Here is a 203,403-nt window from a genome sequence, read left to right on the forward strand (position 1 = left end):
TGTCCCTGGACGTGTCACCCGCGTTGCTGGAGAAGGCCGAGCGCGGGGAGGTCACCGACGCCGAGTTCGTCACCTGCGTCAAGGAATCCCTGCCGTACGCCTGGGAGGTCATCACCGGCGTCATCGCCGACGCCGAGGGCGCCGCGGACGGCTTCGCCGACAACGAGACGCCGCCACCGAGCGAGGCCGCCCGCGGACAGCTGCTGCGGGCGCTGGCCTCGGACGCGATCCGCGGCGGGCTCGAGCGCCACTTCGGCGTCAAGCTGGCCTTCCAGAACTGCCACCGGGTCGCCGTGTTCAAGAGGTCCGAAGTGGACGGTGACCGCTACCGCGCGTTCGTCTCGCCGCGCGGCCAGCTGCTCAACCAGAGCCCGGAGCTGCGGGACTGCTAGCCCGCAGCGCGGGCAGCACCTCGGTGCCGATCCGCGCGATGTTCGTGTACGTGCCCTCCGGCGTACCCGACGCTTCCACGAGCATCAGCACGTGGGTGACGCCGGTGCGCCGGAGGCTCGTTTCCAGGGTCCGGACGCAGTGGGCCGCGTCGCCGACCGGGTGGATCGCGCAGAGCCGTTCGGTGTACTTCCCCGGGTCCCGCGCCGGCCCCGGCCGCCCGTCGACCGTGACGTGCGCGCCGAGCCCGTCCTTCAGCCAGCCGGGCAGCGCCGTGCGGACGACGTCGGGGTCCCCCACCTGGCAGAGCACGGTCGAGACGTGGCCGGCGGGCTTCCCGTAGGCGGCGACCGTCGCGGCTTTCTCCTCGTCGTCGGCGTGCAGGCCGAGCAGCAGCGGCAGGTTCCGTTCGGCGGCCTGCCGCACGGCAGCCGACGTCGGACCGCCACACGCGACGACGACGTCCGGCCGCCGTTCCGGCGACGGCACCACGGGCACCTCCCGGAAGGCGAAGTGCCGGCCCCGCGCGTCGACCCGGCCGGTGGTGGCCCTCAAGAAGACGTCGAGGGTTTCCTCGAAGCCGGTCTCGTAGCGGTCCAGCCCGGCGCCGAACACCTCGAGGTCCTGCCACGGGCCTCCGCGCCCGACACCGAGCCGCAGCCGTCCGCCGGAGACGGCGTCGAGCATCGCCCACTGCTCGGCGAGCGCCACGGGATGGGTTGTCGACAGGACACTGACCGCGGTCCCGACGCCGATCCGCGACGTCCGGCCGAGCACGTGCCCGGCGAGCGTGATCGCCGACGGGCAGACGCCGTAGGGCATGAAGTGGTGTTCGGCGAACCAGACGTCGTCGAAGCCGGCTTCTTCGGCCAGCTCGGCGGCGCGGACGGACCGGCGGAGGACGTCGCCGTCCCGCTGGCCCGGGAAGCGGCCGCTGACCAGGAAGACGCCGAACCTCAGTTGACCGCGACCTCGTTGAACCACAGGCGCGGCTCCAGCCACGGGAACACCACGAACATCAGCAGCGCCACCACGCCGAGGGCCAGGACCACGGCGATCGTCAGCTTCACCGGGAACGGGCCGGGGAACTTCCGCCAGAGCCAGGCGTACATCAGGCCTCCCCGATCTTCGAGAGCAGGTCGCCGTAGTCCTTGACCTGGTTCTTCGGCACCTGCTGGGTGAGCACCGAGGTGATGATGAGCCGCTCCTTGGCGGAGAACTGCGGGTGGCACGTGGTGAGCGTGAGCAGCGCGGCCTGCTGGGCCTTCGGGAGCACGTCGGCGTCCTTGTACGGGACCGGGTTGACCGCGGTGCCCTGGCTGGGCAGCACGACCTTGCGGCCGAAGGTCTCGCTGTACGCGCCGCCGTCCTCGGCGCCCTGGTCGCGCAGGGTCGAGACGCCCTTGCACTTCGGGTCGGCGCCCTTGCCGCCGGCCCAGTCCTCGACCTCGTCGTCGTAGGGCAGCACCTTGTAGATGTAGAAGTCGGTGGAGGTTTCGATCACGATCTGGTCACAGGAGGAGAGGTTGTCCAGGTCGTTGAACGGGGCGCCCTTGCCGACGCGGTGGCCGGCGACGGCGAAGTTGCCGGGCTCGCCGGGCAGCGACGTGCCCTTGTAGTGGCCGGGGCCGACTTCGAGGGCCTTGTCGTCGGTGCCCTCCTGGATGGTGAAGTTGTAGTCGACGCCGAACGTCGGGATGTGGATGCGGGCGAACGCCTTGCCGTCGATCAGCTCGGGGTGCAGCGTGCGGTCGTGCGCCCACTCGCCGTCGAGCTGGTCGCTCGCCTCGGACTGCTTGCCCGCCGAGAACAGGTCGGTCACGTAGAGCTCGTAGACCATGAACAGCAGCACGACCAGGCCCAGCGTGATGAGGATTTCGCCGGCCGTCCGGATCGCGACGCCGCTCTTGCCGAGCGGGGCCGGGGCGGGCTTCTCCTTGGTCGCGGTGCCGCCCTTCCCGACCGGGGCGAAGACGACGGTCTCCTCGGCCGAGCCGGGCGGCGGGACGGGGCCGGTGTAGCGGCGGGGCGGCGGGCCCTGCGGGCGGCGGGGCGGCTGGCCCGGGCCCGGCCGGGGCGGCACCTGGCCGCGCGGGGGTGTGGCGGGGCGGCGCTGCGGCGCCGGCCGCTGTCCGGGGTGTCTGCGCCGGTCGTCATCCGGTCCTTCGCGCATCGTCACGCAAGCTCCTCTCAAGCCGCGTCGAACCCTGGGTGACGCCTACATCACGGTGCGGGAAAATCCGACCACTCCCGGCCGCTGCTTTCCTGCGGGCATTTACGTTAACGTGTGCACGTGGCGCTGGTTGCGCACCCTCAGCGGGACATCGCCACCAGACGAGCCCGAAGAGCACCGCGAGGAACACACGATGCCCAAGTCCAAGGTCCGCAAGAAGACCGCTTACACCCCACCTGCCGACCGGCGCACGCCGGTGAAGGTGCGGGCCGCCGGCCCCACGGGCCTGGCCTGGAAGATCCCGATGTTCGGGTTGATGCTCCTGGGCCTGGTCTGGCTCCTGGTCAACTACATCGCGGGGGACAAGATCTCCTGGATGGCCGACCTGGGCAACTGGAACTTCGCCGGCGGGTTTGCGCTGATGATCGCGGGTCTGCTCATGACTATGCGTTGGCGTTGATTATTACTCCAAATGGCGGCTTGACACCGAATTACACCGGTGTGACTCATCCCCAGTGTGGATAACCCCTGTGGATAACTACCCCACCTCGTGGGCGCCGCGTCAGGCCGTTGTGGTATCGGCCTGGGTGGTCACCCTGCTGCTGCTGGCCGGCGTGGTGGTCGACGTCCTGACCGGCGACCGCGGCGGGCTGGTGCTGTTCGCGCTGGCGGCCGTGGCCGTCGGGGCGTTCGCGGCCCACGCGACGCTCGTCCGGCCCCGGCTGGCCGCCGACGCCGAAGGCCTGGTGACACGGACGCTGAACGGCTCGCAGCGGCTGCCGTGGGCCCAGACCCGCACCCGGCTGCGCACCACCCGGCGGCTGGGCCGCGACGGCGTCACGCTCGAAATCGAGCACGACGAGCAGCTGTTCGTCTTCGGGTGGCTCGACCTCGGCGAGGATCCCCGCGACGTCCTGGACGTCCTCAGCACGCTGCGCGCGCGGAGCTAACCGCAGCTGTAGAGCTCCTGGCCGCGGTACTGGACGAAGTGGCACGTCTGGTCCGCCACCTGGGCGTCCTTGAAGATCAGCAGCCCGACCATCGCGACGACGAGGATGGCGATCCCGGCCACCTGCCACTGCGCCTGCCGCGCGCGGGGCGCGTAGAGGATCGCCACGGTGACCAGCGCGCCGGTGACCAGGCCGCCGACGTGGCCGAGGATCGAAATGTTCGCGACGCCGAAGGTGATGAACGCGTTCAGCGCGAGCGTGATGATCAGCCCGGTGGGGTTCAGCCGCAGCTTCAGCACGATGACCGCGTATGCGCCCATCAGGCCGAACAGCGCGCCGGACGCGCCGGCCGTGCCGCCGTCGAGGCTGTCGAACAGCAGCACCGCGGTGGACGCGCCGAGCATCGAGACGAAGTAGAGCGCGAGGTACCTGACCTTGCCGAAGACCGGCTCGAGGGCGCGGCCCATCATCCACAGCGAGAACATGTTGACCGCGATGTGGATGGGCCCGTAGTGCAGGAAGCCCGAGGTGAACAGCCGCCACCACTCGTCGGCGCCGAGCGTGGCCTGGCCCCACAGCACACCGACCTGGAAGACGCCGGAGACCTGGTTGTCGTTGAGGCTGCGGGCCTGGAAGACGGTGACCAGGAAGACGAGGACGTTGACGGCGAGAATGGCCTGCGTCGCGAGGAACGACTCGGACGGGCGCGCGCCGGCGATCGTGCGGACGCCGAAGCCGGCGCCCTGGTAGCCGCGGTGCTGCCGGCGTTGCTCCTGGCCGCCCGCGTGGACGCAGTCGGTGCACTGGAAGCCGACCGGGGCCTCGCGGAGGCAGTCCGGGCACGCCGGACGCCCGCACCGGGAACAGCTCAGTCCGGTCGGGCGGTTCGGGTGCCACCAGCACCCGGGAGGCGCGGCTTGCGGTTCGGCGGCGGGGTTCGGCGGTTGGTTCACGATGTCACCAACCTACCGAAACCCGGCGCGCCGCACGCCGTCACTGCTCGATGGTGACCTTTTCGATCACGATGTCGGACAGCGGACGGTCCGCCGGTCCGGTCGCGGTCCGGCCGATCGTGTCGACGACCGCGCGCGACTCCTGGTCGGCCACCTCGCCGAAGATCGTGTGCCGGAAGTTGAGGTGGGTCGTCGGCGCCACGGTGATGAAGAACTGCGAGCCGTTCGTGCCCGGCCCGGCGTTCGCCATGGCCAGCAGGTACGGCTTGCTGAACTGCAGCTCCGGGTGGAACTCGTCGCCGAACTTGTAGCCCGGGCCGCCGCGGCCGGTGCCGGTCGGGTCGCCACCCTGCAGCATGAAGCCGTCGATGACGCGGTGGAAGATCGAACCGTCGTAGAAGGGACCGGAGTTCGTGCCCGCCGCGTTCGGCTGGGTGTACTCCTTGGTGCCCTCCGCCAGCCCGACGAAGTTCGCGACCGTCTTCGGCGCGTGGTCGGGGAACAGGTTCAGGTTGATGTCACCCTGGTTGGTGTGCAGCGTCGCTTTCACGAGCTTCATCGTGCCATCTGCGGCGGGCGGCGGCGAAAAGGGGCACGATAGGTTACGGGCAACAGAGCAGTGTCAAAACGAATGATGAGGTGAAGTCCATGTCCCGGGCGACAGCCCAGGCCGCCGAGACCGCCGACAAACTCGTTTCCGAGGGCGTCAAGCACGGCCGGCGCGCGCAGAAGCAGCTCGCGAAGAAGACCGAGCTCACCCGCAAGGAGCTCAAGAAGAGCTCGAAGGCCGCCCGGCAGGAGGCCCTCAGCCGGCTCTCCGAGCTGCGCAAGCCTGGTCGCAAGGCGAAGAAGGCCGCCATCAAGGCCGCGAAGGCGGCCGGCGAGTCGAAGCGCCGCGGCAAGAAGGACTTCAAGGCGGCGAAGAAGGACTTCGCCGCTGCTGTCGTCGAGGCGAAGGCCGCGGCCAAGGGCACGCGCAGCCGTCGTCGCTGGCCGTGGCTGGTCGGGCTGCTCGTGGTCGGCGCCGGCGCCGCCTACGTGCTTCGCTCGAAGCAGGAGCCGCCGGTCGCGCCCGCGCCGCCGAAGGCCACCCCGCCCGCGCCGCCGAAGCCCGCCGAGGCGGCCAAGCCGAGCCCGTCGGCGAACGGGAAGGCGCCGTCCGCGGCACCGGCCGAGAAGAAGAACTGAACCCGACGCGAAGAGGCCCCCGGCGTGCACCGGGGGCCTCTTCAGTCGTGCTCGGGGGTCAAGCTCACGCGTTGGCGGCGTGCTTGTCGACCAGCTGGCCGAGGCGGGGCAGCGCCTCCTCGACGTTCTTCTTGCCGTTCGGGCGCAGCTTCGAGTAGACCTTCTTGATGCTGTCGCGGCTGCTCTTCTCCGCGCGGGAGTCGGTGACGCTCAGCAGCGCGTCGGAAGCCTCGTCCGAGCGGCTGGTCAGGTAGGCGCCGAAGTCGTTGCCGCCCTTGGCGCGGTAGTCGCCGTAGAACGGCTCGAGCGCGACGACGAAGTCCGGCAGCAGCGTGTCGACGGCCGAGGGGATGATGCCCGGCTTGATCTTCTTGACCGCGGCGAAGCCGGTCTTGACGACGGCACCCGAAACGCCGCCCTTGTCCGAAACCTCGGCGTCCACGAGGCCTTCGAAGTCGGTCACGACCGCCGGGCGGCGGCTGGAGTCGAGCAGGATGTCCTTGAGGGTGTCAGCCACGAATCTTGTCCTTTGTCGTTGCAGAGTTGGTGCCCCGCCCCGGGGTGGGGATCCCCCGGTGGCTGCGGTGCGCGAGTCCACGAAGCCTGCGCGTGACGCACAGGGTAATACAAGATCAACATCACTCACCCGTGTGGAGGCACTACCTAGAGCTTCAGGGCAGCGATAGCCTTCTTCGCCACTGTGCGTGCCTTCACGCTCTGCTTCTGGTTGGTGGTCACGACGACGGCCGAAGCCCCCTTCGAAACCGCGTAGACGGCGCCGTCGTCGCTGGACTGGTAGCCGCCCTTCCAGCCGGTCGGGTCGGACGCCGGGTTGGACGTGTCGACCGGCGCCGCCTTGTTGACCAGCGCCGTCGCCACGTCCGGCTGACCGACGTACACCTGAACGGTGACCTGGACCTTCCCGTCCGGGCGGTAGAAGAAGCACGCCGGGTGCGGCTGGTCGGCGGACACGCGCACCTTCGACACGTGCTGGCCGTTCGAGTCGGCCACGAACTCGCTGTCGAGGTACGGGCAGTCCTCCGTCGCCCCCGGCTGGGGGTCCGGGGGCAGCTGGGCGCCCGCGGCCGCGCCGGTGGACGCCGACGGCGGGCTGGGCGCCGCGGTGCCGGTCACGATGGTGGGGCCGCAACCGGCCAGCAGGACCACGGCGGGCGCGAGAAGTACGAGTCGTCGCATAGCGCGCACAGTCAACCATGAAGCATGTGTGAAAACCGCTGGCTGAAAGCGCCGGGACGGCAAGGCATGCGACGATGGCGCTGTTGGTCCACATCCAGGGAGGTCGCCGCGTGCTCACCCCCGAGCAGTACCTCGGTGTGGTGGCCGAGCGCGTCCAGCGTTCCGGCGGCCGGCTGAACTCCGTGCAGATCGGGCCCGCGACCGCCGTGGTCGGCCTGTTCACCGAGTCGGTGATGCTGACGACGATGAACTACTGCGTCGTCGCCGCGCCCGTGCCCGACGTCAGCGCCGCGGCGTTGTACGACTTCACCGCCCGCGCCACGCAGCACGCGCGCGCGAACATGATCGGCACCATGGGCTGGACCGCGGGATCCGTGGTGATCGCCGGGCTCGTCGGCCCGGTTGTGTACCCGGACGCCGCGCAGGCCGCGTCGGCGAAGACGAGCAACCAGTTCGGCGGCGAGACGCGGATGGTCGCCGTGGACCTCACCGCCGGGCAGACGTACGCCTTCACCGGCGGGAAGATGTGGGGCGCCGCGATGCACGGCGCGATACGCGCCAAGCTGACGTTCTGCTTCCCGCAACCCGCCGAAGCGTGGGAGCAGGTGCAGTGGCAGCAGGCGCAACAGCCGCCGCAGCCCCCGCAACCGGCCCAGCAGCCGCCGCCGGGCTGGCAGCAGCAGCCGCCGATGGCCGCGCCGCCGGTGCCGCCCCCGCCGTACGCCGGGCCGGCCGGCCCGCAGCCGCCGGTCTACCCACCGCCCGGGCACCCGCCGCAGCAGGGTCCGTACGGTTACTGACATGGTGGCGTTGCGCGGCTGGGCCTCGTTCCCCGAAGAACTTCCCGTGTTCACGCCGGAAACGGCGCCCGCGGACCCGCAGGCGCTGTTCCTGGAGTGGCTGACCGAAGCCGGCGAGCACGTGCTGGCGCCGCACGCCGTCACACTGTCCACAGTGGACACCGACGGCGCGCCCGACGCGCGGGTCGTGATCCTCAAGGACGTCGGCCCCGGCGGCTGGGCGGTCGCCACCAGCTCGGAAAGCCCGAAAGGGTTGCAGCTGCGGAAGGATCCGCGCGCGGCGTTGACGTTCTTCTGGCCCGGCCGAGGCCGTCAGGTGCGGCTGCGCGGGCCGGTCTCCCCCGCGGCGCCCGAGGTGTCCGCCGAGGACTTCCTGGCCCGGCCGCCCGCGTCCCGCGTCGAGGCGTTCATCGGGCACCAGTCGCAGGTGCTGCACGACCCGGCGGACCTCGACGCGGCGGCCGCGGAAGCGGAGCGCTGGGTCGGCGAAAACCCCGGCGTGGCCCCGGAAACGTGGACGCGGTACCTGGTGGACCCGGACGAAGTCGAGTTCTGGCAGGCCAGTCACGACCGGCGGCACGTGCGGCTGCGGTACCGGAAGTCCGACGGCGGCTGGGTCACCGAGCGCCTCTGGCCTTGACGTCCCCGGCGTGGCGGCGTAGGCAGGAAATCCGACAAAACGGAGGCCCTGATGCGCCGCACCGTCGTCCTTGCCGCCACTTGTGCGTTGTCCGCCGGGTTGCTGTCCGGCGCTTCCGCCGGTGACCTGTCGCCGGCCCACCACCCCGCCGTGTTCGAGACGGTGTTCGCCGCGCCGCTCGGCATCGAAGGCCTGACCACCGACGGCCGGGGGAACCTCTACGCCCCGGCGCGCGGCGCCGATCCCTGTCCTGTTTACCGCGTCGCGGCGTCCGGCGGCCCGGCCGCGGTCGTCGGCACGATCCCGGCACCGTGCAGCCCGGCGGGCCTGACGTTCGACCGCCGTGGCCGGCTGTACGTCGCCAACGCCGACACCGTGGTGTCGTTCGTGCCGGACGCGGCGAACCCGCCGTCGGCAACGGTGTTCACCAGCGGTGTCCCGGGCGCGAACGGCCTCGCGTTCGACCGCGCGGGCGCGCTGTGGATCTCCGACGGCGGCACCGGGCAGGGCCGGGGTGTGGCGGGCCGGCGCGGACGGCGTCGCCGCGGAGATGTTCCGCGTGCAGCCCATGGTCAGCGACGTCATCGCGGGCGGGGTCGGCCGCGACGTGCGCGGCCTGCCGCCCGGCACGGTCACCATCACGCCGAACGGCCGCACCGCGGCGGACACCGCGGGCTCGCAGCACATCGTTGCGAACGGCCTCGCGTTCACCGCCGATGGCACGTTGCTGGTCGCGGACACCGCGCGAGGCGCGCTCTGGCGTGTGCCGATGGACCGCGCAGGCCGGCCGCGCGCGGCCACCGGGTGCGACGCCGCGTTCCCGGCCGACACCCTGTGCCTGGACGACGTCGACGTCCAGCACCCGTACCTCGAGGGCGCCGACGGGATCGTCCTCGACCGCGCGGGCAACGTCTGGACGGCGGCGAACGAGCGCAACGCGATCGTCCTGGCCCGGCGCGACGGCCGCGTGGTCGAGTACTTCCGCAACCCGGCCGACCCGGCGACGAAGCTGCGCAACGGCGGGCCGCTGGAGTTCCCGACCAGCCCGGTGCTGCTGCCGGACGGCCGCCTGTGCGTCACGCAGTCCGACGGCAGCCGCCGTGACAACGCGCCGAACACGGCGGGCGAAGCGAACCCGGCGGGGCCGGTGCGGGGGAAGATCTCCTGCGTCAAGCCCTGATCGGGGGTAGACCGCACCCGTGCGGCTGTGCGCATGATGCAGGCATGCGCTCGAAGTTGCTGACCGCCGGGCTGGTCCTGGCGCTGACCGCCGCACTCGGGGGTGTGGCCGTGGCCGACGCGCGTCCTGGGGGACGACCGACGCTGACGGACCCGCATCCGTGCCCGGGCCAGCCGGGTTTCACCTGCTCGACGCTGACCGTGCCGCTCGACCACGCCGGCCGGGTGCCGGGCACGCGCGCCCTGCCCGTGGCGACCGCCGACAACGTGACCGCGCCCAAGGGGGTGCTGCTGTTCCTGACCGGCGGCCCCGGCCAGGGCGGCGTCGGCACGATCACGCGGATCGCGACGCAGCGGCTGCCGGAGGTCGCGAAGGACTACCGGTTCGTCATGCTCGACCAGCGCGGCACCGGCGCCAACGCGCTGAACTGCCCGGGGCTGCAGGCGCAGATGGGCAGTTCGGACATCGCGACGCCCACGCGTGACGCGGTGACGGAATGCGCGCGGATCCTGGGTGACACGGCGCCGCTGTACTCGACCGACCAGAGCGTCGCGGACTTCGACCAGCTCCGCCAGGCGCTGGGCGTGCCGAAGATGGTGGTCGACGGCGTCTCGTACGGCTCGTTCACGGCGGCGCGGTACGCGATCGCGCACCCGCGGAACGTCAGCAAGGTCGTCCTGGATTCGGTGCTGCCGCACCATTCGACGGCGTCGGCCACGCTGTACTTGACGGGCCTGACGGCCGAAGCCCGCGTGCTGCGCGCGGCGTGCGCGGTGGCGCCGGCGTGCGGTTACGACCCGGCCGAGGACCTGGCGTGGGTGGTCCGCCACCGAAGCACGGCGGACGGCGTGAAGATCTTCGACGCGGTCGTCGCGTACGAGTTCGCTGACCCGACGTACCGCAACCCGGCCTCGGGCGACATCATCGGCGCCCTGCACGCGGCCCGCGGCGGTGCGCCGGAATGGCTCGACCAGGTGGTCCAGGGCTACACGACGGAGGACGTCGCCCCGGCCGACTACAGCTCCGGCCTCCATTCGGCGACGCTCTGCGCGGACCAGCGGTACCCGTGGGGTTCGTCGGCAACGCCGGTGGCGCTGCGGCAGCCGCTGCTTTCCTTGGCAGCACGCACTTTGCCGCCCCAGGCGACGTGGCCGTACACCACGGCGGTGGCGACGCAGCAGGGTTTCATCCAGGGCTGCCTGCCGTCGCCGGCGGAGCGCGTCGGCTCGAACCCGGCTTCGCGCCTGCCGGACGTCCCGGTCCTGCTGCTCAACGGCGACCGCGATCTGTCGACGCCGCTGGAGTGGGCGCAGGAGGAGGCACGTGTTGCGCCGCAAGGAAAGCTGGTGATCGTCCCGGGCGAGTCCCACTCGATCCAGAACCGCGAGCGCGGCCACGCGGGCCGGGACGCCCTGATCAGCTTCCTGCGCTGACAGTTGTGGAGCTGAGGGGAATCGAACCCCTGACCCCCGCCTTGCAAAGGCGGTGCTCTACCAATTGAGCTACAGCCCCGGGCGCGGGCGGCGGACCGCCCGCGGGGAGACTCAGTTGTGGGACGCGCCCGCCGGCTTGGCGGGGGTCGTGCCGTTGCTGGAGGGGACCGGCGCGGTCGCCTCGCGCCAGAGGTCGGCTTCGGCCTTGGCCGCCTTGTTGCGCTTCACGACGAACAGGACGCCGCCCGCGATGACCGCGAGTGCCAGCAGCTTCTTCACCGAAGCCCCCTTCTCAGCTTGCTTCCCTTACCCCGTGATGTTACCTGCACCGGCCCACGCCGGTGTCAGGGGCGGTGGTTCCACGTGGAACCACGATCTTGGTGGTAACGCACGTCACACGCGTCGGGAAATACCGGACCCGGTCGTCCTGTTGTACCCACTGGTCGGTGTGCCCATCGTGTCCCCCGGGCTCACTCATCGCCTTCGCGGAGTTCCGTCCGGCTGGAGCCAGGTCGCGCCTATCGCCGAGAGGCGACCGTGGTGCACGCCGACTGTGACTGCTCAGCCCTGCCGGTCTTCTCTTCCCGGCAGGGCTGACCTGTATCCGGGACATCTCAGGGTCGGCCCCCGACGTTGCCGCCCTGCTCGTCGCGACCGAGAAGTACCCAGCAGACCGGCGCGATCCTGACCATGGAGCGCGACTGACCTCACGGGAGGTTCAGGTAACCGCCCTGGTCCCCGACCTGCGGGTTCGGGTTGACGTCCGTCCGGCGAGCGTCGCCGAGACCGCCGGCGATCCGCTTCCCGCCGCGGCCGCGGTCGCGCAGGTCGACCACCACGGCGATGCCCAGCAACGCCACGACCACGATCCCCAAGACGATCCAGCCCATGTCTGCCCCCTTCGTCTCCTTCACGGTAAGCCCGGAACGGCGGCGGAGATCCCGGACTTGACCGAGACTTAGGGATGAACCGACAAGGGGGCTTCAGGACAAGATCCGTCCTGAAGCCCCCTTTTTTCACGACCCGGCTACCTCATGGCGCCACTGGCGCGGGCCGGTTGTAGAGGTCGTTGCCCGCCCAGTCCACGATGTCGTTGACCGGGCGTGACGGCGGTGCCGCGACGAAGTTCGCGGCGTCGTCGATGCTGCCGCTCCCGTCGTACTTGGCCTGCACCGGGTACGGGAACACGGGCCGGGTGCGCGCCACGTTGCCGGCGGCGTCGCGGCCGACGGCGATGGTGCGGGTGGGCGCGGTGCCGCGTTCGACCCAGCCGAAGAGGCCGGGCAGGGGGTTGTACTCGGTGAGCTTGTTGCCGTTGTTGCCGCAGTGGTAGAGGCCGGGGACCACGAACAGCCTGGCCCAGCTCTGGGTTGCGGCGACACCACCGGAGGCCTGGGTGAGCCGCTGGTAGTAGTCGAGCGTGCCGGCCGTCGGGATCGCCTGGTCCGCCCAGCCGTGCCAGAGGATCAGCTTCCCGCCGGCGCGACGGAACTCGCGCAGGTCGGTCGACATCGCGTTGGAACGGACGCCCTCCGCGGTGAGGCGGTTGAACTCACTGGAGGTGAAGGAGAACTGGTCGACCGACGAGGCCGGCGTCCCGATCGGATAGGCCATGTACTTCAGGTAGCTGTCGGCCAGCAGCCGCGCAAAGGCGACCCCGCCCGTGTCCGGCGACGGGAGGATCCAGTCGCCCCAGGCCCAGGCGAGCTCGGAGCCGACGGTCTGCCCGCCCGGGTAGAGCTTCCGGCCGTTTTCGTCGGTCGGCGGCGAGTAGAGCTTCTTGGTCGCCGCGACCTGCGCGGGCGTGAGGCAGCCGGCGTTGTCGGTGCCCGCGGGGCAGGTGAGCGTCGCGGGGTCGAAGGTGCAGACCCGTGGGTCGTCGATGGCGCCGTCGACGAGCCCGTCGGCCCCGTCGCACGAGGCCACCGCGGCGGTGTGCAGGGCGGGGAGCTTGTCCCTGGTCAGGATGGGCTGACCGTCGGCGCCGGTGTTCGCCTTCGCCAGCCAGGTCTGGTAGACCCCGAAGAGCGGACCCCAGTAGCCGGCCTGCGCGCCGGTGACGATGCCGTCGAAGTCGTGCGGATAGCGCTGCGCCAGCAAAAGCGCTTCGCGCCCGCAGCCGCTGAAGTAGGACTTCGTCGGCGGAGCGCCGTAGAAGGTGTTGATCAGGTTCTTCGAAGCACGGGACACGACGTGCGAAGCTCGGAACGCGAAGTCGTCACGGGCGGCCTGGTTGTTCTCGGCCCACTTCCCGTCGTCGAAGGCGAACGGCGTGGTGCCGACGTGGCCGCTGTCGGTGGCCGCGACCGCGACGTCCCCACCGTGCGGCAGGTCGCAGCCGGCGAACGCCGGGATGGCGATGTAACCGCAGAAGCCACCGCAGCCGTACTGCAGGTAGCGGCCCACGTACGTCTTCGTCGGCAGCTTCAGCTCGAAGTGCACGGCCGGTTCGACGTACCCCTGGACGTCGCACATTTCGGATTCGGTCGCGGTCGCGGGCACCACGGTCGCCGAGGTGACGTGGGTGACCGCGTCCGCCAGCGGGTAGGTCCGCACGAGTTCGGCGCAGGTCCGCACCGGACGGATGGCCGTGCCCCCGGCGGAGGCCGCCGAGGGTACGAGTATCGGGACGGCTACTAAGAGTGCCGCCACGCCGAGCATGGACAGTCTTCGCATAGTTCTACCTCAGTTCCCAGTTCCCCCGATTGGGTCATTGCGATACACCCTTTCTCACGGTTCGTAAGCTGTCTTCCGCGATCGTGCTATTTGCATGCAAAACGCAGAATTGTTGGGGAAACTGCCGCGATCCACCGAATCCACTTAGGACCGAGTTGGAAATTTTCACTCGTGTCGACTGTGGACTACCGCAGGTCACAGGGGTTGGAAAATCCCAGAATGGTCGTCGTTGATTCCTGGGCGAGAATTCTTACCGCCAGGAATCGGGTGACTTCGACCGGTAGTGCAGGGGCTTCGAAATCGATTTCTACGCACTATCGGGAGCGGATCAGGCACCGAAAGTCACAAGTGGCGCAGGCGCCGAGAGAACTGCACTCGCCGAGGAAAAGTGACTACCCAGGGTGACGATCGGTCCCTCGGTAGCGAGGCTCTTCGCGCTCGAAGCGATCCTCGGTGACGAGTCCGATGGTCTGAAGGCCGGCAACTCGTCGACTGGCTCCGCGACAGCGATGTGCCACCCAGGACACGCAAAAGCCCGGCTCGCACATCGCGAACCGGGCTTGTCTTGCGTGGGCCTACCAGGACTTGAACCTGGGACCTCTTCGTTATCAGGGCAAGATCACAACTACCTGATCAAGGCGAGAGGTTCGCGACCTCGCGGTTCAACATCCGTGTACGTCCGCCGGCTACCGCCGCAGGCCTCCACGATCGTCACTCATCCCGACCCGACCAGGCAAGTCCGTGCAGCACACACGAGAACCTAGTCTGTTTTCCGGTCCGCGAAGAGATACCCCACGACCGCTGATAGCGCGCCAAGGATAGGACTCACGACGGTCTGAAGGATCGTCTTGGCGAAGTCTGTGTCAAACCAATGCATGGCCAGACCGAGCGCAATGAGCACCAGACCGGCCCCCACAGTGCCGACCAAGATCCAGAGAGTCCACAGGCGCAACTGATGAGTCTTCTGGGGTTTCTCAACCCCGATCGTTTGACCAACTTCGACTGGATCATTCGTGACGACCTCGCGTGCTGACGGGAGCCAGAAGTGACCTGGCGGAAGATCAGACTTGGCATCGAGAGGCACCTCATCAGCGAAGCCTCGACTTTGGCCGCCGTCATCCTCCGACGACTTTTCGTCACCTTTACCAACCTCGTAGTCAGCCATGTCCCCACCACGGCGTCCTGCGCGCGTCCCACGACCACCCGACCGACTCGGGACCGAAGACCGCCGCGCTCATCGTGACTTGGGCGGCGTGCGCGAGGAACCTCCGCCGCGCTGCCGACTCTTCGCCCTGATTCTCCTGGCCGACAATGCGTATCGCCGTAGCCTCGTCGTAGGCAAGCCCCATGTACCCACGAGGGATACCCAGGCCGTCAGCAATTTGCTTGAGCTCGTCTGTAGCCATGACCTGGCGACCCTTGAGGATCTCCGACGCCTCGGACTGGGACTGGCCGGTCATCGCGGCGATCTGGCGCTGCGAGGCACCGTGCTTGCGCAAGAGGCGGTAGACGGCGCTGATCTCCCGAGATGCGAGAGCCGCTCTCATCTCCGGCTGCTGCCAAATATCAGGCGGAAACGTCTGGCTCTGCGACTGTACTACCACCATCAGATCCTCGCGCCGATCAGACGGCAACCGACTGGAACGCACGTCGTAAGGCTTCGCTTGTAGCGCTGTCCGCACTTCAGCCGCGAAGTCAATCTTCTCGTCTCCGACTTTCTGCCGCGCGAAGGTCGAGAGCGCGTCCAGAAGCACGTCGTTGCGTGCACGTTCGGCGGAAAGTTCCGCTTCCAGGGTGTCGCATCGTGCGTCGAGATTGGGACACCGGGCGCAGTCCGGGTCGTGCGGCGCGTCCGGCACGGCGGGCGTCAGTTGTATGTCGCCGCGATGGAAGCCCGGGTTGACGTCTACGGGCGTCTCAGACTCTTCATGCGAGTCGGCGAACGCTTCACCCCGGCTGGTCACCCGAAGACCTCCTGCTCCACCTGACGCCCCACGGCAAGGTGGCGCATAGAGTACTCCGGCTTCCCGACAGTCTTACGCGAGGCATGTCCGCAGGTCAGACCGTACGGTCGTACTGCGATACGGATCGGGCATGGTAACAGCCATGTCTCGATATGCAAGTTCATCACATCGAGCACGCCAACATGTCGCATCAGAGCTGCACGCATGACATACTTGCGCCGGTCCCAGGGGCGGTTTGACAAAGATAAGATGTCCTGATAAAGAAGCCCCCTTGAGCTCAGGAGGATTGACGATGTCCGCTGCACAAGGACGTCAGGATTACGAATCTAGCGGTGAAGCCGGTGTTCGCACCGAAGACGTCGAGCATCGTGAACCTGGCGTGGACCCAAAGCGCCAGCTAGCAGCAGCGTCAGTTACCAGACTGACTGTGAACATCGGGCCGTCCACCGCTGAGGCCCTGCGGTTGGTGGCTGAGAAGGAAGGCGTCACAGTCACGGAGGCTCTTCGCCGTCTCGTGAGCTACGGTGAGCTTCTTTACCGCGCCGTGAAGATCGACGGTAAGGACGTCCTCTTCCGGGAAGGCAAGGAGACGCAACAGGTGCTGATCGCCTGAGCTACGCTGCGAGGCGTCTCAGCAGATGATCGGCAGCATCGAAGATCTTCTCTAAGTTTCCAGCCACGAAACACAGTGCGCCGCCGGCGGCGAGAACGTACGTGGACGCCCAGACTTCCCACCGGCGCCGTTGAGGGCCTCTTACCAACCTACTGTTCTGGTAATGCGTCAAGTCGTAGCGGCAGTCCCTCAGTCGACCTCGTGGTTTTGCCGAGCGGCTGATATCGCACCCAGTCTGGTGCAAGGTCTCGTGCCTCGACGAGCCAGGCCAAGGCGTCCCGATCGTGGCGTAGGTCGGCGGCCGCAGCTGCGAGCAGCAGCCGGTGGCCAGCCTCCCAGAATGCCGGGACGTCGCCTGCCGAGTCCGGCACGGCGGCCGCCAGACGGAGCGCCTGTTCGGGGTCGCCGGCCCGCGCCGCAAGCTCGATGTTCTGGAGCGCGGCGACACGGGGCCGAAGATCGCGGCTTCCGAAGCTGTGTCTGACTTGACCAGCAGGCTTAAGAGCCGGTTCGCGTTTCGCGAGCCGGCCTTAGGCCTATGTCGTCCGCCACCGCCGATCGCTTACTGGCTCGTCCCCGGTGTATCACCGGGTCGCTTGGGGACGACTGACCGTGCGTGACGAAGTGGAAGCCAGCGCTGCCTCGCCTGCCCTCGCTGGACTGGGCACCGGCGCGCGGAGCGCTCCTGCTCAGCGGGGCCGCGCTGCTAGCCGGGATGACGGTGCTGTTCGGGTGGGTGGACTGGCTGGCGCTGGGCCGGTGGGCGCGCCCGCACGTAGTGCCGCTGGCCCTGTTCGCCTTTGCTGCGGCCGGTCTGGCCGCCGCTGGGTGGCGGCTGCGCGGGCAACGAGCGCCCCGGACCCGGGCTTCGGGGATGAGCTGGTGGGTCGTCGTCACCGCCGCGATCGTGGTGGTCGTCGTGGCCTGGATCGCGACCAATTGGCTGCTCGGCGAGGCTGGCAAGGCGACCAGCGCGGACACAAAAGCAGCGGCGAAGGTCGACGCGATCAAGACGGGGCTCGGCATCGGCGCCGGCACCACGGGCATCTTCGCACTCTTGCTCGCGGTGCGGCGGCAGTGGCACAGCGAGAGCGACGCGACCGAAAAGAACGTCACCGAGCAGTACACCAAAGCTGCCGATCAGCTTGGCTCCGCTGAAGCCCCTGTCCGCCTGGCAGGGCTCTACGCCCTTGAGCGCCTTGCCCACAACAACGTAAGCCAGCGTCAAAGCATCGTTAACGTCATCTGTGCCTACCTGCGCATGCCTTACGCTCCGCCAGACTCCCAGTTCACGGAGCGTCGGGATCGCTTCCAGGAGCGGGAAGTTCGGCTCGCTGCCCAGCGGATCCTCGGTGACCACCTCCAGCCAAGCAAGCGCGGGAAGTTCTGGGAAAGCACCGACCTTGACCTCACCAACGCCCACCTGACGAACGTCAACCTGACCAATTGCCGAGCGCGCAACGTCCGATTCCGTGGTGCGACCTTCACCGGCGACGCCGGCTTCGTGGGTGCGACCTTCACCGGCGAAGCCGGGTTCGACGGTGCGACCTTCACAGGTCGCGCCTCATTTGACGGTGCAACCTTCACCGCAGACGCCTCATTTGAAGGCACGACTTTCGCCGGCGACACCCGGTTCGGCGACGCCACCTTTACCGGCAGCACCTCGTTCGACGGTGCGACCTTCACCGACTACGTCTGGTTGGCCGGCGCGACCTTCAGCGGCGACACCTCGTTTGCCGCGACCTTCACCAAATTCGCCTGGTTCGACGATGCGACCTTTACCGGCAAGGCCTCGTTCGGTGGCTCGATCTTCACCGGAGACGCTCAGTTCGCCCGCGCGATCTTCACCGGAGACGCTCAGTTTGACGGCGCGATCTTCACTCGCGCCGTCTCGTTCAGCGGCGCAAGTTTCACCGGCAAGACCTCGTTCCACCAAACGACCTTCACGGGCATCATGGTCTGGTTCGACGACTTGGCCTTCACGCGCGACACCTTGTTCAACAGCGTGACCTTCGCCGGTGCCCTCCCGAGAATCACGCAGCGACTCGGTCAGAAAGTTGTATTCCGGGACGTCATCCTCACCAGCGACTCGCCGGACCGTACGACCGTCGCGGGCATCGTCATCGACGCGCGTGGGGTGCAGACAACTGCAGACAAAAGACCGCGCCTCCTGGAGTGACAGTCACCCACTGTGTCGCTCAGGACACGCAAAAGCCCGGTCCGCGCGAAGCGAACCGGGCTTGTCTTGCGTGGGCCTACCAGGACTTGAACCTGGGACCTCTTCGTTATCAGCGAAGCGCTCTAACCGCCTGAGCTATAGGCCCTTGAACGAGGAGAACTTTACAGGACCCCCGAGGGGGCCCTGCAACCGGGTTACTCTCGCTCCGACAGCGTGACCTCGAGGCCGCCCGCGAGGTCGGCCGACACGTTGTAGATGAACGCGCTGACCGTGGCCAGGGCCGACACCAGGACGATGTTGATCGCGCCGAGGATGGCTGCGATGCCGAAGACGCGGCCCGCGCTGATCAGCGGCTCGGACGACGCGTTGGCGCCTTCGCCGCCGACCAGGGACGAGTACGTGCCGTTCAGCTTGTCCCAGACGCCCATGCCGTCGAGGACCGTGTACAGGACGCCGACCGCGACGAGCCAGACGAAGAACATCGCCACGCCCAGCACCAGGGACAGCTTGAGGACCGACCACGGGTCGAAGCGCTTCACCTGCAGCGACGCACGGCGCGGGCCGCGGCCGGGACGACGCAGTGCGCTGGGACGGGCTCGCTGGGTGGACGCCGACGGGATCGCCGCCGCCGAGGGCTCGCCGCTCGGTGGGGTGTCGCCGCCGCCGAAGAGGCGGGGGGCGGCGCTTCCGGTCACCACCGGGCGCTGGTCCGGGGAGACGGGCTGCGTCTCCCCGGCCGGCGCTTCGGTCTTGAACAGCGCTTCATCCGTGGCCAGCTTGACCGTCGCCTCGGAGTCGCCGTCCTTGTCGACCCGCTGCCATGGCGGGCTCGCCGGAGTCCCGTTCGAACCCGCTGCCTCGGGATTCTCGGATGGTGTCACGAAGAGTCAGTCCTTACCCGTGCCGTGGGGCGCTGTCCGTAGTGAACTTACTGCTCCGACGGCGCCGTTGTTCCTTCACCCGCTTCGGGTGCTTCCGGGGCGTCGCCGTCGACGTCACCATTGGCGACGTCCGAGGGCTCGTCGGCGTTGCGTGCGACGGCGAGAAGAGTGGTGCCTTCGCCGAGATTCATCAGCCGGACCCCCTTCGTCTGCCGTCCTGCCTTGCGCACATCGCCCGCCGGCGTGCGGATCACGCCGCCGCTCGAAGTGATCGCGTAGAGCTCGTCCTCGGCGTCGACGATGAGCGCACCCACCAGCCTGCCACGTTTGCGGTCGTGCTGAATGGTGAGCACACCCTTGCCACCGCGGCCCTGCACCGGGTAGTCCTCGATCGGCGTCCGCTTGGAGTACCCGCCGTCCGTCGCGACCAGCAGGAACTTGTCCTCCTTGACCACGCTGATGCCGAGCAGCTCGTCACCGTCGTTGAACCGCATGCCGAGCACACCGGACGTCGGGCGGCCCATCGGCCGCAGCGCCTCGTCGGTCGCGTGGAAGCGGATCGACTGGCCTTCGGCCGACACCAGGAGCAGGTCGTCCTCGGCCGCCGCCAGCACCGCGCCGACCAGTTCGTCGCCTTCGCGCAGGTTGATGGCGATGAGGCCGCCGGAGCGGTTCGAGTCGAAGTCGGTGAGCTTGGTCTTCTTCACCAGGCCGCGCTTGGTGGCGAGCACCAGGTACGGCGCGACCTCGTAGTTCTTGATCTGGATGACCTGGGCGATCTGCTCGTCCGGCTGGAACGCCATGAGGTTCGCCACGTGCTGGCCGCGCGCGTTGCGGTTGGCCTCGGGCAGCTCGTAGGCCTTGGTCCGGTAGACGCGGCCCTTGTTCGTGAAGAACAGCATCCAGTCGTGCGTCGAGCAGACGAAGAAGTGCTGGACGATGTCGTCTTGCTTCAGCGTCGCGCCCTGCACACCCTTGCCGCCGCGCTTCTGCGAGCGGTACAGGTCGGTTTTCGTCCGCTTGGCGTACCCCGTGCGGGTGATCGTGACCACGACGTCCTCGACGGCGATGAGCTCTTCGTCGGTGACGTCGCCGCTGAAGCCGATGATCTTCGTGCGCCGGTCGTCGCCGTACTTCTCGACGATCGCCATCAGCTCGTCGCGGATCAGCGCGCGCTGCCGCTCCGGCTTCTCGAGGATGTCCTTCAGGTCGGCGATCTCGAGCTCGATCTCGGCCAGCTGGTCGATGATCCGCTGTCGCTCGAGCGCGGCCAGGCGCCGCAGCTGCATGTCGAGGATCGCGGTGGCCTGGATCTCGTCGACGTCCAGCAGCTCCATCAGGGCCGGCCGGGCTTCGTCGGCGGACGGCGACCGCCGGATCAGCGCGATGACCTCGTCCAGCGCGTCGAGCGCCTTGACGTACCCACGCAGGATGTGGGCCCGCTCTTCGGCCTTGCGAAGGCGGAACTTGGTCCGCCGGACGATGACCTCGACCTGGTGCTTCACGTAGTGCCGGATGATCTGGTCGAGCCGCAGCGTGCGCGGCACGCCGTCGACCAGGGCCAGCATGTTGACGCCGAAGTTCTGCTGCAGCTGGGTGTGCTTGAACAGGTTGTTCAGCACGACCTTCGCGACGGCGTCCCGCTTGATCGTGACGACGATCCGCATGCCCGAGCGGCTGTTGGACTCGTCGGCGATGTCGGCGATGCCGGTGAGCTTGCCGTCGCGGACCAGGTTCGCGATGTTCTCGACGAGGTTGTCCGGGTTGACCTGGTACGGCAGCTCGGACACGACCAGGATCGTGCGGCCCTTCGCGTCTTCTTCGACCTCGACGACCGCGCGCATCCGGACCGAGCCGCGGCCCGTGCGGTAGGCGTCCTCGATGCCGGACGTGCCGAGGATCATCGCCTTGGTCGGGAAGTCCGGGCCCTTGATCCGCACCAGCAGCGCGGCCAGCAGCTCGTCGTCGGTCGCCTCGGGGTTCTCCAGCGCCCAGACGACGCCTTCGGAGACCTCGCGCAGGTTGTGCGGCGGGATGTTCGTCGCCATCCCGACCGCGATCCCGGACCCGCCGTTGACCAGCAGGTTCGGGAACCGCGACGGCAGGACGTCGGGCTCCTGCGTGCGGCCGTCGTAGTTGTCGGAGAAGTCGACGGTGTCTTCTTCGATGTCGGCCAGCATCTGCATGGCCAGCGGCGCGAGCCGGGACTCGGTGTACCGCATGGCGGCCGCGGGGTCGTTGCCCGGCGAGCCGAAGTTGCCCTGGCCGTCGATCAGCGGGTACCGCATCGACCACGGCTGGGCAAGCCGGACCAGCGCGTCGTAGATCGCCGAGTCACCGTGCGGGTGGTAGTTGCCCATGACGTCGCCGACGACGCGCGAGCACTTGTTGTACCCGCGGTCCGGCCGGAAGCCGGAGTCGAACATCGAGTACAGGACCCGCCGGTGCACCGGCTTGAGGCCGTCCCGGACGTCCGGCAGCGCGCGCGACACGATCACGCTCATCGCGTAGTCGATGTAGGAGCGCTGCATCTCCTGCTGGATGTCGACCGGCTCGATCCGGTCGTGGTCCGGAGCCGGCGGCAAGGTTTCCGTCATGAGGTCCTTCTCGGGTGCGGGGGTCCTGGCGGGACGAGGATCAGGGGACGCCTACACGTCCAGGAAGCGAACGTCCTTCGCGTTGCGCGTGATGAACGAGCGGCGGGCCTCGACGTCCTCGCCCATCAGGACCGAGAACAGCTCGTCGGCCTGCGCGGCGTCGTCGAGGGTGACCTGGCCCAGCAGCCGGTTGGCCGGGTCCATCGTCGTCTCCCACAGCTCTTCGGCGTTCATCTCGCCGAGACCCTTGTAGCGCTGGATCGCGTCGTCCTTCGGCAGCCGCTTGCCGGCCTCGACACCCGCCTGGATGACGGCGTCGCGCTCGCGGTCGGAGTACGCGTACTCCGGGTCCGTCCGCGGCCACTTGATCTTGTACAGCGGCGGCCGCGACAGGAAGACGTGGCCGTGTTCGATGAGCGGGGTCATGAACCGGAACAGCAGGGTGAGCAGCAGCGTGGTGATGTGCTGGCCGTCGACGTCGGCGTCGGCCATCAGCACGATCTTGTGGTAGCGCAGCTTCTCGATGTCGAACTCGTCGTGGATGCCGGTGCCCAGCGCGGTGATCAGCGACTGGACCTCGGTGTTCTTGAGGACGCGGTCGATGCGGGCCTTCTCGACGTTGATGATCTTGCCGCGGATCGGCAGGATCGCCTGGTACATCGAGTCGCGGCCCTCCTTGGCCGAGCCGCCGGCCGAGTCACCCTCGACGATGTAGAGCTCGCACTCCGCCGGGTTGGTCGAGCGGCAGTCCTTGAGCTTGCCGGGCAGGCCGCCGATCTCCAGCGCGCCCTTGCGGCGGACCAGGTCACGCGCCTTGCGCGCGGCCATCCGCGCCTGCGCCGAGGAGATCGACTTGTTGATGATCGTCTTCGCCTCGGTGGGGTTGCGCTCGAACCAGTCCGCCAGCCACTCGTTCGACTGCTGCTGCACGAACGTCTTGGCCTCGCTGTTGCCCAGCTTGGTCTTGGTCTGGCCCTCGAACTGCGGCTCGCCCAGCTTGATCGAGACGATCGCGGCGAGGCCCTCGCGCACGTCGTCGCCGGTCAGGTTGGCGTCCTTCTCCTTGAGCAGCTTCTTGTCGCGCGCGTAGGAGTTGACGACGCGGGTCAGCGCGGCGCGGAAGCCCTCTTCGTGGGTGCCGCCCTCGTGGGTGTTGATCGTGTTGGCGAACGTGTAGACCGACGGCGTGAACCCGGTGTTCCACTGCATCGCGACCTCGACCTCGAGGCCGGTGCCCTTCGCGTCGAAGGAGATCACGCTGGGGTGGATCGGGTCCTTGCTGCCGTTGATGTGCTTGACGAAGTCTTCGAGCCCGCCCGGGTAGCAGTAGACCTTCTCCTTGACGCGCGCGACCTTGCCCTCGGCGTCTTCCTCGGTCTCCTCGTCGGCGACGCGCTCGTCACGCAGGGACAGCGTCAGCCCCTTGTTGAGGAACGCCATCTCCTGGAGGCGGCGCGAGATCGTCTCGAAGTTGTAGGTCGTGGTCTCGAAGATGTTGCCGTCGGCCCAGAACGTCATGGTCGTGCCGGTCTCGGTCGCCGGGCCGAGGTCCTCGAGCGGGCCGGGGATCTGGTCGGTGTACAGCTGGCGCCAGCTGCGGCCGCCGTACTTGACCTCGGCGAGCAGCTTCGTCGACAGCGCGTTCACCACGGAGATGCCGACGCCGTGCAGGCCGCCGGACACCGCGTAGGAGTCGCTGTCGAACTTGCCGCCCGCGTGCAGCTGGGTGAGCACGACCTCGATGGTCGGCTTGTTCTCCTTGGGGTGCATGTCGACCGGGATGCCGCGGCCGTCGTCGACGACGCGCACCCCGCCGTCGGCGAGGAGGGTAACCTCGACCTTGGTGGCGTACCCGGCCATCGCCTCGTCCACGGAGTTGTCGACGACCTCCTGGACGAGGTGGTGCAGACCGCGTTCACCCGTGGAACCGATGTACATGCCGGGGCGCTTGCGGACCGCTTCGAGGCCTTCGAGCACCGTGATCGACGACGCGTTGTACTCGCTCTTGTTCTCGGTCACAGGCCTTGTTTCTCCTCGTCTCGCCCGAGCGGATACTCGCTCGCCTCCAGTGTACTTGGCCGCGTCCGCTGACATGCGGCAAGGACACCCCTGAACGCGTCACAGACGGACGAAATCGGTTCGAGCCGAGTCTTGACGTATCTCGGGAGGTCTGGATGCGTTCTCGGGGCATTCAACCGAGCATCGCGCAACCCGGGTCAGCCGTACGTGTCACGCGGGCCGCGCCCGGGCACGTGACGGGGCCCTTTCCGCCAGCTCGGGGCGGTCGGACCCTGGATCCGCATGCGCTTGACCACGCCGTTCCCGACGCCCGCCGCGATCTTGGCCAGCAGTTTTCCCTGCAGCAACCGGAGCTGGGTGGCCCACGCGGTGGAGCTCGCGCGAACCGTCAGTTCACCGTCTTTCAGCGCGACCGGCTGGGCGTGTTCGGCGACGTCCTCGCCGACCAGCCGCGCCCACTGGGCGAAAACGCGGGCGCCGGTGACGCTCTCGCTCCAGCCGCGGTCGCTGACGAGCCGGGAGACGAGCCGGCCGAGCGGCTGCGGGTCGCGCGCGTCCGCGCCCGGTCCCGACCAGCGCCGGCGCCGCGGGTTCTGCCCGCCGCCGACCGCGGGGCGACGGCGGCCCGGCGGGACGCCCCGCTCCTTCGCCTTGGCCTTCGCGGCTTCGAGGGCGGCGTGCGCGAGATCGCGTCCGGTCGGGGGATCCTCGTTCGGCCCAACGTCGCCGTCACGCTCAGTACCAACCGGGGATTTGGTGTCGCTTTCGGGCGTTTTGTGCCACCTATCTGGCCGCACGGTCACGGGCAGCGATAACTCCTGCACCGTGTTATCCACACTGTCCACAGGTTTGTCCCCAGATCGGGTGCGATTCGTGTCGCCCGTCACATCGGGTGTTCGCTCGGGCCGCTCAGCCACGTGTGATCTCACCATCCGCCACCACGAACCGGGACCCGGCGAGCTCCCCGGGCACGTCTTCGTCGACCGCCGCGGTCACCAGCACCTGTTCGGCGCTCGCGGCCACCTCGGCCAGCCGGGCCCGACGCTTGCGGTCCAGCTCGGCGAACACGTCGTCGAGCAGGAGCACCGGCTCACCCGCCTCCGCGCGCAGCAGCTCGTAGCTGCCCAGCCGGAGGGCGAGCGCGAACGACCACGACTCGCCGTGACTCGCGTAGCCCTTGGCCGGCGCCTGGCCCAGGATCAGCTCCAGCTCGTCCCGGTGCGGGCCGACGAGACTGATCCCGCGCTCGAGCTCGGCCTTCCGGGCCTCTCCGAGCGCCTTGAGTAAGACGTCCTTCAGGACTTCGGGTTGCGCCCGTTCGCCGTCCGGTACGCCGTACGTCTCCGGCAGCGCGTCACCCAGCGAAGACCGGTACGAGATCTTCGCCGGCCGGGAGTCCGGCGCGACACCCATGTACGCCGAAGCCGCGTACGGCCCGAGGTCCGCGACGAGGTTCAGGCGCGCGGCGAGCAGCTCCGCGCCCGCCACCGACAGGTGGTCGTCCCAGACTTCGAGCGTCGACAACGCGTACGGGTCTTCGCGACCCGTACGGCGCTTCCCGGCCGTCTTGAGCAGGGCGTTTCGCTGCTTCAGCACCTTCTCGTAGTCCGCCCGGACCCCGGCGTACCGCGGCGCGCGCAGCACCAGCAGCTCGTCGAGGAACCGGCGCCGCTCACCCGGGTCACCCCGCACGAGCGCGAGGTCCTCCGGGGAGAACAGCACCGTGCGCAGGATGCCGAGCACGTCCCGCGGCCGGCCGACCGCGCCGCGGTTTACCCGCGCGCGATTGGCCCGGCCTGCGGTGATCTCGAGCTCGACGGTCAGCTCGCGGTCTTCGTTGACCACCGCGACCCGCACCAGCGCGCGTTCACAGCCGTGCCGGATCAGCGGCGCGTCCGTCGCGACGCGGTGCGAGCCCAGCGTCGCGACGTACCCGATCGCTTCGAGCAGGTTGGTCTTGCCGCGACCGTTCTGGCCGACCAGCACGGTCGGCCCCGGTTCGAGCGCGAGATCGGCCTGGGGCCAGGAACGGAAGTCGGTGACCTGCAGATGGCGCAGATACACCAGGAACTCCTTATCCGCCGACCTTCTTCACGGCGTGCCCGCCGAACTGGTTGCGCAGCGCGGCGACCGCGCGCATCGCGGCCGAGTGCTCCTGACGCGACGCGAACCGCGCGAAGAGCGCGGCCGAGATGACCGGCGCCGGCACCGCGTTGTTGATCGCCTCTTCGAGCGTCCACCGGCCTTCGCCGGAGTCCTCGACGTACCCCTCGAGGTCGTCCAGCTCCGGGTCTTCGTCCAGCGCACGCACGAGCAGGTCGAGCAGCCAGGACCGGACGACCGTGCCGCGCTGCCAGCCCTTGATCACCGCAGGCACGTCGTTGACGACCTTCGCGGCCTCGAGCAGCTCGAAGCCTTCCGCGAAGGCCTGCATCATGCCGTACTCGATGCCGTTGTGGATCATCTTCGCGTAGTGACCCGCGCCGACGTCGCCTGCGTGCGAGAAGCCTTCCTCGCGCGGGCCTTCCGGACGCAGCGCGTCGAAGACCGGCATCGCGCGCTCGACGTCCGCGGCCGTGCCGCCGACCATCAGGCCGTAGCCGTTGTCCTTGCCCCACACACCACCGGACACGCCGCAGTCGACGTAACCGATGTTCTTCGCGGCGAGCAGGTCGGCGTTCAGCTTGTCGTCGGTGTACTTCGAGTTGCCGCCGTCGATGACCATGTCGCCTTCGGACAGCAGGTTGCCCAGCTCGGTCACGGTCTGCCGGGTCGGGTCGCCGGCCGGGACCATGATCCAGACGATCCGCGGACCCTCCAGTTTGGACACCAGGTCCTCGAGCGACGTCGTGTCCGTGACGTCGGGGTTGCGGTCGTACCCGACCACCTCGTGACCGGCCGCGCGCAGCCGCTCACGCATGTTGAAGCCCATCTTGCCCAGGCCGATCAGACCGAGCTGAACCATGAGATCCCCTTACGTGCGAACAAGAAGTGCGGGTCAGCCGGGAAGGCGGACCGGCATCAGGAGGTAGAGGTAGCCGGGGACGACGTTGCCCTCGGGGTCGGCGGGCTTGATCAGCGCGGGACGGTTCGGCGTCGTGAACGTCAGCTCCGCCCGGTCGCTGTGGAGCGCGCCCAGGCCGTCGACGAGGTAACCCGGGTTGAACGCGATGGTCACCGGCTCACCTTCGTACTCGACCTGAAGCTCTTCTTCGGCGCTTCCTTCGTCGTCGCCGCCCGCGGACAACCGCAGTGTGTTGTCCCCGAACTCCAGTCGTACCTGAGTCCCCCGCTCCGCCACCAGGGAAACGCGCTTGATGGACTCGGTGAGAGCGGACACGTCGATGACCGCGCGTGAGGTGTGCGACGCGGGCAGCAACTGGCGGTACGGCGGGAACTCCGCGTCGAGCAGGCGGGTCGTCGTGTAGCGCCCGGAACCGGAGAGGCCGAGCAGGCCCTCGCCGCTGGCGAGCGCGAGGCGGATCGTGGCGCCGCTCGCGCCGAGCGTCTTGGCCGCTTCGGCGAGAGTGCGCGCCGGGACGAGCACCGCGGCGTCGGCCAGGCCCTCGGCCGGCTGCCAGGTGAACTCGCGCATGGCGAGCCGGAAGCGGTCGGTGGCGACGAGGGTCAGCGAGCTGCCGGAGATCTCCAGCCGCATGCCGGTGAGCATCGGGAGCGTGTCGTCCTTGCCCGCGGCGACGACGACCTGGGTGACGGCCTGGCCGAACGCGTCGCCGGCGAGCTCACCCGCGAAGGCGGGCTGGGACGGCAGCTGCGGGTAGTCCTCGACCGGCATGGTCGGCAGGGAGAAGCGCGCGCTGCCGCACGTGATGGTGGCGCGCGCGCCGTCGACGGAGATCTCGACCGGCTGCGCGGGCAGCGCCTTGGTGATGTCGGCGAGCAGGCGCCCGGAGACCAGGAGCCGGCCGCCGTCGGCGATCGTCGCGGGGACGCCCACTGTGGCGGACACCTCGTAGTCGAAACCCGAGACGGTCAGCGCGTCGGTTTCGCCGTCGGAACCGGCGTCGAGCAGGACACCGCCCAGTACCGGCACGGGAGGCCGGGAGGGGAGGCTTCTGGCCACCCACGCGACGGCGTCGGCGAGCCCGTCACGCTCGACGCGGATCTTCATGCGCGCATCCTTTCGACGACCGAGCCGCGATCGGCTCGGGCCAGGCCTCGTTCTGGCTGGGCAGTGACCGGCTGCCTCGTCCGGCCGGTCCGCCCTCCGCGTTGAGCGGCCGGAGCACGGACCAGGTGCAGGCGTCCACGTTAGGCCGTCGCGGCGGCCCGCGTCACCTCGGCCTCCCCTTGACTTTGTCGACTTGACGACACGTTCTCGCGGCTGTCCCCAACTTCGTCCTTCGCCTGTTTTTATCTTTTTCTCTCTTAGAAGAGATCTAAAGGCAGTAGCAGTAGTAAGCGTTGTGGATTGTGTGGATTGAGCTCGTTCGCGCTGGTCGGAGCGGTCGCGGGCGTGTGGAGAACCTGGGTGGCGATCCTGTGGGCAACCGAGGGCGTCCGTGGATGGTTTCGGGCGACCCCCGATTCGTCCACAGCTGTCCCCAGTTGTCCCCACGGTTGTCCCCAGGTTTGGGACTGTTCCTGGGGGCGGACGGAGCGGTCCGGTTCGCCCTTCCGGGTGATCGGCTCCCGCTGTGCACAAGATGTGGGCAACCTGGGGATTCAGCGTGGACAGAGGTGTGGATTCCCTGTGGATCGCCTGTGGGCGGGGTGTGGACGGATTCGGCGTCGTCGCTGATGGGAGACCCGTTGGCACTGTGGGCAATCTGCCCACACCATGGGGAAACTTCCTTGTGTACAAACAATTTTCGCGAGTTCGCGAAGGGCGCGTAGGCAGCTTCGCTGCTTCGCGTGCTCCGTGCGCTTCGGACAGTCCAAACACGACAAAGGGGCGTCCACTGTGCGTGGACGCCCCGAAGTCGTTGCGGGATAAGGGATGTGCTACTGGCGGGCGCGCTGCTTGATGCGCGACGTCAGCTCCTGCACCTGGTCGTAGATGCGCCGGCGCTCGGCCATCTCCTTGCGGATCTTCTTGTCCGCGTGCATGACGGTCGTGTGGTCGCGGCCGCCGAACGTCTGCCCGATCTTCGGCAGCGACATGTCGGTCAGCTCGCGGCAGAGGTACATCGCGATCTGGCGGGCCGTGGCGAGCGCCTTCGTCTTGCCGGGGCCGCAGAGGTCGTCGAGCGTCACGTCGAAGAACTCGGAGATGACACCCATGATCGTGGGCGCGGTGATCTCCGGGGCGTGCGAGTCGGGGATGAGGTCGCGCAGCACGATCTCCGCCAGGCCGGCGTCCACCGGCTGCTGGTTGAGCGACGCGAACGCGGTGACGCGGATGAGCGCGCCTTCGAGCTCCCGGATGTTCGCCTCGACGCGCGAGGCGATGAACTCCAGGACGTCACCCGGCACCGCGAGCCGATCCTGCGCGGCCTTCTTGCGGAGGATCGCGATGCGCGTCTCGAGCTCGGGCGGCTGGATGTCGGTGATCAGGCCCCACTCGAACCGCGTCCGCAGCCGGTCTTCCAGCGTCTCGAGGCGCTTCGGCGGGCGGTCGGAGCTGACGACGATCTGCTTGTTCGCGTTGTGGAGGGTGTTGAAGGTGTGGAAGAACTCTTCCTGCGTACCTTCTTTGCCTTCCAGGAACTGGATGTCGTCGACGAGCAGGATGTCGATGTCGCGGTAGCGCCGCTGGAACGCGACCTTGCGGTCGTCGCGCAGCGAGTTGATGAAGTCGTTCGTGAACTCTTCGGTCGAGACGTACCGGACGCGCATGCCGGGGAAGAGCCGCTGGGCGTAGTGGCCGACCGCGTGCAGCAGGTGCGTCTTGCCGAGCCCGGACTCACCCCAGATGAAGAGCGGGTTGTACGCGCGGGCCGGCGCTTCGGCGACGGCGACCGCGGCCGCGTGCGCGAAGCGGTTGGACGCGCCGATGACAAAGGTGTCGAAGGTGTACTTCTCGTTCAGCTTCGTCTTCGACGTCTGCGGCTGCGCCGGCGCGGTGTAGGGCTGGCCGGCGATCGGCTGGCCGGAGAACGTCGGCCAGATCTCGTGCACGGCGGCGAGCGCCTCGCCCTCTTCGTCGACTTCTTCGTCGGTGTCGTCACCGTCGTCCGGCTTCGTGGCGACGGCCTGGGGCATCGGCGGGGCCGGCTCGGGGCGCGGCGGGGGCAGCATCGGGCCGGGGCCCGGCATCGGCGCGGGCGCCGGCTCGGGACCGGCGCCGTTTTCCACCCGGCCGGGTGACGGCACGTACCGGGGCGCGGCGACCGGGGCGACGGCTTCGGCGCTGTCCACCTTCACCGCGAGCGAAATGGCGCGGCCGAGCCGCCGGGAAAGCGCGTCGGTGATCGCGCCGCGCAGGCCGCGTTCGATCGCTTCCTTCGCGAAGTCGCTCGGCGCGGCGAGGAGGGCGGTGCCGTCGAGCAAGCCGATCGGGCGGGTCACCCGCATCCAGGCGCGCTGCTGCGGGGACAGGGTCCCGTCGGACAGTTCGCGTACCACCTGTTCCCAGATGACACCCAGATTGTGCTGGTGATCCGACACCTGGCTGGCTCCCCTCCCCTCGTCGGTGTGGACGGACCGAACGTTCCCGCTCACGCGGTCCGGCGCTCCCCGGCGGACCGCGTGCGTTTCGGCACAGCGAATATCCACATAGTTGTCCACAGCTGTGCACTAATGTACGGCGACCCGCGGCGACGCCACCTGCGGGCTCGTCGTACGCCGGTGGGCACTCCACCACCCGGATACTCGTGCACCTCGACCGGTGACCCGAGAGAGGCACGCTAACAAGCCCCGCCCGCTGCCACAAGGCATCCTGGGTCGCAAGCATTTCACGGTGTACGGCGTGTTGCCATTCGGTGCCGGGGCGTCGTTGATCTCGACGAAACCAGGCGGTCGCGGACCGTGGCCGAGGGGGTGCTTACCGGCCGCCCGACGGGGGTGCGTACCCTCGTAAGGTCTCCCGTATGCGACGGGTGCGTTTTGCGCGCCCACGTTGTCGTCGCTCGTCGTGACGAGGCCACACGTTGGTAGGAGACACCAGAGACTGCCGTGCGCCCGCACGACACGCCAGGCGACGGGGAAGCTTTCCCCGCGTCCGACGCGACACACAGGAGAAGCAGTGAGCAAGGGTAAGCGCACCTTCCAGCCGAACAACCGCCGCCGCGCGAAGACCCACGGGTTCCGCCTCCGCATGCGGACCCGCGCCGGCCGGGCCATCCTGGCGGCCCGCCGTCGCAAGGGCCGCGAAGCGCTGTCCGCCTGATCCGGCACGTCGGGGCGCGCCGTGCTGCCGGCTGCCGCACGTCTGCGGCGGAGTGAGGACTTCCGCGTGGTTCTCCGTCGCGGATCCCGGGCAGGCAGGCGCCGTCTCGTCGTCCACGCGTTGACCACGGACCCGTCCATGGCCGCCGATGCCTCGTCGGCGACCAGGGCGGGTTTTGTGGTGAGCAAGGCCGTCGGGAACTCGGTGGTCCGCCACCGCGTCACCCGGCGGCTGCGTCATCTCGTTTCGGCCCGGATCGGAACCCTGCCCGCCGGAACTTCGTTGGTCGTACGGGCATTGCCGCCGGCGGCGACCGCGTCCAGCGCCGAGCTCGGCTCCGACCTCGAGGGCGCACTGCGTCGGCTGGGTCTGCTGTCGTCGCGCCGTCCGGCCGGGGATGTCCCCCGCCCGACGCGTCCCGCGGACGCGGCCCCCGACCACGGATCAGCGGTGTGACCGGCATGCGAGCCACCCCCGAGCACGACCACTCCGAGCACGACGTCGAGCCCCCGCGGCCCGGCCCGGTCGCCTGGGTGCTGCTGCTCCCCATCAAGCTCTACCGCAAGGCGATCTCGCCCTTCCTCCCACCGGCTTGCCGGTTCTACCCGAGCTGCAGCGCGTACGCAGTCGAAGCCCTCACCCGGCACGGCGCCGGCCGCGGCTCCTACCTCGCGCTGCGCCGGCTGTTGCGCTGCGGCCCGTGGACACCGCCCGGCCGTGACCCGGTCCCCGAGACGTTCTCGTGGCGCCACCGCAGACCTGAAACACCGATCGAGGAGTAGCAGCAGTGCTCGATTTCATCTACTACCCCGTGTCCTTCATCCTCTGGTGTTGGCACAAGGTCTTCGGACTCGTCTTCGGTGAATCCGCGGCGATCTCCTGGATCCTCGGCATCATCTTCCTGACGTTCACGGTCCGCGGCATCATGTTCAAGCCGTTCGTGAACCAGGTCCGGTCGATGAAGAAGATGCAGGACTTCGCGCCGGAGATGAAGAAGCTCCAGAAGAAGTACGCGAACGACAAGCAGCGCCAGGCGCAGGAGATGCAGAAGCTCCAGCGCGAGCACGGCGTCAACCCGCTGGGCAGCTGCCTGCCGATGCTGCTCCAGATCCCGGTCTTCATCGGCCTGAACCACGTCCTGCGCGCGTTCTCGATCATGCCGGCGGACGGCAAGCCGAAGACCGAGAACTACTTCTTCACCCAGCACGACGTCGAGTCGTACGTCAACGCGAAGCTCTTCGGCGTCAACCTCGGCGAGGCCGTCTACAACGGTGTCGGCGTCGTCAGCGGTGGCAACGCCGCGAACGTCGGCTTCCACTGGAACGTGCTCCCGGTCGCGCTCCCCCTCATGATCATCGCGTCCATCGCCACGCACCTCACCGCGCGGCACTCGGTGGCCCGGCAGAACGCCGCGTCGGCCACCCCGCAGACCGCGATCATGAACAAGCTGACGATGTACATCTTCCCGCTCGGTGTCCTCGTCTTCGGTGCGCTGTTCCCGCTCGGCCTCCTCTTCTACTGGCTGGCGAACAACGGCTGGACCCTGATGCAGCAGCGCCTCGTCTACACGAAGATCGACAAGGAAGAGGCGGCCCGCAAGGCGGAGGCCGCGGAGAAGCGCGCGTCGCTCGGCCCGAAGCCGGGTCAGAAGCCGACCGCGCCGAAGGTCGGGCAGAAGCCGGTCCAGCAGAAGAAGAACCAGCCGGCTCAGGGCGGCTCTCAGAAGAAGGTCACCAAGGCGGGCTCGGCCCACGGCTTCGCGCAGACGGCGCAGGAGAAGGCCGACGCCGCGAAGGCGGACGCCGCCACGGCAGCCGAGCAGACCCCGGCCGCGGCCGAGGCGAAAAGCCCGAACGGCCAGAACGGCTCGAAGGAGAACGGCACGGGAGTGCCGGGGCTCCTCAAAGACTCGACCAGGAAGTCGGGCCGGAAGCGCCGCTGAGGCGCGACCGGTTCGGAGAGGAGACGAATGATGTCGGAGACGATCGACAAGATCGAAGCCGATCAGGACGACACAACGCCGGGTGCGGCCGGCGAGGAAGCGGGCGAGCAGAAGGCGGGAGGTGGCGACGACGTCCTCGTCCAGGAGGGCGACATCGCGGGCGACTACCTCGAGCGCCTGCTGGACCTCCTCGACTACGACGGCGACATCGACCTGGACGTCGAAGCGGGCCGCGCGATCGTGAGCATCGACGGCGGCGAGGACCTCGAGAAGCTCGTCGGCCCCCGCGGCACGGTGCTCGAGGCGCTGCAGGAGCTGACCCGCCTGGCGGTCCAGCAGGAGACCGGCTCCCGCAGCCGGCTGATGCTGGACATCGCGGGCTGGCGCGCGGACCGCCGCGAGGAGCTGCGCGAGCTCGGCCGTTCGACGGCGGAGTCGGTGCTGTCGAGCGGCGAGCGGGTACGGCTCCAGCCGATGAGCCCGTTCGAGCGCAAGGTGGTCCACGACGCGGTGGCCACGGTCTCGGGCGTCACGAGCGAGAGCGAGGGCGAAGACCCGAAGCGGCGCGTGGTGATTTTCCCGGAGTCCTGAGCTTCGGTTCTTGGAGCGGCCCCATCCGACCGGTTCGGGTGGGGCCGCTTTTTTGTATCCATGCGCGCTGCGGCGCTCGGCTGGGTTCGGCCCGCGCGATCGAGTGCGACTGGAGCGAGGTGCGGCTGTGGAGCCGCTCGGCTCGGCGGAGCCGATGGGCGATCGGCTCGCGCTGCGCGAGTCGGTGGGGATCGAGTTGCGGGGTGCCGGCGAGCGTTCGTCGACTCAGCGATGGCGAGCTCGTGCGGGTTCGGCGGGATCCGGCTGCGGAATGCTCGGCGGCGGGTGGGCGAATTACAGCGGTGAGGTTTCACGTGGAACGGGTCGGCCGGCCCACCGCTCGGCCGACCGAATCTCGGCGGCGAGTCACGAAGCGGAAGTCAGTCGCCGCTGACTCGGGTCGAGCTGATCGGCGAGCGCGTGAATTACAGCCGTGGGGTTTCACGTGGAACGTGGGCCGGTTGGTCGGCCTCGCACGCGACCGGCCGGTCGCCGGAGGACCGCGCCTCGGGTGTCCGAGGCTGACCCACCGCCGCCATGTTTCACGTGGAACTGTCCCCAGCTCGCCGCCGCGCGAGTGGAGTTGTCCACATCTGCGGTCTGTCGGCTCGTTTTCGACTCGACATCAGGGACAATCGAACGAGCGCCGTTTCACGTGAAACGCGCGGACGAGGAGTAGACGGAGTGAGCTTGGAGCAGGCCGCGGTGGCGGTGCGGGCCGCGGCGGAGCGGGTGTTCGGTGCGCGGGTGGGCCAAGCCGCTGGCTATGTCGAACTCCTGGAGAGTCACGGGGTCGAGCGGGGGCTGATCGGGCCGCGGGAGGTCGAGCGGCTCTGGGAGCGGCACGTGCTCAACTCGGCGGTGATCGGCGAGCAGATGCCCGAGGGGGCTCGGGTCGTCGACGTCGGGTCCGGCGCGGGGCTTCCGGGTGTACCGCTCGCGATCGCGCGACCGGACCTCGATATCGTCTTGCTCGAACCGATGGCCCGCCGGGTGGACTGGCTGGCCGAGGTGGCCGAGAAGCTGGAACTCCCGATCACCATCGTCCGTGGACGCGCGGAGGAGCGGCCTGTGCGTGAGCAGCTCGGTGGCGCCGACATCGTCACCGCTCGCGCGGTCGCCCCGCTGGCCCGGCTCGCGGACTGGTGCCTTCCACTGGTCCGTCCCGACGGCTTCCTGGTCGCCCTCAAGGGCGCCAGCGCGGCGGACGAGATCGAGCGGGACGGCGCCGCCATCAGTAAAGCCGGCGGGGCCGCTCCGCTGATCGTCGAATGCGGCACCGCAGTACTAGAGGTCCCCAGCACGGTCGTGAAGATCCGCCGCCTGCCGCCGAAGGCGCGGAGTAGGAAGCGCTAACGAGCCGCGCCATGTTCCACGTGAAACGACGCGACTCGACCACCGACCAGACGTCTAAATGGAGGAGGTGTCGAGACCGGTGAATCCCCCGCCGTCCGACTCCACGGAGACCACCCCCGACGTGGGCTGGACCCCGATCGCCGAAGAAGCCGCCCGCGCCGCGCGTCTGCTGCACCCGGACGGGTCGCTCCCCCGGCCCGGCCGCCGTCGCGTGCTGACCGTCGCCAACCAGAAGGGCGGCGTCGGCAAGACCACGAGCACGGTCAACCTCGCCGCCGCGCTCGCCGTCCACGGGCTCAAGACGCTCGTGGTCGACCTCGACCCGCAGGGCAACGCGAGCACCGCGCTCGACGTCGACCACCGGTCCGGGACGCCCTCGATCTACGAAGTCCTCATCGGCGAGGTGACGCTCGCGGAGGCGGCCCAGCCCACCGAGCAGTCCCCGAACCTCTTCTGCGTCCCCGCGACGATCGACCTCGCGGGCGCCGAGATCGAGCTCGTCTCGATGGCGTCGCGCGAGTCGCGGCTCAAGGAGGCCATCTCCTCGGAGATCCTCAACGAGATCGGCGTCGACTACGTCTTCATCGACTGCCCGCCGTCGCTCGGCCTGCTGACGGTCAACGCGATGGTCGCCGCGCAGGAGGTGCTCATCCCGATCCAGTGCGAGTACTACGCGCTGGAGGGTCTCGGGCAGCTGCTGAGCAACATCGAGCTCGTGCAGCAGCACCTCAACCGCGAGCTTCGCGTCTCGACGATCCTCCTCACCATGTATGACGGCCGGACCAAGCTGGCCGACCAGGTGACGAACGAGGTCCGGAACCACTTCGGCGACACCGTGCTGAAGACCGTCATCCCCCGCAGCGTGAAGGTGTCCGAGGCGCCCGGGTACGGCCAGACCGTGCTCGCTTACGATCCCGGTTCGCGTGGCGCGATGAGCTACGTCGACGCGGCGAAGGAGATCGCCGAGCGCGGCGCACAGATGGAGAGGGGTAGTTCGACATGACCGAGCGCAGAGGTGGGTTGGGGCGCGGCCTGGCCGCCCTCATCCCGACGGGACCGGCGGGCGGCGGTTCACTGCCGGCGCCCGCCGACGGCGCTGCGGCGGACGCGAAGGCGGCCGAGGACAAGGGCTGGTTCGCGGCCAACGGTCAGGCGAAGCAGCACAGCGGCGAGGTCGCCGGCGCGGTCTACCGCGAGATCCCGGTCGGCTCGGTCAAGCCCAACCCGAAGCAGCCGCGCCAGGTCTTCGACGAGGACGCGCTCTCCGAGCTCGAGCACTCGATCCGCGAGTTCGGGCTCATGCAGCCCATCGTGGTCCGCGAGCTCGGCGAGGGTGAGTACGAGCTCGTCATGGGCGAGCGCCGGCTGCGCGCGTCGCAGCAGGCGGAGCTCGAAGCGATCCCGGCGATCGTCCGGCAGACCGCCGACGAGTCGATGCTGCGCGACGCGCTCCTGGAGAACATCCACCGCGTCCAGCTGAACCCGCTCGAAGAGGCGGCCGCGTACCAGCAGCTGCTCGACGAGTTCGCGGTCACGCACGAGGAGCTGGCGAGCCGGATCGGCCGCAGCCGCCCGGTCATCACCAACACGATCCGGCTCCTCAAGCTCCCCCTGCCGGTGCAGCGCCGGGTCGCCGCGGGCGTCCTGTCCGCCGGGCACGCGCGCGCGTTGCTCTCGCTGGAGGACGCCGACAGCCAGGAAGAGCTCGCCGCGCGCATCATCGCGGAGGGCATGTCGGTCCGGGCGACCGAGGAAGCCGTCACCCTCAAGAAGAGTGAGAAGCCGGCCAAGCCGAAGCCCGTGGCGCGCAAGCCGATCCAGGCGCCGGGTCTCCAGGAGCTCGCGAACCGCCTCTCGGACCGGTTCGACACCCGCGTGAAGGTCGACCTCGGCCGGCGCAAGGGGCGGATCACGCTCGAGTTCGGGTCGGTCGACGACCTCGAGCGGATCGTCGCGATCATCGATGCGAATGGGACGAATCAGACACCAAAAACCGATTAGGGATCACCCCAGGGCGTTTCGTCACGGTGATGATTGCGGAACGCCGACACCGTGGCGACGCTGAGCTACGAGGGGGAAGCGTGTGGGATCCGACCGGAACGCTCGGCCGCGCGCTCTGGATCGGGGGCGGGCAGTGGGCCGGGAAGTCGACGGCGGATCGCGCGCGGTAAACCCGTCTAGCGCGATCCGGAGCGGAACTGGGTCCGCCGCTCGCCGGAGGAGATGGCGGCCGACGCGCGTGAGATCTTCGCGCTGCGGTTCGAGTGGGCGCTCGACGACCTGCGTGCGCTCGACTCGCCTCGAAGTCGACGGCTCCCAAGGCACAGAAAAAGTGGCCGACCAGGTGGCCGACCACTTCCGTCCGTACTGGGAGAGCTGACTCAGCGGGAGATCGCGCGCCCGATCAGGTCGGCGAACACCGTGCCGAGCGACTTGCCCGCCGCTTCGATCGCCATCGGCACCGTCGACGTCTCGGTGAGTCCCGGCGACGGGTTCACCTCGAGGAAGTGCACCGTGCCGTCCGCGGCGACGATCGCGTCCGTCCGGGAGATGTCACGCAGCCCGAGGACGCGGTGCGCGGCGACGGCGAGCTCGGCCGCCGCCTTGGCCGCGGCGTCGTCGAGCCGGGCCGGGGTGAAGAAGTCGGTCAGGCCGGCCGTGTAGCGGGCCGTGTAGTCGTACACGCCGCTCTCCGGGACGATCTCGACCGCGGGGAGTGCCTCGGGCCCGTCCGCACCCTCGATGACCGTCACGGCCACCTCGACGCCGTCCACGAACCGCTCGGCGAGCACCGTGTCGCCGTACGCGAAGCAGCCGACCATCGCCGCGGGCAGTTCTGCCGCTTCGCGCACCACCTGGGTGCCGAGCGCCGAGCCGCCCTGGTCCGGCTTGAGGATCAGGGGCAGGCCGAGCCGCTCGACCATCGCGTCGAGCACCGCCTGGGCGCCGAGCTCGCGGAACGTGCTGTGCGGCAGCACCGCCCACGCCGGCGTCACGAACCCGGCGTTCTCGATCAGCGCCTTGGCGGTCGGCTTGTCCCACGCGCGGCGGCAGCCCTGGGAGCCGGTGCCGACGAACGGCACCTCCAGCATCTCCAGGACCGTCTGCACCGAACCGTTCTCACCCTCGCCGCCGTGGAGGGCGACGACCACCGCGTCCGGCCGCTGCGTGCGCAGGCGCTCCAGCAGCCCCGCGTCGGTGTCCCACTCCTCGATGCCGAGGCCCTCGGACTTCAGCGCCGCGGAGAGCCGCCGCCCGGACCTCAGCGAGACGTCGCGTTCGTGCGAAAGCCCGCCGGCGAGCACGGCAACGGTACGGTCGACCACCGTGGAAACTCCTTAGGTAGAAACTCAGACCGTGTCCGGGGACGGGTTCTGCGGTCCCTGGATCTGGCGCGAGCCCACGCTACCGAAGGTGCGCGCGAGGTCCATTTCGGACTCCAGCACGGCGGCCAGCCGCCGGACGCCCTCGCGGATCCGCTCCGGCGTCGGGTAGCAGTAGGACAGGCGCATCTGTCGGCTGCCGAAACCGTCGGCGTAGAAGCCGGTTCCGGACGCGTACGCCACCCGCGCCGTCACCGCGCGCGGCAGCATCGCCTTCGTGTCGACGCCTTCCGGCACCGTCACCCAGACGTAGAAACCGCCGTCCGGCTTGGTCCAGGAACAGCCCGCGGGCAGGTACTGGTCGAGCGCGGACAGCATCGCGTCGCGGCGCTCGCGGTAGTTCTCGCGGAACTTCTTGATCTGGCCCTTCCAGTCGTGCGTGGCCAGGTAGCGCGAGACGATCATCTGGTTGAACGTCGGCGGGCAGAGCGTCGCCGACTCCGCGGCCAGCACGAGCTTCTCGCGCACGGCGTGCGGCGCGAGCACCCAGCCGACACGCAGGCCCGAGGCGAACGTCTTGGAGAACGAGCCGAGGTACACCACGTTGTCGGGGTCCGTCGACCGCAGCGCCGGGTAGGTCTGGCCGTCGAAGCCGAGCAACCCGTACGGGTTGTCTTCGACCACGAGCACACCGTGGTCGCGGCAGATCTCGAGGATCTCCGCGCGGCGCTCGACGGCCAGCGTGACGCCGGCGGGGTTGTGGAAGTTCGGGATCGTGTAGAGGAACTTGACCCGGCGCCCGGCCTTCTCCGTCTGCGCGAGCGCTTCACGCAGCAGCTCCGGGACCAGGCCGTGCTCGTCCATGGCGACGTGCACGACCTGCGCCTGGTACGCGGCGAACGAGCCCAGCGCGCCGACGTACGAGGGGCCTTCGGCGATCACGACGTCACCCGGGTCGCAGAACAGCCGCGTGACCATGTCCAGGCCCATCTGGGAGCCGACGGTCACCACGACGTCGTCCGGGTGCGCCTTGATGCCCTCCAGCGCCATGATCTCGCAGATCTGCTCCCGCAGCACCGGGACGCCGTGCGCCGAGCCGTACTGCAGGGCGACGAGCCCGTCTTCGGCGATGATCTCCGCCACCTGCGCCGAGAGCGTGTCGAGCGGGAGCGCGGCCAGGTTCGGCATGCCACCGGCCAGCGAGACGACCTCGGGCCGGCTGGCCACCGCGAACAGGGCCCGGATCTCGGAAGCGGTCATCCCGGCGGTGCGCGCGGCGTACCGCTCGAGGTGCGGGTCGAGGTTCTGACGGCCGCGTGGGCGCTTGCTGGGGCGGTTCTCGGTCATCGACGATTCACCCGGGGCTCGGTGGACACGGTCACTCCCGCGGGAGCAGATGGATCCCATCGAGTGTAACCGGGCACCCATCCAGGCCCCCTGGCCTTTCGGTGCTTGTCACATCGGCCTACCATCGGTGCTGGCTCCCGTGTTCGTGCTGTGGTTCCGCGCGGCTTGACGGCCGGGCAGCCCGTCGGGAGCGCAGGTCAGGGAGGTCGCGGGTGTCGCGTCGCGTCGTGGGCGTCACACTGGACAACCTCGAGCATCTGCCGAAGAGCTGTCGCAGGTGCGTGTACTGGGAGCTGGCCCCGCACCTGAAGAACCAGGCCGAGGAGTTCGGCGCCACCGAGGTCGAAAAGGAAGCCTGGGTCTCCAGCGTCCTGCTCGAGTGGGGCTCCTGCGGCCGCATCGTCTACAGCGACACGCTGCCGGTCGGGTTCGTGCTGTACGCCCCGCCGAACGCCGTCCCGCGCTCGCTGGCCTTCCCGACGTCCCCGCCGAGCGCCGACGCGGTGCTGCTGACGGCGTTCCAGGTCCTCCCCGAGTTCCGCGGTGGCGGGCTCGGCCGGATGCTGGTCCAGGCGGTCGCCAAGGACCTCACCAAGCGCGGTGTCCGCGCGATCGAGGCGTTCGGCGACGCGCGTCCGGACGAGACGGACCCGGACGGCGGGCACAGCTGCGTACTGCCGGCCGCGTTCCTGCAGAGCGTCGGGTTCAAGACCGTCCGCCCGCACCAGAAGTGGCCGCGCCTGCGCCTGGAGCTGCGCTCGGCGATCACCTGGAAGGAAGACGTCGAGGCGGCGCTGGAGCGGCTGCTCGGCCAGGTGACGATCACCACCGCCGAGCCCAGTCTCGGCCGCGCCTGACCTCGGGCGCGAGCGGTGCCCGAGGTCAGGCCGGCGGTCAGCTCGGGCAGGCGCCGGTCCGTACGGCGTTGGTCACCATGCCCCAGTCCCCGCCCACGTAGCCCAGGAACCGCACCGAGTTGAGCTCGACGCAGATCGAGTGATCCGGGTTGCCCTTGGTGGACACCCGGACTTTGTCGCCGGACGTGCTGCACCCCTTCCAGTACGCCTTGCCGGCGGCGACGCTCAGGTGGCAGGGGGTGCCGGCCGCGGGCTGGGCTGCGGCCACCCCCGAGCCCGCTGCGGTTCCGGCCAGCACCAGCGCGGCCGCCGCGACGATGCGAATGATGTTCTTCATGGTTCCTCCCTCGGCCGGGCCGGTGCCCGGCAGCCGTCCGACGCACGGACGGTCAGGGAAGTTCCGGACATGCGGTGCAACCCCCAGCGCAAACGTTTGCGCCGGTGTCCCGGCACGGGTGTAACAGCGGATTCCGTCGTGCGTGCACAACTGTGGAAGAAGTGCCGAGTTATCCACAGAGCGCTGATAGGAGCGGTGGACAAGCTGTGGAGAACTGCCCGAAAACCTGGGGACGCACGTGCTGCGTCCCCAGGTGTGGTGGGGCAGGTGAAGGTGAGCCGCTAGGGGTTGTGGTCGGGCCTACTCGGCCTTCGCGAGCTCGTGCGCGAGGACGTCCGCGAACGTGAACGTGCCCGTCGGCTGGTCGCCCTCGCCGAGCAGGTACAGGCGCTTGACGGCGATCAGGATGCCCTCGGCGACGATGTCGCGGAAGGCCGGGTCACCGAGCTTGCGGGCGTCGTCCGGGTTCGTCAGGTAGCCGATCTCGATCCGGACCGCCGGGCAGCGCGTGCGGGTGAAGATGTCCCACGACTTGTAGTGCGTGCGGTTGTCCTGCAGGCCCGTGCGGGCCGCGACCTCACGCTGGATGAAGCCGGCCAGCAGCTCGCCCACCGTGGACGTCGTGCCGTTGCCGTTGCCGAAGTGGAAGCTCGCGACACCCTGCGCGCGCGGCGACGGGTTCTTGTCGCTGTGCAGGGACAGGAACAGGTCCGCGCCCGCGTCGTTGGCGAACTTGGCGCGCTCGAGCTCGGTCGGGCTGTGGTTCGGGCCGCGGGAGATCAGCGCCTCCATGCCCGTGGCCTTCATCCGGCCTTCGAGCCGCCGCGCGAGGTCCCACGCGATGTCGGCCTCACGCAGGCCGCCGGCGACCACACCGAGGTCGTCACCGCCGTGGCCGGGGTCGATCACGATGCGCTTGCCGCGCAGGCGCGGGCCGGCCTGGCGCACCTGCTCCTGCTCGCGCAGGAACACGGGGCGCCCGCCGCGGGCCCGCGGCGAGGACAGGCGGTGCAGCTCGCGGATGGTCGCCGGGCCGCACATGCCGTCCGGCGTCAGCCGCATGTCGCGCTGGAACGTCTTGAGCGCGCGCTCGGTGGCGGGGCCGAAGTACCCGTCGGGGCGGCCGGCGTCGAAGCCGAGCTCGGTCAGCCGCTCCTGCAGCGTGAAGACGTCATCACCGTGGACCGGCGACGCGATCATGTACGACAGCGGACGGCTGCCCAGGTGGTAGCTGGCGCCCTTGAGCGCCTGGAACGTCGCCGGGCCCACGATGCCGTCGGTCATCAGCCCACGGCGTTGCTGGAAGGCACGGACGGCGCCTTCGACGGCGACGTCGAACGTGTCGTAGTCGTCGGTGCCGGAGACCGGCGGGAGCAGGTCCATCCCGGCCAGGATGGACCTGATCTCGGCGACGTCCGGACCGGCGTCACCGCGGCGGAGTACCCGCATGCACTCCTCGCTCTTCCTAAGGCACCGACTCGGGGGTTCGGCGCGGGGCAGAAAACTTCAGGAAAACCATCACTGAGACGTGCTCAGGTCTTCTATTGTGCCTTGCCAACTCTCGGTGACAGCGCAGGCCCGGTAGGTGCGTCAAGCGCCCGATCGTGGCGCACCTTCAGTGGCCCTCGTCACGCAGCATTCACCCACACGGGCGGGATTACCCCGAACGGCGACGGACCCGGGGTCCACAGGAGGGGTTCCTGCAGGCCCCGGGTCCGCCGGGTGGGTCCGCGCTCAGAGGACGTCGGCGAGATCCGACAGCAGCGCGGCCTTCGGCTTCGCGCCCACGATCTGCTTCACCGGCTTGCCGCCCTGGAACAGGATCAGCGTCGGGATCGACATCACCTGGTAGTCACGCGGCGTGTTCGGGTTCTCGTCGATGTCGATCTTGGCGATGGTCAGCTTCTCGCCGTTCTCGGCCGCGATCTCCTCGAGCACCGGGGCGACCATCTTGCACGGCCCGCACCAGGTGGCCCAGAAGTCGACCAGAACCGGCTTTTCGCTGGTCAGGACCTCGTCGACAAACGTCGCGTCGGTCACCTTCACGGTGTTGGTCATGGTTTCTCCTTCAGGTGGTTTGTACGCCGGAAAGTCAGTTGGTGCCCGCGCCGTAGCCGCCGCCGACGAGCTCGGCCGCCTCGTGCGCGTCCGATTCGCCGTGCTCCGCCAGCCAGCGTTCCGCGTCGATCGCGGCGCTGCAGCCCGAACCCGACGCGGTGATCGCCTGGCGGTAGGTGCGGTCCACCAGGTCACCGGCGGCGAAGACGCCGTCCAGGTTCGTGTAGGAGCTGCGGCCCTGGGTGATGACGTAACCGTCCTCGTCCAGGTCGACCTGCCCCTTCACCAGCTGGCTGCGGGGGTCGTGCCCGATCGCGACGAAGAAGCCCGAGACGTCCAGGGTCGACTCGGAGCCGTCCTTGGTGTCCTTGATCTTCAGGCCCTCGACCTTGCCGTCGCCGAGCACGCCGGTGATCTGCGAGTTCAGCTGCCACTTGATCTTCTCGTTCGCGCGGGCGCGCTCGAGCATGATCTTCGATGCGCGGAACTCGTCGCGCCGGTGCACCACGGTGACGGACTTCGCGAACTTCGTCAGGAAGGTCGCCTCCTCCATCGCCGAGTCGCCGCCGCCGGCGACCACGATGTCGTGGTCGCGGAAGAAGAAGCCGTCACAGGTCGCACAGGCCGAGACACCGCGCCCGAGCAGCTCCTGCTCACCCGGCACGTTCAGGTACCGCGCCGCGGCACCCATGGCGAGGACGACCGCACGGGCGGCGTAGCGCTTGCCGTTCGCGTGGACGTACTTCACGTCCCCGGTCAGCTCCAGCGACTCGACGTCCTCCGCGCGCAGCTCGGCGCCGAAGCGCTCGGCCTGCTTGCGCATCTCCTCCATCAGGTCCGGACCCATGATGCCGTCGCGGAACCCGGGGAAGTTCTCCACCTCGGTCGTCGTCATCAGCGCGCCGCCGAACTGCGTGCCTTCGAACACCAGCGGTTCCAGCTGGGCCCGTGCCGCGTAAACGGCAGCGGTGTATCCGGCAGGACCCGACCCGACGATGATCAGGTTCCTGATTTCCTCGGCAGCCACCCGTGACCTCCGCTCGTAGTGACCCGTGTACCAGGGTTAACACGATCGTAGGTGGCCATGTTCCCAGGGGTGACAGCCGCTACTCGTCTCCTCGGTGGTGCGGTTACTTCTCGCCGACGATCTTGTCGAACAGCACCGCCGGGTTGCCCGGTCCGCAGTCCGCGCCGAACGCGACCAGGCGGAACTGCGCCAGCTTCCCGGTGGTCAGGATGATCATGACGCCGGCCTTGCCGCCGACGTTGACCGGGCGGATGCCCTCCGGCCGCACCTTCGGGTCGAGCCCGGCGGCCGCGATGCACGCGTCCAGCCGGTCTTCGGTCTGCAGCGGGCCGAAGTCGCGGACGCCGACCGCCTTGCCGATGAGGGCCTGCGCGCCGCTGCCGTCGCTGCCGACCGTCGGACCCGACGGCGGCGAGGCGACGTTCGGTGTGCCCGTCTGCTGCGACGTGCTGGGGATGGCGACCGTCACCGCGACGACGGCCGCCGCGGCCGCGGTCAGGATCCCGGCGCCCCAGCCGAGCCGCTTGTTCCGGCGTCGCCGGGCCGCCGCGAGGTCCACCACCGGGGCGTGCCCGGACCCGGCCTGCTCCGGTGCCGTGCGCGGCGACGGAAACTTGGCGGCTGCTTCGGCGGCCAGAGCCGCGTCCAGCCGGGCCGCGAACTCCGCGGGCATCGGCGGGGCCGGCGCGTCGGCGAACGCGGCCAGGTCGGCCTGCGTGGCGTCGAGGGCGTCCAGGATCGCGCGGGCTTCCGGGTCGGCGTCGACCAGCGGCCACAGCTCCGCCGCCCGAGCGTCGTCCAGCACGCCGGCGTGGAGGTCGGCGAGCACGTCGACGGACCAGGGCGGACCGACGGTCCCCCCGATCCCCCGGCTTTCGTCCGTCATCGTCCCTCCCCGCTACCCGGCTGGCGCCCGGCCCGTTTGCTTTCGTGAGTTGGGACGTTCGCAATCGCATCGGGGTTCCGCAGGTGTCCGAGAACCTTCGCGAGTTTTCCGCGGCCCCGCGCGCACCGGCTCTTCACAGTGCCTTCGGCGATGCCGAGCATCTTCGCGGTCTCCGCGACGGAGTACCCCTCGACGTCGACGAGCACGATCGGGGCACGCTGGTCCTCCGGCAGCTGGTCGAGCGCCTCCCGGACGAGCAGGCTCGTCTCCCGCTCGGCCATCGAGTCGCGCGGGGTCGCCGGCTCGTTGAAGCCCGTCTCCGGCAGCGGCACGGTCGGCCGCGCCTGGCGGCGGCGGATCCGGTCGAGGCAGGCGTTCACCACGATCCGGTGCAGCCACGTCGTGACCTGCGACTCCGCCCGGAACTTGTCGGCGGCGCGGAACGCCGAGATGAACGCGTCCTGCAACGCGTCGGCGGCCTCCTCCGGGTCCCGGACCGTGCGCAGGGCGACCGCCCACATGCGGTCGCGATGTCGCTGGACGAGTTCGCTGAACGCATGAGGGTCCCCCGCGGCGTGAGCCGCTATCAGATCCGCATCCGTGGGAGCTGCAGCTGTCACCCGGGAGAGCCTACTGACCTCCCCGGGCGCGTCACCCCGCAGGCAGGAAGGTCAGGTCGGCGATTTCCGTCTGGAACTTGCCGTCCTCACCACCCAGAGCGGTGATCCAGACGATGAAGTACTCACCCTGCGTAGGCTGGGCCAGCGCGATCGTCGTGTCGCCGTCCTTCAGGTCGCCGTTGCCGACGACCTTCGTGTCGGCCAGGTCGGGGTTCTTCTCGGTCGCCGAGCGGATCTCGACCTTGGTGCCCGGCGTGCCGCCGCCGATCTTCACCTGGCTGAGGTTGATCGGGTCCTTGAAGGTGACGACCAGCCCGACACCCGGCTTGATGACCGGGAACTGCTGCTTGTACTGCTCGGTCCGCCACTGCGTCTCGGGCTTGTCGTCGATCACGTTCCGCGCCCGGCCGGTGTTGTCACCCTTGCCCTCGGGGTTGTAGACCGCGACGGCCTGCGGCTTCACCGCGGCGCCCACGGCGGGCGACGGCGGCGGCGCGGGCTGGCTCGACGCGGGCGGCTGCCCGGCCGGCTGGCTCGACGCCGGCGGCGCGGCGACGTTGATCGTCGGCCCGCTCGCCTTCGAGTCGCCCTGGAAGACGTTGATCAGCATCAGCCCGCCCCAGGCGAGGATGACGACGGTCGCGACCACCAGCACGGTGACGCCCAGCGCGAGCTTGCGCCGCCGGGCGACGTCCTTGACCGGCTTCTTCGTCGTCCAGACCGTGCCTTCGCCCTCGGCCGGGTCACCGCCGACGGCCTTGATCAGCTGGGTGCGCTCTTCCTCCTCGGCCACCTGGTCGAGCATCCGGAGGATGGCCGCGCTGGTGCGGATGCCGCCGTTGCCGCCGTCCTCGATCGTGCGGACGGCCAGCGACGACAGGTCGGCCGGCACCGTCGGGATCAGCTGGCGCGGCGGCACGATCCCGCCCTGCGGGGTGGTCGGCGCCGGCTGGATGGCGGGCGGGCCGCCGGGCAGCGCCCAGCGTCCGGTGAGCAGCAGGTAGAGGACCGCGCCGAGCGCCTTGACGTCGTCGCGCAGCGTCGCCTCCGGCAGCGGGCCGGGGAACGCGAGCTTCAACGCGCCGTTCGGCGTCAGCCGCAGCCGCTGGGGGTGGTCGAGGCCGAGCACGAGCCCGTTCTGGTGGGCCTGCTCGACGGCTTCGGCCAGCGCCTGCACCATCCGCGCGGCCGCGGCGGGCGCCACCGGCCGCTGCGCGACGAGGTCGACCAGGTCGCTGCCCTTGGTCCACTCCGCGACGACGACCCCGAGCAGGCCTTCGCTCGAGGTGATGCCGCTGCCGAGCGCGAGCACGTCGAGCACCCGGGCGACACCGCCGTGCCCGAACTTCGACGCGTGTGTCGCGCGTTCGAGGGTGCGCCGCGCGAGCCGCGCCGCCTCCGGGTCGGCGGGGTCGCCGACCAGCAGCGTCAGCGCGACATCACGCTTCAGCTGCCCGTCCCGCGCACGCCAAAGGTGCGCGTCCCCCCGCTCGTCCACGCCGAACTGCGCGAGGAGGCGGTAGCGGCCGTCGCCGACCACACGCCCGGGGGCCAGCGATCCGACCTGGGCCTTGCCCACGTGGTTCGCACCCCCCGCCTGTTCGCTCCGCCTCGTGTCCACCCGCACTCTCTCCCGTTAGCTCCCCCGCCAAGGTTACCCAGAATACGACGCGGGAGTCGTCGCCTTCCGTACCGGAATCGTTACCCGCGCTTGATCAACCGGGTGAACCTGGATGTGGCCGGTTTCAGCTCCTCCACCTTCAGGGCCATCAAGATCCCGAACGAGACCGCGATCCCGACGATGCCCTGCAGGAAAAGCTTGATCCAGGCGCCCAAAGTCGGCCCGAACGAGTCCGGCACGACCTGTCCGACGACCCAGGCCGCGCCGACACCGAGCGCGCTCGCGACGACCGTGAACAGGATCACGCCGATCACCCGCTTGCTCCGCAGGTTGCCCAGCGTCACCCAGAGCCACACCTGGCCGAGGATCGCGCCGACGACGAACGTCAGCGCGTTCACCATCATGACACCGAGCACGACGTTGTCCGGCGACAGCAGCACCGGGCACAGGTACAGCAGCGGCACCTTGACCAGCGTCATCACGATCATGATCAACGTCGGCGTGCGGGCGTCCTTCATCGCGTAGAACACGCGCATCTGGAGCATGACCAGCGCGTACGGCAGCAGTGCGAACGCCGAGATCGCGAGCGCGTCGCCGAGCCGCTCGGCGGTGTCGACGGTGCCCTTGCCGAACGTGAACAGCGCGATGCCGATCGAGCCGCCGACCACGGTCATCACCGCGGAGATCGGCACCAGCATCACCGTCGACATCCGGGACGCGTACGAGAGGTCGCCGATCAGCTTCTTGTGGTCGCCGTCGGCGGCCGCGCGGCTCATCCGCGGCATGATCGCGGTCAGCAGCGAGACGCCGATGACGCCGTACGGGAGCTGGAAGAGCAGCCAGGCGTTGCTGTACGCGGTCACACCACCGGGTGAACCGCTGGTCAGGACGCGCGTGTTGATCGTGTACCCGACCTGGCTCACCGCGACGTACCCGAGGATCCACAGCGCGAGGCCGCCGAACTCCTTCATCTGCTTGTCGATGCCCCAGCGCCACTTGAACCGGAAGCCCGACCGCAGCAGCGGCGGCACCAGCAGGATGGCCTGGGCGACGATGCCGCCGGTGACGCCGATGCCGAGCGTCAGCACCTTCGGGTCGAAGATCGACGGCTGGTCGGTGTTGATGTCCCCCGGCATGATCCACACGACGAGGATCGTGAAGATGACGACCAGGTTGTTGATCACCGGCGCCCAGGCCGTCGGGCCGAAGATCTGCTTGGCGTTCAGCACCGCCGAGAGCAGCGCGAACACGCCGTAGAAGAAGATCTCCGGGAGCAGCAGGTAGGCGAACGCCGTGGTCAGGCCGGAGCTGGCCTTGCCGGAGCCGTCGACGTAGAGGCTGGTGAACGCCGGCGCCGCGAGCACCGCGACCACCGTGCCCACCAGCAGCAGCGAGAACGCCACCGTGATCAGGCGCTGGGTGTAGGCCGCGCCGCCGTCGGGATCGTCCTGCGAGCGCACCAGCAGCGGCACCACCACGCTGGCGAGCACACCGCCCATCAGCAGCTCGAAGATGATGTTCGGCATCGTGTTCGCGACGTTGAACGAGTCGTTCGCGATGCCCTGGCCGATCGCGCCGACCAGCAGCAGCTTCCACAGGAAACCGGTGATCCGGCTGATCAGCGACGCGATCGCCATCCGGCCGGACGCCTTCGCCAGCGACGGCGCCTTCGCCGGCGCCGCCTCCTTGCCGGGCTCGACCGGCTTGACGAGCGGCGTCTTGAGCGCCGGCATGACCTGGGTGGCCAGCGCGTCGTACGGGCGCATGACGTCCGGGTCGGCGACCGGCCAGCGCGAGTTCATGGGGACGCCGGCGGTGCGCGGGATGAACCGCGTCGCCTCCGGGTCGGGTGGCCGCTGGGCCTCCTCCTGCCACGGCCGGACCGGCGCCGGACGCCGTGACCCACGACCGCGCGGCGGCACGGGCACACCGGACGCCGGGGTGCCGGGAGCGGGGACGCCGGGCGCCGGGGTGCCCGGCGGCGGGGTCGCGGGCGGCGGCAGCGGCGGTGCGGGCTGCGGCAGGCGGCCCTGCGCCGACGGCGGTCCGGCGGGCGGCTGGGCCGGTGGCTGACCGGGCTGACCGGGCGGGGGCGGCACGGGCTGGACGCGGGTGGGCGCCGGACCACCGGCCGCGCGGGGCGGCTGCCCGCCGCGCGGGGGCTGGCCTTGCGGCGGCGGCCCCTGGGGCGGCGGGCCCTGCGGGGGCGGACCCTGCGGCGGCGGGACGCGCCGGGCCGGGCGGCCGGGGGCGTCGTCGCGCACCGGGGCTTCGTCGTGGACGGGCCACGCCTCGCGCGGAGGCCCGTCGTCGCGGACCGGGCGGCCGTCGCGAGGAGGCATGTCGTCGCGGGGTGGCCTGCCCTCGCGGACTAGACCGTCGTCTCGGACAGGCCTGCCCTCGCGGACGGGACCGTCTTCGCGGATCGGCCGGCCGTCGCGGGGCGGCAGGTCATCTCGGGGTGGGCGGCCGTCGCGAACGGGACCGTCGTCGCGCATCGGGCGACCGTCGCGAGGAGGCATCTCGTCTCGGGGTGGGCGGCCGTCGCGGACTGGGCGGCCTTCGCGCACAGGACCGTCGTCGCGAGCCGGGCGGCCCTGGCGGCGCGGCGGGCCGTCCTCCCGGACCGGCCGCCGGGGCGGAGCGTCGTCACGGGCGGGGCGCGGCGGAGCTTCGTCGCGCGGTGCCCGCCGGGGCGGGGCGTCCTCGCGCCGGGCGCGCTTGTCGCGGGCCGGGGGCTCGTCGGGGGCCGGGAGGTGGCGGGTGTGCCCGTTGCGGGACGGCTGGCGGCGGCCGCGCTCGGGTGGCGGCTGCTGCGGCGGAGGCTGGCGCCGGACCGGCTGCCCGGCACGCGGCGGCCCGTCACCCCGTTGCGGGGGCGGAGCGCCTTCGCGCCGAGGACGACTCGCACGCTCGGGTGGTAAGCCCGGCTCTCTCTCCAACGCGTGCCCAATCCTCGGTGCTCGAACCCCGTCGCCGCGGCCCGGTGCCGCGCACGTGCGGACCAAGGGTAATCGGGAACCGGCCGAAGCACTCAAAGGCCGACGGATCAGTCGACGGCGTCGCGACCCGTCCGGGCGTCCTTCACCCTCCGGTAGATGCGCCGCGAGGCGAGCAGAAGCAGGGCCACACCTGCGGCGACGGTCGCGATGATCGTGATCGCGCCGTACTCCGTGGACGTCAGTTCGAACCGCGCGGATGACCCGAGCGGGGTACCAGTGGGCGTGCTCAACGACACATCGACGCTGAACCGGCCGGCCCGCAGCGCCTCCACCGGGAGGAAGTACTGCCGCCCGCCGCCCGCCGGGAACGACACCTCCTTGCGGTCGTCCGTGCGCAGGCCGGTGTTGTTGTTGAGCGAGAACCGCGCGGTGATCCCGACCGGCAGGTCGTTCACGACGTACACCGGCAGCGGTGAGTTGCCGGACGCCAGCGCGATGGTCTGCTGCGGCTGCCGGACGCTCACCCGGTCGCCGATGGCCGCGATCTCGGCCCGCGCGTTCGCGGTCGCCGCGTCGGCGGGCAGGCCCCGCCAGCCGGTGGACGCGCCGCGCAGCTCGGCCAACCGGACCGACGCGACGACGTCCTCCGGCTTCACCCGCTTGGTCGGGTCCAGCTGCATCGCCGACGCCATCCCGGTGGCCTGGTCGTCGAGCTTCGCCAGCGTCGAGACGACGGCCGGGTCGATGCCCGCGTCGGGGTTCTGGCCGCCGTCGCCGACCGCGCCGGAGCCCTGCGGGTCGGCGTCCAGCAGCGACGGGAGCGAGGCCGCCGTGACCACGCCGGTGTCGAGGAAGCCGCCGATCTGCTGCAGGTACGCGGTGAGCTCGGCCGCCGGGGCGTCCCACCGCCGGGGCGGCGCGACGAGCAGGTGGTTCGGGCGCTCCTGCCCGGCCGGCACGCCGAGGCCGGCCCGGAAGGCGAGCGCGCCGAGCCCGTTCTGGCTGGAGATCGCCCGTTCGGTGTTCGCGGCGACGGTGACGGAGTCGGGCACGCTCGGCACGCCGGTCATGGCCGCGGAGATCAGCGAGTCCGTCGGCTGGGCCCGGACGGTGCCGCCCTGCACGGTGACACCGCCGCCCGCGCCGGCGGGGGCGAGCTTCGCCGCGTCCGTCAGGACGGTCTTGACGCCGGCCTGGGTGAGCGCGGTCAGCACGGCTTCGTTGAGCGTGCCGTCCGGCCAGAGCACGCCGGTCTGCGGGGTGACCCCGGCCAGCTGCTGGATCGTGGCGGCCGCCGCGGCCGCCTGGGCGACCAGGATCGGGTCGCCGGGACGGATCCGCGAGACGGTGTTGAGGTCGGCGTCGGCGAACGGCAGGGCGACCGCGCACCGGCCGGTCAGCAGGGAGCGCAGCTCGGTCAGCCACGTCTTCGCGCTCTGGACGCCCTTGCCGTCGATGTTCCCGTTCTCCGTGTGGACCTGGTAGCCACGGCCCATCGCGTCGACGGTCGCCAGCAGGTCCGGGTCGAGTGCGAAACACATCGACTTCGCCAGGCTCGCGTCGCCGTGCACGGCCTTGGCCGCGGCCGCGACCAGCGCGTTCAGCCGCCCGTCCGGGCCGATCTCGTCGGCGAGCCGGTCGTCGCGCAGCACCAGCGGCTGGCCGTACGGCGCCGCGTAGACCTGCGGGACGCTGCTGGTCAGCGGCCAGAGCAGGGTCATGCTCGGCGCGCCGCCCGCCGCGTGCCCGGGCGGCTTGCCCGGCCCGGCCAGCACCGGCATCAGCATGCTGACCGCGCCGAGGCGGGCCGCCCCGCCGAACTCCGGGGTGCCGTTGACGTTCACCAGCAGCGGGTAGACGCCGGGCCGGCTGAACAGCGCCTTCGAGCCGGTCAGGTCGACCGAGATGTTCAGCGGCGCGCTCTGGCCGGGCTCCAGCGCGTCCGCGACCGAGCTGAAGTCGGTCAGCGGGGTGTCCTTGATGACGGCGCCGGACAGCACGTCGTTGACCCCGCGCGAGGTCGTGACCCGCTCGCCGACCTGCAGCCGCACCTGCGGCCGGTTGACCTTGCGGTCGCCGGTGTTGGTCACCGTGCCGGTGACGGTCAGGGTGGTCGTCGAACCGGTGATCACACGCGGGTTGAGCGCGTCGAGCTCGACGCGCAGTCGGGCGCCTTCTTCGGCCTGGGCCACCGTGGCTCCGGCGAGGGCGGGGACGGCCAGGAAGAGGACGGAAAGGAAGGCTGCGGCGAACCGCTTCACTCGGGGGCTCCCTCAGGGGCGTGCTCGTCTCGTCCGTGGACGTCCGGGCGCGCGAAAAGTTCCTTGGCCTTCCGGACGAGCTTGCGCTCGTCGGAGTAGGCGAGTTTGGTCTCCAGCTCGGCCAGCGGGACCCAGGCCACCTCGGTGACCTCGACGTCTTCGTCGGAGAGTTCCCCGCCGAGCGCTTCGAGCAGGAAGTGGTGGACGGTCTTGTGGATGCGCCGCCGCTCGGCCACGAACCAGTAGTCGATGGTGCCCAGTGGCCGCAGGACGCGCGCGGAGATGCCGGTTTCCTCCTTGACCTCGCGCACGGCCGTCTGTTCCACCGTTTCACCGTCCTCGATGTGGCCCTTGGGCAGCGACCACAGCAGTCTGCCGTGCCGGTCGAGCCGGCCGATCAGCACCGCCTGTTCGCGCGCCGCGTCCATCACGAGGCCACCGGCCGACGTCTCGTCGACCGTGGTCAGGCGCCTGCCGCGCTGACGCCTCCGCCGCCTCCGCGGCTTCGAGGCGCCGGGACGGCCGGCTGATCCAGACATGCTGCGATGCTAGAGCAAACGGTTGCCCCGGTAGGCTGGCTCTCCGTGTCCTGTCCGGTGGTGCCTGTAGTAATCGCACCCGACAAGTAGTGGGATCTTCGTGAACGACGTGGTCGCCAAGGAGAACGCGGTGGTCGAGCTGATGCGGCTCTCCCCCCTGGCGGACGAGCTGGCCGAACGGTTCGCCCGGGCCGGGCACCGCCTGTACCTCGTCGGCGGGAGCGTGCGCGACGCGCTCCTCGGCCGGCGGTCCGGCGATCTCGACTTCACCACCGACGCCCGGCCCGACCGGGTGCTGAAGATCGTCAGCGAGTGGGGCGACGCGGTCTGGGACGTCGGGATCGCCTTCGGCACGGTCGGCGTGACGAAGAAGGGCATGCAGCTCGAGATCACGACGTTCCGCGCGGACAGCTACGACCGCGTCGGCCGCAACCCCGAGGTCACCTTCGGCGACAGCATCGAGGGTGACCTGCTGCGCCGCGACTTCACGGTCAACGCGATGGCCGTCGAGCTGGCGACGAAGACGTTCATCGACCCGCACGACGGGCTCGGCGCGCTGCGGGAGAAGGTGCTGGACACCCCGGCGACCCCGCAGGAGTCGTTCGCCGACGACCCGCTGCGGATGCTGCGGGCCGCCCGCTTCGCCGCGCAGCTGGGCTTCACCGCCGCGCCGCGCGTGGTCGACGCGATGGCGTCGATGGCCGGCGAGATCGACCGGATCACCGCCGAGCGCGTGCAGGCCGAGCTGTCGAAGCTGCTGCTCGCGGACGACCCGCGGCCGGGGCTGGAGCTGCTGGTCGACACCGGGCTGGCCGACCGGGTGCTGCCCGAGGTGCCCGGGATGCGGCTGGCGATCGACGAGCACCACCAGCACAAGGACGTCTACCAGCACTCGCTGACCGTGCTGGCCCAGGCGATCGAGCTGGAGAAGTCGCACGAGCCGACGTCGGAGCCGGACCTGATCCTGCGGCTGGCGGCGCTGCTGCACGACGCCGGCAAGCCCGCGACCCGCGAGTTCCAGCCGGGCGGCGGGGTGAGCTTCCACCACCACGAGGTGGTCGGGGCGCGGATGGCCCGCAAACGTTTGCGGGCGCTGAAGTTCTCCAAGGAGATCATCGACGACGTCTCCCAGCTCGTGTTCCTCCACCTGCGGTTCCACGGCTACGGCAAGGGTGAGTGGACGGACTCGGCGGTCCGCCGGTACGTCACCGACGCCGGCCCGCTGCTGACCCGGCTGCACAAGCTCGTCCGCGCCGACTGCACCACGCGCAACCGCCGCAAGGCGGCCGCACTGCAGGCGACCTACGACGACCTCGAGGCCCGCATCGCCGCGCTCAAGGCCAAGGAGGACCTCGACCGCGTGCGGCCGGACCTCAACGGCGAGCAGATCATGGAGCTGCTCGGCCTGCAGCCGGGGCCGGACGTCGGCAAGGCGTGGAAGTTCCTCAAGGAGCTGCGCCTGGACCGCGGTCCGCTGGAGCACGACGACGCCGTGGCCGAGCTGAAGAAGTGGGCTGTCGAGCAAGGAATCGGGAACTCTTGACCAACTGGCAGTGAATTCCGTGGAAAGCTGGACGTCACTGCTGCGGATCGGTGATACTCCCAACTCCGGCTCACCGATGTGACCAGGGAGTTGTCCAGGCGATGTCCACCGAAGCGCCCGACCCGCCGAAGGTGGCGTCCGGGGGCAGCTTCTTCGTGGCACTCCTGCGGCAGGGCGCGCCGGCGATCGCGACGGCCACCAGCGAGCTCTCCGACGAGATCGGCGACCCCACCCCCATCCACGCGCTGAAGCGCATCTCGAAGATGGCCGGGCCGATCGACCCGGGCCGGCGCGACGGCCTCCTGCTGCGCGCCACCCGGTACGTCGTGCTCATCCCGCTGGCCTACCGGCTGCTCGCGGTGCCCGGCCAGTTCGGGGTCTTCCTCTTCCAGCACGGCTCGACCGGGCTGCTGCCGGTCGGGCTGTTCACCCTGCTCTCGATCGCGCTGAACGTGATCGGCTTCCGCTGGATGTTCCGCTCGGCGCCGTTCCGCGGCCGTGACGCGGGGAAGCTGCTCGCCGTCGACCTGATCTTCACCGTGCTTTCGCCGCTGGTGCTCGCGCTGACCGTGCCGCCCGAGGTGTACGCCGACGCGCTCGCGGTCAGCAGCGTCCACCTCTTCGGCGAGGCCGGGCTGCTGACGCTCGCGCTGGGAGTGCCCAGCGGGCTGGTGTTCGGGCTGGTCAGCTTCCCGCTGCGGATGCTGGCGAACTGGCTGAACACCGGCCGGTTCCACGTCACCGACGCGCTCTCGACGTACTCCGCGCTGCTCGCGCTGATGTTCCTGGCCACCGCCGCGCTGGTGCTGACGGGCCTCGGCACCCGGCTGGCTCTGGCGTACGGCACGCGCAACGGCCGGCTCGCCGAGCGCGCCCAGCAGCACCGGATGCTGCACGACACCGTGCTGCAGACCCTCGAGGCGATGGCGCTGTCCGGCACCACGAACCCGGAGCAGCGGCTGGTCGAGATCCAGCGGCTGGCCCGGGCGCAGGCGATGGAGATCCGGCACACGATCGAGTCGGCGGCGTCCGATCGGGCCGAGGCGGGCGCCCGGCCGCTGGGCGAGAAGCTGGCCGCGCTCGCCGCCGAGATGGCGCGGGACGGGCTGCGCGCCCAGCTCGTGGTGGCCGAGCTCGACGACGACACGCTGTCGGAGGTCCGCCAGATCGCGATCCGCGACGCCGTGCGCGAGGCCCTGCGGAACACGATGAAGCACTCCGGCACCGACCGGGTCGTGGTGCGGGTCGAGGAGCGCGAAGGCGGCATCGCCGTCATCACCCGCGACCACGGCACCGGGTTCAGCCCGGCCGAGCGCCCGGCCGGGTTCGGCATCAGCGAGTCGATCACCGCCCGGCTGGCCGAGGTCGGCGGGACGTCTCTGGTCGAATCGGGACTCCCCGGCGGAGGCACCCGGGTGACGCTGTGGGTGCCCTTCTGATATCTCCTGAGCATGACCTCGATCGAGCTGCTCGCCGACGCCCTCGCCGCCCACCGCGCCGGTGACCGCGCCCAGGCCGCCGACTTCGCCGTGCGGGCCGGCCGCGCCGGCTCCTCCCTGGCCGACGAACTCCACACCTACCTCGCCGGAGACGCCACGGCTTCGGTGTACGACCAGCCGAGCGCGTTCACGGCGTTCATCCGCGGCGGCGGCAACGTCGGGCTGTACCGGGCGCTGAGCGCCGCGCTCGCCGCCCGTTACGACGAGGCGAAGCCGGAGTCGCTGCTCGACCTGGGCTGCGGGGACGGCCTGGCTGTGGTGCCCGCGCTCGAGCAGGCCACGCACATGCCCGCGCGGATCGACCTGGTCGAACCGTCGGCGGCGCTGCTCGAAGGCGTCCACGAGCGGGTGCCGTCGGCGCAGTGCTGGCAGTCCACCGCGCAGGAGTTCCTGGCCCGCGACGACCTTGGCTGGGACTTCGTCCAGTCGACGTTCGCGTTGCAGTCCATCGAGCCGGAGCAGCGCGCGGAGGTGCTTCGCGCGCTTCAGCTGCGCACGGGGACGCTGGTGATCGCGGAGTTCGACATCCCGGAGTACGTCGAAGGGTCGCCGGAGCACCTTCGCTCGCTCGTCGAGCGCTACGAGCGCGGAGTCGCCGAGTACGGCGAAGACGCGTCGCTGGTCGCCCAGGGCTTCCTGCTGCCGGTGCTGCTCGGGATCGTCGACGGCCACGAGCGGACGAACTGGGAGCAGCCGGCGAGCGGCTGGGCCGAGCAGCTGGAGACGGCGGGCTTCACCGAGGTCGACGTCGCACCGCTCGCCGACTACTGGTGGTCGCCCGCCGTCCTCATCACTGCCTGCTGAGCGAGCCCGTCTCGAGGTGCTGGGCGAGCGGCCGCGGCAGCAGGTACGCCACCCCGCCGCCCGGCATCGTGGTCCACGGCGCCGTCACGCCGGTCAGCACCCGCAGCGCGCGCTGCACCCGGTAGAGCCGCTTCTCCCGCTCGCGTTCGAACGCCAGCGACGTCTCGGCGAACCGCGTCCCGTCCGCGTGCACCAGGTTGCCGGTCTCGTTGCCGAACCGGACGACCGTCGTGCCCGGCGCGAGCACGACCAGGCGCTTGCCGCGGTAGAAGTTCAACGGCGGCTCGCCGCGCATCGGCAGGATCGGCCAGTCGGTGGGCTGGTCGGACTCCTCCGACGGCGGGGGCGGCGGCAGCATCAGCAGCACGCCGAGCAGGAAGCGGGCCGCGTCGGCGAGCGAGCCGAACGCCACCGGCTCGTCGGCCGGCGGCCGCGAGACCTCCCAGCCGTTCTCCGCGCGGCGCAGCGTCCAGACGTCCTCGGTCGGCACTTCGCCGGCGCCGATCCGGTAGGCCGCGGGCGGCACGCCGTGCTCGGTCAGCCGCTGCTGGAGCAGCTCCAGCGTCTCCGCTCCCCGCAGCGTCCGAACGTTTTCGCCGCGCGCGACGCGCGACAGCGCGCTCTCGTCGGGCAGGTCGGCGGACGTCTGCGCCGGCCGCGGCTGGCCCAGGACCTCCGCCTCGGCCGTCGCGCGGACGAGCTCCCCGACGAACGGCGGGCGGAACCCGGCCGCCCGGATGTGCTCGACCAGCTCCGGCTCCGGCGGCACCCCGTACTTGCGCAGGTAGTGCGGCACGGCGGCGGGCCAGATCCAGGTGCCGTCGGTGTGGAACGCGTTCGGCACGTCCGGCTTCGCGCCCGGCGCGCCGAAGATGTCCGGCAGCGGCGCGGGCCGGTGCAGCGCGACCGGCGCCCGGAACAGGTAGTCGAGCACCCCGCGGACCTGGTCCGGTGGCACCGGCGGCCGGTTGACCACCGGGCGCTCGCCTTCGGTGTGCGAGTCGGCGGCCCGCGCCTGCCGGAACACGACGTCCAGCGGCAGCCCGGCCTTGGCGGTCAGCCAGGCCGGCATGTGCTTCGACGAGCGCGGGAAGTTCGCCAGCTCCAGCTCGTAGGCGGCGGTCGACGGGCGGCCGCCGTCGTTGGGCGGCACCCGCCAGTCCGGCTCGCGGTCGGCGTCGAAGTCGAAGTCGAACTGCGACGCCGAGTCGAGCGTGAACGTGCCCTGGAACCAGGTGCCCGCCTCCGCCTGGTACATCGCGGCACGCAGGCGCGTGAAGAGCCCGCCGAGCCGCGGCACCGCCGGCAGGGACACCGAAACCGGGCCGTCCTCGTCGCCGACCGCGCGGAGCTCGATCTCCGAGTAGTCCCCGACCTGCCGGAACTGCGCGCCGACGCGAGCCCAGCCGCCCGGCACCGTGTGCAGCAGCGTCCGCCCGATCGCGCGCAGCAGCGCGTTCTGATCACCGGCGCCCGGCTGCGGCCGCGCCTCCGGCGCCTCGGTGAAGTCCAGCCTCGTCTGCCATAACGCCGTGACCTGCTTCGCCGGCACCGTGACCGAGAAGTCGGTCAGGCCCAGCTGCGCGGCGCGCGCGGCGTCGTCGTGGATCCAGCGCAGGGTCAGCTCGGGTCGCGTGCCCGGCGCGACCTCGAAGACCTCGTCGTCGTATTCGCCGAAGGTGCGCAGTGTGAACGTCGCCGGCACTTCGCTCGCCGGCACCACTCGCGCGGGACGCCCGTCGTGCTCCTTGTCGAAGCCCTCCGGCGCCTCTTCCTCCGGCAGCACCGAAAGCAGCACGGTGCCGTCCGTCGTCGAACGCTGAGCGCGGAACGTCCCCTCGCCCCACGTCGCGTACAGGCCGTCCGGGCGTTCGGCCACCTCTACCCGGTAACGCACGTTTTGTCCTCCCCTGACCCCAGTGACCCCAGAAACTTAGTCGACCGGGTACCGAGCGAACCACCGGTCATCACCCGGCGCATCCGGGCCGAACTCGGTGAGCGCGTCGTCCGCCAGGCCGACGATGACATCGCGGAGCTCCAGCTGCTCGAGCCAGCCGGCCCGCAGCGCTTCCTCGCCGTACATCGCGCCGACGAGGTTGCCGCAGACCGAGCCGGTCGAGTCGCTGTCCCCGCTGTGGTTGACCGCCGCGAGCAACGCCGTGTCGGCGTCCGTGGTGGTCAGCGCGACGTACACGGACATCGACAACGCCGTCTCGCCGACGTTGCCCTGGCCGAGTGACTCGAGCTTCTCCGGTGTCGGCGGCCCTTGCTCCGCCAGCGCCAGAGCCGCGTCGAGCGCCGCGCTCTGCTCTTCGTGCCCCGGGTGCTTCACGAGCTCGTCGCGCGCGGCCGCGAGGGCGTCGAGCAGCGGTTTCCCGTGCAGCAGCCCGTGGACGAGCACGGCGAAGCAGCCCGAGGACAAATACCCGCTCGGGTGACCGTGGGTCAGCGCCGCGCTTTCGGCGCCGAGCCGGAACACCTCGGCGAGGTCGTCGGACCACAGCGCGACCGGCGCCGCGCGCATCACGCCGCCGCAGCCCTTCGAGTTGTTCACCGGACGTTCGATGGTCCCCCGGACGCCCGAGCGGCCGTACGCCTCGAGCTCGCCGAAGCAGGTCAGGCCCGGCGCGCGGCGGCTGAACAGGTCCTGGTGGGTGACCAGCCAGCCGTCCGGCGCTTCGACGTCCGACTGCGGCCCGCGCGCCCGGTCCCACGCGACACCCTGCGTGTGCAGCCAGCGCTGGTAGGCCAGCTGCAGCGAGTGCACGACGTCGGCCGAACCGGTCCGCCGCTGCTGCGCGTGCGCCCTGATCAGCGCTTCGAGCGTGAAGAGCGTCATCTGCGTGTCGTCGGTGATCCGGCCGACGCCGCCGTACGCGGGGATGAAGTCGGTGATGCCGGCCGGGCCCGCGATTTCGCGGATCCGGTCGATCGAGTCGAACTCCGTCTTCGCGCCCAGCGCGTCGCCGATCGCACCGGCCAGCAGGCTGCCCCGGAGACGTGATCGCAAGCCCGGTCCCTTCGGTTTCGGGGTGAACCGGCCGCTCGGGTACCGGCGCTCCCAGCGTGCGTGCTCCGCGGTCTCCGTCTGGAGGCCGTTGCGGTTGAAGTACCAGAAGACGTCGCTCGCGACGTCGTCGAGCAGGCCGAGGTCGGGCAGCGCCGCGACCCACGCGGCGGGCAGGCCCGGCACGCCGAGCCGCGCGCCGACGAGCGCTCCGGCGACCGCGCCCGCGACCGGGCCGGACCGCGCGGCGAGCGTGATCGCCGCGTACGGGTCGTAACCGCGCTTGGCCGCGGCGAACAACGCCCGGCCGAGCACCGACCGCACGCTCTCGCCGTCACCGATGCTTTCCAGCTGCTCGACGTCGTTGGCTTCGCGGTCTTCGCGCAGCTCCAGCACGGACGTCGCGAGCTCCCCGCCGATCTCCTGCAGCCTCAGGTGCACCGGCAGCGCGAACGCGTCCCGGGTGAGCAGGGCCTGGAACAGCGCCACCAGCAGCTCGACGCCTTCGGCGTCATCGCCGGTCAGTGCACGGGCGACGTCCTTCGCGTACTGCTCGCCGTCGACGTCCGCGAGGGCGACCGCACTCGCCGGCGTCGCGGCCAGTGCCGTGGCCAGCAGCGCGGAGGCGCCGGCGGGCGCGGGGCCCGCGTGCCGGGTCGCGACGGCGAGCCAGCCGTCCGGGTCCGGCTCGGGCAGCGGCGGCACCACGCCGTCCGGGACCGGCGGCAGGCCGCGCAGCACGACGTCGGTGTGGAACAGCAGGTGCCGCGTCAGCCCGCCCAGCGGCAGCGGCCCGGCGGGGTCGGCGCCGCCGCCCAGCGCGTCACCGATCGCGAAGCCGACGTACGCGCCGACGATCCGGTGCCACGCGAAGCGCGCGGCGAGGGTGCCGTAGGCGGAGAACTTCCCGAACGTCCACGGCACCGGACGCGGGCGCGCGTCTTCGTCGACGTGCGCGATCAGCCCCTCGGTGCCCAGGTCGGCGGGCCATTCCGGCTCCTGGCCGGCCCGGCGCCGGACCCCGTTGCGGTACTGCCAGGCGAACCCGCGCAGGTACCGGACGCACTCCTCCGGGGTCAGCTCGAAGTGGTAGTCGCGGGCGTGGTCGGCCGCGTACCGCAGGTGCCGTTCCAGCAGGTCGGGCGGCTCGACGCCGAACTCGGCGACCAGCGCGGGCAGTGCCTCGGCGACCTCCGGGCCGGCTTCGGGCGCGGGCTCGTCGACCTTCGGGTGCGGCTCGCCGTCCCCGAGGTCGGCCAGCTCGGCCGCGGTGAGGCTGCGGACCAGCCCGGTGCCGGGGTCGAGCGTCAGCCCGGTCCCCGGCCGGTCGCGCAGCAGCTCGCGGACGCCGATCCGCCACCGGCGTGGGTAGCGCCCGGGCACCTTCGCCGACGAGCTGTAGGCGATGACCTCGTGGCTGCTCGTGCCGGGAACCGGCCGGACCAGGGGCTCGCCGTCCGGGGTCGGCACGAGGACTTCGCAGTCCAGGAGCGCGCGCACGAAGTCGGCGCGGCTGATCCAGTTCGCGCCCAGGTAGTTGAGGAGCTTCTCGACGTCGGTCGACGGCACCGGGAAGCCCCGCCAGACCGGTCCCGGCGTGTACTGCCCGCCGGCCCGGATCGCGCGCACCGGGACGTCAAGCCGCGGGAACGCCTTCTCGTCGAACTCCGGGTCGACGTCCGGCCGCGGGCCGGCCATCGCGGCCAGGTCGAGCGTGATCTCGCCGCCGTCGTCCGGCACGACGGCCACCGGGCTGGGGAACAGCCCCGAGCCGACGTCGGTGCCGTCGAGGTAACCGGCCGTGTTGACCGTGAAGCTCCAGCCGTCCGGACGGCGCGCGGTGTGCCGGATCCGCAGCTGGTCGCCGTCGGGCCGGGTGCGGAACCACTCCCGCACCCGCGCGACGGCTTCCTCTTCTGTCATTCTCCCCATCCTCGGGCTAATGCCGCGGGTACCGCTCGATCCACTGGTCACCCAGCGCGCTCAACGCCGAATGCCGGTCGAAGTGCCAGTAGGCGTCCGAAGCGACGTTCTCCACCAGGTGCCGCAGCTCCAGCTGGTCGACCCACTTCTGCGGCAGCCCGGGGATGCCGGTGCGCGCGCCGAGCAGGGCCCCGGCCAGCGCGCCGGTGAGCGCGCTGCGGCCGGAGTGGTTGACGGCGCGAAGCAGCGCCTGCTCCGGGTAGTTCTCGAAGCCGGACAACGCGGCGAAAGCGCGTCCGAGGACCGAGAGCGTCGTCTTGCCGTCGCCGATCAGCTCGGGCATCCGCAGGTCGGGCAGCCCGTGCTCGCCGAAGAACGGCACGGACTCGGCGACCATGTCCTTGATCGCCGTCCACTCCGGGCCCTGCTGGTACTGGTTGTCCGGGTTGAGCACCTCGCGGCTGAGGTTCCAGATCGGGAAGCTGAACGCGTCCTTGGTCAGCGCGTGCTCGAACAGCCAGGTCAGGTAGGTCGTGGCGGCCAGGTCCGCCTCGCCGGGGTGGGTGACGCCGGCGAGATCGCGCGCGGCCTGGCGCGCGCCGCCGCTGAAGCCGCTGCCGGGCCCGGCCATGGTCAGCGCGGCGGGCAGCGCGGGGATCAGCGCGGCCGGGCCGGCCATCGTCACCGCGCCCGCGGCGCCGGTCGCGAGCTGGTGGTAGGCGTTCAGCTCGGCGTCGTCGGCGTCCCGCCGGGCGTGCAGGTCGGTGACCTGCACCAACCAGCCGTCCGGGTCGTCCAGCGGTGCGCCCTGGGTGCGCAGCCAGCGCTGCAACGACCCGCGGACGACGTCGGGGAAGAGCTGCTCGGCTTCGCGCGACTCCGGCTGTTCGCGGTGCGGGCTGCGGATGACGGCCTCGGTGTAGAACAGCAGCCGCTGCGTCAGCGAACCGATCCGGCCCGGCTGGTCGAACGCCGGGATCAGGTCGGTGACACCCTCGATGCCCCACTTCGCGTGGATGTCGTGGAGCGGCATCCGGTCGACCGCGGCGCCGAGCGCTTCGCCGAGGGCGAAGCCGACGTACGCGCCCGTGACGCGCTGCCAGCCGTAGCGGAAGCCGTCGAGGTCCCGCTCGAAGTACTTGCCGAACGTGTCGAGGCGCGGCACCGCGCGCCCGGCGTTGTCGTACGTCGGCGCGAGGCCGTTCGCGCGCAGGTCGTTGGGCTTGCTGCGCGGCGGCTCCGGCATGTCCATCCGCTTGAGCCAGGACTCGCCGAGCACGGTCTTCGCGCACTCCTCGGCGGTCAGCTCGTAGCCGCGCCGCCGGGCCTTCTCGGCCGCCAGGAGCGGCGGCTTCACCGGGTCCGGCAGTCCCATCCGCGACGCGGTGTCGGCGGCGACGCGGATCAGGTCCTCCTCGGCCTCCGGGCAGCGGCCGTGCACGTCGATGCGCGGTTCGTGCCGCGGGAACCGCTTGACGATCTCGGCGAGCTCGCCGCTGGAGACGTCCTCGATGGTCGTCGGGCCGCCGTTGATCACCAGGTTGGGCGGGTGCTCGAACTCGGCCAGCGTCGCGACGTCGACCTTCCACCAGCCGTGCTCGCGCGAGGGCAGGTGCCGGGTCGAGCTGAACACCTTGAGCTCGTTGCGCTCCTCGGCGAAGTAGAACCGGTCGGTCTTGCCGGTCTCCAGGTCGAGCGGGATGAACACCTCGCACCGGATCAGCCCGATGAGCAGCAGCTCCCGCGTCAGCCAGCCGACGCTGGCGAACGACAGCAGCGTCTCGAGCGTGTTCTCGGGCTTCGGGTAACCGCGGCGGATCGGCCCGGCCTTGTACTCGGGGTTCTCGCGTTCTTCGCCGGTCTGGTTGCCCTCGGCGTCGACCTTCACCCAGCCCGCGACGGCCTGCAGCGGCACGCCCAGCTCACCGAGCCCGGCCTTCACGTACTCGGGGTCGACGACCTCGCGCCAGTTCTCCTGGCCGGGGAACGCCACCGGCACCGACAGGCCGCCGGGGTGCGGGTGCGCCTGCCGCAGCTCGCCGTCCGGCTCGCGGACGACGACCGACGGCGGCGGGAAGATCTCCTTCTCCGGCCGTCCCTCGTCGAGGAACGCGATGGTGTTGTAGGGCACCGACCAGCCCTCGGGGATGCGCAGCACCTTCTCGGTGTCCACCCGGAGCCCGGCGGGACCGGAGACGTCCGGACCGTGCACCGCGCGCAGCCACTGGCCGACCTTGGCAATCGCTTCCGCCGCTTCCACCTACTCGATCCTCTCCAGGCTTCCGTCGGACTCGTGCTCGGCGATCGTCTTCGGCAGCACGAAGGCCACCGCACCACCGGGCAGGTTCGCCCACGGGACCGTGATGCCGGTGATCACGTGCAGCGGGCGTCTCAGCCGGTAGCTCCGCCGCTCCCGCTCGCGTTCCAGCGGCAGCGACGTCGTGGCGAACCGTACCTCCCCGTGGTGGACGAGGTTGCCGGGTTCCTCGCCGAAGCGCAGGACGACCGTACCTGCCACCAGCCGGGTGATGCGCTTGTTGCGGAGCAGGGTGAGGGGAGGCTCACCCGGCGCCGGGTGGACCGGCCAGTCGTCGAGCTCCTTGGCGGTTTCCAAGGGCGTTTCGTGGCCGGCGGTCATCCGGGCGGGGTGCAGCAGCAACGCGCCGAGCAGCTGCTGGGCGGCGTCTTCGAGGCGCTCGAAGTACTTCGGCTCGCGGGGCTTCCCGCCGATGTGGGCGGCGACCTCCCAGCCGTCGGGTGTGAAGTTGAGGCACCAGGTGCCGTCCGCGCGGTCGCCGACGCGGTAGGCCTCCGGCCAGACGCCGTGCTCGCCGAGCCGCTGGACCAGGACGATCAGCAGCTCCTCGTCGCCGAGCCGCGGGTCCGGGGTGGTCTCCAGCTCCGCGACGACGTCCCCGCTCGTCTTCTTGACGTCGGCGCGGCTCGGCTTCGGCCGCGGCTGACCCAGCAGGTCGGCCTCGGCGGTCCGGCGGACCAGCGGCTCGACGTACGGCGGCTGGAAGTGGTGCCGGCGGATGTGCGCGACGAGGTCCGGCTCGGGCGGGATGCCCTGCTCGGCAAGCTGGTCGGCCACTGTCGACGGCCAGATCCAGGCGCCGTCGGTGTGGAAGCGCTCATCGCCGTCTTCGTGCACGACGGCCTCGCGCTCGAGGTACTGCAGCACCAGCGGCGCCTCGGTGTCGGTCAGCGGCGGCCGCTCGACGTCCGGGCCGCCGGGCTCGGCGTGCCGGAACACCACCCCGAGCGGCAGCTGCGCGCGCAGCCGCCACCAGTCCGGGACGTGCTCCTCGGCGCGCGGGAACTCGGCGAGCTCCGCCGGGTAGGCGGCCGACGGCGGCGAGTCCGTCCACACCGGATCGTCGTCGAGCGCGAAGTCGAAGTCGAAGGTGCCGTCCGGGGTGAGCGTGAACCGCGCCTGCAGCCAGGTGCCGCGGCCCTCGGCGTACATCCCCTTGCGCAGCTCGGTGAACAGCTCGGCGATCGCGGCGGACGTCGTCGCGTTGTGGCCGTCGAGCTCGCTGTGCCCGCCGACCTGCCGGAAGTCGACGGCGGCGGGCCCGGTGGTGTCGGCCCGGTGCTCGCGGACGAGCTTTCCCAGCTGCACCAGGAGGGTGCGCTGCTCTTCGGGCGAAAGTCGTTGTTCCACGTGAATCATCGCGCCAACGTCGAGGTGTAGCTGAAGGTCGGGGCTTCGCCGGCGTCGCGGCGGGCGAACTCGTCCTCCCACATCTTGAAGGTCCGCCGGTACAGCGAAACCTTGAGCGCGGCCTCCTCGCGGCTCAGCGGCCGGCCCTCTTCCCGGGCCACCGAGTGCAGCGCGGAGATCGTGTCGTAGAGCGCGAAGAGCGCTCCGCCGCCTCGCAGGTATTCACGGCGCAGGTCCTCGGTCCGGACGACGAACTGCTGCTCGGTCAGCGGCCCGATGTCCCCCTCGCGCGCGAACAGCACGTCGTCGATCTTGAGGTTGTCCTCGACGAACCGCCCGGTCCGCCAGTCCAGGATGTGCCCGGTCAGCTCGCCGTCCGCCGTGGTGTCCAGCCGGTACGGGCTGTCGTGGTGCCGGAAGTACGCCGGCGTCTCGATCGTCATGACTCCGGCCTCTTGTTCAGCGCTTCCCAGAACTTCTCCCGCTCCCGCTTCAGCAGGGCGTTGATCAGGGCTTGCTCCTCGGGGGTGTACGGCCTGGCCCGCTTCTTGTTCGTCACCGGGTCCGGGCCGGGACCCTCGTCGACGGCGCGCGCCTTGATGTCCCGGCGCACCTCGTAGAGCGAGTGGTCGTAGGCCGACACCGCGTCGACGGCCTTGAGGTGCAGCCGGAACTCGGCGACGTGCCCGTCGATCCGGACCTTCATCTGTAGGTCGCTGTAGCCGGCGGGCTGGGGTTTCACGAACCGGTCCTCGAACTCGACGATCTCGATGTCGTCGCGCGCCCGGATCTTCTCCAGCGCGGCGTAGAGCATCTCGATCTTCTCGAACCGGACGATGCCGCCCGCGATGTCGGTCAGCCGCGACGGGTCACCGCCGTAGTTCGACTCGATCTTGTCCTCGGCCCGGCCGCGGCCCTTGAGCGTCTTGCGCAGGTCCGGCTCGCCTTCGGTCTCGGCGGCGATGTCCGGCACGACCTCGCGCAGCTTCTGCATCGCGACCTCGGCGCGCGTGTAGACGTGGTCGAGGTACCGCTCGAACTCCGCCCGGTTGCCCAGGTGCTCCGCCGGGTAGTGCGGCTGACGGCGGTCGGCGTCCTCGTACCGGTCGTTGTCCGCGGTCGCCTCCGCGGAGAGCCGCAGCTCGGTTTCGCCCAGGTCCAGGCGCTGGGGCTCGTCCGGGATCGCCTCCGGCATGGTGCCGTGCTCCCGCTGCGCCTCGACGTCGTGCAGGGAGTCCTGGAAGATCCGCACGGCCTCGTCGTGCGCGAGCAGGTTGCCCAGCGCGAGCGGCCGCTTCGCCAGCGAGTCGGCGATGTAGGCGTTGGCCTCGTCGCTCAGCAGCCGGACCAGCTCGGGATGCCGCGGCAGCTGGGCCTCGAGGTAGTCCCGCAGCGGGCCGAGGTCGTGGGCGTGGCCGAGCGCGTCCTTCGCCTCGACACGCGCGTTGGCCAGGTCCGGGTGGGCCAGCGCGGCCTGCAGGTCTTCACGGCCGAGGAAGCCCGCGTCCGGTTCGGTCATGCCGTAACCGCCGTGCGTCCCGCCGGTCTCCGCGTGCTCGGTCCGGACGTGCTCAGTGTCCGGCGTCCCGACGTGCAGCAGCCGGATGTCCTTCGGCGGGTGCGGCAGGCGCATGAGGTCACCGGACTGCGGGTCGATGAACGCGACGCCGTCCCGGGTGTGCACGACCATCGCGACGTGCCCGTGCTCGACACCGTCCGGGCCGTCGTACTTCACGGCGACGACGGCGTGGTGGTCGACCGGCCGCTCGCGCATCTCGCGGATGACGTCGTCGTAGCTCGCGCGGCCGGAGAACGTCTCGCCGAACCGGCTCTCGATGTGCTCGAGCGTGCCGCGGCTGGCCATCTCGTGGAGCAGGACGGGCTCCGCCGTCATGTCCCCGCCGTGCAGGCGGTCCCAGTACGCCTCGGGGGCGCGGGTGCAGTTCGAGACGAAGCCGTTCTCGAGCGCGCCCGGCTCACGGAAGCCCGGGTTGACGTCACGCAGGTGCGGGTGGCGGTCCTGGACGTAGGCCGCGCGCTCCTCCGGCGTCGCCGCGCCGGCGTGGATGGCCGGTTCGGCGGGCGGGTTCGTCGCGCGGGCCAGGCCCGAGTAGTCCGGCGCCGGCTCCGGCACGAGCGGCGGCTCGGCCGGGCCGTCGAGGGCGTCGCTGACGGACTTCGGCTCCGGCTGCGGGTGCGCCGGCGGCTCGCCGAGCCCGCCGAGGCGCTCGGCGATCGACTCCTGCTTGCGGCGCTCGAACTCCGCCGCGTTGTGGTCGTTCTCGGCGCGCCGCTCCGCCATCTTCCGCTGCGCGGCCTCGGGGTCGAGGTACCGCGGGTGGCCGGGGCCGATCTCCTCGGCCTCGATGATCCACTTGCGGCGGCCTTCGGGGGTGATCACCAGCCGCTTGTCGTGCACCAGCAGCTGCGTCCCGGGCGGCGACAGCGACTCGCGTTCGCCGGGGTTCTCGGCGAGCTTCGAGATGTCGCGGAGGTTGTCCGAGCGGACGTGCAGCTCGACGTCGTCGCCGAACTTCGTGGTCGAGAGCTCGCCGGTCTTGATCGAGGCGCTGGAGAACGCGGGCTCGACGACGACCTCGCCCTGGCGGTAGGGCCCGGCGACGAGCTCGGCCAGCCGCGGATCCCCGCCGACGTCGTACCCGCGGACGGTCTCCCCGGACGTCCGCGGAACCTGGTTGAGGCCGTCGGTGATGGCGCGGGTGTTCTCCTGCGCGAGGTCGAAGCCGGGGTGGCCCGGGCCGCGGCGCAGGGCCTCGTTGACGTCGTAGGCGTACTCGCCGCGGGTGTAACCGTGGATCGCGACGGCGCCTTCGTCGGTCAGGTGCAGGCCCGCGGCGTCGCGGCGGGCGAGGGCGCGGTCGTGGATCTGCTGGTAGATGTCACCGTCACCGACCGCCCGGCGGATGCTCTCGTGCTCGGCCGGGGTGGCGCGGTGCGCGTCGTCGAAGAGGTAACCCTCGTCGTGCCGGACGTGCTCGGGCGCCGGGTTGAGCCGGTCGGTGATGGCCGGCGTGGTGTCCCCGCCGAGGGGCAGCTCGTGGATGTGGGTGGCGTCGGGCGGCAGCTCGGCGAGCCGTCCGGTGACGGGATCGGCGAAAACGACCCCGTGCTCGGTGTGGACGCCGGCGACCAGCTGCGTCTCGCCGTTGCCGTGCTCGAAGGCGACGGCCGAGCGCGCGCCGACTGGACGTTCACCCAGGTCGTGGGCGACGTCGGCGAGGCTGTCGCGGCTGTTCCACGGTCCGCCGAGCTGTTCGCTGACGCTCCGCCCGGTCGAGGGAGCGGCGCTGACGTCCTCCCCGTTCATCCGCCGCTCGAAGGCGACCATCGACTCGGCGGCGTTGGTGCGGAAGCCGTTCTCGAGGGCGCCGGGGCCGTAGTGGTTGCGGGTGTTGACGGCGCCCAGTTCGGGAACGGCGTCCCGGACGAGGCGAGCGTGCTGCTGCGACGTCTCGACGGACCCGGCGTGCAACACGGGCGTCCCGCCGGGCGCGAGCGGCTCGGCGAGCTGGGACCAGCCACCCGCAGGCTCCCCGGTGGCCGGCGCGGGCCGCTCGGGAGGCAGGGAATCGGGATCGGCGCCGAGCAGCTTCGCCATGTCCCCGGTCGGCTTGAGGTGGGGATGCTCGGCGTAGAACTGCTCGAGCTCGGCGTCGGCCTCACGCTGGAAGCGTTCCTCGTCGGCCCGCTCCTGAGCCCGCCGATCCTCGATGGCCTGGCGCGCATCGGCCTCACCGAGGTGCCGCGGATCCCCGGGCGCGATCTCCTCGGCATGCACGATCCACTGCGGCTCGCCGGGCTTGCGGTTCGGGTTGTCGGGATGCCCCGGACCCTTCTCGACACCGGTGATCTCGAACTGCGACCCGGCCTTGAAGAGGACTTCGCGCTCGTGCCCGATGCTGGCCATGGACTCGACGTCCCGGCCGGTCTTGGACTGGATCCGCATCTCGACCTCACCGGCGAAGGTGCTGCGCGGATGCTCCGCGTCGACCTTCGACGAGCTGAGGAACGACGGTTCGGTGATGTGCGCGTCCTGGTGGAAGCGCCCGAGGAAGGCCTGCAGCCGAGCAGGGTCCCCATGGAAGTCGATCCGCCGCGAAACGACCCCGACATGCGGCGGCAGCTCGTTGAGCCCGGAAACAAGCGCCCCGGCCTGCGGAGCGAGCTCACGGAGTTCAGGCCCCCCGAACCGCAAAGCGTGATTGAGCGGCCCGACCATCTCCTGGCGCGTGTAGGCGTGGACGGCGAAGGCGCCGTCGTCGGACATGCCGGGATGGAAGTCGTCGCGCTTGGCGAGCGCTTCGCGCCGGACCTGCTCGTGACGCCATTCGCCGGTCTCCGGGCTCTGGCGCCCGGAGTCCATGAAGGTGTCCTCGATCCGCCGAGCCCCGGCGGGGTCATCGGTGCGGAAGTGCTCGTCGGTCAGGTAGGGCTCGTGAGGCGCGTCGTGCTCGGGCTGCCCGTAGTCGGCTGGGTGTTCGGGTGCCTGGGCATCGGGGTGGTCGGAGCTGAGCGGCTCGTCGGGTCCCTGGTCCCCGGACGTCGGCTCAGCGGCCTGCTCGTGCTCAGGCGTTTGCTCGGCGGGCTGCTCATCGCCTGGCGCCTGTTCGCGCGGCTTTTCGTCTGCAGGCGTCGGCCCGGCGGGCTGCTCATGCGTCGGCTGTTGCCCGTTCGCGGGCGCTGGTTCGTCAAGTCGCTGGTGCTCGGCCGCGGGCACGGACTCGCCTTGTGCCGAACCGTCCCCGCGCACCGGCGCCGGCTGTCCGTCTCCGAGCGAGCCCGGCTCGGCCGCGGGCTGCGAACCAGCGGGTTGTTCACGCGGCACCGCTTGGTCACCCGTCGGCCCCACCACGGGCGGCTCTTGCCCCGGTGCGCGCTCGACCGAAGGCGAGCCCGGCTCCGCCGGGCGCTCGCCGACGGGGCCATGCTCGACCGGCCGTTCCTGCCCAGGGGCATGCCCTGCTGCGCCCTGTGCCGCCGGACGTTCCGGCGCCGACTGCTCGGCGGCTGGCGGTTGCGCGTGCTCGCCCGCAGGCTCCTGCACGGGGCGCTCGGCAGCCGGGCGTTGCTCGGTCGTCGGCCGGTCTTGCGGCGGGGCAAGCTCGGCCGCGGGCCGCTGCTCGGCGACCGGCCGTTCCACAGGCGGCTGCTCGAACGGTCGCTGCACCGCCGGCTGTTCCGGCGCACGCTCCACCGGCCGCGGCTGGTCAAAGGGCCGGCCCGGCAGGTTCTCCTGCGGCGACCCGAACCGCGGCGGCGGCACCTGCGGCGGCCCACCCGGCCAAGACGGCCCCACCCGCGGATCGTGCGCCGGCCGTCCCCCGGGCGGAGGCGGCATCGGCGGCCGTCCCCCGGGACCCTGGGGTCCACGCGGCTGACTCGGATACCCAGCCGGTCGCTGCCCACCAGGCATCGGAGGCCGAGGCCCACCTTGCGGCGGCCCCGACGGCATCCGCCGCGGATCATGCGGCGCCATCCCACCCTGCGGTGGCGGTACCATCGGCGGTGGCCCACCCGACCACCCACCTTGCGGCGCCGGCGGCTGTCCGCCGGGCCGCTGCTCACCCGGCCGAGTCGGCGGTTGTCCGCCTTGCGGCCCCGGCGGCTGTCCGCCGGGTCGTTGTTCGCCTGGCCGAGTGGGTGGTTGCCCGTTCTGCGGTGCCGACGGTTCACCGCCGGGCCGCTGATCGCTCGGCCGAGTCGGCGGTTGTCCGCCTTGCGGTGCCGGCGGTTGCCCGGCGGGCCGCTGTTCGCCTGGTCGGGTAGGCAGTTGCCCGGCCTGCGGTGCTGGCTGTTGTCCTCCGGGTCGCTGTCCGACCGGCGGTTGCCCACCCGGCCGTTGTTCACCGGGCCGAGTCGGCGGTTGTCCGGCCTGCGGTGGTTGCGCTCCGGGTCGTTGTTCGCCCGGTCGGGCCGGTGGTTGCCCAGCTTGCGGTGCCGGCGGTTGCCCACCGGGCCGCGACGACGGGCCGCCAAGTGCCGTCGCGGGCTGGCCGCCGGGGTGCACGGGACCGCCGCCCGCCATTGGCTGGCCGCTCGGTCGCGTGGGGAACTGTCCGCCCTGGGGTGCCGGTGGCTGGCCGCCTGGGCGTCGGGGCGGCTGGCCGTTCTGCGGTGACGGGGGCTGACCGTTCGGATGCACCGGAGGTTGCCCGCCATTCGTGGCGGGCCGATGCTCGCCCGGCCGCGCGAACGGCTGCCCGCCCGGCGGCCGGCCGGTCTGCGGCTGCGCGCTGCCGCTTGCTGGGGGCATACGGCGCGGGTCGTGCGGGGGCTGGCCTCCGCGTGGGGGGATTGGCTGCTGGGGTGATCGCGGACCCGCGCCGCCGCCCGTGCTCGGCATTCCGGCGGGAGGAGGCGGCGGTGGTGTGAATCCGGCCGGTGGTGGGGTCTGCGGTGTCGACGGACCGTTCTGGAACTGGCCCGCCTCCGCGAACGGCTGGGTTCCGCCGGTGAAGCCCGCCGCGCCGACCGTGTCCTGCGGACGGCCACCACTCTGCCGCCCCTGCTCCGGGCCGAACGACGGCGGAGCCATGCCGTAGCCGCCGCTCGGCGAGGAGCTGTGCCCTCCGGTGCTCGGCATTCCGCCGCCCGTCGGCTGGCTCGAGGATGGTGCCCCCTCAGCGCGGGGCGCTTGTGCGACAGCTTGCTGCTCAGAGCTCGGCCGTGGCGCAGGCGGCTGGTCCGCCGACGCCCCCGGCGCCTGCGGCTGGTCTGCCGCGGGCCGAGCGTCGACGGACTGGCGTTCCGGACCCTGCGGCTCGGCCGCGTGCTGCGGGCCAGGCGATTCCGGAGTCGGCGGCTGGTCCGCCGCGTGCCGTGCCTCGACGGATTCGCGTTCCGGAGCCTGGTCCGCCCTGGACGATTCCGGGGTCGGCTGGTCCGCCGCCCGTGGCTCGGCGGACTGTTGCTCCGCGCGCTCGGGTTCCCGCCGGGTCTCCGGCTCGGAATCCGCCGAAGCATGACTCGGCTCTTCACCGCGTGACTCGGGTTCCGACGCAGTCCGCGACTCCGGTTCCGAAGACGCCTGTGGCTCCGGCTCCGACGACTGCCGCGACTCCGGTTCCGGCGACGGCTCCCGCCGCGACTCGGGCTCCGACGACGCCCCCGACTCCTCGCCCGAACCCCGCCGCGACTCCCCAGAGTCCCGCGAGTCCCCCGAGCCGGAGTCCGAACCCCGCCCGGCCTCCCCGGAGTCCGCCGAGCCAGAGCCAGAGCGAGAACTCGAGTCGCCGGAGTCCGCCGAACCAGAGCGAGCCCCCGAGTCGCCGGAATCCCCCGAGCCGGAGTCCGAGCCAGAACCCGAGTCCGAACCACCGCCCCCATCCGACCCCGCCCGCGGAATGTTCGCCTCATGAACCGAATGCATCTCCGCCTTGGCGCCATCAACGGCCCCACCGACCGCCCCACTCGACGCCCCGGTCAACAACTGCTCCGCAGTCAGCGACCCCAAATCCCCGGTAACCGCCGCCTGCCCGACAGTCTGCGCAACCCCCTCAACCGCGCCCCGAGCCCCAGCCCTCATGGCGGCGTCCGCGATCTGACCGCCGGCGCTGTGCGAAAGCCCCTCGGTCGCCCCGCGCCCGATCGCTCCACTCCCCGCGCCGACCACTCCGCCGACCGCGCCCGAGATCGCCGAGTCCGACGTCTTCGACCAGTCCCAGCTCTGACGATCCCCCTTCGCCATCTGCAGGCCCTGGATCCCCGCGTCCATCCCCAGGTTGATGGCCTCGTTCTTGAGGACCTCCATGCCGATCTTCTTCAGGCCCTGCTTGAGCAGCTTCTCCAGCAGCTCCTTCGCGACCTGCTTGAACCCCTGCTGCGCCAGCTTCTCGAGCAGCTGCCGGAACAGCATCTGCACGGTCATCCGCGTCGCGATCTGGGCCGGCGCGATGCCGGCCGTCGAGCCGCCGAACGTCACCGCGGCCGCTGCGATCATCGCCGCGATCTGGGCGGCCAGCACGATCAGCGAGATGATGATCATGTACTTCGTGTACTCGACGTCCAGGGCCGTCTGGTCGCACGAATCCCCGAGGGCCTTCGTCGCGTCGGCGAGCTGCTTGAAGTACGCCTCGTCGCCCTCGACGAACTTCTTCCACTGCTCGACGAACGCGTCGGCGCCGTCACCGGTCCAGTTGTCGCGGATGCCGCCCGCCGCCTGGTTGCCCGTCTCCGACGCCGGGGCGATCGCCGACGACGCCGTGTGCCAGGCGTCCCTCAACAAGCGCAGCTTGGTTTCGTCGCCTTCGGGCCAGCTTTCCCCGACGACGATCGGCAGCAGCCACTTGACCGCGTCGGGCATCTCCATACCCACGCGTCATTGCCCCTTGCTCAACTGGGACGTCACGTCCTCGTCGGCGCCCGACAGCGCCTTCATCGACTGCGCGACGTTCTGCTGCATCCCCCGCAACCCCTGCACGAGGTTGGTGAACCCTTCGACGGCGCCCTGCGAGCCGGGCACGTAGTCCTTCGCGAACTCCTTGCCGGAGTCGTCGCCGCCCCAGCACTCGCCCTGCGCGGCGAGGGCGCCCTGCAACGTCTTCAGCGCGTTGTCGAGGCCGTCCGCGGCGGTGACCAGGCCGTTCGAGGCGCGCAGCACCGCGTCCGGTTCCGCGGTGAAGCCGGAACCCCCGTCCGGCATCAGTCGCCCCTCGTCATCCAAGACGCCGGCGGCTCCTCGTCCTCGTCACGCGGCGGCCGGACGCGCTTGGGCGCGGGCTTCGGGGCGGGCATCGGCGGCGGCGCCTGCTCGTTGCGCATGATCGACCCGCCGTCCTCGAACGACTCCGGCCGCGGCGCCTCGACCGGCTCCTCGACGAACTCCGGGATCGGCGGCACCAGCCCGGCCAGCGACGGCGCGCCCTCGACGAGGTCGGCGAGGTCGGGCAGGCCTTCGGTGATCGGCGCCATCAGGTCCGCGATCTTCTGCTTGACCTGCAGGGTTCCCTGCCGCACCACCGTCTGGACGGTGTTCGCGAGCTGGGCGGGGGTCGTGCGCTCGAACGCGTTCGGCGAGAACTCGAGCTTCGTGAGGTTGGCGCCGGCGTCGATGGTGGCGCGGACCAGGCCGTCGGGGGACGTCACGTGGGCACTGGTCTCGGCGGCCGCGGCCTGGGCGTCCCGCAGCTGGGCGGTCTGCCGTTCGAAGTTCTCCAGCAGGGTGTCCATCTGGTCCTTCATCGCGGCATTGCGTGCTTCGAGCCGTGCACGGTCGTCGCCCGCGGTGGTCACAGGTGCCCCCGGTGTCCCTCGAACCTACTAATGACTTGCCGTCACCCTAATGCCAATGGAGCAGTGCCCGTGACCGGTTCGGCGGTTTGCCTCAGCGAATCGTGCGCCGCCGGGCGACCAGGTACCCGGCCCCGCCGACGAGGTAGCAGGCGGTCGCGGCGATCAGCAGGCCCGGCGAGCGGCCGTCGGCCGGCACCACCAGCGCGCCCAGCGAAACCGCCGCCACCTGCGTGATGTTGAACAGCGTGTCGTACAGCGCGAACACCCGCCCGCGGGCTTCGTCGGCGACGTCGAGCTGGATCGACGAATCGACACAGAGCTTCAGCACCTGCCCGGCCCCGGTGATGACGAACGACGCGAGGAGCGCGAGCGGCAGCAGCATCGGCAGGCCGAACGCGGACTGGGCGATCGCCGCGAGCAGCAGGGAACCGAGCACCGCGCGCAGCCGGCCGAACTTCCGGATCAGCCGCGCGGTCAGCAACCCGGCGAGCAGCAGGCCGGCCCCGGCGAGCGCGGCCATCTGCCCGAGCCCGGGCAGGCCGGCGCGGAAGAGCCCGTGGTCGGTGAAGTAGTTGCGCATCAGCAGCACGGTGACCAGCAGCGAGACCCCGAACGACGCTCGGTGCGCGAACAGCGCGACGAACCCGGCCGTGACGCTCGGCGCGCGCCAGGCGTGCTTCGCGCCGTCGGCCAGCCCGCGCGCGACGGCCAGCACGGGGTTCGGCGGCTCGTCGACAACCGTGGGCCCGAGCACGCCCCGCGCGAAACCGCGCGCGAGGAACGCCGACACCAGGGTGCCGATCACGGCGAACGCCGTGGTCTCGGCCGAGCCGACGTCGTTGCTGCCGAAAAGCGCGCGAAGGCCGATCGCGCAGCCGCCGCCGATGACGGCGACCACCGAGCCGAGCGTGGTGGCGAAGGCGTTCGCCGTCACGACGCTCTCTTCCGCCACGACGTGCGGCAGCGACGCCGAGAGCCCAGACCCGATGAAGCGGCTGATGCCCTCCGCGGCCAGGGCCAGCGAAAACAGGCCGATTCCACCGAATCCGAAGCCGACGGCGGCAGCCGCGCAAACGATTGCGAGCCCGCGCAGGAGGTTCGCGAAGATGAGGACCTTCCGGCGGTCCCAGCGATCGAGGAGCGCACCGGCGAAGGGGCCGACAACCGAGTACGGCAGCAGCAGTGCGGCGAACCCGCCGGCGATCGCGAGCGGGTCGGCGGCACGCTCGGGGTTGAACAGCACGGCGCCGGCGAGACCGGCGCGGAAGACGCCGTCTCCCCAGCTCGCCGCGAAGCGGGTGAAGAGAAGACGGCGGAAGTCCGGGTCCTTGAGCAGCTCCCGGGGGCCTTTTCGCGTCGCCACACCGGCGCTGGTCGTCACAGGCCAAGAGTAGGTGGTCGACGCACTGAGGTCGCCTCTCGGCGGCTATGCGCAGTGTGGCTCCAGCCGGACGGTATTCCACAAAGGCGGTTCTTCAGTGAGCCCGGGGGACACGGAGTGCGCCGACCAGTGTTTCAAACGAGGCGGGTGGGGCGATTGTTCCCGAGCCGAAGTAATTCGCCGGGCCAGGAGTGAGATCATGGGTCGCGTGCCAGCGGACGCCGAGGTTGAACCGGGAACGCTCCTGGTCGCCGCCCCCACGATGGTCGACCCCAACTTCCGGCGGACCGTCGTGTTCGTCATCGACCACCGCGACGAGGGCACGCTCGGCGTGGTCCTCAACCGGCCGAGTGACGTCGCCGTGCACGACGTGCTGCCCAACTGGGGCGGGCACGTCGCCGAGCCGCAGGCGGTGTTCGTCGGCGGGCCGGTCGAGAAGAAGACGGCGCTGTGCCTGGCCGCGCTGCGCACCGGCGAGACGGCGGCGAGCGTGCCGGGTGTCATCGCGGTCCGCGGGCCGGTCGCGCTGGTCGACCTGGACACCGATCCGGAAGTGCTCGTGCCGAAGGTGCGTGGCGTACGCGTCTTCGCCGGCTACGCGGGCTGGGACTCGGGGCAGCTGGCGAGCGAGATCGAGCGGGACGACTGGGTCATCGTCCCCGCGCTGCCGAGCGACATCCTGGCCTCGCCGAACGGCGACCTGTGGAGCCAGGTGCTGCGTCGCCAGGGTGTCCCGATCGCGTTGCTGGCCACCCACCCGGGTGACCTGCAGCGGAACTAGGCGTCTTCCTTCTTGAAGACCCCGCAGCCGCCGGCGCCGCACGCGCAGCCGCTGCAGCCGGCGGGCGCCGCCGGAGCCGGGGCGGGCACGGTCAGCGCGGCCCGGTTGCCGAGCACCCCACCGCCCATGACCAGCACGAGCATGGCGAGCACCCCGGCGACCGCGGCGGAAACCAGCCCGGCGGTCGTCGGCATCGCGAGCCCGGCCAGCCCGGTGAGCACGGAGATCGCGCCGCCGGCCATGGTCGGCAGCCCCGCGACGCGGTTGGCCAGCTTGAACGCTTCCTCACTGCGCAACGCGGCCTGCGTGCGCACGCCGGTGCCGCCTTCGCGCGTCAAGCGCTCGCGGAAACCGAGGAACCCACCAAAACCGACGAGCAGACCCAGCACGACCGGAACCAGCGCGATAGCGAACACGGCTCAAGGATAAGCGTGACGTCCCGGCAACCTGCCGGATACCCTGGTCGACTGTGCTACAGGCCATGTCACGACGTGTACTGCCCACAGTGTTGGCCCTTGGTCTGATCGGGGGAATTCTCGCCGCGGCGCCGGCGGAAGCCACCGAGCGTCACCAGCGGCCCGTCCGGCTGCTCGGCGGGCAGATCGTCCCGAACGCCCTGCAGTTCCAGGGCACGACGGTCGGCGGCCTCTCCAGCATCGACTACGACCCGCGGACCGGCGGGTACGCGCTGATCTGCGACGACCGCTCGGCGATCAACCCCGCCCGCTTCTACACCGCGACGTTCCCGGTGTCCGCGAAGGGCGTCGGCCCGGTCACCTTCACCGGCACGAAGCCGTTCCTGCGCCCGGACGGCACGCCGTACCCGCCGCTCGCGCAGAACGACCCCACGAAGCCGCAGAACGAGCAGACGATCGACCCCGAAGAGCTGCGCGTCGACCCGTGGACCGGGGGCTACTACTGGTCGCAGGAGGGCGAGCGCACGGCGACGACGCTGATCGACCCGTCGATCCGCGAGGCGCGCCGCGACGGGAAGTACGTCCGCGACCTGCCGATCCCCGCCAACGAGAAGATGACGCCGACGACCGGCCCGCGGCAGAACCTGGTCCTCGAAGGCCTCACCTTCGCCGGCTTCGGCGCGCTGATCGCCAGCGAGGACGAGGGCCCGCTGCTGCAGGACGGCCCGGAGTCGACGCTCACCACGCGCGGCGTCTCGCGGATCACGCTGCAGGGCCGCTACGGCCCGGTGCTGGCGCAGTACGCCTACCAGCAGGAGCCGATTTTCGCGGCACCGGTGCCCGCCGGCGCGTTCGCCACGACCGGCGTCTCCTCGATGCTGGCCGTCGACCAGGCCGACCCGACGAAGTACCTGATGATGGAACGCTCGTTCGTCACCGGCGTCGGCAACAAGGTGCGCGTCTACGAGATCGACACCAAGGGCGCGACGAACATCCTGAACGTCAAGTCCCTGGCCGACGCCCAGCACGTCAAGCCGGTCAAGAAGCGCCTGCTGTTCGACGCCGCCGACCTCGGCCTGTCCACTGTGGACAACCTCGAGGGCATGACCTGGGGCCCGAAGCTGCCGAACGGCGAGCGCAGCCTGGTCATCGTCAGCGACAACAACTTCGCGGCCACCCAGGTCACGCAGTTCGCGGCAGTGGCGGTCCCCTCCGAACGGCTTTGACCAGCAAGTTACGATGAAGGTATGAACACGGCTCGGCTGCTCCTTAGCCTGCCGCGCTGACCGGGTCCGGCCCGGCCGGCGCGGCGACCCCTCATGCCCTGGTGGCTGAGGGGTCGAGTTGTTTCTGGAGTAGCTCGATACGCGAAGGAAGACGGCGATGACCGAGTCAACTGGGACCGACGTCCCGGCGCACCGCTACACGGCCGCGCTGGCCGGCCAGATCGAGCAGCGCTGGCAGGACCACTGGGCCGACCAGGGCACCTTTCACGCGCCGAACCCGGTCGGGCCACTCGCGGTCGAGGGGCAGCCGGTGCCCAGCGACAAGCTGTTCGTCCAGGACATGTTCCCGTACCCGTCGGGCTCCGGCCTGCACGTCGGGCACCCGCTGGGCTTCATCAGCACCGACGTCTTCGCCCGGTACCACCGGATGATCGGGCGCAACGTGCTGCACACGATGGGCTTCGACGCGTTCGGCCTGCCCGCCGAGCAGTACGCGGTCCAGACCGGGCAGCACCCGCGCAAGACGACCGAGGAGAACATCCAGACGTACCTGCGCCAGATCCGGCGCCTGGGCCTGGGTCACGACGAACGCCGTCGCATCTCCACGATCGACCCGAACTACTACCGCTGGACCCAGTGGATCTTCCTGCAGATCTTCAACTCCTGGTACGACACCGACGCGGGCAAGGCGCGCCCGATCGCCGAGCTGGAGGCCGCGTTCGCCGACGGCTCGCGTGCGGTGCCCGGAAACAAGGACTGGGCGTCGCTGAGCGCCGCCGAGCGCAAGACGGTCATCGACGACCACCGCCTGGTCTACATCTCCGAGGCGCCGGTCAACTGGTGCCCGGGCCTGGGCACGGTGCTGTCCAACGAAGAGGTCACCTCCGAGGGCCGCAGCGAGCGCGGCAACTTCCCCGTCTTCCGCCGCAACCTGCGCCAGTGGATGATGCGGATCACCGCGTACGCCGATCGCCTGGTCGACGACCTGGACCTGCTGGACTGGCCCGAGAAGGTCAAGTCCATGCAGCGGAACTGGATCGGCCGCTCGCACGGCGCCCGCGTCACGTTCAAGTCGGCTGACCACGGCATCGAGGTCTTCACGACCCGGCCGGACACCCTGTTCGGCGCGACGTACATGGTGCTGGCGCCGGAACACCCGCTGGTCGACGAGCTGACCACGCCCGCGTGGCCGGCGGAGGCCGACGAGCGCTGGACCGGTGGCGCGGCGACCCCCGCCGAGGCCATCAAGGAGTACCGCGTCGCGGCGTCGCGGAAGTCCGAGCTGGACCGGCAGGAGAACAAGGAGAAGACCGGCGTCTTCACCGGCGCGTACGCGACGAACCCGGTGAACGGCAAGGAGATCCCGATCTTCGTCGCCGACTACGTGCTGATGGGGTACGGCACCGGCGCGATCATGGCCGTGCCGGGCCAGGACGTCCGCGACTGGGAGTTCGCCGAGAAGTTCGGGCTGGAGATCATCCGGACCGTGCAGCCGTCGGAAGGCTTCGACGGCAAGGCGTTCACCGGTGACGGCCCGGCGATCAACTCCGGCTTCCTGGACGGCATGGACGTCGCCGAGGCCAAGAAGACGATCATCGAGAAGCTGGCCGAAGACGGCACCGGCGTCGGCACCGTGCAGTTCAAGCTGCGCGACTGGCTGTTCTCGCGCCAGCGCTACTGGGGCGAGCCGTTCCCGGTCGTCTACGACGAAGACGGCGAAGTCCACGCCGTGCCCGAGTCGATGCTGCCGATCGAGCTGCCCGAGGTCGCCGACTACTCGCCGGTGACGTTCGACCCCGAGGACCGCGACTCGATGCCGTCGTCCCCGCTGGCCCGCGCGACCGACTGGGTCGAGGTCGAGCTGGACCTGGGTGACGGCCCGAAGACCTACCGCCGTGACATCAACACGATGCCGAACTGGGCCGGCTCCTGCTGGTACCAGCTGCGGTACCTGGACCCGACGAACAGCGAAACGTTCTGCGCGCCGGAAAACGAGCAGTACTGGATGGGCCCGCGGCCCGGCGAGCACGGCGCGGACGACACCGGCGGTGTCGACCTGTACGTCGGCGGTGTCGAGCACGCGGTGCTGCACCTGCTGTATTCGCGGTTCTGGCACAAGGTCCTGTTCGACCTGGGCCACGTGACGTCCAAGGAGCCGTACCGGAAGCTGTTCAACCAGGGCTACATCGAGGCGTACGCGTACACCGACTCGCGCGGTGTCTACGTCCCGGCCGAGCAGGTCGAGGAGCGCGGCGGGAAGTACTTCTTCAACGACGAAGAGGTCACCCAGGAGTACGGCAAGATGGGCAAGAGCCTGAAGAACGTCGTCACGCCGGACGAGATGGCCGAGAACTACGGCGCCGACACGTTCCGGTTCTACGAGATGGCGATGGGCCCCCTGGCGATGTCGCGTCCCTGGGCGACGAAGGACGTCGTGGGCGCGCACCGGTTCCTGCAGCGGCTGTGGCGCCTGGTCGTCGACGAGACGTCCGGCGAGCTGCGAGTGTCCACTGAGGACGCTTCGGAGGCGGACCGGAAGGTGCTGCACCGCACGGTCGCCGGCGTCCGCGAGGACTACGCGGAGATGCGGTTCAACACGGCCGGCGCGAAGCTGATCGAGCTGAACAACCACGTCACCAAGGTGTACGGCGCGGCCGCGTCGACCCCGCGTGAGCTGGCCGAGCCGCTGGTGCTGATGCTGGCGCCGCTGGCCCCGCACCTGGCGGAGGAGCTGTGGCACCGGCTGGGCCACGCGGATTCCCTGGTGCAGGGCCCGTTCCCGGTGGTGGACGAGAAATACCTGGTGGAGGACACGGTCGAGTACCCGATCCAGGTCAACGGCAAGGTCCGCTCCCGCGTGACGGTGGCGGCTTCCGCGTCGTCGGACGACGTCCAGGCGGCCGCGCTGGCGGACGAGAAGGTGTCGGCGCTGATCGGCGACGGGAGCCCGCGCAAGGTGATCGTGGTGCCGGGCAAGCTGGTCAACATCGTCCTGTGACATCCGGGGCTTCGCCCCGGGTCGGGGGCTTCGCCACCCGGACCCCCGAAAGCCGGCGGTAGCGCGCTGTCGGAAAGCCGCCGGTGCTCGTCGGTCATCCCCGATTTGATTGAACGGTCAAGGAAATCCGTTCGATCGAAGGAGAACCGGGGATGACCCTCGACGGCAAGGTGGCACTGGTGACGGGCGGCAGCCGCGGCATCGGCGCGGCCACGGCACTGCGGCTCGCCGAGGACGGCGCCGACGTCGCGCTGACCTACCAGCACAACGGCGTCCTGGCGGCCGAGGTGGTCGAGCAGATCAAGCACCTCGGCCGCCGCGCGCTGGCGATCCAGGCGGACTCGGCGGACGCCGCCGCGGTGTCGGCGGCGGTCTCGGCGACCGTCGCCGAGTTCGGCCGGCTGGACGTGCTGGTGAACAACGCGGGCGTCGGCTTTGTGGGCGCCTTCGCCGAGACGGCGCTCGAAGACGTCGACCGCGTGCTCGCGGTGAACGTCCGCGGCGTCTTCGCGGCGACCCAGGCCGCGGCCGCCCACCTGGGCGAAGGCGGCCGCGTGATCACGATCGGCAGCTGCGTGACCGACCGGGTGCCCGGCCCGGGCATGGCGCTGTATGCGACGAGCAAGGCGGCGATGGTCGGCCTGACCAAGGCGCTCGCGCGGGAGCTGGGGCCGCGCGGCATCACGGTCAACCTCGTCCACCCCGGCCCGACCGACACGGACATGAACCCGGCGGACGGCCCGTACGCGGCGGACCAGCGGGCGTTCATCCCGTTCGACCGCTACGGAAAGCCGTCGGAAGTCGCCTCGGCGGTGTCCTACCTGGCCGCACCGAGCAGCGCCTACGTCACGGCCGCGACCCTTTCGGTCGACGGCGGTCACGCGGCCTAACCGGAGTAGAGCCCGATCTCGCGCGCCAGGTCGATGAGCATGGACTCGAAGAGGACGTCCGGCTTGGACATCGGGATGGGGTAGTTGCCGAAGACCTCGAGCGTGACGTGCCCGTAGAGCCGGGCCCAGAACTGGATCATCAGGTACGTCACGCCGAGGTCGATCTTCTCCACCGGCACGTCCTGGTCGGACTCGACGAGCACGGCGACCAGCGACTCCTGGAACGTCTTGAGGTCGTCGCGCAGCTCGTCGGGCACCCCGCTGGCCGAGGGCAGGACGACGTCGGTGCGCGCGAGCACCCGCCCGGCGGCGGCCAGGAAGATCCGCCCGAACGGCTCGTCGACCCGGCTCAGCGCGGAGCCGGCAGCGGACCCGACACCGCCGGTCGGCGACGCGAAGACGAGCGTGAACTCCTTCGTGTGGGTGAGCGCCCACCGCCGGAAACCCTTGCAGATGGCGAAGAGCTGCAAGATCCCGTCGTCCGGCAGCTCGGCGATGTCCTCGGCGAGCTCGTCCGCCAGATCCGCGCAGACGTCCAGCCGCAGGTTCCCGACAAGATCGTCCCGCGATTCGTAGTACCGGTAGAGCGCGGGCGCGGTGATCCCCAGCTCCCGCGCGATGGCACGCAGGGTGACCGCCTCCGGCCCCTGCTCGACGAGCAGCTTCCGGGCGGTCCGCCGGATGTCCTGTTCGGTAGCCGCTCGCGCGCGACCCCTCCGAGTGGGGTGGCTCATCCGAACAGTCTAGGCGCTTACTACGACAAGTCTTGCATTAACGCGGCCCCGGGTGGTCACGGAAAGGCGCAGCTCAGGCCCTCGCCTTGAGGTTGGTCAATACGGTGTCGGCGACCTCGGGCGCGGCGTCGAAGCAGTCCTTGCCTTGGGCCGCGGACTTGTCGCCGAGCGTCAACGCCATCGAGAACGCCAGCTTGTCGGACACGCCGACGACGACGACACAAGAGCGCTTGTTGTCGGTGTTCGTGTAGGCGACGGCCGGAAATCCCTGGACCGCATCGAGCGGCTGCCAGCGTGCGGCTTTGGGCTGCACGTTCTGGTAGGCCAGGCCGATTCCCTGATCGGACTTCGTCTGGTAGGCGACGGAGATGCCCGCTCCCGATCCGGAAGCGCTGCTCCACTGACAGAGCGGGCCGAGCTCGGTGTCCGTCGGCTTGGCCGGGGTCGGCTGCCCGAGGAAGTGGGTCAGCTGGCTGCCGGTGAGCGCGCTGTCGCAAGGACTGCCGTCGAGTGCCGTCGCCGGAAGGGGACTCGCCACCGCGGGCACGTCGCTGCCGGCGGATGTGGTGCTCGAAGGTGCGGTTGTGGTGGTCGCCGGTGCCTGGGGGGTGCCGCCGCACGCGGAGATCAGCAAGCCGCCGGCCATGATCGCGGCCATGCTCATCGTGGATCGCTTTGTCATTCGAGGGTCCCGTTCGTGTCGTCTGCCGCTTGCCGCTCGGCCGCCACGACCATGCCGAGCGCCTTCTGCAGACGTGTGATCAACTCGGACAGATAGTTGTACTGGTAGTCGAGATGGCCCTGGTAGAAGCGACCGGTCTCGTTGACGCCGTTCTGACCGAGGACGGCACTGGTGCTGGCCGGCTCCTGCGCCGGCGGCGTCGCCTGCGACAGCACCTGCGCGGCGTCGCGCTGCTGCTGAATCGAAATCCGCAGATCCGTCGCCTTCTTGAGCATCGCGCGCATCTCTTCGCTGCTCATCGCGAATCCCTGCCCACCGGCCGGCCGCGACGCGCCACTGGGCAGGTCCGTCGCCCAGAATCCCAGGCCACTGAACATCGAGCTCGTCATCGTCCTCCCCCTAACCCGTTCAGCGTTGCGTACAGCACCTCGGTCAGCGCACTCCGGGTCCCCGGCTGGAAACTGACCATCCGCTCCCGCCCGGGATACACGTACGTCAGCACGCGCCCGGCGCCGGCGACGTCCACCGCCGTGATTGGCGCGCTCCGGACTCCCCGGTTCACCGCGTAACACTGGTGCAGGCCCGTGCGCTTGGCCGCCATCAGACGTCGCGCCCAGACCAGGGGGTCGGGGCCGCGGTCGTCGGTCGGGTCGCTGAGGTCGTACGAGTCCTCCCGGGCCGAAAACCGCGACTCCGGGATCGCCACCGGCGAAATCCGGGCGGGCGGGACCGGCGGCAGGACGTCGACCATCGACTCCGCCAGGTACGACGGCTCCACGAGGTCGATCCGGATCGAGTCGTCCTTGCGGATCAGGCGGAGCGCGTCCCGGCCGGTCGTGGAGACGAGCACCGCGCCCGACTCGTCCGCGTCGATGTCGCCGAGCCAGGCCGTGAACTGGTGGGCGCCCTTCGCCAGCACCCGCAGGACGTCGCGGAACTCGCGCGTCAACGTGCCGCCCGCCGCGAGCCGGAGTGACGTGAGGACGTCGAGGACCTTCTCCTCGAGCCGCTTGCGGGTTTCGTCGCCGAGCCAGAGGTTGTCGCTGCCGAGGACCGCGGGGGGTGGGCCGTGCCGCTCCCACTCCCACGCGGTGAGCAGAGCGGCCTTGGGCAGGAAGATCACAGCCCGATCACCGGCGGCACGGTCCGCTCGTCCGGCCCGCCGAAGACGCTCTCCGGGTCGGCTTCCACCAGGTACGACGCGCGCTGGTGCTCTTCGTCCTCGGACTTGCCGCCCTTGGCGCCGTGGCCCATGCCGCCCATGCCCGGGGAGCCCGGCTTGCCCGCCGCGCCGCCGCGCATCCCGCCGGGTGCGCCCGGACGTCCTTCGCCCGGGACCGACGCGCCGGTGGACGCGCCCGGGCCGCGGACGCCGGATCCACCGCCAGACGACGAGCCTGGTCCGAAACCACCGCCGCCTGGGCCGAAGCCACCTCCGGGACCGAAGCCGCCCACGCCGGAACCCGGCCCGGAGCCCGGGCCGAAACCGCCGCCCGGTCCGGTCCCCGGCGGCTGATAACCCGGCGGGAACTGCGTCGACGGCGGCACGTAACCCTGCGCCCGGACGCTGTCGTCCACGCCCGGCGGCGACACGTGCGGCGTGATCTGGCCCGGCGGAGGCGGGGGTGGAGGCGGCGGCTGCTGGACGTTGGGCGGGTGGACCGCCGGCGGCGGCTGCACCTGCGCGCCGATCGGCCGGTCGTCGTCACCACCACCGTCGACCCGCGGCCGCCTGCCGGGCGGCACGACCGGCTTCTTCGGGTCGTTCACCGTGAAGTCGCCGCCGGTGTACTCGCGGAGCTGGCCGTAGTCGATCGTCCGGCCCGCGGTGTTCGAGCTGGACTGGTGCGAGTACGCCGTGTACCGCTCGACGTTCTCCTGGGCCTTCCGGTTGAACTGGTTGATCTTGTCTTCGGTGTCGGTGTCCCACGGCGTCGCGACGTCCCAGGCGCTGCGCGTCGGCGGCTGGTCGGTGACGTCCGGGTGCAGCGAGTTCTTCAGCTGGTGGAACTGGTCGATCTGCGTCTGCGACAGCGTGGAGTTGCGGTCCAGGGTTGTGGACGCGGAGGTAGCGGACGCCGTCAGCGGCTGGAGGCGCTCCCGGGCCGCGTCGGCCGAGCTGCCGGTCCACGCGGACTCGAGGCCGGACGTGAGCTCGCGCGTGCCCTGCTCGAGCTCACGCTGGTACGTCGACTGGTCCACGCCCGCCTGGTGCACCTTCTGCAGCGACTCCGTGCCGGGCCCGGACATCACGGCCTTGACCAGCTGCCCCGGTGACATGCCCGCGGCCTGCGGGTTGTCCGCTCCGGTGCCGGTCTGCGACCCGACGTACGCCCCCACGACCGCGCCGGGCAGCCCGCCCGCGAGCAGGCCGACACCGGCGCCGGTCAGTACCTTGCCGAGCCCGTCGGACCCCGACTGGACGGCGTGCGCGATCTCAGACCCGACGTGCTTGGCAGCGTCGAGCATGTCGCCGAACAACCCCACCGAACTGCGCTCCCCTCGCGGTTCGACCTCCCCCTGACGTTCACGGACGATACCGCACCGGTCACTGAACGTGGAGCGGATCGACCTGGTCAGGGGTCCGCACCTGCCGCCGTGTCAGCGGCCGCAGCAGCCACATGCACACCACGACCATGCCGAGCGCGCAGAAGAAGTGCACGATCCACGCCCCGGCGAGCGAGGGCCCGCCCCAGGAGTTCGCCGCGGTCGGGTCCGACGCCCAGAAGATCCCGTAGGTGGCGACGCGCCCGACGAGGTACCAGACCAGCAACGCCACCACGAAGGACGCCGCGCTCGCGGGCAGCGCGCCGCGTCGCGGCTCGGCACCGAGGCAGCGCCGCGAGAGCCGCCGTCGCGCCGCCGGGCCACCCAGGTATGCCGGGAGTGCGAGGAGTGCGTAGATCGCCCGTTTCCAGTCGAAGATGCTCATGAAGATCACGCTAGGAGCCGCTGAGCTGCCGAAACACCCGGTTGACCACCCGGCCGGGTGGGGAAAACCGCGGGGCCTTCGTCACACCGAGCGGAAAGGCCCGTAACTGTCGGTGCGGTGTGCCACACTCGGTCGCCGTACGGCTACTGACGTGAACGGGGAGGTTCGCGTGACGAACCCTGAACAGCTCTTCGCCGGCTTCGAAGCCAGGATGGCCGAGGCGCAGCAGAAGGCTGATCGGATGCGCACCGAGATGGCGACCGTCTCGGTGGCGGAACGCAGCAAGGACGGCCAGATCGCGGTCAAGGTCAACCACCTGGGCAACCTGGTCGGCCTCGAAATCGGCCACGCCGTGCGCGACAAGCCGAACCTGGCCGACCAGATCCTCCGAACGGTCCAAGCCGCGCAGAGCAGGCTGGCGACGGCGGTCCAGTCGGCCGTCCCCTCGCTGGCGGGCACCGAGACGATGACCGAACTCGTCGACCAGCTGCACCGCGAGTACCCGGAGCCGGCGCCCGAGGGAGGTCGTGAGACCGCTGACGACGGCGCCCGGTTCATCGCGGAAGAGGAGCCACCCGCGCCGCCCGTTCCCGAGCCGCCGCGCCCGGCCCGCCCGTCGGCGGACGACGGCACGGACGACGACTACTTCGGCGAAGGCGACTACCTGCGCTGAGTCGCGGAACGGGGAGGGAAAGATGGCCGGGCAGAGCGGTCCGGGGTTCGACGAGAACCCCGAGGCGATCGACGAGCACGCCAAGCAGATGGAAGCGACGTTCGACGTCCTCAAGCAGGCGTTGGCGCTCGCCCACGACCAGCCGGCCGGGCCGGACGCGTTCGGCCTGATCGGGCAGCTGTGCCAGCTGAGCACCTGGTGCGGCCACGTGTCCGGGCAGGCGACGGACACGCTCCAGGCCGCGGTCGACGGCGCCGACTACCACGTGGAAGCCGTCCGCAAATGGGCGAAGCAGCGCCGGGTGGACGAAGAATCGGCCTCGGCACTCGTGAACCGGGCTTCGGGAGGCGGAAATGGCTGACAGCCCCATGATGACCGAGGCCAAAGGTCAAACGGATTCCGAGAAGTACGTGGTCGACAGCGCCCTCGAAGGCGCCGGCGCGCTTCAGGACTACTACGGCGGCCTCGAAAAGGTCCTGCACGGGGACTGGACCGAGGGCCTGTTCAGCCTCGCGAACGCCGGCCTTGGCGTGAAGGACATGCTCAAGGACGGGAACCCGTTCGAGACGCTGATCAGCTGGGGCCTGGGCTGGGTGATCGAGCACGTCGACTTCCTGAAGGAGCCGCTGGACTGGGTCACCGGTGACCAGGACGCCCTCGACCTGGAGGGCAAGAAGTGGGAGGTGATCGGCGAGCACGTCCAGAAGACCGCCGAGCAGTTGACCGCCGAGGTGCGGAAGAACTGCCTCGACTGGAAGGGCAAGGTGGCCGACCAGTACCGCGTGTACGTCCAGAAACAGCTGGACGCGTACGCGGCCCTGTCGGATTCCGCGACGAGAGTCGCGCAGGTCATCGCGATGTGCAAGACGATCCTGGACGTCGTCCGGACCCTGATCCGCGACCTGATCACGGACACGCTCGCCAAGATCATCATGATCCTGTGCCGCACCCCGCCGCCGGGCTACCCGGCGGCGCTGGCCGCCGAGGGCGTGCCGTACGCGGTCAAGCAGGGCGGCAAGATGGTCGAGCAGTGCGGCAGGCTGGCTCGCGCCTTCGCCCACGCCAAGGAGTTCCTCCGTTCTCTCGGAGACTTCTTCAGCCGGGTGGTCAGTGCGGTCGGGACCGCGGGCAAGGAGATGTTCGAGGGGTTCGCGAAGGCCGCCGGGCAGGAGGCCGGCATGAAGGCCTTCGAGCAGCTGGCGACCTTGCCCGGGCAGACCGCCGGGGAAGACCAGCACGACCGTGACGAAACGTCGATCGTCCCGGAGGACCACTCGTCGAACTACCCGGTCGACCAGGTCCCGCGGTCCGGGCCGGTGACCGCGGACGACGACGGGCAGCCCTTTTCCGGCCGGCCCGGTGCCCAGCGGATCTCCGGCTCGATCGAGTGACCGGCGTCGTCGCGAGACCGCCTTCGCGGGTCTGGCGGGTGACGAAGATCGTGGTCCGGGGCGTGCTGGCGTACGTGTTGCTGATCATCTTCGGTATCGGCGGCCTGACCCTGGTCCGGCTTGTCGACGCCCCGGTCAGCAGCACCGAGCGCCCCGGCAGCGGCAGCGATGTGGTCGCCCGCGCCGGCGACTTCGCCGGGGCGTGCAAACGGCACGGGCCGCTGTCGCTGAAGGGCGCCGGTTACTACTGGGAGTGTTATGCCCGCATCTTCAACCCCGACGGCACGCAGACGACCGACAAGTTCGGCCCGGACGAGCTGACTCCGGCCGACGACGCCGGTCACCTGGTCAAGGCCGTGAAGGACCACAAGATCTGGCGGCGCGCCGTCGACCACCCGTACGGCTTCCTGGGCGCGCTCGGCGCGGTCGTCCTCGGGGCGGCGGGGGCGGTCGTGACGAAGCTCGGCTGGCTCCGGGTCCTCGGCTGGATCGCGTTCCAGCCCGGTCCGGGGCCCCGCCCACCGGACGAGCCCGGCTCGCCGGTCCGGGTCCGCGTCCCGGTGGCCGCCGACGCCGAGCGCAGGCGCGCCGCGCGGCCGGGCGCGGTGGTGGTGCTGGTCGGCGGGCTCGCGCTGGTCGCCGTCTCGGTGACGATGGTCGTCGCGATGCGCGGGCTCGGCGACGTTGGAGCCGTCGGCTGGTTCTTCGCCGGGGTGTTCGCGCCGATCGGGCTGGTCGTGCTCGCCTTGGTGCCCTACGCCCATCGACGGCTGGTGTCGCCGGAGGTCGTCGAGATCTCCGTGGCGGAAGACGGCGTCCGGCAGCCGCGCGAAGACCGCCCGCCGGCCGTTGTCCCGTGGTCGTCGATCGACCGGCTCGTCCTCGAGGAGCGGGTGATCGGCAGCGACGTCGCGTGCCACCTCTCCCTGACCGGCGGCGGCCGCGAATTCCGGCTCCTGCCCGGGTTCCGCACCCGCTCACCGCGCGGCTTCCTGCTGTCCCCGGCGCTGCCCGCGGACGAAGCCCGGCGACTGGCCGGGGCGTTCGAGCGGTACCACCCCGGCCGGGTCGAGTGGCCCGCTCGGGAGATTCGCCGTGGTGGGCTGGGGATCGTGCGCGCCGTCAAGCGCACCATCATCCGCTGGAAGGCCGGCCGTATTTCGGGCTCGATCGAATGACCGCGCCGCGCGGCGACCGTCTCGTCGTGTCGCGAACTGACGGACCGCACTGGGGCCTCGCCGGGGTGCTGCTCGCCGTCGGCGGCGGAATTCTCTGGCTGGGACTTTCGGCGTCCCAGCAGAGCCCGCGGGTGGCCGGCTGCGTCTTCGGCGGCGGTTTCGGGCTGCTCGGCCTCATCTTGGTCGTCCGCTCGCTGCGCTGGGACGAACTGGCCGCCGTCGCCGTGCCGGCTGAGCCGGGCCGGGAACACTCCTTCCGGGTTGTTCTCGAGCCGGCCGATGCCCGGTTCCGGGAGCGCCGAGGGCTGATCCCGGTGAGCGGGGGCCAGTACCTGGTAGCCGGGATGACGCTGTCGGTCTCCGAAGCCGGACGCGTCCGCGAGATCGCCGCGAAGCACGCCGGAGTTGCCGAACGGACGGTCACGCCGGTGCTGCGCGAACCGCCACCCCGGCCGGCGCCGGTCGGCGGGTTCGGGCCGGCGACCGTGCCCGAGCTCGACCACGTGAGCATCCACGTCAACGGGTGGGACCGCCGGAAGGTGTGGTTCTTCGACTCCGCCATGGTCCTGCTCGGCATCGGGGCCTACGTGGCAGCCGAGTTCGGCCCGGCCGGTTTCCTGCACACCGTCTTCCGGATCCTGCTCGGCGCGGTCATCGTGCTCGCCGGTGTGACTCACGCCTTCCACCTGAACACCACCACGCGCAAGCTCCGGACCGACCTGCGGCTTTCGAACGTGGGCTTCCGGTGGAAGACGTACTATCGGAAGCTCGAACTGAACTGGCGTGAAGTCGCCGAACTCCGGCTGCTCACGAACGGCCAGCTGGAGTTCCGGCCGGTTGATCTCGATTTCCCCTTGCGCCATGGCGACTTCGAAGCGCTCGCCCTGGACGACGGCTGGTACCGGCTGCCGCGGGCGCTGAGCCCGGCGGCCGCGCGCAAGTTCGGCGAGTGCGCGCCCGCCCTGCTTCCCCGCGACGTCGTGCTGACCGTCGGGCGGGGCGGGGCGCCGCCGACGCCGATCACTCGGGGGGCTACGTGATCGGCGCCGGCGACCCGATGCCCGGCCCGGCTCGCGCCGGTTGGGGCAACGTCACCACGTCTCCGTGATGACGCACCTGGAGAGCGGGACCGGTCCGTGAAGTGACGACCGGAGGAAGGACATCCCCCGATCGAGTGACGGGTGTCCGCTGCTCGCATGATTGTCGCACTCAGCCCCGGATAAGTTACAAAAACCTTCACTTTCCTCCCGGCCGCCCGGGCTGACCTGGCCCGGACCGGTTTCGTGGCACAGTGCGGGGATGAACTCCGACGTACTCGTTGTGGGATCCGCCAATGCCGACCTCGTCGTCGCGGTGGACCGCCGGCCGGGCGGCGGCGAGACCGTGCTGGGCGGCGACACCGTGCTCTCGCCGGGCGGCAAGGGCGCCAACACGGCGGTCGCCGCGGGCCGGCTCGGCGCAGACGTGGCGCTCCTCGGCGCGGTCGGCGACGACTCCTACGGCAGGCTGCTGCTCGACTCGCTGCGCGCCGCGGGGGTGGACACCGGTCTGGTCCGGACCAGTGACCGGCCGACCGGCATCGCCTACATCACCGTCACGCCGGACGGCGAGAACTCGATCCTCGTCTCGCCCGGGGCCAACTCGACCCTGGAGCCCGGCGACGTCGACACCGTTTTCGAGGGGGTGCGGGTCATGGTCGCCTCGCTCGAGGTGCCGCTGCCGGCGGTGGAGCACGCCGTCGCGCGCGCCGCGGAGAACGGCGTCAAGGTGCTGCTGAACCTGTCCCCCGCGGCGAAGCTCTCGCCGGAGACGCTGGCCAAGCTCGACGTCCTGCTGGTCAACGAGCACGAGGCGGCGTGGCTGACCGGGCCCGGCGCGGACTTCCGGAAGCTGCTCGACCTCGGTCCGCACGCCGCCGTCGTCACGCTGGGCGCCGCCGGCGTGGTGGTCGTCGAAGCCGGCGAAGCCACCGAAGTCGCGTCGCCGAAGGTCGAGGCCGTCGACACCACCGGGGCCGGGGACGCCTTCGCCGGCGCGCTCGCGGCGTCCCTCGCCGACGGCGCCGACCTGGTCACCGCGGCGCGGCGCGCGGTGCGCGTCGCGGCCTTCAGCGTGACGCGGCACGGTGCGCAGCCGTCCTACCCGACGGCCGCCGACCTGGGGGAATGATCACGCGGCGGCCCGTGTTGGACGTCACATGGGCGATTCGTTCGGTTCGGCCTGGTGGCGCGGCTACGCCGCTCAGCTGAGGGCGATCGCGGAGGCACGGCGACCCGACCACCTCGCGATCATGCCCCTCGACGAGACCCTGAAGGCGCTCGGCAAGCAGACCGAGGTCGACGAAGGCGTCTACGACGTCCCGCTGGAGGGTGTGGTCGGGACGGTCGCCCGCGCCGGCGACTTCGACCGCGAGTTCCGGCCGCGCAACCGGGCGTTGCGCGACCGCTGGGACCACCTGACACGGACGTCGGCGGACCTCCCGCCGGTGCGGCTCGTGCGGCTGTCCGACATGTTCTTCGTCGAGGACGGCCACCACCGCGTCGCCATCGCCCGCGCCCGCGGCGCCCGGACCATTCCCGCGCGGGTCCGCTGGATCAGCACGGTCGCGTGCGCGCTGCGCTGCCTGACGCTCGCCGACCTGCCGTCGAAGTCGGCCGAGCGGATGTTCCTCGAGCGTGTCCCGCTGCCGGACGACGTCCGCCTCGGGCTGTGGCTCGACGACCCGGCCGACTGGTTCCGGCTCGCCGACAGCGCCGAGGCCTGGGGTTTCCGCCGTATGCTGGCCGGACGGCCGGTGTCCAGCCGCGACGAGCTGGCCGAAGCCTGGTGGCACGAGGAGGTCCGGCCGGTGCTCGAACAGGTACGTCGGCGCGGCTTGTGCCCGCCACCACGAGATATCCAGACCTATCTGAGCTATGGTCTAGACCATGCCGTCTGAGCTTGCTGCCGTCTCCGCCGAGGGACGCCCGTCGCCGGAGTCGCTGTCCGGGGTCGCCGTCAGCCCCGGCCGCGCGAGTGGTCCCGTCGTCCGCGTCGCGGAGCCGCTCGGCGAGCCCGCCGCCACCCCGGCCCCGGCCGACCCGGCCGCCGAGGCCGCCCGGATCGCCCCCGCGGCGGCGATCGTCGCCGGCCGGCTGGAGAAGCAGGCCGAGACCGCGACCGGTGAGGCCGCGACGATCCTGATCACGACCGCCGCGATGGCCGCCGACCCGGCGCTCGCCTCGCAGGCGGAACAGCTGGTGAAGACGCAGGGACTGCCCGCCGCGCGCGCCGTCTACCAGTCCGCGGAAGGCTTCGCCGAAGCGCTGGCCGCCGCGGGCGGGTACATGGCCGAGCGCGTCCGCGACGTGCGCGACGTGCGTGACCGGCTGATCGCCGAACTGCTCGGCATCGCGCCGCCGGGGGTGCCCGAGCTGGCGTCGCCGAGCGTGCTGGTCGCGCGCGACCTCGCGCCGGCCGACACCGCGGGCCTCGACCCGGCCAAGGTGCTCGCCCTCGTCACCGAAGAAGGCGGCCCGACCAGCCACACGGCGATCCTGGCGCGTGCCCTCGGCATCCCGGCCGTCGTCGCGGTGCGCGGGCTGCTCGCGTGGGACGCGCAAGCGCTTGCGGTCGACGGCGACACGGGTGTCGTCGAGATCGCGGACCCGTCGGCCCCGGTCGTCACGGCGACGGTGGCGCAGCTCGCGGAGTGGAACGGCACGGGCGCGACGTCCGACGGCCACCGCGTGAAGGTCTACGGCAACGTCGGCTCCCCGGCCGACGCGCAGGCCGCGGCCGACGCGGGCGCCGAGGGAGTCGGCCTGTTCCGCACGGAGTTCTGCTATCTCGACGCCTCGGACGAGCCGTCGGTGGCCGACCAGCGCGCGGCGTACACGGCGGTGCTCTCGCCGTTCCGCGGCAAGCCGGTGATCGTCCGGACCCTGGACGCGGGCGCCGACAAGCCGCTCGCCTTCCTCTCCCCGGACGTCGAGCCGAACCCGGCGCTCGGCGTCCGCGGGCTGCGCGTGGCGTTCGACCGCCCCGAGGTGCTCGACCGCCAGCTCGAAGCCATCGCGGGCGCGGCGGAAGACTCCGGCGCCGAGGTCTCGGTGATGGCCCCGATGGTCGCGACGGTCGAGGAAGCGGCGTGGTTCGCCGACCGCGTCCGCGCGGCGGGCATCGCCCGGGCGGGCGTGATGATCGAGATCCCGGCCGCGGCGCTGAGCGCCCGCGAGATCCTCGAAGTGGTGGACTTCGTCTCGGTGGGCACGAACGACCTGGCCCAGTACACGTTCGCGGCCGACCGCCAGCTGGGCGCGGTCGCGAAGCTCAACGACCCGTGGCAGCCGGCGCTGCTGCGCCTGCTCAAGCTCATCGGCGACGCGGCGGAGGCCACGGGCAAGCCGGCGGGCGTCTGCGGCGAAGCGGCGGCGGACCCGCGGCTGGCGCTGGTCCTGGCCGGCCTGGGCCTGACGAGCCTCTCGATGAACGCCCCGGCGGTCCGCACGGTGGGCGCGAGCCTGGCGAGCGTCACGCTGGCGGAGTGCCGGGCGGTGGCCGAAGCGGTACTGGCCACGTCGGACCCGACGGCGGCCCGCACGGCGGCGCGCCCCTGACCCGACTTCGACCGGCGCGAGGAGAAGGCGCCGGCCGGAGTCACGCAGGGCCTGGTCGCAAAGGGCGCCGGGGCCGGAGGCAGGCCCGGTCGCAAAGGGGCGCCGGGGCCGGAGGCAGGCCCTGGTCGCGAAAGGCGCCGGGCCGGTGGCAGGTCCTGGTCGCGAAAGGCGCCGAGGGCCCGTGGCAGACCTGTTCCCGAAGGGTGCGGACCCCGCGGCAGGCCTGGTCCCGAAGGGCGCGGACCCGCGGCAGGCCCGCCTGCCAACCAATCAACCGACCCCACCCGCAGGGGCGCCCCCCCCACTTTCAGTCTATCGGTGATCACCGACGGTGCTGATCTGTGCGACCCTGGCCAGGCGCAGTTGTCCACATTGACCGAGGGGTGTGGACAACCCGCCCCGTGAAGGCCACCACGAGACACCCGTGGTGGCCTTCACGGAAACTCGGCGACAGAGACTGTCGATCCAGGCCCCGCCCGCTCGACGCAGTGGTGAGCACCAAAGACCACCGAGCCGAGGGGACGCCGTCATGACCGCCACCATCGAAGCCCGAGCCGCCGCCGCGCCGGCCGTGGAGAGGGCCGGGCGCCGGGAGTGGGTCGGCCTTGCCGTGCTGGCCCTGCCGACCCTGCTCGTCTCGCTGGACGTCTTCGTCCTCGTTCTCGCCCTGCCCAGGCTCGCCGCCGCACTGCACGCCGATGGCACCCAGCAGCTGTGGATCATGGACACCTACGGCTTCATGGTCGCCGGGTTCATGGTCACCATGGGGACGCTCGGCGATCGCGTCGGACGCCGGAAGCTGCTGCTCATCGGGGCGGCCGCCTTCGGGGTCGCCTCCGTCGCCGCGGCCTTCTCCACCAGTGCCGGGATGCTCATCGCCGCGCGGGCCGTGCTCGGGATCGCCGGGGCGACGCTCGCTCCGTCGACCCTCTCCCTCATCGGGACCCTCTTCAAGAACCCGCAGCAGCGCGCGCAGGCCATCGGCATCTGGGCCGGCTGCTTCACCGTCGGCGCCATCATCGGCCCGATGGTCGGCGGCTTCCTGCTCGAGCACTTCTGGTGGGGCTCGGTCTTCCTGCTCGGGGTGCCCGCCATGGTCCTGCTGCTCGTCATCGGCCCGAAGCTGCTCCCGGAATACCGCGACGAGACCGCCGGCCGGCTCGACCTGCCCAGCGTCGGCCTCTCGCTCGGCGCGATCCTGCCCGTCGTCTACGGCGTCAAGGAACTGGCTCGCGACGGCTTGCACCTCGTTCCCCTCGTCGCGCTCGCTGCCGGGCTGGCTGTCGGGTACGTCTTCGTGAAGCGGCAGCGCGCCCTGGAGGACCCGCTGGTCGACTTCAGCCTCTTCGCCGCGAAGGCCTTCCGGACCACGCTCGGCGGGATGCTCCTGTTCAGCATGCTCGGCGGCACCACGATGCTGTTCACCGCGCAGTTCCTGCAGGTCGCGCAGCACCTCTCGCCGGTCGGGGCGGCGCTGGGGCTGCTGCCCGGGATGGCCGCCTCCACCGTCAGCTTCCTCGCCGCGCCCGCGCTCGCGCGCCGGGTGAAGCCGAACGTCCTGATCGCCGGTGGGGTCGCGCTCGCCGCCGCCGGCATGGTGATCCTCGCCCTCGTCGACCCGGCCGGGGGGCCCGCGTGGCCCGCGCTCGGGTTCGCCGTGACGTCGCTGGGCGTCGGGCCGATGGTCGCGCTCGGCACCGACCTCGTGGTCGGCTCGGTTCCGCAGCGCAAGGCCGGCGCCGCCGCGTCGCTGGCGCAGACGGTCAACGAGTTCGGCTACGCCTTCGGCATCGCGACCGTCGGGACGCTGGGCAACGCCGTCGTCCGCGCGCACGGTCTGCCGAGCGGCCTGCACGTCGTCGCCGCGCTCGCCGCGACCGCGTTCGCCGTGCTCGTCTGGTTCGTCGCGCGGAACCTGCGGACCGCCTGACGTGCGAAGGCCTCCCCACCCGATGCCTGGGTGGGGAGGCCTTCTTGACGCCGGGGGCAGAGGGCCCCGGCTAGCCGAACAACCCCCGCCGGGGGTGCCGGATGACCAGCGAGCCGCCGTGGACCCGGCCGCTCAGCACGAACCGCGGGTTCCCCAGGTGCCCGTTGCTGCGCGTCTTGTCCTCGAGCGAGCCGAACTTGACGTCGGTGATCGAGTTGACGTCGACCGCCGCGTGCTCCGGGATGATGACCTCGACCGAGCCCCACTTGGCGTCGAGCTCGATGTGCACCACCGGCGACTGGACCTGGGCTTCGGTGAAGTCGAGCTTCGTCGAGCCGTACTTGTTCCGCACGACCATCTCGGGCGGCACCACCCACGGGCCGCTGCGGACCAGCGACGAGTACTTCGCGTTGAGCTCGAAGCGGCGCCCGGTCGAGGAGTAACCGCCGTAGCCCGCCGGGGGCGCGTACGCCGGGGCGGCCGCGGCGGCCGCCGACGGGTGGTAGAGGCCCGCGAGGTCGGCCAGCACGGCGTTCAGCTCACCGCGGGTCCGCGACGCGAGCGCGCGGTCGGTGCGTTCGGTGAACTCGTCGAGGTCGATCATGCCGCGGCCGATCGCCTTCTGCAGCACGCCGACGACGTGCTCCCGCTCGTCGTCGGAGACCCGGAGGTCGCGCTCGCTCAACGGCTTGGTCTCGGTCACCGGTTCCGCCGCCTTGGTCTCTTCCTCGCCCATGGTCACGATGGTAGAACCGGAATTGACCAGGGAGATCGGGGGAAAACCCTGAACGGACCCGTATTCCGCGGCGCCGCCGTCTGCGCGGCCCTCCTGCTGCTGTCCGGGTGCACCGGCGAAGCACCACCACCGCCGCCGCCACCGGAGCCTTCGCCAACCGCCCCGCCGACCACGCGGTCGCTGCCGGACGGGCTCCTGGGCGTCCAGGCGACCGGCGGCATCGGGGTCACCGCGTTGCTGCCCACCTCCGGCCCTACCGTCTTCGACTCCGACGGCGGCCCCGCGGGCACACCGCCGGGTTATCCGGGCGGTGACGTCGCCTTCGCCGTCGTCCGCGTCGGCAAGTCCGCGGTGCTGACCGCCCAGCCGAGGGACGCGAACAACAAGGAGCCGTTCGAAGTCCTGGCCTACACCGGCCCGGCGACACCGCCGCGCCCGCTGGGCCGCGCGTGGTCGGTCGCGCCGGACGCCGACGGCACCGGGGTGTGGGTCATCCGGCAGGACTCCCCCGACAACTGCCGGCTGCAGCACGTCACGCTCGACGGCGGCGAGGTCGGGCACGGCCAGTCCGCCTCCTGCCTCACCCTGGTCCGCGGGGAAAGCGCGCACGGCCTGCTGATCACCATCAACGCCGAGGTCGCCGAGTCGACCGACGCGCTCATCGACCCGGAAACCGGCCGCACGGTCCAGCAGGCGCCGCGCATCCTCGCCGTCGCCGGGGACCGGATGCTGCTCGACGGCCTCGTCGAGCTCACCCTCGTAGACCTGGCGACCGGCGCCCGCAAGCAGCTCAGCCGGCCGGCGGTCGGGTCGACCCCCACGGTGGTGCCGTCACGGGAGGGCGCCGTCTGGGCCGCGGACTTCCCGAACCCCTCCTACCGCGGCACCAGCACGCAGACCCGGGACATCTGGCTGCTCCACCCGGACACGCTGACCTGGGAGCACACGCCGGGGATGCCGTTCATCACCGAGCACCTCGGGCGGGGCGGCGGGATCGACTGGACGGACCAGGGCGACCTCGTCCTGGCCGACGGCGTCCTCGCCGCGACACACCCGGGCGAGCCGTCGTGGCGGATGGGCAAGGCGGCCCTGCCGAAGGGCGACTGGGGCGGCCTCGCCGTGCTCCCCTGAGGGTCACTCCTCGTCGAGGCCGTGTTCGATCGCGTACCGGGCCAGCTCGACGCGGTTGTGCAGCTGCAGCTTCCGCAGCGTCGACTGCACGTGGTTCTCCACCGTGCGGTGCGACAGCACGAGCCGCTCGGCGATCTGGCGCGCCGTCAGCCCCTTCGCGACCAGGCGCAGGACGTCGGTTTCGCGCTCGGTGAGCCGGGGCGGCTCGGCGCCCGCGGTGTCCTCGGTCGACGCGTCGGCCATCCGCCGGTATTCGCCGAGCACCAGCCCGGCCAGGCCCGCGGTGAACACCGGGTCGCCGGCGGCGGTCCGGTGCACGGCGTCCACCAGCTCCGCCGCGGACGCCGACTTGACCAGGTAACCGGACGCGCCGGCCTTCACCGCCTCCAGGACGTCCTTGTGCTCGCCGCTCGCGGACAGCACCAGCACCTTCGTCGACGGCAGCGCCGCAGTGATCTCGCGGGTGGCGTCGACGCCGGAGGTGCTGCCGAGGTTGAGGTCCATCAGCACGACGTCCGGGCGGACGGTCCGCGCGATCCGCAGCGCCGCGTCGGCGTCCGGCGCGGTCGCGCGGACGTCGAAGCCGTGCTCGGTCAGGTCGCGGGCCACGCCGTCGCGCCAGATCGGGTGGTCGTCGACCACCATGACCGAAATCATTTCGCACCCCTTGTGCTCGGCACCCTGACCTCCCACTCCGTGCCCCGGCCGGGCGCGGTGTCGAGGGACGCGCTCCCGCCCAGGTCACGGACCCTCCCCCGGATGGATTCCACCACGCCGAGGTGCCCGGCCGAAGCCGCTCGCTCGAGGACGCCGTCGGCGATGCCGGGGCCGTCGTCGCGGATGCTGACCACGACCTCGTCGCCGAGGTCTTCCAGCAGCACCCACGCCTGCGCGCCGGGGCCGGCGTGCTTGTCGACGTTCGCGAGCGCTTCGCGGGTGACGGCGAGCAGCTCACCGGTGACGTGCGCGGGCAGCTCGACGTCGTCGGCGGGGGTCGAGACCTGCACGGACGACGTCGCGAGCAGCTGCAACGCGGCGCGCAGGCTCGCCGTGCCGCGGTCGTTCGGCGCCAGTGGCTCGGTGGTCACCAGCGCGCGCAGCGCGATCTCCTGCTCGCCGGCCAGCCGGGCCAGCTCGGCCGCTTCGCCGCCGACCTCGTTGCCGCGCTTGCGGACCTGGGCGAGCACCTGCAGGACGCTGTCGTGGATCGACCTCGCCAGCCGTTCCCGCTCGGCCGTCGCCGCTTCCTTCCGCAGCGCCTGCTCCAGCCGGCCGGCGGCCTGCCGGCTCAGCGTCGCCGCCATCCCGACGAGCAGCCCGGCGGCGGCGAGCAGAACGCCGTCGCGGGCGACGTCGAGGTCGAACTTCTCCCGCGCCAGCCCGGTCGCCACGCCGACGACGAGCCCGGCGAGCACCCCGCCCACCGCGCCGAAGCGCGCGCCGGCGGCCACCGGCGGCACCGCCGCCCAGACCGTCGTGATCAGCGGGACGTTCAGCGCGAACTGCGCGTCGCTCAGCACCAGCGGCGAGGTCAGCAGCAGTCCGGTCCCGACGACGAGGTCCACGACGACCAGCCACGGCGGCCGGGTCCGCTCACGCAGGTACAGCAGGCTGATCACGACCGACCAGACGGCCATCACGCCCAGCAGCGTCCAGGCGAGCCACTCGCGCCGGTAGTGCTCGTGCTGCACGATCACCGTGCCGCAGGCGAACGCCCAGGTGAGCACGCGGAACGCGACCACGCCGCGCCACAGCGGCGTGATCGGGTCCGGGGCCCGCCGGACGGTCACGGCTTGCGGTCGCGCTTCGGCGGTTCGGCCGTCGACGCGTCGGCTTCGGCCTCGCCGCGTGTCGCGATCTCGGCTTTCGGCGACCCGGGCTTGGCGTCGTTCGGCTGCGCGGCCTGGTCCTTGAGGACGTCGACCGCCGCCGGGTCGGGGTTGGTCTCGTGCAGCAGCGACCGGACACCCGCGTTCAGCACGGCCAGCAGCGGCACGGCCAGCAGCGCGCCGGCGATCCCGCCCGCGACCAGGCCGGCGGTGATGGCCAGGACCACGGCCAGCGGGTGCAGCTTCACCGCGCGTCCGAGCAGCAGCGGCTGCAGGATGTGGCTCTCCAGCTGCATCACGCCGATCACGATGGCCAGCACGATCACCGCGCCGATGAACCCGTTGGTCACGAGCGCGATGAGCACCGCGACCCCGCCGGTGATGACCGCGCCGATGATCGGGATGAACGCCCCGATGAAGACCAGCGTCGCCAGCGGGATCACCAGCGGCACACCCATGATCCAGAGGCCGACGCCGATGCCGACGGCGTCCACCACGGCCACCGCGGCCGTCGCCCGCACGTAGCTGACCAGCGAGGCGAACCCGCGGCGCCCGGCGACGTCGACCCGGTTGCGGACCCGCCGCGGCGCTGCGCGGACCAGGAACGTCCAGATGCCGTCCCCGCCGCTGAGGAAGAAGATCGTGATGAAGAGCGTCAGCAGGAAGCCGGTGAGGATCTCGCCGACGGTGCTCGCCGTGGTCAGCGCGGTCGTCGTGATGGACGCCTGGTTGTTCTGGATGAACCCGATCGCCTGGTTGATGAAGTCCTGGATCTGCTCCTGCCGCAGGTGCGGCGGGCCGTTGAGCAGCCAGTTCTTGATCTGGTCGAGGCTCGCGTTCACCTGCTGCTGCAGCTGCGGCAGGCCGGAGGAGAACTGCGTGACGACGAACGTCAGCAGCCCGCCCAGCACGGCCAGCCCGGCGATCAGCACGATCGCCGTCGCCAGCCCGCGCGGGAACCGCACCGCGACCAGCTTCTGCACCGCCGGCGCCAGCAGCGCGGACACCAGCAGGGCGATCGACAGCGGGATGACGACCACCGACAGGTAGCCGATCACCCACACGACCGCGTACAGCGCCGCGACCACCACGATGAACCGCCACGCGAGTGCCGCGCTGATGCGCAGGCCCCGCGGGATCAGGCTGGTGACGTCTTCGTGCTCCGTCAGGAACGGGGTTTCGCGTCGCGCGTGGCTCACCGGCTCACCGTAGCGGCTGGCGCGCCCGATTCGGCCGCTTTCCCCGGGCCACGCCGGGACACATCACTGCCAGCGCCGATCACCGATCGTCAGACCGGGCTACACGCTGTGTTCGTCACACGATGGGGGCATCAAGTCGTGTCGAGGGTGCGCGACGCCTTCCGAGTTTGGTTAGGTCGCTTCCGCAACGGCAAGTTGCCGATTGATCACGGAACACACACGAGGAGACAACGGGTGCCGAACACCGCGGCGAACGAGGGGCAGGGCGCCAAGCGCTCGAGCCGGCTCGTGACGCGTGCGCTGTTCGTGCTCGGTGGCGCGCTGGCCGGCACCGCCGCCGCGTGGCTCGTCTCCTCCGCCACCGCGTCCGCCGACACCGTCGAGGTGGGCACCTCGTCCGTCGTGCCGGTGACCGACGCGACGGCCGGTGACCTCGGCGACGTGAACCACGGTGTCGCCGGCTTCTCGGACGACGTCGCCGCTTCGCCCCAGGCCGCCACGGCGTGGAGCGAGCCGGAGCGCGTCCGCGACTCCGTCTCGGAGCTCACCGAGAAGGCCGTCGTGAGCCCGGCGCACCGCACCCTCGGCGCGGTCGAGCACATCGTCCGCAAGCCGCAGGACACCCGCCAGGTCCTCGAGCAGACCTTCACCCCCGAGCCGGCCGCCCACGACGTGTGGCAGCTGCTCGACCCGACCGGTCACGAAAACCTGGTCCAGCTCCCGGGGCTCGCCCCGGTCGCGCAGGAGCCGGCGACCCCGGTCGCCGCCCCGGCCACGGACGCGGCCGCCGTCTCGACCGTCCAGCTCCCCGCCGCCTCACGAGCCGCGCTCGTGCTGCCGACGGGTGTCCAGCACGAAGACGGCACCGGTGCCACGGGCGAGTCCCGTGACAAGCACCGTGACCTGCCGTCGCCGCTGGTTCCGGTGCAGCTTCCGGCCGCACCGTCCGTTCCGACCGCCCCGGGTGGCTCCTCGGCCCCCGGTGGTCACCTCGACGGCCTGAACTTCGGCGTCCCCTCGTGGGTCTCCTCGGCCGTCAGCGATGCCGCCGCCAGCGCTTACCGCAGCGGCCCGCGCCACGTGGCGCCCACCCCGGGCGAGCAGCCCGGTGTCACTCCTGACTGAACACCTCCCTTCACGGGTCGCTGACGCGCCCAAGTCCGTCTGCATCTGACGGCTCTGCGTCCGCGGATTCCCCGTGACACGGCGGTGCGCTTTTTTGCGCCCGCAAAAAGATCCATCCCCTCGGTGCGGCTCGGACGCCATCCCCCTTTCGACGAGCGCACCCCCATAAGCCCGCAAGGGAACCCGAAATAAAGGAGAAAAACCCCATGCAGACGTGGGCAAAGCGCGGACTCCAGACCGCACTTGTCACCGGTGGGTTGCTGATGCTGGGTACCGGCATCGCTTCGGCCGACGAGAACGTCAACCCGGACGCCCCGGCCTCCCCGCTCGACCTCAACGTGACGGTCCCCATCCAGGAGGCCAACAACGCGGTCGGCACCCCCTTCGGCCAGCTGGACCTGCCCGCCGGGCAGACGGAGCTGAGCACCAAGCCGGTCACCAACGCCGCGAACGAGGCTGCCAAGCAGCTCGACGAGGCGAGCCCGATCAGCCAGAGCACCCTCGGCGGTGCCACGAAGGCCGACGGCGCGGGCGCCTTCACCCCGGGCCACCGGAACCTCAAGGGCAACAAGGTCACCGGCGACGTCGTCGTCCCGATCCAGATCGTGGACAACGCGGTCGGCGCGATCGGCGACGCGAACGTCGAGGGTGGCAACCACTCGCAGACCTGGGAGCACAACCAGGACATCGCGACGACGGGTGAGGACTCCAGCCTCGCGGGCAACGCGGTCGCCCTCGACTGGGCGCTCCCCGTGCAGATCGCGGGCAACGGCGGCGGCGTCGCCGGCGGCACCGGCCGGGTGACCGGTGGGTCGGCCGACCAGAGCGCCACCGAGACCGGGAACGTCGACACCAACGGTGACGGCTCGGCCTTCTCCGGCAACGTCGTGGCGGGCCAGTTCGCCACCCCGGTCCAGGTGACCGGCAACGCCGCTTCGTACCTGCTCGGCAACGGCCAGAGCCACGGCTACACCGCCGACACCGTCGCGACCTCCGGCGGCTCGCTGTTCAGCTCCGGCGACAACAGCTCGGCCTCGGGCAACGTGGTCGGCGTGCCGATCGCCCTGCCGGTCAAGTTCAACTGCAACTCGGGCGCCGTGTGGGGCTCGCTGTCGAACTCCGACGGCTGCACCACCTCCGCCGACGCCACGGCCGGGGACACCCGCGAGGGCAGCCTCGGCATCCCGACCTACCTCGAGACGAGCGGCAACGACTCGTTCCTGTCCGGCAACGGCGGGGCGGCCTCGCTGTCCCCGATCGCGAACGTCGCGGGTGTCGCGGGCTCGTGGATCGGCAACGCCACCTCCGGTGACGCGCTCGCCGGCCGCGAGGGCGAAGGTGCGGCCAGCAGCTCGTCCAGCACGGTCGACTCGGGCGGCTTCGTCAAGACCGCCGGCGACAACGCGTCCGGGGCGGGCAACGTCCTGAACCCGTCGGTCGCGCTGCCGGTCGAGGCCTTCGGCATCGGTGGCACCTACATCGGCCAGGCCAACGCCGCGCACGACAACACCACCGACGCCAACGCGGGCAACGGCAGCTACACCCGGGGCAACGGCTCCATGCTGGGTGGCAACATCGTCAACACCCAGACCGCGGGCGCGCCCGAGGTCTTCGGCATCGGCGGCAGCCACATCGGCAACGCGACCGGCTCGGCGACCGAGGACAAGGTCGTCACCGCCGGGGCGTACGACGGCACGCAGGGCAACGACTCGTCCGGCTCGGGCAACGTCGTGCAGGTGCCGGTCGGCCTGCCCGCCGAGGTCTTCGGCGTGGGCGGCTCCTTCATCGGCCAGGGCTCCGGCTCGGCCGACGAGACCAAGGTCGTCTCCGGCGGCGGCGGTGGCAGCACGCACGACGACAACGGCTTCCTGAGCTCGAACCTGGGCACCGTGCCGGCTTCGCTGCCGGTGCAGGTCGCCAACATCGGCGGCGCGTTCGTCGGGCAGGGCCACGGCAAGGGCTCGACCGACACGACGTCCAACGCGGGCGGCGACGTCACGGCGAACGGCCCCGCGGGCGCCGGCGCCGGCAACATCGTCGAGGCCCCGGTCTCGCTCCCGGTGCTGGCCGCCGGCAGCGGTGCCGCCCTCGCGGGCATCGGCACCGGTGAGAACGACAACATCACCGACTCCTCGGCGGGCGGCGACGCCCTCACCGACGGGCAGGAAGGCGCGCTCGCCGGGAACATCGTGAAGGCCCCGGTCGCCGGTGTCGCGCAGCTGTTCAGCGACGGCGTCGCGGGTGGCGCCCTGGGCCACGGCCTGGGCACCAACGACACCACGTCGACAGCCGGTGGCGACGCCACCACCAACGGCGACCACGGTGCGGTGGCCGGCAACATCGTCGGCGCGGACGCGCTGCCGGTGGCGCAGGTCTTCGGTGACGCGGTCAGCGCGGCGGGTGTCGCGACCGGCACCGGCGTGAGCATGACCCAGGTCGAGAACGCGGGCGACGACACCACCTCCGGTGTCGAAGGCGCGATCTCCGGCAACATCCTGGACATCCCGGTGACGGCGATCGCGCAGCTGTTCGGCGACGCGGTGACCGTGGGCGGCGTCGCGCACGCCGTCGGCGACAACACGCTGACCACCGAGAACGGCGGCGAGCCGGTCACCGAGGGTGACGGGTCGAGCCTGTCGGGGTACAACTTCTACCACGACGTCGTGGCACCGGTGCAGATCTTCGGGGTGCCCCTCGAGCTGCTCGGGGTCGCGACCGCCGACGCGACGGACATGACCAGCATCAACGGTGAGACCGAGGACGCGGACGCCATCGCGAACCCGGTCGAGGGTTCGGAGCTGGGCGCCGGCGAGCTGCCGTCGCTGACCTCGCTGGCCAGCGGCCTGCCGACGGCGGGGCTGCCCACCCAGGGCCTGCCCGCGCTGCCGACGGCCATCCCGGCCCAGCGTGCCGACGTGCCGGTGAGCACCCCGATGTCCGGGCTGCTGCCGCACCTGCCCACCGCCGGCCTGCCCGGCCTCAGCGCCCTCTCGGCGCTGGGTGGCGGCAGCACGCAGCGTGCGGACCTGCCGACCGGTGGCCTGCCCACCGCCGGTGGCCTGCCCGGCCTGAGCAGCCTCTCCGCGCTGGGTGGTGCCCTGCCCGGGCACGGCACCGAGCGTGCGGACCTGCCGACCGGCGGCCTGCCCGTCGCGCTGCCGGCGCTGCCCGTCCTGGGTGGCGGCGTCCCGACGCTGCCCGTCGCGCTGCCGGTGACCCCGGCCGCCCCGGCGCTGCCGGCCGCCCCGGCCCTGCCGGTCAACGCGAAGCTGCCGGTGCTGGACAGCGCGGCCCCGGCCGCGCAGGTCCCGGCCATGTCGGGCCTCGACTCCACCGGCTTCCTCGCGAAGCTGCTGGGTCTGGTCAAGCGCAAGTAGTTCGGTGACGCCGGGCGGGTTCAGCCAGAGCCCGCCCGGCCCCCAACCCCCGTCCGGCGTTCCACCGCGCCGCGAGGTTTCCTCGCACGGAGCGTCCGACGATCGCGAGAACGCTCCTTCCCTGGAGACGGCGAGCCCCAGGAACCGATCAGGTTCCTGGGGCTCGTTCGTGTCCGGGGTCCGGTCAGGAGAACTGGAGAGAACGCTTCGCGAGGCCGTGCCAGAAGCCGTCGATCACCGTGCGGCCTTCCGCCGAGCTCGCGCCGAGGGAGACGAACAGCGGCGCGAAGTGCTCGGTGCGCGGGTGCGCGAGCGTGGCCGCCGGGGCCTTGTGCCGGAAGTCGAGCAGCGTGTCGACGTCACCGCTGCCCAGGACCTCCGCACCCCAGTGGTCGAACTCGGCCGACCACGCCGGCGGGGTGCCGTCGGTCGCGCGGGCCATGCCGCTCAGGTTGTGCGTGAAGAAACCGCTGCCGATGATCAGCACACCTTCGTCGCGCAGCGGCGCGAGCTTGCGGCCGACGTCGAACAGCTGCTGCGGGTCGAGCGACGGCATCGAGACCTGCAGCACCGGGATGTCGGCGTCCGGGTACATCTCGACGAGCGGCACGTAGGCGCCGTGGTCGAGGCCGCGGTCGGGCGCCTCGTGCACCGGCGTCTCCGGTGTGCGAAGCAGCTTCTTCACCTTCGCCGCCAGCTCCGGCGCGCCGGGCGACTCATACTTCACCGCGTAGTAGCGGTCGGGGAAACCCCAGAAGTCGTAGACCAGCGGCACCGTCGTGGTGGCCCCGATGGTCAGCGGCGCCTCCTCCCAGTGCGCCGAGACGACCAGGATCGCGCGGGGCTTCGGCAGGTCGGCCGCCCAGCCGGCGAGCTGGCGGGTCCACGTCGTGTCGTCGGCGAGGGGCGGGGCGCCGTGGCTGAGGTAGAGGACCGGGGTGCGGGTCATCAACGGCTCCAGTGCTTGAAAGTTCAACTAATGGAGTCTACGACGTCCTCGCGGTCCGGGATATTCCTCAGGCGGCTTCGAGGTTCGCGGCGCAGCGCTCCAGCGTCCGGACCGTCGTGCGGTAGTCGTCGTCGCTGATGCCCTCGGTCACCGCGGCCCGGAACGCTTTGACACGCGCTTCGACCCGGGCGTGCGCCGCACGGCCGGCGTCGCTCAGCGCGCCGTCTCCGGCAACCCAGCCGCGGGCGCGCAGGTCGGCGATCTTCGAGGTCATCGACCCCTCGGCGGCGACGAACGGCGCCAGTGCCGCGTCGACCTCCTCCGGCGTACGCGCGCCGCCGGCGATCGTGTTGAGTACCTGCCAGTGCCGGCGGGTCAGCGAGTCCGCTTCGAGGGCCTGGGTCATGGAGGATTCGAGAAGCTCGTGGACGTGGCGAAGCCACCAGCCGAGGGGTTTCATGGATACTCCGACATGTGGATGAACAACTACATGTAAAAGTACATGTAGTGCGGAGGTGGGGCAACCATGACGGACGCCGTGGCCGAGGTCGAACGCGGGATGATCGCGATCCGCCGCAGCCAGCAGCGGCGCGCGCTGAGCCGGATCGGCAAGGCCCGCGGCCAGGGCGCGCACGACCCGGTGCACGAGCTGCTCGACGTCGTCGAAGAGCTCGCCGAGCGCGGTGAACCCAGCACGGTGACGGCCCTGAGCACGGCGATGGGCGTCGACCAGCCGCGCGCGAGCCGGCTCGTGGCCCGCGCCGTCGAACAGGGCCTGCTCCGCCGCGAAGCCGACCAGCACGACGGACGGCGTGCGGTGCTCGTGCCGACCGAAGACGGCCAGGCGCACCTCGACCGGACCCACGCCTTCCGGCGCTCGGTGTTCGCCGAGGTCATGGCGGACTGGCCGGACGAGGACCGGGCGGACTTCGGCCGGCTCCTCACGGCGTTCGTCCGCGGGTACAGCGCTCTCGGTTAGTCGTGCGAGAGGTCGACGAACCGGCTGTAGTGCAGCTGGTGCGCGACGGTGATCGTCGCCGTCGGCCCGGCACGGTGCTTGGCGATGATCAGGTCGGCCTCACCGGCGCGCGGGTCGTCCCGCTCCCAGGCGTCGGGGCGGTTGACCAGGATGACGAGGTCGGCGTCCTGCTCCAGCGAGCCGGACTCACGCAGGTCGGACAGCATCGGGCGCTTGTCCGTCCGCTGTTCCGGACCACGGTTCAGCTGGCTGATCGCGATCACCGGGACCTCGATCTCCTTCGCCAGCAGCTTCATCTGCCGCGAGAACTCCGAGACTTCCTGCTGCCGCGACTCCACGCGCTTGCCGGACGTCATCAGCTGGAGGTAGTCGAGGACGACGAGCTTGAGGTCGTGCCGCTGCTTGAGCCGCCGCGCCTTCGCGCGGATCTCCATCATCGTCATGTTCGGCGAGTCGTCGACGAACAACGGCGCCTCGGACACCTCGCTCATCCGCCGCGCCAGCCGCGTCCAGTCGTCGTCGGACATCTTGCCACCGCGCATGTCGGCGAGCCGGATCTTCGCCTCGGCCGAGAGCATGCGCATGACGATCTCGGTCCGGCTCATTTCCAGCGAGAAGATGACGCTGGTCATGCCGTGCCGGATGGACGCCGAGCGCGCGAAGTCCAGCCCCAGGGTCGACTTGCCGACACCGGGGCGCGCCGCGACGATGATCATCTGGCCGGGGTGCAGGCCGTTGGTCAGCTCGTCGAAGTCGGTGAAGCCGGTCGGGATGCCCTGGGACTGGCCGCCGCGGGAGGCGATCGCGTCGATCTCGTCCATCGTCGGCTGCAGCAGTTCTTCCAGCGCGACGTAGTCCTCGCTGGTCCGGCGCTCGGTGACGTCGTAGATCGCGGCCTGCGCGCGGTCGACCACCTCGTCGATGCTCGCGCCGTCGCCGGCGGCCGCGCCGTAGCCGTACTGGACGATGCGGGTGCCCGCCTCGACCAGGCGGCGCAGCACCGCCTTTTCCGAGACGATCTCCGCGTAGTAGCCCGCGTTCGCCGCCGTCGGCACCGTCGCGATCAAAGTGTGCAGGTAGGGCGCGCCGCCGACGCGGCCCAGTTCGCCGCGCCGCTCGAGCTCCGCCGACACCGTGATCGGGTCGGCCGGCTCGCCGCGGCCGTAGAGGTCGAGGACGCAGTCGTAGATCGCCTGGTGCGCGGGGCGGTAGAAGTCGTCGGGGCCGAGCGCTTCGATGACGTCGGCCACCGCGTCCTTGGACAGCAGCATGCCGCCGAGCACGGACTGCTCGGCCGCGATGTCCTGCGGCGGCTGGCGGTCGAACCCGCCACCGGAGCCGGGGTCGCTCGGACCCGGGTCGTTTTCCGCATACATCGGACTGCGGTCGTCGGTCAGCGCCACCGCTCCGGACACCTCCTCATCGTGTCGAACACCCGTTCGAGTATGCCGGATCTTCGCTCTCGAAGCACGCGGCTCGATCCGCGCCACCCGTCTGCCGGGCCTCGTCCCCGATGATCGGCGAGAACGCCGCCCGACTCTCGGAGGCACGCCGGGCACCACCGTGAGTACAGGCCCGAGCGGGCACGCTAGATCCCCCGGAAGGCCGAAGGCAATTCAGCATGGGGACCCATCTGTGGACAACCTGGGGATGAATGGGGGTAACCAGTCACAGGTGCCCTGAGAGCTGTGGACAAGTTGGGGACAAGCGTGATCGGCTTCGATGAATGTGCAGGTCAGGGCCTGTGAACAAGGTGTGGAGAACTCTCCGAAAACTCGTGCGGCGTGTCGCGCCAACTCCGTTGTTCGGCGTGTCGTGGACCAGCTCGGGCCCATTGAGCCACCGGGCCTGTGGATGAATATCACTGTGGGTAGAGCCGCCACCCGGTGGGCTGAACGGCCGGAGAGTCAGGCCGCGGTGAGCCGACCCTGTGCGCTGCGTAACCGCTCGGCGAGAACGCGCTGGTCGGCCGGGGTGAAGGCGATCCGGTTCTCCCCGCGCCCCGGAACCTCCTCGGTCAGCCAGCGGCCTTCCGACGTATCGATGTAGTTCACCGGGCGTTCGATCCGCTGCCAGGCACCCGTTCGGCTGCGGGCCGCGACGTAGAGGCTCCCACTCCCCATTCGGCGTAGTGCCAGGATCCGCCGGAGCTCTTCGACCTCGTGCGACCCCTCCGCCGGGCGGTCGTTGCGGAGCACCGCGAACCCGCCGTCGTCGCTGCCGCGGGCGGTGCCTTCGAGCTGGCTCTTCGGCACCGCGAGGGGCGTCCCGCGCCCCGGCGCCAGCTTCGGGATCTGGCCGAGGAAGTCGTCGAGCAGCGAGCCGGGGCGGGACGACTCCAGCACCACGACGTCGTGCTCCTCGTGCTTGGCCAGCACGAACGCCTCACCACCGGCACTGCCGGCGAGCAGCCGGTAGCTGACCGGCTTGCCCTGGAAACCGCCGTCGACCCAGCCGTAGTACTCCAGCTGCGGGCGGGCGATCGCTTCGACCGTCGCGACGAACCCGGGGTGCATGCCGCGCGGGCCGAACAGCCCGGCCTTGCCGAGCTCGGCGTTGACACGCTCGTCCTCGGCGCGCTGGGCTTCTTCGCTGTACCAGGTCGGCGTCTCGGACAGCACGGTGTGCGGCTCGCCGCCCCGGCGCCGGATCAGGTTGACCAGGGTGCCGGTCGTGATGGTGACCTGCCTGTCCAGCACCGCTCTTCCCCCCAGGTGAAGACTCGAAATCGGTGAACGAAATCCGGGCGCGCCCATCTTGGCACGCGCCCGGCGGTCCCGCGTGCGCTACTCGCCGATGACCGGCGGCGCGGTCAGCTCGTCGGAGCCGAAGATCTCGTTCGGGTCGTCGCCGAGCAGGTACTTCGAGGTGCGTTCCTCGTCCCCGCCGCCCTGGCCCTTGGCGCCGTGACCCATGCCTCCCATGCCCCCCATGCCGGTGGCGCCGCCGCGGCCGGCTCCCGCGCCGCCCGCGCCCATCGCGCCGCCGGCCCCCGCGCCGCCGCGGCCCATGCCGCCCGCTCCCGCGCCGGCCCCGCCCGGCACGGCCGCGCCGGTCGAGCCGCCGGGCCCGAAGCCCCCGCCGCCCGGGCCGAAGCCCGCCGTCGGGTCGCCGATGCCGCCGAGCCCGCTCGAACCACCGGGGCCGAACCCGCCACCACCGCCGCCGCCGGAGAAGCTCGGGGTGCCGCCGGGGCCGAAGCCCGGCACCCCGGGCACGTCCGAAGGCGAGAAACCGGAGGCGTTCGTGCCGTCGCTGAAGTTCGGCGGGGTGTAGCTGCCCGGGCCCGGGATCTTCGACGGGTCGTAGCTGCCGCTCGGCACCTTCGACGGGTCGAAGCCGGGCACCTTGGACGGGTCGAAGCTTCCGCCGGGCACCTTCGACGGGTCGAAGCTGCCGCCGGGGGTGTTCGGCGGGCCGCCGAACGACGGGACACTGCCCGGTCCCGGCATGTTCACGCCGCCGGGCCCGCCGCCCGGGGCGCCGCCGCGCTCGCCGCCGCCGCCGTCGTTCCCGTTCTTGTCGCCCGGCTTCTTCTTGCCGTCCTTGCCGTTGTCGACGTCGACGTTCTCCTGCTGCCCCTTGAGCGCGGAGTACGCCGGCATCTTCTGGCCGTTGTCGTTGCTCGCCTTGTAGTAGGTGTTGAAGGCGTCGACGTTGGCCTGGCCCTTGGTGTTGTAGTCGCGGATCGCCCGGTCGGTGTCGGTCGTCCACGGCGTCACCGCGTTGAGCAGGTTGTTCTTCGGCGGGTCCTTCGGGACCTCCTGCACCTGCGCGTGCACGGTGGTGAAGGCGTTGTTCTGCTCGCCGAGGTACTTGTCGGAGTCGGTCAGCTTGGTGCCCGAGTCCTCCATCCAGACCCGCAGCGGGTGCGCGCCCGCGTTCTGCGCCGCGTCCGCGCCGCCGCCGGTCCAGGCCGCGTCCATCTCCTTGGCCAGGCCGTCGATCGTGCTGAGCCGCTCGGAGTAGGCGCCCTTCAGCCGGCTCGCCGCCGCCTGCCCGTTCTGGATCGAGCCGGTGCCGGGGCCGGTGGTGATCTTCTGCCAGATGTCGTAGCAGTCGATCTTGCGATCGCCCTGCGTCGACGTGTGGTCGTCCGAGTGCGTGGTCGCCATGTTGTACGCGGCGAATCCGCCGAGGAGCACCAGTTCCAGCATCTCAGCCCTCCTTCAAGGTCTGGATCATCGCTTCGGCCACCTTCAGCGTGCCCGGGCACGGGTCGCTCGCCCCCGGCCCGCTGCCGATCTGGCTGAAGACCTGCACGGCCTGGGTGTCCGTCACGCCCACCAGCAGCTTGCACTGGCCCTTGCTGCGGAAGTCCTTCGTCGCGGCGTAGACGCCCGGGTACCCGGAGACCTCCGTCGGCTCCCAGTACTCGTACTGGTCGGTGCCGCCCTTGGCGTAGAGGTCGTAGATGCCCGCGAGCCCGTCGGTGTTCGGGTCGGCCGCGATGTCGACGCGGCTGCTGCGGGTTTCGTCGGCGGTGTACACCCAGGCGCAGGTCGAGCCCGCTTCGCCGGAGCGCGGGGTGCCGTCTTCGACGCCGAGCGTGGAGCGCTGCGAGGCGGAGAGGACGGAGCAGGGGTCCGACTTGAGCTTGGCCGGGTCGAGCGGGCTGGCCACCTTGGGCGCCGAGTTGCCGCCGGCCGCCGAGCTGCTCGCGGTGTCGTCGGGACTGGACGCGGCCGGGTTGGCGGTGCCGCCGGTGGTGCTGCTGCAGCCGGCGAGGGCGAGCGCCGCGAGGGCCAGCCCGGGCAGGACGAGCCGGCGGTTCACGCCTGCGTCCCCGCCTTCGAGATGTCGCCGGTGTGGTCGGCGTCCGCGGCGCTGATCTTCTTCTTCGCGTCGAGCAGGGCCTGGATGTAGTTCTTCACGTATTCCTGCATCTTCTGGTTCTGCTCCAGGAACGCCTTGCCGGACGGGTTCGCGAGCTTCTCCCAGTCGCCGCTGGCGAACTCCTTGCCCGGCGCCTTCACGTCGGCCATCAGGTTGGCGTCGGTCGCGTCGTTCTGCAGGTCGGTCTGCAGGTCCTGCCACTTCTTGATGACACCGTCGATCTTGTCGGCGTCGAAGGTGAAACCCCCACCGCCGGACGGCGCGGACATGTTGACCTCGTTACCCATCCCGCTGCGCTCCCTTCGCGTCCCGCTCCATTGTCCTACGACGACGCCGGTGTGTCCGGGGTTCCCCCGAAACGCGTGAAGGCGGGCCGCCCACCAGGGACGACCCGCCTTCCACGACGTACTTGCCTTACTGCGAGGCCTTGACCTCGAGGCGCACGTCGACCTTCACGTCCGGGTGCAGCCGGGCGCCGACCGAGTGCTTGCCCACGGTCTTGATGTGGTCGCGCAGCTCGATGACGCGCTTGTCGAGCAGCGGGCCACCGGCCGCCTTGATCGCGTCGACGATCTCGCCGGCGGTGATCGAACCGAAGAGCTTCTTCGAGCCCTCGGCCGCCTTGCCGGTGAGCTGGATGGCGCCGAGGCCCTCCAGCGTCGCCTTGATCTCCTTGGCGTGGTCGAGGTCGCGGATGCGACGGCTCTCCTGCGCGCGCTGGATGGTGCGCACGTTCTTCTCCGCGCCCTTGGACGCCGCGATCGCGTAGCCCCGCGGGAGCAGGTAGTTGCGCGCGTAACCGTCCTTGACCTCGACGATGTCGCCGGGGCCGCCCAGGTTGGCCACGTCCGTGGTGAGGATGATCTTCGCCATGTCAGTGCCCTCCCTTAGCGCGCGGTCGAGGTGTAGGGCAGCAGCGCCATTTCGCGGGAGTTCTTGACCGCGATGGCGATGTCACGCTGGTGCTGGCTGCAGTTGCCGGTGACCCGACGGGCACGGATCTTGCCGCGGTCGGAGATGTACTTCCGCAGCAGGTTGGTGTCCTTGTAGTCGATGAGCTCCGGGCGGCCCTTCTTCTCGGCCTTGCAGAACACGCAGACCTTCTTCTTGGGCTTGCGAATGGGTGGCTTGGCCACTGTCTACTCCTGGTAATTCAAATCTTTTGTGGGTGTGTACGAGATCAGAAGGGGGGCTCGTCCGAGAAGCCGCCGCCACCGCCGCTGCTCGCGGCCGGGGCGGAACCCCACGGGTCGTCGGCCGGCATTCCGCCGCCACCGCCGCCGCCGCGGTTTCCACCGCCACCGCCGCCGCCGAAGTCACCACCGCCGCCGCCACCGCGGCTGACCTTGTTGACCTTGGCCGTGGCGTAGCGCAGCGAGGGCCCGATTTCGTCGACCTCGAGCTCGACGACGGTGCGCTTCTCGCCTTCCTTCGTCTCGAACGACCGCTGCTTCAGGCGGCCCTGCACCACGACGCGGGCGCCGCGGGTGAGGGACTCGGCGACGTTCTCCGCCGCCTGCCGCCAGATGTTGCAACGCAGGAAGAGCGCCTCGCCGTCCTTCCACTCGCCGGACTGCCGGTCGAGGGTGCGCGGCGTGGACGCGACGGTGAAGTTCGCGACCGCCGCACCGGACGGGGTGAAGCGCAGCTCCGGGTCGGACGTCAGGTTGCCGATCACCGTGATGACGGTGTCTCCAGCCATCGGGATTCCCCTTCGGCTCAGGCCTTGGCGGCGGCGGGCTTGGCCGCGGCGCGCTTGACCTCGCGACGCATGACCTTGGTGCGGAGCACGGTCTCCTGCAGCGAAAGCTGGCGGTCCAGCTCCTTCACCGCGTCCGAAGACGAGTTCAGGTCCAGCAGGGCGTAGATGCCCTCCGCGTGCTTCTTGATCTCGTACGAGAGCCGACGACGGCCCCAGACGTCGACCTTCTCCACGGAACCGCCCGAAGTGCGGATCACGTTGAGGAAGGTGTCAAGGGTCGGGGCGACCGTGCGCTCGTCGAGCGTGGGGTCCAGGATGACCATTACCTCGTAATGGCGTGACACAACCACTCACCTCCTATGGGCTCGCGGCCACGGACTGTCCGTGGCAGGAGGGTTTGTCCAGGTAAGGCTACCTGGGGGTGCCGGTGGACCCGGACGGCGGGGTCAGCTCGCGCGGCGCAGGACCCAGGTGCGGACGAGCCCGGCGGTGACCCCGGCGAGCACGATCACCGCGAGCAGCATCGGCAGCTGGACGTCGTTCGCCGAGCCGGGAGCCGACAGCGACTGCGCGTTGCCCGCGTCGCGGATGTCGGCGCCCTGGCCGGTCGGGTCGCCCTGGCCGGCCTGCGGCGCGGAAGCGTCCCCGGGCAGCGTGCCGTTCGCCGGGTAGCGGACCCCGGGGGCGACGGCCGTGCCGGCGGTCGCGGTCGGGATGCCGCCGTAGTCGCGCATCGGCGCGGTGCCGCCGTTGCCGCCCGCGGTGCCGGGGTTCAGGTTCGAGAGGTTGCCGGTGCTGCCGCCGGGGACGGTCCCGGTGCCACCCTGCGGGGCGCCGGTGCCCGCGCCCGGCTGGGTCGGCGGGGCGTAGTTCGTGGCGATCGTGGTGAGGCCGCAGCTCTTCGCGACGCTCGCGGAGACCGCGCCGAGCACCTCGTTCTTGGTGCCGTCGAGCAGGCCGAGGCCGTTGGAGCCCTTGAGCGCGGTGGCCACCGCGCTGCCGACCGCGGAGCCGGCGATCGTGCCGCCCGCGGCGTTCGGCACCTGGCCGACCGCCAGCGCGCCCTTGCCCGCGATGGTGTCCGCGATGGTGTTGGGCCACACCGAGAGAGCGGTCCAGAGGTGGGAGTTCACGTAGTCCTGCGCGCCCTTGCGGACGATCTCCTTCACCGACGTGCCCTGCACCGCGACCGTGTCGCCCATGCTGCCGCTCACCGAGCCCGAGCAGGTGCCCGCGAGCGTCGTCGCCGCGGAGGCGGTGCCCGCGGAAAGGAACGCGCTACCGGTCACGAAGGCGGCCAGGGCGGTCACGGTCAAGAACTTCCGCACGAGCACAGTCCTCCGCAGGGTTATGGAGACGTCGTCCTGAACACCAGGGTCAACGAAGAAGATACGTGAAAGATACTCGGCAGTCGGGTCAATTCGCAGCGGCCATTCGGCGGAGCACCCAGGTCCGCACGAGCCCCGCGCTGACTCCGGAGAGTGCGAGAACCGCGATCAACATCGGGAGGTTCGACCCGTTCGTGAAGCCGCCGGACGCGGATGGCAGCGCCTGAGCCTCGCCGGCGGTCTGGATGCCGGCGTTGCCGTCCGCGGTGCCGTCCGGACCGGTGAGGCCGTACTGCGGCGCGTAACCCGGGATCTGGCTGCCGTACCGGATCGCGGGTGACGGCGTGAAGAGCCCGGCCGTCGCGAAGGGGATGCCGCTGTAGTCGCGCATCGGCGCGTACCCGGTGCCGAGGGTGAACGGGAAGCCGCCCAGTGCCGAGCCACCGCCCGGGAAGAAGCCGGGCAGCAGCGGGCTGTTCGCGTCGGGGATCGGGGTGGTGCCCTGCGGGGTGCCGCCCTGCTGAGGCGCACCGCCCTGAGACGGTGGGTTCTGCTGTGGGTTGCCGCCGGTGCCGGGCGCGGGCGACTGCTGCTTGCCGCCGCCGGTCACCGCGCTCAGGCCCTGCTGCGCGCCACTGGTCACGCCCTGGACGCCTTGGTTGATCGCGCTGGCGGCGGGCGCGCCGATCACCGGCACCGGCGAGACGACGGTGTTGACCACGTTCACGGTGACCTGGCAGAGCGTGCCGAGGATGGCATTGATCGTCCCGGTCAGCACCTTCGTGCCGTCGGTGACCACACCGAGGTCGAGCGGGATGCCGAGCAGCGGAGTCGTGCCCTTGACCGTGTCACCGGGCTTCGCCGTCACTGTGCTGCCGCAGGGCACGGTCTTCGTCTCGCTCGCCGAAGCGGTGCCGGGCATGCCGAGCACAGCCGAACCAGCGAGAACAACCGCCGTCGCGCCGACCGCCGTAGCCCTCCGTGCCCGATCCTGCATCCTCGCCGCCCTTGGTCTCGTGGCCTCTCCCCAGGACAACGACGTTAAGGCAGACGAGTAACGCCCGCTCACTCAAGAATGTCCGGCATTCGAGTGGAAGCAGGCGTCACCGTGCGTGAGATCAGGCGGGCTTGCGGCGGATCCAGGCCCGGACGAGGGCCGCCGCGACGATCGCCAGGGCCAGCACCGCGAGCAGCATCGGCAGCTTCGCCGGCGGCGTGACGCCGGGGAGCGCCTCCGCGGTGCCGGACTTCTGCTCGTCGACCGTCGGGACCTGCTGGCCGGGGATGATCTGGGCGATCACCGGCGCCTGCACCAGGCTGCCGGGCAGCAGGGCGGCGTTGGTGAAGATGCCCGAAATCGCGTCACCCGGCAGGCCCGCGCTCCCGGGACCGCTGGTCACCGGGCCGGTGCTGTCGCCCGGCGGCGGGGTCTGCCCCGGCGGCGGCGTCGGGCCGGGCGGGGCCGGGGGCACCGGCGGGGCGGGCGGCGCCGGCGGTGCAGGCGGGAGGACCGGCGGCAGCTGGCCGGTGACGCCCTGCAGCGTGTCGCCGACCGTGTTGACCGTGCCCTGCGCGACCGGGCAGACGCCCTGGGCCGCGAGGTCGCCGACCACCGGCACTTCGCCGACGCCGAGCGCCTTCACGGTGTCGCCCACCGGGAGCGTGAGCAGGGGCGCCGAGCCGTTGGTGTTCCGCGCGCTGGAGTCGAGGCCGACGGTCAGCCGGTCCGGGGCGTTCAGCGGGGCGCCGGCGTCCAGGAGGAGACCGGTTTTCGCGTCGCGGGCCTGGCCGTTCTGCAGGGTGGCCCCGCAGTCCCCGCCGAGGGTCGGGCTGGGGTCCGCGCTCGCGACGCCCGGCGCCGCCAGAGCGGCCGAAGCGGCGAGAGTGAACCCCAGTGCGGTGATCCGGGCGACGTGCTTCCCCATCGATGCCCTCCGGCAGTCGGACCAATCTGGATCACGGAACGCGCTCACGGTACTCCACGAGCGTCACCAACCGGTGCCGCAGGGGAAAAGAAAACCCGGAGTAGCGTGCTCGGCATGCTGATTGGCGCCCATGTCCGTGACGACGACCCGTTGACCGCGGTCGCCGAGCGCAAAGCCGACGTCGTCCAGTTCTTCCTTTCCGACCCCCAGGGCTGGAAGGCACCGAAGCCGCACCCCCACGGGGAGGCGATCGCGGCCGACCCCGTCGAGGTGTTCATCCACTCTCCCTACCTCATCAACGTGGCTTCGCTGAACAACAAGATCCGGATCCCATCCCGCAAGAACGTCACGCAGCACGCGGACGGCGCCGCGGCGGTCGGCGCGAAGGGCCTGATCGTGCACGGCGGGCACGTCGGCGCGAACGACGACGTCGAGGCCGGCCTGGACAACTGGCGCAAGCTGTTCGAGCGCGAGCAGGAGAAGGGCGGCTTCAAGGTCCCGATCCTGATCGAGAACACCGCCGGCGGCGAGAACGCGATCACGCGCGACCTCGAGGTCATCGCCCGGCTGTGGGACAAGGTCGGCGAGTTCGGCGCCGGGTTCTGCCTGGACACCTGCCACGCGTTCGCCGCCGGCTGGGACCTCGCGACCGCCGTCGAGAAGGTCAAGGCGATCACGGGCCGGATCGACCTCGTGCACCTCAACAACTCCCGCGACGAGTTCGGCTCGACCCGCGACCGGCACGCGAACGTCGTCGAAGGTGACGGCACCATCGACCCGGACGCGCTGGTCGAGGTGGCCAAGGCCGCGGGCGCGCCGGTCGTCGTCGAAACCCCGCCCGACGGGCAGGCCACCGACATCGCGTACCTGCGGGAGAAGCTCGGCTAGACGGCCGCGGCCTTCCGGCGGTGGCGGACGGCGTTCGGGACGATCACGTCCCGGGCGCCGTCGAGGAACCCGCCGGCCGGGTCGTCGTCGCCGGCGGCCCGGACCAGGTCGGCCGCCGGGCGGTAGATCTCCCGGACCACCAGCACGCAGAGCCCGGCCACGGCGAGGTCGCGCAGCACGACCGTGCCGAGGAACCAGCCCTCGGGCAGGCCCTTGTGGTCGACGCCGAGGTAGTAGAACATCCGCGGCACCCAGACCAGCGCGTCGAGCAGCATCCAGCCGAGCAGCAGCCGCCAGCGCGGGATCGCCAGCACCGCCAGCGGCACCAGCCACAGCGAGTACTGCGGGCTCCACACCTTGTTCGTCAGCAGGAACGCGGCCACGACGAGGAACGCGAGCTGGCCGACGCGCGGCCGTCTCGGCGCCGCGAGCGCGATGTACGCGATCCCCGCGCAGCAGGCCAGGAACAGCACCGCGACCGTGAGGTTCAGGTACGTCGGGCTCTGGTTCTTCTGCAGCACACCGTCGAACCCGGCCCAGCCGGTGGCGTACGAGATCACGTTGTACAGCGAGTCCGGGTCCATCGGCCGCAGCGTGCTCATGCGGAAGAACTCCCACCAGCCGCGCGTGGCGGTGAGGATGAACGGCGCGTTCACCACCACCCACGTCACGACGGCCGCGGCCGCGGTCTTCCAGAACGGCGTCAGCTTCCCCGCGCGCAGGCACAGCACGAACAGCACGCCGAGCAGGAACAGCGGGTACAGCTTCGCCGTCGCGCCGAGCCCCAGCAGCAGGCCGGCGAGCGCGGGCCGCTTGCGCGCCCAGGCGAGCAGGCCGGTCGCGGTGAACGCCGTCGCGATCGTGTCGAAGTTGGTGAACGCGTGCACCAGCACCAGCGGCGAGATCGCCACCAGCACCATGTCCCACGGCCGGCGTTTCATCGTCCGGCCGGTCGCCCACACGGTGACCAGCCAGGCCAGGGCCAGGAAGAACGCGGTGATGTCGAAGTAGACCGCCACCGGCAGCGCGCCCGGCAGCCAGCCGCTCTGGGCGACGTTCAACCAGCCCGCCGCGAGCTTCGCGTTCGCCCACTGGAAGAGCCCGGTGAACGTCGGGTACTCCATGTACCGGGTGTTGTTCTCCGCGGTCTGCGAGCTTTCCTTCCACGACGTGTAGTACGGGAAGGTGCTCGGCCGGTCGAGCCGCTCGGAGCTGTAGAGCGGCACGATGTCGGAGTAGCACATCGCGACGAACGGGCGGCCCGCGCGCCAGTCGAGCTGGGTCGCGCCGCTCGAGTCCTGGTACTGCTGGATGCACGAGCCCTTGCCGAACCAGCAGAGCATCAGCGCCAGCGTCGCCAGCAGCAGGCCGACCCGCTGGGGCGACCAGAACCAGTGCCTGCCGACCGCCGCGTGCTCGCCGAGCGGGCCCCCGACGGGTCTGGTCACCGCGGCCGCGAGGGGTTCGGTCCAACTCGGGACGACCCGATCCGTCCTGCTCAGCGTCACGGGGCCGGGGTCCGGCTCGCGGGTGGTCTCCTCTGGCACGAGGCGGATGTTATCGGTGATCGGTGAGCGCGGTGGTGAAGCCGACGATCATGCCGGATTCGCGTAGTACGAGGCCAGGACCTCGGCGGCCGCGCCGCGCGTGACGATCTCTTCGCCGAAGGAGTCCTCGACGACCTCGATCCGCTGCCAGTGCGGCAGCGGCAGCAGCTCCTCCAGGCGGGCCGAGACGCCCTCCCGGTAGACGTCCGGTTCGTCCCGCACGGCGCGTCCGGCCAGCACGATCCGCTCGAGGTCGAGCACCTGCACGAGGTCGGCGAGCCCGATCCCGAGGAACCCGGCGGCGGCGCGGGTGTCGGGCGCCTGCTTGGCCATGATCTCGACGCAGCCGCGTCGCCCGCAGGCGCAGCGCGGCCCGTCGTAGGCGATCGTGGTGTGCCCGAACTCACCCGCGTTGGTCCGCGGGCCGCGGTAGAGCCGTCCGTCGATCAGCAGGCCGACGCCGATGCCGGTGCCGACGAGCACGACCGCGGTCGCGGTCGGCTCGCCGTGCGGCCAGAGCTGGGCGAACGCGGCGGAGTTGGTGTTCTTGTCGAGCGTCACGGCCAGCCCGGTGCGCTTTTCGAGCAGCTCACGCAGGGGGACGTCGTGCCAGCCCGGCATGTTGGTCGCGTCGCGGACCAGGCCGGCGAGGTGGTCCAGCGGGCCGACGGCGCCGAGGCCCAGGCCGAGCACGTCGAAGCCGTCGGCGAGCTCGAGCGCGGCGGCGCCGATGGCTTCGACGGCCTGTTCGGGCGTGAAGCCGACGGGGAGCGGGCCGCCCGCCGTCTCCTCGACCTCGCCGATGAGGTTGGTGCGCAGCACGCGGAACTCGTCGCGGTCGAGCCGGGCGCCGAGCGCGTGCTTGGCGCCGGCGCGGACGGTCAGCTGCGTGCGGGGTTTGCCGACGCCCACGGACGGCTGACGCTCCTCGTCCAGCAGGCCGGCGTCGAGGAGTTCGGGCACGATCTTCGAGACGGCCTGCTGGGTCAGCCCGGTCCGGCCGGCGAGCTCGACGCGGCTGAGGCCGCCGGCCCGCAGGATGTGGGAAAGCAGGAGGGCGCGGTTGTGCTCGCGCACGTTGCGCAGGTTCCTCCCGGTGGCCGCCATGGTGAGATCTTCGCACGCCTGGCCAATTACGCAACACTGTTGTTTAATGGGGGCCATGGCTGACGACTTGCGCGTGGGGATCCTCGGGTACGGCATCGGCGGACGCGTGTTCCACGCGCCGCTGGTCGCCGCGACCCCCGGCCTGACCCCCGCGGTGATCACGACGTCGAGCAACGCCGCCCAGGCGCGCGCCGACCACCCGGGCGCGGAGGTCGTGCCCGGCGCCGACGCGCTGTTCGAGCGGGCGGCCGACCTCGACCTCGTGGTGGTCAGCACCCCGAACCGCACACACGTGCCGCTCGCGCTGCGGGCCATCGAAGCCGGCCTGCCGGTGGTCGTCGACAAGCCCTTCGCGCCGACCGCGCTCGAAGCCGAGCAGATCGTCGCCGCGGCGAAGGCGGCCGGCGTCGGCCTCACCGTCTTCCAGAACCGGCGGCTCGACTCCGACTTCCTCACCGTGCGCAAGGTCCTCGAGTCCGGCCGGCTCGGCGAGGTGTTCCGCTTCGAGTCCCGCTACGACCGCTGGGTGCCCAAGCCGAAGGACAACTGGCGCGAGTTCGGCGACCCGGCCGAGGCCGGCGGGCTGCTCTACGACCTCGGCGCGCACATCGTCGACCAGGCGCTGCAGCTGTTCGGCCCGGTCACGCAGGTCTACGCCGAGGTCGACCGGCGCCGCGCCGGCGTCCAGGTCGACGACGACGTCTTCGTCGCGCTCCGCCACGCCAACGGCGTCCGCTCACACCTGTGGGCGACCGCGCTCGCGGGCACGCTGAACCCGCGGTTCCGCCTCCTCGGCGACCGCGCGACGTTCACGAAGTTCGGCCTCGACGTGCAGGAACCGCAGATCAAGGCGGGCATGCGCCCCGGCGACGAAGGCTGGGGCGTGGAGCCGGCGGCGGACACCGGGAAGATCGGCGTCGGCAACGACCTCAAGACCGTGCCGACCGAGACCGGCCGCTACGAGCAGTTCTACGCACAGGTGCGCGACGCACTGCGCGGTGAAGGCGAGTTCCCGGTCGACCCCGCGTCCTCGGTCGAGGCGCTGCGGGTGATCGAGGCCGCGCACCGCTCCGGCGTCGAAGGAACCGTCGTCAAGCTCTGACGACCCCTGGACCGGCCGTGACGCCGATGTCCCCCAGCTCCGACGTCACGGCCACCTTCCTCGCTCAGCCGCCCGGGTTCGGGTCACCGCTCTGACCCGAGTCGTTGCCGTTCCCGTTGTTCCCGTTGCCGTTCCCGTTCCGGTTGCGCTGGCGGTCCTGGAGCTCCTGCAGCCGTTGCTGGAACTGCCGCAGCTGGTCCAGCTGCTGCTGGCGGTTGCCGGGCTGGGCCTGCTGCTGCTGGTTCCGCGGGTCGCGCTGCTGCTGAGGCGGCGACGGAAGCTGCACCTCCACCCGGTCCTGCGGTGAGCTGATCGCCGCCACGCGGTCGAAGCGCTCCGCCGGTTTGCCCGTCAGGTACAGCTGCATGAAGCGGTCCCAGATCGGCCCGGCGAGCGTCGAGCCGAACAGCGGGGTCCCGCCCGGGCCGCGCAACGCCTTGTCCCCGTCGCTGCCGACCCAGACCGCCGCCGACACCGACGGCGTGTACCCGACCATCCAGGTCTGCGAGTTGGCGTTCGCGGCGGACGCGGGTTCGTCGTTCTGCGGGGTGTGCTGCTGCGTTCCCGTCTTGCCCGCGCACTCGTGGCCTGCCGGGCAGGTCAGCCGGGAGAACTGGATGACCGGGGCGAGCGCCGCCGTCACGTTGCCCGCGATCTGCGCGCTGCGGGACGCGTCGTTGTCGGCGAACGCGTCGGTCGAGCGGTCCTTGGCCTCGTACGCCGTTTCGCCGTTCGCGTTGGTCACCTTCTGGACGAAGTGGCGGTCGCGCTGGACGCCGTTCGCCGCGAACGTCGCGTACCCCGAGGCCATGTCCGCCGCGGTCACCTGGGTGTCCCCGCCGCCGATCGAGATGTTGTTGTCGCCGGTGAAGAGCTTGCTGCGGCCGCCGTTGTCCGACGTCCGGATGCCCGCCTCCTGCGCGGCTTCCGCCACGCCGGACGGCTTCGTCACGTTGAGCACCATGTCGTAGAACACCGTGTTCGTGGACCGCTGCATCGCTTCCGCGACGGTGCACTGGTCGGAGCAGCTGCTGCTGTCGCCGGCGTTGCGGATCGGGAGGTCGACGCCGGGGAACGTGCGCGGGGACGTGCCGTCGAACCGCGCGTCCAGGCCGCGGCCGAGCTTGAGGAACGCCGCCAGGTCGAACGGCTTCATCGACGACCCGGGGTTGTGCGGTTCGTCGGCCCAGTCGCGGCCGGCCTGGTCCTCGCCGTTCGGGCCCTTCACGATCGGCTCGCCACCGTGGTAGGCGAGCACCCCGCCGGTCTTCGGGTCGACGGCCACCAGCGCGTTGAGGATCCGGTCGTCGGTCTGGTCGGCCATGCCCTCGGACACCGCCTGCTCGGCCGCCTGCTGCGCCCGCGGGTCGATGGTGGTGAAGACCTGGAACCCGCCGGAGTAGTACTGCTTCTCGTCGATGCCCTGCGCCGCCAGCTCGGCCTTGACCTGCTTCTTGATGAACGGGTTCAGCGCGCCCGCGTCCCGGCTCTCCCGCAGCGGGATCGGCGTCGGGAACTTCGCCGCGGCGCGCTGGGCCTGGGTCAGGTAGCCGTTCTTCAGCATCCGGTCGAGCGCGGTGTTCCAGCGGCTCGTGGCGACGGCGGTGTTCTCCGACCGGCCCGGCTGCTGGATCAGCCCGGCCAGCAGCGCCGACTGCGAGTAGTCGAGCTGGCCGACGTCCTTGCCGAAGTAGGCCTGCGCGGCGGCCTGGACGCCGTAGGCGCCGCGGCCGAAGTAGATGATGTTGAGGTAGGCGGTGATGATGTCCGCCTTCTCGTAGGTCTGGTTCATCTTGAACGACTTCGCGAGCTCGACCCACTTGCGCGTCAGCGTCGGGTCGTCGTCGCCGGAGGCGTTCTTGATGTACTGCTGGGAGATCGTCGACCCGCCGCCCGAACCGCCGGTGACCTGGTTGTACGCGGCGCGGAGGATGCCGCCGACGTCAAAACCGGAGTTGGTCTCGAACGACGCGTCCTCGGTGGCGATCACGGCCTTCTTGACGACGTCCGGGATCTGGTTCGCCACGAGGATCTGCCGGTTGCCGCCGGTGGGCACGTCCTTGCCCATCTCGGTGCCGTCGCTGAACAGGTAGGTCACGGCCTGGCCCTGCGCCTGCGCGACGGTCTCCGGCGAGGGGACGTCGACGGCGAGGTAGGTGATCACGAACGCGACGGCGGGAACCACGAAGAACACGCCGGCGACGACGTACCCGATCCGCCGGATCCGCCGCCAGCGCCGTTTCCGCAGGTCCTGGGCGGTGAGCGGACGCGGCCGGCGCGGCGGCTGCCCGGGCCGCTGCCGCAGGATCGGCACGGTCGGCGGCTCGTCGGGCTCGGTGCCGTTGTGGGCGTGGTGGGTGATCAGCTCCGGCTCGGTGCCCAGCAGCCCGGAGCGCGGCGCCGGACGGCGGGCACGACGACGCGGGTCAGGCTGCCGCCCGGGTGACGTGCGGTCGTTGCTCACGGGCCGTCCTCCACGGTGGGCTGCGGACGCAGTCCTCTCGTAGGCGCACGGACCGCGGCCCACCGTGGTTCACCCCGGGGTCAGTTCCCCGGCTCGTCGCTCTTCGTCGGAGTGTCCTTCGGCGTCGACGTCTTCGTGTGCTTCGGCGTGGTGGTCTGCGACGACTCGTTGCCGTTGTGGTCGCCACCGCCGTGGTTGTCCCCGTTGCCGCCGTTGTCGCCGGGATCGCCGGTGTTCTCGTCCGTCGGGGTCGAGTCCGTGGTCGTCGCGACGTCGGAGGACGGCGGGGGCGCCACCTCACCGCCGATGCGGTCGACCTTGTCGAACTTCTCCCCCGGCTTGCCGGTCAGGTACAGCGACAGGAACTTCTGCCACATCGGGCCGGCGATGGTCGAGCCGTAGATCGGCGAGTTGTTCTTGCCGTGCAGCGGCTTGTTGCCGTCACCGCCGACCCAGGCCGCCACCGAGACCGACGGGGTGTAGCCGACCATCCACGTCTGCGAGTTCGCGTTCCCCGCCCAGGACGGCTCACCCGCGACCTTCGTGTGCTGCTGCGTCCCGGTCTTGCCGGCGCACTCGTGGCCGTTCGGGCACTTCAGCTTCGAGAACCCGATGACCGGCTTCAGCGACTCGGTGACGTTCCCGGCGATCTGGCGGCTCTTGTCCGCGTCGCTGTCGAACGCCGGCTTGGCGTCGGTCGGGGCTTCGTACGCGACCTCGCCCTGCGAGTTGGACACCTTCTGCACGAAGTGCCGCGCGCGCTGCTCGCCGTTGGCCGCGAACGTCGCGTACGCCGAGGCCATGTCGGCCGGCGTGATCTGGGTTTCGCCACCGCCGAGGGAGATGTTGTTGTCCTTGGTGGAGATGATCGACTGGCCGCCGTCGTCGTTCTTGGTCTTCACGCCGGCTTCCCGCGCGGCGTCCTTGACCGGGCCCTGCTTGGTCTGGTTGAGGACCATGTCGTAGAACACCGTGTTCGCCGAGCGTTCCATCGCTTCGGCGACCGTGCACTGCGTCGAGCAGCTGCTGCCCGGTCCGGCGTTGCGCACGACGCGGCCGTCGAAGGTGCGGTTGTTCGAGCCGTCGAACTTCGCGTCGAGGCCCTTCCCCATCTTGAGGAACGCCGTGAGGTCGAACGGCTTCATCGACGAACCCGGGTTCTGCGGGGTGTTCGCCCAGTCGCGCCCGGCCTGGTCCTGCCCGTTGACCTGCACGATCGGCTTGCCGCCGTAGTAGGCGAGCACCCCGCCGGTCTTCGGGTCGACGGCGACGAGCGCGTTGAGCAGGTTGTCGTCCACCTGGCCCTCGAGCGCTTCGGTGGCCGCCTGCTCCGCGGCCTGCTGGGCCTTCGGGTCGATCGTGGTCTGCACCTGGAAACCGCCGGAGTAGTAGCGGTCTTCGGGGATGTCGTGCGCGGCCAGCTCGTCCTTCACCTGCTGCACGACGAACGCGGGCGGCGCGCCGGCCTGCTGCTTGCTGTCCTCGAGCGGGATCGGCGTCGGGAACTGCGCCGAAGCGCGGTCGGCCGCGGAGATGTAGTTGTTCTTCACCATCCGGTCGAGCGCGGTGTTCCAGCGGTCGTTCGCGACCTTGGGGTTCTCCGACCGGCCCGGCTGCTGGATCAGGCCGGCCAGCAGCGCGGCCTCCGAGAAGCTGAGGTCCTTCGCGTCCTTGTGGAAGAAGGCCTGCGAAGCCGCGCCCACCCCGTACGCGCCGCGCCCGAAGTAGATGATGTTCAGGTACGCGGTGATGATGTCCTTCTTCTCGTACGTCTGGTTCATCTTGAAGGACTTGGCCAGCTCGGTCCACTTGCGCGTCAACGTCGGGGCGTCGTTGTCGGTGGCCTTCTTGATGTACTGCTGCGAAATCGTCGAACCACCGCCGGCGCCGCCGGTGGCCTGGTTGTAGACCGCGCGCAGCAGGCCGCCGATGTCGAAGCCGGAGTTGGTCTCGAACGAGTCGTCCTCGGTCGCGATCGCCGCGTGCTTCATGACGTCGGGGATCTGGTCCGGGGTCAGCAGCACCCGGTTGCCGCCGCGGGGGACGTCCTTGCCCATCGGCGAGCCGTCAGAGAAGAGGTAGGTGACCGCCTGGCTCTGGTTCTGCGCGACCTCGGTCGGCGACGGGACGTCGACCAGGAAGTACGTGATGACGAACGCGATCGCGGGCAGCACCATGAACACCCCGACGAAGGCGTAGGCGACCCGCCGGATGATCTTCCAGCGCCGCTTCTTGCGCTGCGCCGGGGTGAGGGCCGGTTTGCCGTCGCCTTCGGGCTGGACGTCGTCGTCGTAGGCGTCCGGCTCCTCGTACGCGTGGTGCGTCATCAGTTCGGGGCCGCCGCTCATCGGCGGCGGCTCGGGCCGGTACCCACGCGAAGGCGGCGGCTGCCGCGGTGGCTGTTGCTGCTGCCACTGCTGCTGTTGTTGCGGGCGGCGCGGGGCCTGGCCGGGCGGACCCTGGGGTGCGCGACGGCGCGGATCGGGACCCTGGCCGGGCCAGGAGCGGGATCGATCGTCGGGCACGGGCAGTCCTCCAGCCGGCACGGGCGGCGACGGCCGCCACCCCTTCCAGGAGAGGACGCGCGTGACGCCGGAAGGTTGCCGGAAGACCGCGGACTTGACGAGGACCAGCCGGGGCCGCGCGGACCACACGACACCGGCGGTGAACAGGACTGTTCGTGCGCCTCGTCGATCATGGCGCGGTAACCGTCACATGGTCAGTGCCAGTGTGAAAGTACCTGCTGACCATGGTCTCTCGCGCCGGCTCGGAAACCCAGGGCCCGGAGCAGTCCGGGAAGAGCTCGAGCCGGATCGCATCCCCATCGTTGGCGGCCTCGGCAACCAGCAGACCGCCGGGGCCGAATTCGGTGCCGGTCACCCGGAAGTCCCCTTCCGCGAACTGTGCCGTCAGGAATTCCGCCTGCGTGTCGTACTTCGTGGAGCCGTTCTCGAACGCCTCATCGCGATCGGTGCCGCGATCACGCGGCCAGTTCAGGTCCCGCGAACCGAGCAGGATCACCTCGCCGTGCATGACGCGGAACGGGCACTGCGCGTGGATCGTGTGGTCTACCCCGTCGTCGGGCCGGAACACCACGACCGCCATGTTCACGATCCGCCTGATCTCGATCAGACGCATGCCTTCCAGCGACTTGACCGCTCCCGCCATCGAGGTCATTCCTCACATCCGAACATGCGCAGTCCTTGCCAGGCCCCGGTCCCGATCGTCGCGGAAACGGATCAGGGCCCTCCGCGCGTTCGCGGAGGGCCCTGAAGGAGGACGTGCTAGCCGGGCCCGGAGCCCGGTGGCTGGGCGAACCCACCACCACCGCCACCGTTGTTGTTGCCGAGCGGGAACGTCGGGGTCTCACCCGGGCCGGGCCGCGTCGGCCGGCCCGGCTTCGTCTCCGTGTTCGTGTCGGTGTTCGTCGGCTCGGTGCTCTCGGACGACTCCGGCGTGGTCGGCGTCGTGGTGACGCTCGGCGTTTCCGAAGGCTTCGACTGCGTGGTCGTCACCTCGTTGACGTCCTTGCCGATCGCCTGGACCTTGTCGAACTTCTCCGCCGGTTTGCCCTTGAGGTAGAGGTTCATGAAGTTCTGCCACGTCGGACCGGCGACGGTGGCACCGAAGATCGGCTTGCCCTTCGGGTCGTGCAGCGGCTTGTTGCCGTCACCGCCGACCCAGACCGCGGCCGACACGGACGGGGTATAGCCCACCATCCAGGTCTGCGCGTTGCGGTCCTTGTATGAGGCAGGGTCGCTGTCCTTCGCCGTGTACTGCTGCGTACCGGTCTTGCCCGCGCACTCGTGGCCGGTCGGGCACTTCAGGTTCGAGTGCGAGATGACCGGCTTCAGCGCCTCGGTGACGTTGCCCGCGATCTGCTGGCTCTTCGCCGCGTCGTCGTCGAAGGCCGGGTTGGTCTTGAAGTTGTTCTCGTCGAACTCCACCTCGTCCTGGCCGTTCGTCAGCTTCGAGACGAAGTGCTGCTCGTGGTAGGTGCCGCCGTTGGCGAACGACCCGTACGCCGCGGCCATGTCCTCCGGCGTCACCGCCGTGCCACCACCACCGAGCGAGATGTTGTTGTCGTCGGTGTAGAGGACGCTCTTGCCGTTCGGCGCGACCTTGACCCCGGCCTCCTTGGCCGCTTCCGCGACCCGCGACGGCTTCGTCACGTTCAGGACCATGTCGTAGAACACGGTGTTCGTCGAGATCTCCATCGCCTTCGCGACGGTGCACTCCTTGCCGCAGGTGGCGCTGTCCCCCGCGTTCCGGACGACGCGGCCGCCGAGCACCCGGTTGTTCGAGCCGTCGAACGTCTCGCCGAGGCCCTTGCCCATTTTGAGGAACGCCGTGAGGTCGAACGCCTTCACCGACGAACCCGGGTTCCGCGCCTGGTTGGCGCGGTCCTGGCCGATCGCGTCCTTGCCCTGGGGGTCCTTCACCAGCTCCGGCCCGCCGTAGTAGGCGAGCACGCCGCCGGTCTTCGGGTCGACCGCGACCAGCGCGTTCAGCAGGTTCTCGTCGGTCTGGCCCTTCATGCCCTCTTGGGTGGCCTGTTCCGCCGCGGCCTGCGCCGCCGGGTCGATCGTGGTGTAGATCTTCGCGCCGGAGGAGAACAGCTTGCCCTCGTCGTAGCCCTTCGCCTCCAGCTCGTCCTTGATCCGCTGCTGGAGCTGGTAGGTCATCTTCCCCGAGTCCTTCTCCTTGTTGGAGTTCTTGGCGATCGGGGTCGGGAACTGGAAGGTCGCCCGCTCGTCCGCGCGGAGCCACTTGTTGGCGACCATCTGGTCCATCACGTACGCCCAGCGCTTCTGGGCGTACGCCTCGTTCTCGGACCGGCCGGGGCCCTGGATCAGGCCGGCCAGCAGCGAGGCTTCGGACGCGTTGAGGTCCTTGACGTCCTTGTTGAAGTACGCCTTCGACGCCGCACCGATGCCGTACGCGCCGCGGCCGAAGAAGACGATGTTCAGGTAGGAAGTGATGATCTCTTCCTTGGACTCCTGGTTGTTCATCTTGAACGACTTCGCCAGCTCGGTCCACTTGCGGGTCAGCGTCTGCTGGTCGTTCTGCGTCGCCTGCTTGATGTACTGCTGGGAGATGGTCGAACCACCGCCCTGGCCGCCGGTCACCTGGGCGACGACCGCGCGCAGGATGCCGGTGACGTCGAAGCCCGAGTTCGTCTCGAACGTCGCGTCCTCCGCCGAGTACACGGCGTGCTTGACGACCTCCGGCACCTCGCCCGGCTTCAGCAGCTGGTGGTCGCCGGTCGGCGGCGTCTCGCGGCCGATCAGCTGGCCGTTCGCGTCGTAGTAGGTGATCGGCTGGCTCTGCAGCGCCTTGACGCTCTCCGGCGTCGGCACGTCGACCAGGAAGTACGTGATGACGAACGCGATCGCGGGGACCACGAAGAACAGCCCGACGCACGCGTACGCCACGCGGCGGACGATCTTCCACCGGCGCTTCTTCTTCTGCGCCGGCGTGAGGATCTTCTTGCCCTTTTCGTCGAGCTCCTCCTGGGGCTCGACGTCGTCGGCGTACTCGTTGAACGCGGCGTCTTCGTAACCGTCGTCGTACGGGTCACGCCCGAAGTCGTCGGTGCCGTTGTGCGCGTGGTGGGTGATCAGGTCCGGCTCGCGGCCCGGCGGCGGCACGGGCCGGCGTCCGGTCTGCTGGCGGAACCCCTGCGGCGGCGAGGCGGGCGGACCCTGCGCCGGGCGCTGCCCGCCCGGGGGGACGGCCCGGCGCGGCGGCATGCCCTGCTGCTGGCGGGGTCGCTGCGGTCGCCGTGGTGGCTGCTCGTCCCCGGCCGGCCACTGGGGCCCGCCTTCGTCGCCGGAGGGCCACTCGGGCGCGGCGCCGCGCGGGTTCCCCCGGGGCGGCGTGCCGCGCTGGGGCCGGCGGGGGGCTTCTTCGCCGGGCCAGGCGGGTCCGGGGTCTTCCCCCGGCCACGGGCCTGACTGGGCACGGCGAGGTGCATCTGGCTCCTGGCCGGGCCAGGAGCGGTTGCGATCGTCGTTCACGAATGGGCCTCCCAGACCGGCGCCCGGTAGTGCGCCGTTCTGCGCTCTTCAGCGGTTGTGATCCAGCTCACCGGCCTGCGGTCCTTCGTGGACCGTCGGCCGGCTCCCCCGTGCCGAGGACGTACGACCGGACCAGGTGGTTCCAGTGACACGCTCGGCACACTTCGACGTCGTACACGGTGAACTCGGCGAACCGGCCGGCCATCCTGGCCAGCTCTTCGGGGGTCCTCGCCGAGCCCGCGACGTGCTTGAGTTCGTCACCGTAGACCCAGGACACCAGGGTCAGCGGCTCCTGGCGGCAGATCGGGCAGGGCACGTCACCGGCCCGGCCGTGGAACTTCGCCGCCCGCAGCAGGTACGGACTCGCGTCGCAGGCTTCGTAGCTGCCGACGCGTCCGGAGCGGACTTCGGCCAGCAGCGCACGGCGCTGCAGCGCGTAGTCCACGACCTGCCGCTGGTTAATCACCAGGACAGAGTACGGGCTCTTCCTGTGTCGTCCACGCCCCCTAGCGCGGCCGGGCCCCCGCCCGGAGCGGACACGCCGGACGTTCGATAACTCTCCGGTGAATTTCCCCCACTCCAGAGTGAGCAGGCCTGTTGGCTTCGCCACTTCGATGTATCGGCGCGATATAGTGGCTGAGTAGGTTGGATCGAGGCGATCATTCGGAGCAACGCCGGTCGCCACGGTTTGTTCCCGGAAGGGGGTGCGGTGTGCTGGAGTTCGCGATCCTCGGTCTTCTGCACGAAGCGCCCATGCACGGGTATGTGCTGCGCAAGCGGCTGAACGAGACGCTCGGCACGTTCCGGACGTTCTCGTACGGCTCGCTGTACCCGACCCTGCGGCGGCTGCTGCGGGCCGGGTACCTGGTCGAAGAGCTCGACGAAGCCGACGACCGGGCGTGGTCGCGGCGCGGACGCCGGGTCTACAAGCTCACCGCGGAGGGCAAGGAGCGCTTCGGTGAGCTGCTCGGCGACGCCGGGCCGCAGACCTGGGACGACGAAGGCTTCGGCGTTCACCTGGCCTTCTTCTCGCGGACCCCGGCCGACGTCCGGATGCGGATCCTCGAAGGCCGCCGCCGGCGCGTCGAGGAGCGGCGTGAAGGTCTGCGGGCGGCGCTGGCCAGGGCCGAGCAGAAGATCGATCGCTACACCCGCGAGCTGCACCGGCTCGGGCTGGAGACCAGCGAGCGGGAGGTGCGCTGGCTCAACGAGCTGATCGCGCACGAAGAAGCCGAACGGCGGGGTCCCGAGACCTGAGCCGGGCGGTGCGGGCCGCAGCGTCGCGGCACCAGACCTACTGAACAGACACGGATTGAAGGAGAAACCCCCATGGGCGAGAACCGCCGCGTTCGGGTGGCCATCGTGGGCGTCGGCAACTGCGCGGCGTCGCTGGTCCAGGGTGTCCAGTACTACCGCGACGCGGATCCCGCCACGCGGGTCCCGGGTCTGATGCACGTCGACTTCGGCGGGTACCACGTCCGCGACATCGAGTTCGTCGCCGCGTTCGACGTGGACGCCAAGAAGGTCAGCCGTGACCTGTCGGAAGCGATCTTCGCCTCCGAGAACAACACGATCAAGATCGTCGACGTGCCGCCGCTCGGCGTCACCGTCCAGCGCGGCCACACCCACGACGGCCTCGGCCGCTTCTACCGCGAGACGATCGAGGAGTCCGACGAGACCCCGGTCGACATCGTCGCGGCGCTGCGCGAGGCGAAGGCCGACGTGCTCGTGTCGTACCTGCCGGTGGGCTCCGAGGTGGCCGACAAGTTCTACGCCCAGGCCGCGATCGACGCCGGTGTGGCGTTCGTCAACGCGCTGCCGGTGTTCATCGCGTCGGACCCCGAGTGGGCCCAGAAGTTCACCGACGCCGGTGTCCCGATCGTCGGCGACGACATCAAGTCCCAGGTCGGCGCCACCATCACGCACCGCGTCCTGGCGAAGCTGTTCGAGGACCGCGGCGTCCAGCTCGACCGGACGATGCAGCTCAACGTGGGCGGGAACATGGACTTCCTGAACATGAAGGAGCTGGAGCGGCTCGAGTCGAAGAAGATCTCGAAGACCCAGTCCGTCACCTCGCAGGTCGACCGCGACCTGGGCAAGGGCAACGTGCACATCGGGCCGTCGGACTACGTCCAGTGGCTCGACGACCGCAAGTGGGCCTACGTCCGGCTCGAGGGCCGCGCCTTCGGCGACGTGCCGCTGAACCTGGAGTACAAGCTCGAGGTGTGGGACTCGCCGAACTCGGCGGGCATCATCATCGACGCCGTGCGTGCGGCGAAGATCGCCCTCGACCGCGGCATCGGCGGCCCGATCCTGTCGGCGTCCTCCTACTTCATGAAGTCGCCGCCGGAGCAGTACGACGACGCGACCGCCCGCGACGCCGTGGAGAAGTTCATCCGCGGCGAGCTCTGATCCTTCCCAGCCGAGAAGGCCGTCACCGCTGGTGGCGGCCTTCTTCGCGTGGTGCACACTGAGTAGATCTTTACCCATCCGACCACAGTCACGGCCGATGGCTTGGGAGTGGAGGTTACGTGTCATGCGGGGGGCGGCCTACTTTTTGGCCGGATGGGTAAACCGGTGGGGCGGGGTGCGCGTTGGCGGGGTGTGAGTGCGAGCGTGGACGAGAGCGTGCCGGGGGACCTGGGCGCGCCGACCTTCCACGACCTGTTCCAGGAGTACTTCGCCCAGATGACCAGGCTGGCCCACCTGCTCGGCGCGGACGACGCGGAGAACGTCGCGCAGGAAGCCTTCGTCAAGCTCCACCAGCGGTGGGACTCGCTCACCGACCACACGCGGGTGGCCGGCTACCTGCGCACGACCGTGGTCAACATGTCACGGTCGCGCACCCGGCACCTGAAGGTGGTGCGGCGGACCCCGCAGGACCGGCCGCCGGACGAGCTGTCCGCCGAGGTCAGAGCCGTGGCCAACTGGGAGCACCAGCAGCTGCGCGCGGTGCTGGAGAAGCTGTCGAGGCGCCAGCGCGAGGTGCTCGTGCTGAGGTACTGGCTGGACCTGAGCACCACGGGCATCGCGGAGACGCTCGGCATCTCACCGGGCACCGTGAAGGCGACCACGCACCACGCGATGGAGAACCTGCGCAAACACTTGGGGGACGACCTGGGAGGTGAGCGATGACCGACCTCGAACGCAAACTGGCCGAGACGCTGCGAGGACAGGCGGAGGAGGTCACGCCCAACCTCGACGCGGCGTGGGCCGAGCAGATGCGAAGGCAGCGGAGACCACAGCGCCGAAGCCGCCGGGTCGCGGTGTGGGGCGCCCCGCTGGCCGCGGTCCTGGTGGTGCTGACGAGTGTCTTGCTGGTCACCCGGGTGAACAACGCCCCGGCGCCGGTCCAGCCCGCGAACCAGATCGTCGACCTGAACCTGGCCGGCTTCACCCGCGAGAACGTGGATTTCTCGCACGTGACCGACGTGGTCGAGCTCACCGAGTTCGCCGGCCAGACCGACAAGTGGACCTCCGTCGCCTTCCAGGCGAGCGTGGCCGGCACGGGGGCGGGCGTGATCTGCGTCGCGGCGGTGCCGTCGGGCCTGAAGTTCGAGGCCGGCACCCCGCAGTACGGCACCGAGTCGCCGCAGTGCACCCCGACCCAGGCGATGGCGGACGAGCCGGTGCGCGCCGGATACGTCGGCCATGCCGGCGGTCCGCTGCCGGCGGGCAAGGCCGTCTACTTCCTCGATGCCACGGTCCGCAGCGTGCTGCTCTTCGACCAGCGAGGTGACCTGAGCCAGGGGCGGTCCCTGGGGCAGCGGGTCATGCAGACCATGGTCTTCCTGGCCGATGTGACCCCCGGGGTCGATCCGGTCCGCTACAAGGTCATCTACGGCCCGCTCAGCTCGCCCCTAACGCATCCGGCAACGCGGTGATCTTCTCCACCACCGCCGTGGCCTGCTTCAGCACCTCGGGATCCGGCGGAAAGTGCGGGTTCGGCACGGCATAAACAGCCATCCCCGCGGCCAGCGCCGACTTCAGCCCGTTGGTCGTGTCCTCGACGGCCGCGCAGTCCGAGGGCGCCACGCCCAGCAGCTCGGCCGCCCGCAGATAGACATCCGGCGCCGGCTTCCCCGCCCCGACCTGCTCCGACGACACCGCCGCGCCCACCGGCAACCCCGTCACGTCCAGGAACCCCTTGATCAGGATCACCGGCGACGAGCTGGCGATCGCCACCGGCCAGCGTGCCGACACCTGCCGCACCACCTCGACCGCACCTGGGATCAGGGGCGGCTCCTCGGCGTACCGGGCCGCCATGCGCTTGACCACGAGCGTCGCGATCTCCGGTGGGGACAGCTGGGCGCCCAGCTCCTCCACCAGGTAGCGGGCCCATTCCGGGGTGCTCATCCCCTGCTGCGCCCGGGTCGCTTCCGGAAGCCACGTGCCGCCGTGTTCGGCTACGACCGCGCGGCGCACCTCGTCCCAGATCCGCTCCGAATCCACCAGCACGCCGTCGAGGTCGAAGATCACCGCGTCCATGACCTCGAGCCTAGCCTGTGAGCCGACTTACTTAGCTACCCTTACTAAAATTTGTTAGCCTGGCTAAGTGACTTCCCCGATCGCCGATCTCGCGCACCGGCTGCGGCCGCTGGTCTTCCGGCTGTACCACCAGGTCCGCCGCCAGACCCCGCAGCTGACGCTGACCCTCACCCAGGGCTCGGTGCTGAGCGAGCTGGTCAACGGCGGGCCGCGGCGGATGAGCGCGCTGGCGGAGTTCGAGCGGGTCAAGCTGCCGTCGATGACCGACGTCGTCGGCCGGCTCGAACGCCTCGGCCTGGCCACCCGCACGCCGGACCCCGCCGATCGGCGGGCGGTGCTCGTGGACGTCACCGACGAGGGTCGTCGCTTCTACGCCGAGATGGTCGCCGCCCGCGAAGAGTTCCTTCGCGAGCGCCTGATCGCGATGGACGACGCCGACCGCGCAGCGATCGAAGCCGCCCTTCCGGCTCTCGCCAAGCTACTTGTCGACACCAAGAAGGAGGAACTGATCAGCGATGAGCGCTGAACACCACTCGAGCCTGCTGGACGCCGTCAAGGGCCAGCCCAAGCAGGTGTGGATCACCGCGTTCGCCGCGGTCATCGCCTTCATGGGGATCGGCCTGGTCGACCCGATCCTGCTCTCCATCGCCAAGGGCCTGGACGCGACGCCGTCGCAGGTCACACTGCTCTTCTCGTCCTACCTCGGGGTCCAGGTCGTCGCGATGCTGGTCACCGGCGCGGCGAGCGCGAAGTTCGGGCCGAAGCGGACGGTGCTCGTCGGGCTGTCGCTGATCGTCGTGGCGACGGCGCTGTGTTCGGCCGCCGGGTCGATCGAGCAGCTCGTCGGGCTGCGCGCGGTCTGGGGCCTCGGCAACGCGTTCTTCATCGCGACGGCGCTTTCGGTGATCGTCGGTGCCGCGACCGGCGGCCAGTCCGGCGCGATCCTGCTGTACGAGGCCGCGCTGGGGGTCGGCCTGTCGGTCGGCCCGCTGCTGGGCGCGCTGCTCGGCTCGATCTCGTGGCGCGGCCCGTTCCTCGGCACCGCCGTCCTCATGGCCGGCGCGCTCGTGCTGTGCGCGGTCTTCCTCAAGAGCGACAAGCACGAAAAGCGTGACCCGATCAAGCTGCTCGACCCGCTGCGCGCGCTGAAGCACACCGGTCTGCTGCGCACCTCGGTCGCGTCCGCGCTGTACACCGCCGCGTTCTTCGCGGTGCTGGCCTGGTCGCCGTTCGTGCTCGGCTGGAACGCCATCGCCGTCGGGCTGATCTTCTGCGGCTGGGGCCTGTGCGTCGCGGTCGCCGGCGTTGCCCTCGCGCCGCGGCTGGCCGCCAAGCTCGGTGAGCGGCACGCCGCCGCGGCCGCCGTCTTCGGGTACGCCGTGCTGATGCTGGTCCTGGCCGTGCCGAGCAAGCCGGTGCTGGTCGCCGGGATCATCGTCTCCGGGCTCGTGTCCGGCCTGCTGAACACGCTGTTCACCGGCACCGCGATGTCGATCAGCGACGCGCCGCGCCCGGTCGCCAGCGCGGGGTACAACTTCTGCCGCTGGCTCGGTGGCGCCGTCGCCGCGACGCTCGTCGGGCACGTCGCCGAGTGGTTCGGTTCGCCGCAGGCGCCGTTTGTCGCCTCGGCCGTACTGTGCGTGATCGCGGGTGCACTGCTCTCGCTGAGGGAGCGCAAGGCGGACCCGCACTCGGTGCCGCAGGAGGCGGTGCTCGTCGGCGAAGAGTTCTGAGCCACGGCCATTCGGGTGAGCGGTACACCTACCGTTCACCTGAATGTCTGGCTTGGCTGTTTTTGGGCGCTTAGGTTCGGTTCGTTCCCGAACTCCCACCATGGAGGCGCTGTGCCCGACCGCCTGCTCCCGCTGTACCCCGCCGCCCACCCGGGCGGCCGCTCGCCGATCACCTGCGAATACCGCTGCGGCAACGCCTGTGCCCACCCCGAACCCAACGAGTCCGGGAACGAATACTTCGGCGACGTCGTCAAGGACATCTCCCGCCGCCGGGTCTTCAAGGCGGGCGCCGTGATGGCCGCCGCCGCGGGCGGGTTCGCCGCGCTGTCCGGCACCGCGGCCGCCGCGCCCGCCCCGCACGGCCACGACCACGGCCCGAAGCCGCGTCCGGTCCCCGGCACCGACTTCGACGCCGTGCCGCCGAACAAGCTCGACCAGGTCAGCATCCCCGACGGGTACGCCCAGCGCGTCGTCGTCCGCTGGGGCGACCCGGTCGTCCCGGGCGCCCCGAAGTTCGACTTCACCAAGCAGACCGCGGCCGCGCAGGCCAAGCAGTTCGGTTACAACAACGACTTCGTCGGCCTGATCCCGCAGGACCCGCTGGGGCTGAGCAACCTGCTGGTCGTGAACCACGAGTACACCACCGAGGTGCACCTGTTCCCGGCCGACCAGTACGACCCGGCCAACCCCACCGAAGAGCAGGTCAAGATCGCCTGGGCGGCGCACGGCCTCTCGGTGCTGCTGACCCGCCGCGACCCGATCCGCGGCGGCCTCGAGGTCGTGCCCAGCCGGTACGGGCGCCGCATCACGCTCGACACGGTCTTCGAGGTGCGCGGCCCGGCCGCCGGCTCGAAGTTCCTGAAGACGTCGGCCGACCCGACCGGGCGCAGGGTCCGGGGCACGCAGAACAACTGTTCCGGCGGTGTGACGCCGTGGGGCACCGTGCTGTCCGGTGAGGAGAACTTCCACCAGTACTTCGCCAACGCGGACAAGGTCACCGATCCCGTCCAGGCCGCGCGGCTCAAGCGCTACCTCGTCGGCACCGGCGCCAGCACCCGCAAGTGGGAGCGCTTCGACAAGCGCTGGGACGTCGCGCAGGAGCCGCAGGAGCCGAACCGGTTCGGCTGGGTCGTCGAGATCGACCCGAACGACCCGACGTCCACGCCGATCAAGCACACCGCGCTCGGCCGGTTCAAGCACGAGGCCGCGAACGTCAAGATCACGGCCGACGGCCACGTCGCCGTCTACTCCGGGGACGACGAGCGGTTCGAGTACATCTACAAGTTCGTCTCCAAGGGCAAGTACAAGCCCGGCAAGAGCGCGCACGCGCGTCGGCACAACTCGGCGCTGCTCGACGAAGGCACCCTGTACGTCGCCCGCTTCACCGGTGACAGCCCCGCCGCCGAGATCGACGGCACCGGCAAGCTCCCGTCGGACAACGAGTTCGACGGCTCCGGCGAGTGGATCCCGCTGGCGACCGGCAACAAGTCCTTTGTGGACGGTTTCACGGCCGAAGAGGTCTACGTCTTCACGCGCCAGGCCGCCGACAAGGTCGCCGCGACGAAGATGGACCGGCCGGAGGACATCGAGCCGAACCCGGTCAACGGCCGGATCTACGCGGCGCTGACCAACAACACCGACCGCGGCGCGGCGGGCAAGGCCGGCGTCGACGAGGTGAACCCGCGCGTGGCCAACAAGAACGGGCAGATCCTGGAGTGGGAGGAGGCCCGCGGCGACGCGGCGTCGACGAAGTTCTCCTGGCGGCTGCTGCTCGTCTGCGGTGACCCGGCGGCGGCCGACACCTACTTCGGCGGCTTCGACAAGAGCAAGGTCAGCCCGATCTCCTGCCCGGACAACGTCGCCTTCGACCGCCACGGCAACCTGTGGATCTCCACCGACGGCAACGCGCTCGGCGCGAACGACGGCCTGTTCTCGGTCCCGGTGACCGGGCCGGAACGCGGGCACGTCAAGCAGTTCCTCTCGGTGCCGGTCGGCGCCGAGACCTGCGGGCCGGTCGTCACCGACCACGTGGTGCTCGTCGCCGTGCAGCACCCGGGTGAGAATGCGGCGAGCTCGGCGAACCCGACGTCGCACTGGCCGGACGGCGGCACCGCGCAGCCGCGGCCGTCGATCGTCTCGGTGTGGAAGAAGGGCCGCTTCGGGCTGCCCGGCCGCATCGGCGAGCGCTGACGCACCGGGCCCGGACTGGCCGAGGTTCACTCTTAAGTGGACGGTTCTCGGCCGGTGCGGGCCCGGGCTCCGCGTCATAGTCGAGGCATGATCCGTTCGGCGCGCTTGGTGGCAGTGACGGTGGCGCTCTCGGGGACGGTCGTGCCCTCGGCCGCCGCGGACCCGCCGCCGGCCTGCGGGGGCGTCGCGGCGAACCCGAGCGTCGAGCAGGTGGCGGGCAACGGCGCGCCCGACGGGTACGTCTTCAGCCCGGCCGCGCCGGTCCCGCCGGGGACCCCGGCCGCGAAGGCGCCGAAGCTGCTGACCGAGCAGGCGTACGCCGTCGACGGGCAGCGCTCGGCGGTGATCCAGACGCCGGACGGCAAAGCGAGCACCGCCTTCCAGACCGAGCGGTTCGTGCCCGGCGGGGTGTACACGCTGAGCGTGTCGACCGGTTCCCACGCGCCGGCCGCCGGGCCCGCCACCGGCCTGCGGTTCTTCGACGCGACCGGCGCGCAGGTGCAGGAGACCAAGCTGGTCGCCGACCACAACGCGGGTGACGGGCACCTCGCCGAGCAGGACTTTCCGGCGGTGACGGCGCCGGCGAAGGCGACGGCCGTGAAGTTCTTCGCCACGACGAGCGCCGAACGGCTGCGCTGGGACTGCGTCGACCTGCGGCTGGCGGCGTACTCGGTGAAGAAGGAAGTGCAGAACCCGGCCACCGGCGCATGGGGCTCGTTCGCGACGGTCACCGCGGGCGAGACCGCGCACTACCGCGTCACCGTGACGAACGAGGGCACGCAGGACCTGACCGGGATCACGGTGCAGGACCCGTGGTGCGCGACGCCGTTCGAGCCGTTCCCGCTGGCCGCGGGCGCGAACAAGCAGCTGACCTGCGATCACCCGAACCTGACGGTGGCCGACACCGGCCACGTCAACACGGCGAAGGTGACCGGGGTGAAGTACCCGGGCGGCACGCTGGGCGACAAGACGGCGTCGGCGACGATCACCGTCGTGCCGCCGCCCGCGATCGCGAAGATCGGCGACTTCGTGTGGAACGACCGCAACCGCGACGGCATCCAGGACCCGGGCGAGCCCGGCGTCGCGGGGGTCAAGGTGACGCTGAAGGACGGCGCGGGCGGCACGGTCGGGACGGCGACCACCGACGGCAACGGCAAGTACGGCTTCGAGAAGCTGAAGGACGGCACCTATCAGGTGTGTTTCGCCGTCCCGGCGGACTTCACGGTGACCCGCAAGGACGCGGCCGCCGACGACCGCGACTCCGACGCCGACCCGGACGGCTGCACGGCGCCCCGCACCCTCGGCGGCCCGGCGCGCGAGGACTTCACGGTCGACCTCGGCCTGGCCCCGCCGACCAACCGCATCGGCGACTTCGCCTGGACCGACACGAACGCCAACGGCCTGCAGGACGCGGGTGAGCCGGGCCTGGCCGGAGTGAAGGCAACGCTGGCCAACGGCACAAGCGTGGTCACCGGCCCGGACGGCGCGTACGCGTTCACCGGGCTCGAGGACGGCAGCTACCAGGTCTGCTTCACGGCGGAAGGGCACAAGCCGACCACGAAGGACGCCGGCGACGACACGAAGGACTCGGACGCGGACCCGGCGACGGGCTGTGCGGAACCGCGGCAGCTCGGCCCGGGCCACCGCGAGGACACCACGGTCGACGCCGGGTTCGCACCCGCGTAGGGACGAGCCGCGCTGCGAGCCCGGCGTAGGTGGGGGCCGCACGCCGGCTCGCCGCCGCGTAAGGCGGGGCAGCCCGCAGCCGCGCCGGGGACCACCCTCGGCATCGCCGGGCCCGCCACCTCCCGGCCACTACGGTGGAGGGCATGACGGATCTCCCCCTCGCCCTCGTCACCGGCGCTTCCCGCGGCATCGGCGCGGCGGTCGCGCACCAGCTGGCACCGACCCACCGGCTCCTCCTCGGCGGCCGGGACGCGGATGCCCTCGCCGCCCTCGCGAAGGAGCTTCCGGGCGCGAAGCCGTGGCCCGTCGACCTCACCGATCCGGCTTCCCTCGCCCAGGCGACCGCGGACATCACCGCGCTCGACGTCCTGGTCCACTCGGCGGGCGTCGCGAAGCTCGGCCGGATCGCGGACCTCGACGCCGCGGCCTGGCGGGACAACTTCGAGGTCAACACCCTGGCCGTCGTCGAGCTGACCCGGCTGCTGCTGCCCGCCCTCCGGGCCGCGCGCGGGCACGTCGTCGTGATCAACTCCGGCGCCGGCCGCAACGCGCGGCCGGGGTGGTCGCCCTATGCCGCCAGCAAGTTCGCCGTCCGGGCCTTTGCCGACGCGCTGCGGGAGGAGGAGCCCGGGATCCGCGTGACCTCCGTCTACCCCGGCCGCACGGACACCGAGATGCAGCAGGAGATCTTCAAGGGCGAGGGCCGCGAGTACGACACCACGCACCTGCTGAAGGCGGACTCGGTGGCGACCGCGGTGGTGACAGCGGTGTCCGCCACCCCGGACGCCCACCTGACCGAGCTGATGCTGAAGCCGAACTAACGCAGCCGCGCGGCGGTCTCGGCCACGCCGGCCTGGACCTTCGCTCGGTCCACCTTCGTCGACTCGCCGTGGGCGACCACCTGCTCACCCGCGACCCACACGTCCCGCACCCGGCGCGAGCCCGCCGCCCAGACGAGGTTCGACAGCAGCTGGACGTCGGGGACGTCGAGGCCGCACGCGAACGCCGGGTCGTCGAGGTCGATGTGGACCAGGTCGGCCCAGCGGCCGGGCTCCAGCGCACCGATGTCGTCGCGGCCGAGCGCCGCCGCGCCACCGCGGGTGGCCAGCAGGAAGGCGTCGGCCGCCTTCAGGATCGTCGAGTCGCCCGTGGCCAGGCGGGCGAACATCGCCGAGAGCTGCAGCTCTTCCCAGAGGTCGATGTCGTCGTTGGACGCCGGGCCGTCGGTGCCGAGGCCGACCGCGACACCCGCCGCGCGGAGGTCCGCGATCCGCGCGATGCCCGAAGCCAGCTTCGCGTTCGAACCCGGGCAGTGCGCCATGCCGACGCCGTGGGCCGCGAACAGCGCGATGTCGGCGTCCGACAGGTGGATCGCGTGCGCGGCGAGCACCCGGCCGTCCAGCATGCCGAGCTTCTGTAGCAGCGCCGGCACCGAGCCGTGCGCCTCGCGGACGACCGTGTCCTCGAGCGCCGCCTCGGCGACGTGGATCTGCACCAGCGCGCCCCGCGCCGCCGCCGACTCCGCCGTCGCGCGCAGGCCCTCTTCGGAGAGCATGTACGCCGAGTGCGGGCCGTAGCCGAGCTCGACGCGGTCGCCGTGGCCGAAGCGCAGGCCGTCGGTGTCGATCCAGCGCTCGATCGCGGTCAGCTGGGCCTGCCAGTCGAGGCCGGGCAGCTGCATCACCGGCGGCGCGACCAGCACACGGCCGCCCGTCGTGAGCACCGCGTCGACCAGCTGCTCGCCTTCGAAGTACATCTCGGCGCTGGTCGTGACGCCGTGGCGCAGCATCTCGACCGAGCCCAGCAGCATGCCGGTGCGGACGTCTTCGGGCCGCAGCTTCGCTTCGGCGGGCCAGATGATCTCGTTGAGCCAGGGCAACAGCGGCAGGTCGCCGCCCATGCCGCGCAGCAGCGTCATCGGGCTGTGCGCGTGCGTGTTGACCAGACCGGGGAGCAGGATGCCGGTCAGGGTGGTGACCGGTGCGGCGGACTCGGGGGCGGTGGCCGCCGGTCCGCAGTAGGAGATGCGCCCATCGGCGTCCACATCGACGACTGCGTCACGAAGGAGCGAACAGGACGGGTCGGCGGGGAGAACAACAGGGGCGTGGAAACGGTGTGGCATCTCTGGATACTACGCACCCTCGATTACGAGACGACTCCACTCCGCCACGCCCACGCCGCGGTCTCCACCCGGTTCCGCGCGTTGATCTTGCCCTGCACCGAGGCCAGGTGGGTCTTCACCGTGGACAGCGACATGAACAGCTCGGCGCCGATCTCGGTGTTCGTCAGCCCGCGCGCGACCGCCTTCACGACGTCCATCTCCCGCGCGGTCAGCGGCTCGGACGGCGGCTTCGCCCGCGACTTCACCGAGCTGCCGTCGAAGTGCTTGAGCAGCCGGACGGTGATCTGCGGCGACACCAGCGCGTCACCGCGGTCGGCCGCGCGCACCGCCTCGATCAGCAGCGCCGGGCCGGCGTCCTTCAGCAGGAAGCCGGACGCGCCGTTGCGCAACGCCGTGTGCACGTATTCGTCGAGGTCGAAGGTGGTGACGACAACGACCTTCAGCGGGTCGGCGACGTCCGGCCCGGCCAGCTGCCGGGTGACCTCCAGGCCGTCGAGGCCGGGCATGCGGATGTCGAGCAGGCAGACGTCCGGGCGCAGCTCACGGGCCTTCGAGACCGCCGAGACGCCGTCCGCGACGTCGGCGACCACCTCGATGTCGTCGTGGGACTCCAGGATCATGCGGAACCCCATCCGCACCATCTCCTGGTCGTCGGCGATCAGTACCCGGATCACTCGTTCCCTTCCGCTTCTTCCGTGGCGGCCAGCGGCAGCCAGGCTTCGACGCGCCAGCCGCCGTCCGGGCCGCGCCCGGCCGAGAGCCGGCCCTTGAGCAGCGCGACGCGTTCGCGCATGCCGACCAGACCGTAACCGCCCGATCCGCCGGCCGGACGGCGTGCCGTCTCGCGTCCGTTGTCCGTCACCCGCAGGTGCAGCTCTTCGCCGCTCACTTCGGCGAGGACCACGGCGTCGGTCGCGTCGGCGGCGTGCTTGCCGACGTTCGTCAGCGACTCCTGCACCAGCCGCAGCGCCGAGCGGCCGACCTCGTGCGGCAGGTCCGGCGGCAGGTCGAGGTGCATCGACGTCGGCACGCCGTGGTTGGCGCCCTCGACCAGCTTCCGCAGGTCGGCGCCGAGGTCGGTGGTCGCCTGCTCGCTGATCCCGGTCGACCCCGCCGGCGCGTCGCCGCGCATCGACCGGACCAGCCGCCGCATCGCCGCGAGGGCCTCGACCCCCGCGTTCTCGATCCGGCCCATCGCCTCGACCGCGACCTGCGGGTTCTTCGCGGCCATCAGCCGCGCCGCCTGCGCCTGCACCACGATCCCGGTGACGTGGTGGGCGACGACGTCGTGCAGCTCGCGGGCCAGCGCCATCCGCTCGGCGGTCTGCGCCTCGCTCACCGCGGACTGGACGACGGTGGTCCGCTCGGAGTCCCGCGACCGCAGCATCAGGCCGACGGCGATCGAGATGCCGAGCAGCAGCGCCGCGGCGAAGGCCAGGACCGAGAGAGTCTGCGGATCGGTCTGCAGCCGGCGGATGGGCTGGTTCGAGTTGACGATCGCCGCGAGCGCGACCACCCCGGAGAGCACGGCGACCCGGGGCCACGAGTGGCTCAGCCCGCGGGCGCGGGTCAGGTTGACCACCACGCCCATCCCGGCGATGACCTGCACGAACGGCATCCCGCCCGGCATCGGGTAGGAGCTGCGCAGCTCCAGGAACGGCGTGATGACCGCCGACAGCAGCAGGATCCCGGCGAGGCCGAGGACCGCGTCCGCCGGCCGCCGGGGCGAGAGCACCGCGACGACGGCCGCGGCGAGCGAGCAGAACAGGATCGGGAAGCCGCGGGCGGTGTTGGAGTAGGTGTAGCCGAACTCGAAGATGAGCGCGAAGCCGAGCAGGCCGATCAGCGGCCACTGCCCCAGCGCCAGCTGGTTGACCCGGTGGAGCTTGCGCGCCCGCGGGTCGGCCTTCGGGCCGTGGTCCCGGTTCAGCACGGCCGGCAGCACCGCGCCGACGACGAGCAGGAGCCCGAACAGCATCGCCTGGACCACCGAGCTCGAGCCGATGCCGCTGACCGCGTTGTAGCGGCCGAACACCGCGACGAGACACCCGACGACCAGGGCGCTGACCACGCAGAACGCCACGCCGGCCCGGGCCCGGCGGGACACGTGGTAGACCATCAGCACCCCGGCGACGACCTCGGTGATGGTCACCTTCGGCAGCACGCTCGAGTACGCGGGGATGTCGAACGCGTGGATGGCCAGGGTGGAGAACACGAGCACGGCCGAGCCGGCCGCGCCGGCGACCGCGGCCCGCTTCTGGGCCCACAGCCCGCACGCCGCCATCGCGAAGATGCCGGGCAGCAGCCCGAAGTCGACCAGGCGCGGGCCGCTGTCGTCGAGCGCGGCCTGCGTCGTGTACACGATGTCGAACAGCAGCGCGGCGTACAGGACGGCCGAGGGCACGCCGATGCGCCGCACCAGGTTGGCGGCGCGTGTGTAGAGCGAGTTCGGCGGGGGCGCGGCGGTCACAACGTGACGTTAGAGGATCCGCCGCGGTTCGCACCTTGGCCGAGTGGCTCGCGCTCCCTCGGCCGATCGGCCGATGCGGCACCCCGCGGCACTGGCCGTCTGCCCGAAGTGGACACCCCCCGCCGTCGGCGAAGCTCAGCTCCACAAGATCCCGACCGACAGGGGAGAACCTCGTGGACCCGAACACTCCACAGTGGACGAACGGGCCGGTGCTGTCCGGCCGCGGCCTCGTGAAGCGCTACGGCGCGCAGTACGCGCTGGCCGGCATCGACATCGACATCCAGCCGGGCGACGCCGTCGCCATCGTCGGGCCGTCCGGCTCGGGCAAGACGTCGCTGCTGCACGTGCTGGCCGGCATCCTGCGCGCCGACGACGGCCAGATCTTCCTGGCCGGTCAGCGGGTCGACCACCTCGGTGAGAAGAAGCGCAGCGAGCTGCGCCGCACCGAGTTCGGCTTCGTCTTCCAGTCGGGGATGCTCGTCGCGGAGCTGACGGCCGAAGAGAACGTCGCGCTGCCGTCGCTGCTGGCCGGGCTCGGCCGCAAGGAGGCCATCGACGCCGGCCGCGTCTGGCTCTCGCGCCTCGGCCTGGCCGGCAAGGAGCGCCGCCGCCCCGGTGAGCTGTCCGGCGGGGAGGCCCAGCGCGTCGCGATCGCGCGGGCGCTGACCCACCGGCCGAAGGTGATCTTCGCCGACGAGCCGACCGGCGCGCTCGACACGCGCACCGGCCGCGACACGATGGACGCCCTGCTCGGCGCGGCCCACGAGACCGGCGCCGCGGTGCTCGTCGTGACCCACGACCGCGAGCTCGCCGAGTCGATGCCGAAGACCGTCGCCATCCGGGACGGCCTGATCGCCACGAGGCTCGCGGCATGAACTCGCTCCAGATCGCCCTGCGGGTGCTGAGGGTCGACCGCCGGACCCGGACGTCGGCGATCCTCACCGCGGTCGGGGTGGCCGTCGCGACCGGGCTGGTGCTGCTGCTGGCGACACTGCCGTTCGCCACCCAAAACCGCGAACAGCGTGCCCTCTGGCAGGGCGACCAGTTCTACAGCCGCAACTCCGACGGCCCGGCGAAACTGCTGTATTCCGCCTCGAAGGACTACTTCGACGGGCAGCAGATCATCCGCGTCGACGTCGCACTGGCGCCCGGCGCCACCACGGCGGGGCTCGAGCTGCCGGCCGGCGTGCCGCAGCTGCCCGGCCCGGGTGAGACCGTCGTGTCGCCCGCGCTCGGCCGCCTGCTGCAGGGCCACCCGGCCGACCAGCTCGGCGACCGGTTCGGCAAGCCCGTCGGCGCGCTCGGCGACGACGGCCTGCGGTTCCCCGAGCAGCTCGTCGCGCTGACCGGGCACACCCCGGACCAGATGCCGGAGTCCTCGTCGCAGGTCGCGGGCTTCCCGAAGGGCGAGGCCCGCCCGGACGGCCTGCTCATGCTGCTGTCCTGGGTCGGGATCATCGTGCTGCTGGTGCCGAGCCTGGTGCTGGTCGCGTCGTCGGCCCGGCTGACCGCGGCCCGTCGTGAACGGCGGCTCGCCGCGATCCGGCTGGCCGGCGCGACCCCGGGGCAGGTCACGAACATGGTGGCCGCCGAGACGACGTTGTCGGCGGGCATCGGCGCCCTGCTCGGGCTGGTGCTGAGCCCCGCGCTGCACGGCCTCGCGTCGTTCGTGCCGTGGGCCGGCGGCACCTGGCTCGCGGCCGACTTCGCGCTCCCGGTGGGCCTGACGGTGTTCATCGTCCTGGCGATCCCGATCCTCGTGGTGCTGGCCGGCGTCCTCGGCCTGCGGCGGGTGCTGAAGAACCCGCTGTTCGCGACCGGCGGCCACACGAAGAAGCCGTTGCGCTGGTGGCGCCTGCTCGCGCTGCCCGCGGCCGGGCTGTTCTTCCTCGTCGCGGTGACGACGGCGAAGGACACCGGCGGCATCACGATGGTCATGGCCGGGCTGTTCCTGCTGGTCGGGTCGGCCGCGATCGTCGGGCCGTGGGTGACCTCGGCGGTCGGCGGCACGTTCGTCCGGATCTGGCGCCGCCCGTCCTCGCTGCTCGCCGGCCGCCGCCTGCGTGACGACCCGAAGGGCGCCTACCGGGCGTCCGCCGGGATCGTGCTCGCGGTGTTCGCCGGGTCGATGGCGCTGACACTGCTGCCGACGTTCGAGTCGATGGCCGGCGGGGGCCGGTCCTTCCAGGACTCCGTGCTCTACGTCGACACCGACGGCCAGCACGCGAGCAAGATCGTCGACCAGGCCAACGCGTCGCTGCAGAAGTACGGCCAGCCCGACAAGGCGGTCGCGGTCGGCGAGGTCTACCTGGTCCAGGGTGAGGGCTCGCAGCGCACCGGCCACCGCGCGCTGGTGATGAGCTGCGCGGACGCGGTCAAGCTGACCCGGTTCGGGCTCGGCGCGGAGAACTGCACCGGCGGTCCGGCCGTCTTCGGCGACTCGGCGCTCGACCTGGCGCAGTACAAGATCGCCGGCAACTGGGAAGGGCCGGCGGTCGCGGTCAAGTCGGGGACGCGGGCGGAAGCCATCCACCTGCCGGACTCCGACCTCTCGAGCACGTCGATCATCGACCCGGCCGCGATGCCGGACGGCCTGGTGCCCAAGTTCGTCACGGTGGTCGCGCCGACGACCGACGCGAACCGCGAGATCGTCCGGACGGCGCTGGCCGGGCCGGCCGCCGGCGAGGAGGTCGGCAGCCGCGACCAGTACCTGTTCAACCAGCAGACCGAGCTCGGCGACCTGCGCCGGGTGACGGTGATCGGGCTGATCGCGGCCGGGGTCCTGGCCGGCTGCAGCGCCGCGGTCGCGACCGCGGGCTCGGTGATGGACCGCCGCCGGACGTTCGGGGCGCTGATGGCGGCGGGCACGCCGGTGCGGGTGCTCTCGCGGGCGCTGCGGATGGAGGCCGCGCTGCCCGCGCTGGTCGCCACGATCGGCGCGGGAATCGTCGGGGTGCTCGTCGGTGTTGGGCTCTACAGCATGGTCGACGAGCGGGGCATCGTGCTCAGCCCGTGGCTCCTGGCGCCGGTGGTGCTCGGGGTCGGGGTGGCCCTGCTCGGCGCGTCGGTCTGCACACCCGCCCTCAAGCGGGTCCAGGCCGAGCCGCTGGCCGACGAATAGGACGTTCGCCCCTCTGTCGGGGGAGGGGCGAGCACCGGGGGTAGTGAGCTGAAGGGGACCTTTCTCCGCGGGGATCCGGGGAGAGGTCCCCTTCAGCGTTTCTCGAAGATCAGGTCGTGCGAGACGCGGCCTTCGACGTCCGCGCGCTGCTCGAACTTGGTCACCGGCCGCCACTCCGGCCGCGGCGCCCAGCCGTCGTACCGGTTCTTCAGCGCGGGTTCCGCGGAGCAGACCTCGAGCATCTGCTCGGCGTAGTTCTCCCAGTCGGTCGCCATGTGGAAGGTGCCGCCGGGCGCGAGCCGCGACGCCACGAGCGCGGCGAACGACGGCGACACGATCCGCCGCTTGTGGTGCTTCTTCTTCGGCCACGGGTCCGGGAAGAACAGCCGGACGCCGTGCAGCGACCCGGGTTCGACGTGTTCGGTCAGCAGGATGACGGCGTCACCGTGCAGCAGCCGCAGGTTCTCGACGCCCAGCTTTTCGGCGCGCAGCATCAGCTGGCCGAGGCCGGGGTCGTAGACCTCGACGGCGACGTAGTTCAGCTCCGGCGCGGCGGCGGCGAGCTGCGACGTCGTCTCGCCCATGCCGGAGCCGATCTCGACCAGCACCGGCGCCTCGCGGCCGAACCACGCGGCGAAGTCCAGCTTCCCGCCGGGCAGCTCGCCGACGGTGCGGCCCATTTCCGGCCACAGCTCGTCCCACGCGCGTTGCTGCCCGACGGTCATCCGGCCGCCGCGTTTCACGTAACTGACGACGCTGCGCAGCCGGGTTTGGTCTTCGTTTTCCACCCACCGAGGTTAACGAACGGCTTCGAGCTCCCCGAGACGAGACCGCAGCCCCGCCAGCCCGGCGATCGGGATCGGGTCCGGCGTCGGCCCGCTGTGCGCGGGCAGGACGTCGATCCAGCCCGGGTGCCGGTCGGTGTTCATCACCGTGGTGGGAATCGCGTGTCCCGATTTCCCGCGCTCGGACGGCATGAACTCCCAGTAACCGGATTCCCCGTCCGCGGCCCACGGCACGAATTCCCAGCCCGGCCGCCGGCCGAGCAGTTGTGCGATGCGGTCTTCGACGCGGAAACCCTGTTCGCGGGAATCGAGCTTGCCGTCCGCGATGGCGCGCAGCCACCACGGCGCGGGGATCGGTCCCGCCATCCCCGCCGAGGCGCGGAACAGGGCCAGGACGCTGTCTTCGGGCGCGCGGTGCACCCACGCCCGGCGGAGCTCGGCGGGCGAGCCCGCGGTCATGGCGGCCTGCGGGAGCTCGATCGCCCGCGACCATTCGAGGTCCAACATCGGTTCGAGCCGGGGTGCGGCGTCTTCGACGCGGGCTCGGGGAATGGTGCTGCCCAGTTCTTGACCGGTGTCCACCGTCAAGGATCACCTCCAGGGGAGCTAGACGGTTCCGGTTCGCTCTCTTACGAATATTGCCTGGTCATAGCATTATGTCCGGTGCCTGTGAGAGAAGCCACAGCCTCTTCATCTTCTCTTAACGTGATTTTTTGCGGTACTGCGACGGCGGTCACGCTCAGGCGTCGCGCTGGGCCGTGACGAGCACTCCGGCCACGAAGAGTGCAACGCTGATCGCCGCGAAGTAACCGAGGTAGCCCCACGGCCCGAGCGGCGCCGGCGGCAGCTGGAACGCGCCGCCGGTGAACCCGCTCGCCCCGACGAACTCGTCGGCCGCGTGGAACGGCATCCACTGGAAGATGTGCTTGCCGGCGCCCGGGATGAACACGATCACCCCTTCGAGCACCTGGGTCCAGACGAGCACCACCGTCAGCCCGAAGGCGACACTGCGCAGCAGCAGGGCGACCCCGACCCCGGCGACGGCGGTCACCAGGAAGACCAGGCCCTGCCCGACGACCGAGCGCCAGTCCGCGCCCGAGTGCAGCGCCAGGTCGGCGTCCGGCTGCACGAGCGTCGCCAGGCCCCACGAGCCGAAGCCGACGACCAGCCCGAGCACGGCGGCGACCGCGCTGATCACCACGGCCTTCGCCACCAGCGCCGGCACCCGGCTCGGCACGGCCTGGAACGTCAGCCGCATCGTGCCCCAGTTGAACTCCGACGCCGTCGCGAGCACGGCGAACACCAGCAGCACGGTCCGGCCGTTGCCGCTGGCGAGCTGGGTGTTGCCGACGGTCGCCGGGATCTCGGGCCCGGCCAGCGCGAAGAACAACGCCGTGAAGCCGAGCGGCGCGACGAGCGCGATGGCCAGGCACCACCACGGCGCGCGGGTGCTGAAGAGCTTGATGCGCTCGGCGCGCAGGAGGTTCGTGGTCATGCTCATTTCGCGACCTCCGAGGGAGCCGCCGCCGGGAACTCGACGGCTTCACGGGTGAGATCGAGGTAGGCCTGCTCGAGCGAGCCGGCGATCGGGCTCAGCTCGTGCAGGGTCGCGCCGGCGTCGAAGGCGAGCTGCCCGATCCGGTCGCTGTCGAGGCCGGACACCACGAAGGCGCCGTCCGCCTCGGTGAACCGGGCCTGCCCGGTGAGGGCGGCCCGCAGCTCGTCGGCGTGCGGGGTCCGGACGCGCACCCCGTGCTCACTCGTGCGGTCGACGAACTCCTCCATCGTGCCCTGGTAGATCAGCCGGCCGCGGCCGATCACCACCAGGTCCTGCGCGGTCTGCGCCATCTCGGGCAGCAGGTGGCTGGAGACGAACACCGTCCGGCCTTCGGCGGCCAGCGCGTGCAGCAGCTGCCGGATCCAGGCCATGCCCTCGGGGTCGAGCCCGTTGACCGGCTCGTCGAACAGCAGCACATGCGGGTCGCCCAGCATCGCGGCGGCGATGCCCAGCCGCTGCTGCATGCCCAGGGAGTATTGCAGGACGCGGGTCTTCGCGACGCTCGTCAGCCCGACCAGCGCGAGCACCTCGTCGACCCGCTTGTCCGGGATGCCGTTGGTCGCGGCCAGCCAGCGCAGGTGCTCACGCCCGCTGCGGCCGGGGTGGCGCCAGGTGGCGTCCAGCATCGCACCGACCGTCCTGAGTGGATCTTTCAGCTGCCGGTAGGCGACGCCGTCGACCAGCACCCGGCCCGCGTCGGGCGAGTCGAGGCCGAGGACCAGCCGCATGGTCGTGGACTTGCCGGCGCCGTTCGGGCCGAGGAACCCGGTGACCCGCCCCGAGCGCGCGGTGAAGGTGAGGTCGTTCACCGCGGTGGTGGCGCCGTACCGCTTGGTCAGTGCCGTCGCTTCGATCATGTGCTCCCCCGTCGGTGTCCCCGGGGAGCCTACTGCGAAACGGGAATCCGGGCCGCCCCCCGACAGCGCGGCCCGGATTCCCGTTCCCTTCCCCTTGTTCCCCCTTTTACGCGTCCCGCTTCTTCGCGACCCCGAGCGCGACGAGCAGGAACACGATCGCGATGCCGGCGAAGTACGCCAGCGCCCAGCCGGGGCTCAGCGGCGAGTCCGACGGCGCCGGGCCGTCGACGATCGCCGAGCCGCGCAAGAACTTGTTCGCGACGTTGAACGGCAGCCACTCGTGGATGTGGGAGCCGATCTTCGGGATCAGCTGCACGAGCTCTTCCACGGCCAAGTAGTAGATGAGCAGCAGTGCGATGGCGCCGGCGCTGTGCCGGACCAGGATCCCGAGTGCGACGGCGAGCACGGCGCTGACGGCGAACACCGGGCCGAGGCCCGCGACGTTCATCCAGTCCTGCGCGCTGTGCAGGCCGAGGTTGTCGTCCGGCCGCATCAGCATGCCGAGACCGAGCGCGCCGAACGCGGCGATCTCGCCGATGACCAGCGCGACCAGCGCGACGACGACCGCCTTGGCGACGAGCGCCGGCGAGCGGTGCGGCACGGCCTGGAACGTGGTGCGGATGGTGTTGAAGCGGTATTCGGTGGTCACCGCGAGCGCGGCGAGCACCATCACGACGGCGATGCCGAACTGGGTGCCGCCGAACTGGAGGGCGGACACCGTGACCGGCGTGTCGGACGCGCCGGAGATGATGGCCGCGAAGCCGATGGTCAGGGCCAGGGTGATGAGCGCGCACCACCACGGCGAGCGGGTGCTGAACAGCTTGATGCGTTCGACCGCGAGCAGGTTCATGATCTTGGTTTCCCCGTTTACTTGGCGGACTCGAGCACGTGCTGCGCCTCGGCGTCGAGCCCGGTGTGGTACTCGACGGAGTCGCCGGTGATCTGCATGAAGGCCTGCTCCAGCGAGCCGGTCTGCGGGCTCAGCTCGTGCAGCACGATCCGGTTGGCCGCGGCGATCTCGCCGATCTTGTCGCTGTCCATTCCGGACACCACGAGCGCGCCGCCGTCGTCGGCGACCCCGGCGCTCGCCCGCTGCAGGAAGTCCCGCAGCTCGGCCAGCTGCGGCGAGCGGACCTTCACGGTGTTCTCCGCCGCACGCGAGACGAAGTCCTGCGTGGACGACTGCGAGATCAGCTGCCCGCGGCCGATCACCACGAGGTCGCTGGCGGTGAGCGCCATCTCCGAAAGCAGGTGCGAGGAGACAAAAACGGTGCGGCCTTCGTCGGCCAGGCGGTGCATGAACTTCCGGATCCAGAGGATGCCCTCGGGGTCGAGGCCGTTCACCGGCTCGTCGAACAGCAGCACCTCGGGGTCGCCCAGCAGGGCGGCCGCGATGCCGAGCCGCTGCGACATGCCGAGGGAGAACCCGCCGGCCCGCTTGCCGGCGACGCTCGTCAGACCGACGGTGTCGAGCACCTCGTCGACGCGGGCGTTCGAAATGCGGTTGGACTTCGCCATCCACTGCAGGTGGGCGCGCGCCGAGCGGTTGGGGTGCACCCACTTCGCGTCGAGCAGCGCGCCGACGGTGCGCAGCGGCTCCTTGAGATCGTGGTACTTCTTGCCCCCGATGGTGACCTGCCCGCCGGTCGGGTTGTCCAGGCCCAGGACCATGCGCATGGTGGTGGACTTGCCCGCCCCGTTGGGGCCGAGGAAGCCGGTGACCTTGCCCGCGGCCACGGAGAACGACAGGTTGTTCACCGCCAGCGTCTTTCCGTACCTTTTGGTGAGGCCGGTTGCCTCGATCATGGCTGCTCCTCTTCGCCCCTCGCTTACGACGAGTACATCGTCGCGGGTCGGCGGCCGTTCGCGCGTCACCCTGTAGGCCGAACCGGTCCCCCTACCTGAGTAGTACCTTGCTGGCTCTTCGGCCGATGCGCGATCCGTGATGACCCTGAGGCGACCCTGATTCGCGGTCATTAATGAACTGTGGTTCAATAATGACGTGGCCCGGCCGAAGAGCATCACCGACGAGCGGCTGCTGGCTGCGGCGGAGACCGTGATCGGCCGCTGCGGCCCCGGTTTCACGCTGGCGCAGGTGGCCGCCGAGGCGGGTGTCTCGGTCGGCACGGTCGGCCAGCGGTTCGGCTCGAAGAGCGGGCTGCTGCAGGAGATGAGCCGGCGGGCCACGCGGCGGGCGGTCGAGCTGATGCGGGAGTGCGCCGAGCGGGCGGACGACCCGGTCGTCGGCCTGCGCGACGCGGCGGTGGCGGTCTACGCGGTGCTCGGGGACGCCGAAGAGGCGGCGAACCACCTGGGCCAGCTCGGCGTGGACATCGGCGACCCGGTGCTGCGGGCGCTGCTCGGCGAGCACTTCACCGCCGTCGAAGAAGAGCTGCGACGGCTGGTGCGGGCGGCGGCTTCCGCGTTGCCGCACGCGCCGAGCGTGCCCCGGGCCGCGCGCGCGGTGCTCGGGGTGATCAACGGAGTGTCGATCGACTGGTCCATCCGGCCGCACGGGCGGTTGGCGGACCGGCTGGCGGAGGACGTCGACGCGGTGCTGTCCGCGTGGCGGGGACGGGAGGATTCATGAGTCTGGAAGGCAAAGTCGCCGTGGTGACGGGCGCGACCCGGGGCTGCGGCCGGGCGATCGCGGTGGAGCTCGGCCGCGCGGGCGCGACGGTGTACGTCACCGGCCGGACGACGCGCGAAACGGTGTCGCCGATGAAGCGCCCGGAAACGATCGAAGAGACGGGCGAGCTGGTCGAAGCGGCGGGCGGCAAGGCCGTCGTCGTCCGCTGCGACTTCTCGTCGCAGTCCGATGTGGACGCACTGAAGGCCCGCATCGAGTCCGAAGTGGACGGAATCGACATCCTGGTCGACGACGTCTGGGGCGGCGACATGTACTTCCACTTCGACGCGCCGTTCTGGGAGACGCCGCTCGAAGACGCGCTGAACCTGACGCACAACGCGCTCGACACCCATCTCATCGCGTTGCACAAGCTCCTGCCGCTGGTGGTCGCGCGGCGCGGGCTGGTGCTGGAGGTGACCGACGGCGACAACGACGACTACGTCGGCGCGGGCCTGCCGTACTACCTGGCCAAGTGCGGCATCCGCGCGCTCGGCCGGGCGTTGGGCGTGGAGCTGAAGAAGAACGACTGCGTCGGCCTCGCCGTGACCCCGGGCTTCCTCCGGTCGGAGTCGATGCTGAACGCGTTCGAAGTCACCGAGGACAACTGGCGCGACGCGGTCGGCAAGATCGCACCGGTCGACTTCAAGATCTCCGAGACGCCGTACCTGCTGGCCCGCGGCGTCGCGGCCCTGGCGCAGGACCCCGCCGTCTCCCGCTTCGCCGGCCAGACGCTGGCATCGTGGACGCTGATGAAGGAGTACGGCTACACCGACATCGACGGCGACCGCCCGGACTTCGGCCGCTGGCTAACCGAAGTCCGCCACGCGGGCAAGGACCCGGCGACGACCCCACCGGACGACTTCCGCTGACGCTCAAGCGAGGCCGGGGCGGGCGAGGCCGGTTTCGTAGGCCAGCACCACGGCCTGCACCCGGTCTCGCAGCTCCAACTTGGCCAGGATCCGCCCGACGTGCGTCTTCACCGTCGCCTCCGAGAGGAACAGCGCCTCCGCGATCTCCAGGTTCGACATGCCCTTCGCGATCAGCACGAGCACCTCGCGTTCGCGGTCGGTGAGCACGTCGAGCTCGGCGGTGTCCCGCATCGGCGAGCCGCCCGCGCCGACAAAACGGTCGAGCAGCCGCTTGGTCACCGACGGCGAGACGACGGCGTCCCCCGAGGCGACCGCGCGCAGCGCCGAGACCAGGTGGTCGGGCTGGGTGTCCTTGAGCAGGAACCCGCTCGCGCCGCCCTGCAGCGCCGCGTAGACGTACTCGTCGAGGTCGAACGTCGTCATCACGAGCACCCGCGCGGTGCCGGCGGCGACGATCCGCTTGGTCGCCTCGACCCCGTCGAGCACCGGCATCCGGACGTCCATCAGCACCACGTCGGGCCGCAGCTCCTCGGCCAGCCGGATGGCCTGGGCGCCGTCGCCGGCCTCGCCGACGACATCGATGTCGGCCTGCGCGCCCAGCACCATCCGGAACCCGACGCGCATCAGTTCCTGGTCGTCGACGACCACCACACGGATCACGGGGTCAACCTAACCGGCAGCGCCGCGCGGACCTGCCACCCACCACCCGGAGCCGGGCCGACCTCGAGCGTGCCGCCGTAGACGTGGGCGCGTTCGCGCATCCCGATCAGCCCGTTGCCGCCCGGCAGCCGGCCGCCCTGTGCCGTCGCGGCCAGCTGCGGGACGCGGCCCGCGCCGTCGTCGGACACCAGCACCTCGATCAGGTCGCCGGTCCGGTGCACCCGCACGGACGCGGTCGCGCCGCGCCCGGCGTGCTTGAGCGTGTTGGTCAGCGACTCCTGCACGATCCGGTAGACGCCGAGCGAGACGCCGGCCGGCAGGTCGCCGAGCTCGTCGGTCTCCAGCGCCACCGGCACGCCGGCCGTGCGCATCCGCTCGGCCAGGTCGGCGAGGGCGTGCGCGTCCGGCTGCGGCACGCGGGGTTCGCCGTCCGCGTCGTCGCTGCGGAGCACGTCGAGCAGGCGGCGCAGCTCGCCGAGCGCGCCGCGGCCGGTCTCGGAAATCGTTTGCAGGGCCCGCTGGGCGAGCTCGGGGTTGCTCTGGATCGCGTACGACGCGCCGTCGGCCTGCACCACCATGACGCTCACCGCGTGCGCGACGACGTCGTGCAGCTCCCGCGCGATCCGGCCGCGCTCCTCCGCCACCGCGATCCGGGTGGCCTGGTCCCGTTCGGTCTCGAGCAGGTGCAACCTGGCCTCCACTTCCACGTCGTAGGCGCGCCGGGCGCCGACGAACTCGCCGAGCGTCCAGCACAGGGCGATGCCGAACGCGAGGAACAGCACCTGCACGACCAGGCCCTGCGGCTCTTCGACCGCGAGCTGCACGGCGGACGCGACCAGCACCGCGCCCACGAACAGCAGGCCCTGGCGCCGGCCGGCGTAGACGACCACCGAGTAGATGCTCATCGCCAGCCCGGCGACACTGCCGATGCCGAGCAGCAGCGTCGCGTGCACGATGCTGACCACCAGCACCGAGTACGCCGACCACAGCGGCGACTTCCGCCGGAACACCAGCGGCGTCACCATCGCGAGGTTGATCGGCACCGCCACGTACCAGGGCGGCAGCTCCGGCACCTCGGCGAACCCGTCGGCGACGAACAGCAGCATGTCGACCAGGCCGAGCAGGACGGCGAGCACCGTGTCGCCCGCCATGGGGTGGGCACGCATCCAAAGACTCAGCCGTCGCACCAGACAACACTAGGTCCCGGGCCGCCGGAAGCGCGTCGGTCGGCGGTACCACCTTCGGTGCGACCCGAGGATGAGGGACATGGCACGATTCACGGGGTTGTCCGTACGACCGGGGAGGGCTGGGGGCCGTGACGTCACCGGAGCAGGGCCGGCTCGCGGGTCCGCTGTCGATGTCGGTGGCCACCCTGTGCCACCGGTTGCAGTCGCAGGTCTCCCCGCGCACCGCGGCCGGGTTCGCCGAAGTGCTGCGGCGGCTGGGCGCGCCGCTGCAGGTGGCCGTCGCCGGGCGGATCAAGTCGGGCAAGTCGACGCTGGTCAACGCGCTGATCGGGCGCCGGGTCGCGCCGACCGACATCGGTGAGTGCACGCGGCTGGTGACGCGGTTCCAGTACGGCACGGTCGACCGCGTCGAAATCGTCTTCACCGACGGCGCCAAGCAGGTGCTCCCCTTCGCCTCGGACGGGATGATCCCGGCCGAGCTGGGCGTCGACATCACGAAGGTTTCGCATATCGAGGCGTACCTGACCAACGCCGTCCTGCAGGGCATGACGGTGATCGACACCCCCGGCCTCGGCTCGCTCGACGCCGCTTCGGTGTCGCGCACCGAGCAGCTCCTCGGCGCGGCGAAGCACAGCGAGGACGAAGAGGGTTCGGACGAGCTCGACGACACTTCGCGCAACGCCGTCGCGGGCGCCGAAGCCGTGCTGTACGTCGTCACCCAGGGCGTCCGCGCCGACGACCAGCAGGCCCTCGCCGCGTTCACCGCGGCCACCGCGAGCCGCGAGGCGGGCCCGGTCAACGCGATCGCCGTGCTCAACAAGGCCGACACCATCGCGCCCGAGTCGGTCGAGGGCGCCGACGGCGACATCTGGAAGGCCGCGACGATCCTGTCGGAGAAGCAGGCGTCGACGCTGAAGCCGCGGGTCGCCGACGTGCTGCCGGTGATCGGGCTGATCGCCGAGTCCGCGGAGTCCGGCGGCTTCACCTCCGCCGACGCCGAGGCGCTGCGGCAGCTCGCCGCACTCGACGACGACATCCTCCAGACCATGCTGATCTCGGCCGACATCTTCACCAGCTGGGAGTGCGACGTCCCGGCCGGCACCCGGCTGCGGCTGCTGGAGAAGCTGGACCTGTTCGGCATCTCGCACGCCGTCGAGGCCCTCCGCAAGGAGCCGGAGCTCACGGCGGGTTCGCTGCGGCGGTCGCTGCTCGACGCGTCCGGCCTGGAAGCGGTGCGGCAGCGGCTTTCGGTGGTGTTCGCCGCCCGCGCCGACGGGATCAAGGCGGCCGCGGCGCTGGCCTCGGTCACCGCGCTCGCGCACACTTCGGGTGACCCCGGCGAGCGCCAGCGCGTCCACGACGCCATCGAGGTGCTGCTCGCCAAGCCCGAGGCCCACCAGCTGCGGCTGCTCGAAGCGCTGACGCTGGTCGCGTCGGGCGCGGTCGACATGCCGGAAGACCTGTCGGAGGAGGTGCTGCGGGTCGGCAGCAACGCCGACATCGGCGCCCAGCTCGGCAAGCCCGGCGCCCCGCGGCCGGAGCTGACCGCGCACGCGCTCGAACGCGCGGGCTGGTGGCGGTCGTTCGCGTCCTTCGGCGCGACGCCGGCGCAGAGCCGCGTCGCGCACGTCGTGCACCGCGCGTACTTCTTGATCTGGCAGCAGCTGCGGGAAGCCTGAGTTTGTTTCTGCTTGCCGACTTTCGCAGGTAGACCCCCTTTCCCGCGTACTGTGAAAAGGTGCGCCTAGAAAACACGACATCCTGGCGGGCCGGCTGGAGCAGCGAGACGGAGGTCGACGTCGCGCTGTACATCCGGGACGCCCTGGCCCTGTCCGTTTCCGAGGGACAGGTGCTGCCGCCCGTGGAGCCGCAGGTGCCGGTGCACGTTCCGCCCGGGATCGACCGGGCGGCCGTCCAGGCGCAGTGGGCCGACTGGTGGGTCGACCTGCTGGGGTTTCTCCGCAACCGCGAGGACCCCGACCCCCGGAACCCCCGCAGCCGCTACGGCCGGCCGGCGCTCGCGCCGGAGTCGGCGATGCGGCAGGCGGTCGACTTCTTCGGCCCGGAAGCGGCCCGGCACTTCGCCAACGCCCGCGGCCCCGCCCTGCGCGGCGCGGGTGAGCCGTCCGGCGGCACGCCGTGGGCGCCCGGTTTCTACCGGCGTCAGATCGTGGCCGGCGAACGGCTGGGCCAGCTCGTGCGCGAGGCCGAGGTGCGGCAGGGGCGGCGGGCGTACCCGTTCCGGCTCAACGTCATCGAGATCTCCGTGGCCGGGTCGATCTGGCTGCGCACGGCCGACGACCAGCTGCTGGTCTCCTCCCGGCTCGCCGAGGACGGCCCGGGCCTGGAAGCCGTGCTCCGCGACGTGATCGGCCAGCTGGTCTGAGCCCCCGGCTTTCATAAACCGAGTACGCGGTCTAATAATAGACGGCATGGAGACGACCGTCGACGAACCGTCGTGGCTGCGCACCGGGTCCTGGATCGGCTGCCCGCTGGCCGGCGCCGTGCTCGGGGTCGGCGTGTGGGCCATCGCCGCGTGGGTGGTGGGGCTGCCCGCCTTCCCGTTCCAAGGTGTGTTCAGGGTGCTCACGGCGTTGCCGCAGCCGTGGGCGACGCTGGCCGCGGTCGGCGGCGGGCTGGTGCTCGGCCTGCTGTTCGCCGCGGTCTGGGCGCACGAACGCCTGGTCGTCACGGTGTCGCCGACGCGGGTCACGCTGGTCCGCGGCGACAAGACCCGCCGCATCGAGGCCGACCTCGAGTCCGTCTACCTCGACGGCAAGGAGCTCGTCCTGCGCACGGTCGACGGCCGGGAGATCGCCCGCGAGAAGACCGACCTCTCCGGCCGCGAGCTGGCGCCGGCGTTCGCCGAGCACGGGTACCCCTGGCGCGACGAGCCGCCCGTCGAACGATGAGGACCGTCGACCCGGCCAAGCACGCGGCCAAGCGCCGCGCGATCGTCGACGCCGCGGCCGGGTGCTTCGCCGAGAAGGGCTTCGAGCGGACGACGACGGCGGACATCTGCCGCGTCGCGGGCATCAGCTCCGGCAGCCTCTTCCACTACTTCCCCAGCAAGCGCGCGGTCTTCACGGCGATCTTCACCGACGACGCCGCCGAGACCGGCGAGCTGCTGGCCGCGGCCGCGGAAGCCGACGACCCGTGGGACGCGCTGCTCGACGTCGTCGCCGAGCTGGCCGGCCAGATCGCGCACCCGGCCGTCGTCCGGCTCGTGCTCGAAGCCGCCGCCCAGGCCGCCCGCGACGACGAGTTCGCCGCGCTGATCCAGCACAACGACGGCGCCCTGCGCGACGGCCTGGCCGTCCTCGTCGGGCGGGCCGCCGACGCCGGGTTGATCAACCCCGGCGTCGCGCCGCGGGCGGCGGCAGGCTGGGTCGCCGGGCTCGTCGACGCGATGATCTCGCGGGCCAGCCTCGACCCCGACCTCGATCTGCCCGCCGAGCTGGCGATCCTCCGGACGATCCTGGTCCGGTTCCTTCGTCCCGTTTCGCCCCCGGATGGCGCCTGAGTCGGCCAAACTGGTGGAATCTGGCGGAACCGGGACGGGGTGGTGCGCATGGCGTGGTTTCGCAAGGACGGATCCGTGGATCCCGACGACACCCCCACCGGCCAGATCGCCGCGGTGAACCTCGCGCAGATCATCGAAGAGGCGGACGCGGAAAAGGGAACCACCGGGCCGTCCCTGGCGTCGGACACCGATGTGCACCCCTTGCAGCAGCAAGTAATGGACCTGGAGCGCGCACTCGCCGACCGCCAGGCGCTGATCCAGATGTGCCTCTACGCCCTGGACCGCGCCCGCAGTGGCGGAGTGGTCGAACGCCTCGAAGCCGGGCTCGCCGCGATCGGCGTCCAGGCCCTGCGGCCCGACGGCGAGCGGTTCGACCCGGCCCGGCACGAAGCCGGTGGCGCGATCCCGACCGACGACCCGGCGCTCGAGGGCACGGTCGCGGAAACCGAGGTCACCGGCTTCGCCGACCACGACCGCCTGCTGCGTGCCCCGATCGTCACCGTCTACGCGAAGAAGACCCCGTGAGCGCACCGACCGCGCCGAGCCTGCCCGCACAGGTCCAGGCGGCGCGCGACCAGCTGCTGACCGTCGTCCGCGACGCCGACCCGGCCGCCGCCAAGTGGGTCGAAGAGGTCCGGCGCGCGCGGCCGAAGAAGCCGGCCGTCGTGGTCGTCGGCGAGACGAACCGCGGGAAGAGCTCCCTGGTCAACGCGCTGCTCGCGCGGCCGGGACTGTCCCCGGTGGACGCCGACGTCGCCACCGCCACCTACCTCGTGTTCGACCACGCCGAGACGTGGGGCGCGCACGCCTGTTACCCCGGCCAGCTGGCGCCGGTGCCGATCGACCTCGGCCAGCTGATCAACTGGGTGTCCGCGGCGCACGAGCTGCCGCCGGGCCAGATCCCGCCGCGCTACGTCGAGGTCACCGGGCCGGTGCCGCTGCTCGAACGGCTGTCGCTGGTCGACACCCCGGGCGTCGGCGGGCTCGACTCGATGCACGGCGAGCTCGCCAAGGAAGCCGCCGCGGGCGCGACCGCGCTGCTGTTCGTCGTGGACGCCTCGGCGCCGTTCACCTCGACCGAGCTGCAGTTCCTGCGGGACGTCGGCGAGCGCGTCGAGACCGTCGTGTTCGCGCTGACCAAAGTGGACATGTTCCGCGGCTGGCGCGAGGTCCTCGAGGCCGACCGGCAGCTGCTGCGCGAGCACGCGCCCCGCTTCGCCGACGCCGTGTTCCACCCGGTGTCGGCGCGGGTGTTCGAGACCGCGGCGAAGGCGCCCAACGAGCAGGTCGCCGCGATGCTGCGCGAGAAGTCCGGGATCGCGGCGATCCAGACGGCGCTGCAGGAGCTGCTCGTCGGCCGCTCGGCGATGCTCGCCGAGGCGAACACGCTGCGCGCGTTGTCCAGCGCGCTGGGTGAGCTGAAGGCGAAGCTGCAGGCCGAAAGCCGGGCCCTGTCCGCGGGCGAGGCCGAGGCCGAGGTGCTGCGCGAACGCCGTGACCAGCTGCAGGCCGAGCGCCGGACGTCGACCCGCGGCTGGCAGCTGAAGCTGCGCGGCGAGGTGCAGCGCACCCGCGTCGAGGTGCTCCACGAGAGCAGCCGGCAGATGCGGGACGCGCAGACCCACTTCCGCCAGCTGATCGACGGCGCCAAGCGGGACGCGCTCGCCGCGTTGCCGCAGCAGGTGGACATCGCGCTGCAGACGACGTCGCAGCGGGTCTCGATGCTGCTCTCGCAGCGGCTCAACCAGGTCACCAACGTCTCGCTGTCGGAGCTGTTCTCCCCCGAAGAGCTCGACGTCATCCGCGCGCAGTTCGCCCGGGCCGGCGGCCCGCCGGTCGTGCTGCGGCCGCCGGACAAAAAACCGCCGACGGCCGAGGACAAGCTGCTCGTCTTCATGGGCATCTCGGGCGGCGTCGGCGCCGGCAAGGTGGCCGCGCTGCCGCTGGCCGGCGTCGCGATCCTCAACCCGGTGGTGCTGCCCGCGACGATCATCATCGGCCTCGGCGCCGGCTGGTGGATGGCCCGCACCCGTAAGCACGCGGCCGACAAGCAGCACATGAAGCAGTGGCTGGTCGAGGCCATCGCGGACGCCCGCTCGACGCTCGACCAGCTCGTCGCCGAACAGCTCATCGAGGCCGAGCAGCAGCTGTCGATGGCCCTCGACGAGGCGCTGGGCCGGCGCATCGACGCGATCGAAGCCGAGCTGAAGGAAGTCGACAAGACGATCAAGATGGGTGCCCAGGAGCGCGCCAAGAAGATCACGATCGTCTCGAAGCGGCTCAAAGAGGTCAGCGACGGCCGTGAGCGCGCCGAAGCCTTCCTGACCCGCATCCGGGCACTGCGGGACAAGGCGGCCTGACCGCCCGTCCGGTTGTGAACCGGAACCGAACGGGCCTACGGTGAGTCATACCCTCAGGCAGCAGGTCAGAGACGGCGTTACCCGGTTCGAAGGGGGAAGTCCCATGTGGGTCGACGAGAGTGGCGGCAGCGACACCGACGCGAGCGGTACGAACGCGATGACCGTCCACGTCGACGGCCAGGAGTACCAGGCCGAGGTCAACTACGACGTGAACGAGGACGGCGTCAACGACACCGCGATCGTCGAGCACGACGACGGCACGGCCCAGGCCTTCATCGACTCGAACCACGACGGCCAGGCCGACCAGTACGCCGTGCTGGACGAGACCGGGCACGTCGTCGAGCAGGCCGTCTACGACGAGGCCAGCGGTGAGTGGGTCCAGTCCGGGGGCGGCGGCCACGACGACTCCGACACCGGCGGCGGCCGCGACGACGGCTCCGGCGGGCACATCCACGCCGACCTGCCGGACGGCGAGATCGACGCCGGCGCCGCGACGATCGACACCGACCACGACGGGCACAACGACACCGCCATCGTCGAGACGAAGAGCGGCGGCACGATCGCCCTCACCGACAAGGACGGCGACGGCGAGGCGGACATCGCCGTGCAGACCGACGCCGACGGCACGACCACGACGTTCGAGCACAGCGGACCCGGCCAGTGGACCGAAGTCTCCAGTGGACTGATGGACTCGGGCGGCGGCGAGCCGATCGGCGACCCGGCGGGCGACGCCGAATGGGGCGGCGCCGGCACGCAGACGCTCGAGGGCGTCGCGCGCATCGACTCCGGCACCGGGCAGTGGATCTCCCCCAACTGAGGTTAGCCAGGTCACAGTTTGAAAGCCCGAGGCTCCGGCCTCGGGCTTTCTTCATGTCTTCAATGAAAGAAAATCCGCCATCTGAATCGATTCCCTTATCGGTCCTGTGAGAGAACGTACACGTCAGCTCTCGGTTACCTGCTGGTCATGCGGTTACTCTCGAAGAATCCCAAAACCCGCACACCGGTTGTCAGCCGGTGTGCGAAGCCATTCGGCCGCAGGCAATGAAGCCCGCACCGGAACAGCGTCGTTCCCGGTGCGGGCTCATTTGTCGTCGGAAGTCAGGAGTAGAGATGACCGCAGTCGCCATCCCCGGACTGGACACCGCGCCGACGACGCACACCGGCGTGCTGTCCTTCGTCCGGGAGGTCGCCGAGCTGACCACCCCGGACCGCGTGGTGTGGGTCGACGGGTCAGACGAAGAAGCCGCCCGGATCAACCAGGAGCTGGTCGACGCCGGCACGTTCGTGCAGCTCAAGTCCAAGCCCAACTCCTTCTGGGCGACTTCCGACCCCAACGACGTGGCCCGCGTCGAGGACCGGACCTTCATCTGTTCGGAGCGTCCCGAGGACGCCGGTCCGACCAACAACTGGATGGACCCGGCCGAGATGAAGGCCACCATGACCGAGCTCTTCCGGGGCTCGATGCGCGGCCGCACGATGTACGTCATCCCCTTCTGCATGGGTCCCCTCGCCGACGAGAACCCCAAGCTGGGTATCGAAATCACCGATTTCGCCTACGTCGTCGCTTCGATGCGCGTGATGACCCGCGCGGGTAAGGCGGCCCTCGACAAGTTCGTCGCACCGGATGGCAGCGAGCGTGAATTCGTGCCGGCGCTGCACTCCGTCGGGCACCCGCTCGAGCCGGGCGAGAAGGACGTTTCCTGGCCCTGCAACACGACGAAGTACATTTCGCACTTCCCCGAAGAGCGCGCGATCTGGAGCTACGGCTCGGGGTACGGCGGCAACTCGCTGCTGGGCAAGAAGTGCTACTCGCTGCGCATCGCCTCGGTGATGGCCCGCGACGAGGGCTGGCTCGCCGAGCACATGCTGATCCTCAAGCTGATCTCGCCCGAGGACAAGGTCCACTACGTCGCGGCGGCGTTCCCGAGCGCCTGCGGCAAGACCAACCTCGCGATGCTGCAGCCGACCATCCCGGGCTGGCGCGCCGAGACCCTCGGTGACGACATCGCGTGGATGCGCTTCGGCGAAGACGGCCGTCTCTACGCCGTGAACCCGGAGTTCGGCTTCTTCGGCGTCGCGCCGGGCACCGACTGGCACACCAACCCGAACGCGATGCGCACGATCGAGAAGGGCAACACGGTCTTCACGAACGTCGCCCTGACCGACGACGGCGACATCTGGTGGGAGGGCATGGAGAACCAGCCCGCCCACGCGACGTCGTGGAAGGGCCAGGACTGGACGCCCGATTCGGACGAGAAGGCCGCCCACCCGAACTCGCGCTACTGCACGCCGATGTCGCAGTGCCCGATCCTCGCGCCCGAGTGGGACGACCCGAAGGGCGTGCCGATCTCGGCGATCCTCTTCGGCGGCCGTCGCAAGACGACGGTGCCGCTGGTGAACGAGGCCCGCGACTGGCAGCACGGTGTCTTCATGGGCGCCACGATGTCGTCGGAGACGACGGCCGCGGCCGCCGGCGCGGTGGGCAACGTGCGCCGCGACCCGATGGCGATGCTGCCGTTCCTCGGCTACCACGCCGGTGACTACTTCAAGCACTGGCTGAACCTCGGCAAGAACGCCGACGCGAACAAGCTGCCGAAGATCTTCTACGTCAACTGGTTCCGCCGCGGCGACGACGGCCGGTTCCTGTGGCCGGGCTTCGGCGAGAACTCGCGGATCCTCAAGTGGGTCATCGAGCGCGTCGAGGGCAAGGGCAACGCCGTCGAGACGCCGGTCGGCTTCGTGCCGCGCGCCGAGGACCTCGACACCGAGGGCCTCACCGAGCCGATCGAGGACATCCAGGCCGCCCTGGACGTCAAGCCCGAGGAGTGGCGCGCGGAGCTGCCGCTGATCGAGGAGTGGTTCCAGAAGATCGGCGAGGTCCCGACCTCGCTGCGTGACGAGCTCGACGCGCTGGCCCAGCGCCTCAGCTAGTCCCTCGTGCAGAAGGGGACGCCTTCCGGCCGCATCCGGGAGGCGTCCCCTTCTTCCTGCGCCCGGTAGGTTCGCGCCATGAGAGCGTTCCGCTTCGGCGTGGCTTTGGTGGCGCCCGGTTCTCGCGCCGAATGGATGGCCAAGTGCCGTCAGGCCGAGGACCTCGGCTACGACGTCGTCGGCGTGGTCGACCACCTCGGGCGGGTCGCGCCGATCCCCGCGCTGCTGCTCGCCGCCGAAGCCACCGAACGGGTCCGGCTGAACACGTACGTCCTCAACGCGAGCTTCCACAACCCGGTGCTGCTGGCCCGCGACCTCGCCGGGCTCGACGAGTTCACCGGCGGCCGCCTCGAGGTCGGGGTCGGCGCCGGGTACGTCCGAGCGGAGTTCGAAGCCGCCGGGATCGAGTGGGGCACCGCCGGGCAGCGGTTCGACCGGGTCGTCCGCGTGGTGACCGAACTCGAGCGCGCGCGGGAGCCCCGGCCGCCGCTGCTGCTCGGCGGGCGCGGCGACCGCATGCTGACCTTCGCGGCCGAGCACGCCGACACCATCGCCTTCACCGGCACCGCCCCGGGCGCGGCCGAGGGACGGCTCGCGCTGGCCGGCCCCGCCGCGCTCGCCGAGCGCGTGGACTTCGTGAAACAAGCGCTCGGCGGCCGGGACGCCGAACTCAACCTGCTGATCCACTTCATCCGGATCACCGATGACCGCCGGACGGCGCTCGAAGCGGCCCACGGGCTCGTTCCGCACCTCGGCGCCGATGAGCTCGGCGAGCTGCCCACCGTCGTCATCGGCTCGGCCGAAGCGGCGGCCGAGCAGCTGTTGCGCACGCGGGAGACCCTCGGCGTCAGCTACTTCACCGTGGTCGAAGACGACCTGACCCGGCTGGCCCCGGTGATCGAGAAGCTCCGCTGAGTACGTTGTCGGTATGACTGGGGACTTCCGCTTCGGTGTCAACATGCACGTGCCCGACGACCGCGCGGGGTGGGTCGAGAAGTGCCGCAAGGCCGAGGACTTCGGCTTCGACGTGATCGGCGCGGCGGACCACCTCGGGATGGCGCCGCCGTTCCCGGCGCTGGTGCTCGCCGCCGAGGTCACCGAGCGGGCCCGGCTCACCACCTTCGTGCTGAACACGCCGTTCTACAACCCGGTGCTGCTCGCCCGGGACGTCACGGGCGCCGACCAGTTCACCGACGGCCGCCTCGAGCTCGGGCTCGGCGCCGGGTACGTCAAGGAGGAGTTCGAGGCCGCCGGGATGGCGTTCCCGCCGGCCCGCGAGCGCGTCGACCACCTCGAACGCGCGATCCTCGAGCTGAAGCGGGCGTATGCCGACCCCGAGCACAAGCCGGCGCCGGTGCGTCCCGCCGGGCCGCCGCTGCTGCTCGCCGGCCGCGGCGACCGGCTCCTGACCCTGGCGGCCGAGCACGCCGACATCATCGGCTTCACCGGCGCGGCCAAAACGCCGGACGGCGGTGCGCTGGCCCCGGCGAGCGCCGCGGAGATCGAGGAGCGCGTCGAGTTCGTCCGGTCGAAGCTCGGCGGCCGCGAGGTGGAGTTCAACCTGCTCTGCCACTTCGTGTACATCACCGACGACCGCGCGGGCGCGCTGGCCGAGCTCGCGAAGCAGACCAAGGGCGTGCTGGACGTCGAGCAGCTCGCCGAGCTGCCGACCGCGCTGGTCGGCTCGGCCAAGGAGGTCGCCGAGCAGCTCCACGCGCACCGCGAGCGGTTCGGGCTGACCTACTACACCGTCCTGGAGCAGAACATGACCCAGTTCGCGCCGGTGATCGAAGCACTCCGGTGATCGACGCGAAGGGGATCGGCGTCCGGGCCGGCGAGCACTGGCTGTTCGACGACCTGGACTTCTCCGTCGACCCCGGTGAGTGCGCGGCGATCGTCGGGCCGAACGGGGTCGGCAAGTCGACCCTGATGCGCTGCTTCTACGGCATGCAGACACCGCAGCGGGGGCGCGTGCTCGTCGACGGCCGGCTCCCGGACGAGCGGGACGTCGAGTTCCGCCGCAAGGTGTCGGTGCTGTTCGACGACTCCGACTTCTTCGCCGAGCTGACCCCGCTCCAGCACCTCGAGCTGCTCTCCGGCTCGTTCGGCGCCGACCTCGGCGACCACGAAGAGCTGCTGCGCGACGCGGGCCTGGGTGAACGCATGCGCGTCACGGCCGGGCACTTCTCCGCGGGCCAGCGCCGCCGGCTGCTCCTGCTCGGCGTCACCGCGCGCCCGCACCGGGTGCTGCTGCTCGACGAGCCGGAGCGCGCGCTCGACACCGCGGGCAAGGAGTGGCTGGTCGAGGTGATCGGCCGGTCGACGGCGGCGGGCGCGGCGGTCGTGGTGGCGACGCACCACCCGCCGCTGCTGGAGGCCGCGGACAGCGTCCTCGAGCTGTGGTGACGCTCGCGCCTCGCCGGATGCGGATCCCGGGCCGCAAGCGGTTCGGCGGGATCTTCAGCGGCGACACGGCGTCGTTCGTCTTCCTGTTCGGCTTCGGGTTCCTGTTCACCGCGTTCTTCCACGTCGACGCGTGGCGCCCGGCGGTCTACGGCTCGTCGCGGGTGGACTTCCCGGCGGTGCTCGGGCTGCTGACGCTCTGCTGCGCGGTGGGCTGGCGCGGCCTGCTGCGCCGCGGGTTCGCGTGGGTCGAACCGGCGGAGCTGACCTGGCTCGACTTCGCACCGGTCGACCGCGGCCGCGTCGTGACGCTGCGGCTGCTCGGCGCCTGGACCGGCGTGGTCGTGGTGACCGGCTACCTGGCCGCGCTCCTGCTCGCCGTCGGCGGCGCGGGCATCGAGCAGTGGCGGGCGGCGATCGCGGTGGTCGTCGCGACCGCGGTGACGGCGTTCGCCTCCGCCCGGCGGACGGCGCTGGGGTTCGACGCGGCCGGTCCGCTGGTGCTCGCGGTGCTCGGCCTGGTGATCGCCGCGTTCGGCCTCGGCCCGGTGACCGTGCAGCTCGTCGCGGCCGCGGTGCTGGTGGCCGCGTTGCCGCTGGCGTTCGGCGGTGAGCCGGTCTCGCGCGCGGGCCGCGCGGCGCTGCTGGCCGGGTGGGACGGCCGGGTGCTGCGCTCGGTCGCCGTCACGTTCCTCGACCCGATGATGCTGCTCCCGCCGTCCGCGCCGATCGGGCGGATCTCGCTGCGCCGCCCGACGGCGTTGCGCCTGGCCTGGGCGGGCACGCTCGGCCGGTTCCGCTACGCGGGCGCGGCGGCCCTGGTCACCTTCGCGGTCGTCGTCGCGCACATCGCGTTGCCGACGATGCCGGGCGCGGTCCTGATCGGCATCGGCGCTTACGTCGCGCTCACGCCGTTCGGCGCCGGGCTCGGCGAGCTCTGGCGCAACCCGGGCCGCCGCCGCTGGCTGGCGACGTCCAACCGCGAGCTGGTGCTGACCCACGGCCTGGTGCTCACCGGCGCCGGCCTGCTCTGGGCGGTGGTCCTGTTCGCCGTCATGCTGGCCGCCGGGACGTCGTTCGCCGGGCCGGCGTGGCTCGCCGTGCCGCTGTCGGTGCTCTCGATCCTGCGCACGGTCACCCGCAAGGCTGTCGACTACGGCAACCCGGCGTTTGTCGACACGCCGATGGGCCCGATGCCCGCCAACCTCGTCCGCCAGCTCTTCCGGGGCCTCGACCTGCAGGTTCTCGGGATCGTGGTGCTCTCCCTCGGCATTTGACCTACGCTCGTTGCGACGAAGGGAGCAGCCAGTGGGCGGCGGGCACGCACCGGGGGTGGGTCGCAGGGGCACCAGCGAGTTCCCGGCCGGCTGGAGCGACGAGCACATCATCGCGGTGGTCAAGGACGTCGCGAACGACCCGGGCGAGGCGCGCCGGCAGCAGCTGAACGGCCGCTGGCGCTGCGCGGGCGAGCGGTTCAACGTCCACCTGATCGTGCTCGTCGAGGAGGACGGAAACGTCCACACGGCGTACCCGGTGGCCGGCCCGGGAGTGGTCCGCAACCCGGACACGGCCCGCGACCCGGCGAACCCGACGGTCGCGGACCTCAAGGAAAACCGGATCAGCTTCTTCGCTGACAGCGTCCTGACCTGCCTGGCCGACCGGCTCTCCCCGGAGAACTACACGCACTACCGAACGTTGCTGTGGTCGGGCGAGTGGGAGGAACTGGCCGACGTCCTGTGCGCCCACGCGGTCAAGCTCGGCCTGAACCTGTCAGCGGACGAGTTCTCCGACTTCGAGAAGCTCCTCAACAGCTACGACCTCCCGGTGCCGGCGTGCGCGTTCCTCAACGACCGCGAGCACATCCTGACCCAGCTGCGCCCGGTCTAGGCGAAGTCGTAGCCGGTGACGTCAGCGAGCGGGAGGTATCCGATCCGCTGGTAGAGCGCGTTGCTGGCGGGGTTGCCGGGGTTCGTGTAGAGCACGACGTCGGTGGCCCCGGCGGCCAGCGCGGCCTGGCTCACCTCGGTCGTGACAGCGCCCGCGTACCCGCGGCCCCGGAAGCGGTCCGGGGTGTAGACGGGGTCGACCCGGACCATTCCGGCCACCATGGCCGTCGAACCCGCCATGGACACGGGGACGCCGTCGGGTGTCTCCCAGAACGTGAAGCGCTTGCCGGCGAAGGGCGAATCGCCCCAGGTGGCCGCGTCCACCGGCGCACCGCCGACGGATTCGGCGAAGGCGGCGCACCAGCGGAGGATCTCGTCCTGGTCCCGGCCGTCTCGGGCGTGTCCCGGGACCGGCGCCGGCGAGGTGAGCGTGCCGAGCCGGTAGAGCCGGACATGCGCACTGGGCGTCGGCACCACGCCGGTCTCCCGCTGCCATGCCTCGGCGAACGCGGTGGCGGTGGTGTCTTCGGCCGTGACGCCGGACAGCGCCCAGCCGCGTCCGGCCAGCTGCTCGGCGAGGGCTCCGGCTCGCGCCGGCGAGAGTGGGGTGAGGGCCAGACGGTGCGACGCGCGGCGGTAGAAGATCGCGTCGACCTCACCTTCGCGCTCCAGCCAGCCGAAGATGACCGCTTCCGGCTTCTTCCGCAGCTTCTCGACGGTCGTCAACGCGGTGGTGTGCAGCGCGGCGCGTGAGCGCAGGAAGTCTCCGGCCCGGCCAAGGAACTCCTCGACATCCCCGGTAGAACGCACCTAGCTCGCCTGGGAAAGCGGCGACGACCCAGCCGGCGCAACCACCGCCCGCAGCTCCTCCAACGACAGCCCCACGGCATCCGCGATCGCCGTCACCGTGAAGAACGCCGGAGTCGGAATCCGCCCGGTCTCGATCTTCCGGAGCGTCTCGACCGAAATCCCGGCCTCCCCAGCGACCTCAACCATGCTCCGGCCGCCCCGTGCCGTTCGCAGTGCCTGGCCGAGGCGCTCGCCCCGTTCGCGCTCTTCGTCCGTCAGCGGCACTCGAACCATGGCACCTATTCTAATACCACCCGGTTATCCACCGCCTGTGGACAACTCTGTGCACAGGTGTGGAAAAGCCCCCGCCGAACGTCCGTTCGGCGGGGGCTCCACTACTTCTTGTGGTGTCAGGCGCCCGCGGGCACCGGAAGTGGCATGCCGGGCAGGCTCTGGTCGTTCGGCACGACGCCGTCCACCAGGTAGGCCTCCACGACCTTGTCCACACCCGCGTTGCCGCCGGCGTAGATGCCGTGGTCACCCTCGCCGGTGATCGTCAGCATGCGCGAACCGTCGAACGCCTTGTGCGCGCGGCGCGCGCCCTCGATCGGCGTCGCCGGGTCGTGCTCCGACTCGACGATCAGCACCGGCGGGACACCCTTGCCGTTGAGCACGGGCAGCGGCGCCGGGGTCTTCTTCCAGAACAGGCACGGCTGGATGAACCAGCCCGCGCCCAGCAGCGGCTGCTGCTTGTCGATCAGCTTCTGCGAGTCCTTGATCGCGCTGTTCGGGGTGCCGGTCCACGGGCCCTCGTTGCAGGGGATGCTCCAGAACGACGCGTCGTAGGAGTCACCGTCGGCCGGGACCATCAGCGGCTGCGGGCCGTAGGTGACCGTGCCCTTGTCCGCGGCCTTGACCTTCTGCGCGGCCGAGGACTTGGCCTGCGCCGACGTGCCGCCCTGGGTCAGCGTGCGGACGCTGACCAGGTAGTCCGCCAGGCCCGGGAAGGCGCGCTTCGAGTAGATCTGCGACGCGATGAAGGCGTCCAGGCCGTTGGCCGACACGCTCGAACCGTCGGGCAGGGTGACCGCGCCCTGGGTCAGGGCGTAGCGGACCTGCTCGTAGGTCTGGCGAGCCGCCTCACCGGTGGTGCCGAAGTGGTAGAGCTTGTCGTACTTCGCCATCCACGGGAGGAAGTCCTGGCGCCAGCGGCGCTCGAAGCCGAGCGGCTGCCAGTCGAACGACTTCTGCCAGGTAGTCGTGAACTCCGTCGACGAGTCGAGGACGAACCGGCCGGTGCGCGTCGGGTAGGCCTGGGCGTAGTGCGCGCCCATCCAGGTGCCCGCCGAGTAGCCGACCCAGTTGATCTTGTCGCGGCCGAGCAGCACGCGCAGCAGGTCGATGTCCTTGACCGTCTGGTCGGTGTTGATCAGCGGGCCGAGCTCGCCGGACTTCACCTGGCACGACTGCGCCGCGTACTTCGTCGCCTGCAGGATCAGGTTCAGGTTCGCCCGGTCGCGGTCACGCGGGTCCAGGTCCGAGCCGGTGCCGATGGCGCCACCGCAGGTGATGTTCGTGCTCTTGCCGGTGCCGCGCGGGTCGAAGCCGACGATCTCCTGGTGCTCCCGCAGCTTCGGCTGGTTGCGCAGCCGCGCCGGGAAGTTGCGCCCGGGCGCGCCCGGGCCGCCGGGGTTGGTGACAACGCTGGCCGTCGCGTCCTTGGTCGCCTTCAGGCGGCTGACCGCGATGGTCAGGTCGATCTGGGCGTTGGCCTGGTACCAGTTGCGCGGCGTCTTGTAGGTCGCGCACTCCATGTCCTCGGCGCCCGCGGGCGGAGCCGTCGGCAGCTCGGAGGGGACTGCGCACTTGTGCCAGTCGAGCTTCTGGTTCGCGTACTGCGCCGGGATGTTCGTGGAGTTCAGCGGCTGCGTGCGCGCCGCCTCCTGACCTGCGAACGCAGGCGTGAACCCGGCCAGCAGGGTGCCGGCGACCGCCGGGATCACCACCGCGTAGCGAAGTCGTGTCATACAGTTGCCCCTTTGGGATTTCACGTAGTGGAGTCGCGCTATTGATATCGGGCGGGTAAGGGCGGGGCAACCGACGTTGGTCGGCAACGCGGTGCGTGGCGATCAAATCGATATCGGACAGACGTGACGTCCCGTCACCCAGGTTCTAAGGTCGGACGGTCGGTTACGGGAGTGTTAGGTGAGGTCCGATGTCGACTGTGAAGCAAGGCGGGAAGGTGCCCCGGAAGCCGTTCAACCCGTGGAACCTGCTCCTGATCGTTCCGCTGCTGGTCCTGGTCACGCCACTGTTCAACGTGGACGGTCCACGGCTGTTCGGGATGCCGTTCTTCTACTGGTTCCAGTTCCTGATGGTGGCGGTCGGCGTGCTGAGCACCTGGGTCGTCTACCTGATGACCCGGGACAAGCCCGCCGGTGAGGCGCCGGACCGCCTGAGCGTCGACGACCTGGACGAGGGGGACGCTCGATGAGCAACCTGCAGTGGCCCGAACTGATCATCTTCACGATCCTGTTCCTGCTGGTCACGGTGCTCGGGTTCATGGCGGCGCGCTGGCAGCGCGGCGGCGGGCTGGACCACCTGGACGAATGGGGCCTCGGCGGCCGCAAGTTCGGCTCGTGGATCACCTGGTTCCTGCTCGGCGGTGACCTCTACACGGCGTACACGTTCGTCGCGGTGCCCGCCCTGGTGTTCAGCGCCGGCGCGCTCGGCCTCTACGCGCTCCCGTACACGATCGTCGTCTACCCGATCGTCCTGCTCCCGGCGCTGCGGATGTGGTCGGTGTCGCGGGTGCGGGGGTACGTCACCCCGGCCGACTTCGTGCGCGGCCGCTTCGGCTCGCCGATCCTCGCACTGCTGATCGCGATCACCGGCATCGTCGCGACGATGCCGTACATCGCGCTGCAGCTGGTCGGCCTCGAAGCCGTGCTGCGGACGATGGGCATCAACGGCTCCGGCATCGTCGGGCACCTGCCGTTGCTGATCGCCTTCATCATCCTGGCGGTCTACACCTATCAGTCCGGCCTGCGGGCGCCCGCGCTGATCGCGTTCGTCAAGGACATCCTGATCTACATCGTCATCCTCGTGGCGATCATCTACCTGCCCTCGAAGCTGGGCGGCTGGTCGCACATCTTCGACACGGCGGCGGCGAAGCTCGGCACGCCGAGCCCGGCCACCGGCAAGCCGGCCGGCTCGATCCTGCTGAACGCCAACAACCAGCTGCAGTACGCGACGCTGGCCCTGGGTTCGGCGCTCGCGCTGTTCCTGTACCCGCACTCGCTGACCAGCGTGCTGGCCTCGCGCGGCCGCAGCGTCATCAAGAAGAACATGGTCGCGCTGCCGGCGTACTCGCTGGTGCTGGGCCTGCTGGCGCTGCTCGGGTACGTCGCGATCACGGCGGGCGTCAAGCCGCTGACGAACGCGGCCACCGGCAAGCCGGACGGCAACACGATCGTCCCGGTGCTGTTCGACAACCAGTTCTCGTCGTGGTTCGCCGGCATCGCGTTCGCCGCGATCGGCATCGGCGCGCTGGTGCCGGCCGCGATCATGTCGATCGCCGCGGCCAACCTGTGGACGCGCAACATCTACAAGGAGTACATCCGCAAGAACGCGACCCCGCAGGACGAGGCGAAGCAGGCGAAGCTCGCTTCGCTGGTCGTGAAGCTCGGCGCGGTCGCCGTGATCATCCTGATCGACCCGCAGTTCTCGATCGACCTCCAGCTGATCGGCGGCGTGTTGATCCTCCAGACGCTGCCGGCGGTCGCGCTCGCGCTGTACACGCGGTGGTTCCACCGCTGGGGCCTGATCGCGGGCTGGGTCGTCGGCATCGGCTGGGGCCTGATCATGCTGTACGGCATCCCCAACCCGGCCAACGGAAAGCTCCACTTCGGCGGCTCGGCGCTGTCGCTCGGCAACCTGTCGATCTTCGGCTGGCACCCGTTCTCGGGCTCGCTGGTCCAGATCTACGTCGGGTTCGTGGCGTTGATCGCCAACCTGGTGGTCGCCGCGGTCGTGACGGTGATCGCGCGCCAGATGAAGGTGTTCAACGGCACCGACGACACCAATCCCGCGGACTACCTGGCCGACGAGCACGACAAGGACCTGCGCCCGATCGGCGCGGCTCACTAGTCCACTGTGGACGTCAAGCGCCGGATCATCGTGCGCGAGACGAGGTAGAGCACCAGGCCGTTGAGCAGGTGCCAGAGGAAGTGCGTGCCGACCGGGACGTAGTCACACACGTCCCGGTCGAGCGTGCGCAAGCTCAGCGACAACGCGAAGACGGCGCCAGTGACGGCGAAGTGCGTCCAGTAGGCGTCACGGCGGATGGCGAGCAGCGCGGCGAAGAGGAACAGGCCGATCAACGCGGACAGATAGAGCCCGCCGCCCAGCAAGGCGGTGACCACGGTGAACCCGAGGAAGATCGGCGCGGCGAGCCAAGCCCACCGCCAGTGGAAGAACACGCGCGCGAACAGCACGACGTAGACCAGCACAAAAACAAGGATGCTCAGCGAGTCGGCGGCGCCGGCCCACCGTGTCGCGAGCAGGTGAAAGACGGTGCTGGCGGCAAAAACGAGCCCGATCAGGATGGCGAGGAGCCGCCCGGTCCGGTTCCCGGCGGCCACCCGCCAGACGAGCACGGCGGCGAGGAGGAAGGCGAGGTTGCTGAGACTGTTGAGCGGCTCTCCCCAGATCCCGGGAGCGACGCGCTCGCAGTAGTCCGTCACGGGCCAAGCCAACCAGGAATCAGGTGCAGGCAGCCAGCCGTCGTTCGAGAAACCGTCGTTGGGGCTCGGAACACGGGAGGGTCAGCGCCCGCCGGTAGTGCGTGGCCGCGGCGAGGGATCAGGTGCAGGCAGCCAGCCGCTGCTCGAGAAACCGTCGTTGCGGCTCGGAGCACGGCAGGGTCAGCGCCCGCCGGTAGTGCGTGGCCGCCGCAGCGTGGTCGCCCGCTCGCAACGACAACGCCCCGAGCGCGGCGGGCAGCGGCAGGTGACCGGCCAGCTCAGCACCCAGCCGTTCCAGCTCCGCGATCCCAGCCCGCGGCCCCTCGACCTCGGCAAGCGCGATCGCCCGGTTCAACCGGACGACGGCGGACGGCCGCACGAGCAGAAGATCGTCGTAGAGCGTGAGGATCCGCCGCCGGTCCGGCGCCGGCGCGGTGTGGCACAACGCGATGGCGGCTTCGACGTGGAACGCCGACAGCGCGGGCCCGGCGCACGACCGCTCGAAGACCTGGGCACCTTCCCGCACCAGCGCGGCGTCCCACCGCGACCGGTCCTGCTCGCCGATCGGCAGCAGTTCGTCGCGCGCGGGCAGGCGGCTGGCCTGCAGCAGCTGCAAGGCGAGCAACGCTTCGACGCGCGGCAGGTCCGTCCGCGGGTCGGCGGTCAGCAACCGGGTCAGGCGGATCGCTTCGGCGCACAGCTCGCGGCGGACGGCCAGCTCCCCCGCCGTCGCCTGGTACCCCTCGCTGAACAGCAGGTAGAGCACGTCGAGCACACCGTCCAGCCGCGACTCGAGCGCCGCCGGCACTTCGACCGCCTCGCCGGACTCCCGGAACCACTTCTTCGCCCGCACCAGCCGCTGCGCGACCGCGGGCTCCTTCGTGAGCAACGCCGTGGCGATCTCGCGCACGCCGAGCCCGCCGACGATCTTCAGCGTCAGCGCGACCTGCGACGCCCGGGGCAAGGCGGGGTGGCAGCACAGGAACATCAACGCCAGCTCGCCGTCGCCCGCCTCGGGAACCTCCCCGGTGAGCAGCGGGAGCTTCGCGCGCAGCGTCCGTTCGCGGCGGACGACGTCGAGGGCCCGGTTGCGCGCGACCCGGAAGAGCCAGCCGCGGGGGTTGGCCGGCACGCCGGAGACGGGCCAGACGCGCAGGGCCAGCTCGACCGCGTCGGCCAGGCAGTCTTCCGCGAGGTCCAGCCGGTCCGCGCCGAAGGCCCTGGTCAGCGTGGCGAGCACCGGTCCCGTGCTCTGCCGGAACACGCGCTCGACCACCGCGCTCGTGGTCATCGCAGGTGGGCGTCCTGGTCGGTCAGCGCGATCTCGTGCAGCACGAACCAGCCGCTCCCGTCCTCGGCGATCGGGTGCTTGAGAAAGAGCTTCGCCGCTTCGTCGAGGCTTTCGGCCTGAACGACGATGTACCCCGCGATCAGCTCACTCGACTCCGTGAACGGCCCGTTCGTGACGCCGCCCGCGTGCACGACCTTCGAGTCCGGCGCCAGCCCGGCGGCGGTGACCAGGTGCCCGGCGGCCCGCAGCTCCTCCTGCCAGGCGAGGTACCGGTCGATCCCGCTCGCGACCAGCTCCGGATCGGGCTCGGCGGGGTCCGGCGGGAAGACCATGAACGCGGCGAATGTCGGCATGTCCGCTCCTTCGTCCGAGACGACAACAGCCCCCAGACGAACAAGACGCCCGGGAATCGACACGGCTAGCGTGAGGAGTATGAGCGAAGCGGTGAGCCGGTTCCCGGTGACGGAACTCGAAGACCTGCCCGACGACCTGCGCGAGCGGGTCGGCGTGATCGCGGAGAAGTCCGGCTTCACGCCGAACATCTTCCGCGCCCTCGGCCACCGGCCGGCCGAGCTGCGCGCGTTCCTCGACTACCACGACGCCCTGATGGAACGCTCCGACGGACTCAGCAAGGCCGAGCGCGAGCTCGTGGTCGTCGCGACGTCGGGCGCGAACCACTGCACCTACTGCGTGGTCGCGCACGGGGCGATCCTGCGCATCCGCGCGAAGGACCCGGAGCTGGCCGACCGCGTGTCGAGCAACCCGTGGCAGGTCGAGCTGGACGAGCGCGGCCGCGCGATCGTCGACCTCGCGCTCGCCCTGGCGCAGGACTCGGCGTTGTTCGGCGAAGACGACCTCGACGCCGCGCGCGACGCCGGCCTGACCGAAGACGAGATCTGGGACGTCGGCGCGATCACGGCGTTGTTCGCGATGTCGAACCGGCTCGCGCACCTGACCGCGCTCCGCCCGAACCCGGAGTTCTTCCTGCTCGGCCGCGTGCCCCGCTAAAACTCGACGCGCCAGACCTCTTCGGTCAGCTTCGGCCCCCAGGTGTCGAAGTCCGCTTCGCTGATCAGCTGGAACCCGGCCCCGCGGTAGAGCGCGCGGGCGGCGTCGAGGATCGACACCGTCGCCAGCTCCATCGCGCGGTAGCCGTGGCCACGAGCGAACTCGACGCACTCGGTCACCAGCCGCCGGCCGACGCCGTGGCCGCGTGCCGACGGCTCGAGGAGCAGCAGCCGCAGCTTCGCAACGTCCGGATCCGGCCCGGGCGCGCAGCCGATGCTGCCGACGCGCTCGCCGTCGAGCTCGGCGATCCAGAACGCCCGGCGCGGGTCGTCGTGCACCGCGAAGTCCGCGACAACCCGGGCGACGAGCCCCTCGAACCGGACGTCGAAGCCGTACTCGCGGGCGTAGAGGGCGCCGTGCCGTTCGACCACCCAGCCGAGGTCACCCGGTCGTGGCGGGCGGAGCACGAGCACCGGGTCGCGCGGGCGGTCGCCGACGACGTCGCCGATGGTGCGCATGGCGGCCAGCAGGCGCTGCTGCTGTTCGTCGTCGAACCGGCTGAGCAGCCCGCCGATCTGCTCGGTGGACCGGCGGTTGAGCACGGCGAACGCGGCGCGGCCCGCCGGTGTCGGCCGGACGAGCTGGCGCCGGGCGTCCTCGTCGGAGCGTTCACGGGAGATCAGGCCACGGGACTCGAGACGCCCGAGCAGCCTGCTGGCGTACCCGGCGTCGAGGTCGAGCCGTTTCCGCAGGTCGGTGACGGCCAGCGGGTCCTGCTGCGCGAGCTCGAAGAGCACGCGCGCTTCCGGCAGGGAGTACTCGGCGTCGGCCGGGCCCTCGTCGAGGACCCCGATGACCCCGGTGTAGAGCCGGTTGAAAGCCCGGACCGCGGCGACCCGTTCGTCGTTCATTGACCACCTCAACAAACTCGTTGACGAAGTCAAAGATTACTCGACGGGCCGGCGGCCGCAACCTGGGTCCGGACATGGGAAACCCCGCGATGCTGCCAGGTCGGGGGTCCGCCAGCATCACGGGGTCGTAGTGGGTATCGACGCGACTTAGCGCGGCGTTACACCTCGCACACTATGTGGCATAGGTCACTCTGATGGGCGACCGCCACGGGGGTGAGAGGTCAGCGCATGTAGCCCGAGCGCGCCTGGGAGATCGCGATGAGTTCCTGACGGACCGTCGCGGTCGCGGCGGTGTCGATCGCCCGGTTCAGCGCCCGGCGAGTGCGAGCCTCGGCGCGACGGGCACGGAGCTTGGCGGCGATGTTGTTCATCGGTTTCTGCATCCCCTTCGAGGGTTCTGGGTGGCTTGTGCCTCTAGTATGCACCTTTTTTCACAAGGAATCCAACGAATGTCCGGTGATGTGGCGCACTCGCCGATGAATCATCGGCAAATTTGGGTAAGCGCCGGAGAGATCGAGGGTGGCGGCCGTCACGACAGAGCAACCTCATCGGACTATCTACTAATGTCTAGCGATTTTCTGATAAAGAGTTAGGGACGCTCATAGACCGCGAGACAGCCGGAAAAGCCCAGGTCAGTCGCGGCTGAGCAGGTAGTGGCCGAAGTGCGGCACGGTGAAGGCGATCTGCCCGCGTTCGGCCGAGAACACGAGGCCCTTCTTCATCAGGCTGTCGCGCGCCGGCGACAGCGACGACGGCTTCCGGCCGAGGAACACGGCGACGTCGGCGGTGCCGGCGGGTTCGTCGCGGCCCTGGGTCAGCTCGGCCATCGCCTGCAGGTACTCCCGCTCGGCCGGCGTCGCGCGCTCGTAGCGTGAGCCGAAGAAGCCGACCGCCAGCTCCGACTCCGCCTCGGGCGCCGCGACCTGGACGTCCTTGACGGTGATCGGGTCGGACGGCGCCGCGTCCCAGGCCGCCTTGCCGTAGGCCTGGATGAAGTACGGGTAGCCGCCCGAGGCGTCGAAGAGCGCGTCGAGCGCTTCCGGCTCGATGCCGGCGTCCTCGCGTTCGATCGGCGCCATCACGGCGAAGTCGGCGTCTTCGCGGTCGAGCCGGTCGATGCGCGCGTAGCGGAAGAGCCGCTCGGAGTACGACTTGGACGCCGAGAGCACCGCGGGCACGTGCGGCAGCCCGGCGCCGACGACGACCAGCGGCGCCCCGGACTGCGACAGCTCGTGGCAGGCGGCGCAGAGCGCGGAGACGTCGTCGGGCTGGAGGTCCTGGATCTCGTCGATGAACACCGCGACGCCGGTGCCGACGTCCGCGGCCAGCTCGGCGACGTCCGTGAAGAGCTCGACGAGGTCGATTTCGATGTCGCCGGAGTCGGCGCGGCCCTGCGCGGCGGGCACGTCGATGCCCGGCTGCCAGCGGTCACGCAGCTTCGCGTCGGCCTTGTTGGCCCGCAGCGCAAACGCTTTCAGCACGCCGAGCACCTCTTCGACGCGGTCCGGCGCGCGGTGCCGCACGGCGAGGTCCCGGATCGCCCGGTGCAGTGCGGCGGACAGTGGCCGCCGCAGCTCGGCGTCCGGCCGCGCCTCGATCTTGCCCGCGCCCCACTTGTGCCGGACGGCCATCGCGCGCAGCTCCCCGAGCAGCACGGTCTTGCCGACCCCGCGCAGCCCGGTGAGCACCAGACTGCGTTCGGGTCTCCCCCGCGCGACCCGCTCCAGCACCACTTCGAACGCCTTGAGCTCACGCTCGCGGCCGGCCAGCTCGGGCGGCCGTTGCCCGGCGCCCGGCGCGAAGGGGTTGCGGATGGGGTCCACTCTGCCAAGTTATCGGCGTATCTAGCGCGGACCCGATATTCGACCATAGACGCCTAGCGCGTGTCGCCGAGGTTCGACCGGATGGCCGTACATAGAGACGAACAGGTCTGCAGCCCTGCTCGTCCCTACCCCCAGCGCGCACTACGACGTAGCGCTACTCGCTCAGGTTCCGTTCCGCGTAGATCTTCATCGCGTCGCGCACGAATTCCGCGCCCGGGCCTTCGAACCCGTAGCGCGGGTCGTCGACGTACAGCTGGCCCAGGCCCGCGAAGTAACCCGCGGACACGGCCGAAACCGCCGGCCGGAGCCACGCGTGCAGCCGTCGCGCGATCGCCTGGACATCGTCGGCGTCCGCCGCGAGCCCGGCCGAGTGGGCGGACCCGAAGGCCGCGGCGATGTCCTGCTGCTCCTGCTGGTGCGCCTGCTTCTCCTCGGCGGACAGCGAGCGCCACCACTGGTCCCCCGTCGCGTACGCCGAAGCGCCCCAGCGCTCGGTGACCTCCTTCTCGTACTTCGTGTGGTCGAAGCCGTCGAAGACTTCTTCTGCCATCAGTCGTTCACCTCCCTTCAGTTTCCGTAGTGTGGTGCGGACCGAGCCGATCTGCCGGTCGATCCGCCGCCGCTCCTGTTCGAGCAGCTCCAGGTGGGTCTCGAGCGCGGTGACGCTGTCCCCTTGCCCGTCCAGGACGCCGGCGATCGCCGGGAGCCCGAGGCCGAGCTCGCGCAGCAGGAGGATCCGCTGCAGCCGGACGAGCGCCTGCTCGTCGTAGTAGCGGTAGCCGTTGCTGCCGATCCGGCTGGGTTCGAGCAGGCCGACCGCGCCGTAGTGGCGCAGCGTCCGGCTCGTGGTCCCGGCCGAGCGGGCGATGTCCTGGATCGACCACTCCATGGCTTCGACCCTAGAAGTTGACGCAACGTCAAGGTCAAGCGCTAAGGCTTTCTAGCGCTCTCTAGCATTCACACGAGATTCGCGCAGAAACACCGATGAGGGTTCGAGCGCGGGCCGAGCGGGCACTCAGCGAGTAGGTTCGACCAGGCAGCGGCCCGTACGAGGAAGGCAACGACCGTGATACTCCGTCGACTGGCACGTCCCCTGCTGGCAGCGATGTTCGTGACCGGCGGGATCAATGCGCTGAGGCACGCCGAAGGGCACGCGAAGGCGGCGGAACCGTTCCTCAAGGGCGCTTTCGACAAGGTCGGTGACGTCGTCCCCGAGCAGGTTCCGCGGGACCCGGTGACGCTCGTCCGCATCGACGCCGCCGTCAAGATCAGCGCCGGCCTCGCGCTCGCCACCGGGAAGGCGCCCCGGCTCGCGGCCGGGCTGCTGCTCGGCAGCCTGGTGCCGACCACGCTGGCGGCGCACAGCTTCTGGACCATCAAGGACCCGGAAGAGAAGCAGAAGCAGCAGATCCAGTTCTTCAAGAACGCGAGCATGGCCGGTGGCCTGATGCTCGCCGTCGCCGACACGCACGGGAAGCCGTCGGCGGCGTGGCGCGCGCGTAATGCCGCGAAGGACGTCGGCCACAGCGCCGAGAAGCTGACCCGGAAGGGCCAGAAGCGAGCTAGGAAGCTCGCGAAGCGGGCCGAGAAGAAGCTGCCTGGCTGACACAGACGCACAAAAGGGCCGCCCCTCGTGAGGGGCGGCCCTTTTGTGGTCGCTACTTCTCCAGGATCGCGGTGACGCCCTGGCCGCCGGCCGCGCAGATCGAGATCAGGCCGCGGCCCGAGCCCTTCTCGTGCAGCAGCTTCGCCAGCGTCGCGACGATCCGGCCGCCGGTCGCGGCGAACGGGTGCCCGGCCGCCAGAGACGAGCCGTTGACGTTCAGCTTCGTCCGGTCGATCGAGCCGAGCGGCTCGTCCAGCTCCAGCTTCTCCTTGGCGAACGCCGGGTCCTCCCACGCCTTGAGCGTGGCCAGCACCTGCGACGCGAACGCCTCGTGGATCTCGTAGTAGTCGAAGTCCTGCAGCGAAAGCCCGGCGCGCGCGAGCATCCGCGGCACGGCGTACGCGGGCGCCATGAGCAGGCCCTCGTCACCGTGGACGTAGTCGACGGCGGCCGTCTGCGAGAACGTCAGGTACGCCTGCACCGGCAGCTTGTGCGCCTTCGCCCACTCGTCGGTGGCCAGCAGGACCGTCGACGCGCCGTCGGTCAGCGGCGTCGAGTTGCCCGCGGTCATCGTGCCTTCGGGACCGCCGAAGGCCGGCTTGAGCTTGGCGAGCTTCTCGGCGGTCGAGTCCGCGCGCAGGTTCTGGTCGCGCGCGAGCTTGAGGAACGGCGTCACGAGGTCGTCGAAGAACCCGCGGTCGTAGGCGGCGGCGAGGTGCTGGTGGCTGGCCGCGGCGAGCTCGTCCTGCGCCTCGCGGGTGATCTCCCAGACCTTCGCGGTCAACGCGGCGTGCTCGCCCATCGAGAGGCCGGTGCGCGGCTCTTCGTTGCGCGGGATCGCCGGGACGATGTGGCCCGGGCGGATCTTCGAGACGAGCTTGAGGCGGTCGCCGAGCGTCTTGGCGGCGTTGAGCTGAATGAGGATCTGACGCAGGTCCTCGTTGACGGCGAGCGGCGCGTCGCTGGTGGTGTCGACACCGCCGGCGATGGCCGAGTCGAGCTGGCCGAGCGCGATCTTGTTGGCGACGTTGACGATCGCCTGCAGGCCGGTGCCGCACGCCATCTGGACGTCGGACGCGGGCGTCGCGGGTGAGAGCTTGCTGCCGAGCACGCTCTCGCGGGCCAGGTTGAAGTCCTTCGAGTGCTTGAGCACGGCGCCGGCCGCGACCTCGCCGATCACCTCGCCCTGCAGCGCGAAGCGGCTGACCAGACCGTCGAGCGCGGCGGTGAACATGTCCTGGTTCGACGCCTTCGCGTAGGGGCCGTTCGACCGCGCGAAGGGGATCCGGTTGCCGCCGATGATCGCGACCTTGCGCACGGCGGGGGTCTTCCTGGGCGGCATGAACGTCACCTCTCTGGTCGGCTCTCTCACACTGTAACCTACTCCTGAGTAGGTTAGACTGCGACGTGACGCAGACTGCACGGGAGGCAACCGATGGCTGACAGGTACCAGCAGTTCACGAAAACCCCGTTGGGGAAGTTCGTGGTGCCGAAGCTCGGCCTGCCCAACCCCGCCACACTGCGCCGGTACAAGCCCGGGCAACCCGCCCTCGAGGGTCCCGCACTTCTCGGCGCCGCGCCCGGCGGCCGGCTGGAGAAGAAGGTGCGTGACCAGCTCGCGGACGCGGGCATCGACGTCGTCACCGCTTCGGGTGACCGGCACGCGGCGCTCGTCTTCGACGCCACCGGCGTCACCGACCCTTCGCGCCTGCGCGAGGTCTACGACTTCTTCCACCCGGTGATCCGCAGCGTCGGGCCGTCCGGCCGCGTAGTCGTCCTGGGCACCCCGCCGGAGCAGGTTGACGGCCGTGAGCGGATCGCCCAGCGCGCTCTCGAGGGCTTCGTGCGCTCCGTCGGCAAGGAGCTGAAGCGCGGCGCGACGGCTCAGCTCGTGTACGTCGCCGAAGGCGCCGAAGAGGCGACCGAGTCGACGCTGCGCTTCCTGCTCTCCGCGAAGTCCGCGTTCGTCGACGCGCAGGTCATCCGGATCGGCGTCGAGGGCAAGACGGCCGATGCGCCCGCGAACTGGGAAAAGCCCCTCGACGGCAAGGTCGCGCTGGTCACCGGCGCGTCCCGCGGCATCGGCGCGGCGATCGCCGAGGTCCTGGCCCGCGACGGCGCACACGTCGTCGCGCTCGACATCCCCGCCCAGGGCGGCGACCTGTCGAAGGTGGCCAACAAGATCGGCGGCTCGGCGCTGCAGCTCGACATCACCTCGCCGAGCGCGCCCGCGAAGCTCGCGGAGTACCTGAAGGAGCGTCACGGCGGCGTAGACGTCGTGGTGCACAACGCGGGCATCACGCGCGACAAGACACTGGGGAACATGAGCGAGAGCGCGTGGGACTCGGTGATCGCCGTGAACCTGGCGTCGCAGCTGGCGGTGAACGACAAGCTGCTCGCCGACCGCGTGCTGAACGAGAACGGCCGGATCATCGGCGTCTCGTCGATCGCGGGCATCGCCGGCAACGTCGGCCAGGCGAACTACGCGACGTCGAAGGCGGGGGTCATCGGGATGGTGAACGTCGGCGCCTCGCAGCTCGCGGCGTACGGCGGCACGATCAACGCGGTCGCCCCGGGCTTCATCGAGACCAAGATGACGGCCGCGGTCCCGCTGTTCATCCGCGAGGCGGGCCGGCGGCTGTCGAGCCTCGGCCAGGGCGGGCTCCCGGTCGACGTCGCCGAGACGATCGCCTGGTACGCGAACCCGGCGTCGGCCGCGGTGAACGGCAACGTGGTCCGCGTCTGCGGCCAGGCCCTGCTGGGGGCCTGACGTGGTGATCCGCGAACTCGACAGCACGCCGAGCCTGGCGACGCTGTACCCGAAAGCCCTGCTCGGCCTGCGCCGGACGGGCTCTTCGCTGCCGGACACGGAGCTGGTGCGCACGGGCGTGGTCGTCGACCCGGCCCACCTGGCGGCGTACAACACGGTGTGCGGCTTCCGGCTGAGCGACGAGCTGCCGGCGACGTACCCGCACATGCTGGCGTTCCCGCTGCAGATGGCGCTGATGACGGAGCCGGGCTTCCCGTTCCCGCTGCTCGGCATGGTGCACGTGGCGAACCGGATCACCCAGCACCGCGCGCTGCGCCTGGGCGAGCCCCTGACGATCCGGGTGCGCGCGGAGAACCTGCGCCCGCACGAGAAGGGGCGTCAGTTCGACGTCGTCAGCGAGGCGTGGGCCGGGGACGACCTGGTGTGGGCCGACGTGAGCACGTACCTGCGCCGCGGCTCTTCGTCGGGGTCTTCTTCACGGCGTGACCAGCTGGCGCCCCCGACCCCGGACGCGATCTGGCGAATCCCGGCCGACATCGGCCGCCGCTACGCGGAGGTGTCCGGCGACCGCAACCCGATCCACCTGCACCCGCTGACAGCGCGCCTGTTCGGCTTCCCCCGCGCGATCGCCCACGGCATGTGGACGAAGGCCCACGCCCTGGCATCGTTCGAAGGCCGGCTGCCGGAGGCGTTCACGGTGGACGTCCGCTTCAAGCAGCCGGTACTGCTCCCGGCCAAGACGGCCTTCACGTCCTGGGCGGACGGCGACGGCTGGGCGTTCGAGCTGTGGAGCAAGGCAAAGCCCCACCTGGAGGGCACGATCACCTCACTCTGACGGCTTCCAGACCTCGCCCTCGATGAGGTCGTTGAAGCCGAGCCAGACGAGGTTCATCAGCCACGACGCGAGCACGCCGTCGGAGATGTCGGGGTGGTCGAGGGCCCAGTCGGCCAGCGACTCGGCCGCCCCGACCAGGGCCGCGGACAGGCCTTCGCCGGAGAACTCGGCCTGCTCGCCGACCCCCTTGCGGGTGCCCGCGGACACCACGAGCGCCGCGACCAGCTGGATCGCGCGCGCCCGCATGTCGGTGATCTCCGCGGCGAACGTCCCTCCGACGGTGAGCGCCTGGCGGTGCAGGACCGTCCACGACTCGCGGTACTCCGCGACGAAGCGGTAGAAGGACCGCAGGCCGTGCCAGAGCTGCATGTCCGGCGGCAGGTCGGGCTGGACGCCGGCCTGGATGGCCTCGAGCAGCCGCGTCGCCTCGCGGCGGATGCACGCGCCGAACAGGTCCTCCTTGGACCCGAGGTAGGTGTAGATCATCGGCTTCGAGACCCCGGCGACGTCGGAGATCTCGTCCATCGAGGCCGCGTGGTAGCCGTGGCGCGAGAAAACCTGGACGGCCGCGTCCAAGATCTGCCGCTCGCGCACGGCGCGCGGCAGCCGCCGGGCCCGCTCCGGCGGACGCTGATCATCCTCTGACACGCTGGACCTCCCTGTTGCTGCCCGGAGACGGTACCGGGCGTTGCCCCGGGAGGGTGATTTCGGCACGCTTGCCCGCCTACCTACTGGCGGGTAGCCTACGTGTGAGTAACTTGAGAGGGAGTGACCATGGCCGACAACGCCGGGATGACCAGCGCAGATCAGGTCGCGAACCTCCGCGGAACGGCGCTGCTCGACGCCCTGGAGCGGCTCGACCCCATCGGCCCGGAGGCGCACACCCTCGACGTCAACACCCTCGCCGACGCGGTGAACCCCCGCGACCTAGGCAAGGACGACTTCCGCCGCCTCCTGAGCGCGCTGCTCCGGCTGGCCGAGCGCGCCCCGGCGTTCGACCTGAGCAAGGTCGACCCGGCGCGCTTCGCGACGTTGGTGTCCTCGGCGTCGCGCGCGCAGCTCGAGAGCGTCGTCGCGGAGCGGCCCCTGCGCGAGCGGGTGCTGGCCGAGATCTTCGCCCGCATGGGCGCCCACATCCGCCCCGACCGAGCCCGCGACCTGCACGCGGTCGTCCACTGGCGCATGTCGGGCGGCCTCGGCGAAGGCGGCTACGACCGCTACGAGACGCTGATTTCGCGCGGCTCGTGCACGGTGAGCCGCGACATGCGCTCAGTCCCCCGGGTGACGATCACGATCGCTCCGGCCGACTTCTTCCGGCTCATCACCCACCAGGCGACGCCGGCGGTGTTGTTCGTCACGGGAAGAATCAAGGTCAAGGGCGATTTGGCCTTCGCGGCGGGCCTGATCGGCTTCTTCGACCTCCCCCACCCGGGATAGTCTCGTCCCCGTGCCCCGAAAACCGAAGTGGCGCCTTTCCCGGCCCCGCGGCCTTCGTGGCGGCCACGCCGTCAACGCGTTCGCCGAGAAGCTGGTCATCGCCAACTTGACGCCCCAGCAGTTCATCCAGGTCCTCGAAACTCTCCACATGCTGGGCTCCGCTGGGGCGGGCATAGAGCTGAGCTCCCTGTCGACGGACGTCCTGGTCGACGTGGTCCGCCGAGCCTCCCGCGACCAGCTGAAGGCCATCGCCGAGCATCCTGAGTTGCGTGGCGTGTTCCTGGACGAGATTTTCCGCCGAATGTCCGAGCATTTCTTGCCGGAACGAGCGCGGCACGTGGATTTCGTGGTTTCTTGGCGCTTTTCCGAGGGAACCGGCGAAGACGGCTACGACCGTTTCCAGACGGTGATCGAGGACGGGGTGTGCGTCTCGTCAACGGACTTGTCCCGGACACCGGACACAACAATCACCCTGTCCGTGGACGACTTCATCAGGATGGCCACGGGGAACGCGGCGGTGGCGGCGATGTTCGTGACGGGCCGGGTGAAGGTGAAGGGCGAGTACGCGCCGGCGGTGCGGTTCTCGAGCTACTTCGACATCCCCAAACCATCCGTGGACTAGTGGTCGCGCTGAAACGTGGGCCGGACGGCTGCCCGACTGCGCCGCTCAGGCGTGTCGCGGCGCGGCGGCCGCTGTTGGCGGCGAGCTGCCAGTCAGAACTCGGATCTGGATAAGGACACCCCGGGAGGATCGAGTCGGTCACCGGCGACCTGAGCATCGTCGGCCTGGTCCGCGTGATCGGCAACATCCTTAAGGGCGGCGGGCTGAACGTGCTCATCGTGGGGTGATCAAAGCGCTCGACTTCTTCGGCGTCGAATTCGTCGCCACGGCTGAGACCATCCTCGTCGCGGCTAGTGGGGCGGTCACGATCACCCAAGAATCCACCGACCTCGCCGAAGAGCAGAAGCAGACGGATCGGATCGTCCTCAAACTGGCCGATAGTTGGTGGACCTCAACGCGATGCGTGCGCAACTACACGACTCGCCGATCGGCGTCCTCAAAAGAGGCCATCGCGATCGACAAACGAAGGTCGCCGACCCCACTTCGGACCTGGGGCCGCGTATCGCGGTGGCATTCAGCAGCTACAAACACGGCAAGTTTGCCGAGCAGCAGGATACGGTGTTCTCCGTCATGGAGGTCATCTGGCTCATGCGCCGCAACGGCGAACTGACCCTAAACGAGCGGGCGAGCGCCAAACCGAATCCGGATCAACTCTCGACGACGCGCCCCTCGATCACCGTCGGGGGCTGATCCCGGCGGGGCTCCTCCGATGGCGAAGACACCACCTCAGCATCCACCACCATCACTGGCCCCCGGCGCTGATTGGCGAACCGCACCGCTCGCTTCTCCATCCGGCGAAGCCATAGGCGGCGAGCCACCGCCCGCGATGGCGGCAGTATCAGTAACAGCCCCAGGACGTCGCTCACGAAGCCCGGCAGCAAGATCAACACGCCGCCGAGGCCCACCAGCATGCCGTCAGTGAGCTCCTTCTCTGAGGGGCGCCCCATTCGGGCTGACTCGACGAACGCCTTCATCGCTTTGGCGCCTTCACGGCGGGCGAGCCACGAGCCGATGAACGCGCCAGCAAGGAGGAGGCCCAGTGTGCCGAGCACGCCGACAGCTGAACCCACCGCCCAGATCGCGGCGATCTCGGCGAAGACGTAAATCAGGAACCCGACAGCCATAAACGCCCAACGAACGAGCTGTCCGGTTCGTTCCCAATGCGCGTCTGACCTGGGCCACATCCGGGGTGGATCACAAGATCGGGTGGTTAAGCGACGGGGCGTCGTTGCGCCGCCGGCTAGGTCGGACGACGGACGTTACGCTCCGAGCGCGTTCGCCTGCGCTAGGTGTTCGTGACTCTCATTGATAGGTGCAAAGTGTGGTGTTCAAGACATGACCGAAGCTGTTCAGGAGCTGGATCTCCCCACCTCGGACTGGGCGTCTGAGGGGTTGGTCACCGAGGTTCAAATGGTCGACCCTGCGATGGCGGCGGCCTTGAGCCGGTACAACCAGGGAAATCGGACCCTCAATCGCAGTACTGTCGACATCTATGCCGCTGCGATGAAGCGTGGAGAGTGGCGGCTAAGCCATCAGGGCATAGCAGTGGATCAGAAAGGCGTATTGCTGGACGGGCAGCATCGGCTCGCTGCTGTCATCAAGTCCGGCGTCACGGTGCCGATGCTGGTTATCCGTGGCGTGGAGCGAGAGTCGTTCAGTGTTGTCGATACCGGGCGGCGGCGAAGTGCTGGTGACAGCCTTCGGGCCAATGGTGCGACGGATGTGTACAACCTAGCGGCTTCGCTGCGCTCGGTGTTCCTCTACGACACATTTCCCGCTGATGCTCCTTGGAGTGGTACCCGGTCCAGATTGACTAACGATCAGATCCTCCAGCTGAATGATGTTTATCCCGAGATGCTCGAATGCATCAAGCAGGCGCGGCCCGTGGCTGGCGCCATCGGTGCGGTTGTCTCTTCGTGCGCTGCGGGCATCTACATCACCCGGCGGGCCGCGCCTGACCTGGATCAAGAGGAGTGGTTCACGGGGATCACCGTTGGCGCGAACCTCGACGAAGGGGATCCAAGGCTGAAATTCAGGGGGTTCTTCATTAATATGCGCGCACAGGGCGGACGCCGCCGAATGGAGGCGCGTGAGCATATTGCGATCTATATCAAAGGTTGGAATGCCTGGGTGCGTGGCGAGAAGCGTCAGCTCCTGTCATTTCGAAAGGGGGAGGCGATGCCCAAACCGGCGACGCCGTGAAGTGGGCGTTGAGCGAGGAAGGGATCCTCGCTCAACGCCAACGGGTCGCCATAAAAAATAGTCGATTCATGACGTGAGCACCCGTGAATCGACGATAACTCGAAATTCCGATCAATGCAATATATGGAAAGGTGAAGTGTGCCGCTAGCGCGTCGAGTTTCCGTCGAAGACCAGGTCGAAGCGGTCTTGGCCATCCTTGGTGGGCAAGCGACGGTGCGTGAGGTAAGCCGCCTTCATCGAGTGCCGCAAAAAACTGTCCGCGAGTGGCTTAGCTACTTCGCAACTGGCGGACGCGTGGCGCTCGAGGTAAGGGACGCGGCTTAAGCCGATGCGGCTAGGTGACTCTTGCTGTTTAGAGGTACCTAGCCGACCGTAGGAAAGGGCCGTTCACCAGGCTTGACTGCCTGGTGAACGGCCCGCCTAGATGCTCCCTAGCTCGGGATCTCGTCCAGGTACGCCTGCGCCTGAAGTGTGAACAGCTCCGCATACCCGGCCTTAGCCGCCATCAGCTGTTCGTGCGTTCCGTACTCCGCCACCTTTCCGTGGTCCAGCAGCAGAATCCGCTCCGCCTGCCGCACCGTCGAGAACCGGTGCGAGATGTACAGCGTCGTCCGTCCCTCGGACAGCTCACGCAGCCGCGAGAACAGGTCATGCTCCGCCTGGGCGTCCAACGCCGACGTCGGCTCGTCGAGGATCAACAACGGCGCCTCCCGCTGGAACGCCCGCGCCAAAGCGATCTTCTGCCACTCCCCGCCGGACAGCGAGACGCCCTGGTCGAACCACCGGCCCAGGGGGCTGTCGTAACCGCCGGGCAGGCGCTCGATGCGCTCGTCCGCGCCTGCTCGGCGGGCCGAATCCTCGATGTGGGGGCGGTCTTCCAGGCGAGTCAGGTCGCCCAGGCCGATGTTCTCCGCCGCCGTTCCTTGGTACGTCACGTAGTCCTGGAACATCGCGCTGATCCTCGTGCGCAGCTCCACCGGGTCGTACTCGCGGATGTCCACGCCGTCCAGAAGAATCCGTCCGGCCGTCGGGTCGTAGAGCCGGCACAGCAGCTTGAACAGCGTCGACTTGCCCGCGCCGTTGCGGCCCACCACCGCCACCGTCTCGCCCGGGCGGATCTCGAAGCTGACGTTGTCGAGCGCCGCCTCGTCTGCGCCCGGGTAGGCGAACGTCACCGAGTCGAACTCGATGTGTCCGTCCACTGTGGACGGCATGGGGCGGGGTGAAGCAGGCGCCGTGATCTCGGGTTTGGTGTCCAGGAAGCGGTACAGCGTGTCGAGGTACAGGTTGTTCTCGTACATCCCCGAAAACGCCGTGAACAGCCCGGACACCGACGTCTGCACGGACGTCGCCGCGGCCGTGTACAGCGCCAGGTCGCCCAGCGTCAGGTGCCCGCCGACCGCCTGTAGCGCGATGTACAACGCGATCGCCGAGCCCGCGAACGTGCTCAACAGCCCCCAGGACGTCGAGCTGATGTTGCGGTTGATCGTCAGCTTCCGCTGCCGCTCGTACGACACCAGGCCGAGCCGGCGGAACCGGTCGACGAAGTACGGGCCGAGCCCGAACAGCTTCGTCTCCTTGGCGTACGTGTCCGTTGTGACCAGCGAAGACAGGTAGTCCATCCGCCGCTTGATCGGCGACATCAGGAAGGTCAGCCAGAACGCGCGCGAGCCGTACTTGGACTGCGAGATGAACGCCGGGATCGGCGCCAGCAGCGCGACCAGCGCCAGCAGCGGGCTGACGGCCACCAGCAGCGCGATCATGCTGCCGAACGTGATCGTCGTCCGCACGAGCCCCAGCGCGGAGTTCATCATCGACAGCGGCCGCGTCGGCGCCTCCTGTGCGGCCTGGCGCAGCATGTCGTACGACGTCGAGCCTTCGAAGTACGCCAGGTGCAGCTCGCTGGCGTGCGCCATCACCTGGTGGCGGATGGTCAGCGTCATGCGCTCCTGCAGCAGGGACTGCGCGATCGACGTCAGCGCGCTGCTGATGGCCGTCGCGGCGAGCACGCCGAACTGGAACAGCGCGACGTTCACGATGTCGGCCGTTGTGCCGCGGTGCTGGATCGCCGCCACGACGGAGTCGAGCAGCAGCTTCGCGATGTACGCCGTCACCGTCGGCAGGAGCCCGGAAAGCAGCGTGATCAGCGCCAGCAGGATCGTCAGGATCGGGCTGGCCTGCCACGTCAGCTTCACGACCTTCGGCAGGCCGCGGACCGTGCCCGAGACCGACGTCTTCGCGCGCTTCAGCCGGGAGCGCCAGTCCTTCGGCTGGTTGTCCTGCTTGGGCTCCGGGATGTCGACCGGGCCGGTCAGGCCGCTTTCCGGAACCGTCGAGATGGCGCGCCGCCGGCCCCGCCGGGCCATCAGGAACTCCATCCCGCCCCCGCCGCCCGGGATCACGGGGCCTCCACGGCGCCGTGCAGGAAGACGTCGACCACCTGGCGCGTGGTGGGCGCGTCGTCGTCCGGGGCCATCCGGCGGCCGCCGAACAGCAGGGTCAGGAACAGGGAGGCCAGCTGCTCGGGCGGCAGGCGGAGCCGGTCCTTCTCGGGTTCGAACAGCTCGGTCATCGCGCCGCGCATGGCGGTCATCGATTCGCGGCGGCCGCCCTTCAACGTGCTGCGCTGATCCTTCAGGCGCTGCTCGGGGTCGCGGTGGCGGACGCGGCCGGACGCGTGCAGGGCGCCCATCAGCGCGCCCATCCGTTCGAGGTGGGCGCCGAGGGCTTCGGCGGCCTCGACGAGCCGGTCGTCGAGCGGCTGGTCGACGGGGATTTCGGCGATCGCGTCGAGCACGTGGTCGGGGCGCAGGGCCTCCGCCGTGCAGGCGTCGAAGAGCTCGTCCTTGTCCTTGAACGCGCGGAAGATGGTGCCCTCGCCGATGCCGGCGGCGCGGGCGATCTGGCTGGTCGTCACGTTCGCGCCGTGGTCGATCAGGAGCGGGAGCACCGCGTGCACGATCATGGCGCGCCGCGCTTCGACGCTCATGCCCGGCGCTCTTCGCCGGGTCTCTGGTGCTGGTGTCATGGCACCAGTGTGCGGAGTGAGTGCTCACTCCGTCAAGCGAGTATAGGTTGGCTCTCATGGGTGTGGTCTGGGCGATGGTGTTCCCGATGCTGCTCGTGCTGCTGTTCCTGCTGGCCGTGTTCGAGGTCTGGGGCCGCCGGTTCCTGCCATGGCACCGCCGCGGCGACGGCTCCCGCATGGCGAGCATGGCCGCGACCGAGGAGGTCGAAGCGATCCTCGGCGGCACCAAGCAGCACGAGCTGGAGCAGCGTCAGGTCCAGCTGATGCTGGTCGACGACGAAGCGGACGGCGCCCCGCCGCGCACCCACGTCGACCTCGACGCCGGGAAGATCGTCTTCCGGAAGCCGTGAAGGGGCGCCCTCGCGGCACCCCTCCACGGACCTCTCAGTACGTCATCGCCATGGCCGGGTCGGCCAGCAGGGCGCCGACGTCGGCCAGGAACTCCGAGCCCTGCTGGCCGTCGACCACCCGGTGGTCGAAGCTCAGCGACAGCTGGAGCACCTTGCGGACCTTGATCTCGCCGTCGACCACCCACGGCTGGTCCTTGATCGCGCCGAGGCACAGGATCGCGGACTCGCCCGGGTTGATGATCGGCGTGCCGGTGTCGACGCCGAAGACGCCGACGTTGGTGATCGTGATCGTGCCGTTCGCCATGTCGGCCGGGGACGTCTTGCCTTCGCGGGCGACGTCCGTCAAGGTCGTCAGCGCGCCCGCGAGCTCCTTCAGCGACAGCGAGTCGGCGTCACGGACCTTGGGCACGATCAGGCCGCGGGGCGTGGCCGCCGCGATCCCGAGGTGGACGTAGTCCTTGTAGACGATCTCCTGCGCCGCTTCGTCCCACACCGCGTTGATGTCCGGCGTGCGCTTCGCCGCCAGGCAGACGGCCTTCGCCGCGAACGTCAGCGGCGTGACCTTCACGCCGGCGAACTCCCGCGACTTCTTCAGCTTCTCGCGGAACTCCATCATCGGCGTGACGTCGATGGTCAGGAACTCCGTGACGTGCGGAGCGGTGTACGCGCTCTGCACCATCGCCGCCGCGGTCATCTTGCGGACGCCCTTGATCGGGACGCGCCGCTCGCGGGTGGCCGGGTCGTAACCACTGTCCACAGGGGACGCCACCGGAGCAGCCGAACCGTTCGCCGCGCGCTCGACGTCGTCACGCGTGATGACGCCACCCGATGCGGTGCCGGTCAGCGCGTGCAGGTCGACGCCGAGGTCCTTCGCGAGCTTCCGCACCGGCGGCTTGGCCAGCGGGACGTAACCGCCCCGAGGCGCAGGCGCAGGAGCAGGAGGAGCGGCGACGGCAGCCGCCGGAACCGGCTCGGGAGCAGCACCCTTCCGGGCCCGCCGCTGGGTCACGACCGCCTTGGAGCCGTAGCCGACCAGCGGCTTCATCTCCTCTTCCTCGGCAGGCGCGGCCGCGGGAGCAGGGGCCGCGACCGGAGCGGCCGCGCCTCCGGGGTCGACGTCGATGGTGAGGATCGGCGTGCCGACCTCCACCGTCTGTCCCGGCTCGACGTGCAGCTCCGTGACCACACCGGCCCACGGGATCGGCAGCTCGACGGCGGCCTTGGCGGTCTCGATCTCGACGACGATCTGGTTGACCGTCACCGTGTCACCCGGCTTCACGTGCCACGACAGGATGTCGGCTTCGGTCAGCCCCTCCGCGGTGTCGGCGAGGGGGAACTGTTTGTACGTGGGCATTACGCGGAAATCCCCCTTACCAGGCGAGTGAGCGGTCGACGGCGTGCAGCACCCGGTCCAGGTCGGGGAGGTAGTGCTCCTCGAGCTTCGCGGGCGGGTACGGCGTGTCGAACCCGGTCACCCGGAGGACGGGCGCTTCCAGCGAGTAGAAGCACTCCTGCTGGACACGCGCGGCGATTTCCGACGTCAGGGACGACTCGGACGGCGCCTCCGACAGCGCGATGAGCCGGCCGGTCTTGCGCACCGACTCGAACACCGGGCCGAGGTCCAGCGGCGAGAGCGTGCGCAGGTCGATGACCTCGAGGGACTTGCCCTCGTCCTCGGCCGCGGCGGCCGCGTCGAGCGCGACCTTCACGGACGGGCCGTACGCGACGACCGTGGCCGTGGTGCCCTCGCGGACGACCTGCGAGGAGAACACCCGCGGCGCCGCGGCGTCGGTGTCGATCTCCGCGCGCAGCGCGCCCGAGTGGTACAGCCGCTTCGGCTCGAAGAACAGGATCGGGTCGTCGGACTTGATGGCCTGCTGGATGCCCCAGTAGGCGTCGACGGCGTTCGCGATCGAGATGACCTTCAGGCCCGGGATGTGCGCGAACAGCGACTCGGGCGACTCCGAGTGGTGCTCGACCGCGCCGATCCCGCCGCCGAACGGCACCCGGATCACGACGGGCATCTTGACCTTGCCCTGCGTCCGGTAGTGCAGCTTCGCCAGCTGCGACGAGATCTGGTCGAACCCGGGGAAGATGAAGCCCTCGAACTGGATCTCGCAGACCGGCCGGAAGCCGCGCACGGCCAGGCCGACCGCGGTGCCGATGATGCCGGACTCCGCGAGCGGCGTGTCCAGCACGCGCTGCTCGCCGAAGTCCTTCTGGAGGCCGTCGGTGATCCGGAAGACGCCGCCGAGCTTGCCGACGTCCTCACCCATGATCAGGACCTTGGGGTCTTCTTCCATCGCGCGGCGCAGGCCGAGGTTGAGCGCCTTGCCGATGGTGAGTTTCTGGAGGTCGGTCATCAGTGCTCACCCGCCGATACGAAGCCGTCGAGGTAGGACAGGAACTCTTCGCGCTGCGCCTCGAGGACGGGGTTGCCCTCGGCGTAGACGTTGCTGAAGATCCGCTCCGGCGGCGGCTCGGGCATGTTGAACGTGTACTCGCGCAGGTCCGCGGCGAAGGCGTCGGCCTCGGCCTGGACCTGGTCGAAGAAGTCGTGGTCGGCGCCGCCCTTGCGGGCCAGGAACGCCCGGACGCGCTCGATCGGGTCCTTGAGCTTCCACTCTTCGAGCTCGTCGGACAGCCGGTAGCGCGACGGGTCGTCGGTCGTCGTGTGCGCGTCCATCCGGTAGGTGAACGCCTCGATCAGGACCGGGCCGTTGCCGTGGCGGCACTCGTCGAGCGCCCAGCGGGACACCGCGAGGCAGGCCAGGACGTCGTTGCCGTCGACGCGGATGCCGGGGAAGCCGTACCCGCGGGCGCGCTGGTAGAGCGGCAGGCGCGACTGGCGCTCGGTCGGCTCGGAGATCGCCCACTGGTTGTTCTGGCAGAAGAACACGAGCGGCGCGTCGTAGACCGCGGCCCAGACGAATCCTTCGTGGACGTCGCCCTGCGAGGTCGCGCCGTCACCGAAGTAGCAGATCGTCGCTTCGCCGTCGTCGTCGCCGACCTTGCCCTCGAACTTCTGGCCCATCGCGTAGCCGGCGGCGTTGAGCACCTGGTTGCCGATCACGATGGTGTACGGGTGGAAGCCCGTGCCCTGGTAGTCCCAGCCACTGTGGTCGGTGCAGCGGAAGATGCCCAGCAGGTCCTTCATGTCGACCCCGCGCGCGTACGCGACGCCGTGCTCGCGGTAGCTGGGGAACGCCATGTCGTTCTTCTTCAGCGCGCGGCCGGAGCCGATCTGCGCGGCCTCCTGGCCGAGCAGCGGGACCCAGATGCCGAGCTGGCCCTGGCGCTGCATCGCGTTGGCCTCGCGGTCCGCGCGGCGGACGAGCACCATGTCGCGGTACAGCTGGCGCAGGGCTTCGTCGTCGACGTCGTCGACGTACTTGTCGAACTGCGGCGACGGGACCCGCTCGCCTTCGGGGGTGAGCAGCTGAGTCAGCTCAGCGCCACCTTCGCTGGTCGCTCGCAATCCGGCGATCACCTGCTCGGGGGACGGCTGGGCCGCGACGGCGGCCGGCCCGTCTCCAGGCTCCGGGTGCGTCCACTGTTCGGACGGCATGGGCGGTACTCCTCGGTGTCGGTGCCTCTGGCGGCCGCTTGTGGCGACCACAGCGACTGCACCGGCGGGGACCAGCGTCTCGGGTCTCCGAAGCGCTCGGTCACCGTCGGCGTTGACGGTTCACGCCGACATCCTGGCACGAAGGTCGTGGCTTTGGTCAGACGCGGTTGCTGATTTGTTGCTGAGAAAGGGGCTCTGAACAGGGAAAACGCTAGGAAGCCCGAGCATCGGACCTACGAGAGTAGGGAATCGGTCCGCCCGTTCACCAGGCGTGGCCGCACGCGCACACGGCCGTGCGCCTGCGTGATCACCTGCTCGGGGGACGTCGTTGTGATGTGCCGCACGCCGGGACGCCCATGGCACGATGGATCTCGTGGAGCACAAATCCGTTCGTGAATCCGTCGTGTCCACCTGGACCGACGACGTCATCCCGAGTCTGTCCGGGCTGGTGGCGATCCCCGCCTTGTCCCCGGCCTTCGACGCCGAATGGGCGAAGAGCGGGCATCTGGCCGCCGCCGTCGACCACGTCCGCGAGTGGATCGCCGCGCGCGAGCTGCCCGGCGCGAAGCTCGAGGTCGTCCGGCTCGAAGACCGGACCCCCCTGCTGCTCGTCGACGTCCCGGCGACCCCGGGCGCGGCGGACCAGGGCACCGTCCTGATGTACGGCCACCTCGACAAGCAGCCCCCGGTCGGCGGCTGGTCCGAGGGCCTCGACCCGTGGACGCCGGTGATCCGCGACGGCCGGCTCTACGGCCGCGGCTCGGTCGACGACGGTTACTCCGGCTACGCGGCGACGGCGGCGATCGAAGCCGTCCACGCGGCCGGCGGCGAGCACGCGCGCATCGTCGTGCTGCTGGAGACGGGCGAGGAGTCCGGCAGCCCCGACCTCCCCGCGTACGTCGACCACCTGGCCGACCGCATCGGTGCGGTGTCGCTGGTGATCTGCCTCGACGCCGGCGGCAGCGACTACGAGAGGTTGTGGCTGGTCACGAGCCTGCGCGGGATGCTGCACCTGGACGTCACCGTGCAGCTGCTGGGCTCGGCCCAGCACTCGGGCATCGCGTCGGGCGTCGTCGCCAGCTCGTTCCGCGTGCTGCGGAAGCTGATCGAACGGCTCGAGGACAGCGCGACCGGTGAGCTGCTGCTCGACGAGCTCAAGGTCGACGTCCCGGCGAACCGGCTGTCGGAGCTGAAGGCCGTCTCGCAGGACTTCCCCGAGGCGCTGTCGAAGGCGTTCCCGCTGGTCGAAGGCGGGCGCGTGATCACCGAAGACGCGCTGGAGCTGATGCTCAACAACGCGTGGCGCCCGACGCTGTCGGTGATCGGCGCCGACGGCTTCCCGAAGCCGGCCGACGCGGGCAACGTCCTGCGCGAGAGCACGACGTTGACGCTGAGCTTCCGCCTCCCGCCGACGGCTGACGCCGCGAAGGCACTCGAAGCCGTGAAGCGGACTCTGACCACGGACGTCCCGTACGGCGCGAAGGTGACCTTCGGCGACAACCCGCAGTCCGAGGACGGCTGGAACGCGCCGACCGAGTCCCCGTGGCTGACGGCGGCCCTGCGCACGGTCAGTGACGACGTGTTCGGCCAGCCGCACCGCGCGACCGGCATGGGCGGCTCGATCCCGTTCATGGGCCTGCTCTCCCGGAAGTACCCGGAGGCGCAGTTCCTGGTCACCGGCGCGTGCGGGTCCGACTCGAACATCCACGTGCCCGACGAGTGGCTGCACCTCGAGTATGCGCAGCAGGTCACCGAGGCCGTCGCGCACATCCTGGACGCCCACGCCCGAGGCTGACTCCGTGAGCGGCGCTCTCCCGGGAGAGCGCCGCTCACGCCAGCCGGGTCAGGTGGACCGAGACGTCCAAAGTGGACTGACCGCCGCCGGTGAAGATGCCCTTCAACGGCGCCACGTCGGCGTAGTCCCGGCCCATCGCCACCCACACGTGCCGCGGGCCGACCGGGATCGCGTTCGTCGGGTCGTACGCCCACCAGCCGCCGGTCCAGACGTCGACCCAGGCGTGCGACTCACCCTCGACCACCTCGCCGAGCTTCGCGTCCCGCTTGGTGTGCAGGTACCCGGACACGTACCGCGCCGGGACGCCGATCGCGCGCAGCATCACCAGCGTCACGTGCGCGAAGTCCTGGCACACGCCTTCGCGCGCCTTCCACGCGTCCGTCGCCGTCGAGTGCACACCGGTGGTGCCCGGCTGGTACTTCAGCTGCTTGTGCACCCACTCGCACACCGCCAGCACCGCGTCCGCCGGATCCAGCCCGGTCCGCAGCGAACGGGCCTCGCGCGCCAGAGCGACGTCACGCGGGGTGTAGTCGGTCGGGGTCAGGTACTCCGTGCGGTGGTCGACGACCGTGTCCGACCGCAGGTCCTTCCACGTCGCCGTGCGGATCGGCTCGGCTTCGTCCGCCGTCTCGACCACCGACGTCGCCAGCACCGTGAACTCCGTGTGCGGCGCGTGGAGGTCGAACGACGTGACGACCGTGCCCCAGTAGTCGGTGTACCGGTAGGCGCGGGTCGCCGGGGTCGTCTCGATGCGCGTCGCGACCGTCGTCTGACGGCGGTCCGACCGCGGGGTCAGGCGCGCCTCGTTGTACGACTGCGTCGCCGGTGTCGCGTACCGGTACCCCGTCCGGTGCGCCACGCGCAGCTGCCAGGTCACAGCGAAACCTCCGCACCGCTCCACGCCACCCACGGCGACGTGCTGAAGTACTGCATCGACACGGATTCGCCGATGTCCTTGATCGACGTCTGCAGCGCCCCGAGCCGCCGCGGCAGGTCGGTCAGCAGGTCCGACGGGCGCAGGAACTCGAGCTCGCTGCGGGCGCGGCCGAGCTCCCGCAGCGCCTCGGACTTCTCGTTGCTGCGCGAGCCGCCGCCCGGGTCGAGCCGTTGCAGGCACTCCTCCGCCTGCCGCAGCGCGTGGAACACCGAGCGCGGGAACAGCGTGTCCCGCAACAGGAACTGGACAACCCGCCCGGCGTCGAGCGCGCCCCGGTAGGTCCGCAGGTAGGTGTCCTGCGCGCCGGCCGAGCGCAGCACCGTGATCCAGCCCGGCGACGACGCGCGGTCCGCGACCCGGGACAGCAGCAGCCGCACCACCATGTCGGCGCGTTCGATCGAGCGGCCGAGCACCATGAACAGCCAGCCGTCGTCCCGCGACATCGTCGAGTCGGCGAGCCCGGCGAACATCGCCGCGCGCTCCTCCACGAACGACAGGAACGCGTGCGGCCCGGCGCGGCGCGCGTACCGCTGCCGGTCCGGCACCGCGTTCCACGTCGCGTTCAGGCATTCCCACAGCTCGGTCGAGACGACCTCACGGGCGCCGCGCGTGTTCTCGCGCGCCGAGTTGATCGAGCCCACGATCGACGCCGGGTTGTCCTTCGCGTACGCCACCAGCTCGGTCAGCTTCCAGACGTCGAGCGTCTCCCCGTTGGGCGTGTCGATGCCCAGGACGGCCAGGAGCTGACGGCTCGCGTGGTCCGGGTCGACCGTCGCGTCCTCCAGCAGCTGGTGGACCGAGACGTTGAGGATCCGGGAGGTGTCGTCGGCGCGTTCGACGTACCGGCCGATCCAGTACAGCGACTCCGCGTTGCGTGCCAGCATTCGAACCTCCCTAGCTCTGCTGTTGCTGTTGCTGCTGCTGGGACGCCGACAGCTCGGGCCCCTGTTCGGCGGCCAGGCCGTCCACAGTGGACATCGCGCCGAGCGCCGGTTGCTCCAGTTCGCGTTCGACGCTCGAAGCGCGGGACGCCAGCACCCACGTGTCCTTCGAGCCGCCACCCTGCGACGAGTTGACGACCAGGCTGCCCTCCGGCAGCGCCACCCGTGTCAGCCCGCCCGGCAGGACGAAGATCTCCTTGCCGTCGTTCACCGCGAAGGGCCGCAGGTCGACGTGGCGCGGCGCGAGCCGGTCGTCCACCTTGGCCGGCACGGTCGAGAGCTGCACCACCGGCTGCGCGATCCAGCCGCGCCGGTGGGCGCGCACCTTCCGGCGCAGCGTGTCGAGCTCCTTCTTCGTCGCCTCCGGGCCGAAGACGATCCCGTACCCGCCGGAGCCTTCGACGGGCTTGACGACCAGCTCGTCGAGGTGCGCCATGACGTGGTCGAACTCGTCCGGCAGCCAGCACCGGAAGGTGTCCACATTGGGCAGCAGCGGCTTCTCGTTGAGGTAGTACTTCACCATTTCCGGCACGTAGGTGTAGACGAGCTTGTCGTCGCCCACGCCGTTGCCGACGGCGTTCGCGACGACGACGTTGCCCGCGCGCGCCGCGTTGAGCACCCCGGCGACGCCGAGCACCGAGTCCGGCCGGTAGTGCACGGGATCGAGGAACTCGTCGTCGATGCGCCGGTAGATGACGTCGACCTGGCGCTCGCCCTCGGTGGTCCGCAGGTAGACGACGTTGTCGCGGCAGAACATGTCACGGCCTTCGACCAGCTCGACACCCATCAGCCGCGCCAGCAGCGAGTGCTCGAAGTAGGCCGAGTTGTAGACGCCGGGGGTGAGCACCACGACCATCGGGTCGGCGACGTTCGCCGCGGCCGCCGCCCGCAGCGCCCGCAGCAGGTGCGACGCGTAGTCGCCGACCGGCCGGACGCGGTGCTGGGCGAACAGGTCCGGGAAGACCCGGGCCATCGTGCGCCGGTTCTCCATCACGTACGACACCCCGGACGGGTTGCGGAGGTTGTCCTCCAGCACCCGAAATGTGCCTTCCTCGTCGCGCACCAGGTCCACCCCGGACACGTGGATGCGCACGCCGTTCGGCGGGTTGATGCCGAACGCCTCCCGCTGGAAGTGCTCACACGAGGTGATCAGCCGCCGCGGCAGCACCCCGTCGCGCAGGATCTGGCGGTCGCCGTAGATGTCGGCGAGGAACGCTTCGAGCGCGCGCACGCGCTGGGCGACCCCGCGTTCGAGCTTCGACCACTCGGCGGCCTGGATCACCCGCGGCACCAGGTCGAGCGGGAACGGCCGCTCCTGGCCGGACAGCGAGAAGGTGATGCCCTGGTCGACCATCGCCCGGTCGAGCGCGAGCGACCGGGAGTTGAGGTCGTGCGCGTCGAGCGCGGCGATCGAGTCGTACAGCGCCCGGTAGGGCCCGCGGACCGTGCCGTCGGCGGCGAACATCTCGTCGTAGGCGCCCGCGTGCGGGCGTTCCGGGGAGAGGTACCCGTCGAACCGGGCCCCCGGCCGGGTGATCCTGCTGGTCGCCGCCTTCCGCGCACGTCGACCGGACGGGGGCAGCCGGGGCGGGGTCGCGTTCATGAACGACATCCTCACTCACGTGCCCCTTCGTGCGCGACACTCCCACACCGGTGGGCGCGGTGCGAAACGTCGCTGTAACTCGACAGTGCTGTGCTTTGGTATGGATGAGTGGCAATATGCGTGCTCTCACGAACTGAGAACTACGAGGAGTGACGACGTGGCCCGAGGACCCCAACTCAAGGCGCTCGCCCTGATCCCGGCGCTCGCCCTGGCGGCCGCCGCCCTGACCGCGTGCGGGGGCGACGACGGCGGCACGGCGGCCGGCGGTGTCCAGCTCATCGCGTCAGGCAAGCTCACGACCTGCACGCACCTGCCCTACCAGCCGTTCCAGGTCAAGCAGGGCGACAAGATCGTCGGCTTCGACGTCGACCTCGTGGACCTGGTCGCGAAGAAGCTCGGTGTGCAGCAGAACATCGTCGACATCGCCTTCGAGAACATCGAGTCCGGCGAGGCCATGAACAGCGGCCAGTGCGACCTGGCCGCCGCGGGCATGACGATCACCGACAAGCGCAAGCAGAAGTTCGACTTCTCGGAGCCGTACTTCGAGGCCACGCAGGCCCTGCTGGTCAAGGCCGGCTCGCCGATCAAGGACTTCAGCAACGTCGCGGGCAAGAAGATCGGCGTCCAGTCGGCCACCACCGGCGCCGACTACGCCAAGGAGAACGCGAAGGGTGCCGAGATCGTCACGTTCGACGACCTCGCCCTGGAAGAGCAGGCCGTGAAGAACGGCACCGTGGACGCCGGCGTCAACGACAACGGTGTGCTCTACGACTTCGTCAAGACGAACCCGGACACCGCCGTGGTGAAGGAGTTCAAGACGAACGAGTTCTACGGGATCGGCGTCAAGCAGGGCAACTCCGCCCTGGTGACCGCGATCAACGACTCGCTGAAGGCCTCGGTGTCGGACGGCACCTACGCCCAGATCTACCAGAAGTGGTTCGGCAAGGCGCCGACCTGGCTGCCCGGTAACCCCACCCAGTAAGACCCCCGCCTGGGGGGGGGGGGTGGGGGGGATGCGGCGAGGGAGTGGTGGTTTTTTTCTTTTTGTCTTCCGTGGAGGGGGGGAGGGAAAGGCGGACGGCACCAAACACCGAGGCGAGTGCG

Annotated in this window: 188 protein-coding genes, 2 tRNA genes and 2 pseudogenes (1 of these 192 running past the window's edge); 81 read left to right on the forward strand and 111 right to left on the reverse strand. The window is 70.6% G+C overall.

Annotation, left to right across the window (positions count from 1 at the left end; genetic code table 11):
- Positions 1–392, forward strand: the 3' portion of a protein-coding gene (locus ACZ63J_RS15655) for an SCO5389 family protein (protein WP_465400108.1). 1 nt of this gene lie to the left of the window's left edge; 392 of the gene's 393 nt are visible here — the last part of the coding sequence; only part of the start codon is in view: it crosses the left edge, with 2 bases visible at positions 1–2; the stop codon is at positions 390–392.
- Here the strand turns inward: ACZ63J_RS15655 and ACZ63J_RS15660 are convergent.
- The 3 genes from ACZ63J_RS15660 to ACZ63J_RS15670 are packed head-to-tail and all read right to left on the reverse strand — an operon-like array spanning position 361 to position 2,563.
- Complete coding sequence (locus ACZ63J_RS15660) at positions 361–1,374, reverse strand: LLM class flavin-dependent oxidoreductase (protein WP_465400107.1); 1,014 nt, start codon at positions 1,372–1,374, stop codon at positions 361–363. The genes ACZ63J_RS15655 and ACZ63J_RS15660 overlap by 32 nt on opposite strands.
- Complete coding sequence (locus ACZ63J_RS15665) at positions 1,347–1,502, reverse strand: hypothetical protein (RefSeq protein WP_465306423.1); 156 nt, start codon at positions 1,500–1,502, stop codon at positions 1,347–1,349. Before ACZ63J_RS15665 ends, ACZ63J_RS15660 begins: the two co-directional genes overlap by 28 nt.
- Entirely contained in the window at positions 1,502–2,563 is a 1,062-nt protein-coding gene (locus ACZ63J_RS15670) for a class E sortase (protein ID WP_465400342.1), read from the reverse strand. The genes ACZ63J_RS15665 and ACZ63J_RS15670 overlap by 1 nt, the downstream gene beginning before the upstream one ends.
- Positions 2,564–2,756: 193 nt before the next feature.
- On the opposite strand from ACZ63J_RS15670, the gene crgA reads away from it, so the two are divergent.
- The gene (gene crgA / locus ACZ63J_RS15675; RefSeq protein WP_043787021.1) at positions 2,757–3,023 is read left to right on the forward strand and encodes a cell division protein CrgA; all 267 of its coding nucleotides are present in this window, start codon (positions 2,757–2,759) and stop codon (positions 3,021–3,023) included.
- A 70-nt stretch (positions 3,024–3,093) separates the two neighbouring features.
- Complete coding sequence (locus ACZ63J_RS15680) at positions 3,094–3,513, forward strand: PH domain-containing protein (RefSeq protein WP_465333224.1); 420 nt, start codon at positions 3,094–3,096, stop codon at positions 3,511–3,513.
- On the opposite strand, the gene ACZ63J_RS15685 is transcribed toward ACZ63J_RS15680, so the two are convergent.
- Both ACZ63J_RS15685 and ACZ63J_RS15690 read right to left on the reverse strand, forming a co-directional pair.
- Positions 3,510–4,466, reverse strand: a complete 957-nt coding sequence (locus ACZ63J_RS15685; RefSeq protein WP_465333226.1) for a rhomboid family intramembrane serine protease — start codon at positions 4,464–4,466, stop codon at positions 3,510–3,512. The genes ACZ63J_RS15680 and ACZ63J_RS15685 overlap by 4 nt on opposite strands.
- 40 nt (positions 4,467–4,506) lie before the next feature.
- Complete coding sequence (locus ACZ63J_RS15690; protein WP_465333227.1) at positions 4,507–5,025, reverse strand: peptidylprolyl isomerase; 519 nt, start codon at positions 5,023–5,025, stop codon at positions 4,507–4,509.
- A gap of 89 nt (positions 5,026–5,114) precedes the next feature.
- On the opposite strand from ACZ63J_RS15690, the gene ACZ63J_RS15695 reads away from it, so the two are divergent.
- A complete protein-coding gene (locus ACZ63J_RS15695; protein ID WP_465333228.1) occupies positions 5,115–5,654 on the forward strand; it encodes a hypothetical protein in 540 nt (179 codons plus the stop codon).
- Between the two features lie 64 nt (positions 5,655–5,718).
- Here the strand turns inward: ACZ63J_RS15695 and ACZ63J_RS15700 are convergent, their stop codons facing one another.
- Both ACZ63J_RS15700 and ACZ63J_RS15705 read right to left on the reverse strand, forming a co-directional pair.
- The gene (locus ACZ63J_RS15700; protein ID WP_465333230.1) at positions 5,719–6,171 is read right to left on the reverse strand and encodes a DUF6918 family protein; all 453 of its coding nucleotides are present in this window, start codon (positions 6,169–6,171) and stop codon (positions 5,719–5,721) included.
- A gap of 146 nt (positions 6,172–6,317) precedes the next feature.
- Entirely contained in the window at positions 6,318–6,851 is a 534-nt protein-coding gene (locus ACZ63J_RS15705; protein ID WP_465400102.1) for a DUF2020 domain-containing protein, read from the reverse strand.
- 110 nt (positions 6,852–6,961) lie between these two features.
- On the opposite strand from ACZ63J_RS15705, the gene ACZ63J_RS15710 reads away from it, so the two are divergent.
- Complete coding sequence (locus tag ACZ63J_RS15710; protein ID WP_465334324.1) at positions 6,962–7,651, forward strand: hypothetical protein; 690 nt, start codon at positions 6,962–6,964, stop codon at positions 7,649–7,651.
- Between the two features lies 1 nt (position 7,652).
- On the forward strand, positions 7,653–8,291 hold the full coding sequence (locus ACZ63J_RS15715; RefSeq protein ID WP_465439514.1) for a pyridoxine/pyridoxamine 5'-phosphate oxidase: 639 nt from the start codon (positions 7,653–7,655) through the stop codon (positions 8,289–8,291).
- Positions 8,292–8,545: 254 nt separating this feature from the next.
- Here the strand turns inward: ACZ63J_RS15715 and ACZ63J_RS15720 are convergent, their stop codons facing one another.
- Positions 8,546–8,719, reverse strand: a complete 174-nt coding sequence (locus tag ACZ63J_RS15720; protein WP_465439516.1) for a hypothetical protein — start codon at positions 8,717–8,719, stop codon at positions 8,546–8,548.
- 86 nt (positions 8,720–8,805) lie between these two features.
- On the opposite strand from ACZ63J_RS15720, the gene ACZ63J_RS15725 reads away from it, so the two are divergent.
- Positions 8,806–9,471, forward strand: a complete 666-nt coding sequence (locus ACZ63J_RS15725) for an SMP-30/gluconolactonase/LRE family protein (protein ID WP_465439518.1) — start codon at positions 8,806–8,808, stop codon at positions 9,469–9,471.
- A 44-nt stretch (positions 9,472–9,515) separates the two neighbouring features.
- Positions 9,516–10,904: an alpha/beta fold hydrolase gene (locus ACZ63J_RS15730; protein WP_465400099.1), complete on the forward strand. Its 1,389-nt coding sequence runs from the start codon at positions 9,516–9,518 to the stop codon at positions 10,902–10,904.
- Positions 10,905–10,910: 6 nt separating this feature from the next.
- Here ACZ63J_RS15730 and ACZ63J_RS15735 read toward each other — a convergent pair.
- The 6 genes and pseudogenes from ACZ63J_RS15735 to ACZ63J_RS15760 form a co-directional block, all read right to left on the reverse strand.
- Positions 10,911–10,983 (reverse strand) — tRNA-Ala (locus ACZ63J_RS15735).
- A 32-nt stretch (positions 10,984–11,015) separates the two neighbouring features.
- Complete coding sequence (locus ACZ63J_RS15740; RefSeq protein WP_020642567.1) at positions 11,016–11,183, reverse strand: DLW-39 family protein; 168 nt, start codon at positions 11,181–11,183, stop codon at positions 11,016–11,018.
- A 428-nt stretch (positions 11,184–11,611) separates the two neighbouring features.
- Positions 11,612–11,794 (reverse strand): hypothetical protein, encoded by a 183-nt coding sequence (locus ACZ63J_RS15745; RefSeq protein ID WP_465306446.1) that lies wholly within the window; start codon positions 11,792–11,794, stop codon positions 11,612–11,614.
- A gap of 142 nt (positions 11,795–11,936) precedes the next feature.
- The gene (locus tag ACZ63J_RS15750) at positions 11,937–13,565 is read right to left on the reverse strand and encodes a tannase/feruloyl esterase family alpha/beta hydrolase (RefSeq protein WP_465400098.1); all 1,629 of its coding nucleotides are present in this window, start codon (positions 13,563–13,565) and stop codon (positions 11,937–11,939) included.
- 775 nt (positions 13,566–14,340) lie between these two features.
- The gene (locus ACZ63J_RS15755) at positions 14,341–14,745 is read right to left on the reverse strand and encodes a hypothetical protein (RefSeq protein ID WP_465400097.1); all 405 of its coding nucleotides are present in this window, start codon (positions 14,743–14,745) and stop codon (positions 14,341–14,343) included.
- A gap of 10 nt (positions 14,746–14,755) precedes the next feature.
- Positions 14,756–15,127 (reverse strand): annotated as a pseudogene (locus ACZ63J_RS15760) (helix-turn-helix domain-containing protein); the annotation flags it as partial.
- Between the two features lie 709 nt (positions 15,128–15,836).
- Between ACZ63J_RS15760 and ACZ63J_RS15765 the strand changes: the two are divergent.
- Together ACZ63J_RS15765 and ACZ63J_RS15770 are read left to right on the forward strand one after the other, a co-directional pair.
- Positions 15,837–16,157: a hypothetical protein gene (locus ACZ63J_RS15765; RefSeq protein ID WP_465400096.1), complete on the forward strand. Its 321-nt coding sequence runs from the start codon at positions 15,837–15,839 to the stop codon at positions 16,155–16,157.
- A 715-nt stretch (positions 16,158–16,872) separates the two neighbouring features.
- Positions 16,873–18,336 (forward strand): pentapeptide repeat-containing protein, encoded by a 1,464-nt coding sequence (locus tag ACZ63J_RS15770; RefSeq protein WP_465400095.1) that lies wholly within the window; start codon positions 16,873–16,875, stop codon positions 18,334–18,336.
- Positions 18,337–18,407: 71 nt separating this feature from the next.
- Here the strand turns inward: ACZ63J_RS15770 and ACZ63J_RS15775 are convergent.
- The 9 genes from ACZ63J_RS15775 to dnaA all read right to left on the reverse strand — a co-directional run bounded on the left by ACZ63J_RS15775 (position 18,408) and on the right by dnaA (position 30,403).
- Positions 18,408–18,481, reverse strand: a tRNA-Ile gene (locus ACZ63J_RS15775).
- 49 nt (positions 18,482–18,530) lie between these two features.
- Complete coding sequence (locus tag ACZ63J_RS15780; RefSeq protein WP_465306494.1) at positions 18,531–19,217, reverse strand: DUF3566 domain-containing protein; 687 nt, start codon at positions 19,215–19,217, stop codon at positions 18,531–18,533.
- Between the two features lie 47 nt (positions 19,218–19,264).
- The gene (gyrA, locus tag ACZ63J_RS15785; protein WP_465333275.1) at positions 19,265–21,814 is read right to left on the reverse strand and encodes a DNA gyrase subunit A; all 2,550 of its coding nucleotides are present in this window, start codon (positions 21,812–21,814) and stop codon (positions 19,265–19,267) included.
- Between the two features lie 51 nt (positions 21,815–21,865).
- Positions 21,866–23,833 (reverse strand): DNA topoisomerase (ATP-hydrolyzing) subunit B, encoded by a 1,968-nt coding sequence (gyrB, locus tag ACZ63J_RS15790; RefSeq protein ID WP_465306498.1) that lies wholly within the window; start codon positions 23,831–23,833, stop codon positions 21,866–21,868.
- 197 nt (positions 23,834–24,030) lie between these two features.
- Positions 24,031–24,636: a DciA family protein gene (locus ACZ63J_RS15795; RefSeq protein ID WP_465400341.1), complete on the reverse strand. Its 606-nt coding sequence runs from the start codon at positions 24,634–24,636 to the stop codon at positions 24,031–24,033.
- Between the two features lie 106 nt (positions 24,637–24,742).
- Positions 24,743–25,897: a DNA replication/repair protein RecF gene (gene recF, locus ACZ63J_RS15800; protein WP_465400094.1), complete on the reverse strand. Its 1,155-nt coding sequence runs from the start codon at positions 25,895–25,897 to the stop codon at positions 24,743–24,745.
- Between the two features lie 10 nt (positions 25,898–25,907).
- Positions 25,908–26,798: a phosphogluconate dehydrogenase (NAD(+)-dependent, decarboxylating) gene (gene gnd, locus ACZ63J_RS15805; protein ID WP_465333280.1), complete on the reverse strand. Its 891-nt coding sequence runs from the start codon at positions 26,796–26,798 to the stop codon at positions 25,908–25,910.
- Positions 26,799–26,831: 33 nt separating this feature from the next.
- A complete protein-coding gene (dnaN, locus tag ACZ63J_RS15810; protein ID WP_451970796.1) occupies positions 26,832–27,965 on the reverse strand; it encodes a DNA polymerase III subunit beta in 1,134 nt (377 codons plus the stop codon).
- An 833-nt stretch (positions 27,966–28,798) separates the two neighbouring features.
- Positions 28,799–30,403 carry a chromosomal replication initiator protein DnaA gene (gene dnaA, locus ACZ63J_RS15815; RefSeq protein ID WP_465400093.1) on the reverse strand — a complete coding sequence of 535 codons (1,605 nt, stop codon included), beginning with the start codon at positions 30,401–30,403 and terminating at the stop codon, positions 28,799–28,801.
- A gap of 577 nt (positions 30,404–30,980) precedes the next feature.
- On the opposite strand from dnaA, the gene rpmH reads away from it, so the two are divergent.
- The 8 genes from rpmH (at position 30,981) to ACZ63J_RS15855 (ending at position 37,014) form a co-directional block, all read left to right on the forward strand.
- On the forward strand, positions 30,981–31,124 hold the full coding sequence (gene rpmH / locus ACZ63J_RS15820; protein WP_091288857.1) for a 50S ribosomal protein L34: 144 nt from the start codon (positions 30,981–30,983) through the stop codon (positions 31,122–31,124).
- Positions 31,125–31,145: 21 nt separating this feature from the next.
- Positions 31,146–31,580 (forward strand): ribonuclease P protein component, encoded by a 435-nt coding sequence (gene rnpA / locus ACZ63J_RS15825; protein WP_465306507.1) that lies wholly within the window; start codon positions 31,146–31,148, stop codon positions 31,578–31,580.
- A gap of 5 nt (positions 31,581–31,585) precedes the next feature.
- Entirely contained in the window at positions 31,586–31,906 is a 321-nt protein-coding gene (gene yidD / locus ACZ63J_RS15830) for a membrane protein insertion efficiency factor YidD (RefSeq protein ID WP_465400092.1), read from the forward strand.
- Between the two features lie 5 nt (positions 31,907–31,911).
- Entirely contained in the window at positions 31,912–33,066 is a 1,155-nt protein-coding gene (gene yidC / locus ACZ63J_RS15835) for a membrane protein insertase YidC (protein WP_465400091.1), read from the forward strand.
- Positions 33,067–33,096: 30 nt separating this feature from the next.
- Positions 33,097–33,657 (forward strand): Jag family protein, encoded by a 561-nt coding sequence (locus tag ACZ63J_RS15840; RefSeq protein WP_465306511.1) that lies wholly within the window; start codon positions 33,097–33,099, stop codon positions 33,655–33,657.
- A 684-nt stretch (positions 33,658–34,341) separates the two neighbouring features.
- Positions 34,342–35,013, forward strand: a complete 672-nt coding sequence (gene rsmG / locus ACZ63J_RS15845) for a 16S rRNA (guanine(527)-N(7))-methyltransferase RsmG (protein ID WP_465333283.1) — start codon at positions 34,342–34,344, stop codon at positions 35,011–35,013.
- A gap of 79 nt (positions 35,014–35,092) precedes the next feature.
- Complete coding sequence (locus tag ACZ63J_RS15850; protein ID WP_465333284.1) at positions 35,093–36,016, forward strand: ParA family protein; 924 nt, start codon at positions 35,093–35,095, stop codon at positions 36,014–36,016.
- On the forward strand, positions 36,013–37,014 hold the full coding sequence (locus ACZ63J_RS15855) for a ParB/RepB/Spo0J family partition protein (RefSeq protein WP_465306516.1): 1,002 nt from the start codon (positions 36,013–36,015) through the stop codon (positions 37,012–37,014). The genes ACZ63J_RS15850 and ACZ63J_RS15855 overlap by 4 nt, the downstream gene beginning before the upstream one ends.
- Before the next feature lie 380 nt (positions 37,015–37,394).
- Here ACZ63J_RS15855 and ACZ63J_RS15860 read toward each other — a convergent pair whose 3' ends face one another.
- Both ACZ63J_RS15860 and ACZ63J_RS15865 read right to left on the reverse strand, forming a co-directional pair.
- Positions 37,395–38,339 carry a D-alanine--D-alanine ligase family protein gene (locus ACZ63J_RS15860; protein WP_465306518.1) on the reverse strand — a complete coding sequence of 315 codons (945 nt, stop codon included), beginning with the start codon at positions 38,337–38,339 and terminating at the stop codon, positions 37,395–37,397.
- 24 nt (positions 38,340–38,363) lie between these two features.
- Positions 38,364–39,683 carry an aminotransferase-like domain-containing protein gene (locus ACZ63J_RS15865; protein WP_465400090.1) on the reverse strand — a complete coding sequence of 440 codons (1,320 nt, stop codon included), beginning with the start codon at positions 39,681–39,683 and terminating at the stop codon, positions 38,364–38,366.
- Positions 39,684–39,895: 212 nt separating this feature from the next.
- On the opposite strand from ACZ63J_RS15865, the gene ACZ63J_RS15870 reads away from it, so the two are divergent.
- A complete protein-coding gene (locus ACZ63J_RS15870; protein ID WP_285477676.1) occupies positions 39,896–40,540 on the forward strand; it encodes a GNAT family N-acetyltransferase in 645 nt (214 codons plus the stop codon).
- A gap of 37 nt (positions 40,541–40,577) precedes the next feature.
- On the opposite strand, the gene ACZ63J_RS15875 is transcribed toward ACZ63J_RS15870, so the two are convergent.
- The 11 genes from ACZ63J_RS15875 to ACZ63J_RS15925 form a co-directional block, all read right to left on the reverse strand.
- Positions 40,578–40,877, reverse strand: a complete 300-nt coding sequence (locus ACZ63J_RS15875) for a hypothetical protein (protein WP_465400089.1) — start codon at positions 40,875–40,877, stop codon at positions 40,578–40,580.
- A 300-nt stretch (positions 40,878–41,177) separates the two neighbouring features.
- A complete protein-coding gene (locus tag ACZ63J_RS15880) occupies positions 41,178–42,326 on the reverse strand; it encodes an N-acetylmuramoyl-L-alanine amidase (RefSeq protein ID WP_465306523.1) in 1,149 nt (382 codons plus the stop codon).
- 285 nt (positions 42,327–42,611) lie between these two features.
- A complete protein-coding gene (trxA, locus tag ACZ63J_RS15885; RefSeq protein WP_247016298.1) occupies positions 42,612–42,935 on the reverse strand; it encodes a thioredoxin in 324 nt (107 codons plus the stop codon).
- A 34-nt stretch (positions 42,936–42,969) separates the two neighbouring features.
- A complete protein-coding gene (gene trxB / locus ACZ63J_RS15890) occupies positions 42,970–43,962 on the reverse strand; it encodes a thioredoxin-disulfide reductase (RefSeq protein WP_465333289.1) in 993 nt (330 codons plus the stop codon).
- A gap of 103 nt (positions 43,963–44,065) precedes the next feature.
- The gene (locus ACZ63J_RS15895; RefSeq protein ID WP_465400088.1) at positions 44,066–44,848 is read right to left on the reverse strand and encodes a hypothetical protein; all 783 of its coding nucleotides are present in this window, start codon (positions 44,846–44,848) and stop codon (positions 44,066–44,068) included.
- A complete protein-coding gene (gene sigM / locus ACZ63J_RS15900; protein WP_086679039.1) occupies positions 44,845–45,468 on the reverse strand; it encodes an RNA polymerase sigma factor SigM in 624 nt (207 codons plus the stop codon). The genes ACZ63J_RS15895 and sigM overlap by 4 nt, the downstream gene beginning before the upstream one ends.
- A gap of 31 nt (positions 45,469–45,499) precedes the next feature.
- Complete coding sequence (locus ACZ63J_RS15905; protein ID WP_465400087.1) at positions 45,500–47,089, reverse strand: protein kinase family protein; 1,590 nt, start codon at positions 47,087–47,089, stop codon at positions 45,500–45,502.
- 80 nt (positions 47,090–47,169) lie between these two features.
- Positions 47,170–48,891, reverse strand: coding sequence for a murein biosynthesis integral membrane protein MurJ (gene murJ / locus ACZ63J_RS15910; protein WP_465400340.1), 1,722 nt, complete (start codon positions 48,889–48,891; stop codon positions 47,170–47,172).
- Positions 48,892–49,460: 569 nt separating this feature from the next.
- Positions 49,461–50,000 carry a hypothetical protein gene (locus ACZ63J_RS15915; RefSeq protein WP_465400086.1) on the reverse strand — a complete coding sequence of 180 codons (540 nt, stop codon included), beginning with the start codon at positions 49,998–50,000 and terminating at the stop codon, positions 49,461–49,463.
- A gap of 138 nt (positions 50,001–50,138) precedes the next feature.
- Complete coding sequence (locus ACZ63J_RS15920) at positions 50,139–52,292, reverse strand: DUF6049 family protein (RefSeq protein ID WP_465400085.1); 2,154 nt, start codon at positions 52,290–52,292, stop codon at positions 50,139–50,141.
- A complete protein-coding gene (locus ACZ63J_RS15925; RefSeq protein WP_465306535.1) occupies positions 52,289–52,831 on the reverse strand; it encodes an NUDIX hydrolase in 543 nt (180 codons plus the stop codon). The genes ACZ63J_RS15920 and ACZ63J_RS15925 overlap by 4 nt, the downstream gene beginning before the upstream one ends.
- 100 nt (positions 52,832–52,931) lie before the next feature.
- Between ACZ63J_RS15925 and ACZ63J_RS15930 the strand changes: the two genes are divergently transcribed.
- The 3 genes from ACZ63J_RS15930 to ACZ63J_RS15940 all read left to right on the forward strand — a co-directional run bounded on the left by ACZ63J_RS15930 (position 52,932) and on the right by ACZ63J_RS15940 (position 56,677).
- Positions 52,932–54,374: a CCA tRNA nucleotidyltransferase gene (locus tag ACZ63J_RS15930; protein WP_465400084.1), complete on the forward strand. Its 1,443-nt coding sequence runs from the start codon at positions 52,932–52,934 to the stop codon at positions 54,372–54,374.
- 101 nt (positions 54,375–54,475) lie between these two features.
- Positions 54,476–55,813 (forward strand): sensor histidine kinase, encoded by a 1,338-nt coding sequence (locus ACZ63J_RS15935; protein ID WP_465400083.1) that lies wholly within the window; start codon positions 54,476–54,478, stop codon positions 55,811–55,813.
- Positions 55,814–55,825: 12 nt separating this feature from the next.
- On the forward strand, positions 55,826–56,677 hold the full coding sequence (locus ACZ63J_RS15940; protein WP_465400082.1) for a class I SAM-dependent methyltransferase: 852 nt from the start codon (positions 55,826–55,828) through the stop codon (positions 56,675–56,677).
- Here ACZ63J_RS15940 and ACZ63J_RS15945 read toward each other — a convergent pair.
- The 10 genes and pseudogenes from ACZ63J_RS15945 to ACZ63J_RS15990 form a co-directional block, all read right to left on the reverse strand.
- Positions 56,664–58,574: a glycohydrolase toxin TNT-related protein gene (locus ACZ63J_RS15945; RefSeq protein ID WP_465400081.1), complete on the reverse strand. Its 1,911-nt coding sequence runs from the start codon at positions 58,572–58,574 to the stop codon at positions 56,664–56,666. The two genes, ACZ63J_RS15940 and ACZ63J_RS15945, sit on opposite strands and share 14 nt — an antisense overlap.
- A 36-nt stretch (positions 58,575–58,610) precedes the next feature.
- A complete protein-coding gene (locus ACZ63J_RS15950; RefSeq protein WP_465400080.1) occupies positions 58,611–61,607 on the reverse strand; it encodes an ADP-ribosylglycohydrolase family protein in 2,997 nt (998 codons plus the stop codon).
- A gap of 16 nt (positions 61,608–61,623) precedes the next feature.
- Entirely contained in the window at positions 61,624–63,867 is a 2,244-nt protein-coding gene (locus ACZ63J_RS15955) for an ADP-ribosylglycohydrolase family protein (RefSeq protein ID WP_465400079.1), read from the reverse strand.
- Positions 63,868–65,283: a glycohydrolase toxin TNT-related protein gene (locus tag ACZ63J_RS15960; protein WP_465400078.1), complete on the reverse strand. Its 1,416-nt coding sequence runs from the start codon at positions 65,281–65,283 to the stop codon at positions 63,868–63,870.
- The gene (locus tag ACZ63J_RS15965) at positions 65,280–65,717 is read right to left on the reverse strand and encodes a hypothetical protein (protein ID WP_465306551.1); all 438 of its coding nucleotides are present in this window, start codon (positions 65,715–65,717) and stop codon (positions 65,280–65,282) included. Before ACZ63J_RS15965 ends, ACZ63J_RS15960 begins: the two co-directional genes overlap by 4 nt.
- Complete coding sequence (locus tag ACZ63J_RS15970; protein ID WP_465400339.1) at positions 65,714–69,658, reverse strand: toxin glutamine deamidase domain-containing protein; 3,945 nt, start codon at positions 69,656–69,658, stop codon at positions 65,714–65,716. The genes ACZ63J_RS15965 and ACZ63J_RS15970 overlap by 4 nt, the downstream gene beginning before the upstream one ends.
- Positions 69,659–73,171: 3,513 nt before the next feature.
- Positions 73,172–73,603, reverse strand: a pseudogene (locus ACZ63J_RS15975) (WXG100 family type VII secretion target); the annotation flags it as partial.
- A 9-nt stretch (positions 73,604–73,612) separates the two neighbouring features.
- The gene (locus ACZ63J_RS15980) at positions 73,613–73,936 is read right to left on the reverse strand and encodes a WXG100 family type VII secretion target (protein WP_465400077.1); all 324 of its coding nucleotides are present in this window, start codon (positions 73,934–73,936) and stop codon (positions 73,613–73,615) included.
- Complete coding sequence (locus tag ACZ63J_RS15985; RefSeq protein ID WP_465400076.1) at positions 73,936–74,475, reverse strand: YbaB/EbfC family nucleoid-associated protein; 540 nt, start codon at positions 74,473–74,475, stop codon at positions 73,936–73,938. Before ACZ63J_RS15985 ends, ACZ63J_RS15980 begins: the two co-directional genes overlap by 1 nt.
- Before the next feature lie 142 nt (positions 74,476–74,617).
- A complete protein-coding gene (locus ACZ63J_RS15990; RefSeq protein WP_465333313.1) occupies positions 74,618–75,907 on the reverse strand; it encodes an MFS transporter in 1,290 nt (429 codons plus the stop codon).
- Positions 75,908–76,106: 199 nt separating this feature from the next.
- Between ACZ63J_RS15990 and ACZ63J_RS15995 the strand changes: the two genes are divergently transcribed.
- A complete protein-coding gene (locus ACZ63J_RS15995; RefSeq protein ID WP_465306559.1) occupies positions 76,107–76,688 on the forward strand; it encodes a YqgE/AlgH family protein in 582 nt (193 codons plus the stop codon).
- Here the strand turns inward: ACZ63J_RS15995 and ACZ63J_RS16000 are convergent.
- On the reverse strand, positions 76,685–77,104 hold the full coding sequence (locus tag ACZ63J_RS16000) for an SdpI family protein (RefSeq protein ID WP_465306561.1): 420 nt from the start codon (positions 77,102–77,104) through the stop codon (positions 76,685–76,687). The two genes, ACZ63J_RS15995 and ACZ63J_RS16000, sit on opposite strands and share 4 nt — an antisense overlap.
- A 65-nt stretch (positions 77,105–77,169) precedes the next feature.
- Between ACZ63J_RS16000 and ACZ63J_RS16005 the strand changes: the two genes are divergently transcribed.
- The 3 genes from ACZ63J_RS16005 (at position 77,170) to ACZ63J_RS16015 (ending at position 82,218) form a co-directional block, all read left to right on the forward strand.
- Entirely contained in the window at positions 77,170–78,330 is a 1,161-nt protein-coding gene (locus ACZ63J_RS16005) for an esterase-like activity of phytase family protein (RefSeq protein WP_465400075.1), read from the forward strand.
- A gap of 157 nt (positions 78,331–78,487) precedes the next feature.
- Positions 78,488–81,328, forward strand: coding sequence for a leucine--tRNA ligase (gene leuS / locus ACZ63J_RS16010; protein WP_465400074.1), 2,841 nt, complete (start codon positions 78,488–78,490; stop codon positions 81,326–81,328).
- A gap of 152 nt (positions 81,329–81,480) precedes the next feature.
- The gene (locus ACZ63J_RS16015; protein WP_465333318.1) at positions 81,481–82,218 is read left to right on the forward strand and encodes an SDR family oxidoreductase; all 738 of its coding nucleotides are present in this window, start codon (positions 81,481–81,483) and stop codon (positions 82,216–82,218) included.
- On the opposite strand, the gene ACZ63J_RS16020 is transcribed toward ACZ63J_RS16015, so the two are convergent.
- From ACZ63J_RS16020 to ACZ63J_RS16045, 6 genes are all read right to left on the reverse strand, one after another.
- On the reverse strand, positions 82,215–82,952 hold the full coding sequence (locus ACZ63J_RS16020; protein WP_465306569.1) for a TetR/AcrR family transcriptional regulator: 738 nt from the start codon (positions 82,950–82,952) through the stop codon (positions 82,215–82,217). The two genes, ACZ63J_RS16015 and ACZ63J_RS16020, sit on opposite strands and share 4 nt — an antisense overlap.
- Positions 82,953–83,025: 73 nt before the next feature.
- The gene (locus ACZ63J_RS16025; protein WP_465400073.1) at positions 83,026–83,634 is read right to left on the reverse strand and encodes a DUF3558 domain-containing protein; all 609 of its coding nucleotides are present in this window, start codon (positions 83,632–83,634) and stop codon (positions 83,026–83,028) included.
- On the reverse strand, positions 83,631–84,023 hold the full coding sequence (locus ACZ63J_RS16030) for a hypothetical protein (protein ID WP_465400072.1): 393 nt from the start codon (positions 84,021–84,023) through the stop codon (positions 83,631–83,633). The genes ACZ63J_RS16025 and ACZ63J_RS16030 overlap by 4 nt, the downstream gene beginning before the upstream one ends.
- The gene (locus tag ACZ63J_RS16035) at positions 84,020–84,757 is read right to left on the reverse strand and encodes an ESX secretion-associated protein EspG (protein WP_465400071.1); all 738 of its coding nucleotides are present in this window, start codon (positions 84,755–84,757) and stop codon (positions 84,020–84,022) included. Before ACZ63J_RS16035 ends, ACZ63J_RS16030 begins: the two co-directional genes overlap by 4 nt.
- Positions 84,754–86,121, reverse strand: a complete 1,368-nt coding sequence (locus tag ACZ63J_RS16040) for a hypothetical protein (RefSeq protein ID WP_465400070.1) — start codon at positions 86,119–86,121, stop codon at positions 84,754–84,756. Before ACZ63J_RS16040 ends, ACZ63J_RS16035 begins: the two co-directional genes overlap by 4 nt.
- A 61-nt stretch (positions 86,122–86,182) precedes the next feature.
- Complete coding sequence (locus ACZ63J_RS16045) at positions 86,183–86,566, reverse strand: hypothetical protein (RefSeq protein ID WP_465400069.1); 384 nt, start codon at positions 86,564–86,566, stop codon at positions 86,183–86,185.
- 169 nt (positions 86,567–86,735) lie between these two features.
- On the opposite strand from ACZ63J_RS16045, the gene ACZ63J_RS16050 reads away from it, so the two are divergent.
- The 9 genes from ACZ63J_RS16050 to ACZ63J_RS16090 all read left to right on the forward strand — a co-directional run bounded on the left by ACZ63J_RS16050 (position 86,736) and on the right by ACZ63J_RS16090 (position 96,336).
- Positions 86,736–87,239, forward strand: a complete 504-nt coding sequence (locus tag ACZ63J_RS16050) for a YbaB/EbfC family nucleoid-associated protein (protein ID WP_465306581.1) — start codon at positions 86,736–86,738, stop codon at positions 87,237–87,239.
- 22 nt (positions 87,240–87,261) lie between these two features.
- Positions 87,262–87,600 (forward strand): hypothetical protein, encoded by a 339-nt coding sequence (locus ACZ63J_RS16055; RefSeq protein ID WP_465306583.1) that lies wholly within the window; start codon positions 87,262–87,264, stop codon positions 87,598–87,600.
- Positions 87,593–88,630 (forward strand): hypothetical protein, encoded by a 1,038-nt coding sequence (locus tag ACZ63J_RS16060; RefSeq protein ID WP_465400068.1) that lies wholly within the window; start codon positions 87,593–87,595, stop codon positions 88,628–88,630. The genes ACZ63J_RS16055 and ACZ63J_RS16060 overlap by 8 nt, the downstream gene beginning before the upstream one ends.
- A 38-nt stretch (positions 88,631–88,668) precedes the next feature.
- The gene (locus ACZ63J_RS16065) at positions 88,669–89,808 is read left to right on the forward strand and encodes a DUF6346 domain-containing protein (protein ID WP_465400067.1); all 1,140 of its coding nucleotides are present in this window, start codon (positions 88,669–88,671) and stop codon (positions 89,806–89,808) included.
- Between the two features lie 26 nt (positions 89,809–89,834).
- Entirely contained in the window at positions 89,835–90,848 is a 1,014-nt protein-coding gene (locus ACZ63J_RS16070) for a hypothetical protein (RefSeq protein ID WP_465400066.1), read from the forward strand.
- Positions 90,849–91,107: 259 nt separating this feature from the next.
- Positions 91,108–91,977 (forward strand): ribokinase, encoded by an 870-nt coding sequence (locus tag ACZ63J_RS16075; protein ID WP_465333332.1) that lies wholly within the window; start codon positions 91,108–91,110, stop codon positions 91,975–91,977.
- Between the two features lie 28 nt (positions 91,978–92,005).
- Positions 92,006–92,746 carry a hypothetical protein gene (locus tag ACZ63J_RS16080; protein ID WP_465333333.1) on the forward strand — a complete coding sequence of 247 codons (741 nt, stop codon included), beginning with the start codon at positions 92,006–92,008 and terminating at the stop codon, positions 92,744–92,746.
- Positions 92,736–94,406, forward strand: coding sequence for a phosphoenolpyruvate--protein phosphotransferase (ptsP, locus tag ACZ63J_RS16085; RefSeq protein ID WP_465400065.1), 1,671 nt, complete (start codon positions 92,736–92,738; stop codon positions 94,404–94,406). The genes ACZ63J_RS16080 and ptsP overlap by 11 nt, the downstream gene beginning before the upstream one ends.
- A gap of 529 nt (positions 94,407–94,935) precedes the next feature.
- The gene (locus ACZ63J_RS16090; RefSeq protein ID WP_465400064.1) at positions 94,936–96,336 is read left to right on the forward strand and encodes an MFS transporter; all 1,401 of its coding nucleotides are present in this window, start codon (positions 94,936–94,938) and stop codon (positions 96,334–96,336) included.
- Positions 96,337–96,406: 70 nt separating this feature from the next.
- On the opposite strand, the gene ACZ63J_RS16095 is transcribed toward ACZ63J_RS16090, so the two are convergent.
- Complete coding sequence (locus ACZ63J_RS16095) at positions 96,407–97,072, reverse strand: DUF1707 SHOCT-like domain-containing protein (protein WP_465400063.1); 666 nt, start codon at positions 97,070–97,072, stop codon at positions 96,407–96,409.
- Positions 97,073–97,306: 234 nt separating this feature from the next.
- Here ACZ63J_RS16095 and ACZ63J_RS16100 point away from each other — a divergent pair, with 234 nt between their 5' ends.
- A complete protein-coding gene (locus tag ACZ63J_RS16100; RefSeq protein WP_465400062.1) occupies positions 97,307–98,203 on the forward strand; it encodes a hypothetical protein in 897 nt (298 codons plus the stop codon).
- Between the two features lie 3 nt (positions 98,204–98,206).
- Here ACZ63J_RS16100 and ACZ63J_RS16105 read toward each other — a convergent pair whose 3' ends face one another.
- The 3 genes from ACZ63J_RS16105 to ACZ63J_RS16115 are packed head-to-tail and all read right to left on the reverse strand — an operon-like array spanning position 98,207 to position 101,231.
- Positions 98,207–98,860 carry a response regulator gene (locus ACZ63J_RS16105; protein ID WP_465306604.1) on the reverse strand — a complete coding sequence of 218 codons (654 nt, stop codon included), beginning with the start codon at positions 98,858–98,860 and terminating at the stop codon, positions 98,207–98,209.
- Positions 98,857–99,993, reverse strand: coding sequence for a MacS family sensor histidine kinase (gene macS, locus ACZ63J_RS16110; RefSeq protein ID WP_465400061.1), 1,137 nt, complete (start codon positions 99,991–99,993; stop codon positions 98,857–98,859). The genes ACZ63J_RS16105 and macS overlap by 4 nt, the downstream gene beginning before the upstream one ends.
- Positions 99,990–101,231, reverse strand: a complete 1,242-nt coding sequence (locus ACZ63J_RS16115; RefSeq protein ID WP_465400060.1) for an AI-2E family transporter — start codon at positions 101,229–101,231, stop codon at positions 99,990–99,992. Before ACZ63J_RS16115 ends, macS begins: the two co-directional genes overlap by 4 nt.
- A 234-nt stretch (positions 101,232–101,465) precedes the next feature.
- Here ACZ63J_RS16115 and ACZ63J_RS16120 point away from each other — a divergent pair, with 234 nt between their 5' ends.
- Both ACZ63J_RS16120 and ACZ63J_RS16125 read left to right on the forward strand, forming a co-directional pair.
- Positions 101,466–102,356, forward strand: a complete 891-nt coding sequence (locus ACZ63J_RS16120) for a hypothetical protein (RefSeq protein ID WP_465400059.1) — start codon at positions 101,466–101,468, stop codon at positions 102,354–102,356.
- Between the two features lie 206 nt (positions 102,357–102,562).
- A complete protein-coding gene (locus tag ACZ63J_RS16125) occupies positions 102,563–105,733 on the forward strand; it encodes a beta strand repeat-containing protein (protein WP_465400058.1) in 3,171 nt (1,056 codons plus the stop codon).
- 184 nt (positions 105,734–105,917) lie between these two features.
- Here the strand turns inward: ACZ63J_RS16125 and ACZ63J_RS16130 are convergent, their stop codons facing one another.
- Both ACZ63J_RS16130 and ACZ63J_RS16135 read right to left on the reverse strand, forming a co-directional pair.
- Entirely contained in the window at positions 105,918–106,682 is a 765-nt protein-coding gene (locus ACZ63J_RS16130; RefSeq protein ID WP_465400057.1) for a dioxygenase family protein, read from the reverse strand.
- A 67-nt stretch (positions 106,683–106,749) separates the two neighbouring features.
- Positions 106,750–107,142, reverse strand: a complete 393-nt coding sequence (locus ACZ63J_RS16135; RefSeq protein ID WP_465333348.1) for a MarR family winged helix-turn-helix transcriptional regulator — start codon at positions 107,140–107,142, stop codon at positions 106,750–106,752.
- A 66-nt stretch (positions 107,143–107,208) separates the two neighbouring features.
- Between ACZ63J_RS16135 and ACZ63J_RS16140 the strand changes: the two genes are divergently transcribed.
- On the forward strand, positions 107,209–107,661 hold the full coding sequence (locus ACZ63J_RS16140; RefSeq protein ID WP_465333350.1) for a MarR family winged helix-turn-helix transcriptional regulator: 453 nt from the start codon (positions 107,209–107,211) through the stop codon (positions 107,659–107,661).
- On the opposite strand, the gene dnaB is transcribed toward ACZ63J_RS16140, so the two are convergent.
- The 12 genes from dnaB to ACZ63J_RS16200 all read right to left on the reverse strand — a co-directional run bounded on the left by dnaB (position 107,658) and on the right by ACZ63J_RS16200 (position 117,452).
- Positions 107,658–109,064 (reverse strand): replicative DNA helicase, encoded by a 1,407-nt coding sequence (dnaB, locus tag ACZ63J_RS16145; protein WP_465400338.1) that lies wholly within the window; start codon positions 109,062–109,064, stop codon positions 107,658–107,660. The two genes, ACZ63J_RS16140 and dnaB, sit on opposite strands and share 4 nt — an antisense overlap.
- Positions 109,065–109,568: 504 nt before the next feature.
- A complete protein-coding gene (locus ACZ63J_RS16150) occupies positions 109,569–110,360 on the reverse strand; it encodes an ESX secretion-associated protein EspG (RefSeq protein ID WP_465400056.1) in 792 nt (263 codons plus the stop codon).
- 87 nt (positions 110,361–110,447) lie between these two features.
- Complete coding sequence (locus ACZ63J_RS16155; RefSeq protein WP_465400055.1) at positions 110,448–111,818, reverse strand: hypothetical protein; 1,371 nt, start codon at positions 111,816–111,818, stop codon at positions 110,448–110,450.
- A 1-nt stretch (position 111,819) separates the two neighbouring features.
- Positions 111,820–112,437 carry a DUF3558 domain-containing protein gene (locus tag ACZ63J_RS16160; protein ID WP_465400054.1) on the reverse strand — a complete coding sequence of 206 codons (618 nt, stop codon included), beginning with the start codon at positions 112,435–112,437 and terminating at the stop codon, positions 111,820–111,822.
- Complete coding sequence (locus tag ACZ63J_RS16165) at positions 112,434–112,784, reverse strand: hypothetical protein (protein WP_465306626.1); 351 nt, start codon at positions 112,782–112,784, stop codon at positions 112,434–112,436. Before ACZ63J_RS16165 ends, ACZ63J_RS16160 begins: the two co-directional genes overlap by 4 nt.
- Positions 112,785–112,911: 127 nt before the next feature.
- Complete coding sequence (rplI, locus tag ACZ63J_RS16170; protein ID WP_465306628.1) at positions 112,912–113,370, reverse strand: 50S ribosomal protein L9; 459 nt, start codon at positions 113,368–113,370, stop codon at positions 112,912–112,914.
- 14 nt (positions 113,371–113,384) lie between these two features.
- Positions 113,385–113,633, reverse strand: coding sequence for a 30S ribosomal protein S18 (gene rpsR / locus ACZ63J_RS16175; protein WP_003098744.1), 249 nt, complete (start codon positions 113,631–113,633; stop codon positions 113,385–113,387).
- Between the two features lie 44 nt (positions 113,634–113,677).
- The gene (locus ACZ63J_RS16180) at positions 113,678–114,199 is read right to left on the reverse strand and encodes a single-stranded DNA-binding protein (protein WP_465306630.1); all 522 of its coding nucleotides are present in this window, start codon (positions 114,197–114,199) and stop codon (positions 113,678–113,680) included.
- Positions 114,200–114,216: 17 nt separating this feature from the next.
- Complete coding sequence (gene rpsF, locus ACZ63J_RS16185) at positions 114,217–114,543, reverse strand: 30S ribosomal protein S6 (protein WP_176742059.1); 327 nt, start codon at positions 114,541–114,543, stop codon at positions 114,217–114,219.
- Positions 114,544–114,645: 102 nt separating this feature from the next.
- The gene (locus ACZ63J_RS16190; RefSeq protein WP_465400053.1) at positions 114,646–115,533 is read right to left on the reverse strand and encodes a hypothetical protein; all 888 of its coding nucleotides are present in this window, start codon (positions 115,531–115,533) and stop codon (positions 114,646–114,648) included.
- A gap of 82 nt (positions 115,534–115,615) precedes the next feature.
- A complete protein-coding gene (locus tag ACZ63J_RS16195; protein ID WP_465400052.1) occupies positions 115,616–116,458 on the reverse strand; it encodes a hypothetical protein in 843 nt (280 codons plus the stop codon).
- Between the two features lie 187 nt (positions 116,459–116,645).
- Entirely contained in the window at positions 116,646–117,452 is an 807-nt protein-coding gene (locus ACZ63J_RS16200) for a hypothetical protein (RefSeq protein ID WP_465400051.1), read from the reverse strand.
- 114 nt (positions 117,453–117,566) lie between these two features.
- On the opposite strand from ACZ63J_RS16200, the gene ACZ63J_RS16205 reads away from it, so the two are divergent.
- Positions 117,567–118,340, forward strand: coding sequence for a deoxyribonuclease IV (locus tag ACZ63J_RS16205; protein ID WP_465306638.1), 774 nt, complete (start codon positions 117,567–117,569; stop codon positions 118,338–118,340).
- Here ACZ63J_RS16205 and ACZ63J_RS16210 read toward each other — a convergent pair.
- Both ACZ63J_RS16210 and ACZ63J_RS16215 read right to left on the reverse strand, forming a co-directional pair.
- Positions 118,337–119,887, reverse strand: a complete 1,551-nt coding sequence (locus tag ACZ63J_RS16210) for a glycosyltransferase family 87 protein (protein WP_465400050.1) — start codon at positions 119,885–119,887, stop codon at positions 118,337–118,339. The two genes, ACZ63J_RS16205 and ACZ63J_RS16210, sit on opposite strands and share 4 nt — an antisense overlap.
- 48 nt (positions 119,888–119,935) lie before the next feature.
- A complete protein-coding gene (locus ACZ63J_RS16215) occupies positions 119,936–120,994 on the reverse strand; it encodes an ROK family transcriptional regulator (protein WP_465306642.1) in 1,059 nt (352 codons plus the stop codon).
- A gap of 55 nt (positions 120,995–121,049) precedes the next feature.
- Here ACZ63J_RS16215 and ACZ63J_RS16220 point away from each other — a divergent pair, with 55 nt between their 5' ends.
- Positions 121,050–122,096: a Gfo/Idh/MocA family oxidoreductase gene (locus ACZ63J_RS16220; protein WP_465306644.1), complete on the forward strand. Its 1,047-nt coding sequence runs from the start codon at positions 121,050–121,052 to the stop codon at positions 122,094–122,096.
- 64 nt (positions 122,097–122,160) lie between these two features.
- On the opposite strand, the gene ACZ63J_RS16225 is transcribed toward ACZ63J_RS16220, so the two are convergent.
- The 5 genes from ACZ63J_RS16225 to ACZ63J_RS16245 form a co-directional block, all read right to left on the reverse strand.
- Positions 122,161–124,560 (reverse strand): transglycosylase domain-containing protein, encoded by a 2,400-nt coding sequence (locus tag ACZ63J_RS16225; protein WP_465400049.1) that lies wholly within the window; start codon positions 124,558–124,560, stop codon positions 122,161–122,163.
- Positions 124,561–124,640: 80 nt separating this feature from the next.
- Positions 124,641–126,908, reverse strand: coding sequence for a transglycosylase domain-containing protein (locus ACZ63J_RS16230; RefSeq protein ID WP_465400337.1), 2,268 nt, complete (start codon positions 126,906–126,908; stop codon positions 124,641–124,643).
- Between the two features lie 346 nt (positions 126,909–127,254).
- Positions 127,255–127,737 carry a hypothetical protein gene (locus ACZ63J_RS16235; protein ID WP_465400048.1) on the reverse strand — a complete coding sequence of 161 codons (483 nt, stop codon included), beginning with the start codon at positions 127,735–127,737 and terminating at the stop codon, positions 127,255–127,257.
- Positions 127,738–127,844: 107 nt separating this feature from the next.
- A complete protein-coding gene (locus ACZ63J_RS16240; RefSeq protein WP_465400047.1) occupies positions 127,845–130,313 on the reverse strand; it encodes a transglycosylase domain-containing protein in 2,469 nt (822 codons plus the stop codon).
- A gap of 334 nt (positions 130,314–130,647) precedes the next feature.
- Positions 130,648–131,046, reverse strand: coding sequence for a DUF5318 domain-containing protein (locus ACZ63J_RS16245; RefSeq protein ID WP_465333370.1), 399 nt, complete (start codon positions 131,044–131,046; stop codon positions 130,648–130,650).
- A gap of 245 nt (positions 131,047–131,291) precedes the next feature.
- On the opposite strand from ACZ63J_RS16245, the gene ACZ63J_RS16250 reads away from it, so the two are divergent.
- The 4 genes from ACZ63J_RS16250 to ACZ63J_RS16265 all read left to right on the forward strand — a co-directional run bounded on the left by ACZ63J_RS16250 (position 131,292) and on the right by ACZ63J_RS16265 (position 134,464).
- Entirely contained in the window at positions 131,292–131,837 is a 546-nt protein-coding gene (locus ACZ63J_RS16250; protein WP_465306650.1) for a PadR family transcriptional regulator, read from the forward strand.
- A 72-nt stretch (positions 131,838–131,909) separates the two neighbouring features.
- Positions 131,910–132,992: an inositol-3-phosphate synthase gene (locus ACZ63J_RS16255; RefSeq protein WP_465400046.1), complete on the forward strand. Its 1,083-nt coding sequence runs from the start codon at positions 131,910–131,912 to the stop codon at positions 132,990–132,992.
- 204 nt (positions 132,993–133,196) lie between these two features.
- Positions 133,197–133,715 (forward strand): RNA polymerase sigma factor, encoded by a 519-nt coding sequence (locus tag ACZ63J_RS16260; RefSeq protein WP_465333372.1) that lies wholly within the window; start codon positions 133,197–133,199, stop codon positions 133,713–133,715.
- Entirely contained in the window at positions 133,712–134,464 is a 753-nt protein-coding gene (locus tag ACZ63J_RS16265) for a hypothetical protein (protein WP_465400045.1), read from the forward strand. Before ACZ63J_RS16260 ends, ACZ63J_RS16265 begins: the two co-directional genes overlap by 4 nt.
- On the opposite strand, the gene ACZ63J_RS16270 is transcribed toward ACZ63J_RS16265, so the two are convergent.
- Entirely contained in the window at positions 134,430–135,068 is a 639-nt protein-coding gene (locus ACZ63J_RS16270) for an HAD family hydrolase (RefSeq protein WP_465333375.1), read from the reverse strand. The genes ACZ63J_RS16265 and ACZ63J_RS16270 overlap by 35 nt on opposite strands.
- A 67-nt stretch (positions 135,069–135,135) precedes the next feature.
- On the opposite strand from ACZ63J_RS16270, the gene ACZ63J_RS16275 reads away from it, so the two are divergent.
- From ACZ63J_RS16275 to ACZ63J_RS16295, 5 genes are all read left to right on the forward strand, one after another.
- Positions 135,136–135,594, forward strand: coding sequence for a MarR family winged helix-turn-helix transcriptional regulator (locus tag ACZ63J_RS16275; RefSeq protein WP_465400044.1), 459 nt, complete (start codon positions 135,136–135,138; stop codon positions 135,592–135,594).
- Positions 135,584–136,801, forward strand: coding sequence for an MFS transporter (locus tag ACZ63J_RS16280; RefSeq protein ID WP_465400043.1), 1,218 nt, complete (start codon positions 135,584–135,586; stop codon positions 136,799–136,801). The genes ACZ63J_RS16275 and ACZ63J_RS16280 overlap by 11 nt, the downstream gene beginning before the upstream one ends.
- A gap of 111 nt (positions 136,802–136,912) precedes the next feature.
- Complete coding sequence (locus ACZ63J_RS16285) at positions 136,913–138,991, forward strand: PhoX family protein (RefSeq protein ID WP_465400042.1); 2,079 nt, start codon at positions 136,913–136,915, stop codon at positions 138,989–138,991.
- Positions 138,992–139,078: 87 nt separating this feature from the next.
- Positions 139,079–140,677 carry a DUF7850 domain-containing protein gene (locus ACZ63J_RS16290; RefSeq protein ID WP_465400041.1) on the forward strand — a complete coding sequence of 533 codons (1,599 nt, stop codon included), beginning with the start codon at positions 139,079–139,081 and terminating at the stop codon, positions 140,675–140,677.
- Positions 140,678–140,820: 143 nt separating this feature from the next.
- Positions 140,821–141,498, forward strand: a complete 678-nt coding sequence (locus tag ACZ63J_RS16295; protein ID WP_465400040.1) for an SDR family oxidoreductase — start codon at positions 140,821–140,823, stop codon at positions 141,496–141,498.
- On the opposite strand, the gene ACZ63J_RS16300 is transcribed toward ACZ63J_RS16295, so the two are convergent.
- The 3 genes from ACZ63J_RS16300 to ACZ63J_RS16310 are packed head-to-tail and all read right to left on the reverse strand — an operon-like array spanning position 141,495 to position 145,269.
- On the reverse strand, positions 141,495–142,799 hold the full coding sequence (locus tag ACZ63J_RS16300) for an amidohydrolase family protein (RefSeq protein ID WP_465400039.1): 1,305 nt from the start codon (positions 142,797–142,799) through the stop codon (positions 141,495–141,497). The genes ACZ63J_RS16295 and ACZ63J_RS16300 overlap by 4 nt on opposite strands.
- A 23-nt stretch (positions 142,800–142,822) precedes the next feature.
- Positions 142,823–143,473 carry a response regulator gene (locus ACZ63J_RS16305; protein WP_465400038.1) on the reverse strand — a complete coding sequence of 217 codons (651 nt, stop codon included), beginning with the start codon at positions 143,471–143,473 and terminating at the stop codon, positions 142,823–142,825.
- A complete protein-coding gene (locus ACZ63J_RS16310; RefSeq protein WP_465400037.1) occupies positions 143,470–145,269 on the reverse strand; it encodes a sensor histidine kinase in 1,800 nt (599 codons plus the stop codon). Before ACZ63J_RS16310 ends, ACZ63J_RS16305 begins: the two co-directional genes overlap by 4 nt.
- A gap of 173 nt (positions 145,270–145,442) precedes the next feature.
- Between ACZ63J_RS16310 and ACZ63J_RS16315 the strand changes: the two genes are divergently transcribed.
- Together ACZ63J_RS16315 and ACZ63J_RS16320 are read left to right on the forward strand one after the other, a co-directional pair.
- Positions 145,443–146,144, forward strand: coding sequence for an ABC transporter ATP-binding protein (locus tag ACZ63J_RS16315; RefSeq protein ID WP_465306676.1), 702 nt, complete (start codon positions 145,443–145,445; stop codon positions 146,142–146,144).
- Positions 146,141–148,390: an FtsX-like permease family protein gene (locus ACZ63J_RS16320; RefSeq protein ID WP_465400036.1), complete on the forward strand. Its 2,250-nt coding sequence runs from the start codon at positions 146,141–146,143 to the stop codon at positions 148,388–148,390. The genes ACZ63J_RS16315 and ACZ63J_RS16320 overlap by 4 nt, the downstream gene beginning before the upstream one ends.
- Before the next feature lie 92 nt (positions 148,391–148,482).
- Here ACZ63J_RS16320 and trmB read toward each other — a convergent pair whose 3' ends face one another.
- The 6 genes from trmB to ACZ63J_RS16350 form a co-directional block, all read right to left on the reverse strand.
- Positions 148,483–149,178 carry a tRNA (guanosine(46)-N7)-methyltransferase TrmB gene (trmB, locus tag ACZ63J_RS16325; protein WP_465400035.1) on the reverse strand — a complete coding sequence of 232 codons (696 nt, stop codon included), beginning with the start codon at positions 149,176–149,178 and terminating at the stop codon, positions 148,483–148,485.
- Between the two features lie 9 nt (positions 149,179–149,187).
- Positions 149,188–149,739 (reverse strand): hypothetical protein, encoded by a 552-nt coding sequence (locus ACZ63J_RS16330; protein ID WP_465307040.1) that lies wholly within the window; start codon positions 149,737–149,739, stop codon positions 149,188–149,190.
- 175 nt (positions 149,740–149,914) lie between these two features.
- Positions 149,915–150,670, reverse strand: coding sequence for a hypothetical protein (locus ACZ63J_RS16335; RefSeq protein WP_465400336.1), 756 nt, complete (start codon positions 150,668–150,670; stop codon positions 149,915–149,917).
- A 2-nt stretch (positions 150,671–150,672) separates the two neighbouring features.
- Positions 150,673–151,590, reverse strand: coding sequence for an ATP-binding cassette domain-containing protein (locus ACZ63J_RS16340; RefSeq protein WP_465400034.1), 918 nt, complete (start codon positions 151,588–151,590; stop codon positions 150,673–150,675).
- Positions 151,591–151,696: 106 nt separating this feature from the next.
- Positions 151,697–152,440, reverse strand: a complete 744-nt coding sequence (locus ACZ63J_RS16345) for a hypothetical protein (protein WP_465400033.1) — start codon at positions 152,438–152,440, stop codon at positions 151,697–151,699.
- A gap of 17 nt (positions 152,441–152,457) precedes the next feature.
- On the reverse strand, positions 152,458–153,396 hold the full coding sequence (locus ACZ63J_RS16350) for an ABC transporter ATP-binding protein (protein WP_465400032.1): 939 nt from the start codon (positions 153,394–153,396) through the stop codon (positions 152,458–152,460).
- Positions 153,397–153,592: 196 nt separating this feature from the next.
- Between ACZ63J_RS16350 and ACZ63J_RS16355 the strand changes: the two genes are divergently transcribed.
- Both ACZ63J_RS16355 and ACZ63J_RS16360 read left to right on the forward strand, forming a co-directional pair.
- On the forward strand, positions 153,593–154,180 hold the full coding sequence (locus tag ACZ63J_RS16355; protein WP_465333398.1) for a TetR/AcrR family transcriptional regulator: 588 nt from the start codon (positions 153,593–153,595) through the stop codon (positions 154,178–154,180).
- A complete protein-coding gene (locus ACZ63J_RS16360; RefSeq protein ID WP_465400031.1) occupies positions 154,177–155,088 on the forward strand; it encodes an SDR family NAD(P)-dependent oxidoreductase in 912 nt (303 codons plus the stop codon). Before ACZ63J_RS16355 ends, ACZ63J_RS16360 begins: the two co-directional genes overlap by 4 nt.
- Before the next feature lie 3 nt (positions 155,089–155,091).
- On the opposite strand, the gene ACZ63J_RS16365 is transcribed toward ACZ63J_RS16360, so the two are convergent.
- Both ACZ63J_RS16365 and ACZ63J_RS16370 read right to left on the reverse strand, forming a co-directional pair.
- The gene (locus ACZ63J_RS16365) at positions 155,092–155,748 is read right to left on the reverse strand and encodes a response regulator (RefSeq protein WP_465400030.1); all 657 of its coding nucleotides are present in this window, start codon (positions 155,746–155,748) and stop codon (positions 155,092–155,094) included.
- Positions 155,745–156,914 carry a sensor histidine kinase gene (locus tag ACZ63J_RS16370; RefSeq protein ID WP_465400029.1) on the reverse strand — a complete coding sequence of 390 codons (1,170 nt, stop codon included), beginning with the start codon at positions 156,912–156,914 and terminating at the stop codon, positions 155,745–155,747. The genes ACZ63J_RS16365 and ACZ63J_RS16370 overlap by 4 nt, the downstream gene beginning before the upstream one ends.
- 191 nt (positions 156,915–157,105) lie before the next feature.
- On the opposite strand from ACZ63J_RS16370, the gene ACZ63J_RS16375 reads away from it, so the two are divergent.
- The 13 genes from ACZ63J_RS16375 to ACZ63J_RS16435 all read left to right on the forward strand — a co-directional run bounded on the left by ACZ63J_RS16375 (position 157,106) and on the right by ACZ63J_RS16435 (position 170,039).
- Positions 157,106–158,614, forward strand: a complete 1,509-nt coding sequence (locus ACZ63J_RS16375; protein WP_465307044.1) for a dynamin family protein — start codon at positions 157,106–157,108, stop codon at positions 158,612–158,614.
- Positions 158,615–158,673: 59 nt separating this feature from the next.
- A complete protein-coding gene (locus ACZ63J_RS16380) occupies positions 158,674–159,321 on the forward strand; it encodes a hypothetical protein (protein ID WP_465306697.1) in 648 nt (215 codons plus the stop codon).
- A 46-nt stretch (positions 159,322–159,367) separates the two neighbouring features.
- Positions 159,368–159,847 carry a YqeB family protein gene (locus ACZ63J_RS16385; RefSeq protein WP_465306699.1) on the forward strand — a complete coding sequence of 160 codons (480 nt, stop codon included), beginning with the start codon at positions 159,368–159,370 and terminating at the stop codon, positions 159,845–159,847.
- Positions 159,844–160,458: a TetR/AcrR family transcriptional regulator gene (locus ACZ63J_RS16390; RefSeq protein WP_465400028.1), complete on the forward strand. Its 615-nt coding sequence runs from the start codon at positions 159,844–159,846 to the stop codon at positions 160,456–160,458. Before ACZ63J_RS16385 ends, ACZ63J_RS16390 begins: the two co-directional genes overlap by 4 nt.
- A 48-nt stretch (positions 160,459–160,506) precedes the next feature.
- Positions 160,507–160,983, forward strand: a complete 477-nt coding sequence (locus ACZ63J_RS16395) for a nucleotide exchange factor GrpE (protein ID WP_465400027.1) — start codon at positions 160,507–160,509, stop codon at positions 160,981–160,983.
- Positions 160,980–162,818: a dynamin family protein gene (locus ACZ63J_RS16400; RefSeq protein ID WP_465400026.1), complete on the forward strand. Its 1,839-nt coding sequence runs from the start codon at positions 160,980–160,982 to the stop codon at positions 162,816–162,818. The genes ACZ63J_RS16395 and ACZ63J_RS16400 overlap by 4 nt, the downstream gene beginning before the upstream one ends.
- 103 nt (positions 162,819–162,921) lie before the next feature.
- A complete protein-coding gene (locus ACZ63J_RS16405) occupies positions 162,922–163,635 on the forward strand; it encodes a hypothetical protein (protein ID WP_465400025.1) in 714 nt (237 codons plus the stop codon).
- A gap of 293 nt (positions 163,636–163,928) precedes the next feature.
- A complete protein-coding gene (locus ACZ63J_RS16410; protein WP_465400024.1) occupies positions 163,929–165,749 on the forward strand; it encodes a phosphoenolpyruvate carboxykinase (GTP) in 1,821 nt (606 codons plus the stop codon).
- 78 nt (positions 165,750–165,827) lie between these two features.
- Complete coding sequence (locus tag ACZ63J_RS16415) at positions 165,828–166,664, forward strand: TIGR03621 family F420-dependent LLM class oxidoreductase (protein WP_465400023.1); 837 nt, start codon at positions 165,828–165,830, stop codon at positions 166,662–166,664.
- Between the two features lie 13 nt (positions 166,665–166,677).
- Positions 166,678–167,553: a TIGR03621 family F420-dependent LLM class oxidoreductase gene (locus ACZ63J_RS16420; protein ID WP_465400022.1), complete on the forward strand. Its 876-nt coding sequence runs from the start codon at positions 166,678–166,680 to the stop codon at positions 167,551–167,553.
- Positions 167,550–168,155 (forward strand): ABC transporter ATP-binding protein, encoded by a 606-nt coding sequence (locus tag ACZ63J_RS16425; protein ID WP_465306714.1) that lies wholly within the window; start codon positions 167,550–167,552, stop codon positions 168,153–168,155. The genes ACZ63J_RS16420 and ACZ63J_RS16425 overlap by 4 nt, the downstream gene beginning before the upstream one ends.
- Positions 168,149–169,429, forward strand: coding sequence for a hypothetical protein (locus ACZ63J_RS16430; protein ID WP_465400021.1), 1,281 nt, complete (start codon positions 168,149–168,151; stop codon positions 169,427–169,429). Before ACZ63J_RS16425 ends, ACZ63J_RS16430 begins: the two co-directional genes overlap by 7 nt.
- 31 nt (positions 169,430–169,460) lie before the next feature.
- Positions 169,461–170,039 (forward strand): EndoU domain-containing protein, encoded by a 579-nt coding sequence (locus ACZ63J_RS16435; RefSeq protein ID WP_465333421.1) that lies wholly within the window; start codon positions 169,461–169,463, stop codon positions 170,037–170,039.
- On the opposite strand, the gene ACZ63J_RS16440 is transcribed toward ACZ63J_RS16435, so the two are convergent.
- The 3 genes from ACZ63J_RS16440 to ACZ63J_RS16450 all read right to left on the reverse strand — a co-directional run bounded on the left by ACZ63J_RS16440 (position 170,036) and on the right by ACZ63J_RS16450 (position 172,854).
- Positions 170,036–170,848 carry a GNAT family N-acetyltransferase gene (locus ACZ63J_RS16440; protein WP_465400020.1) on the reverse strand — a complete coding sequence of 271 codons (813 nt, stop codon included), beginning with the start codon at positions 170,846–170,848 and terminating at the stop codon, positions 170,036–170,038. The genes ACZ63J_RS16435 and ACZ63J_RS16440 overlap by 4 nt on opposite strands.
- The gene (locus tag ACZ63J_RS16445) at positions 170,849–171,121 is read right to left on the reverse strand and encodes a helix-turn-helix domain-containing protein (protein ID WP_465306720.1); all 273 of its coding nucleotides are present in this window, start codon (positions 171,119–171,121) and stop codon (positions 170,849–170,851) included.
- A gap of 116 nt (positions 171,122–171,237) precedes the next feature.
- Positions 171,238–172,854, reverse strand: coding sequence for an alpha/beta hydrolase (locus ACZ63J_RS16450; RefSeq protein WP_465400019.1), 1,617 nt, complete (start codon positions 172,852–172,854; stop codon positions 171,238–171,240).
- 188 nt (positions 172,855–173,042) lie between these two features.
- On the opposite strand from ACZ63J_RS16450, the gene ACZ63J_RS16455 reads away from it, so the two are divergent.
- Positions 173,043–173,321: a DUF3311 domain-containing protein gene (locus ACZ63J_RS16455; RefSeq protein WP_465400018.1), complete on the forward strand. Its 279-nt coding sequence runs from the start codon at positions 173,043–173,045 to the stop codon at positions 173,319–173,321.
- Positions 173,318–174,976, forward strand: coding sequence for a monocarboxylate uptake permease MctP (gene mctP, locus ACZ63J_RS16460; RefSeq protein ID WP_465400017.1), 1,659 nt, complete (start codon positions 173,318–173,320; stop codon positions 174,974–174,976). The genes ACZ63J_RS16455 and mctP overlap by 4 nt, the downstream gene beginning before the upstream one ends.
- On the opposite strand, the gene ACZ63J_RS16465 is transcribed toward mctP, so the two are convergent.
- From ACZ63J_RS16465 to ACZ63J_RS16475, 3 genes are all read right to left on the reverse strand, one after another.
- On the reverse strand, positions 174,973–175,572 hold the full coding sequence (locus ACZ63J_RS16465) for a hypothetical protein (protein ID WP_465400016.1): 600 nt from the start codon (positions 175,570–175,572) through the stop codon (positions 174,973–174,975). The genes mctP and ACZ63J_RS16465 overlap by 4 nt on opposite strands.
- A 118-nt stretch (positions 175,573–175,690) precedes the next feature.
- The gene (locus tag ACZ63J_RS16470; protein WP_465400015.1) at positions 175,691–176,863 is read right to left on the reverse strand and encodes an RNA polymerase sigma factor; all 1,173 of its coding nucleotides are present in this window, start codon (positions 176,861–176,863) and stop codon (positions 175,691–175,693) included.
- Positions 176,860–177,216, reverse strand: a complete 357-nt coding sequence (locus ACZ63J_RS16475; protein ID WP_465400014.1) for a YciI family protein — start codon at positions 177,214–177,216, stop codon at positions 176,860–176,862. The genes ACZ63J_RS16470 and ACZ63J_RS16475 overlap by 4 nt, the downstream gene beginning before the upstream one ends.
- Positions 177,217–177,295: 79 nt before the next feature.
- Here ACZ63J_RS16475 and ACZ63J_RS16480 point away from each other — a divergent pair, with 79 nt between their 5' ends.
- Entirely contained in the window at positions 177,296–177,871 is a 576-nt protein-coding gene (locus tag ACZ63J_RS16480) for a peroxidase-related enzyme (RefSeq protein ID WP_465400013.1), read from the forward strand.
- Here the strand turns inward: ACZ63J_RS16480 and ACZ63J_RS16485 are convergent.
- The 4 genes from ACZ63J_RS16485 to ACZ63J_RS16500 form a co-directional block, all read right to left on the reverse strand.
- Complete coding sequence (locus ACZ63J_RS16485) at positions 177,868–178,782, reverse strand: bifunctional helix-turn-helix transcriptional regulator/GNAT family N-acetyltransferase (RefSeq protein ID WP_465400012.1); 915 nt, start codon at positions 178,780–178,782, stop codon at positions 177,868–177,870. The two genes, ACZ63J_RS16480 and ACZ63J_RS16485, sit on opposite strands and share 4 nt — an antisense overlap.
- A gap of 221 nt (positions 178,783–179,003) precedes the next feature.
- Positions 179,004–179,153, reverse strand: coding sequence for a hypothetical protein (locus tag ACZ63J_RS16490; RefSeq protein ID WP_364275848.1), 150 nt, complete (start codon positions 179,151–179,153; stop codon positions 179,004–179,006).
- Between the two features lie 261 nt (positions 179,154–179,414).
- Positions 179,415–180,605 (reverse strand): AAA family ATPase, encoded by a 1,191-nt coding sequence (locus ACZ63J_RS16495; RefSeq protein ID WP_465306737.1) that lies wholly within the window; start codon positions 180,603–180,605, stop codon positions 179,415–179,417.
- A 154-nt stretch (positions 180,606–180,759) separates the two neighbouring features.
- Positions 180,760–181,494: a MerR family transcriptional regulator gene (locus ACZ63J_RS16500; RefSeq protein WP_465400011.1), complete on the reverse strand. Its 735-nt coding sequence runs from the start codon at positions 181,492–181,494 to the stop codon at positions 180,760–180,762.
- Positions 181,495–181,671: 177 nt separating this feature from the next.
- Here ACZ63J_RS16500 and ACZ63J_RS16505 point away from each other — a divergent pair, with 177 nt between their 5' ends.
- Positions 181,672–182,211, forward strand: a complete 540-nt coding sequence (locus ACZ63J_RS16505; protein ID WP_465400010.1) for a DoxX family protein — start codon at positions 181,672–181,674, stop codon at positions 182,209–182,211.
- Between the two features lie 52 nt (positions 182,212–182,263).
- Here ACZ63J_RS16505 and ACZ63J_RS16510 read toward each other — a convergent pair whose 3' ends face one another.
- Positions 182,264–183,553: an acetyl-CoA C-acetyltransferase gene (locus tag ACZ63J_RS16510; protein ID WP_465333439.1), complete on the reverse strand. Its 1,290-nt coding sequence runs from the start codon at positions 183,551–183,553 to the stop codon at positions 182,264–182,266.
- Between the two features lie 93 nt (positions 183,554–183,646).
- Here ACZ63J_RS16510 and ACZ63J_RS16515 point away from each other — a divergent pair, with 93 nt between their 5' ends.
- A complete protein-coding gene (locus ACZ63J_RS16515; protein ID WP_465400009.1) occupies positions 183,647–184,981 on the forward strand; it encodes a 3-oxoacyl-ACP reductase in 1,335 nt (444 codons plus the stop codon).
- A gap of 1 nt (position 184,982) precedes the next feature.
- Complete coding sequence (locus ACZ63J_RS16520; RefSeq protein WP_465400008.1) at positions 184,983–185,816, forward strand: MaoC family dehydratase; 834 nt, start codon at positions 184,983–184,985, stop codon at positions 185,814–185,816.
- On the opposite strand, the gene ACZ63J_RS16525 is transcribed toward ACZ63J_RS16520, so the two are convergent.
- On the reverse strand, positions 185,808–186,464 hold the full coding sequence (locus ACZ63J_RS16525) for a TetR/AcrR family transcriptional regulator (RefSeq protein WP_247016531.1): 657 nt from the start codon (positions 186,462–186,464) through the stop codon (positions 185,808–185,810). The two genes, ACZ63J_RS16520 and ACZ63J_RS16525, sit on opposite strands and share 9 nt — an antisense overlap.
- A gap of 126 nt (positions 186,465–186,590) precedes the next feature.
- On the opposite strand from ACZ63J_RS16525, the gene ACZ63J_RS16530 reads away from it, so the two are divergent.
- The 3 genes from ACZ63J_RS16530 to ACZ63J_RS16540 all read left to right on the forward strand — a co-directional run bounded on the left by ACZ63J_RS16530 (position 186,591) and on the right by ACZ63J_RS16540 (position 188,565).
- The gene (locus ACZ63J_RS16530; protein WP_465400007.1) at positions 186,591–187,253 is read left to right on the forward strand and encodes an SCP2 sterol-binding domain-containing protein; all 663 of its coding nucleotides are present in this window, start codon (positions 186,591–186,593) and stop codon (positions 187,251–187,253) included.
- Positions 187,254–187,263: 10 nt separating this feature from the next.
- Positions 187,264–187,875, forward strand: a complete 612-nt coding sequence (locus ACZ63J_RS16535) for an SCP2 sterol-binding domain-containing protein (RefSeq protein WP_465400006.1) — start codon at positions 187,264–187,266, stop codon at positions 187,873–187,875.
- 384 nt (positions 187,876–188,259) lie between these two features.
- Entirely contained in the window at positions 188,260–188,565 is a 306-nt protein-coding gene (locus ACZ63J_RS16540; RefSeq protein WP_465400005.1) for a hypothetical protein, read from the forward strand.
- On the opposite strand, the gene ACZ63J_RS16545 is transcribed toward ACZ63J_RS16540, so the two are convergent.
- Entirely contained in the window at positions 188,523–188,999 is a 477-nt protein-coding gene (locus ACZ63J_RS16545) for an FxsA family protein (protein WP_465400004.1), read from the reverse strand. The two genes, ACZ63J_RS16540 and ACZ63J_RS16545, sit on opposite strands and share 43 nt — an antisense overlap.
- A gap of 211 nt (positions 189,000–189,210) precedes the next feature.
- On the opposite strand from ACZ63J_RS16545, the gene ACZ63J_RS16550 reads away from it, so the two are divergent.
- Positions 189,211–190,077: a ParB N-terminal domain-containing protein gene (locus tag ACZ63J_RS16550; protein ID WP_465400003.1), complete on the forward strand. Its 867-nt coding sequence runs from the start codon at positions 189,211–189,213 to the stop codon at positions 190,075–190,077.
- A 138-nt stretch (positions 190,078–190,215) separates the two neighbouring features.
- On the forward strand, positions 190,216–190,401 hold the full coding sequence (locus tag ACZ63J_RS16555) for a helix-turn-helix domain-containing protein (RefSeq protein WP_465400002.1): 186 nt from the start codon (positions 190,216–190,218) through the stop codon (positions 190,399–190,401).
- Between the two features lie 107 nt (positions 190,402–190,508).
- Here ACZ63J_RS16555 and ACZ63J_RS16560 read toward each other — a convergent pair whose 3' ends face one another.
- Positions 190,509–192,455, reverse strand: coding sequence for an ABC transporter ATP-binding protein (locus ACZ63J_RS16560; protein WP_465400335.1), 1,947 nt, complete (start codon positions 192,453–192,455; stop codon positions 190,509–190,511).
- 20 nt (positions 192,456–192,475) lie between these two features.
- A complete protein-coding gene (locus tag ACZ63J_RS16565) occupies positions 192,476–193,066 on the reverse strand; it encodes a TetR/AcrR family transcriptional regulator (RefSeq protein WP_465306769.1) in 591 nt (196 codons plus the stop codon).
- Between the two features lie 95 nt (positions 193,067–193,161).
- Here ACZ63J_RS16565 and ACZ63J_RS16570 point away from each other — a divergent pair, with 95 nt between their 5' ends.
- Positions 193,162–193,455 carry a DUF6191 domain-containing protein gene (locus ACZ63J_RS16570; RefSeq protein ID WP_465400001.1) on the forward strand — a complete coding sequence of 98 codons (294 nt, stop codon included), beginning with the start codon at positions 193,162–193,164 and terminating at the stop codon, positions 193,453–193,455.
- A gap of 34 nt (positions 193,456–193,489) precedes the next feature.
- On the opposite strand, the gene ACZ63J_RS16575 is transcribed toward ACZ63J_RS16570, so the two are convergent.
- From ACZ63J_RS16575 to pdhA, 3 genes are read right to left on the reverse strand one after another with little or no spacing between them, the layout of a single operon-like run.
- Positions 193,490–194,809 carry a dihydrolipoamide acetyltransferase family protein gene (locus ACZ63J_RS16575; protein ID WP_465400000.1) on the reverse strand — a complete coding sequence of 440 codons (1,320 nt, stop codon included), beginning with the start codon at positions 194,807–194,809 and terminating at the stop codon, positions 193,490–193,492.
- A 16-nt stretch (positions 194,810–194,825) separates the two neighbouring features.
- On the reverse strand, positions 194,826–195,818 hold the full coding sequence (locus ACZ63J_RS16580) for an alpha-ketoacid dehydrogenase subunit beta (protein ID WP_465306773.1): 993 nt from the start codon (positions 195,816–195,818) through the stop codon (positions 194,826–194,828).
- Entirely contained in the window at positions 195,818–197,023 is a 1,206-nt protein-coding gene (gene pdhA, locus ACZ63J_RS16585; RefSeq protein WP_465333456.1) for a pyruvate dehydrogenase (acetyl-transferring) E1 component subunit alpha, read from the reverse strand. Before pdhA ends, ACZ63J_RS16580 begins: the two co-directional genes overlap by 1 nt.
- 373 nt (positions 197,024–197,396) lie before the next feature.
- Between pdhA and ACZ63J_RS16590 the strand changes: the two genes are divergently transcribed.
- Positions 197,397–198,818, forward strand: a complete 1,422-nt coding sequence (locus ACZ63J_RS16590; protein WP_465399999.1) for a M20/M25/M40 family metallo-hydrolase — start codon at positions 197,397–197,399, stop codon at positions 198,816–198,818.
- A 34-nt stretch (positions 198,819–198,852) separates the two neighbouring features.
- Here the strand turns inward: ACZ63J_RS16590 and ACZ63J_RS16595 are convergent, their stop codons facing one another.
- The 3 genes from ACZ63J_RS16595 to ACZ63J_RS16605 are packed head-to-tail and all read right to left on the reverse strand — an operon-like array spanning position 198,853 to position 202,308.
- Positions 198,853–199,695, reverse strand: a complete 843-nt coding sequence (locus tag ACZ63J_RS16595; RefSeq protein ID WP_465399998.1) for a transglutaminase family protein — start codon at positions 199,693–199,695, stop codon at positions 198,853–198,855.
- The gene (locus ACZ63J_RS16600) at positions 199,692–200,639 is read right to left on the reverse strand and encodes an alpha-E domain-containing protein (protein WP_465306781.1); all 948 of its coding nucleotides are present in this window, start codon (positions 200,637–200,639) and stop codon (positions 199,692–199,694) included. The genes ACZ63J_RS16595 and ACZ63J_RS16600 overlap by 4 nt, the downstream gene beginning before the upstream one ends.
- Before the next feature lie 10 nt (positions 200,640–200,649).
- Positions 200,650–202,308, reverse strand: a complete 1,659-nt coding sequence (locus tag ACZ63J_RS16605; protein WP_465400334.1) for a circularly permuted type 2 ATP-grasp protein — start codon at positions 202,306–202,308, stop codon at positions 200,650–200,652.
- A gap of 148 nt (positions 202,309–202,456) precedes the next feature.
- On the opposite strand from ACZ63J_RS16605, the gene ACZ63J_RS16610 reads away from it, so the two are divergent.
- On the forward strand, positions 202,457–203,281 hold the full coding sequence (locus ACZ63J_RS16610; protein WP_465333462.1) for a basic amino acid ABC transporter substrate-binding protein: 825 nt from the start codon (positions 202,457–202,459) through the stop codon (positions 203,279–203,281).
- The last annotated feature ends 122 nt before the right edge of the window (positions 203,282–203,403 follow it).

It is taken from the genome of Amycolatopsis sp. NPDC104863 (assembly GCF_055582965.1).

What these genes read in the sequence shown, in the direction of transcription:
- ACZ63J_RS15965 (WP_465306551.1), bottom strand. Translation starts at nt 65,717, where the DNA reads ATGACGATCGAGACGCCGGCGTACTTCCGGCACCACGACAGCCCGTAC.
- ACZ63J_RS16455 (WP_465400018.1), top strand. Translation starts at nt 173,043, where the DNA reads ATGTCGACTGTGAAGCAAGGCGGGAAGGTGCCCCGGAAGCCGTTCAAC.
- ACZ63J_RS15755 (WP_465400097.1), bottom strand. Translation starts at nt 14,745, where the DNA reads ATGGCTGACTACGAGGTTGGTAAAGGTGACGAAAAGTCGTCGGAGGAT.
- ACZ63J_RS16340 (WP_465400034.1), bottom strand. Translation starts at nt 151,590, where the DNA reads ATGATCGAAGCGACGGCACTGACCAAGCGGTACGGCGCCACCACCGCG.
- ACZ63J_RS16025 (WP_465400073.1), bottom strand. Translation starts at nt 83,634, where the DNA reads ATGACAAAGCGATCCACGATGAGCATGGCCGCGATCATGGCCGGCGGC.
- ACZ63J_RS16320 (WP_465400036.1), top strand. Translation starts at nt 146,141, where the DNA reads ATGAACTCGCTCCAGATCGCCCTGCGGGTGCTGAGGGTCGACCGCCGG.
- trxA (WP_247016298.1), bottom strand. Translation starts at nt 42,935, where the DNA reads ATGACCAACACCGTGAAGGTGACCGACGCGACGTTTGTCGACGAGGTC.
- ACZ63J_RS16485 (WP_465400012.1), bottom strand. Translation starts at nt 178,782, where the DNA reads ATGAACGACGAACGGGTCGCCGCGGTCCGGGCTTTCAACCGGCTCTAC.
- ACZ63J_RS16450 (WP_465400019.1), bottom strand. Translation starts at nt 172,854, where the DNA reads ATGACACGACTTCGCTACGCGGTGGTGATCCCGGCGGTCGCCGGCACC.
- ACZ63J_RS16500 (WP_465400011.1), bottom strand. Translation starts at nt 181,494, where the DNA reads ATGGAGTGGTCGATCCAGGACATCGCCCGCTCGGCCGGGACCACGAGC.
- ACZ63J_RS16480 (WP_465400013.1), top strand. Translation starts at nt 177,296, where the DNA reads ATGAGCGAAGCGGTGAGCCGGTTCCCGGTGACGGAACTCGAAGACCTG.
- ACZ63J_RS15960 (WP_465400078.1), bottom strand. Translation starts at nt 65,283, where the DNA reads ATGATTCACGTGGAACAACGACTTTCGCCCGAAGAGCAGCGCACCCTC.
- ACZ63J_RS16140 (WP_465333350.1), top strand. Translation starts at nt 107,209, where the DNA reads ATGACGGACGCCGTGGCCGAGGTCGAACGCGGGATGATCGCGATCCGC.
- ACZ63J_RS16370 (WP_465400029.1), bottom strand. Translation starts at nt 156,914, where the DNA reads ATGCGTGCCCACCCCATGGCGGGCGACACGGTGCTCGCCGTCCTGCTC.
- ACZ63J_RS16135 (WP_465333348.1), bottom strand. Translation starts at nt 107,142, where the DNA reads ATGAAACCCCTCGGCTGGTGGCTTCGCCACGTCCACGAGCTTCTCGAA.
- ACZ63J_RS16005 (WP_465400075.1), top strand. Translation starts at nt 77,170, where the DNA reads ATGTCACGACGTGTACTGCCCACAGTGTTGGCCCTTGGTCTGATCGGG.
- ACZ63J_RS15865 (WP_465400090.1), bottom strand. Translation starts at nt 39,683, where the DNA reads ATGACCGAGAACCGCCCCAGCAAGCGCCCACGCGGCCGTCAGAACCTC.
- ACZ63J_RS15880 (WP_465306523.1), bottom strand. Translation starts at nt 42,326, where the DNA reads ATGCGGGTACTCCGCCGCGGTGACGCCGGTCCGGACGTCGCCGAGATC.
- ACZ63J_RS15980 (WP_465400077.1), bottom strand. Translation starts at nt 73,936, where the DNA reads ATGCCGGACGGGGGTTCCGGCTTCACCGCGGAACCGGACGCGGTGCTG.
- ACZ63J_RS16470 (WP_465400015.1), bottom strand. Translation starts at nt 176,863, where the DNA reads ATGACCACGAGCGCGGTGGTCGAGCGCGTGTTCCGGCAGAGCACGGGA.
- ACZ63J_RS16510 (WP_465333439.1), bottom strand. Translation starts at nt 183,553, where the DNA reads ATGCCGCCCAGGAAGACCCCCGCCGTGCGCAAGGTCGCGATCATCGGC.
- ACZ63J_RS16265 (WP_465400045.1), top strand. Translation starts at nt 133,712, where the DNA reads ATGACCGACCTCGAACGCAAACTGGCCGAGACGCTGCGAGGACAGGCG.
- ACZ63J_RS16560 (WP_465400335.1), bottom strand. Translation starts at nt 192,455, where the DNA reads ATGGAGTTCCTGATGGCCCGGCGGGGCCGGCGGCGCGCCATCTCGACG.
- crgA (WP_043787021.1), top strand. Translation starts at nt 2,757, where the DNA reads ATGCCCAAGTCCAAGGTCCGCAAGAAGACCGCTTACACCCCACCTGCC.
- ACZ63J_RS16570 (WP_465400001.1), top strand. Translation starts at nt 193,162, where the DNA reads ATGGGTGTGGTCTGGGCGATGGTGTTCCCGATGCTGCTCGTGCTGCTG.
- ACZ63J_RS15745 (WP_465306446.1), bottom strand. Translation starts at nt 11,794, where the DNA reads ATGGGCTGGATCGTCTTGGGGATCGTGGTCGTGGCGTTGCTGGGCATC.
- ACZ63J_RS16205 (WP_465306638.1), top strand. Translation starts at nt 117,567, where the DNA reads ATGCTGATTGGCGCCCATGTCCGTGACGACGACCCGTTGACCGCGGTC.
- murJ (WP_465400340.1), bottom strand. Translation starts at nt 48,891, where the DNA reads ATGAACTCGCGCTGGCCGGTCGCCGACCCGGACGTCATGCGCCCGTAC.
- ACZ63J_RS16230 (WP_465400337.1), bottom strand. Translation starts at nt 126,908, where the DNA reads ATGAGCGGCGGCCCCGAACTGATGACGCACCACGCGTACGAGGAGCCG.
- ACZ63J_RS16200 (WP_465400051.1), bottom strand. Translation starts at nt 117,452, where the DNA reads ATGGGGAAGCACGTCGCCCGGATCACCGCACTGGGGTTCACTCTCGCC.
- ACZ63J_RS15670 (WP_465400342.1), bottom strand. Translation starts at nt 2,563, where the DNA reads ATGCGCGAAGGACCGGATGACGACCGGCGCAGACACCCCGGACAGCGG.
- gnd (WP_465333280.1), bottom strand. Translation starts at nt 26,798, where the DNA reads ATGGTTCAGCTCGGTCTGATCGGCCTGGGCAAGATGGGCTTCAACATG.
- ACZ63J_RS16045 (WP_465400069.1), bottom strand. Translation starts at nt 86,566, where the DNA reads ATGAGCATCTTCGACTGGAAACGGGCGATCTACGCACTCCTCGCACTC.
- ACZ63J_RS16180 (WP_465306630.1), bottom strand. Translation starts at nt 114,199, where the DNA reads ATGGCTGGAGACACCGTCATCACGGTGATCGGCAACCTGACGTCCGAC.
- yidD (WP_465400092.1), top strand. Translation starts at nt 31,586, where the DNA reads ATGCGAGCCACCCCCGAGCACGACCACTCCGAGCACGACGTCGAGCCC.
- ACZ63J_RS16215 (WP_465306642.1), bottom strand. Translation starts at nt 120,994, where the DNA reads ATGGCGGCCACCGGGAGGAACCTGCGCAACGTGCGCGAGCACAACCGC.
- ACZ63J_RS16490 (WP_364275848.1), bottom strand. Translation starts at nt 179,153, where the DNA reads ATGAACAACATCGCCGCCAAGCTCCGTGCCCGTCGCGCCGAGGCTCGC.
- ACZ63J_RS16565 (WP_465306769.1), bottom strand. Translation starts at nt 193,066, where the DNA reads ATGAGCGTCGAAGCGCGGCGCGCCATGATCGTGCACGCGGTGCTCCCG.
- ACZ63J_RS16345 (WP_465400033.1), bottom strand. Translation starts at nt 152,440, where the DNA reads ATGAACCTGCTCGCGGTCGAACGCATCAAGCTGTTCAGCACCCGCTCG.
- ACZ63J_RS15690 (WP_465333227.1), bottom strand. Translation starts at nt 5,025, where the DNA reads ATGAAGCTCGTGAAAGCGACGCTGCACACCAACCAGGGTGACATCAAC.
- ACZ63J_RS16600 (WP_465306781.1), bottom strand. Translation starts at nt 200,639, where the DNA reads ATGCTGGCACGCAACGCGGAGTCGCTGTACTGGATCGGCCGGTACGTC.
- ACZ63J_RS15855 (WP_465306516.1), top strand. Translation starts at nt 36,013, where the DNA reads ATGACCGAGCGCAGAGGTGGGTTGGGGCGCGGCCTGGCCGCCCTCATC.
- ptsP (WP_465400065.1), top strand. Translation starts at nt 92,736, where the DNA reads ATGCCGTCTGAGCTTGCTGCCGTCTCCGCCGAGGGACGCCCGTCGCCG.
- ACZ63J_RS16375 (WP_465307044.1), top strand. Translation starts at nt 157,106, where the DNA reads ATGTCGGTGGCCACCCTGTGCCACCGGTTGCAGTCGCAGGTCTCCCCG.
- ACZ63J_RS16360 (WP_465400031.1), top strand. Translation starts at nt 154,177, where the DNA reads ATGAGTCTGGAAGGCAAAGTCGCCGTGGTGACGGGCGCGACCCGGGGC.
- ACZ63J_RS15970 (WP_465400339.1), bottom strand. Translation starts at nt 69,658, where the DNA reads ATGGACTCCGGGCGCCAGAGCCCGGAGACCGGCGAATGGCGTCACGAG.
- ACZ63J_RS15840 (WP_465306511.1), top strand. Translation starts at nt 33,097, where the DNA reads ATGTCGGAGACGATCGACAAGATCGAAGCCGATCAGGACGACACAACG.
- ACZ63J_RS16015 (WP_465333318.1), top strand. Translation starts at nt 81,481, where the DNA reads ATGACCCTCGACGGCAAGGTGGCACTGGTGACGGGCGGCAGCCGCGGC.
- ACZ63J_RS15875 (WP_465400089.1), bottom strand. Translation starts at nt 40,877, where the DNA reads ATGAAGAACATCATTCGCATCGTCGCGGCGGCCGCGCTGGTGCTGGCC.
- ACZ63J_RS16445 (WP_465306720.1), bottom strand. Translation starts at nt 171,121, where the DNA reads ATGGTTCGAGTGCCGCTGACGGACGAAGAGCGCGAACGGGGCGAGCGC.
- ACZ63J_RS15985 (WP_465400076.1), bottom strand. Translation starts at nt 74,475, where the DNA reads ATGAAGGACCAGATGGACACCCTGCTGGAGAACTTCGAACGGCAGACC.
- ACZ63J_RS16410 (WP_465400024.1), top strand. Translation starts at nt 163,929, where the DNA reads ATGACCGCAGTCGCCATCCCCGGACTGGACACCGCGCCGACGACGCAC.
- ACZ63J_RS15665 (WP_465306423.1), bottom strand. Translation starts at nt 1,502, where the DNA reads ATGTACGCCTGGCTCTGGCGGAAGTTCCCCGGCCCGTTCCCGGTGAAG.
- mctP (WP_465400017.1), top strand. Translation starts at nt 173,318, where the DNA reads ATGAGCAACCTGCAGTGGCCCGAACTGATCATCTTCACGATCCTGTTC.
- ACZ63J_RS16080 (WP_465333333.1), top strand. Translation starts at nt 92,006, where the DNA reads ATGGGCGATTCGTTCGGTTCGGCCTGGTGGCGCGGCTACGCCGCTCAG.
- ACZ63J_RS16165 (WP_465306626.1), bottom strand. Translation starts at nt 112,784, where the DNA reads ATGGGTAACGAGGTCAACATGTCCGCGCCGTCCGGCGGTGGGGGTTTC.
- ACZ63J_RS16420 (WP_465400022.1), top strand. Translation starts at nt 166,678, where the DNA reads ATGACTGGGGACTTCCGCTTCGGTGTCAACATGCACGTGCCCGACGAC.
- ACZ63J_RS15770 (WP_465400095.1), top strand. Translation starts at nt 16,873, where the DNA reads ATGACGGTGCTGTTCGGGTGGGTGGACTGGCTGGCGCTGGGCCGGTGG.
- ACZ63J_RS16580 (WP_465306773.1), bottom strand. Translation starts at nt 195,818, where the DNA reads ATGACCGACCTCCAGAAACTCACCATCGGCAAGGCGCTCAACCTCGGC.
- ACZ63J_RS15940 (WP_465400082.1), top strand. Translation starts at nt 55,826, where the DNA reads ATGACCTCGATCGAGCTGCTCGCCGACGCCCTCGCCGCCCACCGCGCC.
- ACZ63J_RS15705 (WP_465400102.1), bottom strand. Translation starts at nt 6,851, where the DNA reads ATGCGACGACTCGTACTTCTCGCGCCCGCCGTGGTCCTGCTGGCCGGT.
- leuS (WP_465400074.1), top strand. Translation starts at nt 78,488, where the DNA reads ATGACCGAGTCAACTGGGACCGACGTCCCGGCGCACCGCTACACGGCC.
- ACZ63J_RS16130 (WP_465400057.1), bottom strand. Translation starts at nt 106,682, where the DNA reads ATGACCCGCACCCCGGTCCTCTACCTCAGCCACGGCGCCCCGCCCCTC.
- ACZ63J_RS16515 (WP_465400009.1), top strand. Translation starts at nt 183,647, where the DNA reads ATGGCTGACAGGTACCAGCAGTTCACGAAAACCCCGTTGGGGAAGTTC.
- ACZ63J_RS16280 (WP_465400043.1), top strand. Translation starts at nt 135,584, where the DNA reads ATGAGCGCTGAACACCACTCGAGCCTGCTGGACGCCGTCAAGGGCCAG.
- ACZ63J_RS15730 (WP_465400099.1), top strand. Translation starts at nt 9,516, where the DNA reads ATGCGCTCGAAGTTGCTGACCGCCGGGCTGGTCCTGGCGCTGACCGCC.
- ACZ63J_RS15765 (WP_465400096.1), top strand. Translation starts at nt 15,837, where the DNA reads ATGTCCGCTGCACAAGGACGTCAGGATTACGAATCTAGCGGTGAAGCC.
- ACZ63J_RS16055 (WP_465306583.1), top strand. Translation starts at nt 87,262, where the DNA reads ATGGCCGGGCAGAGCGGTCCGGGGTTCGACGAGAACCCCGAGGCGATC.
- ACZ63J_RS16095 (WP_465400063.1), bottom strand. Translation starts at nt 97,072, where the DNA reads ATGGGCGAGGAAGAGACCAAGGCGGCGGAACCGGTGACCGAGACCAAG.
- ACZ63J_RS16090 (WP_465400064.1), top strand. Translation starts at nt 94,936, where the DNA reads ATGACCGCCACCATCGAAGCCCGAGCCGCCGCCGCGCCGGCCGTGGAG.
- dnaN (WP_451970796.1), bottom strand. Translation starts at nt 27,965, where the DNA reads ATGAAGATCCGCGTCGAGCGTGACGGGCTCGCCGACGCCGTCGCGTGG.
- ACZ63J_RS15750 (WP_465400098.1), bottom strand. Translation starts at nt 13,565, where the DNA reads ATGCTCGGCGTGGCGGCACTCTTAGTAGCCGTCCCGATACTCGTACCC.
- ACZ63J_RS16475 (WP_465400014.1), bottom strand. Translation starts at nt 177,216, where the DNA reads ATGCCGACATTCGCCGCGTTCATGGTCTTCCCGCCGGACCCCGCCGAG.
- ACZ63J_RS16605 (WP_465400334.1), bottom strand. Translation starts at nt 202,308, where the DNA reads ATGTCGTTCATGAACGCGACCCCGCCCCGGCTGCCCCCGTCCGGTCGA.
- ACZ63J_RS15695 (WP_465333228.1), top strand. Translation starts at nt 5,115, where the DNA reads ATGTCCCGGGCGACAGCCCAGGCCGCCGAGACCGCCGACAAACTCGTT.
- ACZ63J_RS16020 (WP_465306569.1), bottom strand. Translation starts at nt 82,952, where the DNA reads ATGAGCCACCCCACTCGGAGGGGTCGCGCGCGAGCGGCTACCGAACAG.
- ACZ63J_RS16105 (WP_465306604.1), bottom strand. Translation starts at nt 98,860, where the DNA reads ATGATTTCGGTCATGGTGGTCGACGACCACCCGATCTGGCGCGACGGC.
- ACZ63J_RS15950 (WP_465400080.1), bottom strand. Translation starts at nt 61,607, where the DNA reads ATGACAGAAGAGGAAGCCGTCGCGCGGGTGCGGGAGTGGTTCCGCACC.
- rplI (WP_465306628.1), bottom strand. Translation starts at nt 113,370, where the DNA reads ATGGCGAAGATCATCCTCACCACGGACGTGGCCAACCTGGGCGGCCCC.
- ACZ63J_RS16575 (WP_465400000.1), bottom strand. Translation starts at nt 194,809, where the DNA reads ATGCCCACGTACAAACAGTTCCCCCTCGCCGACACCGCGGAGGGGCTG.
- ACZ63J_RS16335 (WP_465400336.1), bottom strand. Translation starts at nt 150,670, where the DNA reads ATGACCACGAACCTCCTGCGCGCCGAGCGCATCAAGCTCTTCAGCACC.
- ACZ63J_RS16290 (WP_465400041.1), top strand. Translation starts at nt 139,079, where the DNA reads ATGATCCGTTCGGCGCGCTTGGTGGCAGTGACGGTGGCGCTCTCGGGG.
- ACZ63J_RS15895 (WP_465400088.1), bottom strand. Translation starts at nt 44,848, where the DNA reads ATGACGGACGAAAGCCGGGGGATCGGGGGGACCGTCGGTCCGCCCTGG.
- ACZ63J_RS16550 (WP_465400003.1), top strand. Translation starts at nt 189,211, where the DNA reads ATGACCGAAGCTGTTCAGGAGCTGGATCTCCCCACCTCGGACTGGGCG.
- ACZ63J_RS16220 (WP_465306644.1), top strand. Translation starts at nt 121,050, where the DNA reads ATGGCTGACGACTTGCGCGTGGGGATCCTCGGGTACGGCATCGGCGGA.
- ACZ63J_RS16075 (WP_465333332.1), top strand. Translation starts at nt 91,108, where the DNA reads ATGAACTCCGACGTACTCGTTGTGGGATCCGCCAATGCCGACCTCGTC.
- ACZ63J_RS16255 (WP_465400046.1), top strand. Translation starts at nt 131,910, where the DNA reads ATGGGCGAGAACCGCCGCGTTCGGGTGGCCATCGTGGGCGTCGGCAAC.
- ACZ63J_RS15995 (WP_465306559.1), top strand. Translation starts at nt 76,107, where the DNA reads ATGGGTCGCGTGCCAGCGGACGCCGAGGTTGAACCGGGAACGCTCCTG.
- ACZ63J_RS16125 (WP_465400058.1), top strand. Translation starts at nt 102,563, where the DNA reads ATGCAGACGTGGGCAAAGCGCGGACTCCAGACCGCACTTGTCACCGGT.
- gyrA (WP_465333275.1), bottom strand. Translation starts at nt 21,814, where the DNA reads ATGACGGAAACCTTGCCGCCGGCTCCGGACCACGACCGGATCGAGCCG.
- ACZ63J_RS16240 (WP_465400047.1), bottom strand. Translation starts at nt 130,313, where the DNA reads ATGCCGCCGCGCCGGGCCGTCCCCCCGGGCGGGCAGCGCCCGGCGCAG.
- ACZ63J_RS15925 (WP_465306535.1), bottom strand. Translation starts at nt 52,831, where the DNA reads ATGTCTGGATCAGCCGGCCGTCCCGGCGCCTCGAAGCCGCGGAGGCGG.
- ACZ63J_RS16300 (WP_465400039.1), bottom strand. Translation starts at nt 142,799, where the DNA reads ATGCCACACCGTTTCCACGCCCCTGTTGTTCTCCCCGCCGACCCGTCC.
- ACZ63J_RS16060 (WP_465400068.1), top strand. Translation starts at nt 87,593, where the DNA reads ATGGCTGACAGCCCCATGATGACCGAGGCCAAAGGTCAAACGGATTCC.
- ACZ63J_RS16545 (WP_465400004.1), bottom strand. Translation starts at nt 188,999, where the DNA reads ATGGCTGTCGGGTTCCTGATTTACGTCTTCGCCGAGATCGCCGCGATC.
- ACZ63J_RS16350 (WP_465400032.1), bottom strand. Translation starts at nt 153,396, where the DNA reads ATGATCGAGGCAACCGGCCTCACCAAAAGGTACGGAAAGACGCTGGCG.
- ACZ63J_RS15935 (WP_465400083.1), top strand. Translation starts at nt 54,476, where the DNA reads ATGTCCACCGAAGCGCCCGACCCGCCGAAGGTGGCGTCCGGGGGCAGC.
- ACZ63J_RS16030 (WP_465400072.1), bottom strand. Translation starts at nt 84,023, where the DNA reads ATGACGAGCTCGATGTTCAGTGGCCTGGGATTCTGGGCGACGGACCTG.
- ACZ63J_RS16405 (WP_465400025.1), top strand. Translation starts at nt 162,922, where the DNA reads ATGTGGGTCGACGAGAGTGGCGGCAGCGACACCGACGCGAGCGGTACG.
- ACZ63J_RS16395 (WP_465400027.1), top strand. Translation starts at nt 160,507, where the DNA reads ATGGCGTGGTTTCGCAAGGACGGATCCGTGGATCCCGACGACACCCCC.
- ACZ63J_RS16530 (WP_465400007.1), top strand. Translation starts at nt 186,591, where the DNA reads ATGGCCGACAACGCCGGGATGACCAGCGCAGATCAGGTCGCGAACCTC.
- ACZ63J_RS16295 (WP_465400040.1), top strand. Translation starts at nt 140,821, where the DNA reads ATGACGGATCTCCCCCTCGCCCTCGTCACCGGCGCTTCCCGCGGCATC.
- ACZ63J_RS16385 (WP_465306699.1), top strand. Translation starts at nt 159,368, where the DNA reads ATGGAGACGACCGTCGACGAACCGTCGTGGCTGCGCACCGGGTCCTGG.
- ACZ63J_RS16235 (WP_465400048.1), bottom strand. Translation starts at nt 127,737, where the DNA reads ATGACCTCGATGGCGGGAGCGGTCAAGTCGCTGGAAGGCATGCGTCTG.
- ACZ63J_RS16155 (WP_465400055.1), bottom strand. Translation starts at nt 111,818, where the DNA reads ATGCTGGAACTGGTGCTCCTCGGCGGATTCGCCGCGTACAACATGGCG.
- ACZ63J_RS15715 (WP_465439514.1), top strand. Translation starts at nt 7,653, where the DNA reads ATGGTGGCGTTGCGCGGCTGGGCCTCGTTCCCCGAAGAACTTCCCGTG.
- ACZ63J_RS16415 (WP_465400023.1), top strand. Translation starts at nt 165,828, where the DNA reads ATGAGAGCGTTCCGCTTCGGCGTGGCTTTGGTGGCGCCCGGTTCTCGC.
- ACZ63J_RS16270 (WP_465333375.1), bottom strand. Translation starts at nt 135,068, where the DNA reads ATGGACGCGGTGATCTTCGACCTCGACGGCGTGCTGGTGGATTCGGAG.
- pdhA (WP_465333456.1), bottom strand. Translation starts at nt 197,023, where the DNA reads ATGCCGTCCGAACAGTGGACGCACCCGGAGCCTGGAGACGGGCCGGCC.
- ACZ63J_RS16390 (WP_465400028.1), top strand. Translation starts at nt 159,844, where the DNA reads ATGAGGACCGTCGACCCGGCCAAGCACGCGGCCAAGCGCCGCGCGATC.